The 227,038-nt window shown below is 65.1% G+C and carries 215 protein-coding genes and 1 tRNA gene (1 of these 216 only partly in view); 118 read left to right on the top strand and 98 right to left on the bottom strand.

Going from position 1 to position 227,038, the window contains the following annotated elements; translation table 11 throughout:
• The 6 genes from M2332_RS00285 to M2332_RS00310 all read left to right on the top strand — a co-directional run.
• Positions 1 to 422: the 3' end of a glycosyltransferase gene (locus M2332_RS00285; protein WP_264572503.1), read on the top strand. Its footprint begins 718 nt before the window's first position; only the last 422 of its 1,140 coding nucleotides appear in the window; its start codon lies off the left edge, out of view; it ends in the stop codon at positions 420 to 422.
• 66 nt (positions 423 to 488) lie between these two features.
• Positions 489 to 1,229, top strand: coding sequence for a class I SAM-dependent methyltransferase (locus M2332_RS00290; protein WP_264572504.1), 741 nt, complete (start codon positions 489 to 491; stop codon positions 1,227 to 1,229).
• A 16-nt stretch (positions 1,230 to 1,245) separates the two neighbouring features.
• On the top strand, positions 1,246 to 2,586 hold the full coding sequence (locus M2332_RS00295; RefSeq protein WP_264572505.1) for a hypothetical protein: 1,341 nt from the start codon (positions 1,246 to 1,248) through the stop codon (positions 2,584 to 2,586).
• On the top strand, positions 2,583 to 3,767 hold the full coding sequence (locus tag M2332_RS00300; RefSeq protein WP_264572506.1) for a glycosyltransferase family 4 protein: 1,185 nt from the start codon (positions 2,583 to 2,585) through the stop codon (positions 3,765 to 3,767). Before M2332_RS00295 ends, M2332_RS00300 begins: the two co-directional genes overlap by 4 nt.
• 5 nt (positions 3,768 to 3,772) lie before the next feature.
• Complete coding sequence (locus M2332_RS00305) at positions 3,773 to 4,537, top strand: FkbM family methyltransferase (protein WP_264574856.1); 765 nt, start codon at positions 3,773 to 3,775, stop codon at positions 4,535 to 4,537.
• Positions 4,521 to 6,293: an MFS transporter gene (locus tag M2332_RS00310; RefSeq protein ID WP_264572507.1), complete on the top strand. Its 1,773-nt coding sequence runs from the start codon at positions 4,521 to 4,523 to the stop codon at positions 6,291 to 6,293. Before M2332_RS00305 ends, M2332_RS00310 begins: the two co-directional genes overlap by 17 nt.
• 9 nt (positions 6,294 to 6,302) lie before the next feature.
• Here the strand turns inward: M2332_RS00310 and M2332_RS00315 are convergent, their stop codons facing one another.
• Both M2332_RS00315 and M2332_RS00320 read right to left on the bottom strand, forming a co-directional pair.
• Positions 6,303 to 6,920: a YceI family protein gene (locus M2332_RS00315; RefSeq protein WP_264572508.1), complete on the bottom strand. Its 618-nt coding sequence runs from the start codon at positions 6,918 to 6,920 to the stop codon at positions 6,303 to 6,305.
• 115 nt (positions 6,921 to 7,035) lie between these two features.
• Entirely contained in the window at positions 7,036 to 7,785 is a 750-nt protein-coding gene (locus M2332_RS00320; RefSeq protein WP_264572509.1) for a sulfite exporter TauE/SafE family protein, read from the bottom strand.
• Positions 7,786 to 8,065: 280 nt separating this feature from the next.
• On the opposite strand from M2332_RS00320, the gene M2332_RS00325 reads away from it, so the two are divergent.
• From M2332_RS00325 to M2332_RS00335, 3 genes are all read left to right on the top strand, one after another.
• The gene (locus tag M2332_RS00325; protein WP_264572510.1) at positions 8,066 to 8,245 is read left to right on the top strand and encodes a hypothetical protein; all 180 of its coding nucleotides are present in this window, start codon (positions 8,066 to 8,068) and stop codon (positions 8,243 to 8,245) included.
• A 3-nt stretch (positions 8,246 to 8,248) separates the two neighbouring features.
• Complete coding sequence (locus tag M2332_RS00330; RefSeq protein WP_264572511.1) at positions 8,249 to 9,250, top strand: TerC family protein; 1,002 nt, start codon at positions 8,249 to 8,251, stop codon at positions 9,248 to 9,250.
• An 81-nt stretch (positions 9,251 to 9,331) separates the two neighbouring features.
• Positions 9,332 to 9,871, top strand: a complete 540-nt coding sequence (locus tag M2332_RS00335; protein WP_264572512.1) for a mismatch-specific DNA-glycosylase — start codon at positions 9,332 to 9,334, stop codon at positions 9,869 to 9,871.
• A gap of 60 nt (positions 9,872 to 9,931) precedes the next feature.
• Here the strand turns inward: M2332_RS00335 and ilvC are convergent, their stop codons facing one another.
• The 6 genes from ilvC to miaA form a co-directional block, all read right to left on the bottom strand.
• Complete coding sequence (gene ilvC, locus M2332_RS00340; protein WP_181559289.1) at positions 9,932 to 10,951, bottom strand: ketol-acid reductoisomerase; 1,020 nt, start codon at positions 10,949 to 10,951, stop codon at positions 9,932 to 9,934.
• 156 nt (positions 10,952 to 11,107) lie between these two features.
• Positions 11,108 to 11,620 (bottom strand): acetolactate synthase small subunit, encoded by a 513-nt coding sequence (ilvN, locus tag M2332_RS00345; RefSeq protein WP_181559290.1) that lies wholly within the window; start codon positions 11,618 to 11,620, stop codon positions 11,108 to 11,110.
• Positions 11,621 to 11,669: 49 nt separating this feature from the next.
• Positions 11,670 to 12,032, bottom strand: coding sequence for a hypothetical protein (locus tag M2332_RS00350; RefSeq protein WP_264572513.1), 363 nt, complete (start codon positions 12,030 to 12,032; stop codon positions 11,670 to 11,672).
• Positions 12,032 to 13,777, bottom strand: coding sequence for an acetolactate synthase 3 large subunit (locus M2332_RS00355; RefSeq protein WP_264572514.1), 1,746 nt, complete (start codon positions 13,775 to 13,777; stop codon positions 12,032 to 12,034). The genes M2332_RS00350 and M2332_RS00355 overlap by 1 nt, the downstream gene beginning before the upstream one ends.
• Positions 13,778 to 14,020: 243 nt before the next feature.
• Positions 14,021 to 15,226 (bottom strand): collagen-binding domain-containing protein, encoded by a 1,206-nt coding sequence (locus M2332_RS00360; RefSeq protein ID WP_264572515.1) that lies wholly within the window; start codon positions 15,224 to 15,226, stop codon positions 14,021 to 14,023.
• 129 nt (positions 15,227 to 15,355) lie between these two features.
• Positions 15,356 to 16,309 (bottom strand): tRNA (adenosine(37)-N6)-dimethylallyltransferase MiaA, encoded by a 954-nt coding sequence (gene miaA, locus M2332_RS00365; protein WP_264572516.1) that lies wholly within the window; start codon positions 16,307 to 16,309, stop codon positions 15,356 to 15,358.
• On the opposite strand from miaA, the gene serB reads away from it, so the two are divergent.
• The 4 genes from serB (at position 16,308) to M2332_RS00385 (ending at position 20,024) form a co-directional block, all read left to right on the top strand.
• On the top strand, positions 16,308 to 17,216 hold the full coding sequence (serB, locus tag M2332_RS00370; RefSeq protein WP_264572517.1) for a phosphoserine phosphatase SerB: 909 nt from the start codon (positions 16,308 to 16,310) through the stop codon (positions 17,214 to 17,216). The two genes, miaA and serB, sit on opposite strands and share 2 nt — an antisense overlap.
• Before the next feature lie 95 nt (positions 17,217 to 17,311).
• Positions 17,312 to 18,019: a ParA family protein gene (locus M2332_RS00375; RefSeq protein WP_264574857.1), complete on the top strand. Its 708-nt coding sequence runs from the start codon at positions 17,312 to 17,314 to the stop codon at positions 18,017 to 18,019.
• Positions 18,020 to 18,033: 14 nt separating this feature from the next.
• A complete protein-coding gene (locus M2332_RS00380; protein WP_264572518.1) occupies positions 18,034 to 18,573 on the top strand; it encodes a hypothetical protein in 540 nt (179 codons plus the stop codon).
• A 5-nt stretch (positions 18,574 to 18,578) separates the two neighbouring features.
• Positions 18,579 to 20,024, top strand: a complete 1,446-nt coding sequence (locus M2332_RS00385; protein WP_264572519.1) for an SPOR domain-containing protein — start codon at positions 18,579 to 18,581, stop codon at positions 20,022 to 20,024.
• A 21-nt stretch (positions 20,025 to 20,045) separates the two neighbouring features.
• Here the strand turns inward: M2332_RS00385 and M2332_RS00390 are convergent, their stop codons facing one another.
• Genes M2332_RS00390 through M2332_RS00410 form a run of 5 tightly spaced genes read right to left on the bottom strand, consistent with a single transcriptional unit; the run spans position 20,046 to position 24,185 of the window.
• Positions 20,046 to 21,269, bottom strand: a complete 1,224-nt coding sequence (locus M2332_RS00390; protein WP_264572520.1) for a dihydroorotase — start codon at positions 21,267 to 21,269, stop codon at positions 20,046 to 20,048.
• The gene (locus tag M2332_RS00395; RefSeq protein WP_264572521.1) at positions 21,260 to 22,249 is read right to left on the bottom strand and encodes an aspartate carbamoyltransferase catalytic subunit; all 990 of its coding nucleotides are present in this window, start codon (positions 22,247 to 22,249) and stop codon (positions 21,260 to 21,262) included. The genes M2332_RS00390 and M2332_RS00395 overlap by 10 nt, the downstream gene beginning before the upstream one ends.
• 49 nt (positions 22,250 to 22,298) lie before the next feature.
• Positions 22,299 to 22,589: a DUF1294 domain-containing protein gene (locus tag M2332_RS00400; RefSeq protein ID WP_264572522.1), complete on the bottom strand. Its 291-nt coding sequence runs from the start codon at positions 22,587 to 22,589 to the stop codon at positions 22,299 to 22,301.
• A gap of 7 nt (positions 22,590 to 22,596) precedes the next feature.
• Positions 22,597 to 23,073 carry a Holliday junction resolvase RuvX gene (gene ruvX, locus M2332_RS00405; RefSeq protein ID WP_181561379.1) on the bottom strand — a complete coding sequence of 159 codons (477 nt, stop codon included), beginning with the start codon at positions 23,071 to 23,073 and terminating at the stop codon, positions 22,597 to 22,599.
• Entirely contained in the window at positions 23,073 to 24,185 is a 1,113-nt protein-coding gene (locus tag M2332_RS00410) for a DUF3089 domain-containing protein (RefSeq protein ID WP_264572523.1), read from the bottom strand. The genes ruvX and M2332_RS00410 overlap by 1 nt, the downstream gene beginning before the upstream one ends.
• Positions 24,186 to 24,365: 180 nt before the next feature.
• Here M2332_RS00410 and M2332_RS00415 point away from each other — a divergent pair, with 180 nt between their 5' ends.
• From M2332_RS00415 to gatB, 4 genes are all read left to right on the top strand, one after another.
• Complete coding sequence (locus M2332_RS00415) at positions 24,366 to 26,183, top strand: DUF4153 domain-containing protein (RefSeq protein WP_264572524.1); 1,818 nt, start codon at positions 24,366 to 24,368, stop codon at positions 26,181 to 26,183.
• Positions 26,184 to 26,216: 33 nt separating this feature from the next.
• Positions 26,217 to 26,504, top strand: coding sequence for an Asp-tRNA(Asn)/Glu-tRNA(Gln) amidotransferase subunit GatC (gene gatC, locus M2332_RS00420; protein WP_264572525.1), 288 nt, complete (start codon positions 26,217 to 26,219; stop codon positions 26,502 to 26,504).
• A 121-nt stretch (positions 26,505 to 26,625) separates the two neighbouring features.
• Complete coding sequence (gene gatA / locus M2332_RS00425) at positions 26,626 to 28,107, top strand: Asp-tRNA(Asn)/Glu-tRNA(Gln) amidotransferase subunit GatA (RefSeq protein WP_264572526.1); 1,482 nt, start codon at positions 26,626 to 26,628, stop codon at positions 28,105 to 28,107.
• Positions 28,108 to 28,203: 96 nt separating this feature from the next.
• Positions 28,204 to 29,706 (top strand): Asp-tRNA(Asn)/Glu-tRNA(Gln) amidotransferase subunit GatB, encoded by a 1,503-nt coding sequence (gene gatB, locus M2332_RS00430; RefSeq protein WP_264572527.1) that lies wholly within the window; start codon positions 28,204 to 28,206, stop codon positions 29,704 to 29,706.
• Positions 29,707 to 29,764: 58 nt separating this feature from the next.
• Here the strand turns inward: gatB and M2332_RS00435 are convergent, their stop codons facing one another.
• Positions 29,765 to 29,956: a hypothetical protein gene (locus tag M2332_RS00435; protein WP_264572528.1), complete on the bottom strand. Its 192-nt coding sequence runs from the start codon at positions 29,954 to 29,956 to the stop codon at positions 29,765 to 29,767.
• A 130-nt stretch (positions 29,957 to 30,086) separates the two neighbouring features.
• Here M2332_RS00435 and M2332_RS00440 point away from each other — a divergent pair.
• From M2332_RS00440 to clpX, 6 genes are all read left to right on the top strand, one after another.
• Positions 30,087 to 30,171, top strand: a tRNA-Leu gene (locus tag M2332_RS00440).
• 68 nt (positions 30,172 to 30,239) lie between these two features.
• A complete protein-coding gene (tig, locus tag M2332_RS00445) occupies positions 30,240 to 31,826 on the top strand; it encodes a trigger factor (RefSeq protein ID WP_264572529.1) in 1,587 nt (528 codons plus the stop codon).
• A gap of 174 nt (positions 31,827 to 32,000) precedes the next feature.
• The gene (locus M2332_RS00450) at positions 32,001 to 32,963 is read left to right on the top strand and encodes a glycosyltransferase family 2 protein (RefSeq protein WP_264572530.1); all 963 of its coding nucleotides are present in this window, start codon (positions 32,001 to 32,003) and stop codon (positions 32,961 to 32,963) included.
• Between the two features lie 96 nt (positions 32,964 to 33,059).
• Complete coding sequence (locus M2332_RS00455; protein ID WP_264572531.1) at positions 33,060 to 34,217, top strand: acyltransferase family protein; 1,158 nt, start codon at positions 33,060 to 33,062, stop codon at positions 34,215 to 34,217.
• Positions 34,218 to 34,274: 57 nt separating this feature from the next.
• Positions 34,275 to 34,907 (top strand): ATP-dependent Clp endopeptidase proteolytic subunit ClpP, encoded by a 633-nt coding sequence (clpP, locus tag M2332_RS00460; RefSeq protein WP_181559305.1) that lies wholly within the window; start codon positions 34,275 to 34,277, stop codon positions 34,905 to 34,907.
• Between the two features lie 349 nt (positions 34,908 to 35,256).
• Complete coding sequence (gene clpX, locus M2332_RS00465; RefSeq protein ID WP_181559306.1) at positions 35,257 to 36,525, top strand: ATP-dependent Clp protease ATP-binding subunit ClpX; 1,269 nt, start codon at positions 35,257 to 35,259, stop codon at positions 36,523 to 36,525.
• Between the two features lie 85 nt (positions 36,526 to 36,610).
• Here clpX and M2332_RS00470 read toward each other — a convergent pair whose 3' ends face one another.
• The 3 genes from M2332_RS00470 to M2332_RS00480 all read right to left on the bottom strand — a co-directional run bounded on the left by M2332_RS00470 (position 36,611) and on the right by M2332_RS00480 (position 38,112).
• Positions 36,611 to 37,099 carry a DUF3237 domain-containing protein gene (locus M2332_RS00470; protein ID WP_264572532.1) on the bottom strand — a complete coding sequence of 163 codons (489 nt, stop codon included), beginning with the start codon at positions 37,097 to 37,099 and terminating at the stop codon, positions 36,611 to 36,613.
• A gap of 94 nt (positions 37,100 to 37,193) precedes the next feature.
• On the bottom strand, positions 37,194 to 37,685 hold the full coding sequence (locus M2332_RS00475; protein WP_264572533.1) for a DUF3237 domain-containing protein: 492 nt from the start codon (positions 37,683 to 37,685) through the stop codon (positions 37,194 to 37,196).
• 28 nt (positions 37,686 to 37,713) lie between these two features.
• On the bottom strand, positions 37,714 to 38,112 hold the full coding sequence (locus M2332_RS00480) for a nuclear transport factor 2 family protein (RefSeq protein WP_181559309.1): 399 nt from the start codon (positions 38,110 to 38,112) through the stop codon (positions 37,714 to 37,716).
• A 174-nt stretch (positions 38,113 to 38,286) separates the two neighbouring features.
• Here M2332_RS00480 and M2332_RS00485 point away from each other — a divergent pair, with 174 nt between their 5' ends.
• The 6 genes from M2332_RS00485 to M2332_RS00510 all read left to right on the top strand — a co-directional run bounded on the left by M2332_RS00485 (position 38,287) and on the right by M2332_RS00510 (position 44,760).
• Entirely contained in the window at positions 38,287 to 39,291 is a 1,005-nt protein-coding gene (locus M2332_RS00485) for a MarR family winged helix-turn-helix transcriptional regulator (protein ID WP_264572534.1), read from the top strand.
• A 74-nt stretch (positions 39,292 to 39,365) separates the two neighbouring features.
• Positions 39,366 to 40,829 carry an aldehyde dehydrogenase family protein gene (locus M2332_RS00490; protein ID WP_264572535.1) on the top strand — a complete coding sequence of 488 codons (1,464 nt, stop codon included), beginning with the start codon at positions 39,366 to 39,368 and terminating at the stop codon, positions 40,827 to 40,829.
• 1 nt (position 40,830) lies between these two features.
• Positions 40,831 to 41,337, top strand: a complete 507-nt coding sequence (locus tag M2332_RS00495; RefSeq protein ID WP_181559312.1) for a nuclear transport factor 2 family protein — start codon at positions 40,831 to 40,833, stop codon at positions 41,335 to 41,337.
• A complete protein-coding gene (locus M2332_RS00500; protein WP_264572536.1) occupies positions 41,337 to 42,437 on the top strand; it encodes an NAD(P)-dependent alcohol dehydrogenase in 1,101 nt (366 codons plus the stop codon). Before M2332_RS00495 ends, M2332_RS00500 begins: the two co-directional genes overlap by 1 nt.
• A complete protein-coding gene (locus M2332_RS00505) occupies positions 42,434 to 43,282 on the top strand; it encodes an alpha/beta hydrolase (protein ID WP_181559314.1) in 849 nt (282 codons plus the stop codon). The genes M2332_RS00500 and M2332_RS00505 overlap by 4 nt, the downstream gene beginning before the upstream one ends.
• A gap of 23 nt (positions 43,283 to 43,305) precedes the next feature.
• Entirely contained in the window at positions 43,306 to 44,760 is a 1,455-nt protein-coding gene (locus M2332_RS00510; RefSeq protein WP_264572537.1) for a carotenoid oxygenase family protein, read from the top strand.
• Positions 44,761 to 44,885: 125 nt separating this feature from the next.
• On the opposite strand, the gene M2332_RS00515 is transcribed toward M2332_RS00510, so the two are convergent.
• Both M2332_RS00515 and M2332_RS00520 read right to left on the bottom strand, forming a co-directional pair.
• Positions 44,886 to 46,244, bottom strand: a complete 1,359-nt coding sequence (locus M2332_RS00515) for an MFS transporter (RefSeq protein ID WP_264572538.1) — start codon at positions 46,242 to 46,244, stop codon at positions 44,886 to 44,888.
• A 108-nt stretch (positions 46,245 to 46,352) separates the two neighbouring features.
• A complete protein-coding gene (locus M2332_RS00520) occupies positions 46,353 to 46,907 on the bottom strand; it encodes a hypothetical protein (RefSeq protein ID WP_264572539.1) in 555 nt (184 codons plus the stop codon).
• Here M2332_RS00520 and M2332_RS00525 point away from each other — a divergent pair.
• The gene (locus M2332_RS00525) at positions 46,897 to 49,398 is read left to right on the top strand and encodes a TonB-dependent receptor (protein WP_264572540.1); all 2,502 of its coding nucleotides are present in this window, start codon (positions 46,897 to 46,899) and stop codon (positions 49,396 to 49,398) included. The two genes, M2332_RS00520 and M2332_RS00525, sit on opposite strands and share 11 nt — an antisense overlap.
• A gap of 141 nt (positions 49,399 to 49,539) precedes the next feature.
• On the opposite strand, the gene M2332_RS00530 is transcribed toward M2332_RS00525, so the two are convergent.
• The 4 genes from M2332_RS00530 to M2332_RS00545 form a co-directional block, all read right to left on the bottom strand.
• The gene (locus tag M2332_RS00530; RefSeq protein WP_264572541.1) at positions 49,540 to 51,702 is read right to left on the bottom strand and encodes a S46 family peptidase; all 2,163 of its coding nucleotides are present in this window, start codon (positions 51,700 to 51,702) and stop codon (positions 49,540 to 49,542) included.
• Between the two features lie 126 nt (positions 51,703 to 51,828).
• Complete coding sequence (locus tag M2332_RS00535) at positions 51,829 to 53,454, bottom strand: GMC family oxidoreductase (RefSeq protein WP_264572542.1); 1,626 nt, start codon at positions 53,452 to 53,454, stop codon at positions 51,829 to 51,831.
• 3 nt (positions 53,455 to 53,457) lie between these two features.
• Complete coding sequence (locus M2332_RS00540; RefSeq protein ID WP_264572543.1) at positions 53,458 to 53,838, bottom strand: nuclear transport factor 2 family protein; 381 nt, start codon at positions 53,836 to 53,838, stop codon at positions 53,458 to 53,460.
• Positions 53,835 to 55,484: a GMC family oxidoreductase gene (locus M2332_RS00545; protein ID WP_264572544.1), complete on the bottom strand. Its 1,650-nt coding sequence runs from the start codon at positions 55,482 to 55,484 to the stop codon at positions 53,835 to 53,837. The genes M2332_RS00540 and M2332_RS00545 overlap by 4 nt, the downstream gene beginning before the upstream one ends.
• 135 nt (positions 55,485 to 55,619) lie before the next feature.
• On the opposite strand from M2332_RS00545, the gene M2332_RS00550 reads away from it, so the two are divergent.
• The 3 genes from M2332_RS00550 (at position 55,620) to M2332_RS00560 (ending at position 58,528) form a co-directional block, all read left to right on the top strand.
• Positions 55,620 to 57,131 (top strand): aldehyde dehydrogenase family protein, encoded by a 1,512-nt coding sequence (locus M2332_RS00550; protein WP_319801470.1) that lies wholly within the window; start codon positions 55,620 to 55,622, stop codon positions 57,129 to 57,131.
• Between the two features lie 162 nt (positions 57,132 to 57,293).
• Positions 57,294 to 57,722 (top strand): MarR family winged helix-turn-helix transcriptional regulator, encoded by a 429-nt coding sequence (locus M2332_RS00555; protein WP_264572545.1) that lies wholly within the window; start codon positions 57,294 to 57,296, stop codon positions 57,720 to 57,722.
• The gene (locus tag M2332_RS00560) at positions 57,719 to 58,528 is read left to right on the top strand and encodes a nuclear transport factor 2 family protein (RefSeq protein ID WP_264572546.1); all 810 of its coding nucleotides are present in this window, start codon (positions 57,719 to 57,721) and stop codon (positions 58,526 to 58,528) included. Before M2332_RS00555 ends, M2332_RS00560 begins: the two co-directional genes overlap by 4 nt.
• Positions 58,529 to 58,531: 3 nt before the next feature.
• On the opposite strand, the gene M2332_RS00565 is transcribed toward M2332_RS00560, so the two are convergent.
• A complete protein-coding gene (locus M2332_RS00565; protein WP_264572224.1) occupies positions 58,532 to 58,714 on the bottom strand; it encodes a hypothetical protein in 183 nt (60 codons plus the stop codon).
• 109 nt (positions 58,715 to 58,823) lie between these two features.
• On the opposite strand from M2332_RS00565, the gene M2332_RS00570 reads away from it, so the two are divergent.
• Positions 58,824 to 59,555: an extensin family protein gene (locus tag M2332_RS00570; protein ID WP_264572547.1), complete on the top strand. Its 732-nt coding sequence runs from the start codon at positions 58,824 to 58,826 to the stop codon at positions 59,553 to 59,555.
• Here the strand turns inward: M2332_RS00570 and M2332_RS00575 are convergent, their stop codons facing one another.
• A complete protein-coding gene (locus tag M2332_RS00575; RefSeq protein ID WP_264572548.1) occupies positions 59,556 to 60,554 on the bottom strand; it encodes a DNA topoisomerase IB in 999 nt (332 codons plus the stop codon).
• A gap of 155 nt (positions 60,555 to 60,709) precedes the next feature.
• Here M2332_RS00575 and fumC point away from each other — a divergent pair, with 155 nt between their 5' ends.
• From fumC to M2332_RS00595, 4 genes are all read left to right on the top strand, one after another.
• On the top strand, positions 60,710 to 62,086 hold the full coding sequence (gene fumC, locus M2332_RS00580; protein WP_413715969.1) for a class II fumarate hydratase: 1,377 nt from the start codon (positions 60,710 to 60,712) through the stop codon (positions 62,084 to 62,086).
• A gap of 237 nt (positions 62,087 to 62,323) precedes the next feature.
• A complete protein-coding gene (locus M2332_RS00585) occupies positions 62,324 to 62,692 on the top strand; it encodes a PRC-barrel domain-containing protein (protein ID WP_181559327.1) in 369 nt (122 codons plus the stop codon).
• A 58-nt stretch (positions 62,693 to 62,750) separates the two neighbouring features.
• Entirely contained in the window at positions 62,751 to 62,933 is a 183-nt protein-coding gene (locus M2332_RS00590; RefSeq protein WP_264572550.1) for a DUF3008 family protein, read from the top strand.
• Positions 62,934 to 62,956: 23 nt separating this feature from the next.
• Positions 62,957 to 63,808: an SDR family oxidoreductase gene (locus M2332_RS00595; protein ID WP_264572551.1), complete on the top strand. Its 852-nt coding sequence runs from the start codon at positions 62,957 to 62,959 to the stop codon at positions 63,806 to 63,808.
• A gap of 2 nt (positions 63,809 to 63,810) precedes the next feature.
• On the opposite strand, the gene M2332_RS00600 is transcribed toward M2332_RS00595, so the two are convergent.
• Positions 63,811 to 65,703 carry a hypothetical protein gene (locus M2332_RS00600; protein ID WP_264572552.1) on the bottom strand — a complete coding sequence of 631 codons (1,893 nt, stop codon included), beginning with the start codon at positions 65,701 to 65,703 and terminating at the stop codon, positions 63,811 to 63,813.
• A gap of 199 nt (positions 65,704 to 65,902) precedes the next feature.
• Between M2332_RS00600 and M2332_RS00605 the strand changes: the two genes are divergently transcribed.
• From M2332_RS00605 to ccoS, 13 genes are all read left to right on the top strand, one after another.
• Positions 65,903 to 66,541 carry an HAD family hydrolase gene (locus tag M2332_RS00605; protein ID WP_264572553.1) on the top strand — a complete coding sequence of 213 codons (639 nt, stop codon included), beginning with the start codon at positions 65,903 to 65,905 and terminating at the stop codon, positions 66,539 to 66,541.
• 11 nt (positions 66,542 to 66,552) lie between these two features.
• Complete coding sequence (locus M2332_RS00610; protein WP_264572554.1) at positions 66,553 to 67,452, top strand: phosphotransferase; 900 nt, start codon at positions 66,553 to 66,555, stop codon at positions 67,450 to 67,452.
• Positions 67,453 to 67,469: 17 nt separating this feature from the next.
• Positions 67,470 to 68,525, top strand: a complete 1,056-nt coding sequence (locus M2332_RS00615) for a hypothetical protein (RefSeq protein WP_264572555.1) — start codon at positions 67,470 to 67,472, stop codon at positions 68,523 to 68,525.
• 133 nt (positions 68,526 to 68,658) lie between these two features.
• Entirely contained in the window at positions 68,659 to 69,267 is a 609-nt protein-coding gene (locus M2332_RS00620; RefSeq protein ID WP_264572556.1) for an NAD(P)-dependent oxidoreductase, read from the top strand.
• 108 nt (positions 69,268 to 69,375) lie between these two features.
• Positions 69,376 to 70,074: a Crp/Fnr family transcriptional regulator gene (locus tag M2332_RS00625; protein WP_264572557.1), complete on the top strand. Its 699-nt coding sequence runs from the start codon at positions 69,376 to 69,378 to the stop codon at positions 70,072 to 70,074.
• A 147-nt stretch (positions 70,075 to 70,221) separates the two neighbouring features.
• Positions 70,222 to 71,889: a cytochrome-c oxidase, cbb3-type subunit I gene (ccoN, locus tag M2332_RS00630; RefSeq protein WP_264572558.1), complete on the top strand. Its 1,668-nt coding sequence runs from the start codon at positions 70,222 to 70,224 to the stop codon at positions 71,887 to 71,889.
• Between the two features lie 12 nt (positions 71,890 to 71,901).
• A complete protein-coding gene (gene ccoO / locus M2332_RS00635) occupies positions 71,902 to 72,636 on the top strand; it encodes a cytochrome-c oxidase, cbb3-type subunit II (RefSeq protein ID WP_264570018.1) in 735 nt (244 codons plus the stop codon).
• Positions 72,633 to 72,821, top strand: a complete 189-nt coding sequence (locus M2332_RS00640) for a cbb3-type cytochrome oxidase subunit 3 (protein ID WP_181559338.1) — start codon at positions 72,633 to 72,635, stop codon at positions 72,819 to 72,821. Before ccoO ends, M2332_RS00640 begins: the two co-directional genes overlap by 4 nt.
• On the top strand, positions 72,814 to 73,761 hold the full coding sequence (ccoP, locus tag M2332_RS00645) for a cytochrome-c oxidase, cbb3-type subunit III (RefSeq protein ID WP_264572559.1): 948 nt from the start codon (positions 72,814 to 72,816) through the stop codon (positions 73,759 to 73,761). Before M2332_RS00640 ends, ccoP begins: the two co-directional genes overlap by 8 nt.
• 151 nt (positions 73,762 to 73,912) lie before the next feature.
• Complete coding sequence (gene ccoG / locus M2332_RS00650; protein WP_264574859.1) at positions 73,913 to 75,373, top strand: cytochrome c oxidase accessory protein CcoG; 1,461 nt, start codon at positions 73,913 to 73,915, stop codon at positions 75,371 to 75,373.
• Positions 75,370 to 75,825, top strand: a complete 456-nt coding sequence (locus M2332_RS00655; protein WP_264572560.1) for a FixH family protein — start codon at positions 75,370 to 75,372, stop codon at positions 75,823 to 75,825. The genes ccoG and M2332_RS00655 overlap by 4 nt, the downstream gene beginning before the upstream one ends.
• Positions 75,822 to 77,978 carry a heavy metal translocating P-type ATPase gene (locus M2332_RS00660; RefSeq protein ID WP_264572561.1) on the top strand — a complete coding sequence of 719 codons (2,157 nt, stop codon included), beginning with the start codon at positions 75,822 to 75,824 and terminating at the stop codon, positions 77,976 to 77,978. Before M2332_RS00655 ends, M2332_RS00660 begins: the two co-directional genes overlap by 4 nt.
• A complete protein-coding gene (gene ccoS, locus M2332_RS00665; RefSeq protein ID WP_264572562.1) occupies positions 77,975 to 78,172 on the top strand; it encodes a cbb3-type cytochrome oxidase assembly protein CcoS in 198 nt (65 codons plus the stop codon). Before M2332_RS00660 ends, ccoS begins: the two co-directional genes overlap by 4 nt.
• 203 nt (positions 78,173 to 78,375) lie before the next feature.
• Here the strand turns inward: ccoS and M2332_RS00670 are convergent, their stop codons facing one another.
• The gene (locus M2332_RS00670) at positions 78,376 to 79,053 is read right to left on the bottom strand and encodes an OmpW/AlkL family protein (RefSeq protein WP_264572563.1); all 678 of its coding nucleotides are present in this window, start codon (positions 79,051 to 79,053) and stop codon (positions 78,376 to 78,378) included.
• A gap of 134 nt (positions 79,054 to 79,187) precedes the next feature.
• Between M2332_RS00670 and hemN the strand changes: the two genes are divergently transcribed.
• From hemN to fghA, 6 genes are all read left to right on the top strand, one after another.
• The gene (hemN, locus tag M2332_RS00675; RefSeq protein WP_264572564.1) at positions 79,188 to 80,510 is read left to right on the top strand and encodes an oxygen-independent coproporphyrinogen III oxidase; all 1,323 of its coding nucleotides are present in this window, start codon (positions 79,188 to 79,190) and stop codon (positions 80,508 to 80,510) included.
• Positions 80,511 to 80,513: 3 nt separating this feature from the next.
• Positions 80,514 to 81,212, top strand: coding sequence for a sulfite exporter TauE/SafE family protein (locus M2332_RS00680; protein WP_264572565.1), 699 nt, complete (start codon positions 80,514 to 80,516; stop codon positions 81,210 to 81,212).
• Positions 81,213 to 81,310: 98 nt separating this feature from the next.
• Positions 81,311 to 82,423 (top strand): S-(hydroxymethyl)glutathione dehydrogenase/class III alcohol dehydrogenase, encoded by a 1,113-nt coding sequence (locus tag M2332_RS00685; RefSeq protein ID WP_264570027.1) that lies wholly within the window; start codon positions 81,311 to 81,313, stop codon positions 82,421 to 82,423.
• Positions 82,424 to 82,461: 38 nt separating this feature from the next.
• On the top strand, positions 82,462 to 82,851 hold the full coding sequence (locus tag M2332_RS00690; RefSeq protein WP_264572566.1) for a VOC family protein: 390 nt from the start codon (positions 82,462 to 82,464) through the stop codon (positions 82,849 to 82,851).
• Between the two features lie 46 nt (positions 82,852 to 82,897).
• Positions 82,898 to 83,281 (top strand): VOC family protein, encoded by a 384-nt coding sequence (locus tag M2332_RS00695; protein ID WP_181559349.1) that lies wholly within the window; start codon positions 82,898 to 82,900, stop codon positions 83,279 to 83,281.
• Between the two features lie 3 nt (positions 83,282 to 83,284).
• The gene (fghA, locus tag M2332_RS00700) at positions 83,285 to 84,130 is read left to right on the top strand and encodes an S-formylglutathione hydrolase (protein WP_264572567.1); all 846 of its coding nucleotides are present in this window, start codon (positions 83,285 to 83,287) and stop codon (positions 84,128 to 84,130) included.
• A 27-nt stretch (positions 84,131 to 84,157) separates the two neighbouring features.
• Here the strand turns inward: fghA and M2332_RS00705 are convergent, their stop codons facing one another.
• The gene (locus M2332_RS00705; RefSeq protein ID WP_264572568.1) at positions 84,158 to 84,469 is read right to left on the bottom strand and encodes a DUF3817 domain-containing protein; all 312 of its coding nucleotides are present in this window, start codon (positions 84,467 to 84,469) and stop codon (positions 84,158 to 84,160) included.
• 150 nt (positions 84,470 to 84,619) lie between these two features.
• On the opposite strand from M2332_RS00705, the gene M2332_RS00710 reads away from it, so the two are divergent.
• Positions 84,620 to 85,615 (top strand): MarR family transcriptional regulator, encoded by a 996-nt coding sequence (locus M2332_RS00710; protein ID WP_264572569.1) that lies wholly within the window; start codon positions 84,620 to 84,622, stop codon positions 85,613 to 85,615.
• Positions 85,616 to 85,626: 11 nt separating this feature from the next.
• Here the strand turns inward: M2332_RS00710 and M2332_RS00715 are convergent, their stop codons facing one another.
• From M2332_RS00715 to M2332_RS00780, 14 genes are all read right to left on the bottom strand, one after another.
• The gene (locus M2332_RS00715; RefSeq protein ID WP_264572570.1) at positions 85,627 to 86,982 is read right to left on the bottom strand and encodes a VOC family protein; all 1,356 of its coding nucleotides are present in this window, start codon (positions 86,980 to 86,982) and stop codon (positions 85,627 to 85,629) included.
• Positions 86,979 to 88,271: an N-succinylarginine dihydrolase gene (locus M2332_RS00720; RefSeq protein ID WP_264572571.1), complete on the bottom strand. Its 1,293-nt coding sequence runs from the start codon at positions 88,269 to 88,271 to the stop codon at positions 86,979 to 86,981. Before M2332_RS00720 ends, M2332_RS00715 begins: the two co-directional genes overlap by 4 nt.
• On the bottom strand, positions 88,268 to 89,686 hold the full coding sequence (gene astD / locus M2332_RS00725; RefSeq protein ID WP_264572572.1) for a succinylglutamate-semialdehyde dehydrogenase: 1,419 nt from the start codon (positions 89,684 to 89,686) through the stop codon (positions 88,268 to 88,270). Before astD ends, M2332_RS00720 begins: the two co-directional genes overlap by 4 nt.
• 34 nt (positions 89,687 to 89,720) lie before the next feature.
• Positions 89,721 to 90,770 carry an arginine N-succinyltransferase gene (locus M2332_RS00730; RefSeq protein ID WP_264572573.1) on the bottom strand — a complete coding sequence of 350 codons (1,050 nt, stop codon included), beginning with the start codon at positions 90,768 to 90,770 and terminating at the stop codon, positions 89,721 to 89,723.
• Entirely contained in the window at positions 90,763 to 92,031 is a 1,269-nt protein-coding gene (locus M2332_RS00735) for a hydrolase (protein WP_264572574.1), read from the bottom strand. The genes M2332_RS00730 and M2332_RS00735 overlap by 8 nt, the downstream gene beginning before the upstream one ends.
• 55 nt (positions 92,032 to 92,086) lie before the next feature.
• A complete protein-coding gene (locus M2332_RS00740; RefSeq protein ID WP_264572575.1) occupies positions 92,087 to 92,221 on the bottom strand; it encodes a hypothetical protein in 135 nt (44 codons plus the stop codon).
• A gap of 17 nt (positions 92,222 to 92,238) precedes the next feature.
• Complete coding sequence (locus M2332_RS00745) at positions 92,239 to 92,637, bottom strand: Na+/H+ antiporter subunit G (protein ID WP_264572576.1); 399 nt, start codon at positions 92,635 to 92,637, stop codon at positions 92,239 to 92,241.
• Between the two features lie 3 nt (positions 92,638 to 92,640).
• A complete protein-coding gene (locus tag M2332_RS00750) occupies positions 92,641 to 92,910 on the bottom strand; it encodes a K+/H+ antiporter subunit F (RefSeq protein WP_264570039.1) in 270 nt (89 codons plus the stop codon).
• Positions 92,907 to 93,398 carry a Na+/H+ antiporter subunit E gene (locus M2332_RS00755; RefSeq protein ID WP_264572577.1) on the bottom strand — a complete coding sequence of 164 codons (492 nt, stop codon included), beginning with the start codon at positions 93,396 to 93,398 and terminating at the stop codon, positions 92,907 to 92,909. Before M2332_RS00755 ends, M2332_RS00750 begins: the two co-directional genes overlap by 4 nt.
• Before the next feature lie 4 nt (positions 93,399 to 93,402).
• Complete coding sequence (locus tag M2332_RS00760; RefSeq protein ID WP_264572578.1) at positions 93,403 to 94,938, bottom strand: monovalent cation/H+ antiporter subunit D; 1,536 nt, start codon at positions 94,936 to 94,938, stop codon at positions 93,403 to 93,405.
• Positions 94,935 to 95,285: a Na+/H+ antiporter subunit C gene (locus tag M2332_RS00765; RefSeq protein WP_181561385.1), complete on the bottom strand. Its 351-nt coding sequence runs from the start codon at positions 95,283 to 95,285 to the stop codon at positions 94,935 to 94,937. Before M2332_RS00765 ends, M2332_RS00760 begins: the two co-directional genes overlap by 4 nt.
• A gap of 5 nt (positions 95,286 to 95,290) precedes the next feature.
• Complete coding sequence (locus tag M2332_RS00770; protein WP_264572579.1) at positions 95,291 to 98,143, bottom strand: monovalent cation/H+ antiporter subunit A; 2,853 nt, start codon at positions 98,141 to 98,143, stop codon at positions 95,291 to 95,293.
• Between the two features lie 285 nt (positions 98,144 to 98,428).
• Complete coding sequence (locus M2332_RS00775) at positions 98,429 to 99,601, bottom strand: acetyl-CoA C-acetyltransferase (RefSeq protein ID WP_264572580.1); 1,173 nt, start codon at positions 99,599 to 99,601, stop codon at positions 98,429 to 98,431.
• 67 nt (positions 99,602 to 99,668) lie between these two features.
• Positions 99,669 to 100,538 (bottom strand): alpha/beta fold hydrolase, encoded by an 870-nt coding sequence (locus M2332_RS00780; protein ID WP_319801471.1) that lies wholly within the window; start codon positions 100,536 to 100,538, stop codon positions 99,669 to 99,671.
• Between the two features lie 259 nt (positions 100,539 to 100,797).
• On the opposite strand from M2332_RS00780, the gene phaR reads away from it, so the two are divergent.
• Positions 100,798 to 101,352, top strand: coding sequence for a polyhydroxyalkanoate synthesis repressor PhaR (gene phaR / locus M2332_RS00785; RefSeq protein ID WP_181559362.1), 555 nt, complete (start codon positions 100,798 to 100,800; stop codon positions 101,350 to 101,352).
• A 31-nt stretch (positions 101,353 to 101,383) separates the two neighbouring features.
• Here the strand turns inward: phaR and M2332_RS00790 are convergent, their stop codons facing one another.
• Positions 101,384 to 103,246 (bottom strand): AsmA family protein, encoded by a 1,863-nt coding sequence (locus M2332_RS00790; RefSeq protein WP_264572581.1) that lies wholly within the window; start codon positions 103,244 to 103,246, stop codon positions 101,384 to 101,386.
• A gap of 172 nt (positions 103,247 to 103,418) precedes the next feature.
• Here M2332_RS00790 and proS point away from each other — a divergent pair, with 172 nt between their 5' ends.
• Complete coding sequence (proS, locus tag M2332_RS00795; protein WP_264574861.1) at positions 103,419 to 104,942, top strand: proline--tRNA ligase; 1,524 nt, start codon at positions 103,419 to 103,421, stop codon at positions 104,940 to 104,942.
• Between the two features lie 118 nt (positions 104,943 to 105,060).
• Here proS and moaB read toward each other — a convergent pair whose 3' ends face one another.
• Genes moaB through M2332_RS00810 form a run of 3 tightly spaced genes read right to left on the bottom strand, consistent with a single transcriptional unit; the run spans position 105,061 to position 108,177 of the window.
• A complete protein-coding gene (gene moaB, locus M2332_RS00800) occupies positions 105,061 to 105,588 on the bottom strand; it encodes a molybdenum cofactor biosynthesis protein B (RefSeq protein ID WP_264574862.1) in 528 nt (175 codons plus the stop codon).
• The gene (locus M2332_RS00805) at positions 105,578 to 107,353 is read right to left on the bottom strand and encodes a lytic transglycosylase domain-containing protein (RefSeq protein ID WP_264572582.1); all 1,776 of its coding nucleotides are present in this window, start codon (positions 107,351 to 107,353) and stop codon (positions 105,578 to 105,580) included. Before M2332_RS00805 ends, moaB begins: the two co-directional genes overlap by 11 nt.
• The gene (locus M2332_RS00810; protein ID WP_264572583.1) at positions 107,350 to 108,177 is read right to left on the bottom strand and encodes a hypothetical protein; all 828 of its coding nucleotides are present in this window, start codon (positions 108,175 to 108,177) and stop codon (positions 107,350 to 107,352) included. Before M2332_RS00810 ends, M2332_RS00805 begins: the two co-directional genes overlap by 4 nt.
• 124 nt (positions 108,178 to 108,301) lie before the next feature.
• Here M2332_RS00810 and M2332_RS00815 point away from each other — a divergent pair, with 124 nt between their 5' ends.
• A complete protein-coding gene (locus tag M2332_RS00815) occupies positions 108,302 to 109,954 on the top strand; it encodes an electron transfer flavoprotein-ubiquinone oxidoreductase (RefSeq protein WP_264572584.1) in 1,653 nt (550 codons plus the stop codon).
• A gap of 78 nt (positions 109,955 to 110,032) precedes the next feature.
• Here M2332_RS00815 and M2332_RS00820 read toward each other — a convergent pair whose 3' ends face one another.
• Positions 110,033 to 110,179: a lmo0937 family membrane protein gene (locus M2332_RS00820; protein ID WP_181559368.1), complete on the bottom strand. Its 147-nt coding sequence runs from the start codon at positions 110,177 to 110,179 to the stop codon at positions 110,033 to 110,035.
• A gap of 152 nt (positions 110,180 to 110,331) precedes the next feature.
• On the opposite strand from M2332_RS00820, the gene M2332_RS00825 reads away from it, so the two are divergent.
• The 5 genes from M2332_RS00825 to M2332_RS00845 all read left to right on the top strand — a co-directional run bounded on the left by M2332_RS00825 (position 110,332) and on the right by M2332_RS00845 (position 116,527).
• Positions 110,332 to 111,156 (top strand): 4-(cytidine 5'-diphospho)-2-C-methyl-D-erythritol kinase, encoded by an 825-nt coding sequence (locus M2332_RS00825; protein ID WP_264572585.1) that lies wholly within the window; start codon positions 110,332 to 110,334, stop codon positions 111,154 to 111,156.
• 45 nt (positions 111,157 to 111,201) lie between these two features.
• Positions 111,202 to 111,918 (top strand): N-formylglutamate amidohydrolase, encoded by a 717-nt coding sequence (locus M2332_RS00830; RefSeq protein ID WP_264572586.1) that lies wholly within the window; start codon positions 111,202 to 111,204, stop codon positions 111,916 to 111,918.
• Positions 111,919 to 112,010: 92 nt separating this feature from the next.
• Positions 112,011 to 113,735, top strand: coding sequence for a dihydroxy-acid dehydratase (ilvD, locus tag M2332_RS00835; RefSeq protein WP_264570052.1), 1,725 nt, complete (start codon positions 112,011 to 112,013; stop codon positions 113,733 to 113,735).
• 210 nt (positions 113,736 to 113,945) lie between these two features.
• A complete protein-coding gene (locus tag M2332_RS00840) occupies positions 113,946 to 115,316 on the top strand; it encodes an NAD(P)H-hydrate dehydratase (protein WP_264572587.1) in 1,371 nt (456 codons plus the stop codon).
• Positions 115,313 to 116,527, top strand: coding sequence for a class I SAM-dependent RNA methyltransferase (locus tag M2332_RS00845; RefSeq protein ID WP_264572588.1), 1,215 nt, complete (start codon positions 115,313 to 115,315; stop codon positions 116,525 to 116,527). The genes M2332_RS00840 and M2332_RS00845 overlap by 4 nt, the downstream gene beginning before the upstream one ends.
• Here M2332_RS00845 and M2332_RS00850 read toward each other — a convergent pair.
• The 6 genes from M2332_RS00850 to M2332_RS00875 form a co-directional block, all read right to left on the bottom strand.
• Positions 116,517 to 116,954: an MAPEG family protein gene (locus M2332_RS00850; protein ID WP_264572589.1), complete on the bottom strand. Its 438-nt coding sequence runs from the start codon at positions 116,952 to 116,954 to the stop codon at positions 116,517 to 116,519. The genes M2332_RS00845 and M2332_RS00850 overlap by 11 nt on opposite strands.
• 64 nt (positions 116,955 to 117,018) lie before the next feature.
• Positions 117,019 to 118,212 carry a type III PLP-dependent enzyme gene (locus M2332_RS00855; protein ID WP_264572590.1) on the bottom strand — a complete coding sequence of 398 codons (1,194 nt, stop codon included), beginning with the start codon at positions 118,210 to 118,212 and terminating at the stop codon, positions 117,019 to 117,021.
• A 279-nt stretch (positions 118,213 to 118,491) separates the two neighbouring features.
• Positions 118,492 to 119,832 (bottom strand): methyl-accepting chemotaxis protein, encoded by a 1,341-nt coding sequence (locus tag M2332_RS00860; protein ID WP_264572591.1) that lies wholly within the window; start codon positions 119,830 to 119,832, stop codon positions 118,492 to 118,494.
• Between the two features lie 101 nt (positions 119,833 to 119,933).
• Positions 119,934 to 121,121 carry a carboxynorspermidine decarboxylase gene (locus tag M2332_RS00865; RefSeq protein ID WP_264572592.1) on the bottom strand — a complete coding sequence of 396 codons (1,188 nt, stop codon included), beginning with the start codon at positions 121,119 to 121,121 and terminating at the stop codon, positions 119,934 to 119,936.
• A gap of 67 nt (positions 121,122 to 121,188) precedes the next feature.
• Positions 121,189 to 121,566, bottom strand: coding sequence for a hypothetical protein (locus M2332_RS00870; protein ID WP_264572593.1), 378 nt, complete (start codon positions 121,564 to 121,566; stop codon positions 121,189 to 121,191).
• Positions 121,566 to 122,774: a saccharopine dehydrogenase family protein gene (locus tag M2332_RS00875; RefSeq protein WP_264572594.1), complete on the bottom strand. Its 1,209-nt coding sequence runs from the start codon at positions 122,772 to 122,774 to the stop codon at positions 121,566 to 121,568. Before M2332_RS00875 ends, M2332_RS00870 begins: the two co-directional genes overlap by 1 nt.
• A 53-nt stretch (positions 122,775 to 122,827) precedes the next feature.
• On the opposite strand from M2332_RS00875, the gene M2332_RS00880 reads away from it, so the two are divergent.
• The gene (locus M2332_RS00880; RefSeq protein ID WP_264572595.1) at positions 122,828 to 123,823 is read left to right on the top strand and encodes a threonine/serine dehydratase; all 996 of its coding nucleotides are present in this window, start codon (positions 122,828 to 122,830) and stop codon (positions 123,821 to 123,823) included.
• A gap of 3 nt (positions 123,824 to 123,826) precedes the next feature.
• Here the strand turns inward: M2332_RS00880 and cls are convergent, their stop codons facing one another.
• Positions 123,827 to 125,236 (bottom strand): cardiolipin synthase, encoded by a 1,410-nt coding sequence (cls, locus tag M2332_RS00885; RefSeq protein ID WP_264572596.1) that lies wholly within the window; start codon positions 125,234 to 125,236, stop codon positions 123,827 to 123,829.
• A 138-nt stretch (positions 125,237 to 125,374) separates the two neighbouring features.
• Between cls and M2332_RS00890 the strand changes: the two genes are divergently transcribed.
• From M2332_RS00890 to M2332_RS00900, 3 genes are read left to right on the top strand one after another with little or no spacing between them, the layout of a single operon-like run.
• The gene (locus M2332_RS00890; protein ID WP_264572597.1) at positions 125,375 to 126,580 is read left to right on the top strand and encodes a DUF3419 family protein; all 1,206 of its coding nucleotides are present in this window, start codon (positions 125,375 to 125,377) and stop codon (positions 126,578 to 126,580) included.
• A gap of 12 nt (positions 126,581 to 126,592) precedes the next feature.
• Positions 126,593 to 127,255, top strand: a complete 663-nt coding sequence (locus tag M2332_RS00895) for a class I SAM-dependent methyltransferase (RefSeq protein ID WP_413715930.1) — start codon at positions 126,593 to 126,595, stop codon at positions 127,253 to 127,255.
• Positions 127,256 to 127,307: 52 nt separating this feature from the next.
• On the top strand, positions 127,308 to 127,580 hold the full coding sequence (locus tag M2332_RS00900) for a hypothetical protein (protein ID WP_264572598.1): 273 nt from the start codon (positions 127,308 to 127,310) through the stop codon (positions 127,578 to 127,580).
• Between the two features lie 4 nt (positions 127,581 to 127,584).
• On the opposite strand, the gene recQ is transcribed toward M2332_RS00900, so the two are convergent.
• The 15 genes from recQ to M2332_RS00975 form a co-directional block, all read right to left on the bottom strand.
• The gene (gene recQ, locus M2332_RS00905; RefSeq protein ID WP_264572599.1) at positions 127,585 to 129,348 is read right to left on the bottom strand and encodes a DNA helicase RecQ; all 1,764 of its coding nucleotides are present in this window, start codon (positions 129,346 to 129,348) and stop codon (positions 127,585 to 127,587) included.
• A gap of 134 nt (positions 129,349 to 129,482) precedes the next feature.
• Positions 129,483 to 129,722, bottom strand: a complete 240-nt coding sequence (locus M2332_RS00910; protein ID WP_264572600.1) for a sulfurtransferase TusA family protein — start codon at positions 129,720 to 129,722, stop codon at positions 129,483 to 129,485.
• The gene (gene der / locus M2332_RS00915; RefSeq protein WP_264572601.1) at positions 129,706 to 131,139 is read right to left on the bottom strand and encodes a ribosome biogenesis GTPase Der; all 1,434 of its coding nucleotides are present in this window, start codon (positions 131,137 to 131,139) and stop codon (positions 129,706 to 129,708) included. The genes M2332_RS00910 and der overlap by 17 nt, the downstream gene beginning before the upstream one ends.
• Positions 131,139 to 132,467: a PQQ-binding-like beta-propeller repeat protein gene (locus tag M2332_RS00920; protein WP_264572602.1), complete on the bottom strand. Its 1,329-nt coding sequence runs from the start codon at positions 132,465 to 132,467 to the stop codon at positions 131,139 to 131,141. The genes der and M2332_RS00920 overlap by 1 nt, the downstream gene beginning before the upstream one ends.
• A gap of 26 nt (positions 132,468 to 132,493) precedes the next feature.
• The gene (locus M2332_RS00925) at positions 132,494 to 133,201 is read right to left on the bottom strand and encodes a tetratricopeptide repeat protein (RefSeq protein WP_264572603.1); all 708 of its coding nucleotides are present in this window, start codon (positions 133,199 to 133,201) and stop codon (positions 132,494 to 132,496) included.
• Between the two features lie 90 nt (positions 133,202 to 133,291).
• Positions 133,292 to 134,164 (bottom strand): 3-methyl-2-oxobutanoate hydroxymethyltransferase, encoded by an 873-nt coding sequence (panB, locus tag M2332_RS00930; RefSeq protein ID WP_264572604.1) that lies wholly within the window; start codon positions 134,162 to 134,164, stop codon positions 133,292 to 133,294.
• Between the two features lie 221 nt (positions 134,165 to 134,385).
• Complete coding sequence (locus tag M2332_RS00935; RefSeq protein ID WP_264572605.1) at positions 134,386 to 134,607, bottom strand: hypothetical protein; 222 nt, start codon at positions 134,605 to 134,607, stop codon at positions 134,386 to 134,388.
• Positions 134,608 to 134,663: 56 nt separating this feature from the next.
• Positions 134,664 to 135,392, bottom strand: coding sequence for a FliA/WhiG family RNA polymerase sigma factor (locus M2332_RS00940; protein ID WP_264572606.1), 729 nt, complete (start codon positions 135,390 to 135,392; stop codon positions 134,664 to 134,666).
• 81 nt (positions 135,393 to 135,473) lie between these two features.
• Positions 135,474 to 137,579, bottom strand: a complete 2,106-nt coding sequence (gene flhA, locus M2332_RS00945; RefSeq protein ID WP_264570072.1) for a flagellar biosynthesis protein FlhA — start codon at positions 137,577 to 137,579, stop codon at positions 135,474 to 135,476.
• Positions 137,580 to 137,588: 9 nt separating this feature from the next.
• Positions 137,589 to 138,416, bottom strand: a complete 828-nt coding sequence (locus M2332_RS00950; RefSeq protein WP_413715970.1) for a transglycosylase SLT domain-containing protein — start codon at positions 138,414 to 138,416, stop codon at positions 137,589 to 137,591.
• Positions 138,417 to 138,592: 176 nt separating this feature from the next.
• Positions 138,593 to 138,901: a hypothetical protein gene (locus M2332_RS00955; protein ID WP_181559394.1), complete on the bottom strand. Its 309-nt coding sequence runs from the start codon at positions 138,899 to 138,901 to the stop codon at positions 138,593 to 138,595.
• Positions 138,902 to 138,912: 11 nt separating this feature from the next.
• Complete coding sequence (gene flgM / locus M2332_RS00960) at positions 138,913 to 139,200, bottom strand: flagellar biosynthesis anti-sigma factor FlgM (RefSeq protein WP_264570074.1); 288 nt, start codon at positions 139,198 to 139,200, stop codon at positions 138,913 to 138,915.
• Between the two features lie 53 nt (positions 139,201 to 139,253).
• Positions 139,254 to 139,811: a flagella basal body P-ring formation protein FlgA gene (locus M2332_RS00965; protein ID WP_413715971.1), complete on the bottom strand. Its 558-nt coding sequence runs from the start codon at positions 139,809 to 139,811 to the stop codon at positions 139,254 to 139,256.
• A 64-nt stretch (positions 139,812 to 139,875) separates the two neighbouring features.
• Positions 139,876 to 140,370, bottom strand: coding sequence for an OmpA family protein (locus tag M2332_RS00970; protein WP_264572608.1), 495 nt, complete (start codon positions 140,368 to 140,370; stop codon positions 139,876 to 139,878).
• Entirely contained in the window at positions 140,370 to 141,053 is a 684-nt protein-coding gene (locus M2332_RS00975; protein ID WP_264572609.1) for a motility protein A, read from the bottom strand. The genes M2332_RS00970 and M2332_RS00975 overlap by 1 nt, the downstream gene beginning before the upstream one ends.
• 265 nt (positions 141,054 to 141,318) lie before the next feature.
• On the opposite strand from M2332_RS00975, the gene flgB reads away from it, so the two are divergent.
• The 13 genes from flgB (at position 141,319) to M2332_RS01040 (ending at position 151,797) form a co-directional block, all read left to right on the top strand.
• Positions 141,319 to 141,675, top strand: a complete 357-nt coding sequence (gene flgB, locus M2332_RS00980) for a flagellar basal body rod protein FlgB (protein ID WP_264572610.1) — start codon at positions 141,319 to 141,321, stop codon at positions 141,673 to 141,675.
• Between the two features lie 14 nt (positions 141,676 to 141,689).
• Positions 141,690 to 142,082, top strand: a complete 393-nt coding sequence (gene flgC, locus M2332_RS00985; protein ID WP_264570078.1) for a flagellar basal body rod protein FlgC — start codon at positions 141,690 to 141,692, stop codon at positions 142,080 to 142,082.
• On the top strand, positions 142,079 to 142,756 hold the full coding sequence (locus M2332_RS00990) for a flagellar hook assembly protein FlgD (protein ID WP_264570079.1): 678 nt from the start codon (positions 142,079 to 142,081) through the stop codon (positions 142,754 to 142,756). The genes flgC and M2332_RS00990 overlap by 4 nt, the downstream gene beginning before the upstream one ends.
• Positions 142,757 to 142,784: 28 nt before the next feature.
• Positions 142,785 to 143,609 carry a flagellar hook-basal body complex protein gene (locus M2332_RS00995; RefSeq protein WP_181559404.1) on the top strand — a complete coding sequence of 275 codons (825 nt, stop codon included), beginning with the start codon at positions 142,785 to 142,787 and terminating at the stop codon, positions 143,607 to 143,609.
• A gap of 32 nt (positions 143,610 to 143,641) precedes the next feature.
• Positions 143,642 to 144,382, top strand: a complete 741-nt coding sequence (locus M2332_RS01000; protein ID WP_264572611.1) for a flagellar basal body rod protein FlgF — start codon at positions 143,642 to 143,644, stop codon at positions 144,380 to 144,382.
• A gap of 23 nt (positions 144,383 to 144,405) precedes the next feature.
• Complete coding sequence (gene flgG / locus M2332_RS01005) at positions 144,406 to 145,194, top strand: flagellar basal-body rod protein FlgG (RefSeq protein WP_181559407.1); 789 nt, start codon at positions 144,406 to 144,408, stop codon at positions 145,192 to 145,194.
• A gap of 2 nt (positions 145,195 to 145,196) precedes the next feature.
• Positions 145,197 to 145,904 carry a flagellar basal body L-ring protein FlgH gene (locus M2332_RS01010; RefSeq protein ID WP_264572612.1) on the top strand — a complete coding sequence of 236 codons (708 nt, stop codon included), beginning with the start codon at positions 145,197 to 145,199 and terminating at the stop codon, positions 145,902 to 145,904.
• A gap of 89 nt (positions 145,905 to 145,993) precedes the next feature.
• A complete protein-coding gene (locus M2332_RS01015) occupies positions 145,994 to 147,052 on the top strand; it encodes a flagellar basal body P-ring protein FlgI (RefSeq protein ID WP_264574865.1) in 1,059 nt (352 codons plus the stop codon).
• A complete protein-coding gene (locus tag M2332_RS01020) occupies positions 147,049 to 147,372 on the top strand; it encodes a rod-binding protein (protein ID WP_264572613.1) in 324 nt (107 codons plus the stop codon). Before M2332_RS01015 ends, M2332_RS01020 begins: the two co-directional genes overlap by 4 nt.
• Positions 147,369 to 148,706 (top strand): flagellar hook-associated protein FlgK, encoded by a 1,338-nt coding sequence (gene flgK, locus M2332_RS01025; RefSeq protein WP_264572614.1) that lies wholly within the window; start codon positions 147,369 to 147,371, stop codon positions 148,704 to 148,706. The genes M2332_RS01020 and flgK overlap by 4 nt, the downstream gene beginning before the upstream one ends.
• Before the next feature lie 20 nt (positions 148,707 to 148,726).
• Complete coding sequence (locus M2332_RS01030) at positions 148,727 to 149,560, top strand: flagellin (RefSeq protein WP_181559412.1); 834 nt, start codon at positions 148,727 to 148,729, stop codon at positions 149,558 to 149,560.
• Between the two features lie 214 nt (positions 149,561 to 149,774).
• Positions 149,775 to 150,638, top strand: coding sequence for a flagellar motor stator protein MotA (gene motA, locus M2332_RS01035; protein WP_264572615.1), 864 nt, complete (start codon positions 149,775 to 149,777; stop codon positions 150,636 to 150,638).
• A gap of 10 nt (positions 150,639 to 150,648) precedes the next feature.
• The gene (locus M2332_RS01040) at positions 150,649 to 151,797 is read left to right on the top strand and encodes a flagellar motor protein MotB (protein ID WP_264572616.1); all 1,149 of its coding nucleotides are present in this window, start codon (positions 150,649 to 150,651) and stop codon (positions 151,795 to 151,797) included.
• Positions 151,798 to 151,969: 172 nt separating this feature from the next.
• On the opposite strand, the gene M2332_RS01045 is transcribed toward M2332_RS01040, so the two are convergent.
• The 6 genes from M2332_RS01045 to M2332_RS01070 all read right to left on the bottom strand — a co-directional run bounded on the left by M2332_RS01045 (position 151,970) and on the right by M2332_RS01070 (position 157,997).
• On the bottom strand, positions 151,970 to 152,590 hold the full coding sequence (locus tag M2332_RS01045) for a PEPxxWA-CTERM sorting domain-containing protein (protein ID WP_264572617.1): 621 nt from the start codon (positions 152,588 to 152,590) through the stop codon (positions 151,970 to 151,972).
• 266 nt (positions 152,591 to 152,856) lie between these two features.
• The gene (locus M2332_RS01050) at positions 152,857 to 154,230 is read right to left on the bottom strand and encodes an ATP-binding protein (RefSeq protein WP_264572618.1); all 1,374 of its coding nucleotides are present in this window, start codon (positions 154,228 to 154,230) and stop codon (positions 152,857 to 152,859) included.
• Entirely contained in the window at positions 154,227 to 154,946 is a 720-nt protein-coding gene (locus M2332_RS01055) for a response regulator (protein WP_264570088.1), read from the bottom strand. Before M2332_RS01055 ends, M2332_RS01050 begins: the two co-directional genes overlap by 4 nt.
• Positions 154,947 to 155,103: 157 nt before the next feature.
• Positions 155,104 to 155,703, bottom strand: a complete 600-nt coding sequence (locus M2332_RS01060) for an EF-hand domain-containing protein (RefSeq protein WP_319801472.1) — start codon at positions 155,701 to 155,703, stop codon at positions 155,104 to 155,106.
• Between the two features lie 135 nt (positions 155,704 to 155,838).
• Positions 155,839 to 157,620, bottom strand: a complete 1,782-nt coding sequence (locus tag M2332_RS01065) for a diguanylate cyclase (RefSeq protein WP_264572619.1) — start codon at positions 157,618 to 157,620, stop codon at positions 155,839 to 155,841.
• 77 nt (positions 157,621 to 157,697) lie between these two features.
• The gene (locus M2332_RS01070; protein WP_264572620.1) at positions 157,698 to 157,997 is read right to left on the bottom strand and encodes a chorismate mutase; all 300 of its coding nucleotides are present in this window, start codon (positions 157,995 to 157,997) and stop codon (positions 157,698 to 157,700) included.
• A 177-nt stretch (positions 157,998 to 158,174) separates the two neighbouring features.
• Between M2332_RS01070 and M2332_RS01075 the strand changes: the two genes are divergently transcribed.
• Positions 158,175 to 159,188, top strand: coding sequence for a polyprenyl synthetase family protein (locus M2332_RS01075; RefSeq protein WP_264570092.1), 1,014 nt, complete (start codon positions 158,175 to 158,177; stop codon positions 159,186 to 159,188).
• 513 nt (positions 159,189 to 159,701) lie between these two features.
• A complete protein-coding gene (locus M2332_RS01080) occupies positions 159,702 to 160,292 on the top strand; it encodes an FxDxF family PEP-CTERM protein (RefSeq protein WP_181559422.1) in 591 nt (196 codons plus the stop codon).
• A gap of 104 nt (positions 160,293 to 160,396) precedes the next feature.
• Here M2332_RS01080 and M2332_RS01085 read toward each other — a convergent pair whose 3' ends face one another.
• On the bottom strand, positions 160,397 to 161,194 hold the full coding sequence (locus tag M2332_RS01085; protein WP_264572621.1) for an N-acyl amino acid synthase FeeM domain-containing protein: 798 nt from the start codon (positions 161,192 to 161,194) through the stop codon (positions 160,397 to 160,399).
• A 373-nt stretch (positions 161,195 to 161,567) separates the two neighbouring features.
• Between M2332_RS01085 and hrpB the strand changes: the two genes are divergently transcribed.
• Positions 161,568 to 164,039, top strand: coding sequence for an ATP-dependent helicase HrpB (gene hrpB / locus M2332_RS01090; RefSeq protein ID WP_264572622.1), 2,472 nt, complete (start codon positions 161,568 to 161,570; stop codon positions 164,037 to 164,039).
• A 190-nt stretch (positions 164,040 to 164,229) separates the two neighbouring features.
• Positions 164,230 to 164,508, top strand: a complete 279-nt coding sequence (locus tag M2332_RS01095; RefSeq protein WP_181559425.1) for an ETC complex I subunit — start codon at positions 164,230 to 164,232, stop codon at positions 164,506 to 164,508.
• A gap of 30 nt (positions 164,509 to 164,538) precedes the next feature.
• Here M2332_RS01095 and dmeF read toward each other — a convergent pair whose 3' ends face one another.
• From dmeF to purM, 4 genes are all read right to left on the bottom strand, one after another.
• The gene (dmeF, locus tag M2332_RS01100) at positions 164,539 to 165,507 is read right to left on the bottom strand and encodes a CDF family Co(II)/Ni(II) efflux transporter DmeF (protein WP_264572623.1); all 969 of its coding nucleotides are present in this window, start codon (positions 165,505 to 165,507) and stop codon (positions 164,539 to 164,541) included.
• A 9-nt stretch (positions 165,508 to 165,516) separates the two neighbouring features.
• A complete protein-coding gene (locus tag M2332_RS01105) occupies positions 165,517 to 165,792 on the bottom strand; it encodes a metal/formaldehyde-sensitive transcriptional repressor (protein WP_181559427.1) in 276 nt (91 codons plus the stop codon).
• A 242-nt stretch (positions 165,793 to 166,034) separates the two neighbouring features.
• Complete coding sequence (gene purN / locus M2332_RS01110; protein ID WP_264572624.1) at positions 166,035 to 166,997, bottom strand: phosphoribosylglycinamide formyltransferase; 963 nt, start codon at positions 166,995 to 166,997, stop codon at positions 166,035 to 166,037.
• Positions 166,998 to 167,025: 28 nt separating this feature from the next.
• Positions 167,026 to 168,132, bottom strand: a complete 1,107-nt coding sequence (gene purM / locus M2332_RS01115; protein WP_264572625.1) for a phosphoribosylformylglycinamidine cyclo-ligase — start codon at positions 168,130 to 168,132, stop codon at positions 167,026 to 167,028.
• Here purM and M2332_RS01120 point away from each other — a divergent pair.
• The 4 genes from M2332_RS01120 to M2332_RS01135 are packed head-to-tail and all read left to right on the top strand — an operon-like array spanning position 168,131 to position 173,748.
• Positions 168,131 to 169,435: a heavy-metal-associated domain-containing protein gene (locus M2332_RS01120; protein ID WP_264572626.1), complete on the top strand. Its 1,305-nt coding sequence runs from the start codon at positions 168,131 to 168,133 to the stop codon at positions 169,433 to 169,435. The two genes, purM and M2332_RS01120, sit on opposite strands and share 2 nt — an antisense overlap.
• Positions 169,432 to 170,070 (top strand): DnaA ATPase domain-containing protein, encoded by a 639-nt coding sequence (locus M2332_RS01125; RefSeq protein WP_264572627.1) that lies wholly within the window; start codon positions 169,432 to 169,434, stop codon positions 170,068 to 170,070. The genes M2332_RS01120 and M2332_RS01125 overlap by 4 nt, the downstream gene beginning before the upstream one ends.
• Before the next feature lie 2 nt (positions 170,071 to 170,072).
• Positions 170,073 to 172,223: an RNA degradosome polyphosphate kinase gene (locus tag M2332_RS01130; protein WP_264572628.1), complete on the top strand. Its 2,151-nt coding sequence runs from the start codon at positions 170,073 to 170,075 to the stop codon at positions 172,221 to 172,223.
• Positions 172,224 to 172,239: 16 nt separating this feature from the next.
• Entirely contained in the window at positions 172,240 to 173,748 is a 1,509-nt protein-coding gene (locus M2332_RS01135; RefSeq protein WP_264572629.1) for a Ppx/GppA family phosphatase, read from the top strand.
• Positions 173,749 to 174,330: 582 nt separating this feature from the next.
• Here M2332_RS01135 and M2332_RS01140 read toward each other — a convergent pair.
• Both M2332_RS01140 and rnd read right to left on the bottom strand, forming a co-directional pair.
• Entirely contained in the window at positions 174,331 to 174,627 is a 297-nt protein-coding gene (locus M2332_RS01140; RefSeq protein WP_264572630.1) for an I78 family peptidase inhibitor, read from the bottom strand.
• Positions 174,628 to 174,693: 66 nt separating this feature from the next.
• Complete coding sequence (gene rnd / locus M2332_RS01145; protein WP_264572631.1) at positions 174,694 to 175,881, bottom strand: ribonuclease D; 1,188 nt, start codon at positions 175,879 to 175,881, stop codon at positions 174,694 to 174,696.
• 146 nt (positions 175,882 to 176,027) lie between these two features.
• Here rnd and aspS point away from each other — a divergent pair, with 146 nt between their 5' ends.
• Complete coding sequence (gene aspS / locus M2332_RS01150; RefSeq protein ID WP_264572632.1) at positions 176,028 to 177,809, top strand: aspartate--tRNA ligase; 1,782 nt, start codon at positions 176,028 to 176,030, stop codon at positions 177,807 to 177,809.
• Positions 177,810 to 177,862: 53 nt separating this feature from the next.
• Positions 177,863 to 178,648 (top strand): polyphosphate kinase 2 family protein, encoded by a 786-nt coding sequence (locus M2332_RS01155; RefSeq protein ID WP_264572633.1) that lies wholly within the window; start codon positions 177,863 to 177,865, stop codon positions 178,646 to 178,648.
• A gap of 5 nt (positions 178,649 to 178,653) precedes the next feature.
• On the opposite strand, the gene M2332_RS01160 is transcribed toward M2332_RS01155, so the two are convergent.
• The 5 genes from M2332_RS01160 to M2332_RS01180 are packed head-to-tail and all read right to left on the bottom strand — an operon-like array spanning position 178,654 to position 182,483.
• The gene (locus tag M2332_RS01160; protein ID WP_319801473.1) at positions 178,654 to 179,151 is read right to left on the bottom strand and encodes an N-acetyltransferase; all 498 of its coding nucleotides are present in this window, start codon (positions 179,149 to 179,151) and stop codon (positions 178,654 to 178,656) included.
• Between the two features lie 10 nt (positions 179,152 to 179,161).
• Entirely contained in the window at positions 179,162 to 179,812 is a 651-nt protein-coding gene (locus tag M2332_RS01165) for a hypothetical protein (protein ID WP_264572634.1), read from the bottom strand.
• Positions 179,809 to 180,297, bottom strand: coding sequence for a transcription elongation factor GreB (gene greB / locus M2332_RS01170; RefSeq protein ID WP_181559438.1), 489 nt, complete (start codon positions 180,295 to 180,297; stop codon positions 179,809 to 179,811). The genes M2332_RS01165 and greB overlap by 4 nt, the downstream gene beginning before the upstream one ends.
• Positions 180,294 to 180,476: a hypothetical protein gene (locus tag M2332_RS01175; protein ID WP_264572635.1), complete on the bottom strand. Its 183-nt coding sequence runs from the start codon at positions 180,474 to 180,476 to the stop codon at positions 180,294 to 180,296. The genes greB and M2332_RS01175 overlap by 4 nt, the downstream gene beginning before the upstream one ends.
• A gap of 54 nt (positions 180,477 to 180,530) precedes the next feature.
• The gene (locus M2332_RS01180; protein WP_264572636.1) at positions 180,531 to 182,483 is read right to left on the bottom strand and encodes a lytic transglycosylase domain-containing protein; all 1,953 of its coding nucleotides are present in this window, start codon (positions 182,481 to 182,483) and stop codon (positions 180,531 to 180,533) included.
• Between the two features lie 147 nt (positions 182,484 to 182,630).
• Between M2332_RS01180 and dapA the strand changes: the two genes are divergently transcribed.
• The 9 genes from dapA (at position 182,631) to M2332_RS01225 (ending at position 195,047) form a co-directional block, all read left to right on the top strand.
• Entirely contained in the window at positions 182,631 to 183,509 is an 879-nt protein-coding gene (dapA, locus tag M2332_RS01185; protein ID WP_181559441.1) for a 4-hydroxy-tetrahydrodipicolinate synthase, read from the top strand.
• Between the two features lie 46 nt (positions 183,510 to 183,555).
• The gene (gene smpB / locus M2332_RS01190) at positions 183,556 to 184,038 is read left to right on the top strand and encodes an SsrA-binding protein SmpB (protein WP_264570111.1); all 483 of its coding nucleotides are present in this window, start codon (positions 183,556 to 183,558) and stop codon (positions 184,036 to 184,038) included.
• Positions 184,038 to 184,646, top strand: a complete 609-nt coding sequence (locus M2332_RS01195) for a DUF2062 domain-containing protein (RefSeq protein WP_264572637.1) — start codon at positions 184,038 to 184,040, stop codon at positions 184,644 to 184,646. The genes smpB and M2332_RS01195 overlap by 1 nt, the downstream gene beginning before the upstream one ends.
• Positions 184,647 to 184,714: 68 nt before the next feature.
• Positions 184,715 to 187,084, top strand: coding sequence for a response regulator (locus M2332_RS01200; RefSeq protein ID WP_264574868.1), 2,370 nt, complete (start codon positions 184,715 to 184,717; stop codon positions 187,082 to 187,084).
• 107 nt (positions 187,085 to 187,191) lie between these two features.
• Complete coding sequence (locus M2332_RS01205) at positions 187,192 to 188,373, top strand: HlyD family secretion protein (protein WP_264572638.1); 1,182 nt, start codon at positions 187,192 to 187,194, stop codon at positions 188,371 to 188,373.
• Between the two features lie 5 nt (positions 188,374 to 188,378).
• Positions 188,379 to 190,553, top strand: coding sequence for a glycosyltransferase (locus M2332_RS01210; protein WP_264572639.1), 2,175 nt, complete (start codon positions 188,379 to 188,381; stop codon positions 190,551 to 190,553).
• Between the two features lie 108 nt (positions 190,554 to 190,661).
• Complete coding sequence (gene recA, locus M2332_RS01215) at positions 190,662 to 191,741, top strand: recombinase RecA (RefSeq protein ID WP_181559446.1); 1,080 nt, start codon at positions 190,662 to 190,664, stop codon at positions 191,739 to 191,741.
• 188 nt (positions 191,742 to 191,929) lie between these two features.
• Entirely contained in the window at positions 191,930 to 194,584 is a 2,655-nt protein-coding gene (gene alaS, locus M2332_RS01220) for an alanine--tRNA ligase (RefSeq protein ID WP_264572640.1), read from the top strand.
• Positions 194,585 to 194,648: 64 nt separating this feature from the next.
• Positions 194,649 to 195,047 carry a cupin domain-containing protein gene (locus M2332_RS01225; protein WP_264572641.1) on the top strand — a complete coding sequence of 133 codons (399 nt, stop codon included), beginning with the start codon at positions 194,649 to 194,651 and terminating at the stop codon, positions 195,045 to 195,047.
• 13 nt (positions 195,048 to 195,060) lie between these two features.
• On the opposite strand, the gene M2332_RS01230 is transcribed toward M2332_RS01225, so the two are convergent.
• Together M2332_RS01230 and M2332_RS01235 are read right to left on the bottom strand one after the other, a co-directional pair.
• Positions 195,061 to 196,845 carry a cation:proton antiporter gene (locus tag M2332_RS01230; protein ID WP_264572642.1) on the bottom strand — a complete coding sequence of 595 codons (1,785 nt, stop codon included), beginning with the start codon at positions 196,843 to 196,845 and terminating at the stop codon, positions 195,061 to 195,063.
• Between the two features lie 113 nt (positions 196,846 to 196,958).
• Positions 196,959 to 198,179: an NADP-dependent isocitrate dehydrogenase gene (locus tag M2332_RS01235; RefSeq protein WP_264572643.1), complete on the bottom strand. Its 1,221-nt coding sequence runs from the start codon at positions 198,177 to 198,179 to the stop codon at positions 196,959 to 196,961.
• 208 nt (positions 198,180 to 198,387) lie between these two features.
• Here M2332_RS01235 and M2332_RS01240 point away from each other — a divergent pair, with 208 nt between their 5' ends.
• Entirely contained in the window at positions 198,388 to 199,134 is a 747-nt protein-coding gene (locus M2332_RS01240; RefSeq protein ID WP_264570117.1) for a phosphatidylserine decarboxylase, read from the top strand.
• A 58-nt stretch (positions 199,135 to 199,192) separates the two neighbouring features.
• Complete coding sequence (locus tag M2332_RS01245; RefSeq protein ID WP_181559452.1) at positions 199,193 to 199,975, top strand: CDP-alcohol phosphatidyltransferase family protein; 783 nt, start codon at positions 199,193 to 199,195, stop codon at positions 199,973 to 199,975.
• Here the strand turns inward: M2332_RS01245 and M2332_RS01250 are convergent.
• Positions 199,935 to 200,162 carry a hypothetical protein gene (locus M2332_RS01250; RefSeq protein ID WP_264572644.1) on the bottom strand — a complete coding sequence of 76 codons (228 nt, stop codon included), beginning with the start codon at positions 200,160 to 200,162 and terminating at the stop codon, positions 199,935 to 199,937. The two genes, M2332_RS01245 and M2332_RS01250, sit on opposite strands and share 41 nt — an antisense overlap.
• Before the next feature lie 210 nt (positions 200,163 to 200,372).
• On the opposite strand from M2332_RS01250, the gene rpsB reads away from it, so the two are divergent.
• From rpsB to rpmE, 12 genes are all read left to right on the top strand, one after another.
• Positions 200,373 to 201,131, top strand: a complete 759-nt coding sequence (rpsB, locus tag M2332_RS01255; protein WP_264572645.1) for a 30S ribosomal protein S2 — start codon at positions 200,373 to 200,375, stop codon at positions 201,129 to 201,131.
• Between the two features lie 114 nt (positions 201,132 to 201,245).
• Positions 201,246 to 202,172, top strand: a complete 927-nt coding sequence (tsf, locus tag M2332_RS01260; protein ID WP_264570120.1) for a translation elongation factor Ts — start codon at positions 201,246 to 201,248, stop codon at positions 202,170 to 202,172.
• 106 nt (positions 202,173 to 202,278) lie between these two features.
• Complete coding sequence (gene pyrH, locus M2332_RS01265) at positions 202,279 to 203,001, top strand: UMP kinase (RefSeq protein ID WP_264570121.1); 723 nt, start codon at positions 202,279 to 202,281, stop codon at positions 202,999 to 203,001.
• Positions 203,002 to 203,019: 18 nt separating this feature from the next.
• Positions 203,020 to 203,577, top strand: coding sequence for a ribosome recycling factor (gene frr, locus M2332_RS01270; RefSeq protein WP_264570122.1), 558 nt, complete (start codon positions 203,020 to 203,022; stop codon positions 203,575 to 203,577).
• A 60-nt stretch (positions 203,578 to 203,637) separates the two neighbouring features.
• Positions 203,638 to 204,381 (top strand): isoprenyl transferase, encoded by a 744-nt coding sequence (locus tag M2332_RS01275; protein WP_264572646.1) that lies wholly within the window; start codon positions 203,638 to 203,640, stop codon positions 204,379 to 204,381.
• Complete coding sequence (locus tag M2332_RS01280; RefSeq protein WP_264572647.1) at positions 204,378 to 205,043, top strand: phosphatidate cytidylyltransferase; 666 nt, start codon at positions 204,378 to 204,380, stop codon at positions 205,041 to 205,043. The genes M2332_RS01275 and M2332_RS01280 overlap by 4 nt, the downstream gene beginning before the upstream one ends.
• Positions 205,040 to 206,206 carry a 1-deoxy-D-xylulose-5-phosphate reductoisomerase gene (locus tag M2332_RS01285; protein ID WP_264572648.1) on the top strand — a complete coding sequence of 389 codons (1,167 nt, stop codon included), beginning with the start codon at positions 205,040 to 205,042 and terminating at the stop codon, positions 206,204 to 206,206. Before M2332_RS01280 ends, M2332_RS01285 begins: the two co-directional genes overlap by 4 nt.
• Entirely contained in the window at positions 206,203 to 207,339 is a 1,137-nt protein-coding gene (locus M2332_RS01290) for a M50 family metallopeptidase (protein ID WP_264570126.1), read from the top strand. The genes M2332_RS01285 and M2332_RS01290 overlap by 4 nt, the downstream gene beginning before the upstream one ends.
• Positions 207,340 to 207,514: 175 nt before the next feature.
• Complete coding sequence (gene bamA, locus M2332_RS01295) at positions 207,515 to 210,127, top strand: outer membrane protein assembly factor BamA (protein WP_413715972.1); 2,613 nt, start codon at positions 207,515 to 207,517, stop codon at positions 210,125 to 210,127.
• Positions 210,127 to 210,798 carry an OmpH family outer membrane protein gene (locus tag M2332_RS01300; protein WP_264572649.1) on the top strand — a complete coding sequence of 224 codons (672 nt, stop codon included), beginning with the start codon at positions 210,127 to 210,129 and terminating at the stop codon, positions 210,796 to 210,798. The genes bamA and M2332_RS01300 overlap by 1 nt, the downstream gene beginning before the upstream one ends.
• Positions 210,799 to 210,804: 6 nt before the next feature.
• Complete coding sequence (fabZ, locus tag M2332_RS01305; RefSeq protein WP_264572650.1) at positions 210,805 to 211,287, top strand: 3-hydroxyacyl-ACP dehydratase FabZ; 483 nt, start codon at positions 210,805 to 210,807, stop codon at positions 211,285 to 211,287.
• A gap of 110 nt (positions 211,288 to 211,397) precedes the next feature.
• Positions 211,398 to 211,625 (top strand): 50S ribosomal protein L31, encoded by a 228-nt coding sequence (gene rpmE / locus M2332_RS01310; RefSeq protein WP_181559464.1) that lies wholly within the window; start codon positions 211,398 to 211,400, stop codon positions 211,623 to 211,625.
• A 104-nt stretch (positions 211,626 to 211,729) separates the two neighbouring features.
• Here the strand turns inward: rpmE and M2332_RS01315 are convergent, their stop codons facing one another.
• The 6 genes from M2332_RS01315 to M2332_RS01340 all read right to left on the bottom strand — a co-directional run bounded on the left by M2332_RS01315 (position 211,730) and on the right by M2332_RS01340 (position 223,818).
• Positions 211,730 to 212,929, bottom strand: a complete 1,200-nt coding sequence (locus tag M2332_RS01315; RefSeq protein WP_264572651.1) for a S41 family peptidase — start codon at positions 212,927 to 212,929, stop codon at positions 211,730 to 211,732.
• A 116-nt stretch (positions 212,930 to 213,045) separates the two neighbouring features.
• Entirely contained in the window at positions 213,046 to 217,302 is a 4,257-nt protein-coding gene (gene rpoC, locus M2332_RS01320) for a DNA-directed RNA polymerase subunit beta' (protein ID WP_181559466.1), read from the bottom strand.
• A gap of 134 nt (positions 217,303 to 217,436) precedes the next feature.
• The gene (gene rpoB / locus M2332_RS01325; RefSeq protein WP_264572652.1) at positions 217,437 to 221,609 is read right to left on the bottom strand and encodes a DNA-directed RNA polymerase subunit beta; all 4,173 of its coding nucleotides are present in this window, start codon (positions 221,607 to 221,609) and stop codon (positions 217,437 to 217,439) included.
• Positions 221,610 to 221,975: 366 nt separating this feature from the next.
• The gene (locus tag M2332_RS01330) at positions 221,976 to 222,530 is read right to left on the bottom strand and encodes a superoxide dismutase family protein (RefSeq protein WP_264572653.1); all 555 of its coding nucleotides are present in this window, start codon (positions 222,528 to 222,530) and stop codon (positions 221,976 to 221,978) included.
• Positions 222,531 to 222,586: 56 nt separating this feature from the next.
• Complete coding sequence (locus M2332_RS01335) at positions 222,587 to 223,249, bottom strand: purine phosphorylase (protein ID WP_264572654.1); 663 nt, start codon at positions 223,247 to 223,249, stop codon at positions 222,587 to 222,589.
• 5 nt (positions 223,250 to 223,254) lie between these two features.
• Positions 223,255 to 223,818, bottom strand: a complete 564-nt coding sequence (locus M2332_RS01340; protein ID WP_264572655.1) for an adenine phosphoribosyltransferase — start codon at positions 223,816 to 223,818, stop codon at positions 223,255 to 223,257.
• Between the two features lie 179 nt (positions 223,819 to 223,997).
• Here M2332_RS01340 and M2332_RS01345 point away from each other — a divergent pair, with 179 nt between their 5' ends.
• Positions 223,998 to 224,762, top strand: a complete 765-nt coding sequence (locus tag M2332_RS01345; RefSeq protein WP_264572656.1) for a hypothetical protein — start codon at positions 223,998 to 224,000, stop codon at positions 224,760 to 224,762.
• Between the two features lie 139 nt (positions 224,763 to 224,901).
• On the opposite strand, the gene rplL is transcribed toward M2332_RS01345, so the two are convergent.
• Complete coding sequence (gene rplL / locus M2332_RS01350) at positions 224,902 to 225,282, bottom strand: 50S ribosomal protein L7/L12 (RefSeq protein ID WP_181559472.1); 381 nt, start codon at positions 225,280 to 225,282, stop codon at positions 224,902 to 224,904.
• Positions 225,283 to 225,365: 83 nt separating this feature from the next.
• Entirely contained in the window at positions 225,366 to 225,881 is a 516-nt protein-coding gene (gene rplJ / locus M2332_RS01355) for a 50S ribosomal protein L10 (protein ID WP_181559473.1), read from the bottom strand.
• A gap of 550 nt (positions 225,882 to 226,431) precedes the next feature.
• Here rplJ and M2332_RS01360 point away from each other — a divergent pair.
• Positions 226,432 to 227,022: a PEPxxWA-CTERM sorting domain-containing protein gene (locus M2332_RS01360; RefSeq protein WP_264572657.1), complete on the top strand. Its 591-nt coding sequence runs from the start codon at positions 226,432 to 226,434 to the stop codon at positions 227,020 to 227,022.
• Positions 227,023 to 227,038 lie beyond the last annotated feature (16 nt).

Genomic DNA, 227,038 nt, shown 5'->3' on the forward strand with positions numbered 1-227,038 from the left:
AGGACGTGATCGCCCGTGAGGCGATGGTGGCGCAGCGCGCCGACGAGTACCGCCGCAAGGTACGCATCGCCGCCCGCAGCTGGCACACGCACCGGCATTTGCGGCCGGGATTGCGGCGGATGAGACGGCTCGACCGGTTCAAATATGGCTCGCGCAAGATCGTGCGATGGTTCGGGGGCCTGTGGATCGGGCTGGCGGTTGTGGCGGCGCTGGCGCTCGCCTGGCGGATCACGCCGGTTGCAGCGGTCGCGCTGGTCGCGGCCGGGCTGGTGCTGGCGATGCTGGGCGCGATGGCGCGGCGCGGGCCGCTCGCGGCGATATTCGACCTGTTGCTGGCCTATATGGCGACTTTGAAGGGCGTGCTGCTCGCCATGCGCGGGCAGACCTTCACGCTATGGACCCCCGCCAAGTCCCGCGACTGAGGCCGTGCACGCAAAGATGTGCGGTTCCTCTCGCTTTCGGGGTCCAGCATTGTATAGGCTCGCGCCATGATCACCATGCAACGCGTGCGCAAGGCCGCAGGTAAGCATCTCTCGAGAGCCGAACTGGCCGTGCGGTCAGCCTTCGGCGCAGCGCGTGACCGGCATTGCCCGGCCTGCCGGCGCGATGTGGTGGGCTTCTTCCGCTACGGCGATGAAGCGGAGTGGGGATGCCTCGATTGCGGCGCATCGCCACGCGAACGGCTGATGCATCATCTCCTTGATGAAGGTGTCATCACCCTGCCGGCATGGAGCGCGGTGCTGCATTGCGCGCCGGGCGAGGCGAGCCTGATTGAGCGGTTCCGCGCCCATGCGGGCGATTATGTGCCCGCCGATATCGACCCCTCACGCTATGCCGTCCCCGGCGTCCAGCACCTGGACCTGATGGCGATGACCGAGGAGTCGCGCTACGACCGCATTTATGCCAGCCATGTGATGGAGCATGTGCCTGACGACGCGGTGGTGCTGCGCAATGTGCTGCGCGCGCTCAAGCCCGGCGGCGAGGCCTGGCTGCTCGTGCCGCTATGGGATCGCCCCAGCGAGGATGGCCCGCCGGATCTCTCCGGCCGCGAGCGGGAGCGGCGCTTCGGCCAGTGGGACCATGTCCGCCAATATGGCCGCGACTTTGCCGAGCGCATCCGCGCGGCCGGGTTCGAGGTGGACCTGATTGATGCCGCGTCCCGGCCGCCCGAAGCGGTGAGGCGGGAGGCCCTGGCCGACACGCTGTTCCGCGCCCGTCGACCGGCATGATGAGCCTGCGGGGGTGATGGCCGGCCTGATTGCGCTGGCGGGGCGTCTTGAGCGTCATTCCGGGCTGCTCGGGCTGGTGAAGCTGGGCAATGTGGCCCTCGCCATGCTGTGGGGTTTCGTCGTCACCTTCGTGTTCGTGCGCATTCTCCCCCTTGAGGAGTTTCGCGGCTTTCTGCTGCTGGTCGCGTTCGCCAACTTCACGGTGTCCGCCGAGCTTGGCCTGAGCGCCATCGCCTATGCACGGCTGCGGCGCTTGCGGGTGAGCGGGGAGGGCGCGTTCGATCCCGCCGAGCTGGTCGCCCTGCTGTGGATTCTTGCTGGCCTCGTGGCCTTGGGCGCCGTGCTGATTGGTGGCGCCATCGCGACGGGCTGGCTCAAGACCGACTATCCGGCGCTGTTCATCACCTTCTATCTCGTCGCCGCCTTCAATCTGCTCACCCTGCTGGCGCGGCGGGCGCTGGCCGCGGTCGATCACAATCTCTGGTGGGAAGCGCTCGACAGCATCCGCCGTATCTCGGGCCTCGCGCTGCTATTGGCCGCGCTCGGGCCGCTGCCGATCCTTGCGTCGGTGCTCATTCAACTGGTCGTCGCGCTCGGGGTGCTGTGCGCCGGGCTTGCGACCTTCCACGCGACATTGGCGATGCGGCGGCGCGACTGGATTGTGCTGGGGCCGGGGCTGTCGGCGGTGCGGGTGCATTATCTCTCCGATTTCGGCCGGACCGGCATTCTCACCCTGTGTGATGTCGGCGCCTATAATGCGCCCTATTTCACCATCGTCGCGGTGACGCCGGACCCACGGCCGCTGCTGCTCTTCGATCTGGTGTTTAAGCTGTCCCGCTCGCTGTCCGCCGTCATTCGCGCCCTTGCGGAGACGGTTCTGCCCGGCCTGACGCGCGCGGCCTATCAGGGCGATGGGGCCGGCGTGCGGCGCGCTGTCCTGCGCTGCCTTGGCTGGTCGCTGGGCGCCACAATGGCCGGCAGTGCCGCGCTGCTGGTCGCGGGAAAGCTGATCGCTCACATCATATTCAATGGCAATCTCGACCTGCAATATTCTGAAATTGCGATGATGATTGCACTGCTCTTTGGCCTCAGCCTCATTTGCGTCTCGGTTTATCTGCAGTGGGGGTTGGGGCGGTTCGGCGCCTTGCTGCGGCCTTCGATGCTGCTGTTGCTTGGCAGCGTATTGGCCGTTCCTTTGGCCATGCCGATACATGAGAGTCTCGGCTGGACACTATCCGCCGGGTTTCTGGCTCTCTACGCCGCTGTTCATGTTTCGCTGGGGCTGGTTCATGGGCGTATGCTGATGCATCTGACAGGAGCGCGGGGCGCAGAGGCGCAGGCAAGGGGCAGCGTGTGAAGATTTCGATGATCGATCCCTCGCTGTTCACGCCGCGCTATGATGATGGGCTGTGCGAGGCGTTGGCCGCGCGCGGCAATGACGTAACGCTGATCGGTCGGCCAATGCGCGAAACCGATGCCATCGTGCCCAAGCGCTACCGCTATGAGCCCCGCTTCTTCCGCATCGGCGAGCGGCTGCGGCCGGTGCTGGGCGATGGCCGGGCCGGGCAGATCGCCAAGGCCGCCGATTATGCGCTGGATGCCCGGCTCGGCCGCCTCGGCTCCCTGGTAGGCGATGTGGCGCATTTCCAGTGGTTGCCGCTGGCGATGGTGGACAGAATCCTGCTCGATCGGCTGGCGGACCGGACGGCGCTGGTCCACACCGTCCACAATGCGCGCCCGTTTCATGGCGAGGATCGCTCGGGCGTGCAGGGGCGCGGCTATGAGGCGCTGCTGCGGCAGTTCGATCTGCTGATCGTCCATGGCGAGCAGACGCGCGAGACGCTGCTCAAGCAGGGGATCGACCCTGCGGACATCGCGCTGGTGCCACATCCGCCGATGACCTTGCGGGAGGCGGCCGCGGAAGACCTTGCCGCCGTCCCGCGTGGAACCGTGCCGCGCATTCTCTTCTTCGGCACGATTCGGCCCTATAAGGGGCTGGATCTGCTGGTGCAGGCCTGTCTCGATCTCTGGCGGGACGGGCTTGTCTTCGAGTTGGCGATTGCCGGCAAGCCGTTCATGCCGGTCGAAGCCTTCCTGCAAGCCATTCATGGCGGCGGCTTTAGCGATCGACTGGTGACCGATCTCGGCTTTCTAACCGAGCATCGCCTCGATGCGCATCTGCGCGCGGCGGACATTCTGGCGTTTCCCTATCGCGAGATCGATTCGAGCGGTGCCTTCCTCTCCGCGCTGCGCTATGGCGCCGCCATGGTAACCAGCGATGCCGGCATGTTCGGCGACCTTCCCGATGCCGTGGCGACGCGCTTTCCGGCGGGCAATGCCCCGGCGTTGGCGGTGGCCCTGCGCCAGCTCATCGTCGATGCGCGCCGTCGGCAGGAGGCGGGGGAGGCCGCGCGCGCCCATGGTCAGGTGATGACGGGATGGGATGTCGCCGCCGCGGAGACGCAGGAGGCCTACCAGACCGCGCGTGAGCGTTTCGCGGCCAGAACGGGGCACACAGTCGGGGAGAGCGCGGCATGATCGACCTGCGCCGCTACCGCCGCGAACTGCGCGACCGCTGGCTGGCCGTGCGGCTGGGCCTTGTCGGCCGCCAGCATCAATATGGCGAGATCGTCTCGCTGCGCCGGCTCATTGCGCATTTCGGCATCGATTGCGTGATCGATGTCGGCGCCAATGCCGGGCAATATGCCACCATGTTGCGCAAGGATGTCGGCTTTCGCGGCCCGATCCTCTCGTTCGAGCCGCATCCCCAGGTTTGCGCGAAGCTGGTGGAGATCGCCGGCAAGGATGCGGAGTGGCACGTCCACAATATCGCCCTGTCGGATCGGGATGGGGAGGCGACCTTCCACCTGATGGCCGCCGACCAGTTCAGCTCGCTCAATGCCCCGCAGGACGGCCTCGAGCAGATTTTTGCCGAGCGCAACAAGGTCACGCGCACCGTGCATGTGCCCTGCGCCCGGCTCGATACGCTGCTGCCCGATCTGCAGCCGGCGCGCGATGCCAAGGCGATTCTTCTCAAGATGGATACGCAGGGGCATGACGCGCAGGTCTGGTCTGGGGCCAGCGCGGTCGCCGGGCGGATCACCGCCGCGCAGACCGAACTGTCGGTGCGCCCGCTCTACGATGGCGCGACGGACTATCGCACGATGATCGCGCTTCTGGAGCGCGGCGGCTTCGTGCCCAATGCTGTCTTCGCCAACAACAAGGGCCATTTCCCGCTGCTGGTGGAAATGGACGGCCTGTTCATTCGCGCAGATCTGGCGCGTGAGGGCAATGTCCCGATCCTCTGATCCGGCGCACGGGCGCCCGCTGGCTCTCGCAACGGCGCTGGTGGCGGGCGGACTGCTGCCCCTCGTGCTCAGCTGGGGCACCTGGATGTGGCATTTGCGCGGCCAGTCCGGCCGGAGCATTTCCGAATATCTGTTCGCCCGGCAGGATATGTGGATGCTGGACGCGCAGGCATTTGGCCTCCTGATTGCCGGCTTCCTCGTCGGTCTGCGGGTGCAGCGTGGCGGGCTGCCCGCCCAGCGCGGCGGTGGTCGGGTCTTCACCGGCAGCGCGCTGGTTCCCGTCGGCATCATCGTCGTTGTTCTGCTCGGCTGGCTGGGGCGGACGTGGGTTTTCCATGGCTACAGCGTTTCGCGCGACGAGGTGATGGTCGAACTGACGGCGGGTGCGCTCGCCCACGGTATGATCGGCTGGCCGATTCCCGAAGCCTGGAATGCCGTCCGCCATGCGATGCAGCCGGAATTCTACAGTCCCTACGGTTCGGATACGCATTGGACCTCGATCTATCTGCCGGTCCATGCCGCAATCCGCAGCCTGTTTCAGCGGGTCGGGCTGGCTGATCTCGCCGCCCCGCTGACCCTCGGCGCGGGCCTCGTCGCGCTCTGGCATATCACGCGGCACCTCAACCCGGATCGGCGCGATGCTGCGCTGGTGACGATGGTCATGGCGCTCACCTCCGCGCAATTGCTCGTCACCGCCATGACGCCCTATGCAATGACCAGCCATTTCGCGTTCAACATGATCTGGCTGGCGCTGGTCTTGCGCGGCGGCACGCTGGGGCATGGACTGGCGGCATTGGTCGCGGTTCTGGCCGCCGGGCTGCATCAGTGGCACTTCCCGCTGCTGTTCATTGCGCCGTTCATCCTCTGGATGGCCGCCAATCGCCGCTGGGGTCCGGCGCTGTTCCATATCTGTGTCGCGCTCGCGCTGATGGTGATCTGGGCGCGACTCTGGCCGATGGCACTGGCCGAGCTGGTCGGCCCGGCACCGCCGAGCGATGTCCACCGCACCAACAGCATCGTCGACAAGCTGATCAGCCTGTTCGGCCGGCTCGATGATCTCCAGCCGCTGCTGAACATTTCGCGGCTGATCGCCTGGAACAATCTGCTGCTCCTGCCGCTCGCCGGCCTGGCAGTGTTGGGCGTGCGCTGGCGGAGTGTGTGGCGTGACGTGCCGGTGACTGTACCGCTGCTGCTGGGCGTGATCGCCGGTCTCTGCCTTGCGTTGTATCAGGGCTATGGCTGGGGTTTCCGCTATATGCATGGCCAGATCGGCGCGCTGTGCCTGCTTGCCGGGCTTGGCTGGCGCGCCGTCGTGCCGCGCGATGCGCGCTATGGCCGGGCGCTGCTGGTAGCCGGCGCCCTCTTCGCGCTGATGGGCACGCTCTGGCAGGCCCGCGATACGGAGCACTATGTGCGGGGCTATGCCAAGACGATGGCGGCCATTCGCGCGTCCGATGCCGATGTGGTGCTGGTCGATATTCGCGGCGGCTATTTCATGACCGACCTTGTGCGCTTCGGCGCCGATGGTGCGCCCGGCAAGCCGGCGGTGATGGCCCTGCAAATGCTCAAGGCCACCGATCTGGCGGCCCTGTGCGCACGCTATGATGTGGCGGTGATGGATTTTCGGCAGTTCCAGCCGCTCGGCGTCTATCCGCTCTCGCCAATCTTCAAGGGGGATGACGGGATCGTCGCGCGGCGCGCCCATCTTGCGCGCATGGGCTGTGACCGGCCGGTGATTGCCTCACCGGCCGGATAGTCTCAGCGCTTACTTGGTGAAGCCGGCGACGATCTCGAGCTTAACCTCGTCACCCACCATCGGCAGGCCGTAAGCAACGCCAAAGTCGCTGCGCTTGATCGAGCCGGTGGCGGTGAAGCCCACATTCTCCTTGTTGCCCATGCCCATGCCGGCGCCATAGAAGCGTGCGTCGAGCGTGACCGGCTTGGTCACGCCGTTCAGCGTGAAGTTGCCGGTGATCTTGGCAGCCTGACCGTCCACGACGACGCTGGTCGAGACGAAGCGGGCGTCGGCGGGCGTCGGGCCGAAGAAGTCGGCGGCCTTGCCGTCCTTACCGGCGCGCAGCAGGTGAGCCGTCAGGCCCGCGCTGGCGGTGGTGACCTTGGAGACGGGAATGGTCACATCGACCTTGGCCGCCGAAGGGTTTTTGGGGTCCAGCTGGAGCGTGCCGGTGATGTCACCGAAAATGCCGAAATAGGGCGTGAAGCCCAGATGATCGACCTCCCACTTCACCAGCGTGTGGCCGGGATCAGCGGTGTAGGTGCCGCCGGAAATCGCGGCGGGGTCCGGCTTGCCGGGCTGTGCGACCAGCCCGCCGGTGATGCCGGCAAGAAGAAGAGCGGGGAGGGCAGCGTGAATGAGGCGCATATCTGTGTCTCCTGATCGTCTGCGAGGGGGATTGAGAACGATACGCCTTAGCATAGCGTGCCGCTCGCCGCTGTCATCAGGGGAATGCAAGGGTGCGGCGCGGAGCGCGCCGGACTTAAATCAGCGCATCGGCGAGCAGTTTCACGCCAAGGAGGATCATCAGGACGTAGATCAGCACATAGAAGCGCTCCGGATCGACCTTGCGGACCAGCTTCACGCCCAGCATCGTGGAGATGAGGGCGAGGGGGATCAGCGCAGCGGTTGCGAGCAGATTGGCGTGGGTGAACTGGCCGAGCGCGGCATAGGCCGGCACCTTGATCCAGTTCATCACCGCAAAGGCGATGGCGGTGGTGCCGACGAGCGTATCGCGCGGAAGCTTGCGGGGCAGCACCCACATCTGGAAGGGCGGCGAACCGGCATGGGCGACGTGGCTGGTGAAGCCCGATGCGACGCCGAACAGCACGCCCAGCCATGCCGGGGAATTGGAGGGCAGGGTGATCGCATGGCCCCGCTCAACCCACAGGCGCTGCAGGCCGAAGAGGATCGAGATCGCGCCGAGCACGCCCAGCACGACATCCGCCGAGACCTGCGCGGAGAAGAAATAGCCCAGCGCCACGCCAATGGTCATGCCGGGGATCATCACCGCGAGCACATGCCCATCCCAGGTGCGGCGGAACGCCCAGACGCTCACCACATCCTGCACGATCAGGATCGGTAGCAGGATAGCCGCGGCCCGCACCGGGTCGATCGCAAGGGCGAGGATAGGCATGGCCAGCGAGCCCGCGCCGGAGAAGCCACCCTTGGCGAGGCCGGAAATCACCACGGCGACCACCGCGCACAGAATGTAGAAGGGATCGAGTGGCATGGGGATCGAGACCTCGGGCTTCGCGGCCCGGCAGGCGCGATGTCATCTGGCATAGCGCCTCGGTCACGGCCCGACGCAAGTTTTTTCGCATCGCCCTCTTGAAACCTGCCGCGCTATCTCCAAAATGCCGCCTGCGGACCGGGCCCCTCTGGCGCAGCGCTCAAACATGAGCGCCTCGCGATGTCGGACCGCATCGGGTGATACCGGTGCAGGTTCGGTTTTTCAGGCTCAGGCATCCAGTCATCCGATCACGTGCAACGCACTTTGGAGGATGACGTTCATGAATATCTTCACGTTCAATCTGATGGTCCTGCTGCAACGCGTCGACGATTCGCTGTCCAGCGAACGGGGCAAGGCGCGGCCCGATGGTCATCTCGTCGCGCGCTTGTGGCTGCGCCGCGATATGCTGATGAGCCGCCTGCGGCGCTCGCTGGCCGGTCCCCGGGCACTGGGGGCCTGACGCATGGAATTTCTGGATATTCTCTGGCTCGGCAAGCCGGCCTGGATGTGGCTCATGTTCATGGGCCTCGTGCTGGCGCTGCTGGTCTTCGATCTGGGCGTGCTGCACAAGGAGGAGAAGGAAATCGGTGTGCGCGAGAGCCTCGCCATGTCCGCCTTTTACATTACGCTCGGTCTGGCCTTTGGGGGCTGGATCTGGTGGCAGCTTGGCCCGACGGCGGGCCTGAATTACGTCACGGGCTTCGTGGTCGAGAAGAGCCTGGCGATGGATAATGTCTTCGTCATCGCGATGATCTTCACCTATTTCGGCATTCCGCGCCTGTACCAGCACCGCGTGCTGTTCTGGGGCATTCTCGGCGTCATCGTGCTGCGGGCGCTCATGATCGGCTTCGGCGCCGCCGCTGTGCAGCGTTGGGACTGGGTGCTTTACGTCTTTGCGGCCTTCCTTATCTTCACCGGCATCAAGATGTGGCGCAATGCCGAAGCCGAATATGAGGTTGGCAAGTCGCCGGTCCTGCGGTGGGTTAAGCGCCGCTTCCGGGTGACGGAAGAACTGCACGGCAATCACTTCTGGGTGAAGCTGCCCGATGGCGCGACCGGGCGGACGGTCCGTTACATGACGCCGCTGTTCCTGGCGCTGCTGATGGTCGAGTTCGTCGACGTGGTGTTCGCGGTAGACTCGGTGCCGGCGATCTTCGCGATCACCACCGATCCATTCATCGTCTACACCTCGAACATCTTCGCCATTCTGGGCCTGCGTGCGCTGTATTTCGCCCTGGCGGCGATGGTGCATCGCTTCCATTACCTCAAATATGCGCTCAGCCTGTTGCTGGTGTTCATCGGCTCCAAGATCGTCCTAGCCGATGCGCTCGGCATCGCCAAGATCCCGCCGGTGGTGTCGCTCAGCGTCACCTTCGTCATTCTGGCGGGCGGCGTATTCTACTCCTTGTGGAAGACGCGCGGCGAGCCGGTGGTGGAGCCCAATCCGAGCATTACGAACGCGTGATGCGAACCAAAAACGCTTCTCCGCATGACGGGGAGGCGTTTTTGGTCTTATACCCCCTCAGCGCACGCTTACATGAGAGCCATGACGCTACTGCCGAGATCAGGTCCGTTACCGGATGACTTCACCGTGTCGGACCTGTTGGCACCGGGCTTGCGGCTGGTCTTCTGCGGCACGGCGCTCGGGCGCCAGTCGGCGCAGGCGCGGGCTTATTATGCCAATCCGACCAATTTGTTCTGGCGCACGCTGCATCAGGTCGGGCTGACGCCGGAGCGGTTCTCGCCGTGCGATTATCCGCGATTGCTGGATCTGGGCATCGGCCTCACCGATCTTTCCAAAGGTCATTTCGGCAATGATGCCGAGCTGCCGGCCGACGCGCTGGATGGGGCGGTGCTGCGCGAAAAAATGCTGCGCTATCAGCCCGCTGTCCTCGCCTTCACCAGCAAGACCGGCGCCAGCCGTCTGCTCGATCGCCCGACGGGCCGGATCGCGCTGGGCGAACAGAGCGAGCGCATTGGGACGACGCGGCTGTTCGTGCTGCCTTCGCCATCCGGCTCGGCGCGGCGCTATTGGAATATCGCGCCATGGCAGGCGCTGGCCGATCTGGTGAATGGCAGCGCGTAACAGAAAGGGCGGCGAACCAACGGTCCGCCGCCCCATATCTGGACTAATGCCGGAAAAGGCTCAGTTCTTGGCCTGATCCACCAGCTTGTTGGCGCCGATCCAGGGCATCATGGCGCGCAGCTGGGCGCCGGTCTGCTCGATCGGGTGGGCGGCAGCGGCCTTGCGGCTGGCCTTCAGCTCCGGCTGGCCGGCGCGGTTGTCGAGCACGAAGTTCTTGACGAAGCGGCCGGACTGGATGTCTTCCAGCACCTTCTTCATCTCCCACTTGGTCTCTTCGGTGATGATGCGCGGACCGGTGGTGATGTCGCCATATTCGGCCGTGTTGGAGATCGAGTAGCGCATGTTAGCGATGCCGCCCTCATACATCAGGTCAACGATCAGCTTCACCTCGTGCAGGCACTCGAAATAGGCCATTTCCGGCGCGTAACCGGCTTCCACCAGCGTCTCGAAACCGGCCTGGATGAGGTGGGTCAAGCCACCGCACAGCACAGCCTGCTCGCCGAAAAGGTCGGTCTCGCACTCTTCCTTGAAGTTGGTTTCGATGATGCCCGAGCGACCGCCGCCAACGCCCGAGGCGTAGGAGAGGGCGATGTCATGGGCATTGCCGGTCGCGTCCTGATGAACGGCGATGAGGCACGGCACGCCGCCGCCCTTCACATATTCGCCGCGCACGGTGTGACCCGGGCCCTTGGGCGCGATCATGATGACGTCGACATCTGCCGGCGGCTCGATGAGGCCGAAGTGGACGTTGAGGCCATGCGCGAACGCCAGCGCGGCGCCGGGGCGCAGATTGCCCTTGATGTCGTTCTCGTAGATCGCGGCCTGATGCTCGTCGGGCGCGAGGATCATCAGCACGTCGGCCCACTTGGCAGCATCCGCATTCGCGAGCACCTTGAAGCCGGCGCCTTCCGCCTTGGTAGCCGAGGGCGAGCCGGGACGCAGCGCGATCGCGACTTCAGCAACGCCCGAATCGCGCAGGTTCTGCGCATGGGCATGGCCCTGGCTGCCATAGCCGAGGATGGCGACCTTCTTGCCCTTGATGAGGCCGATATCGGCATCGCGATCGTAATAAACACGCATTTCCCAGAACCCTTCTCTTTCAGTTCGTCGGGCCGACCTGTGTCGGCATCCATGTAAAAATCTCGTGTCGGCCCCCGCCGGCGGACCGCTCCTGCACCTTTCAGCCGGCAAAGCCAAGCCGGTGTCGCGGTTTTCTGCGGGGTGGACTGGCTAAATTCAGGCGGCGGCGCCCCGCAGCATCCCGACAACGCCGGTGCGGCCCACTTCCACCAGCCCCAGCTCGCGCATCAGGCCGACGAACGTATCGACCTTGCTGCTCGGCCCGGTGATCTCGAAAACGAAGCTCTCCAGCGTTGTATCGACCACCTTGGCGCGGAACACGTCCGCCAGCCGCAGCGCCTCGATGCGCGCCTCGCCAGTGCCGGCGACCTTCACCAGCGCAAGTTCGCGCTCCACGAAGGGGCCGATTTCGGTGAGGTCGGTCACCTTGTGCACCGGCACAAGTCGCTCCAGCTGGGCAATGATCTGGTCGATCACGCGCGGCGGGCCATTGGTCACGATGGTGATGCGGCTGACCTTATGGTCCGCGCTCACGTCCGCGACGGTCAGGCTCTCGATATTATAGCCGCGTGCCGAAAACAGACCCGCGATCCGCGCGAGAATGCCTGCCTCGTTGGTGACCGTGACGGACAGCACATGGCGTTCGCTGTCCTCCTGGCGGATGTGCATCACTCTTCGTCCTCGTCAAGAAATCGCAATGGGTTCAAAATCGGTTCGGTCAGAGACCGGTTGGATCGTCTGGCGTCCCGGCCGGGCCGTCACTGAGGGGCGGCGCGACCGAGAGCATGCCGGTCATGGCATAATGCCAACCCTCGGGCGTGCGGTGGGCGATACGCACCGGTTCGCCCAGCATCGCATCGAACACCCGGCGCAGCGGCTCTCCAACATAGCGGGGCGATACCAGAACGCTGTCATAATCCTGCTCGTTGAAGTGAAACCGGCTTTCCAGCGTGATCACCCACTCGCCCGCATCCTCGTCGCCATGGTCGCGCGTGGTGCCGAACAGGTCGGCACTCTCATTGTGCCGCTCGAAATCGAACGGCTCGCTGACATGGAGGCGAAGGCGGACGGGCTGGGTCATCAGACCAGTGCCCTGGCCTCGTCGTCCATCGTCCCGGAGACCTGGCTGGGGTCGAGCAGCATGTCGGTATGCGCCGCGCCAGACGGGATCATCGGGAAGCAGTTGGAGAGCTTGGCCACCCGGCAATCGACAATGACCGGACCCGGCGTGTCGATCATCCGGCGGATGCCGGGGATCAGCTCGTCCATCGTCTCGATGCGAATGCCGGCCGCGCCATAGGCTTCGGCCAGCTTCACGAAATCGGGCAGGCTGTCCGAATAGCTGTGCGAATAGCGGCTTTCATAAGTGAGTTCCTGCCATTGGCGGACCATGCCCATATATTCGTTGTTCAGGATGAAGATCTTGACCGGCAGGCGATACTGGATCGCCGTGCCAAGCTCCTGGATGTTCATCTGGATCGAGGCGTCACCGGCCACATCGATCACCAGCGAATCGGGGTTGCCGAGCTGGGCGCCGATTGCGGCCGGGAAGCCATAACCCATGGTGCCGAGCCCGCCCGAGGTGAGCCACTTGTTCGGCTCCTCGAAATGATAGTGCTGGGCCGCCCACATCTGGTGCTGGCCGACTTCGGTCGTGATGATCGTGTCGCGGTCGCGGGTCGCGTTGTAAAGCTCGGCGATGGCCCGCTGCGGCATGATCTCCGCGCCGGTCTCGACATAGTCGAGGCTCTTGCGTGCGCGCCACTCGTCGATCTGCGACCACCAGCCGCTGTAATCGGGCTTCTTGAAGCCGCGCGCCTTCAGGCCCGCGATGATCGCCTCGATCGCGCGGCCGACATCGGCGACAACGGGCACGTCCACCGGCACGATCTTGTTGATCGAGCCGCGGTCGATGTCGACATGGATCTTCTTGCTGAGCGGGGCGAACGCATCCAGCCGGCCGGTCACACGGTCATCGAACCGCGAACCCAGCGCGAGAATGAGATCGGCCTTGTTCATCGCGAAATTGGCTTCGTAGGTGCCATGCATCCCCAGCATGCCCAGCCATTGCGACGAGGAGGCGGGGTAGGCGCCCAGGCCCATGAGCGTCGAGGTGACCGGTGCGCCGAGCATGTCGGCCAGCGCCCGCAGGGCTTCGCTGGCTGCGGGACCGGAGTTGATGACGCCGCCGCCCGTGTAGAGGACTGGCTGCTTGGCATCGAGAATGAGCGCAATGGCCTTGTCGATCATCTCCGCGTCCGGCTCGGTTTGCGGCCGGTAGCTGGGATGGGCATTCAGCGAGGGCTTCTCATAGGCGGCGGTGGCAACCTGCACGTCCTTGGGAATATCGATCACGACCGGGCCGGGGCGGCCGGAGGTCGCGATGTGGAACGCCTCGTGCACCGTCGCGGCCAGATCGGCCGGGCTCTTCACCAGATAATTATGCTTGGTGCAGTGGCGGGTGAGGCCGACGGTATCGGCTTCCTGGAACGCATCCGTGCCGATCAGCGTCGTCGGCACCTGCCCGGTGATGACGACCATCGGGATGGAATCCATCAGCGCGTCGGTGATGCCGGTGATCGCGTTGGTCGCGCCGGGGCCGGATGTGACGAGCACGACGCCGGGCTTGCCGGTCGAACGAGCATAGCCCTCGGCGGCGTGGGCCGCAGCCTGCTCGTGGCGGACGAGAATGTGCTGGATCTTCGGGTGATCGTAGATCGTGTCATAGATCGGCAGCACCGCGCCGCCGGGATAGCCGAACACGGTGTCGACCCCCAGATCGAGCAGGCATTGAACCAGAATGTCGGCGCCGCTTCTCTCGGCCACGGGAAACTCCTTGAAAACCATTAGCAGCGCCCTTGGTCGAAAGGAGCTGCCCTGACAAGGTTGGTGCCTCTATGGATTATAAAATGCCGTGTCAAATCAATATTGAGTAATAAAATTACAATAATGGAAAAATCTGCAACATTTTATTGAGCGGGCATGCTCCCGCCAGCGTCCCAAATGGAAACGGCGCCGACCGAAGTCAGCGCCGTTCCAGCTTTTCAAGGATGATGAAGATCGTGGCCGTCAGGCGAAGGCGACGGTCTTCGCGCGGCGACGCATCGCCAGACCGGTCAGGCCCAGGCCCATGATCATCATCGCCCAGGTGGAAGGCTCGGGCACGGGCACCAGATTGAGGTTGCCGTTGAAGGTGCCGAGGTGGATCTCGCCGCCATTGCCATCAGTATAGCGCCCGACCACGACCGAACCTTCGATCGGGGTGTGGATCAGCAGGCTGGCGCTGGGCGCCAGGACCGAGCCATAAAAGATGTTGCCGGAGAAGTTGAGCGTCTCCGCGTTCACGAAGTTCCAGATGACCTGCTGGTTGTTCGCCTGGTTGGCGCCGTTGGAGTTGAAGCCCAGGTTCACATCGGTGCCGAACACATTGATGATGACCGGCGTCGTGCCCGAGAAGTTGTACTTCAGGCTGTTGATCGATGCGAAGTCGGCCGCATTGAAGGAGAACAGCGCATAGCCGGCGCCATTATCCACGGCGTTCAGCGTCATGGCCGTGCCGGTGATGTCGAAGCCGCTCGGGTTGCTCGCCATGTTGAGCGAGGCGAGCGCGGTCGAGAGCGCGCGCACATCGTCGGAGACCTTGGTCACGGTCGCCGTGATGGGTGCCGAGACCGAGGCCGCATAGCCGGAATTGCCGGAGGCGAGATTGAAGTTGCGCGTGCCGCCGTTGAAATTGCCCGACGCCGTGCCGCCGACATTCAGCGTGCCGCCACTCTGGTTGATCGTCCCGCCGGAGAAGCTGCCGCCGATCGTATAGACGTCGCCATTGCCGATGTTGGGATTGCTGCCCGTGAAGTTGCCGCCAACCGTCACGGTGCGGGGCGTCGAGTTCATCGTCAGCCAGCTGTTGCTGACATTGCCGGCGACCGAGGCACTGCCGCCGCTGGCGATGGTGCCGACGCCGCCATTGGATCCGTTATGCACCTTGATGTCGGCATTGGAGATATTGCCGCCTACTGTCAGAACGGGAATACCGGCATTCTTTGTCTGGCCCTGGCTCGAATTGCCGATGCCGACTTGGCTCGCGCCGGTCAGGTTTCCGCCGACCAGCATTTTGCCCTCGACATCATGCTTCAGGTTCACGTCACCCAGCACGATGAGATTATAGTTCTTGAGCGCTTCAAGGCCCGCAGCGGCATCGCCGGATGCGAGGGCGGGGGCGCTGGCAAACGCGGCGAGGCCGAGCGCGATGGCAAGGGACGAACGCTTGAGCATGAAACAGGTCTCCGTCGGTGCGGGATGGCGAAAGATGAACGGCCTTTATACCATTTGTCAGAGCGTTGAAGCGTTCATCTTGTACGTCGAAAGCCGTGTCCGGTTTTGGTACAGACGAGCAGGTGGCCGTTAATGGCCCTCCGGCGCGATGCTGTTGAAGTCTTCAATGATCACCGCAGCCTGCGGATCGATGGTCGTCCAGCCGGCTTGCCGGCCCCGAGTCCAGGTCCGCTGCCGCTTCTGATAGGCGATGGTCTGCTGGAGGATGGCCGCCCGTGCCGTCGCCAGGTCGATTTGGCCCGCCAACATCGCGGCGAGTTCCCGAACGCCGAGTGCGCGCAGCACCGGTCGATCTTGCGGAATGTCACGGCGAACGAGCGCTTTGACCTCCTCGATGGCGCCATGCGCGAGCATGAGGTCCAGCCGTTGCTCGGCGCGTTCGGCGAGCACCTCGCGCGGGAGCATCACCACCGCGCCGTGAATGCGCATGTGTCCCGCAAGGCCGCCTTCGCGCCGGGCCTGCCATTGGGGGAGCGGCGTCCCGGTCGAGCGGACGACCTCCAGCGCGCGCGCGACGCGCGAGGTATCCGCCAGATTGAGTCGCCCTGCGCTGATTGGGTCTTCCAGTTCCAGCGCGGCATAGCTTTGCGCCACCGGCAGCGCGCGCACGGCCTCGCGGATCGCGGGGTCGATCGCCGGCACCGGTGCGATGCCATGCAGCAGCGTGTGCAGATAAAGCCCGGTGCCGCCCACGAGAATGGCCGGAACACCCTTTGCATGGGCGGCGTCGATTTCCGCCTTGGCCTCCTGCGCCCAGCGCGCGGCCGAGCAATCCTCCATGCCGTCGATATGGCCGAAGAGGCGGTGCGGGGCTTGCGCGAGATCCTCCTCGGGCGGGCGGGCGGTCAGCACATTGAGGTCCGCATAGACCTGGCTGGCATCGGCATTGATGATGATGCCGCCCGTCGCCCGCGCGAGCCGCATTGCGACTGCGCTCTTGCCGCTGGCGGTCGGCCCGGCAATAAGCGCGACCGGCGGCCGCTCCCGGTCGCGCATTTCGGGCAGGGAATCAGGATCAGGCATGGCTGGCGGCATTTCGGACGGACGGGACATGATTGCGACCTTAGTCGCGCATGACGGACTTGGGCAGGGGGACGTGACCGCCGCGCGCGATGCGCTGGCGCAGGCGGGTCTCGATGTCGCCGCGCCGGTCTGGATCGAGGCGGGTGAGGCTGTGGACCTGCCGTTCGCCGGCGACCGGGCCGTTGCGCGCGCGGCGCTGGAAGCGCTGGCGCCGCCCGCCGACCTGTTCGTGCTCGCGGCGGCGAACCGCGACTGCCGTCTGTTCGTGGCGGATATGGATTCGACGATGATCACCGTCGAGTGCATCGACGAGCTGGCCGATTATGCAGGGCTCAAGGACGAGATCGCGGCGGTCACAGAGCGAGCAATGCGCGGGGAACTGGATTTCGCGCAGGCGCTGACCGGGCGGGTCGCGCTGCTCAAGGGTCTGGACGCGACCATGATCGATCGCTGCCGTGCCGAGCGGGTGCGGCTGATGCCTGGCGCCCGGGCCCTGGTGCAGACCCTGCGGTCGCGCGGCGCACGCACGATCCTGGTGTCCGGCGGCTTCGTGCCGTTCGCGCAGCCGGTCGCGCAGGAGATCGGGTTCGATGTCGCCATTGCCAACACCCTGCACATCGCGGACGGCAAGCTTGCCGGCACGGTCGGCGAACCGATTGTCGATGCCGCACGCAAGCGCGCCGAACTGCTCGGGGCGGCGCAACAGGGCGGATTGGCGCCCGCGCAGTCCATCGCCATCGGTGACGGCGCGAACGATATTCCGATGATCGAGGCGGCCGGGCTAGGCGTTGCCTACCATGCCAAGCCCAAGACGCGCGCCGCTGCCGATGCCGCCATCGAGCGGGGTGACCTCAGCGTTCTGCTGCATGCTTTGGGCATCGCTCGGGCGCAGTGGGTGACGGGTTAGCCCTGTCTCTCCTGCGGCCGGCAGCGCACTTAACCGAATCTTAGAGGGAAGCGTGAGATTTCCTTGCCCGATCCATGATCGAGCGGGGGAATGTCGTGCGGATATTGGCGCTAGCATCTCAGAAGGGCGGTTCGGGAAAGACCACGCTATCTGGCCATCTTGCGGTTCAGGCGCAGCGCGCTGGCGCGGGGCCGGTCGTCCTTATCGATATCGATCCGCAGGGTTCGCTCTCCGATTGGTGGAACGAGCGCAGCGACGATTATCCCGCCTTTGCCCAGACAAGCGTCGCGCGTCTCGCCGGCGATCTTGAGGCGCTGCGCCAGCAAGGGTTCAAGCTGGCGGTCATCGATACGCCGCCCGCCATTACCATGGCCATTCAGAGCGTCATCGGCGTCGCCGAGCTGATCGTGGTGCCGACCCGGCCCAGCCCCCACGATCTGCGTGCCGTGGGCGCGACGGTCGACCTGTGCGAGCGCGCCGGCAAGCCGCTTATCTTCGTGGTCAATGCGGCAACGCCGCGGGCGCGCATCACCTCGGAAGCCGCGATTGCGCTTTCGCAGCACGGCACGGTGGCACCGGTCACCATTCACCAGCGCACCGATTTTGCCTCCTCGATGATCGATGGGCGCACGGTGATGGACTTCGATCCCAAGGGACGCTCGGCGCAGGAGGTCGAGCAGCTCTGGAGCTATGTGGCCGATCGGCTCGAGCGGAATTTCCGGCGGACAGTGTTTTCGCCCAGCCATGTCGCAGCGGCGATGTCGCGCCAGACCGGCTTCGGGCGTCGGGTGGTGCAGGGATGAATCGCGATAATTCCATGACCGAGCCGCGCCCTGCGGCATCGCTGACCGCGAGCCTGCTCGCGCGGCGGGGCACTGCGCGCCCGGCCATGCGTCGCCCGGCGGTGCCGGGTCTTTCGACCGCCCCGACCGTCCATGATGACCTTGGCTGGAATGACATGGGGGAGGGCGCTGCCCCCCACATGCTAGCGTCGGCCAACGGGACGGACGCTGCGGTGCCGATCAACGCCAATGTGTCCGTGGCTGAGAGCGACCCGGCGCCGGTCTCCCCGGCCAAGCAGCAGATGCTGGCTCTCGCCGAGCAAATCAGCCTGCGCGTCACGCCGCCGAAAGTCCCTTCCAAGCGCCCGGCCAGTCTGGCGGGCGTCGGCCGCAAGGCGGCGTTCACGCTGCGGATCGATAGCGAGAGGCACCTGCGCCTGCGCCTGCTGAGCGCGGTCTCGAAGCGCTCCGCCCAGCAGCTTCTCATCGAGGCGCTGGATCAGATGATTGCCGCCGACGCGCATGTGCAGGCGCTCGCCGAAGAGATTGAATCCAGCTCGGGACTGGAGGCGTGAAGCATATGGCGCGCTCCGTAAAAATGCCTTTGCTGCTGGTGACGGTGGCGCTCTCCAGCGTGACGCTGGGCGGCTGCGCACAGCTGGGTCTCCAGTCCCATAGCGCGCGCGCGACGCCCTCGGTTGCGCAACTTTCGCCCAAGATCGAGTCAGCGCTCGCGGATCGCAAGTTCGCCCGCGCGCTCGACCTTGCCGAGGCGCTGGTCGCCGCCGACCCGGCTACTGCAGGCCATCGCGTCTTGCTGGGCCGTGCCTATCTCGCCAATGGCCGCTATCGCTCGGCACAGGCGGCGTTTACGGACGCCATGGCGCTGGGCAACAGCGATGTCCGCACGATCATCAGCCTGGCCTTGTGCGAGACCGCGCTGGGCAATGACAGCACGGCCCAGGCTTTGCTCGCCGACAACGCTGCCACGCTGCCCGCCTCGGACTATGGTCTCGCCATGGCCATGGCTGGCGACGTGCAGGAGGGCGTGCGCGCGCTCGTTTACGCCGCGCGCCAACCCGACGCCTCGGCACAGACACGACAGAACCTCGCCTTTGCCTTGGCGCTGGGTGGCGCCTGGGGGCAGGCACGGCTGATCGCCGGGCAGGATCTGTCCTCCAAAGAGGCCGAGCAGCGCATCGGGCGCTGGTCTCAGGCCGTGGCGCAGGCTGAACCCGGCGCGCGGGTGGCTGCCCTGACTGGGGTTGCGCCCCGTGCCGACGATGCCGGGATGCCGTCTCGCCTCGCGCTGCGCAGCTTCGAGCTTCCCGCCGTTGCGGAACGGGCACCTCCAAAGGACGTCGCCCCGTCGCCGGCGAAGACGGCTGAAGCGGCTGCACCTGCGGCAGCGGCCGATGCTGAGCGCGCAGCATCCGCCGTTCAATCGGTCGCGATCCCGCCCTCGAGCCGGTCCTCAGACCCGGCTGGTCCGGCAAAAGCCGATTCTCCCATCGCGTCCCCGGCGAACGCGCCCTACGGCGCGCCGTCCGCCGAAATCCTCTCAGCAGCGCCTTTACTGGTCCTGGAGCCAGCGCCAAGGGCGCCCGACATCGCTCAGATGGCCTTTGCGCCGGCTGCATCCAGCCCGTCGATGGGGGTGAAGATCGCCGCCGCGTCTCGCGCGGTGCCGGTCCTGCCGGCCAGGCCGGGTCGCGCTTCGGGCGACTGGGTGATCCAACTCGGCGCCTTCGACAGCGCAACGATGGCGCGAGTGAAGTGGCAGGATATGCGCCGCAACCCGCATCTGGCTGGCTATCGCGAGATCGTTGCCGCCGCGAGCGTCAATGGGCGCACCTTCCATCGCGTGGCGGTGGGTGGCTTTGCCAGCCGGGGCGCGGCCGGTTCCCTGTGCCAAACTTTGCGCGGCGAGGGGCAGGCTTGTTACGTGCGCCGCGATGACAGCAATGCATCGCGCATGGCGCGCGCTGGCGCCCCGGCCGGCGGGTCGCAATTCGCATCGCGGTGATGGGGCCGGTGGGCGATCCGCTCAGCGGATCACGCCGCCTTTCATGATCATCCGCGCCCGGCCCTGAACCGGCAGCTTGTCGAACGGCGTATTGCCGGCCGCTGCTGCCATTTTGGCCGAATCGACGATCCAGGGTGTGTCAGGTGCGATGAGGATGAGGTCCGCCGGCGCGCCCGGCGCCAGCCGTCCCGCATCGAGGCCGAGGATCGCGGCGGGATTGGCCGCGAGCAGGGCCATCATCCGGGTTTCGGTCATCTTGCCTTCACGCACCAGATTGAGCGCGAGCGGGAGCAGTGTCTCGGCGCCGGCGATGCCGGGCAGGGCGTCCGCGAAGGGCAGGCGCTTGTCTTCCGGGCCGCGCGGATCGTGGCCCGAGCACAGCACGTCGACGGTGCCATCCGCGACCGCCTCGATCGTGGCAAGCCGGTCCCGCTCATCGCGCAGTGGCGGGGAGAGGCGTGCGAAGGTGCGGAAATCGCTCACCGCCGCATCGTTGAGGAAGAGGTAGGAGGGGCTGGTGCCGCAGGTCACCTTCAACCCTTCGGCCTTGGCCGCGCGAATGAGCGCGAAGCCGGCCGCAGTGGTGACGAGGCGGACATGCAGGCGTGCGCCCGCCTCCCGCGCCAGCGCGATATCCCGCGCAATGGCCATCGCTTCGGCGCTGGCGGGGGCGCTGGGCAGGCCGAGGCGCGAGGCCGTTTCGCCATCCGTCGCCACGGCATTGGCCGTCAGGCCGCCATCCTCGGCATGGGTAATGACCACCAGGTCGAGCGCAGCGGCATAATGCAGGACGCGCAGCATCACGCCCGAGTCGGCTATCCAGCGCCGGCCGGTCGCGATGGCGCGGGCGCCAGCAGACTTCATCAGCGCCATTTCCGCCAGTTCGCGCCCCTCCAGCCCGCGCGTCGCGGCGCCGAGCGGATGTACCCAGAAGTCCGGCTTGCCGGCCCGAGCGGCGTGCTGGATCAGCCCCGGCTCATCGAGAACGGGCGACTGGTCCGGCATCAGCGCGGCGCGGGTGATGCCGGCGAAGTGGAAGGCCGGCTTGTCGGTGCGGAACACGCCCAGATCGATGATGCCCGGCGCGAGGATCATGCCCTTGGCATCGACGATTTCGGCGCCGTCAGGCACCTTTACCACGCCGACCGCTGCGATCGCCGCGTCTTCAACGAGCAGCGTGCCTTCGGAGAGGGCGCTGGCGGTCGGATCGCACAGGCGTGCGTTGATGATCGCGGTCAGGCCCATCCTTCGACTCCCCGGGCTGTGCGGGTGAGGACATCGAGGCAGGCCATGCGCATAGCGACCCCCATCTCGACCTGCTCGGTGATCGCCGAGCGATCCGGATCGTCGGCCACGCTGCTGACAATTTCCACGCCTCGGTTCATCGGGCCGGGGTGCATGATGATCGCGTCCGGCTTGGCGCGCTTCAGCCGCTCGGGCGTGAGACCATAGAGCGCGTGAAATTCGCGGGCCGAGGGGATGAAGGCCCCGTCCATCCGCTCATTCTGAATGCGCAGCATCATCACCACATCCGCACCTTCCAGCGCGGCGTTGAAGTCATGGAACGGTGTAACCCGATAGCGTTCCACCGCAGGCGGCATCAGCGTCGGCGGCGCACACACCCGCACTTGCGCGCCCAAGGCCGTGAGGCAGAGCATGTTGGAGCGGGCGACACGACTGTGGAGAATATCGCCGCATATCGTGACGATCAGCCCCTCGAAGCTGCCTTTGCGCCGCCTTATGGTCAGCGCGTCGAGCAGCGCCTGCGTCGGGTGCTCGTGGCGGCCATCGCCGGCATTGAGCACGGGGCAATCCACCATGTCGGCGATCAACTGCACGGCGCCCGAACTCATATGACGGATCACCATCACGTCGGCGCGCATCGAGTTGAGCGTCACGGCGGTATCGATGAGCGTCTCGCCCTTCTTCACGCTCGATTGGGCGGCGTGCATGTTCACCACGTCCGCGCCCAGCCGCTTGCCCGCAACCTCGAAGGAGAGCAGCGTGCGCGTGCTGTTCTCGAAGAAGGCGTTCATCTGCGTGAGGCCGGCGAGGCGCCCATCATGCTTGCGGCTGCCGGCACGGTTGAGCGAGGCCCATTGCTCGGCTTCATCCAGCAAAAAGCGGATTTCATGCGGCGCCAGATTGGCGATTCCCACCAGATGCCGGTGCGGGAAATTGTCCCGGCCGATGAGGCCGGTGGCGGGAGAGGGCGATATTGTCATTAAAGCGCCTCGTTAGTGGAGCGGCGGGGCGGACTCAAGCGCTGATGTATCAGCTCGGGGTTGTCCAGGCATTGAGATCGAGCAGGATGATGAGCGCGCACTGGGCGGCGGCGATGAGGAACAGCGCGCGGGAGAAGTCCCGCTTGCGGGTCTTGTGCCGGAAAAGTCGCATGGCGAGCCAGGCGCCAATCGTCCCGCCGATCGCCGCCAGGGTCAGCAGATCGCGCTCGCGCATGCGCGGTCCCCCGGCAATGGCGCGCTGCTTGTCATGGCGGAAGGCGGCGAGGGTGATGAGGTTGATCAGCACCAGCCAGCCCCAGATGATGTGCGTTTCCGTCATGCGCCGGTCAGCCCATCGTCAGGCCGTCAATGGCCCCCTGCAGGATGAGGGCGGCGGCGTGGGCGTCGATCTTTTCAGCGCGCTTGGCCCGGCTCATGTCCTGCGCGATCATCGCCCGTTCGGCCGCGACGGTCGACCAGCGCTCATCCCAGAGCAGCACCGGCAGGCCGAGCACCGCGATGTTGCGGGCAAAGGCGCGGGCGGCCTGGCTACGCGGACTTTCGCTGCCATCCATGTTGAGCGGCAGGCCGATAACGAGGCCCTTGACCGACTGCTGGGCGATGAACTGGGCGAGCACATCCCGGTCCTTGCTGAACTTGCCGCGCTTGTGCGTGTGCGCGGGGCTGGCAATGCTCCAGCCGGCATCGCACAGGGCAAGGCCGATGGTCTGGGTGCCAAGGTCCATACCGAGCAGGCGTCCACCCGCCGGCAGCGCCTGCGCGAAGGACGCCTTGTCGAGCGTGATCAGCGTTTCCCCGACCATCAGCGGTGCCATGCCGCCAGTCGGCCGAGCGCATCGGCACGGATGTTCGCCCAGAACAGGGGATAGTCGTAGACGTGGTAATTGTTGCCCGGGAGCACGAAGGTGCCGAGCTTGGGCGCGCTGTCCAGCATCAGGAAGCCACGGCCAGCGCAGCGCGCGCCGATCTCGCCGGGCGTGAGCAGCACGGTCGACGCCGCCTCGCCATCACCGCGCAGCACGCCCAGATTGGCATCGCCCGGCGCATCGGGCGCCGCGCCGCCATTGAGCGGATTGGTGCACAGCATGGCCGACCCGGCGCGCGATTGGCCGTCCAGTCCGCGCTCGCGGTCGAACGACGCTTCCACGGCTGACGTGTCTGCCGGCGCGGCAAAGCTCTGCCAGCTCAGCACGCAGCCGGTCGTGCCCGGCCCCGTGCAGGCGGGCAGGCCGAGAGCGGGCAGATCATGCTCTACGGAGACTGGCCAGCCGACGACATAGGCCGCGACCAGCCGCGCCTTGAGTGCAGTGTTGCCCGCTTCCTCATGGAGCAGCCGCAGCAGGTGGCGACTGCCCTGACTGTGCGCGGCAAGGATGATCGGCCCTTGCGGATTGGCGGCGAGGAACTGTGCGAAGGCGGCCTTCACGTCCGCATAGGCTCGCTCAAGCGCCAGCGCGGCGTCCGCCTTTTCGGTGAGGAAGGCACCGAACACGGCCTGCCGGTAGCGCGGCGCCCAGATATCGCCCGCCGCTGCGAAAGCGCTGGCCTGAATGCGCACGAACCGCGCGGCCTGCGCTTTTGCGATGCGGTCGTTGATCGGCGCGTTCCAGTGGAGCGTTTCGAACGAGCTGGTGGGGTGGACGAAGAAGATCGCCGCTTTCTGGGCTGGGACCGCCTCTGCGAGTTTCGCGGCCGGTTGCCAGCGGGCAGGGTCGTCGCGGCGCCCGTCCGGCCGGCTGATCCATCCATCGCCACCTGAATAGAAATTCGCGGGCAGGGCAGGCGGTTCGCTGAACCCGACATGCGGCACCAGCGCGCTCTGCATCAGCCGGGGGCCGAAGAAGGAGAAGGCGATCATTCCCGCGATTGCCAGGGCTGTGAAAAACGCGACGACATACAGGAACTTCCGGGCCAAAGGGGCACGACTCCATCTCTGTGGCAAGCTGGGCAGTGGCATGGCTCATGCCCGCTTGGGTTGCGCGAGGCAAGCGAAGGCAGCAGGCGAAGCTCCAACAGGCGAAGGTCCAATTTGCCTTGCGAGCGGATCGTGATAGGTCGGACCGGTTCAGGAACGGACGCGGCGGGGAGCAGGATGATGGCCAGCAACGCATCGACGGCGCAGACGGTATGGCCGCTGCGCACCTGGGTGCTGTGTGTGCTCGGCGCGCTTGTCGGTCTGGCGATCGACCGGTTTTCCGATCCCGCGCCCATCGAGCCCGAGTTTCTGCGGCGGGTGATCGCGGCGCTGCCCATGTTCCTTTCGACCGCCGCGCTCGCCTTTGGCCTCAGTTGGCGCCGGCGGCGACCGGTCGCGGCTCTTGTCGTGGCACTGATCTGCGGCCTCATTGGCGGCGGCGTCTTCCTGTGGAACGGGGTGCCCGGCCACGGATCGAGCGTCGATCTCTGGCATCTCGTCTGCGGCGCCATCGCGGCGGCTGCGCTGCTGGTGCTGTTTCAGGCAGCGCAGGACCGCAGTCTGGCCGGTGGCGCGCCCTCTGCGCCGGCCGGTGTGTTGCCGCGCGCCGTACGGGCCTGGTCGCGCCAGGCCATCCATTATGAGGATGTTCACGGCCATTTGTGGACGAATGCGCTGCTGATCGGCGCAAGCGCGCTGTTCATGCTGCTCAGCTTCGGCATCGCCCATTTGCTGGCGCAGATGTTCATGCTGGTGAAGCTCCCGTTCCTGCGCGATGCCCTGCGCGAGTCTGCGGTGGTCGCCATGCTGTGCGGTGCCGCCTTCGGTGCGGCGCTCGGGCTGTTGCAGGATCGCGGGGCGATCATCGCCGCCTTGCAGCGCGTGGCCATGCTGGTGCTGCGCGTGCTGGCGCCGGTGGTGGCGCTGGCGATCGGCATCTTCCTGGCGGCCTTGCCTGTTACCGGCCTGGCGCCGCTCTGGGCGACGGGCGGCACGACGCCGATCATGCTGGCCGGAGCGGTGCTGGCGCTGTTTCTCGCCAATGCGGTGGTGGGCGACACGGCACTTGAGGAAACCCGCTCGGTGTTGCTGGGCGCCAGCGCGGCGGCGCTCGGCCTGTTCCTGCTGCCGATGGTGGGTATAGCGGTCTTCTCCTCGGGCCTGCGCATCCATCAGCATGGCCTGACGCCGGAGCGGCTGTGGGCGCTGGCCTTTCTGGCCGTGGCGAGCATCACCGCCATTGCCTATGCCGTCGCCATCCTCGGTGCACGCGGCTGGTTTGCGCGGCTGCGGCGGACCAATCGCATGCTCGTATTCGTGATCGCCGGTATTGCGCTACTGCTCTCCACGCCGATCTTCGGCTTCGAGCGGATCGCGACTGCGCACCAGCTCCAGCGCCTCGCGGGCGGGCAGGTGGCGCCGGACAAGTTCGATTACCGTGCCTTGTGGTTCGATTTCGGGCCGGAGGGGCGTGCCGCGATTCGACGGCTGGCGAGTGGCTCGGCCGACGCGACGATCCGCCGTCATGCCGCCGAGACGATGAAGCTGACCGACCGCTGGGCTGTGCCGCCTATGGTCGTCGCCGCGCGCAGTGGCGAATTGCTGGACGAGCGGCTGACGATCCTGCCCATCCCGGTCGAATTGCCGCCAGCGCTGCGCAAGCGGCTGCTGCAATATGATGCCTGCGAGGAGGCCGGCCCGTGCCTGTTGCATTATGTACCGGGCGAGGATCTGGCGATCGTTGTGAAGCTGCCCGCTCCGGAATGCGGCGATTGTGCCCCAACCGTGCGCCTCATCCGGCAGGAGAATGGCGAATGGAGCAATGAGAGCCGCTATCTTGCCCAAGGCGATGCCGCTCGCCGGCTCGTCGCGCAGATCCGCGCCGGCGCCGTGGACCTCCGCCCCGTGATGGCGCGACAGCTCTACATCGGTGGCGAACCGGTCGGCGAACCGCTGTCGACGGCCGCCAATGGGGCCGAAACGGCGGAAGCGCCTTGATGACCGCCGGAGCCAGTGCTAGCGCGCGCTCCCATGAGCGTAGACCTGACAACCGTAAAAAAGATCGCCAGCCTCGCGCGCCTCGCTGTCAGCGAGGATGAAGCGCAGGCGTTGGTGCCCGAACTCAACGGCATTCTCCACTGGGTGGAGCAGCTGGGCGAAGTGGACGTGACCGGCGTCGAGCCGATGACCGCCGTCATCCCCAACACGCTGCGCCTGCGCGAGGACGCCGTGACCGACGGCAATGTCCGCGACAAGGTGCTGGCCAATGCGCCTCAGGCCGAACATGGCTTTTTCGCGGTGCCGAAGGTGATCGAATGATGACGGGACGGCATCATTCGATCATCCCGGACAGCCGCGTAGCGGCGACCGATCCGGGATCCAGAAACGAGAGACTCAACAAGCAGCCCTTCGACAAGCTCAGGGCGAACGGAGCGGGATCGTGACCGATCTGACCAACTTCACTGTCGCGCAGATCCGCGATGGCTTCCGTGCCGGCGAGTTCTCCGCGCGGGAAGTCGCCGAGGCGTTTAACGCCAACGTCGCCGCCGCCAAGGCGCTCAACGCCTTCATCGTCGAGACGCCCGAGCATGCGCTGGCTGCTGCCGATCAGGCGGACAAGGACCGCGCCGCCGGTACGCTCAAGCCGCTTTCCGGCGTGCCCATCGGCATGAAGGACCTGTTCTGCACCGAGGGCGTGCAGACGACCGCCGCCAGCCACATGCTGGAAGGCTTCACGCCGACCTACGAGTCCACCGTCTCGCGGAAGCTGTGGGATGCCGGCGCAGGCATGCTCGGCAAGCTCAATCTCGATCAGTTCGCCATGGGCTCTTCCAACGAGACGAGCTATTTCGGCAATGTGATCTCGCCCTGGCGGCGCAATGACGGCAGCAATGCCGCGCTGGCGCCGGGCGGTTCCTCGGGCGGCAGCTCGGCGGCGATTGCCGCGCGGCTCTGCCCGGCGGCGACGGGCACGGATACCGGCGGGTCGATTCGCCAGCCTGCGGCCTTCACCGGCATTTCCGGCATCAAGCCGACCTATGGCCGCTGCTCGCGCTGGGGCATCATCGCCTTTGCCAGCTCGCTCGATCAGGCCGGGCCGATGGCGCAGGACGTGCGCGACTGCGCGATCCTGCTCGAGAATATGGCCGGCTTTGACGCGAAGGACTCCACTTCGCTCGACCTGCCAGTGCCGCAGTGGGAAGCGGGATTGTCCAGCGATCTCAAGGGCAAGCGCATCGGTATTCCCAAGGAGTATCGCGTCGAGGGTCTCGATGCCGATGTGGCGCGGGTGTGGGATGATGGCATTGCCTGGCTGAAGGATGCCGGCGCCGAGATCGTCGAGGTCTCGCTCCCGCACAGCAAATATGCCCTGCCGGCTTATTACATCATCGCTCCGGCGGAAGCCTCGTCCAATCTCGCGCGCTATGATGGCGTGCGCTATGGCCTGCGCGATCTGCCCGATGGCGCAAACCTGCAGGACATGTATGCCGCGACCCGCGCCGCCGGTTTCGGCCCCGAGGTCAAGCGCCGCATCATCATCGGCACCTATGTGCTCTCGGCGGGCTTCTACGACGCTTATTACACGCAAGCGCAGAAGGTGCGGGCGCTGATCGCGCAGGATTTCGCCAAGGCTTTCGAGGCCTGCGACGTCATCCTTGCGCCCACCGCGCCCAGCGCGGCCTTCGGTCTCGGCGAGAATGTCGACGATCCGCTGAAAATGTATCTGAACGACGTGTTCGCGGTGCCGGCCTCGCTGGCGGGTCTCCCCGCCATGTCCGTGCCCGGCGGGCTCAGTAAGGACGGGCTGCCGCTCGGCCTGCAGATCATCGGCCCGGCCTTCAATGAGCAATCCGTGCTGAATGCCGGCTTTGCCATCGAGCAACGGGCGGGCTTCACCGCCCGGCCTGAGGCGTGGTGGTAAGTGTTTCGTGCTCCTGCGCAGGCAGGAGCCCAGGGCAGCCAAGGGCTGCACTCCCCTGGATTCCTGCCTTCGCGGGAATACTGTAAGGACTGAAGAATGACTGAGACGAGCTATCGCATTCGTGGCGCCACCGGGGACTGGGAGGTCGTCATCGGCCTTGAGGTTCACGCGCAGGTGGTGAGCCAGGCCAAGCTGTTCTCCGGTGCGGCGACGGCCTTCGGCGCGGAGCCGAACACGCAGGTGAGCCTTGTCGATGCCGCGATGCCCGGCATGCTGCCGGTGCCCAATCGCGAGTGCATCCGTCAGGCAGTGCGCACCGGCCTTGCGATCAATGCGCAGATCAACAAGTGGAGCCGGTTCGACCGGAAGAATTATTTCTATGCGGACTTGCCGCAGGGCTACCAGATTTCCCAGCTTTATCATCCGCTTGTCGGCGAAGGTTCGCTGACGATCGAAGCCGACGAGAAGGCCGGCATTCCCGCCGACAAGGCCATTGGCATCGAGCGCATCCATGTCGAGCAGGATGCCGGCAAGCTGATGCACGATCAGCACCCGACGCGCTCCTATGTCGATCTCAATCGTTCGGGTGTGGCGCTGATGGAAATCGTCAGCCGCCCGGACATGCGCTCGCCTGCCGAGGCCGGGGCCTATCTGCGCAAGCTGCGGGCGATCCTGCGCTATGTCGGCTCGTGCGATGGCAATATGGAGGAGGGCTCCATGCGCGCGGACGTGAACGTCTCCGTGCGCAAGTTCGGCGAGGAATTCGGCACGCGGACCGAGACGAAGAACGTCAATTCCGTGCGCTTCGTCATGCAGACCATCGAATATGAAGCCCAGCGGCAGGTCGACGTAATCGAAGGCGGCGGGCGGATCGTGCAGGAAACGCGCCTGTTCAATCCGGACACCGGCACGACGCGGTCGATGCGCTCCAAGGAAGACGCGCATGATTATCGCTACTTCCCTGACCCGGACCTGCTCCCGCTGGTGCTGGAGGACAGCTTCATCGAGGATTGCCGGCACTCGCTGCCCGAACTGCCGGATGCCAAGCGCACCCGCTATGTCGAGGTGCTGGGGCTCTCCGAGTACAACGCCCGCGTGCTGACCGCGGAGGCGGAAACGGCCCGCTGGTTCGAGGCTCTGCTCGCGGAAAGCGCGCGCATCCAGAAGAAGAGCGAGGGTGAGGTGGCCAAGGCCAGCGCCAACTGGCTGCTCTCCGAGCTTTACGGTGCGCTCAATCGCCTCGGCAAGACGCTGGAAGACAGCCCGGTCAACCCCGAGCGCGGCGCGGAATTGCTCGCCTTGGTGGCCGATGGCACGATTTCGGGTAGCATCGCCAAGCAGGTGTTCGAGATCATGCTCGAAACCGGCGAAGCGCCTGCCGAGATTGTCGAGACGCGCGGTCTCAAGCAGACCACGGATACTGGTGCGATCGAGGCGGTCGTCGCGAAGATTCTCGCGGACAATGCTGATAAGGTCGAACAGTATAAGGCCGGGAAGGAAGCGCTGTTCGGATTCTTCGTCGGTCAGACGATGAAGGCCATGCAGGGCAAGGCCAATCCGCAGATGGTCAACGAACTGATCAAGAAGGCACTGGGCTGATCGCATCCCGGCCGCGCCTCCATTAGGCGGGCCGGGATGCTGAGATCAGTAGCTCAGATCAGTCTGGCGGCGGCGCGATGGTCGGCAGTTCGTCGGGACCGCGGCCGGGCTCGTCAATATTGGGCGTTTCTGGCGCGATTTCCGGCGGTTCGCGAAACGGCGTCTCGTCCGGCGATTCCATGGGCGGAAGCTCGTCAGGTGACTGCGGGGTGATGGTATCGGGGGGCGGAATTTCCGGCTGGCTGGCCATGGCTTTGCGTCCTTTCGTTTGCTCTTTTCAACGGGCGGGGTGAGGGATCGTTCCGGATCGACACGGCAAGGTGCGCACAGCCTTGCCCTTTCCCAGGCTTTGCACTATGGCCCGCCGACCGGCGACCGATGCGGGCGTGGCGAAACTGGTAGACGCGCCAGATTTAGGTTCTGGTATCGCAAGATGTGGGGGTTCGAGTCCCTTCGCCCGCACCAGTTGCGCAGCCTAGCCCCGGTCGTTCCAAGAGATTTCATCCTAGCCTGGAAAGCGTCGAGTTAGAGATATGCAGATTGTCGAGACATTGAATGAGGGCCTCAAGCGCGCCTATACGCTGACCGTCACGGCCAAGGACATCGACGCCCGCGTCGAAGAGGAAGTGAAGTCGATTGCGCCGCAGGTGCGGATGCCCGGTTTCCGGCCCGGCAAGGTGCCTGCCAACCTCGTCCGCAAGATGCACGGCCCGGCCCTGCAGCGCGAGGCGCTGGACAAGTCCATCCGTGAGGGCGTCGAGAAGGTCATCGCCGAGAACAGGCTGCGTCCCGCGATGCAGCCGAGCGTCGAGCTGACGGCCGATTATGAGGACGGCAAGGATGCCGAGGTCAAGGTCGCTCTGGAAATCCTGCCGGAGGTTCCCGCGCCCAAGATCGAGGGCATCAAGCTGGAGCGGCTCGTCGTCGATGTGACCGACGAGCAGATCGACGAGGCGGTTGGCCGTCTCGCCGCGCAGAGCCAGCGTTATGAGGACGCCCCCAAGACCGCCAAGGCGAAGGAAGGCGATCAGGTCGTCATGGATTTCGTCGGCAAGGTCGACGGCGTGCCGTTCGAGGGCGGCACCGGTTCGGACATGGCGATCGCCATCGGCTCGGGCAATCTGATCCCCGGCTTCGAGGATCAGCTGGTTGGCGTGAAGACCGGCGACGAGAAGACCATCAACGTGACCTTCCCCGCCGAATATGGCTCCAAGGAGCTGGCCGGCAAGGATGCGACGTTCGATCTCGTCATCAAAGCGGTCAAGAACCCCGTCGAGAAGCCCGCTGACGACGAATTTGCCAAGCAGCTCGGTCTCGAGAGCCTCGAGAAGCTGCGCGAGCTGTTCAAGGCGCAGATCGAGCAGGAGCACGGCAATCTGACGCGCACCTACATGAAGCGCCAGTTGCTCGATCAGCTGGCTGCCGGCCATGATTTCGAGGTGCCCCCGGGCATGGTCGAGGCCGAGTTCGGCCAGATCTGGCAGCAGCTTGAGCATGAAGCCGGTCACGAGGAAGATCCCGAGGCGGCGCTCAAGGAAATGGAAGCCGACCGCGACGACTATCGCAAGATTGCCGAGCGTCGCGTCCGTCTGGGCCTGCTTCTCTCTGAGATCGGCCAGGCCAATGGCGTGGAGATCACCCAGGCGGAAATGAACCGCCTCGTGGCCCAGGCTGCCCAGCAATATGCCCCGCAGGACCGCGAGCGCTTTGTCGAATATGTCCGCAACGAGCCGATGGCCGCTGCGCAGCTTCGTGCCCCGCTCTATGAAGACAAGGTCGTCGACTATCTCTTCGAGAAGGCGGATGTGAGCGAGCGCACCGTTGCGCGCGCGGATCTGGAAGCAGCGATCGAGAGCGAAGAGGGCGGTCACGTCCACGGGCCGGATTGCGGCCACGATCACAGCCACGACGCCAAGCCGGCCAAGAAGGCTGCCGCCAAGAAGCCGGCTGCCAAGAAGGCTGATGCCGAGGCAGAAGCCGCTCCGGCTGAAGAGGCCAAGGCGCCTGCCAAGAAGGCTCCGGCCAAGAAAGCCGCTGCTGCCAAGGCGGACGAGGGCGACGCGGCTGAGAAGCCGGCCAAGAAGCCCGCTGCCAAGAAGGCCAAGGCTGCCGAGGCCTGAGACCTGACTGCAGATAGCATGAACTGATCAGAAGCGAGCCGGAGCGGGGTACCGTTCCGGCTCGCTTTTTCTTTGGATGCAACGCGCCGGACGAGTGCAGAAGGCGCCGCAGGGCGCTGGGGCCGCAAAAGACCATTGCAACCATGCGATCTGTTGCCATAAGCCCGCAGTCCCATGCATCCAGACCCGTCCAGCCCGATGACAGGCGTGCGCATCGCCGTCCTGCTGCCTTGTTATAACGAGGCGGTCGCCATCGGGCAGACCGTCACCGCGTTCGCGCAGGCCTTGCCGCAGGCGGCCATCTACGTGTTCGACAATAACAGCTCCGATGACAGCGTCGCCGTCGCGCGCGCCGCCGGGGCGATCGTCCACAGCGTGCGGCAGCAAGGGAAGGGCCATGTCGTGCGGCGGATGTTCGCGGACGTCGATGCGGACATCTACGTGCTCGCCGATGGCGATGCGACCTATGATGCGAGCGCGGCGCCGGCGCTGGTCAGCGCGATGCTGGACGGGCCGCTCGACATGGTCGTCGGCGCCCGCAAGTCTAAGGTAGAGGCGGCTTACCGTCCGGGGCACCGGCTCGGCAATCTGCTGCTCACCGGGCTGCTGAGGCAGCTTTTCGGGCGCAGTTTCACCGATATTCTCTCAGGCTATCGGGTGTTCTCCCGGCGGTTCGTCAAGAGCTTCCCGATCCTCTCGGAAGGCTTCGAGATCGAGACGGAGATGTCCGTTCATGCGCTCGAACTACGCATGCCGGTGGGCGAGGTGATGACGGCCTATGCGGCGCGGGCGGAAGGTTCGCTCTCCAAGCTCAACACCTTCCGCGACGGCTGGCGCATCCTGCGCACGATGATCCAGCTCTATCGCGTGGAGCGGCCCTTGTGGTTCTTCGGTTTCATTGCGCTGGTGATCGCGCTGGTTGCCGGGCTGATGGGCGTGCCGGTCATCCTGACCTATCTGGAGACGGGGCTTGTGCCCCGCTTCCCGACCCTCATCACCATCGTGGGGATGGGCGTTCTGTCCGCCCTGTGTCTGCTTACCGGCCTCATCCTCGATACGGTGACGCGCGGCCGGCAGGAAATGAAGCGCCTTGCCTATCTGGCGCATACCGCGCCGGGGATGTCAGCGCGCCGCTGAGAAGCAAAGGGCCGGTTGCGCTTCCGAAAATGAAGGTGAACGGGTTTGTCTAGCCGCCACGGCGCGCGCTAGGGAAGCCCAAAGGGGCAGCACTATATGGATTTGACGAAGGCCAAGCACCGCTATGTCGCGCTCGATAGCCTGCGGGGTGTGTGCGCCTGCATGGTGGTGATGCTCCACTTTCAGACGCAGGGGCGCATTTCCGCGTTACCTATAATCCAGCATGGCTTTCTGTTCGTCGATTTCTTCTTTGTCCTGTCCGGTTTTGTGATCGGCTCCAGCTATGGTGAGAGGCTGCGCGAAGGCTTTTCCGTGCCGCGGTTCATGGCGTTGCGGCTTGGGCGCATCTACCCGCTCCACATCGTCATGCTCATGGTCTTTCTGGCTTTTGAGATTGTGTTCGCTCTTTTTTGGCCGACGCTAGCAAACCGGGAGCCCTTTACCGGCACCCAGTCGGTCGCCGCATTTATCCAGTCGCTGTTCCTGGTTCAGATTTTCTTTGGACCTGATGCGACGCCGTGGAACGGCCCAAGCTGGTCGATTGCTGCGGAACTTTGGACGTACCTTATCTTCGCGCTCCTGCTTCGATATCGTGCGCGCTGGTTGCTGCCGGTCTGCGGGGTGATCGTCATCGGGGCACCGATCTTTCTTGCTCTCAACACCGATCGCTTTCTTAACGTCTTCCACGATGGAGCGCTGGTCCGCTGCCTGTTCGGATTTGCGCTAGGCATGGTGGGCTGGCGGTGCGCCGCTTCAGCTCACGCAATCAGGGTGGCAGGCTGGGTGGACCATCTGATCGAGCTTGTCGTGGTTGCAACTGTCATGATGTTCGTGAGCCTCGCCGGAGCAGGCCCGCTGTCCTTGGCGGCCCCACTGGTTTTCCTCATAAGCGTGCTGGTTTTCGCGCGAGAGAAGGGGATATGCAGCCGCGTCCTCAAACTCGCGCCTTTCGTGCTGCTCGGTACTTTGTCCTACTCGATCTACATGATCCATGGCTTTCTCTATTACCGCTTTTTAAACGGTCTTGCCGTTGCGCAGCGGTTCCTGGGGGTGGATTTGATCGTGCGTGTTGATGGTCACAGTCAGGTTGGAGGCACCGCTTTGTTTGGCGACGGCATGACGTTGCTTTTTGTTGGCATCGTCGTGCTCTGTTCTGTGGTCAGCTATCGGCTTGTAGAGATGCCAGGGCAGCGGTTGGCCCGTCGCTTGGTCAACGGGCGAGATCTGCGTGCGTCACATGGCCCCCCATCTTGAAGTCAGTGCCCAAACGTCCGATGTAGTGGCCGCAGACGGCCAGTAAGAAAGAGAATCATGACCGATAATTTTGATCCGCTCGGGGCACTTGTTCCTATCGTTATCGAACAGTCCAACCGGGGCGAGCGCAGCTTCGATATCTACTCGCGCCTGTTGCGGGAGCGGATCATTTTCGTGACCGGCCAGGTCGAGGATCACATGGCCTCGCTGATCGTTGCCCAGCTGCTGTTTCTGGAATCGGAGAACCCGAAGAAGGACATCTGGATGTACATCAACTCGCCGGGCGGCGTGGTGACCAGCGGCATGGCGATCCACGACACCATGCAATATATCCGCCCCAAGGTCGGGACGGTGTGCATCGGCCAGGCCGCATCGATGGGCAGCTTCCTGCTCGCCGCGGGCGAGCCGGGGATGCGCTTTGCGCTCAGCAACGCGCGGATCATGATCCACCAGCCGTCTGGCGGCGCGCAGGGCATGGCGTCTGATATCGAGATCCAGGCCAAGGAAATCCTTCGTATCCGCCGTCGCCTGAACGATCTGTACGTGAAGTACACCGGCCAGCCGCTGGAGAAGATCGAGGCCGCCATGGATCGCGACACCTTCCTGGAAGCGGAAGAAGCGCTCGCGTTCGGCCTTGTGGACAAGGTGTACGACAAGCGTCCCGGCACCAGCGAAGAAACGCCGGCTTGATAGGGTCGGGCCGGCCGCTCACGCGGTCGGCCTTTGCATCCCGACGGCGCCGTGCATCGTCGCCGGACTTTGGGCTGTGCCGTGGTCGAGTGAGCGGCCAGCTTGTGTCCGCCGTTAAAATCTCTCTGTTCGCAGCCTGACCGGGGCCGGCCAGCATCTCCCATTGCAAAGCCGGACCGGCCCTCCCATCTTCTTTCCATTATGGCTTTTGAGCCGGCAATGTCTGGTTTACGCTATTTGGCGACATTTTCGGCACTTGTGATGCTGCAAGAAGCCGGTCTAGGATGACCGACGGAAAGAGCATCTGGGCAATTGGCGCGAGACGGCGCCAGACCAAGGAAGAGATTGAATGACAAAGCTCACAGGATCGGATTCGAAGAGCACGCTCTACTGCTCGTTCTGCGGAAAGTCGCAGCACGAAGTGCGTAAGCTCATCGCCGGCCCAACCGTGTTCATCTGCGATGAATGCGTCGAATTGTGCAACGATATCATTCGTGAAGAGACCAAAGGTGGTCTGGTCGGCCGCAAGGAAGGCGGCGTGCCGACGCCTCAGCAGATTTGCGATGTGCTGAGTGATTATGTCATCGGCCAGCAGCGCGCCAAGCGCGTGCTCTCGGTGGCTGTGCACAATCACTACAAGCGGCTGGAGCATGGCGGCAAGGCGGGCGATGTCGAGCTGGCCAAGTCCAACATCCTGCTGATCGGCCCGACGGGTTGCGGTAAGACGCTGCTCGCGCAGACGCTGGCCAAGACGTTCGACGTGCCGTTCACCATGGCGGATGCGACGACGCTGACCGAAGCTGGCTATGTCGGCGAGGATGTCGAGAACATCATCCTCAAGCTGCTCCAGGCGTCTGACTATAATGTCGAGAAGGCCCAGCGCGGCATCGTGTATATCGACGAGATCGACAAGATCAGCCGCAAGGCGGAGAATCCCTCCATCACCCGCGACGTGTCGGGCGAGGGCGTGCAGCAGGCGTTGCTCAAGCTGATGGAAGGCACGACCGCCTCGGTGCCCCCGCAGGGTGGCCGCAAGCATCCGCAGCAGGAATTCCTGCAGGTCGACACGACCAACATCCTGTTCATCGCCGGCGGTGCCTTTGCGGGGCTGGAAAAGATCATCGGCGACCGGCTTGAGGGCAAATCGATCGGCTTTGGCGCGCATGTCGCAGCGCCCGACGAACGGCGTACGGGTCAGCTGCTCAAGCAGACCGAGCCGGAAGATCTGCTCAAATTCGGCCTGATCCCCGAGTTTGTCGGTCGTCTGCCGGTCATCGCGACGCTGGAAGACCTGGACATCGCTGCGCTGGTGCAGATCCTCACCGAGCCCAAGAACGCGCTGGTGAAGCAGTATCGCAAGCTCTTTGAGCTGGAAGATGTCGAGCTGACGTTCACCGACGAAGCGCTGACGGCGATTGCTCAGCGCGCCATCGAGCGCAAGACCGGCGCGCGTGGTCTGCGGTCGATCATCGAGGCGATCCTGCTCGACACCATGTTCGATCTGCCGACGATGGAAGGCGTGACCGAAGTCGTGGTGGACAAGGATGTGGTGGAGGGCCGTAAGGACCCCGTCCGCGTCTTCGGTGCGGAAAAGCGCCAGGCGGGTGACGCGGCCTGATCGGATAATCTGACCGGCATGAAAAACGCCGCCGCCGGGGCCCGAGGGCTCCAGCGGCGGCGTTTTCGCTTGTTCAGTCAAATGCTCAGTCGAGCGTCTGCTTCACCGCATAATAAGTGAAGATCGAGTGATCGGGGTTGGACCGGCGGCTGCCGGTGCCGATGATCAGCGTCTTGCCCATCCAGTCATGTGGCCCCTCGGGCACCACGAATGTGGGCGAGAAGCAGAAATAGGCCGGCTGCGGGGTGCCGTCATCCAGTCGCGCCTCGCCCGGCTTGGCCGGGATGAGATAGCCATTGTTGTTGATGTAGATCTTCGTGCCGTCATCGGCCTGCAGCATATAGTGCGACTTGATGACGATGGTGCCATCGCCCCGCACGTTGGCATAATCGGCGCCGCTGTCCGGAATGACGATGCCGGACAGGCGCGGGCCGTAGATCGTGCCGCTGGCGCAGGGCGTGTAACCCTGATAGCCGCCACCCGGCAGCGGGCCGACCGTGCAGCGTTCAGGGCGGAAATTTACCCGCATTTCGAACACATATTCGAGATGGGCGGGGACTTGCGGATCGTTCATCGCATGCTCTCCTCTTGGCTGGATAAGGCACTGCCGCCGCCCTGCGGAAAGTGCAAGGCGGCGGCAGCTGGATTTCTTTGGAAGGCGTCAGCCGTCAGAGCAGCATGAAATAGTGGATGCGGTTGGCCTTCGGGATCTTCTCGGCAACGCCGACGAAGATGTGCTTGCCCAGCCATTCGTGCGGGCCTTCGGGCACGTCGAACTTGGGGCTCACCCGCATATAATATTCGTCCGGCCCCACATCTTCGTTGCGGGCCATGCGCTCCATGGCGTCACCTTCGGCCCAGCGATAGCCGCGGCTCTGCAGATAGATCGGCGTGCCGTCATCGGCTTCCAGCATGTAGCGCGCGTCGAAATCGATCACGCCATTGGGGCGGGACAGCGGATAGTCGCCGCCGCTCATCGGGATGACCCGGCCGCGAATGCGGGGGCCTTCGAAGGTGCCTTGGGCTGCCCACACGGCAGCGCGGGTCGCGCCCATGCTGGTGGGGGAAATCCACACCGCCGGTGTCAGGTCGATCGACACCGTGAAGGCGAATTCGAACTTCGGCGCGAAGGGATGGGGGGCAATCTCGGGCGTTACCATGAAGTGCAATCTCCTTTTTCGATGACTATCAAACAGCAGCTGTGGCGGGCAGCGTCTTGTACCGCGCGCCGAGAATTTGCGCGAACTTGCCGTCGCGCAGATAATAGAAGCCAAGGCTCTCGATGTTGAGGGTTTGCCCCTTCATCAAGGGGCCGGCGATGAAGTCGGGCCAGTCTTCCAGGCCGTAGAATTCGGTGCGAACATGGCAGGCGAGGGTGCCCGGACCGGCCGCGACGGCGAGAATGTCGAGCGTTTCGCGGACCTTGGACTTCACGTCGCGGTAGAAATCCAGAATGGCGGAACGTCCTATGATCTGGCGCTTCTCGCCCAGGTTGAACACCACGTCATCGCAATAATAGCGGCCGAAACCTTCGAAATCGTTCGCATTGAAGCGGGCGATGTAGTCGGCATAGTCGTCCTCGGTCATCCTGCGCTCCAAGAAAATTCTTGTTGTTGATTCTTCAACAGCTAAGCGGGTGGCCGCTCAGGTTCAACTGAAAAACGTCGATCTGCTTAACCGACATGCTTGCCAAGCCCCGGAATCTGGCCGATTGTTGCGCATGATAACATTGCCCATCACGGGGTCCGCCTGTTTGTGACGATGCCTGCAAAACAAATTGCCATTGCTGCACCTGAGATTGATTGGGCCGTAGAAAGACCGCGTGTTCCGCTCGATCAGGTCATGCGGGTGTTCCTGCGCAAGCCGGGGTTTCTGCTCAATCGCATCGATCAGATCGCAAATGCCCTGTACGGATCGGTGGCCTGCGGGGGCGAGACCTTGTCGCAGGCGGAAATGATGCTGGCGATTGCCGAGCGTCCGGGGAGCGATCAGGTTCGCCTCGCGCGGGCCTGCGGCAGCGACACCTCGACCACGGCGATCGTGCTGCAGAATCTCGAACTGACCGGCCTTATCGCCCGCCAGCAAGATGATCGGGATCGGCGGCGCAGTCTGCCGGTGCTGACGGCGGCCGGGGAAGCCCGCATGGACGAAATCCGGTCGTCCTTCGCCCAGCTTCAGGCGTTGCTGCTCGACCCGCTGAGCGACGACGAGCGCGGGGTGGCCATGGCGCAGCTCTCCAGCCTGGTGGAGGCCGGCAATGACGGCGCGCCGCGGTGGGACAGGCAGGACTCCTATCTGGCCAATGTGCCCAGCATGCTGTTCCGTCGCGCGCTGCAGATTCTCCATGCGCATTTCAGTGAGCAGGTCGCGCCGATGGCGGTGACCCTGCGCCAGTTCTCCGCGATGGTGATACTCGATCTGCATGGCGGCCTGAGTCAGGTCGAGTTCGCGCGGGTCTACGGGCTTGATCCCTCCACCTGCGCGATCGTTCTCAAGAAGCTGGCCCAGCGGGGGTGGTTGCAGGCAGTGCCGTCTCCGCAGGATCGTCGCAAGACGCTCTATTTCGTCACCGATGAGGGCCGGCACCAGATCGACCGCCTCCAGGCCAGCGCGGATGCAACGGAAGATGCGGTGCGATCCAACATATCGGCGCGCGCCTTCGAAGCGCTGCTCCCGCCCTTGCAATCCGTGGTGCGCGCGCACTCGGCGATCCTGCGCTATCCGGGCTTTTTCCCTTGGGATCATGAACCGCCGCAATCCTGTTGATTGCGCGTTCAACATCGATATACAACGACGTCTGACTAATTGAGGCGAGTCTCTCGCCTTTGGGGAGGACGTTCATGGCGGATATCGAACGGCGCAGCGTGCCCGTGCACAACCCACGCAGCGGCGCGACCGACTTTATGATGGAAATTGCGACGGCGGAGGACGTGGCGGCGAAGGCTGACCGTCTCCGGCGCAACCAGCAGGCCTGGGGTGCCAAGCCGCTCGCAGAGCGCATCGACGTCATGCAGCGCTGGCTGGGCGAGGTCGCCAAGCGCGCCAGCGTCATCGCCGAGGCTGATGCGATCGATACGGGCGGGTGCCACACCTCCTATCTCCAGGGCTTCATCACCATGGGCAATATCGGCGGCTGGATCGAGGACGCGCAGGCCGCGCTCGATGCGGCAAGCTATACCGGCCCCTCCAAGGCCATGCCGCAGGTGGAGGTGCGCACGCAGTTCGTGCCCTATCCGCTGGTCGGCGTGATCGGCCCTTGGAACGCGCCGATGATGCTGGTGCTGCTCGATGCCATTCCGGCCCTGTTCGCCGGTTGCGCCGTGCTCATCAAGCCCTCGGAAGTGACGCCGCGCTGGGTGCAGCCGTTGTTCGAGGCCGTGGCGCAGGTGCCGGAACTGGCCGGCGTGTTCGATTATGTTCAGGGCGATGGCGAGACGGGGCGGGCGATCATCGACACGGTCGACCTCGTCTGCTTCACGGGCAGCGTACCCACCGGCCGCAAGATCGCCGTGCAGTGCGCCGAGCGCCTGATCCCCTGCTATCTGGAACTGGGCGGCAAGGACCCGGTGATCGTCACGGAAACCGCAGATCTGGAGCGGGCGACCACCGCAGTCCTGCGCGGCGCGGTTCACGCCAATGGCATGGTCTGCTTCTCGGTCGAGCGCATTTACGTCGCCGAGGCCATCCACGATGCCTTCGTCGCGCTCCTGGTCGAGAAGGCGAAGAAGGTGCGCCTCAACAGCGACGATCCGCGCGCCGGCCATCTCCATCCCTTCACCTTCGCACCGCAGGCAGAGATTGTGACGCGCCACATCGCCGACGCGGTCGGGAAGGGAGCCAAAGTCCTCACCGGCGGGGCCGTCGAGCAGATCGATGGCGGGCTCTACATGCGCCCGACGGTGCTGACCGGCGTGACCCACGACATGCTGGTCATGCGGGACGAAACCTTCGGGCCGATCCTGCCGGTCATGCCGTTCAAGACGGTTGAGGAGGCGATTGCCCTCGCCAACGACACCATTTTCGGCCTTACGGCGAACGTCGTTGCGGGCAGCGCGGAAGAAGCGATGGCGATCGGCCTGCAGATCAATGCCGGCTCCGTGTTCATGCAGGATACCTTCCTGACCTTCGCCAAGAACCGCACGGTTGGCAGCAATGCCTTTGGCGCGTCCGGCGTGGGCGGCGGCTCGCGCACCGGCCCGGAGGCGATCCTGCGCTATGTGCGCCGCAAGGCCCTGCTCACCAACCATGGCGAGCCGGCCGATATCCAGAACGATCACCATCTTGGAAAACCGGGAGGACACTGACATGGCATGGGAACTGAGCGCACTCGACCGGCTCGAAATTCAGGAGCTTTATTCGCGCTACGCCTGGGGGATCGACCTCGCCGATGAAGAGACGGCGATGTCCACCTTCGCGCAGGACGCCTGGTTCGATCACCTCTGGCAGGGCCGGGTGCAGGGCCACGAGGCGATCCTGGAGAATCTGCGCTCGCTGTGGAACGACCGGCAGAGCTGGTGGTATGGGCGCCAGCACATCATGAACACGCTGATCATGGACCCACGCCCGGAGCAGGGCGAGGTGGACGTGCGCTGCTTCTTCCAGATCCTACAGTTTCAGACCGATTACCACACCAACTTCGTGTTCGGCATCGGCACCCGGCAGGACCATGTGACCAAGAAGGAAGGCGTGTGGCGGTTCCAGTCACTGCACGTCAACGCCTGGACCGCCGCCGATCAGGTGCCGTGGAAAGGCGAGATCCTGCTCAAGAAAAAGCCGAGCCATCAGGCTCCGCCGGTTGCGGGGAAGAAGTGATGCAGATCACCGCTGCCGTCAGTCGCGGCAATCAGCCGGCGCCGGTGCTTGAAACGCTGGAGCTGGAAGCGCCGCGCGCGGGCGAGATGCTCGTGCGTATGGTCGCGGTCGGCATCTGCCACACCGATTTGCATGAGCATCCGGGGCGTCACGCGCCGCATCCTATCGTGCTGGGTCATGAGGGCGCGGGCGTGGTCGAGGCTCTGGGTGAGGGCGTGCGCGGGTTCGCGGTGGGCGACCATGTGCTCCTCTCGGGCAGCAGCTGCGGCGTGTGCCCCAGTTGCGTGGCCGGTCGGCCGACCTATTGCGATCTGGCGATGCCGATGAACTTCGGCGGCAAGCGCCTCGATGGCTCGACGGCGCTGGCGTGCAGGGATGAGCGCATCCACTCGCATTTCTTCGGCCAGTCTTCGTTCGCGACGCACAGCATCGTGCCGGAGCGCACGGCGGTGAAGGTGGACAAGGATATTCCGCTGGAACTGCTGGCCCCGCTCGGCTGCGGAGTCATCACTGGCGCCGGATCGGTGATCGAGGCGCTGAAGGTGGGGGCAGGGGATACCATCGCGATCTTCGGGGTCGGTGGCGTCGGCCTCTCTGCGGTGATGGCCGCCAAGCTGGTGGGCGCGAAGCGGATCGTCGCGGTGGACATCAACCCGGGCCGGCTGGAGCTTGCGCGCGAACTGGGCGCGACCGATGCGATCCGCTCCGACGGCGAGGACGTCGCCAAGCAGATTCGCGCGGTTACCGGTCGCGGCGTGGACTTCACCTTCAACACCACCACCGTGCCAGCCGTCCACACCATGGCGCTGGAATGCCTCGCAATGAACGGCACTGCCGGCTTCGTCGCGGCGCCTCGGGGGGAATGGGCGCCGGCCATGTTCCCCATGCTGGCCGGTGGCAAGCAGTTGCGCGGCATACTCGGCGGCGACGCCAATCCGCGCACCTTCCTGCCGATGCTGATCGATTACTGGCGGCAAGGGCGCTTCCCGTTCGATCGGCTGATCGAGACCTACGCCTTTGATGAGATCGGCAAGGCGTTTCATGATTGTGAGGCGGGCACGGTGATCAAGCCGGTGCTCAAGGTTGGAGATGCTGCATGACCCCCGAAATCCGCAAACAGCTTGAAGCGTTCGGCACGGAACTGACCCCGGACATGATGGGCGGCACGCAGGGAATCTACCGCGCCCTGCAGCCCGGCATTCCGGCGGGCGCCAGGGTGACGCGCGACCATCAATATGGTCCCGATGCACGCAATCGGCTGGATATCTTCACACGCGACGGGCTTTCCGGCGCGCCGGTGCTGGTCTTCGTCCATGGCGGCGGCTTCGTGATGGGCGACAAGACCACCGAAGGCTCGCCCTTTTACGACAATATCGGCAGCTTCGCCGTGGATGAGGGCTATGTCGGCGTCACCATGACCTACCGGCTCGCCCCTGCCGCCACCTGGCCGGCCGGCGGCGAGGACGTGGCCAATGCCGTCATCTGGCTACGCGAGAATGTGGCGCAATTCGGCGGCGATCCGGACCGCATCTTCGTGATGGGGCAGTCGGCGGGCGCGGTGCACGTGGCCGATTGCGTCGCGCGCTTCTCGCCGCAGATTGCCGGCGCGCTGATGTGCTCGGGGATTTACGACGTGGCCGCGGCCGAGCCGAACCAGTTCCAGAAATCCTATTATGGCGAGGACCCGGCCGGCTGGGCGCAGGCGTCCACCGTGGCCGGGCTGCTCACCAGCAAGATCCCGCTGTTCTTCTCGGTCTGCGAGTTCGATCCGGTGCCGTTCCAGCAGCAGGCCGCGAGCCTGGCTGCCCGCTACGCCATAACCAACAAGGCCTTTCCAAGGCTGCATTGGCTGGGAGGCCACAACCACCTGTCACCTGTGCTCGAGATCGGGACGCCAGACAGCGACCTTGAGCATCACATCATGAACTTCATCGCCACCGTCTGAGGCAGATTCTTCAGGAGGACCCCATGGTCGAACCCATTCAATTTCCCGATGTCGAGTTGTATCGCGGCTGGGGCGAGCCGATGCGCGCCAATATCGAGCTGCGTGGGCTGGAGCTGATTTCCGGCGCCATCCCCGATGGGCTGGAAGGCGGCCTGTATCGCGTCGGCGCCGACCGGCAATATCCCTCCGGCCGCACCGATGACATCTTCATTGATGGCGAAGGCCAGATGCACATGATCCGCTTCAAGGACAATCAGGCGGACTATGTCGTCAAATGGGTCGAGACGGATCGCTACAAGGCGCAGAAGGCCGCCCGTCGCGGGCTCTTCGGCAGCTACCGCAACCGCTATACGGTCGATGAAAGCGCCAAGGAAATCCATCTTGGTACGGCCAACACCACGGCGATGTTCCATGCCGGCCATCTCTATGCGTTGAAGGAAGATGACCTCCCTTACGAGATCGACCCCGACACGCTGGAAACCAAGGGCCGCGTCGACTTCGACGGACAGATATTGTCCGAGACGTTTACGGCGCATCCCAAGGTAGACCCGATCACCAACGAGCTGCTGGCGTTCGGCTATCAGGCCAAGGGCGATGCGACCAAGGATTTCGTGTTCTACGTCTTCGGGCCGGATCGCAAGATTAAGACCGAGATCTGGTTCGAGATGCCCTATGCAGCCTGCGTCCATGATTTCGCGATCACCGATGAATGGGTGGTCGTGCCGTTCTTCCCGCTCATCACCGATCTCGACGTGGTGAAGCAGGGCGGGCCTTATTATCAGTGGCACCCCGATCAGCCTGTGCATGTCGCGCTGGTGCCGCGTTATGGCAAAGCGGAGGATATTCGCTGGTTCAAGGGGCCAACCGGCAGCGCCGGTCACATGATGAATGCCTATCGCGAAGGCACGAAGGTCCATCTCGACCTGTGCTATTATGATGGCAATTGCTTCCCCTTCTTCACCACGCCGCAGGGCGAGGAGACAGCGCCGGTTCCGCCATTCCTGACGCGCATGACGTTCGATCTCGCCAGCAATGAGGACAGCTTCACCACCCAGCGCCTGCTGAACATTCCGGGCGAGATGCCGCGCACGGACGATCGCTATCAGGGGCGGCCCTATCGCTATGGCTTCCTGCTCGCACGCGCGCAGGATGGATCGAGCGGCACGGCGCGGTTCGACAACCAGACAGGCGAGTTCCAGATCTGGAAGCCTGGCCCGGGCGATAGCGTGCAGGAGGCGCAGTTCGTGCCGCGCACGCCGGACGCGCCGGAAGGCGATGGGTGGCTGCTCGTGCTGGTCGCACGCGGTGCTAAGAACCGCAGCGATCTGGCCATTCTGGACGCGCAAAACCTGGCGGCCGGGCCGGTTGCGCTGCTCAAGCTGCCCGTCCGCGTTCGCTCGACCTTCCACGGCACCTGGGTGCCGGAGGAGACGCTCAAGAGCGGCCAGTATAATATGAAGCTCAGCTCGGCGGCCTGATCGCTTACACCTATCGGCCGACCGGTTCCCTGTAGACCGGGCGGGCCTCAAACAGAAAGGGCGGCCCTCGCATCATCGCGAGGCCGCCCTTTTCCTTTTCACCCGACCACCGTCGAGCGCGCATATCAATGCGCGAGCGCGACGGGCTCTCTATCCTTCGCCTCTTCCTGGCGGCGGATATAGGCGAGGGCGAACATCAAGATCGCGGTGCCAAGCGGTAGCGCTGCCGTCAGCGCGAGGGTGAGTTGCAGCGAGTAGTGCTGGGCGAGCGCGAAGCCGCCCGCAATCGGCGCCACGATGCCGCCAATGCGCCCGGCGCCACCGGCCCAGCCCAATGCCGTGCTGCGCATCCGGGGCGGATAGACTTGGGCGATCATCGTGTTGAGGCCGGACTGTCCGCCGGTCTGGAAGAACTGCCAGGTGAGCAGCGCGACCACGAAGAAGGCGGAGTAGAAGGGCACCCAGCCCAGCAGGTTGATGGTCACGGCCAGCATGACATAGAAGCAGGCGATGAGCAGGGCAGGGCGCATCCGGTCCATCAGCCAGCCGATGGAGAGCGTGCCCGCGACCCCGCCGAGATAGCCGATCATGGCGACCTTCGCGAAATCCTGGATGGGGACGCCCGCCATTTCGAGGAAGAAGGTCGGCATCCAGGCGCTAAGCAGGGCCGTGTTGGTCATGCTGAGGGTGCAGGCAGCCCAGACCAGTGCCGTCATGGTCAGGCGACCCTCGGAGAACACGTCGGACAGCTTGGCCTTGCGCCCCTTGGCGCCACCGCTCTCGATCACGAACAGTTCGTCGCCCCGCAGGTCGACATTGCGGTCGATCTTGCGGATCGTGGTCGCGATCCGCTGGTCGGACGGGTTGCGCTCGGCCCGGAACTTGAGCGATTCCGGCACGATCAGGAAGAGCAGCACCGCGCAGGTAATCGGCACAAGGCCGCCGATCCAGAAGCCGCTTTCCCAGCCATAGCTGTCCAGCAGCCACGCCGCGACGACGCCGCTGGCGGCACTGCCGGTCGAGAAGCCGACAAGCGCCAGAGAGATCAGCGTCGAGCGTTTGCGCTTGGGGGTCAGCTCGGAGATCAGCGCCATGGCCATGGGCAGGCCCGCCGCCATGAACACGCCGGCAATGCCGCGCAGAACAGCCAGCTGCGTAAGCGTCTGGGCATGGATGCTGCCGATGGTGATCGTGCCGAAGATGAGGCAGGAGACCATGAGCATGAACCGCCGTCCGAACCGGTCCGCCAGCGGGGCGATGCTGAAGGCACCAATGGCGAGGCCGATCTGCTGATAAACGAACACCTTGGTCATGGCCTCGGAGGTCTCTCCGAAATCTGCAGCGATGGCCGGCGCGATCTTGCCGATCATGAAGATATCGAACCCGTCGATGAAGCAGACCAGAACGCAGACGAGCAGCGCCATGATCTGGGTGGCGCTGATCCGCGACCGATCGATGAAGTCTTCGACGTCAAACCTGTTCATATTCAGCCATCCCGCATCCATCCGGCCGACCAGCCGGGCTTTTTATCGGATTGCACCAAAACACGGTGTTGATGGGGAATCAACATCCTTATAGGGCAAAGTTGCAGATTAGCGGTTGTGACGGGCGGCGATGTCGCTCATGGGGCCCGCGCGAGAGCCGGTGCGACGCGGTTTCGACGGGATCGGAACAAGAGGCGCCACCGGCCCGCAGGCCAGGGTCCATCGTGGCATGGATGCGACACTTTCTGACAAAGTCATCAATATTTCCTGCTCGATGAGAAATTTTCTTGTTTTCTCATCGGTGCTCTTCCAATGGCGCAGGCTGGAGTATCGGGCAAAGTCAATATCTCGGAGTATTGGCGATGCTCGGCTGGTCTTATGCCAGCGGGAGAAGGATGCAGTACAGGCGAAGCCCGTGGCTTCGATCAGGCCCTCATCGTGCCTGATCGGCTCACAGGCAAAGGCGATCTCGTTCGTCTTGGCGCATAAGTCCTCTCTGCTGATCACTCCAATAACGCGGTGAAGCTGCGTGGTGTCCTGGCCCGTTTGCGGGCGGCGCTGTCTCCGGGCGGCGCGGGGATGCGGCGCGGCATTCACCCATCGATCAATGGGCCTGCGCCCGCGTTTTGGGAGATTTGGAATGTCGTTTTCGTTGAGGAACAAGCTTCTGGGCATGGCGGGTGCGTCCGTCTTTGCCATGAGCATCGCAGCGCCCGCACAGGCGCAGGACGATGCCGCTGCCCAGGCGCAGTCCCCGCGCGCCGGTGTCGAAGAGATCGTCGTGACCGCGACGCGCTCGGCCACCAACCTGCAGGAAACGCCGCTGGCCATCACCGCCGTGACCGCTAATGCGCTGACCGATCGGGCGATCAACAACATTCAGGACGTCGCGGCGATCGTGCCGAACGCCAGCTTCGCGGCTGCCAACGCATCGTTCGGGCGCGCCGTGCAGGCCTATATTCGCGGCATCGGCCAGTATGACTTCAACCTGGCGTTCGAGCCGGGCGTGGCCTTCTATGTCGACGACCAATATTATGCGCTGCTCGCCGGCTCGACCTTCGATCTGCTCGATCTTGAGCGCGTCGAAGTGCTGCGCGGTCCGCAGGGCACGGTGTTCGGCCGCAACGCCATTGGCGGCGCCGTCAACCTGATCTCCAAGGCACCTGACGCGACACCTTCGGCCTATGTCGAAGCGACCGTGGGCAGCTACAACCGCACCGACCTGCGCGCCGGATTTAACGTGCCGCTCTCGGAGAACCTCTTCTTCCGCGTCTCAGGCGTTTCGAAGAAGCGCAAGGGCTACCAGAAGCTGCTCGACTTCCGTTGTGACATGGTGCGTCAGGGCACGCCTGGCCTCGCCGGCAGGTTCCCCTCGCTCGATCCCTCGGACGGCTTCCTCTCCGGCGCCTCGCAGACCGATTGCGAACTGGGCCGCTATGGCGGTGAAAGCGTCGTCGCCTTGCGCGGTGCGCTGCGTTACGCCGGCACCGGCATCGACCTGACGCTCTCGGCTGACTACACCAACGATGATTCCCCGGCGGTGGCGAACAAGCAACTGCGCATCGTGCCGAGTGCAGCTACGCAGGCGCTTGATGCGGCCGTTTATCAGCCGCTGTGGGGGGTCAGCTATGACAGCCGCTTCCTCACCAACAGCCCCTACACCACCTACGCCACCTATTGCGATCCGATCCCGGCTGGGACCAACATCGCCGGCACCTATTATAACGGTGGGTCGGACCGTGGCGGCCAGTGCTTCGACCGCAAGGCTGTGATCGAGAATTACGGCTTCAGCGGCAAAGCCGTGGTCGATCTGACCCAGGACCTGACGCTCACCGTGCTGGGCAGCTACCGCAACGTCTTCACGACGGCGGTGAACGATACCGACGGGTCGCCGCTGAGCCTGCAGACCACCAAGTCCATCATTACGCATGAGCAGTGGACGGTCGAACCGCGCCTCAACTACACCAGCCCGCTGTTCGATGTGACCGCCGGTCTGTTCTACTACAAGGGCAAGGGCCTGACGACGTCCAACGTCTCGATCCCGTTCCTCAACTTCCAGCAGAACGCCCGCATTAGCGTGGATAGCGAAGCCAAGGCCGCTTATGCGCAGGCGCAGGTTCGTCCGCTCGATCGGCTGCAGCTCACCGCTGGCCTGCGCTACTCGGAGGATACTAAGGACACGCTGTTCAACAACGGCCAGGGCGGCATCATTCGCCCCGTGCTCGTCAAGGACGACCGCATCGATTACCGCTTCGGCGCGGACTACAAGCTGACCGATTCCGTGATGGTCTACGGCTCGATCGCGTCGGGCTATCGTCCCGGTGCGTTCAACCCGCGTCCGTTCCAGGCCTCGCAGCTCGTGCCCGTCGCGGCCGAGGAAATGGTCGCCTACGAACTCGGCTTCAAGGGTGACTTCTTCGACCGTCGCCTGCGCCTGAACGTGGCCGGCTTCTATTCGGACTACTCCTCGCGCATCGTCTCACAGAGCGGTTCGGAGTGCATCAACAATGGCACGACCGGTGTCTGCACGCTCGCCGGAACGCAGGTCGATCCGGCTGTGACCGGCGGCAACGAGCTGTGCCGCGCCTATAATCCGGCAACGGACGGCGCGGTCAACCTCGCGCAGGGCATTGGCGTGGCTTGCATCTCCAAGACCAACTACGTCAATTCGCCGGGCAAGGTGAAGGGCTTCGAGGTCGAGCTGGAGGCCCGTCCGGTCGATGGCCTGACGTTCAACCTCGCGGGCGGTTACACGCACTTCGATGCGCCGGAACTGCGGAACGATCCGCTCGTCGTGAACCAGACGCCGGTCTATGTGCCGCAGTGGACGGGTTCGGCTGGTATCCAGTACGAGATCCCGGTCGAGCAGCTGGGTGGCTCCATCACGCCGCGGATCGACGGCTTCTACCAGTCGAAGATCTCGTTTAACTCGCGCAGCCCGATCGCCCAGATCCCCGGCCGCGCCGTGTTCAACGGGCGGATCAGCTACCAGAACGATGCGGGCGACCTAACCGTGGCGGTCGGTGCGACCAACCTGTTCAACAAGCAATATTACTACAACATCTTCGATCTGGTGCCCTTCGGCCAGCCCACCACGGAAGCCCAGCCGGGCCGTCCCCGCGAGTGGTATCTCTCGGTGCGCAAGAGCTTCTGACCAGCGCCTGACAGCATCAGGCTGACATGAAGGAAGGCCGCCCCGGAGACATCCGGAGCGGCCTTTCTCTTTTAGTGCGTGTGGGGCAGGGTGGCAGGGTGGCAGGGTGGCAGGGCGGCCGCGCCGCCCCGTCCTTGTGCCTCAGCGGCTGGCGACGGGCGTGACGCCCATTTCCTTGAGCAGCCGCTGCGCGCCGTCGACCTTGTCCATCGTCCAGAGCATGAAGCGGCTGTCGACGTGGATCGTGCGGTTGCGCTCGGCCACGTAGGCCCAGTCGGAGATCACGCCTTCCAGCGTGCCGTCGAACGCCAGGCCAACGAATTCGCCGCGCGCATTCAGCGTCGAGGAGCCCGAGTTGCCGTTGGTGATGTCGACATTGGACATGAAGTCCACCGGCAGCGTGCCCAGCTCCGGCGCGGCATAGGGGCCGTAGTCCTTGGCCCTGATCGCATCGATTGCGCCCTGCGGGGCATTAAACTCGCCCTTGCCGGTCTGCTTGGCGAGAAGGCCCTCGGCGGTGGTGAAGGCGGTCCAGATCTGGCCGTCCTTCTCCTTGCCCATGACCTTGCCCCAGGTCAGGCGCAGCGAGCTGTTGGCATCGGGATAGAGGGGCAGGCCGGCCGCCTGCTTGTAGGCCATCAGACCCTTCATATAGCCCGCCCGCGCAGCCTGCGTGCGACCCGAGCGGGCCTTGGCGGCCTGCTCGCTTTCCATGTCGCCGGCATAGAGCGCGATGGCGAGCTTGATGAAGGGATCGTCCGAGGTCTCGAAGGCGGAGGCGGGCTTGTCCAGCCAGCCCAGCCGGGTTGGCGTGTCGCCCAGCTTGGTTTCGCCATAGAGCCGGTCGAAGCCGATCTGCGTCAGCGCGGCCTCGAACCTGGCATCGCGATCCGCCGCGTCGAGCTGGCGATATTCGGCAAGGGCAGCCTCGAACAATTGACGATCGATCTTGGGCAGGAAGCGGCGCTCAACCTGACGGAGCCGGTCGACAATGCTCTCGCGGTCGCGCTGCTGGAAGCCGCTCTCGCGCTGGGCGTCGGGCTTTTCCTGCTCCTTGGCCCAGCGATACAGGGTGCGGGCCGCGCCGAGCAGTTGCGCGCGGTTGAGCAGGGAGGTGCGCAGGCCGGTGAGGGAAGCCTTGTTATTCTCGATGACCACCGCATCCAGCGCCGCAATGTCCGCGCCATAGCGCGCCTGACGGGCCGCGTCGGCAGCGACCCAGTCGCGGAAGGCCTTTTCCTCGGCCGGCTTGCGCTCATCGAGGCGGATGGCGTCGGCACCGACGAGGTCGCCGGCGAGCTTCTTCTCGTAATTCTCGGCCCCCGCGAGGATCGAGGCGTAACGGATCTGGGCTTCGCGGTCGCCCGCCGTCACCTTGTCGATCTGCGTCGCGTAATCGCTCAGCAGGCGCTGCCAGAGCGGCTCATATTCCGCGAAGTTGAACAGCACTTCATCGCTGGTGCGCAGGCGGTTCGTGGTGCCGGGGAAGCCGGCGACCATCACGAAATCGCCTTCCTTCACACCCTGCGAGGCAATGCGCAGCCAGGACTTCGGGCGGTAGGGGACGTTCTCCTTCGCGAAAGGCTTTGAGCTGCCGTCCGGCCCGACATAGGCGCGATAGAAGCCGAAGTCGCCGGTGTGGCGCGGCCACATCCAGTTGTCTGTCTCGCCGCCGAAATTGCCGAGCCCTTCGGCCGGCGCATAGACGAGGCGGACGTCCTGAATCTCGAGTTGCTGCTGGAGATAATAGGCCGCGCCGCCATAATAAGGCCGCACGTCGCAGCGGCGGTTGGCCTGCTTCTCGCAGGCCGAGATCAGTGCCTTGCGATTGGCGTCCAGCTTCTCGTACCGGGCGAGGCCATCGAGGCGGGGCGTCACGCCGCGCATCATCGCGCTGGTCACGTCGCGCAGATCCTCGATCACATAGATGCGCGATCCGGGCGCGGCGGGCAGTTCCTCGCCCAGCTCCTTGGCGAGAAAGCCATTGGTCAGATAATCCCGGCCTTCGCCGCTGTTATACTGGATGGACCCTTGCACGCAGTGATGGTTGGTCGCGACCAGCCCTTCGGGGCTGAGGAATGCAGCCGAGCAGCCGCCGAGCGAAACGATGGCGTTCAGCGGCGCGGCATCCAGCCGTCCCAGCTGATCGGGTGAGAGCGCCAGACCGTCGGCCTTGAGCGCGGCGCCAATGTCCTTGATCTGGCCCGGCATCCACATGCCTTCATTGGCAGCGGCCGGAGCGGCAAGGGCGAGGAGGGCGGTGCAGCCCGCGAGAGAAACGATATGATGGACACGCCGAGGCATGAGGCAAGGCTCCTGCAAATTTTGAGGTTGCCCTGCCTATCGCGCCATGAATGGGTGAACGCAAGCCGGGGCAGCCCGTTCGACCGGACCACCCTGAGCTGACGCTACGTCACCGGCAAGCTCGCCTCAGGCCTGCAGGCCGTTGTCCGCCTTGATCATGTCGGCCGCCTTCTCGCCGATCATGATGCTTGCGGCATTGGTGTTGCCACCCACGATTCGCGGCATGATGGCGGCATCGGCCACGCGCAGGCCCTGGAGGCCGTGGACGCACAGGCGCGGATCGACCACCGCCATGTCATCCTGCCCCATGGCGCAGGTGCCGACGGGGTGGAGGGCGGTGTTGATCGCGCTGCGCACCCAGGCATCGATCTCCGCATCGCTCTTTACATTCGGGCCGGGCATTACCTCGCCGCGCAAGACGTCGCTCAGCGGTGCGGTGGAGAATATCTCGCGCAGTTGCGGCACGAGGCGGCGGAAGAAGGCGCGATCGTTCTCGGTGGAGAGCACGTTGGAGAGGATGCGCGGCTTGTCCGTCGGGTCTGCCGAGCGCAGCTTCACCCAGCCGCGACCCTCGGGCCGCAGCAGCACGCAGGCCATGGCCACCACGTCCGCCTTGGGCTTGCGCCAGCCGGGGAACCAGGTCTGCGCGCCGATCATGGTCGGCTGGAACAGGCACTGCGCATCCGGGCGCTCAAGCTCGGGCCGGGTCTTGATGAAGCCGTTGGCGGTCACCGGCATGTCGGCGATCATGCCGCCGCGCGTCAGCAGCCACTGCAGCGCGGCAAGCGCCGAGCGGTCGATGCGCAGGCTGTTGGTCAGCGTCACGCTGCGCGCCGCTGCATTGACCATCGCGACCGAAGGGTGGTCCTGCAGGTTCATGCCGACGCCGGGAAGGTGATGCACTACATCGATGCCCTGCTCGGCGAGATGCTCGGCCGGGCCGATGCCGGAGAGCAGCAGCACCTGGGGCGAATTATAGGCACCGCCCGAAAGGATGATTTCCTGCGCGGCGGCGACCCGCTTGTCCCGGCCTTCGCTGTCGCGATAGTGAACCGCGACCGCGCGGCCGTTGGCGACCTCGATGCGGGTGACCAGCGCGCCGGTTTCCACGGTCAGATTGGGCCGCGACATCGCCGGAATGAGGAAGCGCGCGGCGGTGCTGGCGCGCGTGCCCTCATGGATGTTGAGCGGCGGCGGTCCCCAGCCTTCCTGGTCGGCGCGGTGGAAGCTGTCGCGCTCGTCATAGCCGAGCGATTTTACGGTGCTGATGAACCGTTGGTAGAGATCGTTGGTCTTGGGCTGCTGCTTGACGCTCAGCGGGCCGCCCTTGCCATGCCAATGGTCCTCAGGGCCCCAATGATTTTCCGATTTCTTGAAGTAGGGCAGCACATCGTCATAGCTCCAGCCCTCGTTGCCGAGCTGGCGCCACTCGTCATAATCCCGCGCATGGCCGCGCGCGTAAAGCATGCCGTTGATCATCGACGAGCCGCCCAGCGCCTTGCCGCGCGGCTGGCGGATCTGGCGGTTGTCGGCGAACGGTTCCGGCTCGCCCATGTAGCTCCAGTTGAACTTGGGATCGGCCATCACGAACGGGAAGAGGATCGGCATGGTGAGGCGGATGTCGCGCTCGCGACGGCCGGCCTCCAGCACGAGGACCCTGGCATTGGGGTCTTCCGACAGGCGGGCGGCGATGACCGCGCCGGCCGAGCCGGATCCGATGACGATGAAGTCGGGCGTGGAGCTGTTGGCCAAGACTCAGAGTTCCTTGAAGCGGGCAGATTTGATGTGCGTGAACTTGCCGTTCGCGATGCGGTACAGGATGATGCTCTCGATCTCGCGCACATCGCCCTTCTTGGTCGGCCACATTTCGAATTCGGGCCAATCCTTGATCGTCTCGAAGCGGGTGTGAACCCGCAGCGCTGCGCCGTCATCGGCGAGAATGAGGTCGAGGATCGTCAGCGTTTCCTCGAAATGCGCCTTCACGCCGCGATAGAAGTCGCCGATCTTCTCCCGGCCGACGATGTGCATCCGGTCCCCCAGCTGAAAGTCCACGTCATCTGCGTAGAAGCTGGTGAAGCCATCGAAATCATTGGCGTTGAAGGCGCTGATATAGCGCTCGAAATCCTCGCGGGTCATGCGGCATACTCTCCTGTGTGAACCAGTTCGTCGGCGGGCAGAACCTTGCCCTTGAGGATGTCCGCCGCCCGCTCGGCGAGCATGATGGTGGGCGCATTGATGTTACCGCCAGTCTCGTCCGGCATCACCGAGGCATCGATGACCCGCAGGCCTTCCATGCCGATCACCCGCAACTGCGGATCGACCACCGCCATCGGACCGGTGCCCATCCGGCAGGTGCCGAGCGGATGCTGCGTGGTCGTCGTCGTGGCGCGGATATGCTCATCCAGCGCCTCATCGCTCACCACATCGGCGCCGGGCGAGATTTCCTTGCCGGTGATCTCGGCTTGCGGCGAAGTGGCATAGATCTTCCGCGCAATGCGGATGCCCGCCCGCGCCGTCGCGAAATCGGCCGGCGCGCTGAACAGGTTGAGGAAAATGCCGACATGATCGTCGGCCTTGGGTGATTTGAGGAACACCCGGCCACGGCTCTCCGGGTGGAGCAGGATGACGTCGGCGGTCAGCTTGTGCGGCGGACGCTTCTTGATGCCGGGGAACCACAGATGCGCGTCGAGCGTCACGGGGTTGCACCAGAGTTGAATGTCCGGCTGGGCGAGGCGCGGGTCGGTGCGCAGCACCGGGTTGGCGCTGTTCACCTGCCGCGCAAAGGGGCCGGTGCCCATGAAGTACCAGCGCAGCACGGAGAGCGTTGCCCTGTCGAAGCGCAACTCATTGACGAAGGTCACCGGCGCAGCCTCGAATAGCACGGGCGTACGGGGATGTTCCGAGAGGTTCTCGCCGACGCCGGGCAGGTCATGCACGACCGGGATATCCATCTCGCGCAGGTGCTGCGCCGGGCCGATGCCGGAGAGCATGAGCAACTGCGGCGAATTGTAGCTGCCGCCTGAGAGGATCACCTCGCGGCGGGCGAGGGCGGTCTTGAGGACGCCATCGTGGCGATACTCCACGCCGGTCGCCCGCTTGCCCTCAGTCAGCACGCGCTGGGTCATGGCGTTGGTCAGCACCGTCAGATTGGGCCGGGCCATGGCGGGCTTGAGATAGGCGGCGTAGGTCGATGCGCGGCGGCCATTCTTGTCGATGGTCAGCTCGACGCGGCCGACACCTTCTTCATCCCCATCGTGAATATCGTCGGTGATCGGGAAGCCGGCGTTGTTCGCGGCGGCCATGAGTTCATCGTGCAGTAGCCATTTGGTGGCGTTGGGCGTCACGCTCAGCGGGCCGTCGGCGCCGTGCAGATCGGACGCGCCGCGCCAGCTGCGCTCCATCTTGCGGAAATAGGGGAGCACATCGGCGTAGCTCCAGCCCTTGCAGCCCATCTGCGCCCAGCGATCGAAATCGGCGCTGTGACCACGCATGAACACCATGCCGTTGATCGAGCTGGAGCCGCCGAGCAGCCGGCCGCGCGGCAGGATCAGCTTGCGGTTGTTCATGTGCGGCTCCGGCTCCGTCCAATAGGGCCAGGTGTAGCCGGGCTTGAACAGCGCCTTGAGGAAGCCGAGCGGCATCCGAATCAGCCAGTCATCGCCACCGCCGCCTGCCTCCAGCAGCAGGACGCGCACATTCGGGTCCTCGGTGAGTCGCGCCGCGAGCACCGACCCGGCGGACCCCGCGCCGACGATCACATAATCAAAGGAATTTTCGGACAAAGTCACTCTCCATGGACTTCCGGCGCGCTAGAGTTGGCGTGGACGCATGTCTGCTGTTATTGAGGAGATCATGATGATTCAACATGATCTCTGCCGTCAGGGTGCCGACGGCTGCTGGAAAGGATGTCTGTTTCGATGAATGCGCCTTATAATCCCGGTCTGCTTGAGCAACTGCGTATGCGCTACGCTAACGGCCCGGTCAAAATGTTGATCGGCGGGCAGTGGGTCGAGGCCGCATCCGGCGAAACCTTCGAAACGCTCAATCCCTCGACCGGGGAACTCATCGCAAATGTCGCCAGCGCCGGCGAGGTCGATGTGGACCGGGCCGTCGCCGCCGCGCGCAAGGCGTTCGAGGGTGCCTGGTCGGGCGTGAAGCCGACCGAGCGGACCAATTTGCTGCTCAAGCTCGCCGATCTGCTCGAAGCCAATGCCGAGGAACTGGCGCTGCTGGAGACGCTGGACGTAGGGCGGCCCATCCAGTTCTCGCGGATGATCGACGTCGCGGGCGCCGTTGGCCAGCTGCGCTACAATGCCGGCTGGGCGACCAAGATTTTCGGCGAGACCGCAGAGATCAGCGCACCGGGCGAATGGCTCTCCTATGTGCTGCGCGAGCCGGTTGGTGTGTGCGCGCAGATCGTGCCGTGGAACTTCCCGCTGGTGATGGCGATGGGCAAGCTCGCCCCTGCGATCGCAGCGGGCTGCACCGTCGTGCTCAAGCCGGCCGAGCAGACCCCGCTCAGCACGCTGCGGCTGGGCGAGCTGGTGCTTGAGGCGGGCTTCCCGGAAGGCGTGATCAACATCGTCTCGGGCTTCGGGCGGACCGCCGGCGCGGCGCTGGCTGCGCACCGCGATGTCGACAAGGTCTCGTTCACCGGTTCGACGGTGACCGGCAAGGCGATCATCGAAGCCTCCAAGACGAACTTCAAGCGCGTACAGCTCGAACTGGGCGGCAAGTCGCCCACCTATATCTTTGCGGATGCGGACCTCTCCAAGGCCATTCCGGCAGCGGCGATGGGTATCTTCTTCAATGCCGGTCAGGTCTGCGCGGCGGGATCGCGCCTGTTCGTGCATGAGAAGGTGGCTGATGCCGTGCTGGAAGGCGTGGTGAACATGGCGCGGGGCATGAAGGTCGGCCAGACCCTCGATGCCTCGACCATGATCGGCCCGCTGGTCAGCGCGGCGCAGCTTGACCGCGTGACCGGTTATATCGAGTCCGGCCGCCAGGAAGGCGCCAGCGTGCTTGCCGGCGGCGATCGCCTCTCCGGTGAGGGCTATGAGGGCGGCTATTTCGTCCAGCCCACCGTGCTGGTGGATACCAAGCCCGACATGCGCGTGCGCGCCGAGGAAATCTTCGGCCCGGTGCTCTGCGCGATGCGTTTCAATGATGAGGACGATGTCGCGGCGCTGGCCGCGCGGGGCAATGAGACGGAGTTCGGCCTGTCCGCATCCATCTACACCCAGAATATCTCCACTGCACACAAGCTGGCCCGGCGCCTCAACTCCGGCACCATCCGCATCAACGGTTCGGGCGGCGTCGATCCCGCGCTTCCGCTCGGCGGCTACAAGGCCTCCGGCTGGGGCCGTGAGAATGGCAAGGCCGGCGTCGAGGCCTATACCGAGCTCAAGGCGGTCAGCGTCGCCCTCTAAGGGCGCGCTGCGAATTATAGTGCCGCCTCGGGTCTAACCGGGGCGGCCCGAGGAGAGGGGGGAGCGCAATTGAGCGCAAAGGATAACAATAACGGGGCGGCGGGCCCTCTCGAAGAAGCCTGGCGCATCTTCGATTCCCGCCACCTTCCTTATCGTCTGCTGATGCTCGGCAAGATGCTCGACCGGCTTTCGGTCCAGCACATCCGGGACAATGCGGGTGTCTCGCTGGCGGAGTGGCGGGTGCTGGCGCATTTGGCCGTAATGGGCACCAAAAGTGCCAGCGAAGTGTCGGCAGCCGCGCTGGTGGACCGGGCGGAAGTCAGCCGGGCGGTGCGGGTTCTGGAAGAAGAAGGCTTCCTGCGGCGCGAGGAAAACCCCCGAAACCGCAAGAGCAGCCTGCTGGTGCTGACCGAAAAGGGGCAGGACAGCTACAAGCGGGTCCATATGGACCGGCGCAAGTTCTTCAGCATGTTGACGGCCGATTTCAGCGAGTCCGAACTGTCGGACCTGGATGGCATGTTGCTGCGCATGGCCAAGCGGGCCGATCAAATGGGGCGTGAAGGCGTTCCTTCAGCGAGGAAAAAGCCTTGAATTACGACGATTATGTCGCCGACTTCAACGAAGGTCAGGATGATCGCCTTGTCGAGCGGTGGTTCGCGCCGGATTGCGTGATGTACAGCAGCACCCGCGTCTGCCGTGGGCGCGATGGCCTGCTCGATTTCCTCGACTGGGCCCATGACGGCGTACGCGAGGTCATCCGCCCCCGACTGGTGCTGCAGGAGGGCAACCGGCTGTTCGTCGATGTGGACATGGATTTCATCTGCCACGCGCCGCGCCCCGATTTCCCCTTCGCGCCCTTGCTGCCGGGCGACATTCTGACGGTGCGGTTCTTCGTGACCTATCTGTTGAACGAGGCCGGGCAAATCCAGGAACTGTGCTCCATGACCTGGCCGGCGGAACAGGGCGTCACCAAGGCGCCGATGCTCTCATCCCATGCGGGCGGGCGGGCAGCCTATCATGCCTATGCGGCGGCGTTCAGTGCTGGCGATATGGAGCGGGCAGGGCGTTATTACACAGAGGACTGTGTGCTGCGGCTACCCTCAGTGCCTGTCATCAACGGACGCGATGGCATCTGCGACTTCTATCGCACCATGTTCCAGACGGTACGGGAAGATCTCACCATCCATGGGCTGGTGATCGACGACAATGGAATTGCGGTGGACTGTACCAGCACCTTCATAGCGCAGCAGGACGCGCCCGATTTCGTGGTCAAGCCGCTCAAGCAAGGCGAGAGCATTCAGGTGCGCGTGTTCGTGGTCTACGGATTGCGCAATGGGCAAATCGCGACGATCGACGTGGCGCGGGCAGGCGCCGTGGCACCGCCCGCGTCCGCTTGATCGTCAAGTTATCGACGGCTGAAATGCCGGCGGGTCGCTGGCGGGAAAGGATTCGTCCGAGGCTTCGTCAATCTCGTCCCATTTGCCCGGGGCGGGCTTGTGCTTCATCGCATCCGGCCCAGCATCGCGGACCTCGGGGTTTTCGTCCGTCTCGGTTTTCGTCTTGGGGTCTTCGGGCATCGACATCTCAAATCCTTTCGTGATTTCCTTGTCGTCTGATCGATCAACGCCTGCGTGCGCCAGCAGTTGCATGGCCCTGTCGGAAGCGGAACGCGTCCTGCCGCGTTAGGCAGCTATGAAGGCATCCGGTTTTCATCGCGCGATCCGCTGGCTCGTCTGGGCGGGCGCTCTGATTCTGGCAGCGTTGCTGGCGTTCGCACTGTTCCGCCCGGCCCCGCAGGATCTCCCCTGGACGCCGCTTTCGCTCGATCAGCCCATCGGCTTGTTCACGCGGCACAAGCTCTCGGGATTGCGGGACGATGCGCCACAATGTCGCGCCTTGCTGCATCGCGCCGGGTTGGAGACGACGGCGGTGCCGGCTTTCGGCAGCGACCAATGCCGAGTCACGACCGCCACCCGCCTTGCGGCTGGGCAGGACATGCTCGCCCTTTTGCCGACGGACGTGGCCCCGGCCTGTACCGTTATGGCCGCCACCGCGCTCTGGACCTGGCAGGTTGTCCAGCCTGCCGCGCAGCAAATTCTTGGCGCGTCGGTTGTCCGCATTGAGCATTTGGGCAGCTATAGTTGCCGGCGAATGTACGGGCGCGGCGAAGGCGCGTGGAGCGAACATGCCACCGCCAATGCACTCGACATCGCCGGCTTCGTGCTGAGCGACGGCCGCCGGATTTCGGTGCTGCGGGATTGGGATGGAGAGGGCGAAGAGGCCGCCTTCCTGCGGACCGTGCGCGATGGCGCGTGCCGCGTGTTTTCGACCGTGCTCTCGCCGGATTATAACCGCCAGCATGCCGATCACTTCCACTTCGATCAGGCGGATCGGGGCGGGGTCAGCTGGGGCGTTTGCCGCTGATCAGCCGGCCTCGACCTGCTGCTCTTCCAGCCAGGCGATCAGGCCGCGTTCTGGGCGGCTGAGCCATTTGGTCTGGCGCGGCAGGCGCGTCTGCTTGCGGAATTCGCTCGCCCCGTCGCGCGCAAGGGCGATGAGATTGGGGTGGATGTAGGATTTGCGGGCTATGGCCGGCGTATTGCCCAGATGTTCGGAGACATGGGTCAGCATCGCCGTGAGGGTGGAGACCTCCTGCTCGTGCAGCAGCCAGTCGAACGCGAGCACGCTCGCCCGCCATGTCCGGAAATGCTTGGCGGTGAAGTCCGCGCCCATCGTCTCGCGCAGATAGCCGTTCACATCCGATGAGGAGACCGGTGAGGCGGTGCCATCGTCGCGCAGATACTGGAAGAGGTGCTGGCCCGGCAGATCCTGCATCTGGCGAACGAAGCGAATGAGGCGGCGGTCCGTCATGCTGACTTCGCTCAGCTTGCCCGACTTGGCCTTGAACCGCAGGGTGAGGCGGCTGCCGCTGACCTTGGCATGGCGCCGGCGCAGGGTGGTGGCGCCAAAGCTGCGATTGCTCTTGGCATAGGCCTCGTTCCCCACGCGGATGCGGCCGCTGTCGAGCAGCTGCACGACCGAGGCGATGGCCCGCTCGGCCGTGAGGCCGCGCCCGGCCAGATCATCCTCCACCCGGCGGCGCAGCAGCGGCAGCAGGGCGCCGAACGCGGCGCAGCCCTCATATTTGCGCGCGTCCCGCTCGGCGGTAAAATCGGGGTGGTAGCGATATTGCTTGCGCCCGCGCGCATCGATGCCCGTTGCCAGAATATGGGCATGGGCATTGGGCGCGAACCAGGCATCGGTATATGCCGGCGGCAGGCCGATGCGGTTGAGCCGGTCGATCTCTGCCCGCTCGGTGATGCGCGCGCCTTCCGCATCGAAATAGGCCCAGCCGCGTTTTCCACTCGGTCGACGGCGAATGCCCGGCATGCTGTCGTCGACGAAAATCAGCGCGTGTGTCATGCTCGGGGCCGCTCCTTGCCTATCCACGGGGCCTATCCACGGGACTTGTCCATGGGCATGGACGAGCGCACAACGCGCAAGCTGTGGGTTTGGAGCCAGCCGGCGGCGCACGTAGACAGGCCCGGCAGATGATAGTGGAGAAACCGGTGACGAAGATGCGGGAAGAACGCGACAGCCTGGGACCCATCGACGTGCCTGACGCGGCCTATTGGGGCGCCCAGACCCAGCGCAGCATCGAGAATTTTCCGTTCGGCCCGTCCGAGCGAATGCCGATCGGCATCGTCCATGCGCTGGCCATCGTGAAAAGCGCCGCCGCGCATGTGAACCGCTCGCACGGACTGGCCCCGGACATCGCCGATGCCATCGAGACGGCAGCGGCGGAGATCGTGGCCGGCAAGCTGGACGATCAGTTTCCCCTGGTCATCTGGCAGACCGGCAGCGGCACCCAGACCAACATGAATGTGAACGAGGTGATCGCCGGCCGGGCCAACGAGGCGCTGACCGGTCAGCGCGGCGGCAAGGCACGGGTCCATCCCAACGATCATGTCAATATGAGCCAGTCTTCCAACGACAGCTTCCCGACGGCGCTGCACATTGCGGCGGCCCGCGCGCTGGTCGAACGGCTGATGCCCGCGCTCGATCATCTTGCCGATCTGCTCGGCGCGATGGCGCAGGCCTGGTCCGGCATCGTCAAGATCGGCCGGACGCATCTGCAGGACGCGACGCCGCTCACGCTGGGGCAGGAGTTCTCCGGCTATGCTCAGCAACTGCTCAACTGCCGCAACCGTCTCTCCCGCGCCCTGGAAGACGAGCTGATGCCGCTGGCGCAGGGCGGCACGGCGGTCGGCACAGGCCTGAATGCGCCGCAAGGGTTCGGCGAGGCGGTGGCCAAGCAGATTGCGGCGTTGACCGATCTTCCGTTCAAGACCGCGCCCAACAAGTTCGAGGCCTTGGCCTCCAACGATCCGCTGGTCCAGCTCTCCGGGTCGCTGGCGACACTCGCCGTCGCGCTGACCAAGATCGCCAATGATATCCGCCTGCTCGGCTCGGGGCCGCGTTCGGGGCTGGGCGAGCTGGAATTGCCGGCCAATGAGCCAGGCAGTTCGATCATGCCCGGCAAGGTCAACCCCACCCAGTGCGAGATGCTGACGATGGTTGCCGCGCAGGTGATCGGCAATCATCAGGCCGTGACGGTCGGCGGCTTGCAGGGGCATCTCGAACTTAACGTCTTCAAGCCGATGATCGGTGCGGCGATCCTGCGTTCCATCGATCTGCTGAGCACGGGAATGGAGAGCTTTGCCGAGCGCTGCGTGGAAGGCATCGTGCCCAATGAGGCGCGCATCGCGGACTTGGTCGAGCGCTCGCTGATGCTGGTCACCGCCCTGGCACCCGAGGTCGGCTATGACAACGCCGCCAAGATTGCCAAATATGCCCATGAGCAGGGCCTGAGCCTGCGCGAGGCGGCCTCTGCGCTCGGGCTTGTCGACGCGGCGACCTTCGATCGTCTCGTGCAGCCGCAGTCCATGATCTGACCGGACCGGCCTTCCGGACGCCGATGCGACACGGCGTGACTCGCTGTCGATCGGTTTGCCGCTTTACCCGGAACCCCTGCGCTATCTGGCCGTTGGTTTGGCAGGTGGCGTCGCGCTGACGCGCCGCCTCAAGACCCAGGGCCGGCATAGTCCGGCATTGGCACCTTGGTCCCGGTTGGATCGGCAAACCCCTTCCGTGGATCGAGGCCTACCTTCAACAGGAAGAGGACCAGGCTCATGGCTACCGAAATCGCAATTGACGAAACTCAGCGCCTCATCTCCTCGGACAAGGTCGAGGGAACGACGGTGTACAACCGGCAGGGCGAGAAGCTCGGGACGGTGCGCAACTTCATGGTCGATAAGAGGAGCGGCAAGGCTGAATATGCCGTAATGTCGTTCGGCGGGCTGTTCGGCCTCGGCAGCGATTATTATCCGCTGCCGTGGGACATGCTCGATTATGATACCGAATATGGCGGCTATGTCGTCGACATCGAGAAATCCCGTCTCGAAGGCGCGCCGCGATATGCGCAGGAAGACCCCGTCTACGACCATGGCTACGGGCGGCAGGTCTACGGATATTGGGGGATCCCTTATCCCTTCGTCTGATCGACAGGCACAGGCCGCCCGGCACGAACGGGCGGCCTTTTAATTTGGAGGCTTACTCATGCCAGCCAAATCCAAAGCGCAGCAGAAAGCCGCCGGGGCAGCCTTGTCTGCCAAACGCGGCGACAGCGCCAAATCCGACCTCAAGGGTGCCTCACGCGAGATGTATGACTCGATGAGCAAGAGCCAGCTTGAGGATTTTGCCTCCGGCAGCCGCAAGGGCAAGCCGGACCACGTCAAGTGACGTGCTGAACGGAAGAATGATCCATGACTGACACAATCGACATGATCCACGAAGACAATCTGCCCGGTGACGAGCATAAGCTCGATCCCCAGCCCGAATTCATGCCGCGTTACCCGGGATCGGGCCGATTGAAAGGCAAGGTCGCGGTCGTGACCGGTGCGGATAGCGGGATCGGCCGGGCGGTTGCGGTGCTGTTCGCGCGTGAAGGCGCGGACGTCGCCATCGCTTATCTGTGCGAGCATGAAGACGCCGCCAAGACGCAAAAGTTGGTCGAACAGGAAGGCGCTCGCGCGCTCGTGTTTGCGGGCGATCTGGGCGACAAGGCTGTCTGTCAGGACCTGATCGATCGCACAGTGGGCGCGTTCGGGCGTCTCGACATCATCGTCAACAATGCCGGCGAGCAGCACCCGGACAAGGCGATCGAGGACATCACCGAGGAACAGCTCAAGCGCACGTTCCAGACAAACATCTACTCGATGTTCTTCGTGGTGCAGGCGGCGATGCCGCATCTTCGCGAGGGCGCCGCGATCGTCAACTGCACCTCCGTCACGATGTATCAGGGCTCCAAGGAACTGCTCGATTATTCGAGCACCAAGGGCGCCATCACGGCGTTCACCCGCTCGCTCAGCGAAAACCTCATCGACAAGGGCATTCGCGTCAACGCCGTGGCGCCGGGGCCGATCTGGACGCCACTCAACCCGTTCGGCGGTGCCAGCAAGGAGAAACTCGCGCATTTCGGCGAGAGCACGCCGATGGGTCGCCCGGGCCAGCCGAACGAAGTCGCGCCGTGCTTCCTGTTCCTCGCCTGCGAGGATTCCAGCTATATGAGCGGGCAGGTGCTCCACCCCAATGGCGGGATGGTCGTCGGCTCCTGAGTTCAGCGCCTCTGCCTGTCCGTTCGCGCCGCTGTGAGCAAAGCGTTGTCCACAGCGTCGTGACGGCCGGCAGCGTCCTGCTCGAGCGCAGCGCAGATGGCGCTGCTCGCCATCGGCGCTGCTTCCATCAACTTGCCCATCCGGGCCGGCAATCTGGCCACGGTGATGCCGGCATACCAACAGGTCTGGGCAAGGCTGACGTGACCCATCAAATCCGGCTTGGCATCATAGAGCGCCATCTCATGAAAGCGAGGCGCGATATCCAGCGTGTCGGCATAGACTGCCATGGTCGCGGCGCTGGCGAGCGCGACCTGATCCCCGATCATGAGTGTGCCATATTGATGGCCCATCGCCGCATCGGCAAGCAGCGTGGGCGTCGCCCGGCAAGCGGCCAAGGCGTCGCTCCAGCGGAAGGCTTTCGCGCCGATGACCTTGTCCGGGCGGATGCGCAGGATGAGATCGAATTCGTCGCCTCGGGCGATCGCCATGTCCGACGCGGCCTTGAGCTTGTAGTGCATCTTGCGGGGGTTGGACCAACCCGTAAAATCCGGGTCGCTATCGTCCTCCAGCACCACATGCTCGGTGCTATAAAAGGCTTCGAGTTCAGCCTTGCTGACGACCCCGCCATCCGCCAGCGCGGCGAACAGCGCGGGGTAGCGCTCGGCCATGCCGGGCATGCCGATGCGCCCGGCGTGCAGGCGCCACGCTTCGCAAAAGGCTTCGCCGGCGAAGGGCAGATAAGCGCGGAACGGCTCTGCGCCCGAGCGCCCGATCTTGCTCCAGCTATGGATGAAGAATTGGCAGTCCGCGTCCCGCAGCAAGCTGGCCTGCCAGGTCGGGAAGGCCGCGCGGTAGCCACGCAGCTGGCCCGAAACGCACACGGCAATGCGCGGACGGCGCCGCCCGAGCTTGAGGAAAGGCGCCTTGCCCGTGACCTTGTCCTCCACGAAAGCGGCCGCCTGCCATGGCCTGGAGTCCAGCCGGGCAAGCGCTGCGTTCGACCTAGCGCGATCAGCAGTCGAGCGCAGCTTGAGGCCCGGCTGCGCCAGCGCGGCCAGGTCCGGACCGAGGGCCGTCGTGACTGCCGCTGCGCTCGCGGGACCATCCGGCGAAACCGCCCATCGCAGCGCCAGAGAGCGCGCCGCCGCGCCATCGTCCTCATCGGTTGCACCACCCGGATATGCGCTGCGATAGGCCGCCAGCCATGCTGCAAGTTGTGCGTCTGCACGGCGTGATCCCGTAATCCACAAGAAGAGCAGCAATTGCCAGGCGGGGAACCGATTTACCAGTGCATCGGGCGGCGTGTTCTCCGCGAGACCGGCCAGATCGGCGATGTTCGGCTGAAAATGCACCGCATCGAACATGCCATTATAGGGCAGGCTGAGTTCGTGTCGGTCCAGTTGCGGCAGCAGGTCGAGATGCCAGCGCGAGATCGCGGCTTCGTCCTGCCAGCCCTGCAGGGGGTGGCGCAGCAGCAGTACGGCGATCAAAAAGCCGCGGTCGCGCGCGCCCTCATCCCACAAAGCTGTCAGAACGGGCCGAAGAAGCTCGGCCGCCTTCTTAAGCACGCCCTGATTGCCGCCCGCGTGGGCTGCTGCGATCCGCGCGCAGAGGGCAGGGGGCGTGCCGTCGCGATCGCGCTCAAGGACGAGGATGCGGAGGAGATCGTCCAGCCGCTCCCGACCCCAGTCCGTCGGCAAAGCCTCGTCGATCAGCGCGCCGGTCAGCGCGCGCCCGGCGCCCTCAAAGGCGCGGTGGGCCGTTATGCCCTCCTTAAATATTGCCTCGTAAATCTCCAAGGCAGGGGTATAGTTTGAGGCCTCGGTCAATTCTTTGGCTGCGGCAAGCCGATCGTCGAGGAACTCGCTTGCAGGTTTTCCATTTACAGACTTCACGGGTTTTCCTCGATGGCCAATGGCGCGCGCGTTCAACCTAGCAAGATTTCGGATTAAGAATTCAACCCATTTCCACATTCTCACGACGGCCAGCTGAGAGAATGCTCGCCAGCGCGACAGATGTGCGTCGATTGCAGGGGGTTATTTGAGGGTCGATGGTCGTTTTAGTTAAATCGCGGGGCCGGAAATGACGCCGGACGTGTCCGTGAAGCCATGGCCGCTCGGCGTGGACCTCTCCGCCTATGACGCCCTGCTGTTCGATCTGGATGGCACGCTGGTCGATACCATGCCGCTCCACGGGCTCGCCTACGCAGCCGTGTTCGATGCGCGCGGCTATCGCTTCACCATGGATGATTATCTTGCAAATGTCGGTCCGCCCGCCCGGATCGCGATCCCGGCTTTTGCGGCAGTGGCGGGCATGGGTGAGATCGACGATGCGACGATCGCCGCCCTCCATGCCGAGAAGAAGGCGCATTTCAAGACCGTGCTGCGGCAGGAGAAGGCCCCGGCCCTGACCGCCTCACACTTGCTGGCGCGTCATGCCGGCACGATCCCCATGGCACTGGTGTCGTCGGGCAATCGGGATGGCGTCGAAGCGATCTTGGAAACGATGGCGTGGCGCCCCCATTTCGGCGCCGTGGTCAGCGGCGACGATGTGGCGCAAGGCAAGCCGCATGCCGAACCTTATCTCACCGGCGCGGCGTTGCTGGGGGTAGCGCCCGCACGCTGCCTCGTGTTCGAGGATACGCCGGTCGGGATCGCGTCCGGCCTTGCCGCTGGCATGACTGTCATCGACGTGACCCAAGCCGGCGTCATCCATCGGCCGGGCAAATCATGACAGGACCAGAGTTGACCCTCGACAGCCACCCGGCCTTGCGGATGTTCCGCGAGGTCATTCCGCTCTCCGGCTTTTCCGGCGCGACCGTCGCGCTGGTCCGTGATGGGGGGCAGCCCTTCGTGCGCAAGGCGGCCAATCTTGTCGATGCCAACGGGTCGTTGCGCGATCAGGCGGTGCGGCAGCAGGCGCTGGCTGGGCTGGTGGAAGGCTGTGCCGGGATGCCCGAGGTGCTCGACATGGGCGAGCAGGACGGGCTGTTCTATTTCGACATGGCGTTCATCCCGTCGCGCGATGCGGTCAATTTCCTCTCCAATGGCACCTTCGACAATGTCGCCGATTTCGCCGACCGCGTGGAGCGGCTGATGAGCCGCCTAGCGGTTTCGGTGCCGGTCAGCCAGCCGCCACTCGCCCCGCGCAAGAGCCTGCTGGTGGACAAGCTGCAGCAGATCGCCGACAAGACTGGCGCTATGCACGAACAAGCGCTCGCCCCTCTGGTGGAGGCGGCACAGCGCATGGATGTGCTGGTGGCGGACGAAAAGCCCACCGCAGCGCATGGCGATCTGACCTTCGAGAACATCCTCGTCGACCGGCGCGGCGCCTTGTGGCTGATCGATACGATCACATCGCCCTTCGATCATGTCTGGATCGACTGGTCCAAGCTGTTCCAGGAATGCGAAGGACTCTGGCACGCCCATCGTGGCCGGCCTCTGGCCCGGGGCGTGACATGGTGGCTGCGGCAGCGCTTCCATGCTGCCGCGACCGCGCTGGACCCGGCTTATCCGGCGCGCCATTACATCCTGCTCGGCCTCACCTTCGCGCGCATCCTGCCTTATGCGAAGACCAACGAGGACCGGGCCTTCGTTGCCCGGCGGGTGGCCGAATGCGGCCGCGCTGCCCTGGACAATCTTTGACGCGAGAGAGAAGACCTATGAAGATCATCGTACCCTGCGCCGGCCGCTCCTCCCGCTTCCCTAACATGGCGCCCAAGTGGATGCTGCCCGACAATGATGGCCTGCCGATGGTCTTCAAGGCGGTGCAGGGGCTCGGCGCCAATGTTGATGACTTCATCTTCACGATCCTGCGCGAGCATGAAGAGCGCTTCCAGGCCCAGGAAGGTCTGCGCGCCGCCTTTGGGCAGAAGGTCAATTGCGTTATTCTGGACGAGCCGACGCGCAGCCAGTCCGAGACGGTCGCCCAGACGCTGCTCAAGAGCGGCATCGACGAGCCCTTCATGGTGAAGGACAGCGACAATTATTTCGAGGTCCCGCACCTCTATCAAACGTACAATTATGTGTGCGTCGCTTCGCTCAGCAGCTTCAGCCAGGTCAACCCGCAGAACAAGAGCTATGTTCAGGTCGATCAGGAAGATGTGATCGTCAATTTCCGCGAAAAGCAGGTCATCTCCGATCTGTTCAGCGTCGGCGGCTATTATTTTTCCAGTCCGCGCGAGTTCCTGGCGGCTTATGACGAGCTGATGGGCCAGCCGCGCCTGTCCGCCGGCGAGCTCTATCTCTCCGAGATTATCGGCTATCTGGCGATGCAGGGCTCGGTGTTCCGGATACAGCGGATCAAGCAGTATCAGGACTGGGGGACGGTCCACGAGTGGCGCGAATATCTGCAGGGCCACCGGGTGTTCTTCATCAGCGTCGATGGCTTCCTGTTCGAGCAGGGGTCGCTGTTTTTCAAGCCCGGCTTCGAGGAAGTGAAGCCCAATCCGGTGGCGATCGAGACGGTGCAGAAACTGGCGGCGGAGGGACAGAAGATCTTCTATCTCTCCATCCGTCCGCATGAGCTGGAAGCGCTGACCAAGAGCCAGCTCGCCGCCGCTGGCCTGCCGGAGCGGCCGCTGCTGCTCGGCTGCGATCTCGCGCAGTGGACGCTGCTGACTGCGCCGCATTCCAATCAGCCGTTCCGCACCTCGCATGCTGTCGAGATCGCTGCGGATGACCCGAACATGGCGGAAAAGCTGGCCGTTGATCGCTGACGTCGGGAAACCCGGCGCTGGTCTCTTGCCTTTGTCCGGCTTGACCCTAAGAACGGGCCCTTAGAATAGGCAAAGTCAATTTGGGTGTCGCGGGCTTGGCGCGCGATGTGCGCGATAAGAGAGGAATGCAGGCATGAAGATCGCAATCATGGGTGCCACTGGCAATGCAGGCCAGCGTCTGGTCGATGAGGCCGTGAGTCGCGGGCACAGTGTCACCGGCATTTCGCGCAGCGCAGACACCGAAGCGCCGCGCGAGGGCGTGACGTGGGTGAAGGCCGACATCAATGATGTCGACGACATGGCGAGCAAGATCGCCGGCCACGATGCGGTCATTCTCTCCATGCCGTTCAAGTCGCTGGATGCGGACAATGTGTTCGCGGTGGCACGCAAAGCCGGGTGCTGGCTGCTGGTCGTCGGCGGCGCGGCGAGCCTGCAGACCGAGGATGGTGTGGTGCTGCTCGATACGCCGGGTTTCCCGGACTTCATCAAGGTCGAGGCCGCGCCGGCGCGCGATTTTCTTAACCAGTTGAAGGCCGGACCGGGCTTTGATTGGACGTTCCTGTCGCCGGCCATGATGTTCGGACCGGGCGAGCGCACCGGCACCTTTCGCCTCGGCACCGAGACGCTGCTGACGGCGCCGGATGGCAAAAGCTCGATCAGCTATGAGGATTTCGCCGTCGCGATGATCGACGAGATCGAGACGCCCAAGCACAAGAACATGCGGTTCACCGTTGGCTACTGACGGCGGTGTCTTCCATGAAGGGTGAGGGCCGGGGCGTTCAATATCTCTTTGGCATAGATGGACGCTTAGGCCGTTGGAAAGTCTCGACGACTGCTGTAAAGAGTCGCGGTGACTAGCTGCCAACAATGTGTCGTGCGGAACCGCGCGATCTGTTCATCTTTGGATACCTCCGAGCTGGAGGTGCTCAACAAGATCGGTCGTCGCGTGCCCGTGCATCGCGGGCAGACGCTGATGTGGGAAGGCGATGACAGCTTGCTGGTCGCCAATGTGATCGACGGGGTGCTCAAGCTGTCCACCTCGACAGCGGACGGCCGCGAACAGATCGTCGGCGTTGTCTATCCGTCCGATTTCATCGGGCGTCCGTTTGGCAGCACGACTCATCACAGCGTCACTGCCCTGTGCGATGCGCAGGTGTGCCTGTTTACGCGCTCGTCCTTCGACGATTTCGCCCGCACGCATCCGGAGCTGGAGCACAAGCTGCTCCAACGGACCCTCACCGAATTGGATCGCGCGCGTCACTGGATGCTGCTGCTCGGGCGCAAGAGCGCCGGAGAGCGTGTCGCGACCTTCCTGCTCGAAATGGCGCAACGGCTTGCCGACGCGAGCTGTAGCGGCAGCGATCTTGTCGAGCGCTTCGAACTGCCGCTCACCCGCCAGCAGATGGCCGATCTGCTGGGCCTGACCATCGAGACTGTGAGTCGCCAGCTCACCCGGCTCCGCCAGGCCGGGATCATCGATCTGCCGGATCGGCGGACTGTCGTCATCCTCGATCATGACGCCATGGAGGCCGAAGCCGGCAACGGCTGAGGGCCACGTTCCTCGTCGGTGTGCATCATGGCGCGCCGGCCACCCCGCAGACCGCGTTCTTCCCGTTGACCCATGTCAATGATGCCTAGCCCCCGCTGATCCACAGCGACAGCACAGTCCCAGGACTGTGCTGCTCAAGGGGTTTCTATGACCGGTCTAACAATGAAGGCGGGAGGCTGGCTCCTGCTCGCCATTCTCGCGATGCTCGCCTCCGCGCTCGCCGTGGATTCCGGATTTGCCATCCACATGGTCATTGCGTCGCTCGCGGCGCTGCTCGCCATGATGGGGACGCTTCGCTCCGCCGATTGGGGCGGGATGGCGCGCGGCATTTTGCGCATGCCCGATCAGGGGCATTATGATGACGATCCGGTGCGCTGGGGCGTTATCGCCACGGTGTTCTGGGGCATGGCCGGTTTTCTCGCCGGGCTCTACATTGCCTTGCAGCTTGCCTTCCCGGCGCTCAACCTGGGGCTGGAATATACCAGCTTCGGGCGCTTGCGGCCGCTGCACACCTCGGCAGTGATCTTTGCCTTCGGTGGCAATGCCCTGATCGCGACCAGCTTTTATGTCGTGCAGCGCACCTGCCGCGCCCGGCTTGCCTTCCCCTCGCTCGCGCGCTTCGTCTTCTGGGGCTACCAGCTCTTCATCGTGCTCGCCGCGACCGGCTATCTCCTCGGCATCACCGAGGCGAAGGAATATGCCGAGCCCGAATGGTATGTCGACCTGTGGCTCACCATCGTTTGGGTCGCCTATCTCGCGGTCTTCGTCGGGACGATCGTCAAGCGCAGCGAGCCGCATATCTATGTGGCGAACTGGTTTTACCTGAGCTTCATCCTCACCATCGCGATGCTCCACATCGTCAACAACCTGTCGATGCCGGTCAGCCTGCTGGGCTCCAAGAGCTATAGCGCCTTTGCTGGCGTGCAGGATGCGCTGACCCAGTGGTGGTACGGCCATAACGCCGTGGGCTTCTTCCTCACCGCCGGCTTCCTGGCGATGATGTACTATTTCGTGCCCAAGCAGGCCGAGCGGCCGATCTACAGCTATCGCCTGTCGATCATCCACTTCTGGTCGCTGATCTTCCTCTACATCTGGGCCGGCCCACACCACCTCCACTACACCGCGCTGCCCGACTGGGCGCAGACGCTGGGCATGGTCTTCTCGGTCATGCTGTGGATGCCGAGCTGGGGCGGCATGATCAACGGCCTGATGACGCTGAACGGGGCATGGGACAAGGTCCGCACTGATCCGATCATCCGCATGATGGTGATGGCGCTCGCCTTCTACGGCATGAGCACCTTCGAGGGGCCGATGCTCTCGATCAAGAGCGTGAACAGCCTCTCGCACTATACGGACTGGACCATCGGCCACGTTCACTCGGGCGCGCTTGGCTGGAACGGCATGATCACCTTCGCGGCGATCTACTATCTTACGCCGCGGCTGTGGGGCCGCAACCGGCTCTACTCGCTGCGCATGGTCAACTGGCACTTCTGGCTCGCGACCGTCGGCATCGTCTTCTACGCCTCGGCGATGTGGGTCGCTGGCATCATGCAGGGCCTGATGTGGCGGGAATATGGCGCGGACGGTTACCTTGTCTACGCCTTCTCGGACACCGTCCGTGCGATGTTCCCGATGTACGTACTGCGCGCCTTTGGCGGACTGCTTTACCTCTCGGGCGCGGTGTGCATGACCATCAATGTGTGGCGCACCATCCTCGGCCACCAGCGCGTCGAAGCGCCGATGAGCGACGCTGCCTATGACGCCGCGAAGGACCGGCCGATCACTCACAAACCTGCTGCGGTTCCCGCGGAATAAGGACGGAAAACCATGTCGAGCTTTGCACAGAAGCACAAGAAGCTGGAGCGCAACGTCACGCTCCTTGCCGTCGCTGCCTTCGCCGCGGTTACCGTGGGCGGGATCGTGGAGATCGCACCGCTCTTCTGGATCGACAACACGATCGAGAAGGTGGAGGGAATGCGTCCCTACACGCCGCTGGAGCTGGCGGGCCGGAACATCTACATGCGGGAGGGCTGCTACAACTGCCACTCGCAGATGATCCGTCCGTTCCGCGACGAGGTGGAGCGCTACGGCCATTACAGCCTCGCCGCCGAGAGCATGTATGATCACCCATTCCAGTGGGGCTCCAAGCGGACCGGGCCGGACCTGGCGCGCGTCGGCAAGCGCTACTCGGATGAGTGGCACGTCCAGCACCTCATCGATCCGCGCAGCGTGGTGCCGGAATCGATCATGCCGACCTATGCCTTCCTCACCAAACGTGAGCTGAAAGCGGGCGACATGACGGCCCATCTCACGGCGCAGCGCCGGGTGGGCGTGCCCTATAGCGATGAGGACATCGAGAAGGCGAATGCCGATCTGCTGGCGCAGGCCGATCCCGAGGCCGACACCGCCGATCTCCTCAAGCGCTACCCCAAGGCGCAGGCCCGCGATTTCGACGGAAACCCGTCCAAGCTGACCGAGATGGACGCACTCGTCGCCTATCTCCAGATGCTCGGCACGCTGGTCGATCTGGACAGCGCCGCCCCGCAGGAGGTGGAGCGATGAGCTATAACGATCTGCGCCATTTCGCGGACAGCTACGGGCTTTCGGCAATGGTGGTGCTCTATTTCGGCCTGTGCGCATGGGCGTTCCGTCCCGGCTCGCGCCGGAGCAACCAGGACGCCGCGCACCTGATCTTCGCCGAAGATGGCGAGGCTGCAGCCCATGACAGGAAGAACAACCATGGCTGAGAAGAAACGCATCGACGCGCCGACCGGCACCCAGACCGTCGGCCATGAATGGGACGGGATCGAGGAGCTCGATACCCCCATGCCGCGCTGGTGGGTCTGGACTTTCTACGCAACGATGGTGTTCGCGATCGGCTATGTGGTGGTTTATCCCGCTATTCCCTTCGCGCATGAAGCCAGCAAGGGGCTGTTCGGCTGGTCCAGCCGCGGGCAGCTCCAGCAGGTGATGGATGCCGAGACCGCGCGCCGCACGCCGATCCTCTCGGCTATCGCTGCCACGCCCATCGAGAAGCTGGTCGCCCAGCCAAAGCTCATGGAAGCGGCGATGCAGGGTGGTGCAGCCGCGTTCAAGGTGCATTGCGTGCAGTGCCATGGTTCGGGCGCTGCCGGCGCCAAGGGTTACCCGAATCTGGTGGATGACGACTGGCTGTGGGGCGGCGACCTGCAATCGATCGAATATACGATCACTCATGGCGTGCGGAACCCGGATGAGCCGCAGACTCGCACGAGCCTGATGCCCGCCTTCGGCAAGGACGGCATTCTCACCGGCACGCAGGTTCAGGATGTAGTGAGCCATGTCCGCGTGATCAGCGGGCAGGAGAAGGCCAGCGCTTCCTCACGGCGTGGCGACGTGCTGTTCCAGCAGAATTGCGCGGTTTGCCACGGCCCGGCGGGCAAGGGACTGCGTGAATTCGGTGCGCCGAACCTGACCGACCCGATCTGGCTCTATGGCGGCGATCGAGACACGCTGACCCAGACCGTGACGAACAGCCGTCGGGGTGTGATGCCCGCCTGGGGCCATGCGCTCGACAAGGCGACGATCCGCATGCTGGCCGTCTACGTCCACGGCCTTGGCGGTGGCGAGGCGACGCCGGTCGCAGCGCAGATTGCCGCTGAGGCTGCCGGGGCACCGGAGGCGCAGGCCAACGCCGCAACACCATAAGGCGCAGCCGGCCCTTCCTCCGCGCGTCGGGGGAGGGGCCGGCTGCCGCTCATTTCGTTGATCCTGCTCAATGTCGTTTGAGCCGACTGCGCCTAAGCGAAGATCGATCGGAGGCAATCTGATGCCGAAGACGCCAACAACGGACGCTGCCATGTCCCCCGTGAATGATGTTACCGCGCCAGCGGAAAGCCTCTACGCCAAGCGCAAGTCGGTCTTCCCCAAGCAGGTCGATGGGCCGTTCCGCCGCTTCAAGTGGCTGGTGATGGCCGTCACCCTGACGATCTATTGGGCCACGCCCTGGATCCGCTGGGATCGCGGGCCGCACGCGCCCAATCAGGCGGTGCTGGTCGATCTCGCCAATCGCCGCTTCTTCATGTTCGGCATCGAGATCTGGCCGCACGAATTCTATTATGTCGCCGGCCTGCTCATCATGGCGGGCGTCGGTCTGTTTCTGGTGACCTCCGCCGTCGGCCGCGCCTGGTGCGGCTATGTCTGCCCGCAGACGGTCTGGACCGATCTGTTCCAGCATGTCGAGCGCTTCCTCGATGGGGATCGCAACGCGCAGATCAGGCTGGAGAAAGCGCCCTGGACCCCGACGAAGGTCTGGAAGCGGCTGCGCAAATGGGCGGTCTGGCTGGTCATCTCGTTCCTAACCGGCGGCGCGTGGATCTTCTACTTTGCCGATGCGCCGACGCTGCAACACCAGTTCTGGACCGGGCAGGCGCCGTTCGTCGCCTATGGCACCACCTTCGTGCTGACCATGACGACCTTCATCTTCGGCGGCTTCATGCGCGAGCAGGTGTGCATCTACATGTGCCCCTGGCCGCGCATCCAGACCGCGATGACAGATGAGAAATCGCTCATCGTCACCTACAAGCACTGGCGCGGCGAGCCCCGCACCAAGGGGCTGAAGAAGGCGCAGGATGAAGGGCTGCCGACCGGCGACTGCATCGACTGTCTGCAATGCGTGCAGGTCTGCCCGACCGGGATCGACATTCGCGAGGGACCGCAGATCGGGTGCATCACCTGCGCCTTGTGCATCGATGCCTGTGACAAGGTGATGGCGCAGATCGGCCGCCCGCGCGGCTTGATCGACTACGCCACGGAGATCGACTGCGAGGCCGAAATGAAGGGCGAGGCGCCGGCGCCCGTGCGCAAGCGCCTCTTCCGTCCGCGCACAATTGCCTATTTCGCGATCTGGGCGAGCATTGGCCTTGCCATGCTGTTCGCGCTGGGCGTGCGTTCGCGCATCGACATCGCGGCCAATGCGGAGCGCAATCCGGTCTATGTCCGTCTGTCCGACGGGTCGATCCGCAACAGCTATCTGATCAAGGTGCGCAACATGCAGAGCCGCGCGCGCCCGATGGCCATCGGCCTCGATGGGCTGGACGGCGCGCTGATGTGGCGCGAGGGCCAGACCCGCGATCAGGCGAGCCGGACCCTGCAAATCGACGTGCCGCCCGATCAGGTGCTCAAGGAACGTGTGCATGTGGTTGCGCCGGCGCAGGGCTTTGCCCGCCAGGACTTCGCCTTCACACTGCGCACGCTCGATGAACAGAAAGAGGCTGCGCAGGATGATGAGAGCTTTGTTCGCCCGGAGGAAGGCCAATGACCCGCAAGTTCACCGGACGGCACATTACCGTCATTCTCGTCAGCTTTTTCGGCGTGGTCATGGCGGTCAATTTCACCATGGCCTTCCTCGCCAGCTCCACCTTTGGCGGGCTGGTGGTGCAGAACAGCTATGTCGCCAGTCAGGAGTTCAACAAATGGCTGGCGCAGGCTCGCGCCGAAAACGCGCTGGGCTGGGCGCTCACGCTGAATCGGACTGCGGAGACACGGCTGAGCGCGACGCTGCGCAGTGCGAATACGCCGATGAACGATGTGGCGCTGACCGCCACCGCCCGTGACCCGCTTGGCCGCAAGCCGGATATCGCGCTGCAGTTCCGGGCGCTCGGCGATGGCGTGTATGAGAGCCTGCAGCCTTTGCCGCAAGGCCGCTGGATCGTCCATGTGCGGGCCCGCGCCCACGGGCGGGAGATCAACCGGGTGGTCGATCTGTCATGACCTATGTGGCGCCAAGGCCCGATTGGTCGGCGGATGCGGTGGAAACCCGCCTCGCCGTGCCGGACATGCATTGCGCCGGCTGCATTTCCAAGATCGAGCGGCTGTTGCCATTGCAGCCGGGAGTCCACGCCGCCCGCGTGAACTTCTCGGCCAAGACGGTAATCGTCGCGCATGCCGCCGATCTGGCCGAGCCGGACCTGCTGCAAGCCTTCGATGCGATCGGCTTCGAGGCGCAGCCGCTGCACAGTGCGGCGGCACATGAGCGCAGCCAGACGCTGCGCAAGCTCATTCGCGCCCTTGCTGTTGCGGCCTTCGCAGCGATGAATGTCATGCTGCTCTCGGTCTCGGTCTGGTCCGGGGCGGATGGCAGCGCGCGCGCGCTGTTCCACTGGATTTCGGCGCTGATCGCCATCCCGGCGGTCAGCTATGCGGGGCAGCCCTTCTTCCGCTCGGCCTTCAGGGCGTTGCGAGCGGGTACCACCAACATGGACGTGCCGATCTCCATCGGCGTCATTCTCGCAACCTCGATGAGCCTTTACGAGACGATCATCGGTGGGCGCCACGCGTGGTTCGATGGCGCGTTGATGCTGCTCACCTTCCTGCTCGCGGGCCGCGTGCTGGACGAGATGATGCGCGCGCGCGCCGCGAGTGGTGCCGAAGCGCTCGTCCGCCGCACCGCGCCCGGTGCGATGAGGCTGGCGGAAGATGGTGCGAGCCAGTGGGTGGCCGCCGACGCGCTGGCCGTGGGCGACCGCGTTCTGGTGGCGGCCGGCGAGCGCCTCGCAGCAGATGGGGTGATCGAGCAGGGCACCAGCCGGTTCGATCTCTCCTTGCTGACCGGGGAAAGCGCGCCGGTGGCGCTGCGCGCAGGCGACATGGCGACCGCCGGCACGCTCAATCTCGACGGCCCGGTGACCCTGCGCGTGAGCGCGGTGGGTGAGGGCCGGGCGATTGCCGAAATCGCCCGGTTGATGGAAGGCGCCGGCCAGGCCAAGTCCCGCTATGTCCGCCTCGCCGACAAATGCTCGCGGCTTTATGCACCGGTGGTCCATCTGCTCGCCGCCATCACCTTCGCCGGCTGGATGATTGCCGGGGCGGGTTGGCACCAGTCGCTGCTGGTCGCCATCGCCGTGCTCATCATCACTTGCCCCTGCGCGCTGGGCCTCGCCGTGCCGGTGGCGCAGGTGGTGGTCTGCGGGGCGATGATGCGGGCGGGGCTGCTGGTGAAGGACGGCAGTGCGCTGGAGCGCCTCGCGCAGGCCGATCAGGCGCTGTTCGACAAGACCGGCACCCTCACGCTCGGCCGTCCGCGTGCCTTCGGCGTGGAAGTGCTGGATGAAGAGGAGCGCAGCATCGCTCGCGCTCTGGCCATGACCAGCCGCCATCCCCTCGCGGTGGCGCTTCGGCAGGCGCTGGGCGGTGAACATGTCGGCCCGGCGGCTCTCACTGACATCGAGGATATTCCGGGCGAGGGCGTGCGCGCGCTCTGGCAGGGGCAACCGGTCGCGATGGGCAAGCCGACGCCGCAGGAACTGAGCGATAAGACCGGCGCAAGTGATGATCCGACCATGGCTGTCGCGCTGGATCTTGGCCCCGGCCGCCGCCACGTCATCCGCTTCGCCGACGCGCTGCGCCCGGATGCGGCGCGGGCGCTGGCGGACCTGCGCAGCCTCGGACTGCCGCCGGCGATCATGTCGGGCGACCGGGAGGAGGCGGTCCAGTCGCTGGCCGATCAGCTCGGCGTGCCGGCACAAGGCGGGATGAGCCCGGCCGACAAGCTGGCGCGGCTGCAATCGCTGGCCGAGGCTGGGCACAAGCCGTTGATGGTCGGCGACGGACTGAACGACGGCCCGGCACTCGCTGCTGCTCATATCTCCATGGCGCCCGGCTCGGCGAGCGATGTCGGCCAGCAGGCGGCGGACATCGTGTTTCTGGGCGATAGCCTCTCCGGCATCCCCAGGTCGGTGCGGGCCTCGCGCGCTACCATGCGCATTGTCCGGCAGAATATCGGTCTGGCGATCGGCTATAATGCGCTCGCTGTTCCGCTGGCGATTGCCGGCTATGTCACCCCGCTGATCGCCGCCGTCGCGATGTCGAGCAGTTCACTCATCGTGGTGGCGAACTCCCTCCGGTTGCGTTGGGCCGTCAGATGAACGGATTGATCTTCCTCATCCCGGTCGCCCTGCTGCTTGGTCTGACTGGCCTCGTCGCCTTCATGTGGTCGTTGCGCAATGGCCAGTTCGACGATCCGGATGGCGCCGCCATGCGCATTCTGATCGAGGATCAGGATAAGCCGGCGTCTTCGCGACCCTGTGGCATTACGGACAGTGAACGCCGTTCGTCCTGAGTAGCTGCTGAGCTTGTCGAAGCGGCGTATAGAAGGATTGGCCCCTGCGCTGCGATGCTTCGATACGGCTCTTCGATATGCGCCTGCGGCGCACCTCAGACCCTACTCAGCACGAACGGTCGGGATTTAACCACAAAAAAACGGGCCTGCTCCGGGAGAGGGAGGAGCAGACCCGCCTTGCCGGCGCGTGCCGGTAACTGGGCTTAGAAGCGGTAGCTGACGCCGCCGCTGACGACCCAGGGATCGAGTTCGTGCCGCGTTGCCAGCACGGTGGCGCCGGAGGCATTGTAGAATTCGGCAGTCGGCCGGACGAAGTAGCGCTTGGCGTCGAAGGAGATGCCAAGGCCCGTATCATTGACCGGAATGTCGACGCCGGCCTGCAGCGCGAAGCCAACCTTGCTCTTGAGCTTGGCGCTCGCGGCGCCCAGCGCGGCGGTGCCGCCCGCGCCCACCTTGGAGTCCAACACCCAGAAGTAGCTCGGCCCGGCGCCGATATAGGGTTTGATGGGGCCGGCGTTGAGGTGATATTTGAGCGTCACCGTCGCCGGCACGATCTTGATGTCATCGAGCAGCCGGTTGACGCCCTTGATCGCGCCCGCGCCATCCACATGGTGCGCGGTCATGCAGCAGATCGTCTCTACCGAGACGGCATCGCTCAGGAAATATTCGATTGCGGCGGTCGGCACCCAATTGTCGCTGGCGGCGGTGTCCGTGCCGGCGGGCAGCGTCACCGTGGCGGATTTCACCGTGTCGATCTTGCCATTCGGCAGTACGCCGGTTGCCATCAGCTTGACCTGCACCTTGCCTTGCTGCGCCTGCGCGACCCCGGGGGCAGCGAGCATCGCAAGACCGGCGACACAGCTGAGTAAACGAGCATTCATGGGTTCTTTCCTTTCTTTCCCTGAACCTGCATCGCTCATTAGGATTGGGGTGGGCGCCGCTCATTGACCCAGCGCAAGACTTGGCTTGATCGAGGTCAAGGGCAGCCAACGCTCGACAAAGTAGAGCCATTTCCATGTGGTCCTATTATCCCGATCTGCTCGCCCGGCCGGTGCCGCGCTACACCAGCTATCCGACGGCGGCCGAATTCACGGACCGGGTGGGGGAGGCCTATCTCGGCCATGCGCTGGATGCGGTGCAGCCGGGGCAACCCGTCTCGCTTTATGTGCACATCCCCTTTTGCGAGGAGATCTGCTGGTATTGCGGGTGCAACACCGGGCGCTCCAACAAGGCGCAGCGGCTGACCAGCTATCTTGATGCGCTTCATGCCGAAATTCGCACTGTCGCACAGCGCCTCGGCGGACGCGCCCGCGTCGAGCGCATCGCCTTTGGTGGCGGCAGCCCCAATGCCATTCCGCCGCTGGAGTTTGCCCGGCTGGTCGATGAGATGATGCTGGCCTTCAACTGCGGCGCGCCGGTGCTCTCGGTCGAGATCGATCCGCGCGGGTTCGACCAGCGCTGGGCGATGACGCTGGGCGTCTCCGGCACCAAACGCGCCAGCCTTGGCGTGCAGACTTTCGATCCCGCCATCCAGGCCGCAATCGGGCGGGTCCAGCCGCGCGATCTCATCGTCAGCGCGGTTGATCGCCTGCGCAGCAACGGCGTGCGGTCCATCAATTTCGATCTGATGTACGGCCTGCCGGGGCAGGATCGCGCGTTGCTCGAGCAGACGCTGGACGAGGCCATCGCCATGCGTCCAGACCGGATCGCCCTGTTCGGCTATGCGCATGTGCCGCATATGCTGCCCCGCCAGAAGCGGATCGATGCCACCCATCTGCCTGATCAGGCCGAGCGTTTCGCCATGGCGGCGCTGGGGCATGATCAGCTCGTTGCGGCTGGCTATGTGCCGGTGGGCTTCGATCATTTCGCGCTGCCCCATGACGATCTCGCCAAGGCGCAGCTGCAGGGCACGCTGCGCCGCAATTTTCAGGGCTTCACCGAGGATCGGGCCGATGTGCTGATCGGCATCGGCGCGACGGCCATCGGCCAGTTTCCGCATCTCATCGTGCAGAATGACAAGAATAGCGGCCGCTACCGGATGCGCGCCGGCGCCGGCCGCCTGACCGGCGAGCGCGGCATCCTGCGCGACGCGGATGATCAGCGGCGCGGCGCGATCATCGAGGATCTGCTCTGTGGCCGGGCCGCTAACGTCGGCACCGATCTGCACCGGACGGACCTGCGTGCCGGACTTGCGCCTTTCCTGGAGCGCGGCCTCGCTACGCTGGAGGGCAATAGCCTGCGCATCACCGAAGAGGGGCGGCCTTATGGACGCGCCGTCGCGGTGCTCTTCGACCGCCATCGCGCCCTGTCCCAGCAGCGGTTCAGCAGCGCGATCTGAGCGATGGCCGATCCGTGGACCTTCGGCGGCGGATTTCTGCTCGGCTTTGCCTCCAGCCTGCATTGCGTGGGCATGTGCGGCGGCATCGCGCTGCTGCTTGGTCAGGCGCGGGCGGAGGGCGATCATCCTGCGGTCTTCGCAGCGCGGCTCCATGCCGGTCGCATCGGTGCCTATATGGTGATGGGCGGCGCGGCGGGCGCGCTTGGTGCACTGGCGCTGGGCGGGCTGGATGCGACACTCGGCCATCTGCTCCTGCGCTGGGCGGCGGCGATGAGCCTCGCTTGGGTCGGCTTCTCGATGCTGGGTCTCATGCCGAGCCCCGCTGTGGTCGGGCACGCGATCCGGGGACAGGTGCATGTGCCGGCTTCCGTCGCAGGCGCGGCGCGATCGATGCTGCCGCCGCGCCTGCGCATGATCGCCACCGGCTTTGGCTGGGGCATGATGCCGTGCGGAATGGTCTACGGTGCGTTGCTATATGCGGCCTTTGCCGGGTCGCTCACCGGCGGTCTGCTGGTCATGGCGGGCTTTGGCATCGGCACACTGCCGGCGCTGCTGGCGGTGCAGGGCGGCGCTACGATGCTGGCCGGGCTGGCCCGCAAGCCCGGCGTGCGGACGCTTGCCGCCCTCGCAATCCTGCTCTGCGCGCTGCTCAGCCTCGGCGCCGGGGAGGCCGGCCTGCTGGCCCTGTGCCGCGCGAAATAAGCGTTCGACCGGCTTGGGCGGGGTTGCAAGAATCAGTCTCAGGTTCCAACAAGCGGCAACTGGCGCGTGAGCGCCGTTCCTTGCTGGAGAGATGGGGCATGAAAACGCGGGCTGCGGTAGCATTTGAGGCAAAGAAGCCGCTGGAGATCGTCGAGCTGGATCTGGAAGGGCCCAAGGCGGGCGAAGTTCTAGTCGAGATCATGGCGACGGGCATCTGCCATACCGACGCGTACACGCTCGACGGCCTCGACAGCGAAGGCATCTTCCCCAGCGTGCTCGGCCATGAAGGCGCGGGCATCGTGCGCGAGGTCGGCGCGGGCGTCACTTCCGTGGTGCCGGGCGACCATGTCATCCCGCTCTACACGCCGGAATGCCGCCAGTGTAAGTCCTGCCTCTCGGGCAAGACCAACCTGTGCACCGCGATCCGCGCGACGCAGGGCAAGGGCCTGATGCCGGACGGCACGACGCGCTTTTCCTACAAGGGCCAGCCGATCTACCATTATATGGGCTGCTCGACCTTCTCGAACTTCACCGTTCTGCCCGAGATCGCGGTCGCCAAGATCCGCGAAGACGCGCCGTTCAAGACGAGCTGCTACATCGGCTGCGGGGTGACGACCGGCGTGGGCGCGGTCATCAATACCGCCAAGGTTCAGGTCGGCGACAATGTCGTGATCTTTGGCCTCGGCGGCATCGGCCTCAACGTCATCCAGGGCGCGCGCCTGGCTGGCGCCAACAAGATCATCGGCGTCGACATCAACCCGGATCGCGAGGAATGGGGCCGCAAGTTCGGCATGACCGACTTCCTCAATTCCAAGGGCATGAGCCGCGAGGATGTGGTAGCGAAGATCGTGGCGATGACCGACGGCGGCGCGGACTATACCTTCGACGCGACCGGTAACACCGAAGTGATGCGCACGGCGCTGGAAGCCTGCCATCGCGGCTGGGGCACCAGCATCATCATCGGCGTGGCGGAAGCGGGCAAGGAGATCGCCACGCGGCCATTCCAGCTCGTTACCGGCCGCAACTGGCGCGGCACCGCGTTCGGCGGCGCCAAGGGCCGCACGGACGTGCCCAAGATCGTCGACATGTACATGACCGGCAAGATCGAGATCGATCCGATGATCACCCACGTCATGGGCCTTGAAGAGATCAACACCGCCTTCGACCTGATGCATGCCGGCAAGAGCATCCGCTCCGTGGTGGTGTTCTAAGGTCCGCAGGGCGGCGGTTGCGCTCGGGAGCGGCACCCATGTTCAGGCATCTGGTTCTCGGCACCAACGACATCGAGCGGGCGCGCATCTTCTATGATGCGACGTTCGCGGCGATGGGCATCGCGCCGGCGCAGGCCGATGCGAAGAGGCGGCTTCTCTATCGGGATGGTGGCGGTCTGTTCATCGTTGGCCACCCCATCGATGGCCAACCGGCCTCCCATGCCAATGGCGGGACCGTCGGCTTTCTGGCGCCCACACCGGAGGCGGTGAAGGCCTGGCATGCAGCCGGCCTGGCGCATGGCGGCCAGGCGTGCGAGGGAGAGCCGGAGAACCGGATTTCGCCCGCCACCGGGGGAGGTATCTGGGTCGCATATCTGCGCGATCCGGATGGCAACAAGCTTTGCGCGGCTTGGGACGAACCCCAGTGATGCTCCGGTGCGCGCAGGATTTTGAGTAACCAAGAGGAGAGTTACAATGTTTACGCATATCATGGTTGGCGCGAAGGACCTCGCGCAGAGCGCGAAATTCTATGACGCCGTGCTCGGCGCACTGGGCGCTGGCGCCGGCCACAACATCGGCGATCGCGCTTTCTATTCGCACAATGGCGGCACCTTCGGCATCATTTCGCCGATCAACGGCGAGCCGGCGACCCATGCCAATGGCGGCACGATCGGCTTTGCCGCTGCCGACAAGGATCAGGTCGATGCGTTCCACGCGGCCGGTGTGGCCAATGGCGGCACCAGCGAAGGCGAGCCGGGCAAGCGCCCGCAGGCGCCGGGCAACGCCTATGGCGCCTATCTGCGCGACCCGACCGGCAACAAGATCTGCGTCTTCTGCCAGCTGCCTGAAGGCGCCTGATCGATGACGCTGGAGACGCTCTCGACGAACAAGGCCTATGGCGGCGTCCAGGGCGTCTACCGGCACACATCTTCGGCGACGGGGACGGCGATGACATTCGCCGTCTTCGTTCCCGAGCATGAGCCGGGCGAAACCTTGCCCGTGCTCTTCTACCTCTCCGGTCTCACCTGCACCCATGCGAACGTGATGGAAAAGGGCGAGTATCGCGCGGCCTGCGCAGCGGAGAAGATTATCTTCGTGGCGCCGGACACCAGTCCGCGGGGCGAAGATGTGCCCGACGATGCGGAGGGCAAATATGATTTCGGCCTGGGCGCCGGCTTCTATGTCGATGCAACCCAGGCACCGTTCGCGACCCATTATCGCATGAAGAGCTATATCGAGCAGGAACTGCCGGCGCTGATCGCGGCAAATTTCCCGGTCGATATGGCGCGGCAGGGTATCACCGGACACAGCATGGGCGGCCATGGCGCGCTGACCATCGCTTTGCGCAATCCCGAGCGCTTCCGGTCCGTCTCCGCCTTGGCGCCCATCGTTGCGCCGAGCCAGGTGCCCTGGGGCCAGAAGGCGCTCGGCGGCTATTTGGGTGACGATGCATCGGCCTGGGCGCAGCATGATGCTGTCGCGCTGATCGAAGGCGGTGCGCGACTGCCCGACCTGCTGGTCGACCAGGGCGGTGCGGACAATTTCCTCGAGCAGGAGCTGCGCACGCATCTGCTGGAAGCCGCCTGTGCCAAGGCCAGTCAGCCCGCGACAATCCGCATGCAGCCCGGCTATGACCACAGCTATTATTTCATCTCGACCTTCATGGCCGAGCATATCCGCTGGCACGCCGAGCGCCTCAAGGCCTGATCTTCGCGGCCTCTTCGGCGCGCAGACTTAGACGGAGCGTGCGCGTCCTTGGGTGAGGGCGGCCTCTTGCCGCTTGAGATAGGGATCGTTGAGAAAGGTGCCGAACGGGAAGAATGCCGCCAGCGTCGTCCGCAGCCAGCCCATGACACCAAAGCCCTTGCCCGGCAGCACGAACAGCATCGCGCCGATGTAGAGCAGGAAGGCGATGCCATGGGTCATCCCGACCGGACGGATCAGCGCGGGATTGTCGAAGCCATATTTGAGCGGCATCGCGATCAGGAACAGCGCGAGGGTCGTGATGCCTTCCACCAGGGCGATATAACGGAAAATCCTGAGCATGGTGTCTCCTGAGCGGTCGATGACCTGTCGCGTCGCGATCACAGCTCTGTCGCAAGACTCACACGATATCGTCGCGCCGGTTGCCTGATCGGGTTCGATGGGCTTTATCATGCAGATGACAGCATGCCAGGGGCGAGGAGCAAAAATATCGTGACGCAAGAGGCGGATATCGGTCCCCCCCAGCTCGATGCCGGGCTTCTGGGGATGCGCCTCATGCTGCTCATGCGCGCGATCCGCGAGGGCGGCCTGCCGCTGTTCGAGGCGGAGGTGGGTTACAAAGAAATCCATCGCCATTTGCTGCTGCTGCTCGGGCTTTCCGGCGGCATGACCTCTCAGGACATCGTCGGCTTTGCCGGCTACGAAAAGGCGCAGGTCAGTCGCGCGATCAAGCCCTTGGAGCGGGACGGGCTAATCGTGCGCGAGAAGCTGCGCGCCAAGCTCACCCTCTCCCCGGCGGGGCGGGTGCTCTTCGAAAAGATCCGCGCCATCGTCCGCGCCCGTGACGGCCAGCTGGTAGGCGGTCTGGGGCGCGACGAACTGGAGCGCTTCGGCCTGCTCACCGACCAGTTGGCGCAAAAGGCGGCCCGTATCTACAATCAGGAGCGCTGCCTGAGTGTCGAGGCGGGGATCATCGGCGCGGCACCGGGCGGGGCCGGCACACCCTCATGGCCTGTCGGGCCGGAGGGCAAGAAGATCGAGCCGCCGCCGGACCTCATCGCGCCCAAGCTGGTCGGACTGGTCGCCTATCTCAAGCGCAGCGCGATGCTCTCCTGCCAGCGGATGCACGGCCTGTCGAACTTTCAGGGTCAGGTTCTCGCGCTCATCGGCTTGTACGCGCCGCTGCCGATGGCGCAGCTGATCAAGGCGATGGGCCGGGACAAGAGCCAGATCGGGCGGACGGTCTCGGCACTGGAAGAGAGCGGGCTGATCGAGCGATTCAGGCCCACCCGTCGCCGCGATATCGTCCTGCAACCGACCGAGGCCGGTGCCGTGGTGTACAAGGCGCTCCATCGCGAGGCCTCGGTGCGGGATGCCAGCCTCTGGAGTGAGGCAAGCGCCGAGGATCGGGCATTCTATCAGGCCATTGTGAGCCGCCTCATGCTCCGCGCTCGGGCTTTGAGCGGCGAGAATTCGGCTGCGGCGTGAACGCCAGTCTCCTATCCCAGAATCTCGAGCGAGGCCTGTTCCTGATCGAGATATAATCCGAACGGGTCAAGGCACGGGACGCCGAGCGCGGCCTCAAACTCATCCTGCGATGAGGCGCCTGCGCGGGATCCAGTCTCTGCATCGGCGAGATTGGAGCGAAAGATGCCGGCGGCACTGACCGGCAGGAAGTCCTCATAGGTGATCGGGCTCGCTTCCAGCCAGCCATCTGCAACCAGCTCGTCCGGTGCGCCGGATGGCAGCTGGCGTCCCGCAGGAAGCATAGCGGCCTTGGGCGTCGGCGCATAAGTGAAATAGGCCAGCCCCTGTTCGCGGATCGCATCCAGATCGTCGGGAAAGCGCTGGAAGATCTCTGCCAGGCGCGCTTCATAGCCTTTGCCGCCCAGGCCGCGGGCCTGCTCGGCTTCCGCGAGGATCGCATCGTAAAGCGCGCGGCCATGTGGCGTCAGCGCAATCCCGCGCTGCTCGATCTCGCCGAACCGTGCGGTGTGGACGCCGGCCACGCTCTCATCGCCATCGCGGAACAGGATGGCCTCCTCCAGCGCCTGAAAACTCGTCTGGCGCAGCAGGATCGGGACAGACCGGCGGGGCGGGCCTTCGATCACGGCCTTGGCCTTGATGCCGCGCGCGATCATCTCGGCCTGAACCGCATCGATGTCGAGCGCGCGGGGCGTCAGGTGATTGATGTGCGGACCGCGGAAGCACACAATGTCGGCGATCAGCCGGTGCGCGCGACTGAAGGCTTCATAGGTTGCATGGTCCACCAGCGCTTCGCCATGCCAGCGGAAGGTTTCCAACGCCTCCAGCACGAAGGCTTCTGCCTCTTCGGTGCCCAGACCGCCCTCCCGCTCGAAGCGGTCGATCAGCGCCAGCGCGCCATCTGTGACGATGCTGCGTCGGGCGAGCAGCGCCTGGGCCTGTTCGCGCAACGCAACATCCTCGATCAGCTCGAGCCGCAGCAGCGAGCAGAAGATACGGAAGGCGCAGCGGTTCAGCGATGCCGTGTCAATCGGCCGAAACGCTGTCGAATGCACCGGCAGACCGGCCACGCCGAGATCATAATAGCCGACCGGCACCATGCCCATCACGGCGAACAGCCGCCGCATGAGGTGCAGTTCTTCTGGCGTGCCGACCCGGATGGCGCCGTGGCGCTCGGCACTGAGCCGGTCGAGTTCGCCCTGCGCTGCGAGCCGTTCGTTCAGAGCGGGATTGTTGTGCAGCAGGCGGGCATTGCTCGTGGCGACGATCTCCAGCAGCGTGCCGTAAAGCGGCACCTCGGCCCGGTACATCGCGGACATCGCCTCCGAAAAGGCGAGGCGAATGTCAGCAGGATCGACGAAGCGGGTCATGGCAGGGCTTGCTCCAATGCATGGCGCAAGGCCGTCCGCGCCGCCTGTGCCTGCGCCCAGAGGTCGGGCAGGCCGAGATCGGACGGGGCGAGGCGCTCGGGCCAGTGATTGCCGACGATCGTCTCCAGGCGGTCCAGTCCGCGCTCGTCGAGCAGATGGGCAGGGTGAACCGCCTGTTCCGCCTCACGTGAGAGCAGCACGCGCAGGCGCAGGCAGGCAGGGCCGCCGCCATTATGCATGGATTCGCGCACATCGACGAAATGGGAGGTGTGGATCGGGCCGTTGGCGCCGACATTGCTGTCCAGCCAGGCTTTGACGGCGGGGGTTTCCTGGCACTCCATCGGGAGAATCAGCGCTCGCTGCCCGTCCGGCAGTGTCACCAATTGGGAATTGAACAAATAGGAGGCGATGGCGGCTTCCAGCGAGACTTCGCTGGCCGGCACCTCTAGGATGATCAGGTCCGGGCAGCGCTGCGACAGCGCGGCATAAAAGGCCGCCTTGTCCGCAAAGGCTTGTTCATGCGCGAAGAGGATGTTTTCGTGCGCGACGGCCACGACATCATTGTGGAACGCGCCCGCTGCGATGGCGTCGGCGGATTGCTGTACGGTCAGGCCGTCCTCAATGCCGTGCCGACGGAAGATCGCGCGGCAGGCTTCGGCCGATTGGCGGGCAGGAAAGCGCCCGCCCGGTTCGCCATAGACCATGACCTCGACGCCGGGGCCGTTCACGGGGGAGGCCAGCCGCATGAAGTTCGCGGCGCCCTCATCGCCGAAGCGAGCGGGGACCGGATCATGGACCGCGAAATAGCGTTCGTCCGCGAAGATGTGCCGCAACTGCCGCAGCGTTTCGGGCCATTCATGGCTGCGGTGCGCCATGGTCGCGAGATTGGCGACGGTGAAGTGCGTCCGCCCGTCCGCCGTATCCGGGGCAGGGGAGACCGTCGCCGCATTGGCTGCCCACATCGCCGATGCGCTGGTGGCTTGAGCGAACAGCAGCGGTTCTTCCGCCCATGCGCGGGCATAGACCTGCGCATCCGAACCGTCGAAGCCGAATTGACGCAGCCAGCCCGCGTTCGGGCGATCGTGCGGCAGGAAGAAGCCCTGTCCCAGTCCCAGCCCGTGCAGCGTGCGCATCTTGGCGATGCCTTGCAGGGCTGCCTTGCGGGGCTGGGAGACCTCGCCGGCATGGAGCGTGGCGGCCAGATTGCCGAGGCTGAGGCCCGCATAATTGTGGGTCGGGCCGATCAGCCCATCGAAATTGACCTCGCGAAAGACGGGCGCGGTGCTCATGCGCGCAGTCCGGTGGAAAGCGCGCCCTCCAGCGCCGGGGCCTCCATGCCCGCGACGGGGAAGGCGCAATAATCCGCCGCATAATAAGCGCTGGGGCGCAGGTTGCCGCTGTCGCCGATGCCGCCAAAGGGCATGGCGGAACTGGCGCCGTTGGTGGGCCGGTTCCAGTTGACGACGCCGGCGCGCGTGGCTGCGCGAAACTGCTCGAACTGTGCCCGGCTCCCACCCAGCATAGCGGCGGACAGGCCAAAGCGCGTGGCGTTGGCGCGGGCGATGGCCCGGTCGAAATGCGTCTCGCGCCAGAGCTGGACCACCGGGCCGAAAATCTCCTCGTCAGGGGCAGTCTCGATGCCGGTCATGTCGATCAGCGCCGGTGAGAGGAAGGGCAGGCCGGAGTCCCTCCGGACCAGCGGACGGATCGGGCGCCCGCCCAACGCAAGCAGATCCGCGACGCGCGCCTCGACCAGATCGGCGGCGCGATTATCCACCACCGGCCCCATGAAGGGCTGCGGATCGTCGAAGGGCGCGCCGACGATCAGCCTGTCCAGTGTTGCCGTGACCCGCTCGATGAGCGCGTCGGCGATCTCGTCCTGCACGATCAGTCGGCGCGCGCAGGTGCAGCGTTGTCCGGCGGAAAGCCAGCCGGACTGGACGATGAGCGCAACGGCAGCGTCCATGTCGGCCTCGCCGATCTCCCAGGCGAGCAGCGGATTGTTGCCGCCCATCTCCAGCGCGAGAATGCGGCCCGGCGTGTCGGCGAATGCGCGGGCGAGGAGCTTCCCGGTGCTCGAACTGCCGGTGAACAGCAGGCCATCCGTACCGGGATGCGCGGCCACTGCCTTGCCGGTCTCACCGCCGCCCTGCACGATCTGCAGCACGCCGTCGGGCAGGCCAGCCTCCCGCCAAAGCTGGCCCATCAGTTCCGCCGTCGCAGGCGCCAGTTCGCTGGGCTTGAAGACCACGGCATTGCCCGCCAGCAGCGCCGGAACGATGTGCCCGTTGGGCAGATGCGCCGGGAAATTATAAGGCCCGAGCACCGCCAGCACGCCATGGGGCCGATGGCGCAACGCCAGAGCGAACCCGTCTCCATCCCGCAGCGTCTGGCCCGCCCGCTCGGCCTGCGCAGCGATGGAAATCTCCACCTTGGCAGCGACGCTGGCCGCTTCGGTCCCGGTCTCCCAGAAAGGCTTTCCCGTCTCGCGCGAGATCACCCGCGCGACGTCATCGGCATGGGCTTTCACCGCTGCGGCGTAAGCGCGCAGGATGGCGATGCGCTCAGTCAGCGGTGTGCGCTCCCAGCCCGGTTGGGCGGCGCGGGCCTGCGCGACGGCGGCATCGACGGCAGCGGCATCCGCAGCAACGCCCCGCCAGACGACGTCTCCCGTGCACGGGTCGGTGGAAATCAGGTCGGTCATGCTCTTCCGCTCGTTTCGTCTTTGGTCTGTTCGGTCAGTCGGTCGTCAGATAACGGGCCGTTGCGCCCTCGCTCAGGCGGCCGAGCGCGATCGCATCCGCTGGTAGGGTCAGGCGCTCTGCTTCAGCATCGATCTGTCCGGCGGCGCGCCAGGCGCGAAAATCGAGCAAATCTCCGGCGGCCAGCAACATCGGGCGGGCCTGGGTCTGAGATGGAGGTGCATCGCTGAAGGCAGCCGCCTCGCGGCTTTCTTTCACCGCCCGCAAATCATCGACATCGGCCTGCATGGTTGGCCCGGCGTCGAACAGGTCGACATAGCCATCATAGCGGAAGCCCTCGGCCGCGAGCAGCTTCATGGCTGCGGCGCCGCTCGCGTGCGGCTTGCCGATAGCTGCCTGCGCCTCGGGTGGCAGCAGCGTGGTGTAGATCGGGTGTTTGGGCATCAGGTCGGCGATGAACTGGTTGCCGTTGAGGGCGTGAAAGCGGTCGGCATCGGCAAACTCCAGGTCGAAGAAGCGCCGGGTCAGCCCTTCCCAAAATGGCGAGACGCCTTCGGGCTCCTGCCAGCCCCGCAATTCGGTGAGCACCTGCTGGCCGAAGCGGGTGCGGTGCATCGCCATGAACAGATAGCGGCTGCGCGCGAGCAGCACGCCAAGCCCGCTGCGCCGCAGTTCGGGCACCAGAAACAGGCCGCCGACCTCGCTCGCGCCGGCAAAGTCGTTGACCAGATTGAGCACGCTCGTCGTGACGATGCGGTCGAGCTGGCGCGAGTGCTGCGAGAGGCGGGTGAGCTTGTAGGAATAAAAGGGCTTCTTGGTGCCGACGCTGGAGAAGATGAGCGCCGTTCCGCCGATCCGCCCGGTGCCAGCTTCTTCCAGCGCGAACATGTAAAGCTCGTCATCTGGCTGGCTCAACTGCGCCTCAAAGCTGCGCTGGGATCGTTCGAGGCGTGCGAACAGGGCCTCGCGATCATGGGGCAGATTGGTGAAGCCCGGCCCGGTCTGGCCGGCGAGCGTGTAGATGGCGTCGATATCCGTCGTCGTCGCAGGGCGGACGAACCAGTCGTTGAAAGAGCCGTCAGTCATGGTCGGCCCCTGCCATATCCGGCGCGGAATTGAGGGCGTGGTCGAGCCGTCCTTGTGCGATCCGCAGCATGGTGATGGCAGCCAGCGCGGCGCGTTCGCTCAGTGAACTCAGAATCATGAACTCCTCATCGGTATGGATGGCACCCCCGCGCACGCCCATCGTGTCCACCACCGCAACGTTCTGGGCGGCGATGTTGTTGCCATCGCAAACGCCGCCGCTTGGCTGCCAGTCGATGGCGAGGCCCAGGTCCGCGCCGGTTTCCCGGACCAGCCCGAACAGCGCCTGATGCTTCGCGTCGAAGGGCTTGGGCGGTCGCGCAAAGCTGCCTGCGAGCGCGATCGTCACGCCATGATCCGCACTGACCTGCGCAATGATCAGGGCGATGGCCTGCTCGGCGGCCTGCTGGCCGGCCAGGTCCACGGGCCGCATGTTCCAGCTCAGCAGCGCCCGATCGGGCACAACATTGTTGCCGCCGCCGCCGGACAGGCGCGCGACATTGACGGAAAGCCCCTCGATCTCGTGCTTGAGCGAATCCAGTCGTACCGCGAGATCGGCCGCGGCCACCACGGCATTGCGGCCGTCCAATGGATTGCGGCCGGCATGGGCGGATCGGCCAGTCACAGCGACGGTGAAATTGCCGCTGCCCCGCCGGGCGCTCGCCAGCGTGCCATCCACCGTGACGGAAGGCTCGAAGGTCATGCCGGTCTGGCAGCGCCGCGCCGTCTCGCGCAGCAGCGCTGCAGACCCTAGCGAGGACACTTCCTCATCGGCATTGACCACCACGTCCCAGCCGAAATCGGGAATGGCATTCGCCGCCTCCAGCGCAGCCAGCGCCTCGATCATCACGAGGAGCCCGCCTTTCATATCGGCGGTGCCGGGGCCGTTGAGGCGGTCGTCATCGATCAGGCGGCAGGTCTGGAAGGGGTGATCGGGCGGGAAGACCGTATCCATATGCCCGGTGAGGATCATGCGGCGGGCGCAGGCGACACGCTTGCGGGCGAGTAGATTGGCGCCATGGGCGAGTGCAACGGTGCGGCCTGCCTCATCCAGCGTTTCAGCGGGCTCTGGCGCAACGGTTGCGACCGTATCGGCAATCTCCGTCAGTCGGGCCGCGATATGCTGGCGCATCTGCTCCAGCCCGGCGAGATTGCGGCTGCCTGAGTTGACCTGCGCCCAGTCGACGACTTGCGTCGCCATGTCCGCCTGTCGTCTCCTAAGATGCTCCACGATCCCGATTTCGGTCGGTGAGAGTCCTGTCATGGCCCGATGCTAAACCAACTGGCCGCCCGGGGCTAGGGGCGCGCCGGATCGATAGTCAAAGGACGTCGCCGAACATCAGCCACAGCATGACCAGCCAGGCGATCAGACCGCCCGTGCCGATGACGATATGCAGCCGCTCGCGCAGCCAATTGACAAGGCCGCCGGGATTCTCGTCGTCATCAGGATTCATGCCGCGAAACCCACAGTTTAGCGCCCCTCCGGCCGATCGACGCCGAATGTCGCCCATTCGGTATCGCCGCCCGGCTCAGGCAAGGCATCCCGTACACCGTCCATTGGCTCCACGTCGGTATTGGTCCGCTGCCGGTGCAGATGCGCCTTGGCAATGAGGTTGGCGGACACCGGCGCCGTGATGAACAGGAACAGAGTGATGAGCAGTTCGTGGGCGGACCAAGTGCCGTCCTGGAACGGAAAGTAGATCATGGATGCGACGAGGCAGCTTCCGACGCCGAGGGTGGTTGCCTTGGTCGGGCCGTGCAGCCGCGTCATCAGGCTGGGCAACCGGGCAAGGCCCCAGCTTCCGATCAGCGCGAAGGCGCCACCGAGGACGATGAGAGCGGCGATCAGGATTTCTGCGATCACTGCCATGGCTTACTCCACAATGTCGCCGCGCAGGAGGAACTTGCAGTAAGCCACCGTGCCGACGAAGCCGACCATTGCGAGGAGTAGCGCCGCCTCGAAATAGGTGGTGCTGGTTTCGTAGATGCCAAACAGCACGATCAGCGCGATGGCGTTAATCACCATGGTATCCAGCGCCAATATCCGGTCGCACCGCGTGGGGCCGCGCAGCAGCCGGTAGAGGTTGAGCAGCACGGCCAGCGCGATGCAGGCGAAGGCGAAGGTCAGCGCGAGCGCGATCATCGGAAAATCCTCTGCAGCCGGGCCTCATAGCGCGCCTTGATATGGGCAATCTCGTGCGCGACATTGCCCGTGTCGAGCGTGTGGACGAGCAGATAGCGCCCGTCCGCCGACACGTCTGCAGAGACGGTGCCGGGCGTGAGGCTGATGGTGCCGGCCAGCACGGTGATGGCTTCGGCCGAACGCAGGTCCAGCGGGATGGTCATCCAGCGGGAATTCAGATCGCGGTTGCGCCGGAACAGAATGAGCTTGGCGACATGGAAGTTCGCCACGACAATATCGTAGAGCACGATCCCGAGATAACCGAGCATCGCCCAGCCAAAGCGCAGGCGCGGGCGATCGGGCCAGAACGGTGCGGTAAACACCGGGATGACGGTCGCCAGCAAGAGGCCGAGAAGGAAGCCACCGGCCGTCAGGCTGTTCTGGATCAGGATCCAGACGATGAGCAGCATCACCGTTAGGCCGGGATGGGGGAAGAGTTTGGTCAGCATTGCTTCACCCTCCCGTCGCCGGGCCGAGCACGGCCTCGATCGTGTGCGTCGGCGCGAAAAGCTGCTGGGCCGTTGCGTCCATGTAGCGCGTGACCGGCCCCGCCGCGACGGTGAGCACGACCAGCGTCGCGAGCAAGGCGGTGGCGGGCAACATCTCCACCAGACGGGCATCGGGCTTTGCCGTCGCGGCATCTTCGTGTGGATTGTCGGGGTGCGCTGCGCTCTTCCAGAAGATGGCGCTGCCGGCGCGGGCGAGGCCGAGAATGGCGAGGAGCGTGGTGCCGAGAATGACCGCCCAGATCCACGCCGCCCAAGGGTCCGCCAATGTCGCCTGCAGGATCAGCAATTTGCCGATGAAGCCCGAAAGCGGCGGGAGGCCCGCGAGGGCCATGGCCGCCAGCAGGTAGAGCGCGGACAGTGGCTCGATGCCGGCAAAGCGTGGGGAGGGGACGATCGTGTCGCCGTAACGACCGCGCCGCAGCCGGATGAGATCGACGACGAGGAACAGCAAGGCCGCAGCCAATGTGGTGTGCGCCAGATAATAGAGTCCCGCCGTCAGCACCGTGCGGTCGAACGCCGCAATGGCGACCAGCAATGTGGCGGTGGAGCCGAGCAGCCCGAATGCGGCAAGATCGCGTAGGGAGCGCGCTGCCAGCAGGCCCGCAAAACCGATCACCATCGTCGCCAGTGCGGCCGGCATCATCCACACCTCCGGCGCCCATGCCGCCGCGCCGGCCTGATCGCCGAAGATCAGCGAGGATGTCCGGATGATCGCATAAGCGCCGACCTTGGTCATGACGGCGAACAAAGCCGCCACGGGCGCGGAGGTGCCGGCATAGGTGCGCGGCAGCCAGAGTTGCAGCGGCAGCAGGGCCGCCTTGAGTGCAAAGACCAGCGTCAGCAGATGCGCGCCGGCGCGCAGCAGGCCCTGATCTGCAGCCGGCAGGGCCGGGATGCGGGCGGCCATGTCCGCCATGTTGAGCGTGCCGGTGATGCCGTAGAGCAGCCCGATCGCGAAAAGGAACAGCGTCGAGCCGATGAGGTTGACGATTACATATTGCACGCCGGCTTTCAGCCGCTCCGGGCCCTGGCCGTGCAGCATCAGGCCGTAGGAGGCGATCAGCAAGACCTCGAAAAAGACGAAGAGGTTGAACAGGTCGCCTGTCAGGAACGCGCCGTTGATGCCGAGCAATTGGAACTGGAACAGAGGATGGAAATGCCAGCCCTTGCGGTCCAGCCCGGTCAGCACCGCGTGGCACAAGACGGGCAGGGCGAGTAGGGCGGTAATCAGCAGCATCATCGCCGAGAGCCGATCCAGCACCAGTACGATGCCGAAGGGCGCGGCCCAGTCACCCAGCGCGTAGACGGAGATCGTGCCGCTGCTGGCGACGCCCAGTAGATAGATGGCGAGGGCGAGGAGGCCGGTCGCGCCCACGATGGAAATGGCGGCGCCGATCCAGCGGTGGCGGCGCATGAAGATCAGCGTGGCTGCGGCCATGAGCGCGGGCAACAATAAGGGGGCGGCGATCAGCGCGGTCATGGCACGATGTCCTCCGGCTCGTCATCCGGTTTGCCGTCGACCTGGTCGGTGCCCGTCTCGAGGAAGCTGCGCAGGGAAAGGACCACCACCAGCGCCGTCATGCCAAAGGCGATAACGATGGCGGTGAGGACCAGCGCCTGCGGCAGCGGGTCCGTATAATCCGTAATGCCTTTCTCATAGATCGGCGGGCGGTCCACGACCAGCCGCCCCATCGCGAATAGAAACACGTTGATGGCGTAGGACAGCATGGCAAGGCCGAGCACCACCGGGAAGGTCCGCCCGCGCAGGCACAGATAGATGCCGGCCGCCGTGAGGATGCCGATGGCGCTGGCGACGAGCATTTCCATGCTGATCATGCCTTGGCCTCCCGGTTGCGCGCGGGGTCGACATCCATGGGCGCGTCGTCGCTATGGTCTTCCTTGTCGGCGCGCTGGGCGATGTGACTGAGTTCGGCCAGCGCGAGCATGACCGCGCCGATCACGGTCATCGCCACGCCGATGTCGAACAGCATGGCCGTCGCCAACTCGAACGTGCCGATGACGGGCAGGGTGACATAGCCAAAGGCGCTGGTGAACAACGGGGCGCCGAAGACGAGCGAGCCCATGCCCGTAAGCGCGGCGATGATGACCCCGAGGCCGATCATCAGATGCTCGTCGAACTTGCGGCGCTGTTCGGCCCATTCGAAGCCCGACGCCATATATTGCATCAGCACGGCAATGGAGATGATGAGCCCGGCGATGAAACCGCCGCCCGGCAGATTATGCCCGCGCAGGAAGATGTAGATGCCGACCATCATGGCAAGCGGCAGCAGCAGCCGCGTGGCGACGACGAACATCATCGGGTGCCGTTCGGGCGAGCGAATGAGGTCCGGGAGCCACGCCCGCAGCCGTGCGCCGGCCGCGCCGCGCGTCGCCGGCTGTAGCAGGGCGAAGATGGTCAGCGCGGCAATGCCCAGCACGATGATCTCGCCGAAGGTGTCGAAAGCGCGGAAATCCACCAGCGTCACGTTCACGACATTGGTGCCGCCACCGCCCGAATAGCTGTTCTCCCAATGGAAGGTCGAGATGGGCTGGTTAGGCGCGCGGGTGAGCACGGCCCACGCGCCTAACCCGGCCACGGTGCCGCCCACCAGGCCGAGCAAGCCATCCCGCAGCCGCAGGCCATCGCTGGAGAGGCGGGCAGGCTTTTTGGGCAGCAGGTTGAGCGCCAGCAACAGCAGCAGGATCGTGACCGTCTCGACCGAAATCTGCGTCAGGGCCAGATCGGGCGCGGAAAGATAGACGAAGCCGAGCGAGACGATGAGGCCGATAACGCTGATGAAGACGAGCGTGAGGTAACGCTCGCGCTGGGAGATGACGACCGCCAGCGTCGCGCCGACCAGCAACAGCCAGCCGATAATGGCGAGCGGCGAGGCCGGCAGCGTCGCGCGCGGCCCGGTGCCGCTGCCGCCCCCGACCAGCACGCCCTCGACCGCCAGCGCAATGGCAAGCACGAAGATCAGCGCAAGCTGCCGCTGCAGCGAACCGTTGTGCACGGCATGGATGAAGCCGCGGGCGGCGTCCACCAGCGTCGCAATCCCGCTGTCGAACAGGCGCTTGGCTTCCGGCAGCGGGAGCGCTTGCCAGATGCGCTCGGCGAGGCCGAACCGCCAGAGCATCAGCGCGCCCACCGCCACGGCAAACAGGCTCATCAGCAGAGCAGCATTCACGCCATGCCAGAGGGCCGGCGCGAATGTCCCGGCGCTGCCTGCGGTGACGGTATCGGCGACCGGTTGCACGAGCCATGTCGTCAGCGTGGCGGGGAACAGGCCGACGAGGATGACCAGAAGGACGAGCAGCCCAGAGGGCGCCCAAAGGCCGAAGGGCGGATCATGCGGCGCATGGGGATAGTCATCGCGCTGGCGGCCCAGATAGACCTGGAAAGCGTAGCGCAGCGCATAAGCGACCGAGAGCGTCGCGGCGACCACCGCGATGGCTGGCACCAGCCAGCCCATCCCCAGCCAGGCGGTATGCGCCGCCTCGTCGAGCATCATTTCCTTGGATAGGAAGCCGTTGAAGGGAGGCAGGCCGGCCATCGATCCCGCCGCGATCATGCCCAGCGTCGCGGTGATCGGCATCAGCGTGGCGAGACCGCCCAGCCGGCGGATATCCCGCGTGCCAGCCTCATGGTCGACAATGCCGGCATTCATGAACAGCGCCGCCTTGAAGATGGCGTGGTTCAGGATGTGGAAAACGCCGACCATCGCCGCCGTGCCGCTGCCAAAGCCGAAGAGCATGGTCAGCAGCCCGAGATGGCTGACGGTCGAATAAGCGAGGATGGCCTTGAGGTCGGTCTTGAACAGCGCGATGGCGGCGCCGATCAGCATGGTGACGAGGCCAGTTGTCGCGACGAGATAGAACCACAGATCCGTACCCGCCAGCGCCGGCCATAGGCGCGCGATCAGGAAGATGCCGGCCTTCACCATCGTCGCGGAATGGAGATAGGCGCTGACCGGTGTCGGTGCCGACATGGCGTGCGGCAGCCAGAAGTGGAAAGGGAATTGCGCCGACTTGGTGAAGCAACCGAGCAGGATGAGCACCAGCGCGACCGGATAGAGCGGCGAGGCCTGAATGAGGTCACTGCTGGCCATTATGGTGCGAATATCGGTGGAGCCGGCAATGCTGCCCAGCAGCAATAGCCCGGCGATGAGCGCGAGCCCGCCGCCGCCCGTCACCACCAGCGCCATGCGGGCGCCCTGCCGAGCCTCGGCTCTATCGCGCCAGAAGCCGATCAGCAGGAAGGAGGAAAGGCTGGTCATCTCCCAGAAGACGAGCAGCAGCAGCACATTGTCGGAGAGGGCGATCCCCAGCATGGCGCCCTGGAACAGTAGCAGAAAGGCCAGAAAGCGCCCCATTGGGTCTTCCGCTGCCAGATAGAAACGGGCGTAGACGATGATGAGCAGGCCGATGCCGAGGATCAGCCCCGCGAACATCGCGCCCAACGGATCGAGGAAGAACCCCAAGGACAGGCCGAGGGCCGGCACCCAGTCGATCTGCATCGCAGGGGTCTGCCCGGCGAGAGCGGCCGGCATGAGCGCGATGAGGATCGCGAGCGCCGCGCCGGTCGTGCCGGCGGCGATCCACGCCTGAAGATTTCGGCTGGTGCCGCTGAGTATCGCCAACAGCAACGCGCCAAGAAATGGCAGCAAGGCGAGTATCAGCAACAAAAGTCCGCAGCTCCCGTGATGCGTCGGCAGGTGATTGACGATCCGATGGCGATCAGGATCTGGCGATCCTCAAAAGGTCTGCCCACCTTATCCAGACAATGCGGCATGAGGACAACCCGAAAGCGCCGAATTTTCGGCCTTCACTGCCGATTTATAGCCATCGGGGCGTGGGGCTGACGGTCTGTCAGAGCAATCTTCAGTCAGGCGCCGTGGCCATCAATAAGGCGCCAGCCCGTGCGAGAGCTGGCGCCTGTGATAAGGGTCCGTGATGAGGATATGTCTGGCTTAGCGTTCGACGCACATGGCGATGCCCATGCCGCCACCGATGCAGAGCGTCGCCAGACCCTTCTTGCCGTCGCGGCGGGCGAGTTCGTAAAGCAGCGTGGTGAGCACGCGCGCGCCCGAGGCGCCGATGGGGTGACCAAGCGCGATGGCGCCGCCGTTCACGTTCACGATGTCCGGGTTCCATCCCAGTTCCTTGCCGACCGAAAGAGCCTGCGCAGCGAAGGCCTCGTTCGCCTCGATCAGGTCGAGGTCGGCGAGCGACCAGCCGGCCTTGTCCAGCGCGATGCGACTGGCCGGGGCCGGGCCGATGCCCATGATCGAGGGATCGACACCGCAGGTCGCCCAGCTTGCGATGCGCGCGAGCACCGGTGCGCCACGACGGGCGGCCTCCTCGGCCGTCATCAGCACCAGCGCCGCGGCGCCATCGTTCACGCCGCTGGCATTGCCGGCGGTGACCGTGCCGTCCTTCTTGAACGCAGCGCGCAGCCCTGCCATCGCCTCGATGGTGGCACCGGCGCGGATATACTCGTCGGCATCGACGATGGTGTCGCCCTTGCGGCCCTTGACGGTGACAGGCGCGATCTCATCGGCAAAGCGACCCGCGGCGCGGGCGGCTTCCGCCTTGTTCTGGCTGGCCGCTGCGAACGCGTCCTGCTCTTCGCGGGTGATGCCGTACTTTTCGGCAAGATTCTCCGCCGTGATGCCCATGTGGTAGCCATTGAAGGCATCGGTCAGGCCGTCATTCACCATGGTGTCGATCAGCGTAATCGGTCCCATCTTGGTGCCCGCGCGCATCATCTGGGCGTGGGGCGAGAGGGACATATTCTCCTGACCGCCGGCCACCATGATGCTGGCATCGCCGCAGCGGATCGCCTGCGCGGCGAGCGCGACGGCGCGCAGACCCGAGCCGCAGACCTGATTGATGGTGATCGCCGTGCGGTCGATCGGGATGCCGGCGTTCACGGCCGCCTGCCGCGCGGGGTTCTGGCCCTGGGCGGTGGTGAGCACCTGGCCGAAGATCAGCTCGTTCACCTCATCGTGCGAGACGCCGGCCTGCTCTAGTGCTGCGACGATGGCGACGCGACCGAGTTCATGCGCGGGGGTGTTGGCGAAGCTGCCCAGAAAGCTGCCGACCGGCGTGCGCTTGGCGGCGGTGATGACGATATCGGTCATGGATTGGCAAGTCCCTCGATTGCGGCGCCAGGGGCGCAGGTTGCTCTCTCGTGCCGGGCCTCTAGCATCAGCCGCCACAGCGCGAAAGCCAGTCGCTCAATCCTCTCCACAGTTGCGCTTCCGCACGGCTGCCGATCATCATGCCGACGTGGCCGAGCGCAAGGTCGATCCGTTCCGCCGCAGGTGGCACGGCGGCGGCGGGCACGATCCGGTCCGTGGTCGAGGCGATTGCGAGCGTCGGGCAATCCAGCGCTTGCGGGTCCGCGACGGTGCCGTGGATGGACCATTGACCGCTCGCTGTCATATTGGCGCCATAGCACCGCTCGGCAAGGTCTCGTCCGCTCGCCAGTGTCAGCGGCGCGCCTTCATTGGCCCAGTCCTCCAGCGCGATGAAGGCCTCGAAGGACGGACTGTCAGCCTCCATTTCGGCGAAGGCGGCATATTTGCGAATGGTGCGATCGGGATCGAGCGACCAGAAGCCGGTCTGGAACACTTCCATGGGAACAAGGCCCAGCGCCTCGCAGCCGGGCTTGGCCTTGGCCCAGATTTCGGCAAGCTGGGACTGAAAGGGGGCGTCATAGGCAGAGAAGTCCCAGGGGGCCGCTATGGTCGCGACGCCGGCGACCGGCTTGCCCAGCGCCTGCAGTCGCGCCGCCGCGCCGATGGCGAGAGTCCCCCCCAGGCAATAGCCGACGAGCAGCGGCGGGCGATCCAGTTGCTGCACCAAGGGGAGCAGCATGCGCTCGACATGATCGGCCAGATCGACGTCGCGCTCGCCATCGTCCGGCGTGCCCCAGTCCAGCAGCAGCGGGTCATGGCCCTGCTGTCCAAGATAGCGCAGCAAGGAGCGTTGTTCGGAGAGGTCGAGGACATGGGGCGGGTTGATCAGCGACGGGATGAGGATGACCGGCGCCCGGTCTCCGTCGGTGCCCCTCATGCTGCGTTGTGCATTGCCGTTTCGCGTGAGCAAAGCCGCGCGGCCATTTTGCGCAGCAATTTCCGGCAGGTCACTCGGCGCAGGTCGCGACGCTGTCTGAAAACGGCGCAATCCTGCCAATGCCTTGCGCCGTAATTGGGCGTCCTGTGCCGTAACTTGCCACAATATGGAAAGAAACAGCGGCAGCGGACGCGGCCCATGTTGCGGTGCAGAAAGAAACGATGCTATGTTGCGCCCAACGGAGGGTGGAGCATCATCTATGGCACGATCGAAATCAGGTGGCGAATCAGGGACCATTGTCATCAAGAAGTACGCCAATCGGCGTCTCTATGACACGGAAACCTCCAGCTATATCACACTTGAATTGCTCTCGCAGATGACGCGCGAGGGGCGCGATTTCGTGGTAGTCGATGCCAAGTCCGGCGAAGACATCACGCACAATGTGCTCACCCAGATCATCATGGAAGAAGAGCAGCGCGGCGAGAACATGCTGCCGGTCAGCTTCCTGCGCCAGCTCATTTCGCTCTACGGCGACTCGATGCAGTCCATGGTGCCGCAATATCTTGAGGCGAGCATGGAAGCGTTCCGCAAGAACCAGCAGCAATTCCAGGAAGCCATGCAGGGCGCATTCGCCGGCGGACCCTTTGCCGAGATCGCCAAGCGCAACATGGAAATGCTCAACGCCGCAGCGAACGCCTTCAAGCCCGCTGCACCTGCCGCACCCGCGAAGGCTGGCGACTCTGCCGATGAAGTGTCCGAGCTCAAGGCACAACTCGCCGCGCTCAATGCCAAGATTGACAAATTGGGCGGGTGACCAACCCCGGCGCGGTCGGGATGGCCGCGCCTTAACGGCCCACGGTTCGAGCGATCAGCGCCGCGCAATTGGCATCCGGTGCGGTTTCCGCGCGACCACCGATCGCTCGACCGACGGCCTTCAGGATGTTGCCGACCGAGCGCGTATTTTTCGGCACGACCAGATCGGGATTGCGCAATGTGCCGCGCAGATGGGCATTGCCGGGAAGCTGCAGCGCATGTTCGTTCTTGGCGAGGCCCTTGAGGGTCAGTTCGAGACGTTCGGCGGGGAAGCTGACTGTGCCGGTGCCACGTGACTGGCTGACCGGCGTGTCGACGACCAAGGTGCGCACAACGCCGCGTCCGCCCCGTATATCGAGCTGGACCACACCGCAGCGCAGCGCTTCCCGTCCGTCTTCGTCCGCAAACAGGCCCTTGCCGATGTCAAAGCCCAGCAGGCCGGCCAACCGCGCCGGCATCGATCCGCCGCGGGTGACCGCGCCTACGGTTCCGTTCGATTGCCCTACGACCTCGCGGATCGTGTCGCCCACGCCGGTCAGGCGCGCGCGTGCGTCCACGCGGCCCTGCACGTCGCCCTCGCTATTGCCGTCCCCGCCCGCCAGCGCCGCGATGCTGCTGTTGCGCATGTCGAGCGCCAGCGTGACCGTCGGTTTGGGCTGGCCGTCCCGCTGATTGACCACGGCCCGCCCGGTCATCACGCCCTGCGTCAGGCCGATGCGCAGCGGATCGACGGTGAGGATGCGGTTGTCGAGATTCAGCACCGCGCTGGCATTGGTGAGGGAGGAGGGGCGCCGCCCGCCCAAAATCCGGTCGACGCGCACCGATATGCGCCCGTCCGTCTTGTCGATCTTGCGGATGTTGATCCGCGTGTTGGGCACTAGCCTCTGGCCCTGCGCTCGCTCCAGCGCGACCGCCTGCGCATTGCCCTTGTCGTCGGCCAGATCCTCGAAATCGAGTTGGCTGAAGCGCGCCTCGCCATCCAGCTTGGTGCGGCCATCCACCTTGCGAACCGTGAGCGCGCCCGTGAACCGGCTACGGCCGACGGTGCCGCCCAGATCGGCCACGCTCCACACGCCATCGCGCCGCTGGACATTGGCAGCGATATCGACCGGCTGCGTGCCGAACAGTCCCGCCTCGATGATCCGGTCCACCAGTTTGAGCGTGCTGGCGCGAGCGGAGACCTTGAACGTCATATCGTCCGTGCGCATCGGGCCGGCCATCGTGCCGCGCGCGTGCATGGTGAGGGCGTCACCCATGATGCGCGCATCGAATGGCCAGCTCTGGCCGGCGCGCATCGGTGCGCCGGTCAGGCGCAGCATGACCGGTTCCCCTTCGACGGTGCCGGCGCCGGTGCCGCGCAAGCCCTGCTGCGGATCGACGGACAGCTTGACCTTGAACTGACGCTTCTGGAAGGCATCGCGATAATCGATCACAGCGTCATCGACACGGACCAAAGGCGTTTCCGAGCTGCCCTGGTCGTCCTTATTCGATTTACTGCCGAGCGCGTCCCAGCTCTTGCGGCGATTCTCGTCGCGAACCAGCGTCAGTCGTACGCCCCGGGCGGAGAGCACCTGCGGCCCGCCGTGCCCGAGCAGCAGTCCGAGGACCGGAAGACGCAACCGCAACGCCTCGATCCGTGCCAGATCGCCTTCGCCGGCCCAGGCAGGCTGGGGCACACGGATATCCCGCACCTGAATCACGGGGCTGAACGAGAATGTGCTTTCACGCGTCATCGATCCGATGGTGGCTCTGGTGCCGATCTGGTCGGACAGGCGCCGCTCGGCGGCCTCCTTGAACCAGGAAGCGGGAAAGGTGGCAGCCAGCACCAGCAGGGCCAGCAGCAGAACCAGCAGCGCGGCCGCCATCATCGCGATGATCCGAGTGCGGCGGGGCATAGTGCGAATCATCGACGAGAAGTGGGCCATTGGAGACGGGACGAGTGAGGTCAGGGAAAGTTCCCGTTCGTCTCCCAGCGTCAGCGCGCGAACGTCTTGGTATTTTTCCGCGCGGCCACTAAAGACCGCTGCAATCCCCAATCCAGATCCCGGAAGCCAGACATTGTCCAACATCAAGCACGCGTTGCCCGTCACCCGAGCCAAGGATTTCGCTGCCTGGTATCAGGCCGTGATCAGCGAGGCCGATCTGGCCGAGGAAAGCGGCGTGCGCGGGTGCATGGTCATCCGTCCGTGGGGCTATGGCATCTGGGAGCGCATCCAGAAGCTGATGGATGCGCGCATCAAGGCGGCGGGTGTTGAGAACTGCTATTTCCCGCTGTTCATCCCGCTCTCCTTTTTCGCCGAGGAAGCCGACCATGTCGAAGGGTTCGCCAAGGAAATGGCGGTGGTGACCCACCATCGCCTCAAGAACATCGACGGGAAGCTGCAGACCGATCCCGATTCCAAGCTGGAGGAGCCGCTGGTCGTGCGCCCCACGTCCGAGACGGTGATCGGCAAGGCAATGGCGCGCTGGGTGCAGAGCTGGCGCGATCTGCCGCTGCTCACCAACCAGTGGGCCAATGTCGTGCGCTGGGAGATGCGCACCCGCATGTTCCTGCGCACCAGCGAGTTCCTCTGGCAAGAAGGGCATACCGCCCATGCCGACGAAGCCGACGCGAGGACCGAGACGATGCGCGCGCTCGAAATGTACCGTGATTTTGCGGAAACCGAGCTGGCCATGCCGGTGGTCGCGGGGGAAAAGCCGGAGAATGAGCGTTTCCCCGGCGCGGTCGCCACCTATTCCATCGAGGCGATGATGCAGGATGGCAAGGCGCTGCAGGCCGGCACCTCGCATTATCTGGGCACGGGCTTCGCCAAGGCGGCGGGCATCCAGTACCAGAATCAGGATGGCCAGCAGGCCCTGTGCCACACCACGAGTTGGGGCGTTTCGACCCGCATGATCGGCGGCGTCATCATGGTCCATGGCGATGACGACGGGCTGCGTTGCCCGCCGATGATCGCCCCGCATCAGGTGGTGATCGTGCCGATGCTGCGCGATACGGACGAGGATGCGGCGGTCATCGAATATTGCGACGCGCTCGCCAAGGATCTGGGCGCGGTCGACGTGTTCCGCGAGCCGCTGCGGGTGTTGTTCGACAAGAAGCCGATCAAGGCCGCCCCCAAGCGCTGGGGCTGGGTGAAGAAGGGCGCGCCGATCATCGTCGAGGTCGGCGGGCGCGATGTGGCGGGCGGCAATGTTTCGGTCGTGCGGCGGGACCGGCTCTATAATGAGGCGGGCAAGCTGGCGAGCGAGGTCATGGCGCGGGATGCTTTCGTGGCGGCGGTCGCGGACATGCTGCGCGGCGTTCAGGACAGCCTGCACAGCGAGGCGCGCGCGCGGCTGGAGGCGAACATCCGCCGCGACGTGAGCGAGCTGACGGCGCTGGCGGGTGCGTTCGGCGGCGACAAGCCCGGCTGGGTCGAGGTCGAATGGAGCAAGCCCACCGGGGAAGCGTTGGACAAGGTGGTCACTTGGCTCAAGGGCGAAAAGCTGACGCTGCGCAACGTGCCGATGGATGCGACGCCGGCGAGCGGGACGTGCATCTTTACGGGCGAGAAGGCTGTCGAGCGGGTTCTGGTCGGCCGCGCGTATTGAGGTTTTAGGGGCGGAAAAATCAGGCCGCCCCCCACTCCGCGTTCGTGTCGAGCCCTGAGCGCGCGCCCTGCGGGCAGTCGAAGGGCTCGACATGAACGGTTCTGTGGATTTCCTGAGCCTACTTCTCCAGCAACCGCGGCATCAATTCCACGAAGTTGCACGGCCGAAAGCGGCTGTCGAGCTGATAGACCAAAATCTGATCCCACCCATCCTTCACCGCACCGGTCGAACCGGGCAGGGCGAAGATATAGGTGCCGCGCGCCACGCAGGCGCAGGCGCGGGACTGGATGGTCGAGGTGCCGATCGACTGGAAGCTGAGCCAGCGGAACAGTTCGCCAAAGCCTGGAATGGCCTTGTCCTGCACCTTTTCCAGCGCTTCGGGGGTCACGTCGCGCCCGGTCACGCCGGTGCCGCCGGTGGTGAGGATGACATCGATCTGGGGATCATCGATCCAGCGGTGGAGGTGCCCGAGGATCGTCTCGACCGAATCCTTGCTGATCTCGCGGGCCTTCAGCACATGGCCGGCAGCGGTAACCCGCTCGGCCAGTGTGTCGCCGGATCGATCGTCCGCCAGCGTCCGCGTGTCGGAGATGGTGAGCAGGGCGATCTGAACCGGGGTGAAGACGCGGCTCTCGTCAATAGGCACCGGCGGCAGTCCCATGCGGGGTGACGCGGACGGCGACATCCTTGCTGCCATCCGGGAAGCGGACCCACAGGCCCTGCGCCATGGCCGAGAGTGCCGGGGAGCGGCCGCCTTGCTCGTCCATCTGGTAGATCCAGTAATTGCGCAGCACGGCGTTCAGATAGGCGCGGGTCTCGTAATAAGGCACGGATTCGATGAAGAGCAGCGGATCGCCCTCATCGCGGATCTGCACGTTCCAGCGCTCGATCGGAGTGGGGCCGGCATTATAGGCCGCGACGACCTTGGGTAGCAGTCCGCCCGTGGCCGGCATCTGGCTGAGCTTGCGCAGATAGGCCTGGCCGAGCGCGAGGCTCACGGCCGGATCGTAAAGCTGATCGGGCGTCACTGCCATGCCGCTGGAGCGGGCAAGCTGCGCACCGGTGCCCGGGAGCACCTGCATCAGGCCGCGCGCATCGGCCGGGCTGCGGGCATCGGTCTGGAAGCGGGATTCCTGCAGGGCATGGGCGAAGACCAGCGCGCGCTCGACCTGCCAGCCATTGCTCGGTGACCATTCCGGGCGGGGATAGCGCGCATAGGCCGCCGACTTGCGCCCGCTTGGCGAGCGTTGCGCCAGCCAGAGCTGGGTGGTCGGCAACGAGAGGTCGCTGGCGAGATGCACGAGTGCGCTATAGCGCGTGTCGTCGCTCAGCGCAGCCTCATGGCGCAGCACGGCATCGGCCTGCGCGCTCCGGCCCAGCGTGGCGAGGATCACGGCGTTGCGGACATTGCCGCTGCCCGCGAGCAGTGACCAATCCTGCGACGACACATTCTCCCGCTTGAGCGCGGTGCTGAAGCCGAGGCCGAGCGTTTCGCGGGCCAGCAGGCCGTAGAAGCTCTCTTCATCGCGCGCCGCGCTGCGCAGCAGGGCATTGACCCGCTCGGGCTTGCGGTCGGCCATCATGGCGCGCGCCGCCCAGAAATAGCTGCGGCTGCGCAGGTCCGCGTCGGACGTGCTCATCGCGGCATGATAGAAAGAGTCGGCGGCGGCAGCCCATTGCTTCTCGCGCCAGGCGGCGAGGCCCATCACCCAGTAAGACGGTGCCACGAATTCGCCGGTGCCGCCATTGACGGCCAGCGCGCCCATGCGGCGGGCATTGGCGGTATCGCCGCAGATGAAATAGGACCAGGCGAGGCGCTGACGCAATTCGGTGCGGCCATCCATGCCGAGCCCGGCCTCGGCGGAGGCGAGCAGGGCCTCGCCCTGATTAGGCTGATCGTCCTTGATATACTGGAGCAGCGTGCCGCGCAGCTGATCAGCCGCGGCATCGCCCTTCACCGAGCGGAGCATCTGCCGCTGGGGCGACGTGCCGGTCCACATGAGCTGGCGCGTGGCCGGCCGGTCCGGCAGCGTCTGCGCGCCCCGCTTGCGGGCCAGCGAGGCGATGCGGTCGTTCTGCGGAAGGTTGGGCGTCTTGTGCAGCAGGTCGAGCAGGTCGAACAGCTCGACGCGGGGGCTATCCTTGGCGAGATACAGCTCGGCAAGCAGATGCGGGCGCATACTGTCCGCCTCGGAGAGGCCGAGAATGGCACTGCGCGCCTCGTCCCAGCGCTTGCCCTCCAGCATGGCGAGAATGGCGCCATATCGGCCTTGCTCATCCTGGCTCGGCGTCGGGATGGCGGAGGCTGCCGCCGCCGGCTGGGCTACCGCCAGTGGGCCAGCGAGCGCGCACAGCGACAGGGCCATGAGCAGCGACCGGCGCACACGGGATCGGGAAGGGGACCTGTTCATTGCGTCAACAATCCATGGAGCATACGCACGCTTTGCCAGCTTCTGGCCTTGGCAAGCGGCCGGTTCATCAGCAGATCAGGCCCCGCGAGGGCGACCGTATCCACGCTGCCATGCGGTAGGTCAATCTTTTCGAGCCCCACCAGGCCCGGCCGCCAGCGCTCGCCGAGCATGGCGCGGCCGATCCGGTCACCCAGCAGGATGATCGCGCCCGGCTGGACCAGATCGAGATAGCGGCTGATCCGCGCAGCGAGCTGGGGGAGCAAAGCGGCATCGAGATGACCGCCCGGCGGACGGCGCAGAGCCAGCGGCAGACAGGGCGCCTGTGCGGGCTCAAGGCCGAGCGTGCCGAGCATCGAGGCGATGAACCGCTGCTGTTGCGGCTCGAGAAGCTGGGCCAGATCGGTTGCACCGGCGGCCGGCATCTCGACGAGGAGAACGAGGCGCGGCGCGTGCAGGGCGGGGAGCGCGATCCGCTCGCCATGCCAGTCGGCTTCCGGCTGGCCTGCGTCCTGCGCAATCCAATCCAGGAAGCCCGGTATATCTCCCGGCATCCTCTTGGGCGCCTGATCCGGCGTGCGGGCCTGTACGGGGGCGGGCTGCGGCGCCGGCCCGGGGGCTTCAGCAGGCGCATCAACGGCCGGCCGCGCGGCAACGTCTGCTGCGCCACTGGCTGTGTTGGAAGAGCGTCGCCAGAATGGAACGGGTTCGCCATCTCGCCAGCGCCGGGGCGCCTCGTCGGTGGCGCAGTCCAGCCCCGCTTCCCGCCACCAATGCGCATAGGCATAGGCCGCCTGCTCCGGCGTCATCATGTCCTGCTCACCCATGGGTTTACAGAGACAGAGGTTGACGGCGCGGTCAACTCTGCCGCATCGCTGGCGACTGTAAAGCGTGAAAATATTGCGGCGACCGGACGGAACTCCAGAGCGTCCGCCGCATAGGGAGGTAGACATGTCCGAACGGGAATCCATGCCCTATGACGTGGTGATCGTAGGCGGAGGCCCTGCAGGATTGAGCGCGGCGATCCGCCTCAAGCAGCGCGCCAAGGCGGCGGGCAGCGAGATCAGCGTGTGCGTGCTGGAAAAAGGCTCGGAGATCGGGGCGCATATTCTCTCCGGCGCAGTGATTGATCCCCGGGCGCTCGATGAACTGCTGCCGGAGTGGCGGACCAGCGACTGCCCGCTGGCGCAGGTGCCGGTCACCGAGAACCATCACTGGATGCTCAGCCGCTCGGGCAAATTCGCAATGCCGCATCTCCTGACGCCGGGGTTCATGCACAATAAGGGCACATATACCGGCTCCCTCGGCTCGCTGTGTCGCTGGCTTGCCGAGCAAGCGGAGGGGCTGGGCGTGGAAATCTTCCCCGGCTTCCCCGCCGCGGAAATCCTGTACGATGAAAATGGCGCCGTGAAGGGCGTCGCGACCGGCGACATGGGAGTCGCCCGCGATGGCACTCGCAAGCCGGATTATCAGCCCGGGCTGGAGCTTCATGCCCGCTACACGCTGTTCGCAGAAGGCGCGCGCGGCCACCTCACCAAGCAGCTCAAGGCCCGCTTCGATCTGGAAGCGGAGAGCGATCCGCAGACCTATGGTTTGGGCTGCAAGGAATTGTGGGACATCGATCCGGCCAAGCATGTGCCTGGCCGGGTGATCCACACGCAAGGCTGGCCGCTGACCGATGCCTATGGCGGCGGCTTCCTGTATCATCAGGCGAATGGTCAGGTGGCGCTCGGCTTCGTGGTCGGGCTGGGCTACAAGAACCCCTATCTGAGCCCGTTCGAGGAATTCCAGCGCTGGAAGCAGCATCCGGATATCCGCGCGGTGCTGGAAGGCGGCAAGCGCGTCTCCTACGGCGCCCGCGTCATCAATGAGGGCGGCTGGCAATCCATCCCGAAGCTGGTGATGCCCGGCGCGGCGCTGATCGGCTGCTCGGCCGGCTTTGTGAATGTGCCGCGCATCAAGGGCACGCATACAGCGATGAAATCCGCGATGCTGGCGGCCGACGCCGTGGCGGATGCGGTCGCCGCGGATCGTTCCGGCGATGTACTGGATGCCTACCCCGCCGCGCTGGACGAAAGCTGGATCGCCAAGGAGCTGAAGCTGGTGCGCAATGCCGGCCCGGCGCTGGCCAGGTTCGGCAATGTCGCGGGGACGCTGTTTGCCGGCATCGATATGTGGATGCGCACGCTCGGCATCGGGCTGCCGTTTACGCTGCGCAACAAGGCCGACCATACCAAGCTCTGGCGCAAGGATGCCGTTCACAAGATCGCCTATCCCAAGCCGGACGGGGTGTTCAGTTTCGATCGCCTCTCGTCCGTCTTCCTCTCGGGCACCAATCATGAGGAGGACCAGCCGGTCCACCTGCAGCTCAAGGACCCCGACGTGCCGATCCGCTACAATCTGCCGCTCTATGACGAGCCGGCCCGGCTTTATTGCCCGGCGGGTGTCTATGAAGTGGTAGAGGATGGCGCCGGCAACCCGCGCTTCCAGATCAACGCGCAGAACTGCGTCCACTGCAAAACCTGCGACATCAAGGACCCGACCCAGAATATCAACTGGGTGGCGCCCGAGGGTGGCGGCGGGCCGACTTATCCGAACATGTAGCTGCGCCTACACCCTCGCTGACGCATAGAAAAACGGGGCCGATCAAGGCCCCGTTTGTTCATCGATCATCTGGCGCGATCAGAGAGATCGGCGACCGGTGATGAGCTGGAATACGAACACCACGCCCGCGATCAGTAGGAGGATGTGGATCAAGCCGCCGCCGACATGCAGGACGAACCCAAGCAGCCACAGAACGATCAGAATACCGATGATGGTCCAGAGCATGGAGGTCCCTTTCAACACAATGTTTTGACGATAGGGAGACGGTTTTCGGACGGAATGGTTCCCGTCGCCCTCGGAGTGCGCGGCGTGCTCTTATCACGCAGCCAGCATATGTAGGCGAGACAGCGGCGTTCAGAGCGGCTAAGAGCGCGGCCGTGCTCACAGAAACCGCCTACGCCAAACTCAACCTTGCCCTTCATGTCCGCGCGCGCCGCGCTGATGGCTATCATGAGCTGGAGAGCCTGTTCGCTTTTTGCGCGGATGGCGACGGGCTGAGCGGCACGCTCCGCGAGGACGGCGAGATCGCGCTGCGGGTCGAAGGGCCGTTCGCTGATGGCTTGCCGACCGATGAGCGCAATCTGGTGATGCGCGCAGCGCATGCCTTGCAAGCCGTGACTGGCGGCCATCTGGGCGCCGATCTGCTGCTCGAGAAGCACCTGCCGGTTGCTTCCGGCATCGGAGGCGGCTCGGCCGATGCCGCCGCTGCGCTTCGGCTGCTGGTGCGGCTGTGGGACGTGCGGCCGATGGAGATCGATTTCCCGGCCATCGCCTCGGCGTTGGGCGCCGATGTGCCCGCCTGCCTTGGCTCGGCCACCGTATTCGGGTCGGGCGTGGGCGTCCGGCTGGAGACGATCGATCTCGATCTTGCAGAGACGCCCGTGTTGTTGGTCAATCCGCTGATCGCCTGCCCGACCGGGCCTGTGTTCGGCGGATGGGACGGCATCGACCGGGGCGCGCTGGATCCGCTGGCATGGGCGCGGGGCCGCAACGATCTGACGGCGAGCGCTATGGCTCTGGTGCCGGAAATCGAGGACGTGCTGGCGGTGCTGCGCGCGCAGCTTCCCCAAGTTGCCCGCATGTCCGGCTCCGGTGCGACCTGCTTTGCCGTCTTCGCGAGCGAGGCCGAGCGGGATGCCGCCGCAGACCGCATCATCGCCGACCATCCCGACTGGTGGGTGATGACCAGCCTGCTGCGCTGAACACGTGGTCTTTTGGCAGGCCGCAAACTGCGCTAGGCCTTGGACATGACTGCTGCGTTTCAAATCCTGGGCGATCCGTCCGCACCGATTCTGATCATCGCCGATCATGCCTCCAACCATGTGCCGGAGGATATCGATCTCGGTCTACCCGCTGCCGTGCTGGAGGAGCATGTCGCGGTCGACATCGGCGTCGCGCAGGTCGCGCGGCTGCTGGTGGATCAAGGCGGGTGTTGCGCCATCCTGGGCGGCGTCTCGCGCCTCGTCATCGATTATAATCGCGAGGCGGATTCGGCCGGGCTGGTGCCGGTGCATAGCGATGGCCACCATATCGAGGGCAACAGCACCGCCGAGGTCGCCGACCGCCTCGCGCGCTTCTACGATCCCTATCATGCCGAGGTCGCCGCGCTGGCCGAACAGGGGCATCGGCCGTTTCTGCTCTCGCTGCACAGTTTTACGCCGCAATTGCGCAGCCGGCCCGAGGAGGCCCGCCCATGGGACATCGGCGTGCTCTACAATCAGGACGATCGCGGCGCGCGGATCGCCATCCCACTGCTGGCCGCCACCGGGCTGCTGGTCGGCGATCAGGAGCCCTATTCGGGCAAGCTGCTCAATGCGACGATGAACCGCCATGCCGAGGCCCATGGGCGGCCCTATCTTGGCATCGAGATGCGGCAGGATCTGGTGAGCGACGGCGCCGGTCAGGCGCGGCTGGCGGGCATCATCGGGCCGGTGCTGCGCGCCTGCCGTGCGGCCTTTTCCTGAGAGCGGCTCGCAACAGGCGTGTTTTGCGCCCTCCATGCTTGCAAGCCGCCCCGCAACGGGCCTAGAGCGCTGCCCGCAGGAAGGTGAATGAAATGACCCACAGCTTCGACAAATCCAAACTCCCCAGCCGCTACGTCTCCGTTGGCGTCGAGAGCGCCCCCCACCGCAGCTATTATTATGCGATGGGCTGGAAGGAAGAGGATATTGCCAAGCCGTTCGTAGGTCTCGCCTCCGCCGGCAATGACAGCGCGCCGTGCAACACCACGCTCGATACGCAGGCCAATTGGGCGCGCGAGGGCGTGATGGCGGCAGGCGGCACGCCGTTCCGGTTCAACACCATCACGGTGACCGATGGCATCGCCATGGGCCATCAGGGCATGAAGAGCAGCCTCGTCAGCCGCGAGGTCATTGCGGACTCGGTCGAGCTCTCCGTGCGCGGCCACTGCTATGACGCGCTGGTGACCTTCGCCGGTTGCGACAAGTCGCTCCCCGGCATGATGATGGCGATGCTGCGGCTCAACGTGCCCAGCATCTTCGTCTATGGCGGCTCCATCCTCCCCGGCCAGTATAAGGATCGCGAGGACCTGACCGTCATCGACGTGTTCGAGGCTGTCGGGCGGTTCGCTGCCGGCAATTGCCCGCTCTCGGAAGTGACGGCCATCGAGAAGGCGGCCTGTCCGGGCCATGGCGCATGCGGCGGGCAATATACTGCCAACACCATGGCCTGCGTCGGCGAGGCCATCGGCCTGTCGCTGCCGAACAGCAACATGGTGCCGGCGCCCTACAAGAGCCGTCAGGAAATCGCCGTCGCGGCGGGCAAGCAGATCATGGAACTGCTCAAGATCAACCTGCGCCCGCGGGACATCTGCACGCGCGAAGCCTTTGAGAATGCCGCCCGCATCGTCGCGGCGACCGGCGGTTCCACCAACGGCGCGCTGCACCTGCCGGCCATGGCGAATGAATGCGGCATCGACTTCTCGCTGTTCGACGTGGCCGAGATCTTCAAGACCACGCCGTACATGGCTGACCTCAAGCCGGGCGGCAAGTATGTGGCCAAGGACATGCATGCCGCCGGCGGCATCTACATGCTCATGAAGTCGCTGGCCCAGACCGGCCTGCTGCACCTCGATTGCATGACGGTGACCGGCAAGACGCTGGGCGAGAATATCGACGAAGTGACGTGGAACCCTGACCAGAAGGTCATCTACGACGCCAAGACGCCGATCACGCCGACCGGCGGTGTCGTCGGCCTCAAGGGCAGCCTTGCGCCGGAAGGAGCGATCGTGAAGGTCGCGGGCATGAAGCGCCTGCAGTTCACCGGCATCGCCAAGGTGTTCGAGCGCGAGGAAGAGGCCTTCGCCGCCGTCGAGGCGCAGCAGATCGTGGACGGCGATGTCGTCGTGATCCGCTATGAAGGCCCCAAAGGCGGCCCCGGCATGCGCGAGATGCTCTCGACCACCGCTGCGCTTTATGGGCAGGGTCTGGGCGAGAAGGTCGCGCTCATCACGGACGGGCGCTTCTCGGGCGGCACGCGCGGCTTCTGCATCGGCCATGTCGGCCCGGAAGCAGCGGACGGGGGCCCCATCGCGCTGGTCGAAAATGGCGATACGATCAGCATCGATGCCGAGGCGGGCACGATCGACCTGCTGGTCGACGAAGCCGTGCTCGCCGAGCGCCGGGCGAAGTGGCAACCGCGCCAGAATGATTATCAGGCGGGTGCCCTGTGGCGCTACGCGCAGAATGTCGGCCCGGCTTGGCAGGGCGCGGTGACGCATCCCGGGGCCAAAGCGGAGAAGCATGTCTTCGCTGATATCTGATCCCATGGCCCTTCTCCTCGGGAGAGGGGCCTGGGCTGATGCATCCCTGCGTCAGTTGCGGCGCCACCGACGCTTATTTGCTCAACGCCGTGTTCCTGCGAAGGCAGGAGCCCAGGGCGCAAGCAACCGTCCTGACCACCCTAGGCTCCTGCCTTCGCAGGAGCACAGTGGTGGATCAGGAAACCTACGCTCTCCGCGATGCAGCCGCCAATGACCGCCGCGCCCATCCTTACCGTCGCCCAGATGCGCGCCGCCGAACAGGCGCTGTTCGACGCCGGGACGGACTCCTATGCTCTGATGCGCCGGGCCGGCGAGGGCGCTGCGGAGGTGATCTTCCGCGCTGGCGCGATGCGCGATGTGCTGGTGCTCTGCGGCCCCGGCAACAATGGCGGGGACGGCTTCGTCATCGCCCGTGCCCTGCGCGATCTGGGCGTGCCCGTCCGCGTGGCGGCGCTGGGCGAGAGCGGAACGGACAGCAGCCGCAAGGCGCGCACCGACTGGGGCGGCCCGGTCGAGGATATCATGCTTGCCGAACCGGCGACGCAGTTGGTGGATGCGCTGTTCGGCATCGGCCTCACGCGCGGCCTGTCGCCGGAGCTGGCGGCGCGGCTCGGCGCCTTGGTCGATGCCGCGCAACTGAGCTACGCCATCGACGTCCCGAGCGGCGTGGAGAGCGATGCCGCGCTCGCGCTCTCCCCAGTGCCGGTCTTCACCCATTGCCTCTCGCTGGGCGCTTGGAAGCCCGCCCATGTGCTGATGCCGGCGCTCGGCTTCGCGCAGCAGCGCTGGCTTGTCGACATCGGCATCGACGCGCCGGCGGATGCCGCGCGGGTTCTTCAACCGCCATCGATCCGGCCTCCGGCCCGTGATGCCCACAAATATCTGCGCGGTCTGGTCTGCGTTGTGGCCGGCGCGATGCCGGGCGCGGCCGCGCTGGCGGCGGAGGGGGCGGCGCACAGCGGTGCTGGCTATGTGCGGCTGATCGGGCAGACTGCGCCGGCCAGTCCCCAAAGCCACGCCATTGTGTGCAGCGAGCATTTCGAGGTGGATCGGGCCAAGGCGCTGCTTGTCGGCCCCGGCCTTGGGCGCAATGATGCCGCATGGCGCACGCTCCTCACGGCCTTGACCGCAGGGGTGCCGACCGTCGCCGATGCAGATGCCTTGTGGCTGATGGGCACGCGGGGTCCGGCGGAAGCACCATCCCCTGCTATCGTCACCCCGCATGAGGGCGAGTTTCGCCAGTTGTTCGGCGAACGCTCCGGCAACAAGATCGATCGCACTCGCGCGGCGGCGGCCGATATCGGGGCCGTCGTCGTCCACAAAGGCGCGGACAGCGTGATCGCCGCGCCCGATGGACGCTGCGTCGTCGCCCCGCCGGCTTCGTCATGGCTCTCCACCGCCGGCACGGGCGATGTGCTGGCCGGCTTGTGCGCGAGCCGTCTGGCGGTTACGGGCGATGCCTTCACCGCTGCCTGTGAGGCCGTCTGGCTGCATGGCGAGGCTGGCCGCCGTGCCGGCGCGGGTTTCATTGCCGACGATCTTGTCGGTTGCCTTCCTGCTGCCCTTGCGAGTGCCTCATGACCAGCCCCGATCCCGATCTTATCGTCCGCATTGCCGCGCGAGGCGATGGCGTGACGGCGGATGGCCGCCATGTGGCGCTGAGCGCGCCGGGCGACCGTCTGCGCACCGATGGCAGCATCGAGGCCGGGCCGCATCACGTCACGCCGCCATGCCGGCACTTCCCGCAATGCGGGGGCTGCCAGCTCCAGCACCTGTCGGGTGAGGCCTTCACCGACTATGTGCGCGATCGCGTGGCCGGCGCGCTGGCCGGGCAGGGACTGAGCGCGCAGGAGGTCGCGGCGCCGCACGTCTCGCCGCCACATAGCCGTCGTCGGGCCAGCCTGCGCGCGCTGCGGCTCGGCAAGCGCGTCCAGTTCGGCTTCTCGGAGCAGGGCAGTCACAAGCTTATCGATCTGCGCGAATGCCCGGTGCTGGACCCGCGCCTTTTCGCGCTGGTCGCCCCGCTGCGTGCGCTCTTTGCGACGATGCTGCCGGATCGCCAGCCCGGCGAGGCGGATCTGACGCTGGTCGATCAGGGCGTGGATGTCGTCCTTTCAGGCCTGCGGGTCGATGGCCTCGCGCATACCGAAGCGCTGCTCGAGTTCGCCCGGGAGAACCAGCTCGCCCGGCTCATCCTGATCGATGACGATGCCCCGATGACCATCTGGGAGCCGGAGCCGGCGACGGTGCGCTTCGGCGATGTCCTCACTGGCTACCCGCCACGCGCTTTCCTGCAGGCGACGCAGGACGGGGAGGCGGCTCTGGTCGCCGAGGTGCGTCAGGCATTGGGCGGCGCGGCGATGGTGGCCGATCTGTTCGCGGGGCTCGGCACCTTCGCCCTGTCCATCGCCAATGATGTGCCGGGGCGGAAGGTCTATGCGGCGGAGGCCGCCCGCGATCTCGTGATGGCCCTGCGCGGCGGCGGCAATCGCCTGCCCGGCCGCATCTTCCCGGAGCATCGCGACCTGTTCCGCCGTCCGCTCACCCCGGCGGAACTCAACCGCTTCGATGCCGTCGTGCTCGACCCGCCCCGCGCCGGCGCGCGCGACCAGGTGGCGCAGATCGCGGCCTCACAGGTGGCGCTGATCGTCTATGTCTCCTGCAATCCGGCCAGCTTCGCGCGGGATGCGGTGATGTTGGCCGAGGCAGGCTACCGCATCGAGCGGGTGAAGCCCGTCGGCCAGTTCCGCTGGTCGACCCATGTCGAGCTGGTCGCGACCTTCAGGCGCTGAGCCGTAGCGCGGCGAGCAGGCCGTTGACGGCCAGCACCGCCAGCAGGATCGACGAGAGGAAAAACAGGCTGGCGCGCACCGGAATGGTGTTCACCTTCGCTTGCCACACGCTGTGGACGATGCGGATGCCCACATAGGCCCAGGCGAGGGCGATGTTGGCCGTCGTGCCCTGGCCGAGTAGCGCCAAGCCGATCGCCGTCGCGTAGAAGATCGTCGGCTGTTCCATCAGATGCGCATAATTGTGCGCCGGCCAGTTGATCTCGCGCGGCAGCATCCGGTCGAGATCCTGCCCACGTCCGCCGCGTGCCTGCTCCGGCGAGATTTTGAGCTTGCTCAGCGCCGGGAGCCGCAGCGCGACCATCCAGATGAGCATCACGATGGACCAAAGCACCAGCGCAAACACCGGCACCAGCAGATTGACGGACATGAAAAAGCCTCCCCGAAACTTGTCCGGAGAGGCTGTCTCATTCTGCCAGGCTTGGCAATCCGCTTTAGCGGCGCAGTTGCACCACGTTGGACTGCTGCGGGACGGGCTCTTCCTCGCGGTAGAGGCTGGCCATCGGCTCGTCGGCGACCTGTGCGACGCTCTCCGCGCCGAAGCCGTTGAAGTCGGTGCGCATGGCATTGCCATAGGCGCCGAGCATCCCGATCTCGATATAGTCGCCCACACGCACGTCCGCAGGGAGCATGAACGGGCCGGCCATATGGTCCATGTCGTCGCAGGTCGGGCCGTAAAAGCTGAAAGCTTCCTGATCCGCCTCGTTGGCTTCCGCGCGCAGCAACTGCACGGGAAAGCGCCAGCCGAGATGCGCGGCATCGAACAGCGCGCCATAGGCGCCGTCGTTGATAAACAGCTCGTTACCGCGGCGCTTTTCCACGCGCACCAGCAGCGAGCTATATTCCGCGCACAGCGCCCGGCCCGGCTCGCACCACAGCTCTGCCGAATAGGAAATCGGCAGGCTCTCGAAGGCGCGGTGAATGGCCGAGAAATAATGGCCGAGCGGCGGCGGCTCCATGCCGGGATAGGTGGAGGGGAAACCGCCACCCACATCCACAATGTCCACCGTCACCGATGCATCGACGATCGCGGCGCGCACGCGCTCAATGGCCTGCACATAGGCGTGGGGCGACATCGCCTGGCTGCCGACGTGGAAGCAGATGCCGAGCGCATCGGCGGCCTGACGGGTGGCCTGCAGCAGCTCACGCGCATCGGCGAGATCGCAACCGAACTTGGAAGCAAGGCTCAGCTTGCTGTGCTCGGAGGAGACGCGCAGGCGCACGCACAGCTCAAGGTCCGGCGCGCCACGGGTGGCCCGCACGATCTTCTCCAGCTCCTCGAGCGAATCCAGCGAGAAGGTCCGCACGCCATGCTTGAAATAGGCCTCGCGAATGGCTTCCTCGGCCTTCACCGGATGCATGAAGCAGAGCTTGGCCTGCGGCAGCGTCCGCGCGACCAGCCGAACCTCGGCAATGGACGCGACATCGAAATGCGTGATTCCAGCCGCCCACAGCGTTTCGAGCAACGCGGGCGAGGGATTGGCCTTGACGGCATAGAGCGAGCGCCCCGGGAACTTCGTCGAGAAGTATCGAGCGGCGCGGGCAGCTGCCTGCGGGCGAATAAGCGTTACCGGTGCTGCCGGTTTGAGGGAGAGAGCTACCCCCAGCGCGCTATGATGCTTGTACAACTCAAGGGACCTCCAGTGGATTGCAGTCGAAAAGAGCTGCCTTGCGGTGGAAGTCCCATGGGGCAGCAGGGGTGCGCATATATGACCTGTGGCCCCCCCTGTAAAGATCGGGGGTCAAAATTGAGTCACGCGCTGCGGCGCGGGAAAGTCGCGGAAAGTCTAGCTTTTGGAATGGCGCCGTTGCGGCGGCTCACTTTCGGCACAGGATCGGGCGTGTCGCAGACAGGCCGGATCGGGGCAAGGCAGGTGCGACGAGTCGAGTCTGCGCCTGAATGCGCTTCAACCAGCGCCGCCCTCACGCATCACGATCTCGCTCAGGAACCGCTCCACCCGCCGCGAGAGGGTGCTGGACGAGTCGCTCAGATCATGAGCCGTCCGCGCCAGATCCTGCGCCCCTTCGGTCGCCGACCGCGCATTGCCGCTGATCCGCACGATATGCGCCTCAATATCCTTGCTTGCCGACGCTGCCTGTTCGGTGCCGGCCGCAAGGTGCAGGGAGAGCGCGCGCTGGGCGCTCACGGTTGCGGTCACGCCATCGGCAATCTGCTTGACGCTTGCGATCACGTCCTCGAGGCCCGCCTGTGCGTTGCGCACGGCAGCGACCGTGCCGCGCACCGTGACGGCATGGGTGCGGATGCTCTGCGCAGCCATACCGGTCTGCTGGGCCAGCGCGCGTACCTCATTGGCGACGACGGCAAAACCGCGCCCGGCTTGCCCAGCTCTCGCGGCCTCGATGGACGCGTTGAGCGCGAGGAGTTTGACCGAGCGTGCCAGCATTTCAATGGTGGCGGTGACGGTCTCGATGGATTGCGTCGCCTGATCGAGCGCCTGCGCCTGCGCGGCGCTGGCGTCCACGCGGGTCACCGCTTCGGCGGCCACGGTGCGCGCCTGCTCCGTCTCCCAGTCGAGCCTGCCCAGCGATCGCACAAGCGCGGCGCTGGACCGCGCCACCTCGTCCATCATCGCGCCGGTCTGGCTGGCGGCGGTGAGCACATGCAGAGCGTGGTCGGTATTGTCCTGGCTGCGACTGGCGGTGCCCGTGGCATTGCGCTGGAGCAGGGCCGCCATGTCGCCGAGGGTGTTCGAAAGGCCCTGAATGTCCTGCTCGAAGGAAGCGCTCACGCTCCGCAGTCGCGTCAGTTCCGCGTCGCGGGCACGGAGCTGACGTACCTCCTGCGCGTTCACTGCGGCAAAAATGGCGGCATTGGGAACGAAGCCAGCATAGCGGCCCCCGCGCGTCACGATGATCGCTTCCTTGCCACCGTCGCGCGCGTGGACGGCGAGCAAGCCGGCAAGGCCCCGGTCCATCTCGACCACCGGGCAGCGTTGCATCCGTTCGCCAAAGGCGATGGTGATGCCGGGATTGCTTAACAGGGCATAGCCATAGGGATTGAAGAGAATATTGCGGACATCCTCCTCATAAATGGCGCCCACCGGCCGATCCGCCTCATCGACCAGCGGGAGAAGCCGCAAGCCCATATGCTGGCGAAATACCGCCACGATCTCCATCGACGAGGCGCCCTGCCGCGCCTTGATCTGCGCGCTGCCCGGCATCCGCAGCCGGGCGACAGCGTCCTCGTCATCCTGTCGGTCGATCTGGAAAGAGGGCGCATGCATCATGCCACGCCTCTAGAAGCGGGACGGTAAAGTTTTGGTTATCCAGCTGGAACGAGACGAGGAAATTCAAGGGCTTATTGTGACAGTTTTATGTCATTTCCGTGTCAGCTCAGCCGACTCTTGAAGTCCTCATAGCTGAACTGGCGGATTTCCTGCAGTTCGTCCGTCTCGCTGTCCCACAACCAGATGGAAGGCAGCGGCACGCCGTTGAAGGTGTTGGTCTTCACCATCGAATAATGCGCTTGATCGAGGAAGGCGATGCGCCGGCCCGGCTCGGCGGGGACAGGCAGGGCATAGTCGCCGATGATGTCGCCGGCGAGGCAGGATGGGCCGCCCAGCCGCACCAGATCGCCGCCGGGTTGCTCGCCGAGCATGGCCGGACGATAGGGTGCCTCGATCACGTCCGGCATATGACAGGTCGCGGAAATATCCACGATGGCCACCGGCATGCCATTGTCGATCACATCGAGAATTTCGCCGACCAATATGCCCGCGTCCAACGCCACGGCCTCGCCCGGCTCCAGATACACGTCGAGCCCGGTCTCACGGCGGACCTGCTGGAGGAAGGCGACCAGCTCATCGCGCTGATAGTCGGCGCGGGTGATATGATGGCCACCGCCGAAGTTCAGCCATTTGAGTTGCGGAAAGAAGCGCTTGAGGCTCGGCTCAACGGAGGCCCATGTCCGGCCAAGCGGCACGAAATCCTGCTCGCACAGCGTATGGAAATGGATGCCGTCCACGCCCTCAAGATGCTCAGGGAGAAGCTGGTCGATGGGGAAGCCGAGCCGGCTGTTGGGCTGGCAAGGATCGTACTTCGCCACCTCGCCCTCGGCATGGAGGGGGTTGATCCGCAAGCCCACGTCGAAGCTCATGCCCTGCGCGCGCTGCGCATCGAGAATGGGCCGAAAGCGCGCATGCTGGCCGGGCGAATTGAAGATGATATGATCGGAGAGCACGCAGATCTCGGGCAGGTCGGCCGCCTTGTAGCCGGCGCAATAGGTCGCGACCTCGCCCTTCTCATCCAGCCCGGTATATTCCTCGCGGCCCAGTCGGGCCTCGTAGAGGCCGGAGGCGCAGACTCCGTCGAGATAGGCCGAGACAGTGGGCCCGAGCGACCACATGGAGAACGCCTTGAGCGCCGCCAGCATCTTGATGCCGCCCCGATCCCGTACGTCCTTGAGGATCGTCAGATTGCGGCGGATGGCGGCCGCATCGACCACGAAAGCGGGCGAGGGCACGCGATTGAGGTCGAAGCGCGCAAAGGCGCCGGGGTCGCCGGCTCGGGTTTCCATGGGGTCTGCTCCGCTCAAGTCATGTCATGGCGCGGCTGCGAGCGCCGCGCCTTCATCGATGCACCGATCAGTCGATGCACATAGACCGAACGACCTTGCCGCCGTCGAGTTCGGCAAAGCATCCGAATAATTTGTTGTCAGCCTGGCAATGGCCGGGCGCCTTCTGCTCGTCGAGCGGCAGGGTGCCGTTCTTGCCCGGCTGGGCGAGGCAGCGGCCCTGACAGTCCTTCTTCGAGGCGCAGCTCTTGCCTGCATCCGCATAAGGCACCACGCACATGACGGTCTGCGCGCGTCCCCGTGCCTGCAGCGAGCCGCCCTGGCGGGCGCAACTGTTCAGCTCGGAAGACGGCACGCCATCGACCAGGCCGATCTGCGGCGCGCAGCCTCCCAGAGCGAGCGCCAGGGCGGCGCTCGCCAGCCCGATGCGGATGCGCAGGGCGCCCATCAAAAGGGCAGCGGTCCGTCGAGTTCCTTCACCTGCCACGGCAGGCCATGCTTGTTGAGCATGTCCATGAACGGGTCGGGATCGAGCTGCTCGATGTTGAACACACCAGCGCCGGACCACAGGCCCTGCAGCATCAGCGCCGCGCCGATCATCGCCGGCACGCCGGTGGTGTAGCTCACCGCCTGATTGCCGGTCTCGGCATAGGCGTCCTCATGGTCGCAGATATTGTAGACGTAGAGCGTCTTGTCCTTGCCGTCCTTGCCAAGGCCGGTGGCAATATCGCCGATGTTGGTCTTGCCCTTAGTCGTCGGGCCAAGGCTGGCTGGCTCGGGCAGCACGGCCTTGAGGAACTGCAGCGGGATGATCTCAACGCCATTGTAGATCACCGGGTCAATCCGCGTCATGCCGACATTCTGCAGCACTTCGAGATGCTTGAGATAGGCATCGCCAAAGGTCATCCAGAAGCGGATGCGCTTGATCTCGGGCAGGTGCTTGGCGAGGCTCTCCAGCTCCTCATGGTACATGAGGTACATGTTCTTGGGGCCGACCTGCTCGAAGTCGAAGCTCTGCTTGTAGGAGAGGGCAGGCGTGGTCACCCACGCACCATTCTCCCAGTGCCGCGCGGGCGCAGTTACTTCGCGGATGTTGATCTCCGGATTGAAGTTGGTGGCGAAGTGCTGGCCATGGTCGCCGCCATTGCAGTCCAGAATGTCGAGCGTGTCGATCCGCTCGAAATGATGCTTCTTGAGCCAGCTCGCGAAGACGCTGGTGACGCCCGGGTCGAAGCCGGAGCCGAGCAGCGCCATGAGGCCGGCATCCTTGAACCGGTCCTGATAGGCCCACTGCCAGCTATATTCGAAATGCGCCTCGTCGCGCGGCTCGTAGTTCGCCGTGTCCATATAATTCACGCCGGCCGCGAGGCAGGCATCCATGATCGCGAGGTCCTGATAGGGCAGGGCCAGATTCACGACCAGCTTGGGGCCGATCTGCTTGATCAGCGCGGTCGTTGCGGTCACGTCGTCGGCATCCAGCGCATAGGTGCTGATGGCAACGCCCGTGCGCTCTTTCACGGAGGCGGCAATCGCATCGCATTTGGAGACCGTGCGGCTCGCGAGGTGAATGTCGCTGAAGATGTCCACATTCATCGCCATCTTGTGGACCGCGACCGATCCGACGCCACCTGCGCCGATGACCAGCACCTTGCTCATCTGTTAGTCTCCATGAAGTCGAATCGACAAGCGCCTGCATATAGGGGGGCTCTGTGACAGAACAAGAATTGCTCGATCCGCTTCGTGCGCCGAGCCGCGAAGGCGTGTTGCGCGCGGCGGACAAGATTGCGGCGCTGCTGCCGCCCACGCCGCTTTTGCCTCTGGAGGTCGAGGGGCGGACGATCTGGTGCAAGGCGGACATGCTCCAGCCCATCGGCGCCTTCAAGATCCGGGGTGCATGGCATCGGCTGAGCGATCTGACGGCGGAGCAGCGGGCGCGCGGGGTGGTCGGCGTTTCCAGCGGCAATCACGCGCAGGGCGTGGCTTGGGCCGCCCGGCGGCTTGGCATCGCCGCGACCATCGTGATGCCGAGCAATGCGCCCCGCGCCAAGCTGGCGGCGACCCGGGCGCTGGGCGCCAAGGTGTATCTGTATGATCGCGCGAGCGAGGATCGCGACAGCATCGCTGCCGATCTCGTCGCGAAGACCGGCGCGACCCTCGTTCATGCCTATGGCGATCCGTGGATCATCGAGGGGCAGGGCACGCTCGGGATTGAGGCAACGGCGCAAATGCAGGTGCAGCTCGGGCGCGGACCCGACCGCATCGTTGCCTGCTGCGGGGGCGGGGGCCTCTCTGCCGGTCTCGCGCTGGCCTGCCCGGATGCGGCGCTCTATCTGGCCGAGCCGGAAGGCTATGACGATCTGCTTCGCTCGCTCGCCGTCGGCAGCATCCAGTCGGTGGACGACCTGGCCTTCCCGACCGATTGCGACGCGCTCCAGACTCCACGCACCTTCCCGATTAATTTCGCGGTATTGCAGGGCCGGGCCAGCGGTGGCGCCGCCGTGACGCCGATGGAGGTCGCGCAGGCCATGCGGGTGGTTTTCGAGAAGCTCCATCTGGTCGTCGAGCCCGGCGGCGCTGCGGCGCTGGCTGCCGTGCTCGCGGGCAAGGTGCCGGTGACCGATGCGACGCTGGTCACCCTCTCGGGCGGCAATGTCGACCGGGAGACGTTCACCCGCCTGCTGGAGCTCGCCGACCGGGCGGGCTGAGGCTCACAGCAGCGAATCCACCAGCCGGGCGATGTTCTCGGCGAGCCGCCGGGTGCGCGAGCGGGCGCGCCATGCTGTCGGGGTCAGCGTGGTGGAGGCCGCCAGATAGCCTTCATGAATTGTCAGCACCTGCGCAATCGAGGCGGCGTCGTAGATCAGCAGGCTGGCCTCCTGATTGAGCTGGAACGAGCGCAGGTCGACATTGCTCGATCCCACCACGGCCAGCCGGTCATCGATGCTGAGCGTCTTGGCGTGGAGCAGTTCGTTGGGGAACAGGTGGATCGAGACGCCGGCGTCCAGCAGCTCCTGATAGAAGGAGCTTTGCGAGAGGCGAACGAGCGGCTGATCCGCCACGCGCGAGAGAATGAGGTCGACCTTGACCCCGCGCGCCACCGCTGCGCCCATGGCGCCGAGCACGTCCTCGCCCGGCACGAAATAAGGGCTGACCATGACGACGTGCTGGCACGCCTGATGCAATTGCCAGACCAACAGCGTCTCGAACCCGGCCAGCGGATAGTCCGCCCCGCTCGGGAGCAATTGCAGGCAAGCGGTCCCGGCGGTGTCCGTCGGGGCAGGGGAGGCGCCGGGGGGATCGCCAGACTCCAGCGACCAGTCGGCACGCACCAGCGCCGCCATGCTGGCGACCACCGGCCCCGTCACCCGCGCGACCAGTTCGCGATTGACCACGCCGGGCCGGAAATCGCGCGCGACGATGTTCTGGGAGCCGGCATAGCCGATCCTGTCGTCGATCACGAAGAGCTTGCGATGATTGCGCATGTCGCGCCGGGTTCGCGCCCGGATGAGGCGCAACGGCAGCGTTTCGCACACACGCACCCCCTTGGCGCGCAGCAGCGCCTGCGTCCCGCGCCGCCATGGGCGCGAACCGACCGGATCGAACAGCACCCGCACGTCCAGACCGCGCTGAACGGCCCGGCCAAGCGCGGCGGCCACGCGCTGGCCCACGGCATCGTCGGCGAAGATGTAGACGAGCAGGTGGACGGACTGTTCGGCGGCATCGATATCCGCGACGAGCCGGTCCACGACCGCATCATAGGCGTCGATCAGCGTGATGGCATTGCCGTCGGTGGCGGGCATATGCCCCAAAGTGTGCGCGAGCGCCGCGATGGGCTCCACATCGCCCAGCGCGGGATGATGCCGCTGCTGCGCCTGCGCGGTCGCAGCAAAGAAGGGCTGCAAGGCGCCGAACCGCTCGCGCCGCCACGCCGGGAAGCGCGGACTGCCGATGGCGAGAAACAAGAGCAGGCCAGGCACCGGCAGGAAGAAGATCAGCAGCAGCCACGCCCGCGCCGCCGCAGGTGTCCGCCGCAAGGGCACGACCGCGAGCGCGCCGAGGCGGATGAGCCATTCCAGCGCGTACCAGATCTGATCGAGATGGGGTGATGACCCTGCCATGCCCGATCCTAGCGTGAGCGCTCCGCCAGAGCCAAGACCATTGCACGCAGCCTCGTCACCAATCTGCCATCGCGCGGTCACGGGCCTGACATGCACGGCGCCTAGTGGGGCGTCAGTGGACCATCAGGGGAGCCGTTCATGCCGCATGTCATCGATCGCGCCGTTATCAACCATGAGGCGACCACGCGCGAGGGCCTTCTGGAACGCGCCTTCGCCTTCGCGTTTCGAGGCCTGGTCTATGCGCAGATCTGGGAAGACCCGGTGGTGGACATGGCGGCGCTGGCGATCAAGCCGGAGAGCCATGTCGTGACCATCGCCAGCGGCGGCTGCAATGTGCTCTCCTACCTGACCGCCGATCCGGCCCGCATCACGGCGGTCGATCTCAACACGGCGCATATTGCGCTCAATCGGCTGAAGCAGGTCGCGGCGCAGCAATTGCCCGATTATGCGAGCTTTCGCCGCTTCTTTGCCGAGGCCGACAGCGCGGAGAATCTTCGGGCCTATAAGGCCTATATCCGCCCGCATCTGGACGAGACGGCGCGCCGCTATTGGGAGGGGCGCGATCTGGTGGGGCGGCGCCGCATCGGCATGTTCCGCTCCGGCGCTTACAAGCGCGGGTTGCTCGGCGGCTTCATCGGCGCGGCGCATCTGGTGGCACGGCTGTACCGCATCGATCCGCGCGAATTGCTGGCCGCGCGCGACATGGAGGAGCAGCGCCGCATCTTCGAGGCGCGACTGGCGCCGATCTTCGAGCGCAAGTTCATTCGCTGGCTGACCGACCAGCCCGCCTCGCTCTTCGGCCTCGGCATTCCGCCCGCGCAATATGATGTGCTTGCCGGCGATGAGAAAATGGCTGCGGTGTTGCGCAAGCGGCTTGAGCGGCTCGCCTGCGACTATGATCTTAAAGCCAACTACTTCGCCTGGCAGGCATTTGGTCGTGGATATGGCCGTCATGAGGATGCGCCGCTGCCGCCTTATCTGGAGCGCGCCCATTATGAGGCGGTGAAGCACAGGGCCCGCCGCGTTGATGTGCAGCACGCCAACATGACCGACTGGCTCTCACGCCAGCCGGCTGCGAGCGTCGACCGCTATGTTCTGCTCGATGCGCAGGACTGGATGAGCGATGCGCAACTGACTGCGCTCTGGTACGAGATCAGCCGTACCGCGCGCCCCGATGCGCGGGTGCTCTTCCGCACGGCGGCCGAGCCGAGCCTGCTGCCGGGGCGTTTGCCCGATCCGCTTCTGGAGCGCTGGCATTATCATGGCGAGGACTCGCTGCGCTTCACCCGCGCCGACCGCTCGTCCATTTATGGTGGCGTGCATCTCTACGGTTTGAAGGGCTAGGCGGTGTCGCACATGGACCGCATCGGCGCCGCGAGCGACCGCCATGCGCGCGCGATGGACGCGCAATATGCGCTGCAGCGGCATGTCTACGACATCACCCGCAAATATTATCTGCTGGGGCGGGATCGGCTCATCCGCGATCTGGCCGTGCCGGTTGGCGGATCGGTGCTGGAGATCGGGGTCGGCACCGGGCGTAATCTCGCGCTGGTCGCCCGGCATTATCCGCAGGCGCGGCTCTTCGGTCTCGATATCTCGGCGGAAATGCTCAAATCGGCGCAGCGCAATATTGCGCATGCGGGGGCGCACTCGCGCACCCTGCTGGAGCGCGCCGATGCCGCCCGGTTCGATCCGCAGGCCTTGTTCGGCGAGCCGGGCTTTGACCGGGTCTATATCAGCTACAGCCTCTCGATGATCCCGCAATGGGAGGCGGCGCTCGCGCAGGCGCTCTCGGTCGTCGAACCGGGCGGGTCGCTCCATATCGTCGATTTCGGCCAGCAGGAGCGCTTGCCCGGCTGGTTCCGGGCGGCGTTGCGGGGCTGGCTCGAGCGCTTTCACGTCACGCCGCGCGAGCCGCTCTTTGCCGTGGCCCACGGCCTTGCCGCGAGCTATGGCGCCGACCTGTCCTGCCGCGCCCTGTATCGCGGCTACGCCTGGAGCGTGACGATCCGGCGGTAAACGCCGTCGATTTCGGCTGCGTCCGGGCTGTGCCTGCCTTATGCTGGCGGCCATGGATTTTCATGACCTGATGCTGCGCTATTTCGGCAAGACCGAACTGGAAGAGTTGCCACCCGAGGCGATGGGCGCCGGAATTGAGCGGATGCGCGTCGATTTCGGGCTGGAGAAGGACGCCGGCCGGCGCTTCGGCCTATGGGCGCTGTTGCACATGCTCGGTGGCGCGCCGGACCTGGACGTGGCCTTCAAGGACCCCGCCGAGCGCGAGGCCGCCCGCAATTTCATGGATATGGCCGCGCGGCTCACTGACGCCGACGAAACGGGCTGATGAATTAGCCGAAGCGACGAAGGGCGGTGAGGAAGACTTCGCCATAGGCCTCCAGCTTGCGCTCGCCGACACCGCTGACCAGTGCCATGTCCCGCAGCGACTTGGGGCGGATCGCGGCCATGTCGCGCAAGGTGCTGTCATGGAAGATGACATAAGGCGGCACCCCGGCATCCTGCGCCAGCGTGCGGCGGCACTCGCGTAGCGCCTCGAAAACCGGGTCGTTGACGGGGTTCTCCCCCTTGTCGCGGCCACGCCGGCGCTCCTTCTTCGGCTGGATCACCAGCTCGACGCGCTCCTCGCCCTTGAGATAGCCGCGCGCCGCCGGGCCGAGCGCCAGCCCGCCATGGTCGGTGGTGGTCAGCGCATCATGCACCTGCAGAGCGCGGGCGACCGGCTTGATCAGCGCGGCCTCCTCGCCTTCGATAATGCCGAAGACCGACAGGCGATCATGCCCGCGCTGGGAAATCCGGTCATTACCCCGCCCGGTCAGCACGGCTTCGAGGTGACCGAGGCCAAAGCTCTGGCCGGTGCGGTGGACGGCCGAGAGCAGCTTCTGCGCCGTCAGCGTCGCATCGATGCTGGCGGGGGGCGAGAGGCAATTGTCGCAATTGCCGCAGGTGGGCGGCGGGTTCTCGCCGAAATGGCGCAGCAGTACCGCACGGCGGCACCGCGCGGTTTCCACCAGTGCACCCAGGGCGGCAATGCGCGCGCGCTCGCCGGCCTGACGCTCTGGCTCCACCTCGCTAATCCGCTGGCGCGCCCGCATGAAATCCTCTGCGCCCCACAGCAGCGTCGCCGTTGCGGGATCGCCATCGCGCCCTGCGCGCCCGCTCTCCTGATAATAGCTCTCGATCGACTTGGGCAGGCCGGCATGGACGACGAAGCGCACATCCGGTTTGTCGATGCCCATGCCGAAGGCCACGGTGGCGACCATCACCATCTCCTCGCTGGCGAGGAACGCGGCCTGATTGGCGGCGCGCAGCTCAGCGGGCAGCCCCGCATGATAGGCCAGCACCGGCCGCCCCTTGGCACCGAGCGCCTCGGCAAGCTGCTCGGTCGCGGCGCGGGTTGGCGCATAGATGATGCCCGGGCCGGAATTGGCCGCCAGAATATCGGTGAGCTGACGACGCAGGCCATCGCGCGGCTGCACGAGGTAACGGATATTGGGCCGGTCGAAGCCGGAGATGATTAGCCCCTCGGCCGGAATGCCGAGCTGGGTGAGAATATCCTCGCGGGTGTGGGCATCCGCCGTGGCGGTGAGCGCGAGCCGGGGGACATCGGGAAAGGCGTCCAGTAGTGGGCGCAGCAGGCGGTAATCGGGGCGAAAATCATGGCCCCATTCCGACACGCAATGCGCCTCATCGATCGCGAAGAGGCTGAGGCGCGACCGCTCCAGCAGCGCGCGGAACCCGTCTCCCGAGGCGCGCTCTGGCGCTACGTAGAGCAGGTCCAGCTCGCCGGCAACCAGCCTGTCCTGCGTCTCGCGCCAGTCAGCGTCCACCGACGTGAGGCTCGCCGCGCGGATGCCGAGCGCTCGCGCCGCCCGCAACTGGTCGTGCATCAGCGCGATCAGGGGCGAGACCACGACGCAGCAGCCCGGCAGAGCGAGCGCAGGCAATTGATAACAAAGCGATTTGCCGGCGCCGGTGGGCATGATCGCCAGCGTCGGGCGGCCCGCCAACACCCGGTCCACCACCTGCGCCTGCACGCCCCGAAAGGCCTCGAAGCCAAAGACGCTTCTGAGCAGGGCGGCGGGATCGGCAAGCATCGGGCGGCTATAGGGTGGCGAGGGGTGAGGGGGAAGGGCAGAATGGACCTGCCCGCCGCTCAAGATCTGTCAGCGCAGCAGAACAGGCCGTTGCCGCCAACGGAAAAGCCGCAAAACGGCCGCATCTCGCTCGCTTATGTTTCCTCTGCGCCCTTGCGGCTCAGCGCATATTCCACATGGCTCTCGGCCTCGTGAACGCCGACCGCCCAGCCATTGGAGTGCGCCAAGGCCGGCACATCGATTTTTGCCACCGGATCGTCGGCTAGAAGCAATACGCAATCATGATCGCGCATCGCGCGCGCGGCACGCAGGACGGGCCACGGACATTTCAGTCCGCGGGCGTCGACGCGCGCCGGATCACTTCTTTTTGTCAAATGGGTTCCGTGCGCTACGCAGGTTTAGCCGGATCGGCACGCCCGAAAAGTCGAGCGCCTTGCGGATGCCGTTCACGAGATAGCGACTGTAGCTTTCCGGCACCTCGTCGAGACGCGACCCGAACACCACGAAGGTGGGCGGCCGGCTGCGCGCCTGGGTGATGTAGCGCATCTTGATCCGCTTGCCGCCCGGTGCCGGCGGCGGATTGGCTTCCAGCGCCTCATCGAACCAGCGGTTAAGCAGGCTCGTTGGCACGCGCTGCGACCAGCGGCGGCGGGTATCGAATGCCGCTTGCAGCAGATCGTCAATGCCCTTTCCGGTGGCGCCGGATACAGTGAGCAGCGGCACGCCGCGCACCTGCGCAAGCCCGTCTTCCAGCGCCTTGCGGACGCCCTGATACAGCGACGAGCCATTCTCGGCCACGTCCCACTTGTTGAGCGCGATCACGAGCGCACGGCCCTCGCTCAGAACCTTGTCGGCAATGCGCAGATCCTGCGCCTCAAGCCCAAGCGTGGCGTCGAGCATCAGCACCACGACTTCCGCGAAATCCACGGCATGAAGCGCATCGGCGACAGAGAGCTTCTCCAGCTTCTCCTGCACTTTTGCGCGCTTGCGCATGCCGGCGGTGTCGATCAGCCGCACCGCGCGCGCCACGCCGTCGGGCGCGTGCCAGGTCCAGTCCACGGCGATGCTGTCGCGCGTGATGCCGGCTTCCGGCCCGGTGATCAGCCGCTCTTCGCCCAATATGCGGTTGATGAGCGTGGACTTGCCGGCATTGGGCCGCCCGACGATAGCGAGCTTGAGCGGCGCGCTGTCGTCCAGCTCGTCCTCGTCTCCCACATCATCCTCGTCGCCCTCGACGGGTAGGTCTGGCTCGTCCGCCTCGACATGCGAGCGGATCGCCTGGAACAGGTCGGCAAGACCTTGCCCATGCTCCGCGGAAAAGGCCACAGGCTCATCAAAGCCGAGCGAAAAGGCTTCCATGATGCCGGGATCGGCGGCGCGGCCCTCGGCCTTGTTGGCGAGCAGCACCACCGGCGTGTTCCCGGCGCGCAGCCAGCGGGCGATATGCTCGTCGAGCGGCGTGATGCCCGCGCGCGCGTCGATCATGAACAAGGCGACCGAGGCACCCTGAACCGCCATTTCGGTCTGCGCGCGCATTCGGCCCGGCAGGGTCTGCGCGTCGTCTTCCTCGAAACCGGCGGTATCCACGATGCGGAACTTGAGGCCAAGCAGTTCGGCATCGCCCTCGCGCCGGTCGCGGGTGACGCCGGGCTGGTCATCGACAAGCGCGAGCTTCTTGCCCACCAGCCGGTTGAACAGCGTGGACTTGCCCACATTCGGGCGGCCGACGATGGCGACGACCGGAAGGCTTCCGGCCGGCGTGTCGCGGTCTGGGCGTTGTCTTTTTGCCATCAGCGGAACGCGAGGATGCGTCCCTCGTCCGTCAGCACATAAAGCATGTTGTCCGCGACGATGGGCGGCAGGGTGAGGCCCTGCTTGAGGTCGCGCTCCTGCAGCACTTTGCCGCTCGTCGGATCGACAAATGCCATCGCGCCTTCGGTGGAGACGAGGATGAGCTTGCCGCCCGCGAGGATCGGGCCGCGCCAACGGATTGGGCCGGTCTTCTTCTTCGGCTTGCGCCATGCCGGCAGATCACTGATCCACCGGATCTTGCCAGTGGCACGCGTGATGGCGAGCAGCTGGGACTTGTCGGTCACCACGAACACCCAGTCGCTCACCACCAGCGGCGTCGCGATACCGCCGATGTTCAGCTCCCACAGGCGCTGCCCGCTCACCAGTTCATAGGCTGCCATGCGGCCGCCTTCGCCAATGGCAAACACCTGGCCCCGGTCGACCACCGGGTCGGCGTCAATATCGGTCAGCATGGCGACCGAAGTGGAGATGCTGGTGCGGCTGAGCGCATCGCCCCACAAGGCGCGGCCGTTCTCGTAGCGATAGGCCGTCAGTTCGCCCGAGCTATAGCCAGCGATCACCGAACCCTGCGCCGCCGCCGGAGCGCCGACGCCGAACACGCCCGTCGCTTCCAGCGTGCCGCTGTCCGTCCACACGACCGCGCCATCTGCCTGCGAGAGCGCGAAGAGCTGGTTGTCCTGGCTCATCACATAGGCATTGCCGTTGGAGAGCGTGGGTGCACCGCGCAGCGGGCCGCCAGGCTGCACCTTCCAGATCTCGGCGCCGTCCGCGACATTCAGCGCGGCAACGGACCCGGCGCCGGACGTGGCGAACAAACGGTCGCCCTCGACACTGACGCCGCCACCGAACTGCACCTGCGAAGGCTGATTGGGCGAGCGAATGCTCTTCGACCAGAGCCGCGCGCCTGTCTTGGCGTCGAAGGCGGAGACCGTCGCATCGGTGTCGATCACGAACAGCTTGCCGCCTGCGACGACCGGCGCTGCGGCCAGCCGGCTGCGCGAGCCGCCACCGGTCACCGATGCCGACCAGGCCTGCTGGATATTGTCGCCGAGCGCGACATGGCCGATGGCCTTGGCGGCATTGCCACCCGATTGCGCCCAAGCGGGGTTAACGACCGGGGGCGGCAGTGTGACCGGGAGCGACGCAACAGCATCGTCCACGGCCAGCACATTGTTGCTGCCGAGGATGGAGGTGCGGTCGCCATGCACGGGGGTCTTGGGGCCGCTCTTCCCGCCGCATCCGGTCAGGAGCAGCAGGGCCGCAGGAATGCCGATCCAGGCGGCGCGATATGATGTGGGATTACGCATCCTCGTGGGTTTCTCTTTCAATGGAATCAGGAGGCAGGCGTGTCAGCGGTCGGCCCGGCTTGCCGGGGCGTCGTCGCCGATCCAAGCATGCTGGCCATCTGTCCGGCGCGCAGCTTGATGGATTCAGGCACCAGTGGATCGTTGGCCATCTCGTTGAAGATCTTGCCGGCCTGATCGCGCTGGCCGGCCTTGAGATGGGCGATGGCGGTCAGTTCACCGGCGCTGCCGAACCAGCTATTGCCCGGCACCGCCAGCGGCTTGAGCGCGGCGATCACGTCCTGCGGCTTCATGCTGTCGAAGGCGAGGGCAGTCCGGCGCATCAGTGCGGCGTCCTTTGTCGCGGCCGGGGCCTGCGCGTCGGCCAGAATGGCATCATAGGCGGCAAGCGCGGTCTTGGGGTCATTGCGACCGCCCGCCAGTGCGGCCCGGAGCATTTCCGCCTGCGCGCGATAACCCGGGCCACCTTCGGTCATGATCTGCTTGTACACCCCGTCATCCAGCGTGGCCCGCTGGGCAGCGCTCATCAGCCGGGCGAACTGCTCGCCGTTGGCCTCGGCTTTCTGGGTCTGGTGGTGCTGCCAGTAGAGCCAGCCGCCAAAGGCAGCGAGGCCAAGCACGACGACGGCGATGACCAGACGGCCGTAATTTTTCCAGAAGGATAGCAGATCGTCCTGTCGCACGGCATCGTCGATCTCGCGGAGCAGGGCCTCGTTCTGATGTGGCGTCAGGGCCAAGTCTCTATCTCCAGTCGGCTGAAAAAGCGCAGGGGCGCATGAAGGGATTTTGTGGCCGCGGACCTTAGCGGCGGATGAACTCCGCGCAAATCACTTTTTGGCGCCATAAAGCTGGGCCTCGCCGGGGAAGCTGCGCGCGCGCACCTCCTGCGCATATTGGGCCGCGGCATCGCTGATCGTCCCGGCAAGATCGGCATAGCGCTTCACGAAGCGCGGCGTGCGCTCGAACATGCCGAGGAGGTCTTCGGTCACCAGCACCTGCCCGTCGCAGGCTGCCGAGGCGCCGATGCCGATGGTGGGGCAGGGCACGTCTCCCGTGATCTCGATAGCCAGTTCCTCGATGACGCCCTCGATCACCATCGCAAAGCAGCCGGCAGCGGCGACGGCGCGGGCATCGTTACGGATTTTGGCGGCCTCGGCGGCATCGCGGCCGCGCGGTCCATAGCCGCCGAGCGCGTTCACCGCCTGCGGCGTGAGCCCGACATGGGCGCAGACCGGGATGCCCCGCTCGCTCAGAAAGGCGATGGTCGGCGCCATAGCCTCGCCGCCTTCCAGCTTCACGCCGGCAGCGCCGGTTTCCTTCATCAGGTGGGCTGCGCTCGCGAAGGCCTGCTCAGGGGAGGCCTCATAGCTCCCGAACGGCATGTCGATGATGACGGCGCTGTGATAGCTGCCGCGCACGACCGCAGCGCCATGGGCGGCCATCATCTCGAGCGTGACGGGCACGGAGGACGGCAGGCCGTAGATCACCTGCCCGAGCGAGTCGCCCACCAGCAGCAGGTCGCAATGGGGATCGAGCAACTGCGCCTGCCGCGCCGTGTAGGCGGTCAGCATCACGATTGGCGAGTCGGTCACCCCATCGACTTTGCGCGCGCGGATGGCGGGAATGGTCAGCCGACGCATCGGCGCCGGCGTGGGGTTCGCCCGGCTGGTCGCCGTATCGAGGGTGTAAGTGGCGGACATGGCCGCGCTTTAGCGCAACCGCGGGGGTTCGCCTAGGCTGCGCGGGTCAAACCCACAAATATGCTCGCCTCAGAGGGGGGGCTGGGGGTGGTGGCGATGCGCCAGCATCGCAAACTTAGCAAGTGGCCGCGCGGGCGCAACCCCACCCCAACCCCTCCTCTGAAGAGGAGGGGCTAAATCTGCTCGATTTTGAATTGAGGCGGCGCGCTGTCCGCAAACGCTCACTTCTTATCGACAGCACCTTGGGCCGCATCGCCCACATCCTGCGCTGCATCGCCGACTTGCTGCGCCGCCGTGGACACAGCGTCGTTCTTGTTATCCTGGCTCTGCAGCAGGAAGTAGCCGCCCACCGCGAGGATCAGCAGTGCCACGATCGCAATGATCGCGGTTGCGCTGCCGCCGCTCGAGCGCTCGACGATTACCGTTTTGGGTTCTTCGGCCATGTCATCCTCCACCTGATTGATGGCGGAGAAACGATCATCCCGCGGCGCGGTTCCGGTCAGAGGAAGGCGCTGAGGCGTCCCCGCAGCTTGTCGAGCGCAGATTTCTTGATTTGGCACACCCGGGCCGCGCCGATATCGAGCGTCAGCCCGATTTCCTCAAGGTTCATCTCTTCGACGAAGTAGAGCTGCAGCACCATCGCCTCGCGCTCGGGCAATTCCTTGATGCAGGCGGAAACCGCGCGCTTGAGGGATTCCCGCTCCAGCACTTCCTCGGCGCCCTCGGTTGCATCGGCGAACCACATCGACTGGTCCGAATAGACCTCGTCCATGCTCTGATGCTGCGCCATGTCCGTCCCATCGGCAAGCTCGCGCCAGCCGGCAGCATCAAGACCGAGATGCGCGGCGACTTCGCTATCCGCGGGCGGCCGCCCGAAGCGTTGCTCCAGCGCGCGACGGGCATCCTGAATGGTCTTGCGGCGCGCCATCGCCGAGCGACACAGGGTCGCATGGCGGCGCAGATGGTCGATCATCGCGCCGCGCACGCGCATTTGCGCATAGGTCGCAAAGCCGAAGCCGCGATCCTCGAAGCTATTGGCCGCCTCGACCAGCGCGACCATGCCGATCTGCAGCAGATCCTCGATCTCGATCGCGCTGGAGACGCGGCCATGGACATGCCAGGCGATCTTGCGCACCAGCGGCATATATTGCTGCGCCAGCTGATCCGGTGAGACACCGGGCCGGCGACCATAAGTCAGGGCTGCAACCTCAAGCTGTGCGCTGTGCATGGGTCTCATCTATGCTGAAAGGTTTAACCGGGAATTTCCGAGCAGGGCGGAGGCGTGTGCGGATTATGCTGCGCAACATCGTCATGCCGCCTGCAGCCGCTCGACCTGGTGGATGCGTGTCTCGTTGCCGACCACCGCCACGACTTCCACGGCCTTGCCATCCGGGATTTCCAGGAAGGAGAGCACCGGAACGTCGGGCAGATGCGGGCGGAACAGGCGGGAGAGGGCGCGACGCGCCACCGGTGAGGTCACGATCGCAAAGTTGCGGGCCTGTGCCATCAGCGGACGGGCCGCCTCGCTCACCTGTTCGATGAGGCGCTGGGCCAGCGCCGGTTCGATGGGGTGATGGGCATCGGCGCCGACGCGCATGGCCTGCGCGAGCAGGCCTTCCAGCTCGCCATCCAGCGTGAGCACCGGGAGCGGCGCTTTCACTGGCACGATGCTCTGGATGATCAGCGAGCCGATGCGCTGGCGGACCGCCTCGATAAGCGCGTCGGTGGACATGTCCCCGCGCGCAACGATCACCATGGCTTCGGCGATACGACGGAAGTCCTTGAGCGGAATGCCCTCAATGAGCAGCCCGCGGCACAGCGCGGCGATCTGCGCGAGGCTCAACGGATTGGGCGTCAGGCCCTCGACAAGTTGCGGCGTCACTTCACGCAGTGTGTCGAGCAGCTTCTTGGCCTCGTCCATGCCGAACAGCTCAGCGGCGTTCTGCAGGATGAGATGATTGATATGCGTGGCGATCACCGTCGACGGGTCGACGACGGTATAGCCGGAGACGACCGCTTCGCTGCGCCGCTCCATCGGAATCCACACCGCGTCCAGCCCGAAGGTCGGGTCCTGCGCGGCGCGACCCTCGATCCGCTGGGTGATGTCGCCGCTGTCGAGCGCCAACAGGCTATCGGGGAAAATCTCGTCCTCGCCCACCACCACACCGGCGATGGTGATGCGATACTGGTTCGGGCCAAGCGCGAGATTGTCCTTCACCCGGATCATCGGCACCACAAAGCCCAGTTCGCGCGAGAGCTGGCGGCGAATGCCGGTGATCCGGCCGATCAGCGGCGCCTCCTTGCGCTCATCAACCAGCGAGATCAGGCCATAGCCGATCTCCAGGCCAAGCGCGGCGCCGTCGGAGACGTCGCTCCACTCGATGTGGGCAGGATTTTCGACCACCGCCGGTTCCGCCGGTGCCTCGCTGCGGGCCTTGGCGGCCTTGCGCAGTTTCCACGCGATGAACCAGGCGAGGCCGGCGGCGGGCAGGATGATGAGGTGCGGCATGCCCGGTACGATGCCGAGCACGGTGAGAATACCCGCAACCGGAACCCAGGCGCGGCTGTGGCCGAACTGGCTGGAGATCTGGCCGGAGAGATCATGCTCGGACGTGACACGGGTCACGATCGCGGCTGCGGCAATGGAGAGCAGCAGCGCCGGCACCTGCGCCACGAGCGCGTCGCCAATGGCCAGCAGGATGTAGGTCTGCGCGGCTTGCCCGATGGAGAGGTCATGGCTGACCAGACCCAGGGTGATGCCGCCAAGGATATTGATGACGAGGATCAGCACACCGGCGACGGCGTCGCCCTTCACGAACTTGGAGGCACCGTCCATCGAGCCGTAAAAGTCAGCTTCGGTCGCGACTTCCTGCCGGCGGACCTTGGCCTGCTCGGCGGTCAGCAGGCCGGCGTTGAGATCGGCATCGATGGCCATCTGCTTGCCGGGCAGGGCATCGAGGGTGAAGCGGGCAGACACTTCCGACACGCGGCCCGCGCCCTTGGTGATCACCACAAGGTTGATGATCATCAGGATCGCGAACACGAAGATGCCGACGACATAATCGCCGCCGATCATGAAATTGCCGAATGCCTCGATCACATGGCCGGCCGCATCCGATCCGTTGTGACCGTTAACCAGCACAATGCGCGTCGAGGCGACGTTGAGCGCCAGGCGAAGCAGCGTGGCCAGCAGCAGCACGGTCGGAAAGCTGGAGAAATCGAGCGGTTTGGCGGCGTTCAGCGCGATCATCAGCACCGCAAGGCTGATCATGATGTTGCCGACGAAGCCGATATCCAGCAGCAGCACCGGCACCGGCACCACCATGAACATGACGAGCAGCAGGATGGCGAAGGGCAGGGCTGCCCCGCGCGCCGAGTTCTTCCAGATGCTGCCGTTGATGTCGTTGCGCGTCATGGTTGGCGATTACCTTCCGAGGGTGGCGAGCATGAGGTAGGCAAGCCGCGCGGTTTCGGCGCGCGGTGCGAATTCGGGATAGGGCTGCTTTTCGCTCAGTGTCTGGTTCATCGTCAGCCGCTCCTGCGCGATGCGGACATAGTCGGCGGGCATCACGGTCTGCGTGCCGTCCATCGCCATATCGCTTGCCGCACTGCCGGCGGCCTGACCGCCCACCGCCAGCTTCTGCGCGAAGCTCGCGCGGATGTCCGTCAGGCTGCGGGCATTGCCCTGCCGGTCGAAGAACACCGAGGCATTGGCCCGCGCGGCGGCGGGAAACAGAGCCGCTCCGGAGGCGTCGGGCGCCTGCGCCATCGTCGTAAGGAATTTCGCTGCGCCACCTGCACCGAGGAAATGGGCGAGGTAGAGATCGACCGCCTCGGCCGGTCGGCCGATCCGCTCTTCAAGATAGGCGCGATTGTCGGTGGCGAGTTCCGCCGCCATGATCGAGGCCGTCTCGGGATGATTGCGCAGGTCGAGGATCTGCTGGCGCAGGGCCGGGTCCGAAACCACGTACCGCCCGTTCGCCGTGCGCTCGATGGCGTTGGACGCCCAGTCCATGCCGTATTTCGCGCCATGGTCGTTGACGATGGAAAGCCAGCTCTGGTCGATAAACTGGTAGAGGCCGGTCGCACTAGAGGTGCGCGCGCGCGCCGTCGGGTTCAGCGCGCTTTCCACATGCGCCTGGCTCATCAGATAATTGAAATCCACACCGGTGCGACTGCTGGCCTTGGCAATGGCCTGCGTCACCCTGGCGGCATTGCTGCCCTGGGCCGAGTTGGTGGTCAGTCCATTCACGGACATGGCGACTAATGATCTCCCGTTGGTACCGGGGATCAAAAAGCAAGATGCGTGCCAGAATTGGTTAACGGCGGATCGGGATTTTTGGGGCGATCACGACGCGCGGCGACAGGCCCACAGGGCGCACTGGGCTTGGTAGGAAAGTACGAATATCCGGGGGCGAGGCCGAAGCCTCAGCCGGCGCGCTGGTACAGCGGCTGCGGCACATCCAGATCGCGATCGGCGATCGCGCCGTGCATCTGCGTGGTCATATCGCCGAGCAGGCAGGCGAGCATCCGCGAAGAATCCAGCTCCTCGATCAGGTCGCTAAATCGCGCCTTGATCGCAGGATCACGCTCCCAGGTCTCGATGGATTTGATCGCATCGAGCGAGATGCGGAACAGGTCCATTGCCGTTTCGATGGCCTGCGGGTCGGCGCTTTGCATGGCGACCCGGAGCGAACCGGTCGCGGCCGCGAAATTCTCGATGATGGACAGGTTCATTTGGGGCACGTTCAGGCGCGCAGATGAGGAAGATCGAGGTCGATCATGCGATCGGCGATCTTGTCGGCATCGACCGGATATTGGCCCGAAGCAATGGCCTGCTTGACGCGGTTGATCCGGTCCATGTCCACCGGGGCGCCCTGCGCGGCCATGCGCGCGGCGGGGGTGGCTGCCGATTCCGCCGCTTTCGCGGGCGCGGGCTCGGCGCTGACTGGCGCAGCGGAGCGGGCTTGTGCAGCGTCGCGCAGCTTGGCTGCCTCTACTGCGGCGCTCGTCGCCTGGCCAACAGACTTGATCATTCCAACGTCCTTTCTGTCCAATCCGTACTATAAACGGATCAGTTCAGGAAAGTTTAAATGCCGGGGATACGAACAACACCCGTCCGCTCGACACGGGCCATGACAGGCGTGGCGCGCGGTTCTTCCCGCACGCGGATCAGCGCACCGGGCGCGCCGTCTTCATCCGCGATCATCATGCGGGAAATGCTGAAGCTCTCATTACCCGCGACCAGCTGAACTGGATCGCCCTTCTTGACGACCGGCGCGCCGCTCGCGGTCTCGGAAAAACGGCCGTTTTGCTGAGGATTGCCGGCCTGCCGGTTGACCAGCAGCGGCACGCGGATGCGCCAGCCGAGGCTGGGGCAGGCAACCGTCGCGGCGTTCATCTGCGGGGTTTCGACCGTCGGTGTCTGCGGGCAGGGTGCCAGTTTCAGGCGGCGATCGATGGGCGCCAGTGGGCCGCCCGGCTGGCCGAGATTGGCGCCGAGGCTGGCCGCAACCAGGCTGTCCAGCCGGTCCAGATTCTCGAAACTCTGCGCCTTCGCCGGCGCGTGGATGCTGGTAAGCGCGATCGCGCTGAGCAGCAGGGCTGCGATGAGGGCAGCGCGCTTTGGGAAGGTCAGGCGTTCAATCGTCACGTCACTTGCTCCGATGCATGGTCGGAACAAACACAGCAAGGTCCGTGCCAGACGCATGTTACGGGTCGGTTTCGGCCAGTTCGGTGATCCTGATAGTCTGCTTGCCGGGCGCGCTGGCGTCGGGACGTTCGGCGAGGCCCGCGATCCGCAGGCGCTTCTCCGGCACTCCGGCGGCGACCAGGGTGCGGGCGACGGCGCCGAGGCGCGCTGCCGCCAGATCCCAGGCGTCGAAGCGATGATCGCCGGAGTCGAGGCCAATGGACTGAATTCGCACGACCTTGTTCTCGTGCACGATGGGTTCTGTCGCTTTCAGCAGAGCGGCGCGACCGGCAGGGTTGAGCAGAGCCTCGCCCGGCTCGAACAGCTCTTGCGCGACCAAATTGGCCTGGCGCGGCGCCTCGAACGCGCCGAAATAGCTGCCAATCCCGGCCAGGGCCGTCTCACGCGTGGTCTGGTTGGATTGCAGCAGGGCGAAGAAGGCGAGCAGCAGCAGGCACAGGTCCGCGAAGCTCAGCGCCCAGCGCGCGCGGCTCTGGCGCGGCTGCGCCGACATCAGGCGACCTCGCGAATGCTGGCACGCTGGAACGGATTGGCTTCCCGGCGGGCGATGGCGATCATCCGGTCCGCCATGGCCTGCTGCCAGCCAATCTCCCGCTCGGAGAGTGCGGACAGGCGGTTGGCGATGGGCCCGGCGATGGCGTTGGCGAGGATCAGGCCGTGCAGCGTTGTCATCAGCGCCAGCGCCATGAACGGGCCGATAGCTGCGGGGTCGCTCATCTGCGCAAACATGCCGATCAGGCCGACGATCGTGCCGGCCATGCCGACGGCCGGCGCGGCATCGGCCAGCGCATTCCAGAAGGCGATGACCCGCCCGTGACGGGCACGGCGATCATGGATCGCCTGATGGACCCAGAGCGCGAAATGCTCGGCATCTGCGGCATTGGCGAGGGTGGTAAGGGTCTGGTTGACGAAGGGGTGGGTGCTTTCCAGTCGGTCGGCGCGGGCCAGGCCCTTGAGCTGCGCGACGGCCTCGACCTTGAACAGCAGCGCGCGGGCATTGTCGCGTTCATCATCCGGGCGCGCGGTCAGCAGCGGGCGTAGGGAAGCCAGGGCGCGAAAACCCGTGCCGAACCCGACCTGCGCCAGTGCGATCATGATCGCGCCGCCCAGCACCATCAATAGGGGCAGCGGCGCGAAGACGTGGCCGAGAATATCCAACCCCACAACATCCGACATGGTCCCGCTCATCCCCCCATGCTGCCGGGCGCACGTGCGCACCGGCAAAACTCTGCCGCCAACCGGCAAAACATTGCCACCCTTGCCGCCCGCCTGCGCAAAGGGCGCGGAAATCCTCATGTCCGCGCGGCCTCAGCCGGCGGCAATTTGGTTTGGCACGGCATTTGCAATCCATACCCGTGGGCATGGGTCGTGCCGGAACCGGACCAGTTTCAACCGGTCAGAACGGATGCGGCCCACGGACTTTTAGGGAAGGCACGAAAAAATGTCGTTCGACGACGCATTGTTCGGCATCCATGGCAAGGCACTGGCGCTGCGCTCGCAGCGGCTGGAGCTGCTTGCCTCCAATATCGCGAACGCCTCGACCCCCGGATACAAGGCGCGCGACATCGATTTCGAGAAGGCGCTCGCCAGCGCCACCAGCCAGCAGGGCTCGGTGACCGGCGCGCTCGAAACGGCAATGGGCTATCGCGTGCCACTGCAGGCGAGCAGCGATGGCAACACCGTCGAGATGTCGACCGAGCAGACGCTCTTTGCGGAGAATGCGGTGAAGTACCGCACCACGCTTTCCTTCCTTGAGGGCCGGCTCAACACCATCACGCGCGCGCTGCGAGGAGAATGAGCATGGACAAGCCCATGAACGTTTTCGACATCGCCGGGCGCGCCATGTCGGCGCAGCTCGTGCGCCTCAACGCCACCGCGTCCAACCTCGCCAATGCCGGCTCGGTCACGGGCAGCGAGGACAAGGCCTATCGCGCGATCCGCCCGGTCTTCTCCACCGTGGTCGAGAAGCCCGGCGTCGCCACGGTCAAGGTCGATAACGTCGTGACCTCCGACACGCCCGCCACCAAGCGGCACGAGCCCGGCCATCCGCTAGCCGATGCCAATGGCGATGTGTGGGAAGCCGGCGTCGATACCAGCGCCGAGCTCGTCGAAATGGTCGAGAGCGCGCGCATGTACCAGAACAATGTGCAGGTCCTCCAGACCGCCAAATCCCTCATCCTCGAAACAATCAGGCTCGGCAAATGACAGCAGTGACGACCAACACCAGCCCCTGGGCGGTGGACACCAACACGGCGTTCACCAACCGGAACCTTGCCGAGACGAGCGCGAAGTCAAACGCGTCGATCGACATGAACGGCTTCCTGCGCCTGCTCACCACGCAGATGCAGCATCAGGACCCGTTCCAGCCGATGGACAACAATCAGATGGTCACACAGATGGCGCAAATGTCGTCGCTGGCCTCGCAGTCGCAATCGACATCCCTGCTCAGCCAGATCGCGGACTCCGTGTCCGGCGCGCGCCTCTCCGATGCCGCAGGCTGGATCGGCAAGTCGATGCTGGTCGAGAGCAACATCGCCACGCCCGACCGCACCGGCGCTTATGCCGGCGAGATCGCGCTGGGCGCCGACGCCTCGAACGTATCGATCGATCTGGTCGATGCCAGCGGCAAGGTCGTCCAGAGCTTCGATCTCGGCGCCCAATCCAAGGGCAATGTGCCGTTCTTCTGGGACGGCCGGGACGATGCCGGCAATGTGATTGGCGGGCAGGCGCTGCAGGTCAAGGTGCGCGGCGCGACGCCGGCCGGCATCGCGACCTGGGCCAGCATCGCCGCCGTCCAGTCCCCCGCGAGCGGCGGAAACGCCCAGCTCATGACCGCCCTCGGCAATTTCTCGCCCGAAGACGCGCTGCGTCTCGGCTGATCCCTGAACTTCACAAGGAGCATCCACCATGTCCTTCTACATTTCGCTTTCCGGCCTCAAGGGCGCCCAGACCGACCTCGGGGTCGTCGCCAACAATGTCGCCAACGTGTCCTCGCTCGCCTTCAAGAAGAGCAAGGCAACCTTCGGCGACATTTATGCGAGTGGCGGCGTCGGCGCGGGCGGCAATGGCGTCCGTCTCGTCGATGTGAAGCAGCAGTTCACGCAGGGCACGCTGGAGACGACCGACAAGACGCTGGATCTGGCCGTCACCGGCGAAGGCTTCTTCACCGTCAAGAGCGCCTCGCCTGACCAGACGATCAGCTACACCCGCGCCGGTGCCTTCACGATGGACAAGAACCGCTTCATCGTCGATTCCACCGGTGCCCGCCTGCAGGTGCTGCCGACCAACGCGACCGGCGATGGCACGCCGACCAGCACGGCGGCCGGCGATCTCTCCGATCTGGAAATCCCCAGCGCCCATCCGGACGATGCCAGCATTCCGCTCACCGCCATCGCGATCTCGGCCACTGGCGTCGTCAGTGCGACCTTCGGCGATGGCTCGGTGCGTAACCTCGGCGTCGTGGCCATGGCCTCATTTCCCGCGCAGGAAGAGCTGCGGCAGATGGGGGATTCGCACTGGATTTCCTCCGGCGACAGCGGCGAGGCGAGCTACAGCGCCGGCAATAGCGGCATGGTCGGCGCGGTCCGCTCGGGCACGCTGGAGCGCTCGAACGTGGACATCACCGAGGAGTTGGTCGCGCTGATCTCCGCGCAGCGCAACTTCCAGGCGAATTCCAAGGCGATCGAGACCGCCACCGCCATGACCCAGACTATCATCAACATGCGGACCTGATCGCGAAGATCGACCGGACCCGGAGCTGAATCATGGATCGTCTCACCACCATTGCCCGCACCGCGATGCGCGGCACGATGGCTCGCCAGACGGCGGTCGCGAACAATCTCGCGAACGTCAACACCAGCGGCTTTCGCGCCGAGATCGCGAACGCCTCGACCCGCTGGGTCGGCGGCGGCGCGTTCCAGAGCCGCGCGGAGCAGGTGGGGCAGGTCATCGCGGCGGACATGAAGGCCGGCACGGCGGTGCAGACCGGCAATACGCTCGACATCGCGGTGGATGGTGACGCCCTCATCGCGGTGCAGGCCAATGACGGGTCGGAAGCCTATACAAGGCGCGGCGATCTCAAGCTGAACGAGAGCGGCCTGCTGACCACGGGCGATGGCTATCCGGTGCTGGGGGAGGGTGGCCCGATCACCCTGCCGCCCGCCGATAGCGTCAACATCGCCAAGGATGGCAGCATCTGGATCGTCCCGCAGGGCGGCCAGATCGATCAGCCGCAGCAGGTCGATGTCATCAAGCTGGTGAACGCCAAGGGGTCGACGATCGCCAAGTCCACGGACACGCTGTTCCGCGAAGTGAATGGCGGCGCCTTGCCGCAAGACCCGATGGCGACCGTGACCAGCGGCGCCCTTGAAGGCTCGAACGTGAATGCCACCACGGCGCTCGTCCAGATGATCGAGGCGAGCCGCGCGTGGGAAAATCAGATCAAGATGATCGACACCGCCAAGGAGATCGACTCCGGCGGCGCGAGCCTCATGCGGCTCGACTGACGGATAGATAGGGGACCAAACCAATGACCAGCAGCGCACTTCATGTCGCCCGCACCGGCCTTGACGCACAGGACGTCAAGATGCGCGTCATCGCCAACAACCTAGCGAACGTGAACACGGTCGGCTTCAAACGCGACCGCGCCAATTTCGAGACGCTGGCCTATCAGCAGGTCATTGCGGCGGGCACGCAGGCAGATAGCCAGAACCGGCTCGCCATCGGCCTCAACCTCGGCACCGGTGTGCAGCTCACCGGCACCGAGCGTATCGATACCCAAGGCACGATGAACACCACCGGCAACACCTATGATCTCGCGATCGAGGGGGCCGGCTTCTTCCAGCTCCAGCAGCCCGACGGCACGATCGCCTATACCCGGGCGGGCAATTTCAAGACCAATGCGGAAGGCCTGCTGGTCTCGCCGGATGGCCTGCCGCTGGTGCCGCAGATCCAGCTTCCCGAGGGCGTGAGTGCCGTCACCATCGGCAATGACGGGACCGTCTCGGCGACCGTCGCCGGTCAAAAGGAGCCGGTCGAGCTTGGCGCGATCGAAACCGCACGGTTCGTCAATCCCGCTGGCCTGCAGGCTGTCGGTGGAAACCTCCTACTGGAGACGGCGGCATCCGGCGCGCCGCAGGTGGGCGCTGCAGGCCTCGAAGGCCGCGGCACCATCCGCCAGGGCGCGCTCGAGCAGTCAAACGTCAACACCGTCGAGGAGCTGGTCACGATGATCGAGACCCAGCGCGCCTATGAGATCGCCTCCAAGATGATCAAGGCGACCGACGAAATGCTCCAATACGTCAATCAGCAGCTTTGAGCATGACTATGCAGTATCGCCGCGCTTCCATCCTGATCCTTGCGCTCACGGCGACCAGCTTTGCCGCACCGGCCTCTGCCGGTCTGTTCGGCAAGAAGCAGGAGCCGCTCGAAAACCCGGCCTATCAGGTCACCTATCCGGGCGACGCTGGCAGCGCCGCGCCGGTGCGGCCCAATGGCGGCATCTTTCAGGCCTCGGCCGGCTATTCCGCGCTGACCAATGGCGCGCGGGCAGCAAGCGTGGGCGATGTCATCACCATCCTCCTCGTCGAGCGGACGCAGGCCAGCAAGAGCACCAGCGCGAATACCAATCGCGCGGGCAGCATCGGCCTCACACCGCCCAGCACCGGGCCGTTCAGCAAGCTGTTCAGCGGTAGCGACATCGCTTCGGGCGGCACGCAGGGCTTCACCGGCAAGGGTGATGCTGCGCAGTCGAACGCGCTCTCCGGCGAGATCACCGTCACCATTGCGCGGGTCTATCCCAATGGCACGATGCTGGTGCGCGGGCAGAAGGCCCTCACGCTTAATCGCGGCGACGAATACGTCCAGATCTCCGGCCTTGTCCGGCAGGCGGACATCGGGCCCGATAACCGCATTCTCTCGACGCGCGTCGCCGATGCGCGGATCACCTACACCGGCAAGGGAGAAATCGCCCGCGCCAGCCGTCAGGGCTGGCTGCAGCGCTTCTTCTCCATGATCAGCCCGTTCTGATGGAGCTTTCAGCCATGATCAGGCCTTATCCCTCCTTGCTCCGTCGGCTGGTCGTCTCCCTCGCCCTGCTGGCGTTCGGGCTCTGCCTCATGATCGCCACCTCGGCCCATGCCCAGCGCATCAAGGACATCGGCACCTTCGAGGGGCTGCGGTCCAACCAGCTTGTCGGCTATGGCGTTGTGGTTGGCCTCGCCGGCACGGGCGATGACAGCCTCGATTATGCGACGCAGGGCGTGAAGGGCGTGATCTCGCGCTTCGGCCTCACTTTGCCGCCGGGCGTCAACCCCTCGCTGAAGAACGCCGCAGCCGTACTCGTGACGGCGGAATTGCCGGCCTTCGCCAAGCCGGGACAGCGGCTGGACGTGACCGTCTCCGCGCTCGGCAAGGCCAAGTCGCTGCGCGGCGGCACGCTGGTGCTGACCCCGATGCGTGGTGCTGATGGCGAGATCTACGCCATGGCGCAGGGCAATATGGCGGTGGGCGGCTTCGGCGTCTCCGGGGCCGATGGCTCGCAGCTTTCCGTGAACGTGCCCTCGGCCGGCCGCATCCCCTCGGGCGCCTCCGTCGAGCGCGCCGTAGCCACCGGGTTCGAGACCAGCCCGACGATCAATTTCAACCTCGCGGAGGCGGACGTGACGACCGCGCTGCGGGTGGCCGACGCGATCAACCTCGCGTTCGGCGATCAGCGCGCCCGTGCCGTGGATGGCGTCTCCATCGCCATCGATGCACCGCCGGGTGCCGAGAGCCGCGTCATGATGATGGGCCTCATCGAAAACATCCAGGTCAAACCCGCCGATCCGCCGGCCAAGGTGATCGTCAACGCGCGCAGCGGCACGGTGGTCATCAACGGCAATGTGCAGATCACCCCGGCCGCGGTGAGCCATGGCAAGCTGACCGTGACCGTGACCGAAGCGCCGCGCATCGTGCAGCCTGCGCCGCTCTCGCGGGGGGTGACGGCGGTGGAGGAATCCAGCCAGCTTTCCGCCCATGAAGAAAAGAATCCGATGTTCCTGTTTAAAGGTGGCGCGTCTCTGGCCGATATAGTCAAGGCGGTGAATGCCGTGGGCGCCTCCCCCTCGGACCTTCTCGAGATCCTGAGCGCGCTCAAGCAGGCCGGCGCCATGCGGGCGGAGCTGGAGGTGATATGACGCAGGTCTCAGGGATCGGCTCCGGTCAGGCGGCCTTTGCCGCCGCCATGCAGGGCGCGCAGGCGCAAGCCCCGACGTCGCCAAAGGCCAGCGACGATCACGCCGCATTGCAGAAGGCCGCCAAGGCATTCGAGGCCGTGTTCACCCGCCAGCTCCTGTCTTCCATGCGCCAGGCGAGCCTGGGCGAAGAGATTGGCGGCGGCAGCGGGCTAGACCAGTTCCGCGAGATGCAGGACGCGCATATGGCCGAAGGGCTCGCCACCAAGGGTGGCCTTGGCATTGCCGAACTGATCCTCCAGCAGCTTGACCATAAGCCGTGAGCAGCGATCTTCTTCAGATCGGCGCTTCCGGCACGCGCGCCTATCAGGCGGCGATGGGAGCAATTGCCGACAATATCGCCAACGCGGAGACGCCCGGCTACAGCCGCCGGACGATTGCGCTCAGCGAATCCGCGGCGGGCAATTCGCCGATGCTGCTCTATAAATCGAGCGCCTCCTTCTACGGCGTGCAGATCGGCGGCGTGGTGCGCGCATCCGACCAATATCTGGAAGCGGCAGCGCGTCAGACGACCAATGCGCTGGGCAGCGTCAATCAGCGTGCCCGCTGGATGTCGGACATCCAGAGCGCCCTCAACGATGGCGAACTGGGCGTCGGCCAGCGCTTCACCGGCATGTTCGCAGCGGTGGAGCGGCTCGCCTCCAACCCCACAGACACGACGCTGCAGGCGGACGTGCTGTTCTCGTTCGAGCAGATCAATGCAGCGTTTCAGCAGAGCCACAATGATCTGGTCTCGATCCGCAGCTCGATCGGCAACACGGCCACCAATGAGGTGGATTCGCTCAACGATGCGTTGCGCCAGCTCGGCAATGCCAATGAAGGCCTGCGCCGCGTGCCGGAGGGAACGGCGAGCCATGCGAGCCTGCTGGATTCACGCGATCAGGCCCTGAGCGAGATTGCCGAGCGGCTGAACGTGACGGTGACCTTCGGCGCCAATGGCGTCGCGAACATCAGTTACGGCAGCGACATGCTGGTCGAGAACAATCAGGTGAAGACCCTGACGGTCAGTCAGGCCGCCGACGGCATTTTAAGCTTCGGGCTGGCGGACGGCACGGCGATTGCCACCCCGACCGGTGGCGCGCTGGGCGGCATCGCCACCAGTGCCGGCGTCGTGCGGGACAGGATCGACGCGTTGGACGATCTCGCGAGCCGCTATGTGAGCGAAATGAATGATTGGCACACCAGCGGCTATTCATCCCCCGGTGTCGCGGGCCAGACACTGCTGAGCATGGGGGCGGATGCCAGCTCGCTCTCGGTGCTGATCAGCTCGCCTGCTCTCGTCGCGCGCTTCTCCGCCGATGGCACCGCGAACGGCAATCTGTTGGCCATGACCGCCCTGCGCGGCAGCGGGTCCATCGAGGATGAATGGACCGGCATCATTGCGACCCATGGCAGCATCGCCAACAGCACGACCAAAGAGCAGACCGCGGCCGAGAGCCGCAACACCATGGCGCAGCAGGCACGCGCCGATGTGGCCGGCATCAATCTCGACCGGGAAGCGGCCGAATTGATCCGGCTCCAGCAGGCCTACCAGGCATCGTCCCGCGTGATCCAGGTCGCGCGGGAAATGTTCCAGACACTGATTTCCGCATTCTGACGCAATAAGGGCAATCCATCATGGTTTTCATCACCACGCAGTCCATCACGGCTGAGATTACCCGCCAGCAGCGGCTCGCTGCGGATATTGCGGGCGAGCAGACCAAGATTTCGACGACCAAGAAGATCAACCAGCCCTCGGACAATCCGCATGACTGGGTGCAGATCTCGCAGGTCGGGCGGCGCCAGTCGATCAACGCGGCGTGGAAGGGCAATCTGACCTTCGCCGAATCCCGCGCGACGCAGGCCAGCACCAATCTCAATGAGGTCAACAATCTCATGACGCGCGTGACCGAGCTGATTGTCACGTCCACCTCGACCGCCGACGGATCGACCGGGCGCGAGGCGGTGGCCAAGGAACTGGAAGGCATTCGCGCCACGATCAACGATCTCCTCAATCAGACCGATTATCAGGGCACGCCGGTCTTCGATCATCCCAGCGCCGTGCTGATTCCTCTGGGCGCAGGGCTGAACGTGGAAGCCGTGCCGACCCGCGCGAGCATCATGGAGAATGCGGTGGGCAGCCGGTCGATCGATCAGGTGATCTCCGACATCATCAATGTGGTGCGCACCGGTACGGAGGCAGACCGCTCCGCTGCCCTGCAGGATGCCCGCACCGCGCTCGATCATGTCATTGTCGCCCAGTCCGTGCAGGGCGTTCGCTCGCAGCGGCTGGAAGACATTGGCGGGCGGCTCACCAATTCCGATCTGGCGCTGACTGAGCGTCGCTCGGCGCTGGAAGATACGGACATCACCGAGACCAGCGTGAAGCTGCAAAGCAAATTGCTGACGCTGGAAGCCGCGCAACTGGCCTTCGCGCGGATCAATCAAAAGTCGCTATTCGATCTTTTCTGATCCTGTTCGAAGAGAGGCAAATCTGGCGGTCCGCAGGCTTTTGGCTGCGGGCCGTTTTTCTTGTTCGCGCCGGCAGAAATTTCGAAAAATCGTAATCGTCATCTTTCGCTAACCCTGTCGCTAAACCCTGTTTCAGCAGAGCCGTTCTAGGAAGGGATGAAGGGACCAAAAGCAGCTGTGCGCGGTCCCGTTTTATGAACATGCGGGGATCAGAATGTTCGCTGGTATCGGTCTTGTCGTTCTGCTGGTCATGGTCTTCGGGGGCTTCATGCTCACCGGCGGCGCCATTGGTCCGGTGCTTCATGCGCTTCCGCACGAAATGCTCATCATCGGCGGCGCCGCGGCAGGCGCGCTGATCATCGGCAACAGCGGCGCGGATTTGAAGGCGCTGGCCGGCGGCGTGATGACCGTCTTCAAAGGCCCCAAGTTCAAGAAGCAGGATTATCTCGACTGCATCTTCCTCGTCAGCAAGCTGATGAAGACGCTGCGGGTCGAAGGTCCGGTCGCGCTCGAACCGCATATCGAAGACCCCAAATCCTCCGCGATCTTCGCCGAATATCCCCGGCTGATGGCGGACAGCGCGCTCATCCACCTCATCTGCGATACGTTGCGGCTGGTGGTCGTCTCATCCGGCACGCTCGATCCGCATGCGGTCGAGGACGTCATGGATAATGCGCTCAAGACCCACCACCATGAGGCGGTTCGTCCCGCCGACAATCTCCAGGGCCTGGCGGACGCGCTGCCGGCGCTCGGCATCGTCGCCGCCGTGCTCGGCGTAGTCAAGACCATGGGCTCTATCGACAAGCCGCCGGAAATTCTGGGCGGCATGATCGGCTCGGCGCTTGTCGGAACCTTCCTCGGCGTGTTGCTGGCCTATGGGATGGTCGGCCCGTTCGCCAGTCGCGCCAAGCAGGTGATCGAGGCGGATGGCGCCATGTATCATGTCGTCAAGCAGATCATCATCGCCTCGCTCCACGGCCACCCGCAGCCGCTGGTCATCGAGGCCGCGCGCTCCAACCTCATCCATGCGAACCAGCCGGCCTTTGCCGAAGTGTTCGACGGCATGCGCGTTCGCTGAGGGCTAAGCCATGGCATCGGCCGCAAAGAAACCGGTGAACGAGCCTGAACCAAGGCCAATCATCGTCAAGAAGATCATCGATGGCGGCCATGGCGGCCATCATGGCGGCGCCTGGAAGGTGGCCTATGCCGACTTCGTGACGGCGATGATGGCCTTCTTCCTGCTCATGTGGCTGCTCGGTGCGACCACCGAGAAGCAGCGCAAGGGACTGGCCGACTATTTCACGCCCACGCTGGTGCAGATGAAGATGGACAGCGCCGGCTCCAGTGGCCTGTTCGGTGGCGACAGTCTCGTCAGCAAGGAGAATTATCCGACGACGGGCGGGCAGGGCAATCTGGCCATCACCATCCCGCGCGACGCCACGGGCACCAAAGATGTCGGCGGCGAGGATCTCAAGAACCAGGATCGCCAGAAGTTCGAGAAGCTCAAGCAGGAGCTGGAGCAGAAGCTCGAGCGCACCGAAGCGCTCCGCAAGCTGCGCAAGCATGTGCGCTTTACCGAGACGCTGGAGGGCTTGCGCATCGATCTGGTGGATGAAGCCGATTTCGCGATGTTCGCCATCGGCACGGACAGGCTGGTGCCGGAAGCCCGCGCATTGCTCTCGCAGGTCGCCGAGGCGGTGTCAGAAGTGCCGAACGATGTGATCGTGCGCGGTCACACCGACGCGCTGCCCTATGCCGCCGGGCGCAACATGAACAACTGGCTGCTCTCGTCATCCCGCGCCGAAGCCACTCGCGCCGTGCTCGCACAGGGCGGCATCGGAGCGGATCGCTTCGCGCGCATCGAAGGCGTGGCGGATCGCGAGCCGTTCGTCGCGGACAACCGCTACGATCCGCGCAACCGGCGCATGTCGGTGATCCTGGCGTGGAGCAAGGACTCTCCCGCCGGGGGGGCGGTCGCCAATGCCGCAGGCGCGCAGCCCGCAGCGCCGGCTCCCAAAAGCCCCGAGCAGGCCAAGATCGACCGCCGCATCCTCGTGCGCGACCAGCGTGTCGCCATGGCGGAATCCGAAGTGCGCAAGCTGGACCTCGGCCGAACCGCGCTGCCCCAAGGCGCGACGGTGATCAATGCGGACTCGATTCCCAAGCGCAGTTCCAACACCCCGCCGGGCAAGACCGATCTTACAGCCCGCACGACGGGACTGATGGACCAGCATTGATGCGGTGAGGGTGCGCTTCACGCCACACGGTTCCGCCCGGTTTGCGATCATGGGTAGAGTGGGACGCGAGCGATCGGCAGATCGGTCAAACAAAAAGGGGCGCCGGGGACGGCGCCCTTTCAAACAGCTATCCGAAGCGCGGGGAAACCGCTGTGCAGCTTCCCCAGCGGGATCAGGCGAACTGCACTTTGGCACTCTTACGGCGCATCGCTGCCCCCGCCAAACCAAGCCCCGCGATCATCATCGCCCAGGTCGTGGGTTCAGGCACCGGTGCCTGGCTGACGCCTTCCACGCGGAACTGACGCGTGCTCGTCACGCCGGGATTGAACGTGAAAGCAAGGCTGGTGATGCCCGTGCCGCTCAGCGTGAACTGGTTGTTGCCATTGCCAATCGTGCAGATGTTGCACGCGGGGCTCGAGAACAGCGCCGAGCCATTGACCAGCAGGTTGAACGTCCCGGTGTCGCCGGCGAAATTGAACGTCACGTTGTCCCAGCCCTTGGCGAAGAGGACGCTCAGATCTTCAAGCAGCGGATCGCCATTGATGGTGGCTTCTCCGTTGCCGGTGATGCTCATCGAGCCCGTGCTCGTGCTGAACGTGACACCCGATCCGTCCTGATTGACATAACCGTTCAAGGTCGAGCCAGACTGCGAACCGGACGAATGAACGCCGGTCTGCGCGCCAAACGTACCAGTGTTGAGCGTGAACCCGCTGACCACGATGGCTGCATTGGCGGGCAGAGCCGCAAATGAAGTTCCGCATGCCAGCAGCGCCACTGTCAAAAACTTACCCATGGAAATGCCCTCTGCATCTCGCAAACCGACAATGCCCCAAGCCGATCTGCCTCCCACGACTCAAATGTCGCTGATGCAAACATACCGCTCCTCAGAGGCCATTTCCATTTTGTTAACTTTGGCTTCCCTGTTGCATCCTGTTCTGGGACATGTTCCCAGCAGGTAGGAATCGGCGCCGATAGCAGGGGCGGCCGGCCATCGCTGACCACCATTTGTCGGTCACCAGTGTGTCCGAGGTCAACGCATAACCAAACGAGAGCCAGTCTTCACGCCAGCGGAAAGCTCAGCTCCGCGACCAGCCCGCCCTCAGGCCGATTGCGCAGTTCCAGTCGGCCCGATTCCGCTGACGCGACCGCGCGAACGATGGCCAGGCCAAGGCCAGTGCCGCCGGTGTCGCGGCTGCGCGACGCTTCCATGCGGGTGAAGGGCTGCAGCATGTCCTCGATGCGGTCTTCCGGGATGCCGGGGCCTTCGTCGGCCACGCAGAGCGTGGCGCGTTGGCCTTCGATCCGAAGCGAAACATGCGCGCGTGCGCCATATTTGACGGCGTTCTCGATCAGGTTGGTGAGCGCTCGCCGCACGGCGCGGGGATGGACGTTGACGATGGCGCGCGGCATGTCGCTTCGCTCTACCGGCACGCCCATATCCTCGAAATCGTCGATGGTCGCATCGGCCAGCGCGGCCAGGTCCATGCGCTGCGGTGGTTCGCGGTCCCGGCCGACACGCGCCAGCGAGAGGATGTCGTCGAGCATCTTCTGCATGTCTTCGATGGTCGCGACCATGCGCTCGCGATCCGCCCCCTCGGCGACCGATTCCACCCGCACCCGCAGCGCCGTGAGGGGCGTGCGCAGATCATGGCCGATGGCGCCGAGCATATGGTCCTTCTCCTCCAGCATGGAGCGGATACGGTCCTGCATGGCGTTGAAGGACGCCGCGAGGCGCCGCAAATCCTCCGGCCCGGTTTCGATCACCGGGGCGGCGCCCTCCGGTGTGCCGACCCGCGCCGTGGCCTGGGTGAGCGCGTGGAGCGGCCGGGCGAGGCGGCGGGTGAACCAGACGAGGGGCATCAGCACGATGCCGTAGAGGAACAGCGACTGCATCACGATCTGACGCAGCATCGGCTGGGCCACCGGTGCGGCGCGCGTGTAGACGGTGATCCAGCGGTCGGGTCGGAGTTGCACGCTCAATTGCACCTGCAGACGCGGTGCGCGGCGGTTGGGCGGCTGGAGAAGATCGCGCGCCCGCTCGCGCCCGTCCGCGCCGGGCCGGGCTTCCGCAATGGCGACCCGCACCGCGAGCGGCACCAGCCCGGCCGAGCGGAACAGCTCGTTGGCACGTACGGCTACGCGCGGCGAGTCGGCGCCCTCACGGCGGGGCGGCGCGTCGGTGACGACGATGCCGCGGGCCGCCCGCGCGCGATGCCAAGGGGAGGGTGCGTCTCGCTGATCGAGCGCCTCAAGGATGCGGATGACGCCCGGGGCGGCGGCAATCGTCACCCACTGATTGCGCTGCATCATGTAGTAGAAGCTGAACCCGATGAGCTGCACGGCAAACAAGGAGGCGGCGACGACGAGGATCGTCTGCCCCGCCAGCGTTCTGGGCCGCAGCCAGCCGGTGAAGGTGCGCAGGCTGAGGGTCATTCGCGCGCCACATCGGCGGCGAACATGTAGCCGCCGCCCCACACGGTCTTGATAAGCGTCGGCGACCGGGCGTCGTCTTCCAGTTTGCGGCGCAGGCGGCTGATCTGGTTGTCGATGGAGCGGTCGAAGGCGTGAGCCTCCCGGCCTTGTGTCAGGTCGAGCAGCTGATCGCGGCTGAGCACCTGGCGCGGATGCGTGACGAAGGCATGGAGCAGCCGGTAATCGGCCGTGCTGAGCGGGATCGCGACTTCGTCTGGGCCGGTCAGCGTCCAGTCGTCAGCGCTGAGCGTCCAGCCCTCGAAGCGGTAGAGGGATGCGCTTGCCTGCGGTTCGCGGGCGGTGCCGTTGCCGGTGCGGCGCAGGATCGTCTTGATCCGCGCCACAAGCTCGCGTGGAGAGAAGGGCTTGAGCACATAATCGTCCGCGCCCATTTCCAGCCCGACGATGCGGTCGGTCTCTTCGGTGCGGGCGGTGAGCAGGATCACCGGCAGCTCGCCCTGTTCGCGGATCGAGCGGCAAAGGCTGAGGCCATCCTCACCCGGCATCATGATATCCAGCACCACCAATTCGATGGCGCTGCCGGCGAGGATCTTGCGCGCGTCGGCCGCATTCCCGGCATCGGAGACGCGAAAGCCGGCCCGCTGGAGATATTGCCCCAGCGGCTCGCGAATGGCCGCTTCATCGTCGACGAGGAGGAGATGGGGCCGTGCGGACATCAAAGCGCTTTCGCAAAATCGGTGGGATGCAATTCTCTGCCCTGCTTGGGTCTTAAGGTCCATCCCTCAGCCGCCTGAAAGGGGCAGGCGACCGAGGGCAGTAGGGATGGCCGACCCGGCGGCATAGGAGTTGTCTCCGCCGGATCGGCCAGGGGGCTCAGCGCACCGGGGGCGTTTGCGCGGGCCGTTGGTCGGTATTGCGGCGCTCCATCATGGCTTTCCGGCCGGCCTGCCGTTCCTCGGGCGAAATCTTGCCGTCACGGTTGGTGTCCATTCGGTCAAAGCCGGCAAGGCCGGCCTGGATGAAGGTGGCGCGAGGGATCGGCTTGTCACGGTAGGCAGCGAGCTCGCGTCCCATCATCATCATGCCGCTACCCATGCCGGGGCCGCCATGGCCACGCCGTTTGCCTTCGTGGCCGCGTCGCTGATGGCCGCCGGCCATCGCGCCGGCTTCCGCAAATTCGGCTTTCGAGATTGAGCCGTCCTTATTGGCATCGAGGCGAGCGAACATCGCATCGCGCATCTTGTCGCGATTCTGCGCCTGATGGGCCTTGCGCTCCTCAACCGAGAGCACGCCGTCCCGATTCGTGTCGGCGGCATCGAACATGGTCGCGAGGCGCGTTTCGAGGGAGGCGCGATCCATCGGCGCCCGGGCTTCGCCGCGCTGGGGCGGCTGCGGTGCCGATTGAGCGATTGCCATGGTCCCGATGGACAGCAGGCCGACGCTAGAGAGCGCGATTGCGGTGAGACGTTTCATAGACTTGAAATCCTGGTCTGCCGGCGCCGGGGGGTAGCGCCATGACCATGATATAGCGGGGACTTGTCGCGAGACTTTGTCGTGGGAAGGCTCAAATGTCACAAAATGTCGCCAGTTCGCGGCCGACCTCGCAGATCAGGCGGCGACCACCCGATTGCGGCCGCCGCGCTTGGCCTGGTAGAGCGCGATGTCCGCCTCATGGATGAAATCCTCGGCGCTTTGCCCCTGCCGGTAGCGCACGACGCCGCAACTGATCGCAGCCCGCAGGCAGTTGCCCGAGGGTAGGGCAATGGGCTCGCTGCTGACCGCGGAGACGATCCGGCCGCAGATTTCCTGCACACGATCCCAATTCGAGGTGGCGAGGAGCACCACAAACTCGTCGCCACCCATGCGCCCGACCGCGTCGCTCGCCCGGACCTGGCTCGAGATGCGACATGCGATTTCCCGCAGCACGGTATCGCCCATCTGGTGGCCGCTATTGTCATTGATCAGCTTGAATCGGTCGATGTCGATCACGGCGAGGCTGAGGGTGCCCGGTGTCGCCTTCACCAGCGCCTGCTCCAGCCGCTGATGGAAGCCGGCGCGGTTGAGCAGACCGGTCAGGCTGTCCGTTGTGGCGGTGCGGGAGAGCCACAGCTCCTGCTTCTTGCGCTGCGTGATGTCCTGCACAGTGGCGATCGTCCCGATGCACCGGCCGCGCTCATCGAAGTGGGCGCGGAATGTGGCTTCCATCCAGGCGTCACGCAGCTTGAGGGTGCGAAACTCGGCAATCTGGCTGGTGCTCACATCCTCAAGCGCCGCGCTATGCGCGCGGGTCAGATCATATTGGCCTTCCTCCGAAATGTCGGAGAGCCCTGCGCCGACGAGCGCGTCGAACGGGCGGTCGAGCAGCAGCTCGCGCGTGCCCACGACCCGTGTGCAGACGCCTTCGAGGTTGAAGGCCAGCAGCAGCACCGGAGAGGCTGAGGCGAGCAGGTTCAGCGACTGTTCGTTCTGGCGCATTCGCTCGATCGTCGCCTGGCGGCTGGCGAGCATGGCCGAGATCGGCACCTGCACCACGATGAGCAGGGCGATGAACATCTGGATGCCGTAGAGGTGATGGGCCGCATGATGGCTGTGCATCACGGGCGAGCCATAGCCGCCCATCATCGCTGCGCCGCCGATGACGGTGACGATGGCGAGGGCGATCTTCGTCGCCATCCACCCACTACGCAGCAGAACGAGCAGCATGGGCGGAACGACGAGCAGCAGATGCGATGATTCCGTCGAGAAGAAGGCGACGCCAGCCGCGCCGGCGGTGAGGGCGAGCAGCGCCGCGACTTCCAGCCTGCGTTGCCGGGTCTGGATGGCGAGGCTGCGTTTCATCTCGCCGTTGAACATGGCAAGGAAGACCGGCGTGAAGATCAACAGACCCAGAGCATCCGCGAGGAACCAGCGCGCATAGGCTTCGCTGAGCGGATGGGCATTGTTGGCCCAGGCGCCGATTCCGCCCAGAAATGCGCCGCAAGCCGGACCGACCAGCCCGGCCCAGATCAGCACATGAGGGAGAGCCTCGGGGTCCGAAAAGGCGTGGGCGCCATTCCTGTGCAGCTTGAGCCCGGCCGCCGCGACGGCGATTTCCAGCCCATTGGCGAGCCCGTAGACCATAGCCGTCTGGAGATTATTGCCAGCCGGCAGGCCAGACAGCACGTTGGCGACCATGCCCGCCATGATGAGGGCAGGGGCCTGCCGCGCGGGCCGGGCGAGCACGAGGGCCAGCAGGAAGGCGTTGGCGATCCAGACGGGCGCGACCATGCCATTCGTGGTCTTGAGCGATATGGTCGCGTAGGAAATCACGAAATAGCCCAGGCCCGCCAGTACCGGCAGGCCGGCATGGCGGATGAAGGCGTAAAGGATTTGGCGCTGGCTTTGCCCCATGGCCCATCATGGCCCGGCGCAGGTTGTTACCTGGTTAACGCAGCGGGAACAATCTGGCGGCGTTACCCTCGGGCACCTCAGGCGCCAGCGGCATCCGCTTCGTCGGCGCGCATCTGTTCGTGATGCCGGATCACTTCATCGATGATGAAACGCAGGAATTTCTCGGTGAAATCCGGGTCGAGATTGGCGTCGATAGCCAAAGTGCGCAGCCGTTCGATCTGCCGGGCCTCGCGATCCGGGTCGGCCGGGGGCAGGGCGGACTGGGCCTTGTGCTCCCCGACCGCCTTGGTGATCTTGAAGCGCTCCGCCAGCATGAAGACCAGCGCCGCGTCGATATTGTCGATGCTTTCGCGGTAGCGCCTGAGCGTTTCGTCCATTCCGGGTCGTCTCCCTGAGCCTCTGGGGCATTGTTCCTGTGGCCTGATCTCGCTGGGGCGAACCAGGCTGATGAGGGGCCGGGCAGCGCCCGCAACGGCGCATCACTTGCCGCTCCGGGCGCACAAGGCAAGCCAATTTGCTTGCCAAAGCGCGGTCATCTGGTCAGAGCACCGCGCATGAGCGCCACAATCCACCACCTGCCCCGCCAGGGCGCGCCATCCCTCCAGCCGATGCTGAGCCTCGTTGCGGAGGATATGAACCGCGTCAACGAAGTCATCCTCGCCCGAATGCAGTCGCGCATTCCGCTGATCCCGGAGCTGGCCGGGCACCTCATCGCCGGCGGTGGCAAGCGGCTGCGCCCCATGCTCACGCTCGCCTGCGCCCGGCTGCTCGATTATGCCGGCACTCGGCACCACAAGCTGGCGGCGACGGTGGAGTTTATCCATACCGCCACGCTGCTGCACGATGATGTGGTGGACGGCAGCGCCATGCGCCGCGGCAAGCAGACCGCCAACATGATCTGGGGCAACAATGCCTCGGTTCTGGTCGGCGATTTCCTGTTCAGCCGGTCCTTCGAGCTGATGGTCGAGGATGGCAGCCTCAAGGTTCTCAAGATCCTTTCCAACGCATCTGCGGTGATCGCCGAGGGGGAGGTCAATCAGCTGACCGCCCAGCGTCGTGTGGAGACCGACGAGGACCAGTATCTCGACATCATCGGTGCCAAGACCGCAGCCCTGTTCGCAGCAGCCTGCCGGATCGCCGCCGTGGTCGCGGAGCGCCCGGAGGCGGAGGAATTGGCCCTGGATGCCTATGGTCGCAATCTCGGGATTGCCTTCCAGCTCGTCGACGATGCGATCGACTATGTCTCGGACGGCGCGACGATGGGCAAGGATACCGGCGATGACTTCCGCGATGGCAAGATCACGCTGCCGGTAATCCTGGCTTATGCGCGCGGCGGCGAGGCGGATCGCAAATTCTGGAAAGAAGCGATGTCCGGCCTCCATGGCGACAATGCCGATCTCGCCCATGCCCAGCATTTGCTGCGCGAAACCGGCGCGATCGACGACACCATGGCGCGGGCGCGCCATTATGGCCAGCGCGCCATCGACGCCATCGGCATGTACGGCAAGGGTGCCGCCAAGTCTGCGCTGGTCGAAGCCGTCGAATTCGCGATCGCGCGGGCTTACTGATCCGGCTTTTCAGCGGGCGCCAGCGCCTTCCACGTTGCACCGACAACCATAGCGAGATGACGCGCCGCGCTGCCCGATTGGGCGGGGCGGCCGCCTCGCCTAGCCGGTCTCGAATCGGGGCTTGTCGGTGCGGCAGTCCGCCACTTCCCCTCTTCTCGCCAGTGCCTTCCCGTCCATTTTCGGGACACGGGGTATATCGGCCACGACCCAAATAATTTTGCACTGCACGGGAACGATGCTGCGTTGCGATGAAGCGACCGCACTGCCCGCCATAGCGTGGTAAATCTGCGGTTAACGGTTGGGAACTTTGGGAACCCGGCAAATTGGTTGGCCGGATTAAGTATCTGAAATACAGCAATAAAATATGAGGAATCCGTTGATAATCCGTTAACCGACCAGTATTTCTCTGCTCGAGCGGTCGCCTCATTATCTACTCGGAATGTTCGCCTTTCAGGCGGTGTGGGAGAAGCATGATGAGCCAGCTCAAAAACCGAACAAACAAAGGAGCTATCCATGAGGAAACTGGTATCTTTGGCCGCACTGGCCACTGCGGCAGCATTTGCGCCGGGTGCGGCCAACGCCGCCACCTGCGTTGCCATGAACTGCACGTTCACGCCTGGCGATGACGAGTTCACCACGTCTGGCGACACCATCCCCCCCATCACCGAAGCCGTTTCGGCCACCATTGGCCGCACCGACATCGGTTCGGGCATCTTCACCGACATTTACCGCTTCATCGTTGACGTTGATGGCGTCGGCAGCGGCGGCATCATCACGACGCTGTCGGGCCTGTCGACCAACATCGACCTGCTGACTGTCACGATCAACGGCAAGGACGTCCCGATCTTCGGCCAGGGCACCGACGTTGAATCGGCTGGAATTTCGGGCTTCCCGATCATGGCCGGCATGCTGAACGAGCTGGTGATCAGCGGCACGTCCGCCGGTCTGGGCTCCTACGGCGGCAACCTGACCTTCACGCCGTCGCCGGTGAGCGCGCCGGTTCCGGAGCCGGCCACCTGGGCACTGATGCTGCTCGGCTTCGGCAGCCTTGGCTACACGATGCGCCGCGCACGTCGCACTAGCGCACGGGTCCAGTTCGCCTGATCATCCTGGCCGTCTCCCACGGGACGGCCTCGATAAAGAATGGGGATCAACGGGGTGCAGCCGTTGATCCCCATTTTTTATGCGATGAGAGCAAACGATCCTGTTCAGGCGGCGCTGCGCCAGAATGTGCCGCTCATGCCATTGCGGCTGCGGGGTTCTGCGCAACCCGCATCCCTGTCCCACAAGCGCGCGACGCGCCGTGCGACGTCCTGCTCCTCATCGCGCGAGAAGAAATAGGGGTAGAGCGAGCGGCCGATCTTGTCGGCGCGGCCGGCAAAGCGATTGATCTGGTCGGCGACATCGCAGACCTTGAGGCGCATGAGCTGTACCGGCGTATCCTTGGGCCACCAGGAGACGGACTCATCCATCTTCGGCGGGCCAAGCCGATCGAAACCGAGCATGGCCTCATAATAGCGCACATGGCGTGGATGCACCTCGATCACCAGATCCGTGCAATCGAAGCGCTGCATACCGTAAATGAAGATGACATGAAAAAGCCCCGCGAGGACGGAGGGGGACTTGGTCATGGGATCGACCGCGAACTTGGTGAGCTCGCACAGGCGGGCACCGGGCGCCTCGCGCAAGGCATCCAGTTCCATGCGGAACGTCTGATCGGTCGAAAGGCCGGCTGGTGAGTCCACCGTCAGGGTGAGCGTGGCGATTACGGCATCTTCCAGCGCTGCCGTGAAGACGGCCTGGTGATCGCCATTGTCGGGAAGCAGATGCGCCATTCCATAACCGCGCGATCCATACATGCGGTTCAGGAGATCATGCGCCTGCTCGCGCAGGTCGGGCCGATCAGCCAGCCGGACATCGATGGTGCGCAGCCGCTGGCCGCAGGCAGACGGTATACGGCGCACGGACAGCAGCCCGCCGTGCGGTTCCGCCAAAGAGGCGGACACAATATGATCATGCACTTGGACGACCCCCAAAAGGCCCCAACCGGGCCAGACGAGCTTTCTATTTTTACGAAGCCTTGCGCCTCAGCGAGACCATGGATGGGTTCGAACGGTTAACAGAGCAATACCTCTTCGCGGTAAAGAGGCGGAGCGTTCGGGCGTTGCGGCAAAAGGTAGAGAGTTCCATGACTTAAGTGAACAAGTGCACGGAACTCTTGCCGCACCGGTGCAATCGCAGGAGCAGATTGCTCCCATGGCGGTGGTTAAGCATTAACCATGTTCGCCATCCTCGGATGACGCTGCGGCGGTCAGGCTTTGCTCTTATCCCTTACGCCGCCAGCTTGGCTTTGCCGGCGTCGGCGCATAAGCGAATGACGTGACCGCTGCGCTCCCCATCCATGAGGTTCTGCCCGACCTGCTCGCCGCCTTGCGCGCGGGACCGAACGCCGTGCTCGTGGCGCCGCCCGGCGCGGGCAAGACGACCAGCGTTGCGCCCGCTTTGCTGGGCGAGCCGTGGGTGGCGGGCGGGCAGATCTGGCTGCTCTCGCCGCGCCGGCTTGCCGCGCGCGCTGCTGCCGAGCGCATGGCGGATCTGGCTGGTGAGAAGCCCGGCGACACCATCGGCTATGCCACCCGACTTGAGAGCCGCCAGTCCGCCCGCACCCGCATCCTCGTCGTGACCGAAGGGATCTTCCGGCGCCGCATTCAGGCCGATCCAGAGTTGACCGGCGTCGCCGCCGTGCTGTTCGATGAAGTTCATGAGCGCAGCCTGGAAGGCGATTTCGGGCTGGCCCTCGCGCTTGATGCGCAATCCGGCCTGCGCGAGGATTTGCGCCTGCTCGCCATGTCCGCCACGCTTGATGGTGCGCGCTTCGCCACGCTCATGGCGGTGGAGGACAAGCCGGCCCCCGTGATCGAGAGCGCGGGCCGATCTTTCCCCATCGATCTGCGGCATATTGGCCGCGCGGCAGAGCAGCGCATCGAGGATGGCATGGCGGCGGCGATCCGTCGCGCGCTGGCCGAAGAGTCGCAGGGCGATGTTCTGGCCTTCCTCCCCGGTGTCGGCGAGATCGAGCGCACGGCCGAGCGGCTGATGGGGCTGTCCGAGAGCATCGCCCTCCATCGCCTGCATGGCTCGCTCGACCCGGCAGCGCAGCGCGCGGCCCTGCGGCCGGCGGCGGCAGGCACGCGCAAGCTGATATTGGCGACCAGCATCGCCGAGACCAGCCTCACCATCGACGGCGTGCGCATCGTGGTCGATTCAGGGCTCGCCCGTCGGCCCCGGCACGATCTCGCCGCCGGCGTCACGCGCCTGGTGACGGAACGCGCCAGTCAGGCCGCAGTGACCCAGCGCGCCGGCCGCGCGGGTCGTCAGGCGCCGGGCGTGGCCTACCGCTTGTGGGAAGCAGCGGCGACCGCCGGGCTGCCGCCGTTCGATCCGCCCGAAATTCTGGAAAACGACCTGACCGGCCTGCTGCTCGATTGCGCGGTGTGGGGCGTGACCGACCCGACCATGCTGCGCTGGCTCGATCCGCCACCGGCGGCGGCCGTAGCAGAGGCGCGGCGCCGGCTCGAGGCGCTGGGCGCGCTGGATGGGGAGGGGCGGGCGACGCCGCATGGCCGCGCGGTCGCCGATCTGCCGCTGGAGCCACGCCTCGCGCATATGCTCATCGCCTCGGCTGAGGCGGGGGAGGGCGCTGCGGCGGCTGACGTGGCGGTGCTGCTCACCGAGCGCGGGCTGGGCGGGCCATCGGCTGACCTCGCCCGGCGTCATGCGCTCTGGCAGCGCGAGCGGGGGCAGCGGGCCGAAGCGGCGCGTGGCCTTGCCCGCCGCTGGTTGGGGTTAGTCGCGTCCGGGTCGTCGCGAGGCATTATCGACGATGCCGCGCTTGCCCGCTGCATGATGCGGGCTTTCCCGGACCGCATCGCCCGGCGACGGGATGCCAGTGGCGAACATTGGATCAGCGCGGGCGGGCGCGGCTTCCGGCTCGATCCCGCCGATCCGCTGGCACGTGCAGACTGGCTGGCGGTGGGCGATATTCAGGGCAGCGCCGCCGGGGCACGCATCCTCTCCGCATTGGCCGTGCAGGAGGAGGATGTGATGATCGCTGCCGGGCATCGCGTCATGGACCGTCGCACGGTGCGCTGGCGCAAGGATCTGGCCGGCGTTGAGGCATTGCGCGAGCGGCATCTGGGCGCAATCCGTCTCACCAGCGGGCCGGATGACGCACCCGAACGGGCCGCCATCATTGCGGCGCTCGCACAGGCGCTGCGCAGCGAGGGGCTGGGGCTGCTGCCCTGGGGCAAGGCGGCGCAGGCGTTGCGGACACGGGCTGCCTTTGCGGGCGTGGGCGATGAGATCGGCGATGCGGCGCTGCTCGCTGATGCGGAGGACTGGCTGGAGATGCTGCTCCCCGCCAATGCCCGGCGCTTTTCCGCGATCGACGGTGGCGCGCTGCATGGCCTGCTAACCCAGCGCCTGGGATGGAATGCCACGCAGCGGATCGAGGCGCTGGCGCCGGCCGAGTTCCGTAGCCCGGCCGGCAGCACCCACGCCATCGACTATGAGGCGCCAGCCGGCCCGACCGTCGAATTGCGGGTGCAGGCGCTCTTTGGACTGTCGGAACATCCGGTCATCGGGCGCGAGCGCATCCCGCTGGTGCTGTCCCTGACCTCGCCCGCAGGCCGCCCTATCCAGACGACGCGGGATCTGCCGGCCTTCTGGAAAGGCAGCTGGGCGGACGTCGCCAAAGAGATGCGCGGGCGCTACCCGCGGCATCCGTGGCCGGATGATCCCGCCGCGGCCAGCGCTACGCTGCGGACCAAGAAGGCTGATGCCCGTCGGTGATCCTGTTCCGGATGACCTTCCGTTCGTGTCGAGCGAAGTCGAGACACGGCAGAGCGGTGCGCGCGTGTCTCGACTTCGCTCGACACGAACAGGTCGCCTCAGTCCTCCAATCATCTTGACAGGGCCACCCGCTTTGCGCGACGGCGAAAGCGCTCACATGTTGGGCATATGCACGATGGGGAAAGCACCGATGTCCGCCCGGATCTACCAGATACCCAAGAACGCCATGCAGTCCGGTCGGGCGCGCACCGGCACCTGGATGCTGGAGTTCGCCCCGGCAGAAGCCAAGAAGCCCGATCCGCTGATGGGCTGGGCCGGCTCTGGCGACACGCAGGAGCAGGTCAAGCTGAGCTTCCCCGACGAGGACGCCGCCCGTGCTTATGCCGAGCGCTATGGCATCGCCTATCACGTCGTGAGAACGCCACCCAAGACGTTGAAGATTCAGGCTTACGCCGACAATTTCCGCTAAGGTCTCGGGCCGTCCCGACCGAGGGGACGGCTAGCGCACTTCAATCGTGAGATGCGCGAGCGTGCAGCGTCCGGCCATGCGGCCGCGAATCGTGTCGCTGCTGACCTCCGGTTGCGCGATGACGCTGACGATCGCGGCATGTGCCTGCGGACCAACGCGCCAGACGTGAAGATCGGCCACGCGCGCATCGCCTTGCTCCTCGACCACCGCCCGCACCTTGCCGGCCAGCGCCTCGTCGCTGCGGTCGAGCAGCATGGTCGAAGTGTCGCGCATCAGGCTCCAGGCCCAGCGGGCGATGACCAGCGCGCCGACGATGCCCATCAGCGGGTCCATCCATACCCAATCGAGATAGCGCCCGGCCAGCAGGGCGCCGATGGCGAGGACAGAGGTCAGCGCATCCGCCAGCACGTGGAAATAGGCTGAGCGCAGATTATTGTCATGGCCGTGGCTATGCCCATGGTCATGCGCGCCATGGTCATGGGCGGCGTGATGATGATGCGCATGGGCATGATCATGTCCATGGCCATGATCATGCCCATGCGCACCGCCCATCAGCACCAGGGCGCTGGCGATGTTCACAAGCAGGCCGATCACCGCCACGAAGGTGGCCTCGCCGAAGGCGACTCTCGTCGGTTCGAACAGGCGCACCGCCGACTCGCTGGCAATCGCCAGCGCGACGAGACCCAGCGCCATGGCGGAAGCGAAGCCTGCCAGATCGCCGACCTTGCCGGTCCCGAAGCTGTAGGCGGGGTCCTGCGCATGTTTGCGCGCATAGCCATAAGCGAATGCGGCGATGGACAGCGCGCCGGCATGGGTCGCCATGTGGAAGCCATCCGCCAGCAGCGCCATCGATCCGGTCCAATAGCCAGCGATGATCTCGCCCACCATCGTCACGACGGTTAGCAGGATGACCCAATAGGTCCGCCGGGCATTTTGGTCATGCGAGGCGCCGAGGAAGTCGTGGCTCGGCGTCAGGCCGTCAATATCGAGTGTCCGCATCACCGTTCCCTACTTCGCGTAGCGGCGGATGACCGCCAGCAGTTCGTCCGCCCCTATCTGGCGTTCAGCATCGCTCAGCCCCGGCCGCGCGACATGCGCCTCCAGATGCTCGGCAATGATTTCATCGAGCAGCCCGTTCACCGCGCCCCGCACGGCCGCCACCAGATGCAGGATATCGGTACAGCTTTTGTCCGATTCGAGCGCGCGCTCGATGGCGTTGACCTGCCCCCCGATCCGCCGGACGCGGGCGAGCAACTGCGGATTGATTTCGAGGAGATGCGACATAGGGATACCCCCTATCCCTATTTGAGGCATCAATCAATTGGCGCGAGGATGTCTGGACTTCGGCTGCGGAGAGGAAACGTCGACGGTTATGCGAAGACCTCGATCCTTTTTCTCGGTCATTCCCGCGCACGCGGGAATCCATACTACCCCTGCGCGGTGACGCGAGGTTCAAGCTAGATTCCCGCGTGCGCGGGAATGACGGAAAGGAATGCTGGGACGTCGGGACCGCCAGCGCTCCCGCGCTAAAACTGGTCCGCAATCTCGAGCATTTTTGCCAGCCGCTTGGGCGCCACGGCCCGCCAGCTCTTTTCCAGCCAGCCGCGCACATGCTCCCAGTCGACGCCCGGGCGGTCGAGGCGGATCGCGATCCAGCCGCTCGCGCCGTAGTAAGCCGGGCGATAATAGATGTCGGGGTCGGCCTCGATCAGCGCGGCCATTTCGTCAGCGCCGGAGGTCTTGACCAGTAGCGCCACCGCATCCTCGCCATGGTGGCGCACCGAGACATAAGCGAAGAACTTGCCCGACGTTTCGCTGCCCACGCGCCAACCCGCCGCCCCATGCGAGTCGCGGGCATGTGTCTCCGGCAAGGCGAGGGCCAGTTGGCCGACGCGGTCGATGAGCCAGTCCGGGTCCATCTCGCGCCCCACATAGCTGGCGAGCATTCGGGGATAGAGCTGATATTCGGCATAAAGCACGCGCTGGGCGAGCGTGTCGGCAGTGTCCTCGGGCAGGATCGCGACCGGGATTTGCCCCAGCACCGGGCCGTCATCCAGCGCCGGTGTGACGAGGTGGACGGTACAGCCGCCATGGCTATCGCCGGCGTCGATGGCCCGCTGGTGCGTGTCGAGCCCCTTGAACTTGGGCAGCAGGGACGGATGGGTGTTGAGCATCCGCCCCGCCCATTGGCCCACGAAATCGGCGGTGAGGATGCGCATATAGCCGCACAGCGCGACATAATCCGCGCCCGATGCCCGCAGCGCGTCGAGCATGATCGCCTCATGGGCCTCGCGGCTCATGCCCTTGTGGCTGTGGGCAAAGGTGGCCACGCCCTCGGCCGCCGCGACAGTCAGCCCGCGCGCTTCCGGCTTGTTGGAGGCGACGAGCACGATCTCATAGGGGCAGTCCGGCAGGCGCGAGGCATAGAGGAGCGACGTCATCGTCGTCCCCGTGCCGGAGAGCATTACCGCGACTTTGGCCTTGGACACGTCAGTTCCCCCAATCCGTTCGGGCTTATTACCCTAGATGGACCGCGTTCCAGTCTGCCATGGCGCACCACGTCTCTTGCGATCCGCGCACGGTGCAGCCCTTCTCGCCATCGCGAATCTCGCCGATGCGGTGGACGGTCTCGCCCGCCTCACGCAACGCCGCACTCACCGCGTCCACATCGGCGGGCGCCACGACGACGGCCATGCCGATCCCGCAATTGAATGTGCGCGCCATCTCGCCCGGCTCGATATTGCCCTGTGCTTGCAGGAACGCCATCAGCCGCGACTGCGCCCAAAGGTCCGCATCGATATGCGCGTGCAGGCCAGCCGGCAGAATCCGCGGGATATTCTCCAGCAGGCCGCCACCGGTGATATGCGCCATCGCATGGACGAGGCCCTTGCGGACCAGCGGCAGCAGCGGCTTCACATAGATCCGGGTCGGGGCCATCAGCGCATCGATGAGCAGCACTTCCTGATCGAACAGGGCAGGGCGGTCCAGCTTCCAGCCCTTGTCCGCCGCCAGGCGTCGCACCAGCGAATAGCCGTTGGAGTGGACGCCCGAGGAGGCGAGGCCCAGAATCACGTCGCCCTCGGCTACCTTGTCGGCGGTCAGCACTTCGTTGCGCTCGACCGCGCCGACGCAGAAACCGGCGAGGTCATAATCGCCATCGGCATACATGCCAGGCATTTCCGCCGTCTCGCCGCCGATCAGCGCGCAGCCGGCCTGCTTGCAGCCCTCGGCGATGCCCGCGATCACCCGCTCGGCCACGCCATTGTCGAGGCGGCCGGTCGCGAAATAATCGAGGAAGAAGAGCGGCTCTGCGCCCTGCACGATGAGGTCGTTGGCGCACATGGCCACCAGATCGATGCCCACCGTGTCATGCTTGCCGCTATCGATGGCGAGCTTCAACTTGGTGCCGACGCCGTCATTCGCCGCAACGAGCAGCGGATCGGTAAAGCCCGCCGCCTTCAGGTCGAAGAAGCCGCCGAATCCGCCCAGATCGGCATCGGCCCCCGGTCGCCGCGTCGCGCGGGCGAGCGGAGCAATGGCGCGAACGAGCGCATTTCCGGCAGCGATATCCACGCCGGCCTGCGCATAGGTGTAGCCCTCGGGCTGGTTGTGCTTGGAGTCCATGGCCCGCCCTTACCAAATCGGGCTTGGTTTTCCAGAACAATGCCGCCAAAAGGGCGCCGTGACGCTCTCTCTGCCATCCTTGCGCCCCATTCACTTCGTGTTCGCGCTGGTTCTGGCGGCCTTTGCGGCTGTGCTGGTCGCGCAGATCGAGGGTGAGCGGGGCATTGCGCCGCTGGCCTCGCAGGGCGATTTCGAGGTGAAGGATATTCGCGTCGATGTCGCCGGGCCCAATGCCGATGCGGCGCGGGCGACCGGGTGGCGGTTGGCCCAGCGCCTCGCCTGGCAATCGCTGTGGAAGCGGACGCATGGCGGCAATGGCCCTGCGCTTGGGGACAGCGTGCTGGATGGGCTGGTGTCCGGCATTGAGGTGCAGCAGGAGCAAATCGGTCCCAATCGCTATATCGCTACGCTCTCGGTGATGTTCGATCGAGCTAGGGCCGGGCAGGCGCTTGGCGTTTCCGGGCAGATTCGCCGCTCGCCGCCGCTGCTGGTGATCCCGGTTCTCTGGGATTCGGGCACGCCGATGACGTTCGAGCGGGTGACGCCCTGGCAGAAGGCGTGGGCGGAATTCCGCATTTCCGACAGCCCGATCGATTATGTGCGCACCGCTGGCGATGGCCCGGATTCGCTGCTGCTCAATCCCGGTCAGACTGGCCGGCGCGGGCGCAACTGGTGGCGTATCCTTCTCGATCTTTATGGTGCGGCGGATGTGATCATGCCTATCGCGCGGATCGAGCGCAGCTTTCCCGGCGGGCCGATTACCGGCCATTTCAGCGCGCGCTATGGGCCGGACAATAATTTCATCGGGGATTTCACCCTGCGCGCTGCCACGCCCGCCGACCTGCCCAAGATGATGAGCGATGCCGTCGCCCGGATCGACCAGCTTTACGCCGGCGCGCTGGCGGACGGCACCTTGCGGCTCGACCCCTCGCTGGTCATCGAGGAGCCGGTCAACGCGGTCGAGATCGAGAATGCGGTTGGGCTGGAGGCGATCCTCGGTGTCCTGCCGGCCGATACGCCCGGTGCCGCCTCGTTCAGCGTTCAGATCGAGACGCCTACCACGGCCTCGGTCGGGGAAGCGCAGGCGATGCTGCGGGGTATTCCGGGGGTCAGCGCGGCCTCGACCTCAAGCTTGGCACTCGGCGGCACGTCTGTCATGCAGGTCGGCTTCAGCGGCACGATCGAGCAATTGCGCGCGCAGCTTGAAGGACGGGGATATTCGGTCGCCGTATCTGGCAACACGCTGCGGATCGCCCGTCGGAGCGCGAGTCCACCAGCCGGCGGAGGCGGGGGCGGGCAATGACCCAGTTGCCGCTGCCCATCGGCTGGTCGCGGCATGGCGGAGCGGAAAGTCTGCTGGTCCACGCTGCCAATACCGACGCGCTCGCGCTGATACGCGACTGGCAGCGCTGGCCCTCGCCCTGCACATTGCTCGTCGGCCCATCCCGGTCCGGTCGTTCGCTCATCGCGGAGGTGTTTCTGCGCGAAAGCGGCGGCGTGCTGGTCGATGATGCCGACCGCGCCGATGAGACCCACCTATTCCACCTCTGGAACGAGGCACGCGATTCGGGCCGGCCGCTGTTGATGGTCGCCAGCGAGGCGCCGCCGACATGGACGATTGCATTGCCCGATCTGCGCACGCGCCTCGCGACCGCCGCCGTCGCGCGTATTCTCCCGCCGGACGAAGCGGTTACCGCAGCGCTGATCGTCCATGGACTGGAGCGGGCAGGCTCGGCCTTCGCTCCGGACCTCCCGGATTTTCTCGCCCGCCGCACCGCGCGCTGTTATGCCGCGATCGAAGGCGTCGTGGCCGAGCTGAACGCGCTGTCGCTGGCGCGGGGGCAGAAACTCTCGGTTGCGTTGGCGCGGCAAGCGCTCCGTAACAATGCGCTGCTAGACGGAGCGGATGAGACCGCACCGCATGAGGGGACCCATTGACCGTGTCTGAAGCCGATCCCACTTCTTCGATCACGGGCGCGGGCGCCGCAAACGGGGCGCGCTACTTCAACCGGGAGCTGTCCTGGCTCAATTTCAATCAGCGCGTACTGGAGGAAGCCTGCAATCCGGCGCATCCGCTGCTGGAGCGGCTGCGCTTTCTCTCCATCTCCGGCAGCAACCTCGATGAGTTTTTCATGGTCCGGGTGGCCGGTCTCAAGGGCCAGCAGCTCCAGGGCGTCGAAATGCGCTCGGTCGATGGGCTGACCCCGGCCCAGCAGTTGGAGGCGATCGGCGACCGGGCCGAGGCGCTCATGTCCGCCCAGCAGGTCGTCTGGCATGATCTTCATGCCGCGCTCCGCAGCGCGCATATCAGCGTGATCGGTCCCGAACCGGTGGATGCCCGCGCGGACAGCTGGATGCGCCAGCATTTCCTCGAGCAGATCTTCCCGATCCTCACGCCCCAGGCGCTCGATCCCGCCCACCCGTTTCCGTTCATTCCCAATAAGGGCCTCAGCCTGTTCTTCGACCTGTTGCGCGAATCGGACAAGGAGGTGGTACAGGAGCTGGTGATTCTGCCGGCCACGCTGCCGCGCTTCATCCGCGTGCCGGGCAAGAACGCGCGCTACATCGCCATTGAGGCGCTGGTACGGCGCTATTCGGCCTTGCTCTTCCCCGGCTTCATCGTGCGGGACAGCGGCCTGTTCCGCATCCTGCGCGATAGCGACATCGAGATCGAGGAAGAGGCCGAGGACCTCGTCCGCTATTATCGAAGCGCCATCAAGCAGCGCCGGCGCGGCCGGATCATCCGCGTGGAAATCGAGAGCGGCGTGGCCGAACCGGTCGAAACCAAGCTGCAGACGATGATGCAGGGCCATGAGGCCATGGTCGTGGATATCGATGGCTTCATGGGTATCGCCGATCTGGCCGAGGTGGTCGAGGAAGATCGGCCGGATCTCAAATTCCCGGCCTACGCCCCGCGCTTCCCCGAGCGCATCCGCGAATATGGCGGCGATTGCTTCGCCGCGATTCGCGCGAAGGACATCGTCGTCCACCACCCTTATGAGAGCTTTGATGTCGTCATCGCCTTCCTCAAGCAGGCGGCGGACGATCCCGATGTAGTGGCGATCAAGCAGACGCTCTACCGTGCCGGCAAGCAGAGCGCGATCATCCGTGCCCTCATTGATGCGGCCGAGGCAGGCAAGTCCGTCACCGCCGTCGTCGAGCTGAAGGCGCGGTTCGATGAGGAGCAGAACCTGCTCTGGGCCGCGCAACTGGAGCGCGCCGGCGTGCAGGTCGTCTATGGCTTTATTGACTGGAAGACCCACGCCAAAATTTCGATGGTCGTGCGGCGCGAGGGGAACGGCTTTCGCACCTACTGCCATTTCGGCACCGGCAATTACCACCCGATCACCGCGCGCATCTATACGGACCTATCCTTTTTCACCGCTGATCCCCGGGCCGGGCGCGATGCCGCCGCCGTGTTCAATTACATCACCGGCTATGTCGAGCCGCAGCATATGGAGATGATTACCCTCTCGCCGCTGCACATGCGCGACAAGCTCGCGGCGCTGATCGAAGCGGAAATCGAGCATGCCCGCGCTGGCCGCCCTGCGACGATCTGGGCTAAGATGAACAGCCTGGTAGACCCCGCGATCATCGAGCAGCTTTATGGCGCCAGTAATGCGGGCGTGAAGGTGGAACTGATCGTGCGCGGCATCTGCTGCCTGCGGCCCGGCGTGCCGGGCATGTCGGAGAATATCTCGGTCAAGTCGGTGATCGGGCGGTTCCTGGAACACAGTCGCATCTGGGCCTTCGGCAATGGCAAGTCCCTGCCCAACAATAGCGCCAGGCTGTTCATCAGTTCGGCGGACTGGATGCCACGCAATTTCGACCGGCGGGTTGAATATATGCTGCCGATTGAGAACCCGACCGTCCATGATCAGGTGCTCGATCAGGTGCTGGTGGCCAATCTGCTCGATGATGAGCAGAGCTGGGCACTGGGCAGCGATGGCAGCTACACACGCCTCAAGCCGGGGAAGAAGCCGTTCAACCTGCATCATTATTTCATGACCAATCCGTCCCTCTCCGGTCGCGGTGCCTCGCGGCGCTCCGCCCGCGCGGTGCCCAAGCTCTCGCTCTCCGAGCGTGGCTGAGGACAGAGGTGCGGCCATGACCCTGCTCGATCGCACGACGCGCCGCTCGATGAAGGCGACGCTCAACGGCCCGCATTTCCGCCGGACGGCGATCATTGACATTGGCTCCAACAGCGTCCGCCTCGTCGTTTATGACGGGCCACGGCGCATTCCCTTCGTGCTGTTCAACGAGAAGGTGCTGGCGGGCCTGGGCGCGGAGATCGGCACATCCGGGCGGATCGGCGCGGCGGCGATGGAGCGCGGGCTGATGGCGCTGGAGCGCTTTGCCCGGCTGTGCGTGGAGATGGAGGTGGACCAGATCACCTGCGTCGCCACCGCCGCCGTGCGCGATGCGTCCAACCGCGATACCTTCATCGACCGTGCGGCGGAGATCGGCCTTGAGGTGCGCGTGCTGAGCGGTCAGGAGGAGGGGCTGGCCTCTGCGCACGGGCTGCTCTCCGGCATGCCGCGTGCGGACGGGATCATGGGCGATCTGGGCGGCGGCAGTCTCGAACTGGTGCGCGTGCGGCCCGAGGGCGTGGAGATGCCCGTTTCCCTGCCGCTCGGCATTTTTCGGATCGGTGACGTCCGCGCGCGGGGACGCAAGGGGCTGGTCCAGCATCTCGATGGGCTGCTCAAAGCGCAGGGCCTTGGCGACATCGAGCAGGGCCTGCCCTTCTATCTGATCGGCGGCAGCTGGCGCGCGCTGGCGCGACTGGACATGCACCTCACCAATTATTCGCTGCCGATCCTGCATCATTACGGAATGACGCCGGATCGCCCGGCCGAGCTGCTCAAATGGCTGGAAAGCGCGCAGAAGGCGGATCTCAAGGCAGTCGGCGTCTCCAGCGCGCGCTTCCCGACCCTGCCGGATGCAGCGCATCTGTTGTGCGCGGTGGTGGAGCGGCTGCGCTCCGCCCATCTCACCGTTTCGGCCTTCGGGCTGCGGGAAGGGCTGCTCTACGGGAGCTTGCCGCGCGATATGGCGAATCAGGACCCGCTCCTGGTCGCCGCCCGCATCGAGGGTGAGGCGCAGGGGCGCTTTGTCGGCCATGGCGATACGATCAGTGGCTGGATCGCGCCGTTGTTCCACGATGATCCGCCGGAATGGGCGCGCATCCGCTTTGCGGCCTGTCTGCTGGCGGATGTCGGCTGGCGCGCCAATCCCGAGTTTCGCGCCGAGCGCGGCATGGAATTCGCCTTGCAGGGCAATTGGGTCGGCGTGGATGCCGCCGAGCGCGCCGCGCTGGGGCAGGCGCTGCACGCGAATTTTGGCGGCGGCACCAGCATACCCGCGCTGCTCGCAGGCCTTGCTCCCGAGCCGCTGCTGCGCCGCGCGATCCAGTGGGGCCTTGCCATCCGCCTGTGCCAGCGCCTCTCCGGCGGCGCGGAAGGCCCGCTGGACGGCTCCTCGCTCGACGTGCGCGACGGCACGGTCATCCTGCGCCTCGACCCGGAACATGCGGCACTTGCCGGCGAATCCATCGACCGCCGCCTGCGCCAGCTCGGCCAGGCCATGGGCATGGGCTATCTGCTCGATGCGTGACTTGGCTGCGGGCAAATTCCAGAGCCGACGGATCGGCCGCTCAGAGTATTTTTGAAGGATTTAATGGGTTGTCTTGGGGTGGTTAGCTGCCATTCATGCTAGTAATGTCTTAAGCGCTCAGAAGGACGCGCAGTTGATTGCTCTATTGATCATGGCCAATGTGAGCCGCTGCGCTGCGCCGACGCTCTGTCCGACCGATGAACAAATATTGGCCGCAGTTCGTAACCGTGACGGCGCGGTCGTCCAAGCCGCCTCCAACCAAGCGGCACAAGACGATCCGAGCGGCGTCGTTCTGATCCACTCGGAACGCATAAAGCGAATAGCCGACGTGTTGTGCGGTGACGCGTTACCTAACGATGTTCCGGGAAGTCCAACCACTATCAACTGCGCGTTCGTAGTTCGGTATTGGAGCAGAGACGCTCACACCGTGGCGCGGATGATCCGCCAAAGCGACGCTTGGGAGATAGACGACGCTCTAACGGTGACCCGCGATCGCCGGTAAGCCGAACGTCCGGAAAGTCGCCTATCGGGACGGCTGTACAGTGTCGTACCCCTGAATTGCCGGCGCAGCCCAGCCCCCCGTCACCCGCAATTCACCCGCTCGATCATCATCGCATTATCATAGCTGATGTTCAGCCGGTCCTCGCGATAGTCCATCGTCATGGCCGAGCGAGGCGGGCCCCAGCGTAGGGTGCGGGCGCCGGATTTGGCGAGGAGGTCGGCGCCCAGAGTCGCGGTTGCGCGCTGGCCGATGGCGCTTTGCAGGCCTTCCGCCGAACAGGCGCCGTTGCCGGCCAGTGGCGGTTCGCCCACGCTGGTCGTGGCGGTAGCGCAGGCCGTCAGCGGGGCAAGAGCGAGAAGGGGAGCGATCATGCGCATGGTGCCGGGCCTTTCCTCAAAAGGCCAGCCTAGCATGCGGGCGTCCACCGGTCATCCGGCAGGCGATCAGTCGTTGGGCTCGGCCAGCTTTTCCGTGCGGGTCATCAGCAGCTTGCCGTCGCGCACCGCGAAGGCCATGCGGCCTTCCACCAGATCCAGCGCGTCGCGGCCGAATTGCTCGAACCGCCAGCCTTCCAGAATCGGCAGGTTGGTCCGCACGCCGGCTGCCAGCATCTCCAGATCGTCGGCGCGGGCGAGCAGGCGCGAGGCAACGTTGATCTCGCGCGAGCGGATCTTGAGCAGCAGCTTGAGCAGATCGGCGACCAGCGCGCCTTCCTTGCCGAGGCCGGGCCGACCGGGATCGCGCTCGGGCATTTCGTCGCGGGGGAGGGGGCCGGCATCTTCTACTGCAGCCATCAGCCGCGCGCCGATGTCATTGCCCTTCCAGCTTGCCGAAAGCCCGCGCACCTTGCCCAGATCCTCCTGCTTGCGCGGCGGATGGGAGGCGATGTCGGCCAGCGTCTCGTCCTTGACGATGCGCCCGCGCGGCAGGTTCTTGTCCTTGGCCTCGGTCTCGCGCCATGCGGCGAGCGCCTTCAGGCGCCCGAGAACATCGGCCTTGCGGCTGGAAATGCGCACGCGCTTCCACGCCTCGGCCGGATTGACCTCATAATTACCGGGATCGGCGAGCCGCTCCATTTCCTGATTGAGCCACACGCCGCGCCCCGTCTTGCGCAGTTCCTCCAGCATCATCGGGAATATCGCGGCGAGATGGGTAACGTCGCCGATCGCATAATCGATCTGCCGTTTGTCCAGCGGACGGCGCGCCCAGTCGGTGAACCGCGCGCCCTTGTCGAGATGGATGCCCAGCCAGCTATCGACCAGATTGCTGTAGCCGATCTGCTCGCCCTGGCTCAGCGCCATGCTGGCGATCTGCGTGTCGAACAGCGGGTGCGGCGTCTTGCCGGTGAGGTTGAAGACGATCTCGATATCCTGCCCGCCGGCATGGAAGACCTTGAGCACATCCTCATTGGTCACCAGCAGGTCGAGCAGTGGCCCCATGTCCAGCCCGGGCGCCTTGGGGTCGATCGCCGCGGCTTCCTTCCCATCGGAGATCTGGAAAAGGCACAGCTCCGGCCAATAGGTGTTCTCGCGCATGAACTCGGTATCCACGGCGACAAAGTCGGCCTTGGACAACCGCTCGCACAGCGCGGCGAGGGAAGAGCTGTCAGTGATCAATGGATGGATTTGCATATGGCAGGTGATCTTATTATTGGCCGGTCCTCGGATTGGGGGCCGGCGGCACGCTTGAGCGTATCACCATATCCCCCACAAGTCGTCTTTGTCATCCAATTGGCGCCCTCGCAATGAGGCGCGTGAAAATAAAAGGCCGTTAGACCATGCACGCCTATCGCACGCACACCTGCGGGGAGCTCCGCGCCGCCAATGCCGGCGAGACTGTTCGGCTGTCCGGCTGGGTCCACCGCAAGCGCGATCATGGCGATCTGGTGTTCATCGATCTGCGCGACCATTATGGCATGGTGCAGATCGTCACTGAGGTCAGCGGCCCGGTGTTCGACGTGATCGAGAGCCTGAAGGCCGAGAGCGTCGTCACCATCACCGGCACGGTGGTGGCGCGCGCCAAGGAAGCCGTGAACCCGAACCTGCCGACCGGCGAGGTCGAGGTGCGGGCGGCAGAGGCCGTCGTACTCTCCGCCGCGCAGGAGCTTCCGCTCCCGGTCGCGGGTGAGCAGGAATATCCCGAGGATATCCGCCTGCGCTATCGCTTCCTCGATCTGCGCCGCGAGACGTTGCACGCCAACATCGTCAAGCGCACAAAGATCATCTCGGATATGCGCCGCCGCATGGAAGGTGCGGGCTTTACCGAATATTCGACCCCCATCCTCACGGCGTCTTCGCCGGAAGGCGCGCGCGACTTCCTCGTGCCCAGCCGCATTCATGCCGGCAAGTTCTACGCGCTGCCGCAGGCGCCGCAGCAGTATAAGCAGTTGCTGATGGTCGCCGGCTTCGATCGCTATTTCCAGATCGCCCCCTGCTTCCGCGATGAAGACCCGCGCGCCGACCGCCTGCCGGGCGAGTTCTACCAGCTCGATCTGGAAATGAGCTTCGTAACGCAGGAAGATGTGTGGAACACCATGGAGCCGGTGATCGCGCAGGTCTTCGAGACCTTTGCCGATGGCAAGCCGGTGACCCCGGCCGGCAGCTTCCCGCGCATCCCCTATGCCGAGGCCATGCTCAAATATGGCAGCGACAAGCCGGACCTGCGCAACCCGATCATCATCACCGATGTGACCGATCACTTCGTCGGCTCGGGCTTTGGCATCTTCGCGAGCATCGTCGAGAGCGGCGGCGTCATCCGCGCCATTCCGGCGCCGGGTGCTGGCGCTGGCAGCCGCAAGTTCTTCGATGAGATGAACAACTGGTCGCGCTCGGAAGGTTTCTCAGGCCTTGGCTATATCAACATCAAGGATGGCGAGCCTGGTGGTCCCATCGCAAAGAATCACGGCCCGGAGGCCACCGCCAAGCTGATCGAAGCGCTCGGCCTTGGTCCCAATGATGGCGTGTTCTTCGCTGCCGGCAAGGAGGCGCAGGCCGCCAAGCTCGCTGGTCTTGCCCGCATCCGCACAGGCGAGCAGCTTGACCTGATCGACAAGGACCGCTTCGACCTGTGCTGGATCGTGGACTTCCCGTTCTACGAATATGACGAGGACTCCAAGAGCCTCGACTTCGCGCACAACCCCTTCTCCATGCCGCAGGGCGGGATGGAGGCGCTGGACGGGCCCGATCCGCTGTCGATCAAGGCCTTCCAGTATGACATGGTGTGCAACGGCTTCGAGATCGCGTCCGGCTCGATCCGCAACCAGTCGCCCGAGCTGATGGTCAAGGCCTTCGAGAAGGTGGGCCTGAGCAAGCAGGATGTGGAGGATCGCTTCGGCGGCCTCTACCGTGCTTTCCAATATGGCGCGCCGCCGCACGGTGGCATGGCCGCTGGCGTGGACCGCATCGTGATGCTGCTCTGCGGCGCGGTGAATTTGCGCGAGATCACGCTGTTCCCGATGAACCAGCGCGCCGAGGATCTGCTCATGGGCGCGCCCTCCCATGCGGAACTCAAGCAACTGCGCGAGTTGCACATCCGCGTCGTCGAGCCGCAAAAGAGCTGAGCGCCAAAGAGCTGAACTCTCGACAATGGCTGGCCGCACGATAGGGTGCGGCCATGACCATCAAGCTCTCCGATTACGAAAAAGGCGCCGATTTCGACGGCGACTTCGACAAGGCCTTGATCAAGCTCCAGAAGCGGCTGGAGAAGATCCAGGTCGCCCACATCATCCACAAGCGCCGCAGCGTGGTGATGCTGGAAGGGTGGGATGCCGCCGGCAAGGGCGGCATCATCAAACGAATGACGTCGCTGCTCGATCCGCGCTATTTCCGGGTCTGGCCCATCGGCGCGCCGACAGCGGAGGAGCTGGGGCGCCACTTCCTCTGGCGCTTCTGGACGAAACTGCCGGAAGACAGGCACATCGCGATCTTCGACCGGAGCTGGTACGGGCGCGTGCTGGTCGAGCGGGTGGAGGGCTTCTGCACGAGAGCCGAGTGGAAGCGCGGCTATGGCGAGATCAATGCGTTCGAGGCCCAGCAGATCGACAGCGGCACCGCGATCGTGAAGCTGTTCGTCCACATCACGCAGAAGGAGCAGGACAAGCAGCTTGCCCAGCGGCTGGACGATCCCTTCAAGCGCTGGAAGACGGGTACGGAGGATTATCGCAATCGCGACAAGCGGGCCGATTATCTCGATGCCATCAAGGACATGTTCGCCAAGACCGACACCAAGCAGGCGCCCTGGCAGGTGATCGATGGCAATGACCGCAAGGCTGCGCGGATCGCGGCGCTTACCTGCATCGCCGACCGGCTGGAAAAGCATGTCTCGATGGAGATGCCCGACGCCGACCCCGCCGTCGTGAAACTGGCGCATGAGGCGTTCGGCTATCAGCCGGAGGAGTGAGCGGCTCAGGCCTGATCCATGAGGCTGCGGTACATCACGAGCGCATCGACATAACCGTGAACCGGATGGTGGAACGCGCCGGGAAGCGCCCCGACCATGCTAAATCCCATATGCTGCCATAGGCGCACGGCGCGGATGTTCGTGGAAATCACCAGGTTAAACTGCATTGCGCGGAACCCCTGCGCGCGGGCCGTCTGCAGCGAGTGGCGGCACAGCGCCTGCGCGATGCCTTTCCCACGCTGGTCGGCCCGGACGATATATCCGGCATTGGCGACATGGGCAGCCGGGCCGGTCGAGTTTGCGCGCAAGGTGTAGCTGCCGACGATGCCGGTGTCGGATGTCGCGACGAACACCTGCTTGTCCGGCGCGGTCCAGTAGGCGTGGGCACCCGCCTCATCCAGATCGCGGGCGAGGGGAAAGGTCGCGCCCTCGCGGATGACCGGCTCGAATACGGTCCAGATGTCCGGCCAGTCGGCGGCCGAGGCGGGGCGGATGTCCATCATGGCGAGGCGCTCAGTCCTGCGCGGCCGGGGCGTAGCGCATCGTGCCGTCGCGCCAATGGAGAACCAGCTTGTCGTCCTCGCGAGTCACCAGCGTATCGCGGAAAGCGGCAACGCCCATGTCATTGGGGGTCAGGATGATGTGGACGCGAAGATGCTCCTGCGCGGGCAGCGGGATCACCTCGGATTTGGTGCCGAAAAATACTTCGGAGACTTGAATCGAGCGCGGACGGCGTTTGCCTAAATCGCCGGTCCAGCCGTCGCTCTGGGTATAGTCGGCGATGGTGTCGCCATCGTCGAGGGTGAGCTCAAAATCGACGGCGGGAACGCCCACTCCATTGGGCCAGGTGACCAGCAGGGTGAACGGCTCGTTCCCGTCGCTGGCTACATCGGCGAGCGAGAACGCTGCCGGCTTGGGGGTCGGCTCGGTGGTGAGGCGCAAGGTGCCGTCATCCCTGCATTCCCAGCGCCCCGCTGCCGATTCGTCCACAGCGCCGGCGGTGAACATGTAGCGGAAGCGACCATCCGGGTCGATTTCCAGTGCCGAGGCTGCATCCGGCCCGGCATCGGCCATGAAGAGCCCCGTCGGGCAATCTGCAGCCCATGCCCCCGACGCCGTGCCGGCCAGCAGCCCAATCCCCAGCAAGGCCGTCCGCGCGATCATTGCGGATAGCTGATGGCGAGGATTTCCCATTCCTTGCTGCCGCCCGGCAGGTCGACGCGGCGTAGGTCGCCCACGGCAGCTCCTCTCAGGGCGCGCGCCAGCGGCGTATCCCAGCCGATCCGAGCGGCGCCGGCATCCGCCTCGTCATTGCCGACGATGGTAACACTGCGCTGATTGTCCTCCTCATCGGCGAGCGTGACCGTCGCGCCGAAGAAGATGCGGCTCTTGTCCGGCTGCTGCGCGGGTTCGACGATCTTGGCGAGCTTCATCCGCTGCGCCAGCCATTTCAGGCGTCGGTCGATCTCCCGCATCCGCTTGCGGCCATAGAGATAGTCGCCATTCTCGCTGCGATCGCCATTGCCGGCGGCCCAGCTGACGATCTCCACGATCTTGGGCCGTTCTTCCCCGAGAAGCTGGTCATATTCGGCGCGCAGCGCGGCAAAACCGCCCGGCGTGATGTAGTTCGGCCGAGGCAGCGCGCTCATTTGCCCCGGCGTTTCGGCCGCTTGCTGGCATACATCAGGGCTGCAGCGAGCGCCGCCGATCCGATGCCGACGCCGGCCCAGAAGGCCTTGGTCCCGCGCTTCTCGTCGGTCTCGGCGGCGTCGGCAGGTCCGGAAATGGACGTCGATGCGGGCGCGGAACTCGTCTCACTTTCAGTCATGGTCTCTATTCTGTTCTGGGTCGAAAGGTCGGATTAGCTGGATGCGGGCGGGCCTCAGCCGGGCAAGGACTTGCCCAGGAACCGGCTGAGCGGCGCCAAGTCGGCGGTGCTCTGCACGGGGCTCAGCATGTCATAAATCACGGCATTCTCCAGCACGCGCTGCACATAATTGCGCGTTTCGAAAATGGGAATGTCCTCGATCCACTGGACCATGTCCACGCCGGGCAGGCGCGGGTCGCCGTTGGATTGCAGCCAGCGGTTCACTCGGCCCATGCCGCCATTATAGGCGGCGATGGCGAGCGGGTAGCTGCCGTTGTAGTAGCGCAGTAATTGCTGGAAATAGGCACTGCCGAGCTGCACGTTATAGTTCGGGTCGTAGAGCGAGCTTTGGTTGAAGCTCATGCCGATCTTGCCCGCGACTTCGCGCGCGGTGGAGGGGAGCAGCTGCATCAGGCCATGCGCATTAGCGTGGGAGACGATGGCCCGGTCGAACTGGCTTTCCTGCCGGGTGATTGCGTGGATCATCGTCCAGTTGGAGCGATCGCTCAGCGGCACGTTCATGCGGGGGAAGCTGTAGTCGGGCGCGGCGCTCAGGCCGTTGCGGCCGGCGCTGCGTGCGGCCATGACGCCGAGATCCGGGCGGCCCAGGACTTGCGCCAGTTCGCCGGCAAGCGCCAGTTCCGTGTCCGTCTGCGCATTGTCGGCAATGGCGCGGATGAACAGCGACTGGTCGCGGGTCTGCCCGTTGCGCCCGAGCAGGCTGGCGGCGCGCACCACCGGTCGCGCCATGAATGCGGCCCGCTCGCTGGCGCTGGGGCGCACGGCACTGGCGAGCGCATCGGGATTGACGCGGCGTTTGAGACGCTCGAGCGCGAGCTGGCCATAATATTGATCGGGATAGCTGCCGGCCTTCTCGAAATGCGCAGTCGCCTGCGCCTGCCGGCCAGCAGCCAGCGCTGCGCGTCCGGCCCAATAATGGCCCTTGGAGCTGGTCTGGCCCGATTTGGCGCCATTGGCATAGCGGTCGAACATCGCTTCGGCGTCGGCGGGGCGGTTCAGCTTGTTGAGCGCGATCATGCCCGCCAGCCATGTGAGGCTGGTATAATCATCGCGCACGCCCAGCGATTGCGCACTGATGTCTGTCCCACGGGGGAAGGCATCATCGACCTTGGAAGCAATGGCAAAGGCGGTGCTGAACTGATTGTCATTGTTCGCGGCGCGGGCCTGCGCCAGCAGCACCTCATACCATTTTTCCGGGTCGGTCGGGCGCTGCATCAGCGCCGTGCGGTTGCCGAGCAGGCTGCGCGCCGCAGCAAGGTCGCCATTGTCGGTCAGCCAGCGTGCCTTGTCGGCCAGATAGCCGGCGTCGAGCATCCCCACGGGATCGGCCGGACCCATGAGGGCCGCAGCATTGGGCGATTTGCGCTGGAAGGCGATCCGCGCGGCGACAACCGCCTGGCGGGTCACCGGCACCGAGGCGAGCAGGCGTTCGGCGATCTCGGGGCGACGTTGCCACAACGCTGAATCCGCGCGCTGCAAATGATCCTCTGGCGTGAGGGTGGATGCGAACTGCATCCGCAGCCGGTCCTCCCATTTGGCATCCATGGCGCCGGAGGCCCAGGCGTCACGCGCCATTTTTTGCGCTTCGCCCTGCTTGCCCATTCGCGCCAGCGTCAGCGCATGGATGGCCTTGGCCTGCGCAGAGCGTGCGGGATATTTTGCGAAGAAGGCGAGAATGACCGACGGCTCGTTGATGTCCGCATCCACGCGGCGCTCGGCATAGGAGCGCAGCTTGGATTCCTCGGGCCAGCCGGGGTTGGCGAGCAGGAAGTTGGCGTAGACCGAGAAATCGTGGCTGTCGCTGGAGGCAATGCGGCGCCAGTTTTCAATCGCATCGCGGGTGCGTGCTTCGTCATTGGCGCCAGCGGCAAGGCGCTCCTGAACGGCCTGCCAGGTGACGGTCGGCGTGCTTTGCTGAGACGATGCAGTGGTCGCTGCCAAGGCCATGGCCGCAACAAGAACGACAGCAGATAAGCGAAGGTCTTTTCCCATGGGAAGCATTATGGCAGAGCCTCGATGATCGAACGGTGAACGGGCGCGTGCATTTGCCCCACTATGCCTGTCCGAGCGCGCGCTTTGAAGGAGTTTTTTCATATGTTTTCCGGCTCGATTCCGGCACTGATCACCCCGTTCCGTAATGACAGGCTGGATGAGGACGCATTCCGCAGCTTCGTGGACTGGCAAATCGAGGAGGGATCGAGCGCCCTCGTGCCGTGCGGAACGACCGGCGAGAGCGCCACGATGACCATCGAGGAGCATAATCGCGTCGTACGGATCTGCGTCGAGCAGGCGGCTGGGCGCGTGCCGGTGATTGCCGGCGCTGGCTCCAACGATACCCGGATCGCGCTGGAACATATGTTCGCCGCGCAGGCCGCCGGTGCCGATGCCGCGCTTGTCGTCGCGCCCTATTACAACAAGCCGAGCCAGGAGGGGCTGTACCAGCATTTCGCCTATCTGGCCTCGCGCTGCGATCTGCCCATCGTGCTCTACAATATTCCGGGCCGCTCCATCGTGGATATCGGCGTGCCGGTGCTGCACCGGCTGGTCGAGGAATTTCCGAGCATCGTGGGCCTCAAGGATGCGACCGGGAATATCGGCCGCGTGACCGCCCAGCGCCTCGCCTGCGGGGCGGACTGGTGCCAGCTTTCCGGCAATGACGAGACGGCGCTGGCGTTCAACGCCATGGGCGGCCGGGGCTGCATTTCGGTGACGGCCAATGTCGCGCCGCGCCTGTGCGCCGATTTCCAGAATGCCTGCCTTGAGGATCGCTGGAAGGATGCGCTGGCGTTGCAGGACCGGCTCTATCCGCTTCACGATGCGCTCTTCACCGATTCTTCACCGGGCCCGATCAAATATGCGCTCTCGCGGGTGCGACCGGAGATGCCGTGCGAGCTGCGGCTGCCGATAACATGGCCATCAGGTGCCTCGCGTGCGACGGTAGACCGCGCTCTAGAGATCGCGGGGCTGGTTTAGGCTGGTCACATCGCCTAAATCTGGCGCTCATTACAGAAAGATTCCAATGGCTCGCCCGCGCCCTGCGACATTCAACAAGGTCAAGACCGTGGCCGAGAACCGGCGCGCCCGTTTCGATTACGCGATTGAGGACGTTTACGAAGCGGGCATCATGCTGCGCGGCACCGAGGTTAAATCGCTGCGCTTTGGCGATGGCTCCATCACCGAGAGCTATGCCGAGGTGAAGGATGACGAGATATGGCTGATCAACAGCAACATCCCCGAGTTCAGCCACGGCAACCGCTTCAATCATGAGCCCAAGCGCCCCCGCAAGCTCCTGCTGCGCGAGCGCGAGATCGCCAAGCTGCACGGCGCCGTCGCCCGGCAGGGCATGACGCTGGTGCCGTTGAGCGTCTATTTCAATGAGCGCGGCAAGGCGAAGGTCGAGCTGGCGCTGGCCAAGGGCAAGAACGTCCGCGACAAGCGCGAGACCGCCAAGGAGCGCGACTGGAAGCGCGAACAGGGCCGCATCATGCGGGAGCGGGGCTGATGCCCAAGCGCCGGCTGATCAAGGCGTTTCGCGCGTCCATGCCCAGCCGGGAGAGCCTGGCGGAAAACCGGTTCGTCAAGCCGGTGGCGCATCGCGTGCTGGCCCCCGAGCTGTGGCGCTTCACCCGCAGGTCCGTGCCGCGCGGCGTGGCGTTGGGCTTGCTCGTCGGCATCTTCCTGCTGATCCCCGGGCTGCAGATTGCCGGCGCGGCGCTGCTGGCGCTGCCATTCCGCGCGAATGTGCCGCTGGCCGCTGCGATGACCTTCCTGTCCAATCCCGCGACGACGCCCTTCATCCTCGCCGCATCCTATTATGTCGGCGCAACCATGTTGGGGCGCTCCGGCGATGTTAGCCAGGTGATGGCGCTTATTCATCAGGAGGCGGGGCTGGCGGAATGGACGGCTTGGCTGCTGTCCTCGACGGCGCCGGTGCTGCTGTTCGGCCTGTTCGTCGTGTCGGTCGTCTCGGCCGCAATCGGCTATTTCGTTTCCTCCTGGCTGTGGAAGAGCCGCATCGGACGGAAATGGCGCGGGCGTCAGGCGGGGCGCTCGGAAAGCGCTGAGACCGGAGGCGACGGGATTTTGCCGTTGGGAGGGCAGATTTCGTGAGCGATGGGGGAGCGAATGCGCGCAATGGCGATTTGCTCAATCTGACGGCAAATCAACCGCGCTTCCCCATGCTGCTGCTCGTCGCTCTGGTCGCGCTGCTGGCGGGCGCGCCGCTGTTATGGCTGTTCGGCGATCCCGCTGTGGGCGCCGTGTTCGGGGCGTCCGTGCTCGCGGTGTCCGCGCTGCTCTGGGTGACGCAGCGCAGCCTCGCGCCGGTCGTGCCGGCTACGCCTGCAGACCCGGACTGGACGCTGATCCGCGCGGCGGCAAATGCAGCCGGTTGCGCCATCGCCCTGACCGACCGGACGGGCCGCATGGTGTGCGCCAACGATCATTATGGCGACTGGTTCGGTGGCTATCCCGCGCCGGCCGAGATCGACATTTCCCCGAGCGATCTCAACCGCGTGGCGCAGGCCGGACAGGCGGCCTGGCGCGAGGGCGAAATCACCGTGCGTGGCATATTGCGCGGCAGCCTGCATCTCGATCTGCAGGTCACGCGCACCGGGCGGGCGGATGACTATCTGCTCTGGCGGTTCGAGAGTGTCCAGCAGGCCAGCATTGTCGATGATTTCGGCCGCATCATGGCTGGCGAGGCGGGCGAGCGCCTGTCCGATTCCGGCTTGATGTGCGTGATGATCGGTGGGGAAGGGCGCATCCGTGCGGCCAATCCCGCCTTCATCCTGCGCGCGACCGGCCGCGCGGACAGCATCATCGAGGGTCGCGACTTCGCCGGCTATATGCGCGTGGACGCCGAGGGCCGCATCTTCTTCGCGCAGGAAGAAAAACAGGCGGTGCCCATCCGCATGATCCAAGTGCCGCTGCGCCCGGATGATCCCTCCGGCCAGATCGTGCTGGTCATGGTGGATGAGAGCGTGTCTGCGGTGGAGGGCATTTCCAGCCTCGCTTATGTCGAAGCCCTGCTCTCGCTGCTGCCCTTCGGCCTTGGCATGGCCGACCGGGAAGGGCGGCTTTTGTTCTTCAACAAGGCCTTTGGTCGCGCTGCGGGCATCCCGCCGGGCGAGAAGCCGAGCTATCCGGGCGATATCGTGGTGGTGGAGGATCGCGCCGCCGTTGCCGACACTATCCGGCGCTTTGCCAATGGCCCGCAAATGTCCGGCGACATGCAGGTCGGCCTGCTCGGCGCGCCGGACGAGCCCGTGTCTCTGAGCCTCGCCGGGGTGAGGGGGCTGGGCGAGGCCGCGGTGCTGCTGAGCCTCAAGGACAATAGCGAGGAATCGCGCCTCAAGCGTCAGGTCGCCCAGCAGACCAAGATGCAGGCGGTCGGCCAGCTTGCCGGCGGCGTGGCGCACGACTTCAATAATATCCTGACTGCGATCATCGGCCATTGCGATCTGATGTTGATGCGCCACACGCCCGGCGATAGCGACTATGACGACATCCAGCAGGTCAAGGCCAACTCCAACCGCGCTGCCTCGCTGACGCGCCAGCTTCTCGCCTTCTCGCGCCAGCAGACGTTGCGCCCGCAAGTGCTGCAATTGCCCGATGTCGTGTCCGAGGTCTCCAGCCTGCTCAAGCGGCTGCTCGGCGAGAATATCCGGCTGGAGGTCTTCCACGGCCGCAATCTCGGCCATGTCCGCGCCGACCCTGGCCAGCTCGAGCAGGTCATCGTCAATCTGGTGGTGAACGCGCGCGATGCGATGCCGGAAGGCGGCACGGTGACGGTCCGCACTTTCCCGGTCTCCGCTGCCGATGTGCGCGAGATGAAGAACGAGATCATGCCCATCGGCGACTATACGGGCCTCAGCATCTCGGACACCGGCACCGGCATCCCGCCCGAGGTGCTGGGCAAGATTTTCGAGCCCTTCTTCACCACGAAGTCTGTCGGCAAGGGCACCGGGCTTGGGCTCTCCACCGTCTACGGCATCGTCAAGCAGTCCAACGGGTTCATCTTCTCCGATTCGACCGTGGGGCAGGGCACCACGTTCAACATCTATCTGCCGGTGCACGCGGTCGCTTCGGAAGGCATGTCTTCCCCCGTGGCCCCGCGCAAGGCGGCGGTCAGCGAGACATGGGGCACCGGCACCATCCTGCTGGTCGAGGATGAGGACATGGTGCGCAACGTGGCCGAGCGTGCGCTGGCCCGGCAGGGTTACACCGTCGTCACCGCCTCGGATGGCGAGCAGGGACTGGCGCGGCTTGCCGAAGCCGAGCGGATCGATCTGCTGATTTCCGACGTGGTGATGCCGGGGATGGATGGCCCGACGATGGTCCGCCATGTCCGGGAGAGCCATCCTGACATCCCGGTGCTTTTCATGTCCGGCTATGCCGAGGAGCAGCTTCGCAAGTCCATCGACATCGAGAATGTGGCTTTCCTGCCCAAGCCCTTCTCGGTCTCCCAACTCGCCGAGGCCGCGCGCGATGTGCTGGCGAGCGCCCGCCAGGGCGATCTGCAGGATGATGCGACCGCCCGCGCATAACACGGCCCAGCCGTGCTTCGGCTAACGATATCGTAACCACGCCACTGCTAGTCCCGCTCGGTGGGCGCCGGGCAGACGCCCGGTATCTTTCAGGGGTGGTGGTATTCATGAGTCGCGTTGAAACGATCCTGCGGGCGCGCAGCACGCGCATTGCGCTGGCGGTAGCCTTGCTGAGCACGGGCGCCATTGGCTTTGCGCCTTATGTGTTCAACGATGTGTCGACGCAGGCGGCGGTGAACGCGCCGATCATCCGCCTGACCGCTGCGGCGGACGGGACGGTGGCGGCGCTGCCCGCCGATGGCCAGTATTTCATGAAGCCGACGCCCGTGCATCTGCTCGATCTCTCGCAGGACACCGGCGAGGTCGCGGAACTCAAGGCCCGGGCCGAAATCGCCCTCGCGCAGATCGATCTCGCCAAGCGCCAGCTCGGCGAGCTGACCGCGCAGGAGGTCCGGCTCGGGCGCCGCGCCACGGTGTTCTCCAACGCCACGACGGCGCGCCTCTACGAGGATCAATCTGCCGCTGGCGCTGCCTTGTCCGGTTGCCAGGCCGAGCGGACAGAACTTCGCGCGAGCCTCGCCCGCGCCCGCCAGCTCTCCGAGCAGGGCTTCATGTCTGCCTCCGGCGTGGAAAAGGCCAGCGCCTTGCTCGCCGCGAAGGACAGCGAGTGCAGCGGCCTTGGGGCCAAGATCCAGTCCATCGGCATTGCCCGCAACGCCGCGCGCGCCGGGGTGTTTCTGGGCGACAGCTATAATGATGCGCCTTATGCCGTGCAGCAGGCCGATCGCGTGGTGCTCCAGCGCCAGACCATTGAAAAGATGCTCACCGACGCCAATGCCGAGTATACCCAAACGCAGCTCCGGTTGAAGGATGCGCAGGCTCGCGCCAATTATGTGGCGCCAGCCGGCACGCTGGTCTGGGCGACCACCGCCAGTTCCGGTACCTCCATTCGTGCCGGCGAGCCGGTTGTCGATCTGGTCGATTGCCGCCGTCGCTTCGTGCAGGTGGCCTTGCCCGAGCGCAAGGCGGAGGTGATCCACGCTGGCTCGCCCGCGAACATCCGGATGATCGGCGCGAGCGAGTGGATGAAGGGCCGGGTCATCGCGATCACCGGCGCTGCCGGTCGCCGACAGGAAGGCCTGCTCGCCGCCTCGACCTATTCCCTGCCGGAAGCGCGCGAGATCATCGTCGATGTTGCGCTGCCCGAGCAGGTGCCGGCCAAGGCCGACGCCGCGCGCAAATGCGATGTCGGGCGTCTGGCTGAGGTGCGGTTCAGCCGCAGTCTCTAAGGCGTATGACCGACGTCGCTTTCACGGCGCCCTGGGCCTCGCTGGCGCTGGTGCTGGGCGCCTTCGTCATATTCGGCGGGCTATGGCCGTCGCGTGTCGGCATCGTGGCGACGATTGCGGCTGCCATCGTCAATTATCTGCACTGGCGGATTGTCTATACGATTCCCTGGAGCGGCAGCTTCAGCGAGCTTTGGTGGCCGGTCTCCTGCCTGATCGTGGAGGTGCTGGCGCTGTTCGATGCCGGCATTCTTCTGGCGATTCTTTCGCGCCCGACGGACCGCTCGGCTGAAGCCGATGCGGGGGAAGCCCGGCTGAGAGCTTTATGGGCGGAGAATGCCGATCTTCTGCCGCCGGTGGACGTGTTCATCGCGACCTATAATGAGCCGCGCGAGGTGCTGGAGAAGACGATTCTCGGCTGTCTCGCGATGGATTGGCCGGAGGCGCGCGTTTGGGTACTGGATGACGGGCGGCGGCCCTGGGTACAGGACATGTGCCTCGCCAAGGGCGCCGGATATATCACCCGGCCGGACAACAAGGGCGCCAAGGCCGGCAATATCAACCATGGCCTCACCCAGACGAATGCGCCGTTCGTCGCCGTGTTCGACGCCGATTTTGTGCCCCAGCGCGATTTCCTCATCCGCACCATGGGCTTTTTCGAGAATGAGAAGATCGGGATCGTCCAGATCCCGCACAGCTTCTACAATCACGATCCCATGCAGACCAATCTTGGCCTGCAGCAGGCCATGCCGGACGATCAGCGCTTCTTCTTCGAGGCGATCATGCCGGGCCGGGATGGCTGGGATGCCTCCTTCTGCTGCGGCTCCAACTCGGTGACGCGCCGGGCGATCTTCGACGAGATCGGCGGCGGCCTGCCCGAGGGCTCGATCACCGAGGATATGCTGCTGACCCTGGCGAGCCTGCGCAAGGGGTACATCACGCGCTATCTCAACGAACCGCTGGCTTATGGCCTCGCGCCGGAAAGCACCGCTGCCTTCTTCGTCCAGCGTCAGCGCTGGGCGCAGGGCGCGATCCAGATTCTCTATCTCAACCATGGCCCGCTGGGGGGCACGCTGAAGCTGCGCTATCGGCTGCTGTTCCTTCCCTCTGCCTGGGTGACGCAGGGCCTGCAATCGGTCTTCACCATCCTCGCGCCGATCCTGTTCGCTCTGTTCAATCTGGCGCCGATGGTCGGGGTCGATCTGCCGGGCATTATCTTCTTCCTTCTGCCGATGATCGTCGCGCTGCTGGGTGGCATCAGCATGCTGGCGCCGGGCCGCTATTATCCGCTCGCGGCGCAGATCCTGTCCGTCTTCCAGACGTTCCGCATCCTGCCCGCTGCGCTCAAGACGCTGATCGCGCCGAAGGGACTGACCTTCAAGGTGACGCCCAAGGGCTCCGGCTCCAAGGGCGGCAAGCGCGGGCCGGGCGATTATGTGCTGTTCGCCTCGCTCACCCTCATGGCGGCGAGTCTGGCCAGCCTCGCCATCAACATGCTGCCCGATTATCGCATCGTCACGCAGGATGGCCTGCTGCCGGTCGTGGCCTTCTGGCTGGCGTTCAACATGGTGATGCTGCTGCTGGTGGCGATGATGTGCCTGGAGAAGCCGCGTGTGCGCGGCGAGGAGCGCTTCGACCTGCGCCAGACGGTGACGCTGATCGGCGATAACGGACAGATGCTCAGCGCCTCGAGGGGGGATATCTCCATCTCGGGCATCGGCCTGCATCTCGATGCGCCGAGCGGCTTCGCGGTGGGTGAAAGGGTGCAGATCGTGCTGCCCGACGTCGGCATATTGCGCGGCGAGGTGCGCTATTCTGCCCGCCGGATCGGTATCCTGTTCGACTTTCATTCCGAGGAAATTCGCGACCGGCTGATCGTGTCGCTGTTCACCAACGGTATGAACGTGAATGCGCTGCGTCCCTCAGCGCTCGCCGTCGCCGGTGCGATCGTCAGACGGCTCTGGTCGGCGGACCTCAGCATCCGCGCCCAGGCCGCATCCGCGCCGGAAGCTCCGGAGGTGCCGGTCGAGAAGCTCAGCGCCGCAACGCGCTGCATCGCGCCCCGCAAGCGGCCGGATTTGCGCGGTCCGGTACTGCTGACGGCGGAGGAGGGGGCTTCCCTCGCCGCTGCCAAGGTTGCGGTCGTGCCGGTCCCGGCGGAAGGTCCGCGCCGGGTCGCCTGACCTGCGCTCTTAAATTTCGTTCCCCTCTTGTTCCGCAAGAACAAATAGGATACATGGCTCTTGTGACTTTCGGTTCACGAGGATTTGACTTCCATGGGGAGCAGGCACATGACGGCGAGCTTGAAGCTTATCGACGGCGAGAAGAACGTGGGAACCATGGAACGGCAGAAAGCACTCGAAGCAGCACTGGCGCAGATCGATCGCGCCTTCGGCAAGGGCTCGGCGATGAAGCTGGGCTCCAAGGAGGCGATGCAGGTCGAGGCGATTTCCACAGGCAGTCTGGGCCTTGATATCGCGCTTGGCGTCGGCGGCCTGCCGCGCGGTCGCGTGATCGAGGTCTATGGCCCGGAAAGCTCGGGCAAGACCACGCTGGCGCTCCATGTGATCGCCGAGGCGCAGAAGACCGGCGGCACGGCAGCGTTTATCGACGCCGAACATGCGCTCGATCCAGTCTATGCCCGCAAGCTGGGCGTGAACATCGATGAGTTGATCGTCTCGCAGCCGGATACCGGCGAGCAGGCCCTGGAGATCACCGATACGCTGGTGCGCTCCAACGCCATCGACGTGCTGGTGGTCGATTCGGTCGCCGCGCTGGTGCCCCGCGCCGAGATCGAGGGTGAGATGGGCGATAGCCATGTCGGCCTGCAGGCGCGGCTCATGTCGCAATCGCTGCGCAAGCTGACCGGCTCGATCAGCCGCTCGCGCTGCATGGTGATCTTCATCAACCAGCTGCGCATGAAGATCGGCGTGATGTACGGCAATCCGGAGACGACCACGGGCGGCAATGCCCTGAAGTTCTACGCCTCTGTTCGTCTCGACATTCGCCGGACCGGCCAGATCAAGGATCGTGACGATATCGTCGGCAACGCCACGCGCGTGAAGGTGGTCAAGAACAAGGTCGCGCCGCCGTTCAAGCAGGTCGAGTTCGACATCATGTACGGTGAAGGCATTTCCAAGGTCGGCGAGATTCTGGACCTGGGCGTCAAGGCCGGCGTGGTCGAGAAGTCGGGTGCGTGGTTCTCCTATGATTCCGTCCGGATCGGGCAGGGGCGTGAGAACGCCAAGAACTTCCTGCGCGAAAATCCCGAAATGATGGACAAGCTGGAGCGCACCATCCGCGCGCGCACCGAGGCTGTGGCCGAGGGCATGATGACCGGGCCGGACAGTGACGAGGCAAGCGAGGATTGATTTTTCGGGCGGCCTGATCGTGCACAAGCACGGTCAGGTCGTCGTCTGCGGTGGCGTCGCATGAGTAGCGCGCTGTGCAGTTCGAGCGATCGTGAAGCTGCGCTTGCGACTGACGATTGGAGTTTGGTCGCGATTTTCCGTTCACTCACCGCTTGTCGGCGGCTGCGGCTTCCCCTAATCGCTCGTCCATGACGTCGACCAACGATATCCGCCGCGCGTTCCTCGATTATTTCGGGGCCAATGGTCATGAGATCGTGCCTTCCGCGCCGCTCGTGCCCAATAACGATCCCACGCTCATGTTCGTGAACGCGGGCATGGTGCCGTTCAAGAATGTGTTCACCGGACTTGAGAGTCGTCCCTACAAGACGGCCACCTCCTCGCAGAAGTGCGTGCGGGCGGGCGGCAAGCACAACGATCTCGATAATGTCGGCTACACCGCGCGGCACCTCACCTTCTTCGAGATGCTCGGCAATTTCTCGTTCGGCGATTATTTCAAGGAACGCGCCATCGAGCTGGCGTGGACGTTCGTCACGCGCGAACTCGGCCTGCCCAAGGACCGGCTGCTGGTCACGGTCTATCACACCGATGACGAGGCCTTCGGTTACTGGAAGAAGATCGGCCTTCCGGACGAGCGCATCATCCGCATCGCGACCAAAGACAATTTCTGGTCGATGGGCGATGATGGCCCATGCGGCCCCTGTTCCGAGATCTTCTACGATCATGGTCCGGATGTGCCCGGTGGGCCTCCGGGTTCGCCCGATGAAGATGGCGATCGGTTCGTCGAGATCTGGAATCTCGTCTTCATGCAGTTCGAGCAGCTGGGCGGCGAAATCGTCGGCGATTTGCCACGTCCCTCCATCGACACCGGCATGGGCCTCGAACGCGCGGCTACGGTCATTCAGGGCGTGCATAGCGTCTTCGATACCGACCAGTTCCGGGCTCTGATCGATCTGTCCGCCACGCTGACCAAGACGTCGGCAAAAGGCGAGCAGGCCGCCAGCCACCGCGTCATTGCCGACCATTTGCGTTCGGCGGGCTTCCTGATTGCCGATGGCGTGCTGCCGGCCAATGAGGGGCGCGGTTATGTGCTGCGGCGGATCATGCGCCGCGCCATGCGTCATGCGCATCTGCTGGGCGCCGCCGAGCCGCTGATGCACCGCCTGGTTGGCGGTCTCAGCGCGGAAATGGGCGCGGCCTTCCCGGAATTGATCCGCGCCCAGCCGCTGATTGAGGAAACGCTGCTGCGCGAGGAAACCCGCTTCCGGCAGACGCTCGACAAGGGGCTCAAGCTGCTGGATGAAGCCGTGGCCGGGCTGCCGACAGGCGCGACGCTGCCCGGTGACACCGCGTTCAAGCTCTATGACACCTACGGCTTCCCTTACGATCTGACCGAAGACGCGCTGCGCGCCCAGGGCCTCACCGTCGACCGCTCCGGCTTCGACGCGGCCATGGCTGCCCAAAAGGCCGCCGCGCGCGCCGCTTGGAAAGGCTCTGGCCAGAAGGCATCGGAAGACGTCTGGTTCGATATTGCCGAGAGCGAGGGCTCGACCGAGTTCACCGGCTATTTGAGCGAAGCCGGTGAGGGTCGCGTCGTCGCGCTGGTCAGGGATGGTGCTCGCGTCGAGCAGGCGCAGGCCGGCGAGAGCGTGACCATCGTCACCAATCAGACGCCCTTTTATGGTGAGAGCGGCGGCCAGGCAGGCGATACCGGTCGGATCAGCAAGTCAGATGGGCTGTCTGCGACCGTCTCGGACACCGCCAAGCCCCTGGGCCGTCTTCACGCCCATCAGGCGAGCATCGAGGCCGGGCGAATCGCCATTGGCGATATCGTCCACATGGAGGTCGATGCCGCCCGCCGCGCGCGCGTGCGCGCCAATCACAGCGCCACGCACCTGTTGCACGCCGCGCTCCGCAAGACGCTCGGCCCGCATGTGACCCAGAAGGGCAGCCTCGTCGCGGAAGACCGGCTGCGCTTCGACTTCTCGCATCCCGAGGCGCTCACCCCGGCGCAGATCGCGCGGGTCGAGGCCGATGTGAACGCGCAGATTCGCGGCAATGCCGAGGTCAGCACGCGCCTCATGTCGCCGGACGACGCAATTGCTGCCGGCGCCATGGCTCTGTTCGGTGAGAAATATGGCGACGAAGTGCGCGTGCTCTCCATGGGCACGGGCGACGAGGGCACCTATTCGGTCGAGCTGTGCGGCGGCACTCATGTGCGCGCGCTGGGCGACATCGCGCTCTTCAAGATCGTGGGCGAAAGCGCGGTTGCCAGCGGTGTCCGCCGGATCGAGGCGCTGACCGGGGAGGCCGCGCGCCTGTGGCTCACGCAGCGCGACGAGCAATTGCGCGCCATCGCCACGACCTTGCGGACGACGCCCGAGGACGCAACGGCCCGCGTGGCCGCGCTGGCCGAACAGAGCCGCAAGCTGGAGCGCGAGCTGGCCGAAGCCAAGAAGGCGCTCGCACTGGCCGGCGCATCGGGCGGCGGCGCTTCGGCTGAGGCTGCGCCCGAGATCGTCAATGGCTACAAGGTTCTCGCCCAGCAATTCGATGGGCTCGACCCCAAGGGGCTGCGCGGTCTGGTGGATGACGCCAAGGGCCGGCTTGCCAGCGGCATCGCCGTCGTCATCGCGGTGAATGACGGGCGCGCGAGCATCGCGGCCGGCGTGACCGACGATCTGACCGGCACGTTCAGCGCTGTCGATCTGGTTCGTCTCGGCGTGGCTGCGCTGGGCGGGCAGGGTGGCGGCGGTCGCCCGGATATGGCGCAGGGTGGCGGTCCGGACGGTTCGGCTGCACCGGCGGCGATCGAGGCGATCAAGGCGCGCATCGCGCAGGGCTAACGGGGCGCTGAACGGGGGAGGGCAGACCTCTCGGTCCGGCCGGCTCCTGTGTGGGAGACGATCCATGACGCCGAAGTCGCTCATTACCTATCCCATACACCTCGCGCGGGGCGGCAAGGCCGTGGCACAGCCGGCCATGACCTCCGATCCGGCATGGTATGCCTCCTATGATGCCCGCCATGGCGGCGATGGCGCAGATGGCCGCCTGGTCAGCGCCTATCGTTTCAGCAGCAATTGGTCGATGTGGGAGCGGCATCCGCTCGGCGAAGAAATCGTCTATTGCATCGCCGGCGCCGTGACGCTTCGGCAGCGCGCGGACGATGGCACGGAAACCCATGTTGCACTCTCCGCCGGCGACTATGCGATCAACCCCGCCAATGTCTGGCACACGGCGGATGCGGCCGGAGAGGTGGAACTGCTGTTCATCACCCCGGGCAGCGGAACCGAGCACGAGCCGCGCTAGCGGCGAGTAGGGCTCAGGCAGGACCGTTCGCTTCCCCCAGCCGCCGGCTCCGCAGCCGCGGCGCGACGTCGAGTTCCGCCGCCGCCTTGATCTCATTCTGCAGGTCTTCGCGCTTTTGGTGCACGGACGCGATTACCGGCCCCATGGGCAGGCCGAGGTCCACCAGCGCGGTCTCGGCCAGGTGCAGTGAGCTTTCCAGCGTCTCCGGCACCGCGTCGCTTGCGCCGGCCCGATAGAGTTGCGCGGCGTGGGTGGTGTCCCGCGCCCGCACGATGATTGGCAGATCGTCCAGCCAGCCCCGCACGCGATTAGTGACGCGCATCGCCAGCACCGGGTCGTCCATGGTGATGATGAGCGCCTGCGCGCGCCCGAGTCTCAGGCGATCGAGCGTGTCCGGGCGCGACACATCGCCGAACTGGACGGTGTAGCCCTCCGCCCGGGCCTGCGCGACGATATCGATATCGTTCTCCACCGCCACATAGGGCACCTCATGCACGCGCAGGAGATCCGCGACGGTGCGGCCAACGCGGCCGAAGCCGAGGATGATGGCGGCGCGCGCATTGTCGTCAGTGTCGGTGCTGTCCGGCTCCAGCGCATCCCGTTCGACCCGCCGGGCCATGCGATGCCCGAATTTGGCGAGGATGGGGGTGAGGGTGAGGCCGATGGCGGTGGCCATTTGCCAGAACGCCGCCGTGCCGGGGCTGATGAGATTGGCCGTCACGGCGCTCGCCAGCACGATGAGTGTCGTTTCCGAGGGGCTGCCCATCAGGATGCCGGTTTCCAGCGCCACCCCACGCCGCGCGCCCGCAAGCAGCAGCAGCAGGCTGGTCACCGCCACCTTCGCGAGAACCACGCCGGTGATCGCGAGCAGCAACCCATCCCATTGCGCGACCAGGGCGACCGGATCGATCGCCATGCCCACGGTGATCAGGAAGACGCCCAGTGCCAGGCCCTTGAACGGCTCGGTCATGCCCTCGACCTGGCCGTGATAGTCGGTTTCCGCGATCAGAATGCCCGCGACCAGCGCGCCGACGATGGGCGAGAGACCGGCAGCGGTGGTGAGCAGGCTGGAGACCATTACCACAAGCAGGCTTGCCGCCAGAAAGACTTCGGGTCGCTTGGCCCGCGCCGCCTGTGCGAAGAGGCGGGGGAGCATGAAGCGCCCGCCGATCAGCAAGGCGAGGACGGCGAGACCGCCGGTCAGCAGGACGGTAGCAAGATTTTCCCAGCCATCGTCCGCGACATTGGGCGCCATGGCACCAAGCGCGAAGACGATCGGCACAAGCGCCAAATCCTCAAAGAGCAACATGCCGAACGCGGATTTGCCGACCGCCGAATGGGTGCCGGCAATCGGCATGACCAGCGCCGTCGAGGAGAGGGAGAGAGCGAGGCCCAGGCCGATGGCGGCATACAGGCTGCTGCCCAGCAGCAGCATCCCGCCACCGATCAGCGTGGCGCTGCCGAGCAGTTCCGCCGCACCGATGCCGAAGACGAATTTGCGCATCGACCACAGGCGTTTGAACGACAGTTCCAGGCCGATGGAGAAGAGCAGCATGACGATGCCGAGTTCGGCAAAGGCGGTGATCGCCGATTCCCGCGAGATCGTCACATGGGCGAGCGCCGGATAAGCGCTGACGAACCGGCCGAGGCCGAAGGGGCCAACCAGCAGGCCGACGAGAATGAAGCCGATGATCGGGCTGATGCGGAAGCGCGCGAAGGCGGGGATCACGAGGCCTGCCGCGCCGAGAATGACCAGCGCCTCGTTGAAGGTCTGGCTGCCGAACGTGCCGTGGATCATCGGATCAGTCCGCTCGGGCGAGTGGGCGGGAGGCCAGGGTGCGGGCGTACCGCAGGGAGGGAGGAGGGCGCTTCGAGCGTGGTTGACCCCATCGAAGCGCCCCCTTCAGGTCCTTAGGACCAGTTGCTCATTTCAGCTTCGAGGTTCCGGCGGATCGCCTCGAAGAACTGCTCGGTGGTCATCCAGGCCTGATTCGGCCCGATGAGGATCGCGAGGTCCTTGGTCATTTCGCCATTTTCCACCGTCTGCACGCAGACGCGCTCCAGCGTCTCGGCAAAGCGGACGACGTCCGGCGTCTCGTCGAACTTGCCGCGGAACTTGAGGCCACCGGTCCACGCGAAGATCGAGGCGATCGGGTTGGTCGAGGTCGCCTTGCCCTGCTGGTGCTGACGATAGTGACGGGTCACGGTGCCATGCGCGGCTTCGGCCTCGACCGTCTTGCCGTCGGGCGACATGAGGACGGAGGTCATCAGGCCGAGCGAACCGAAGCCTTGCGCCACGGTGTCCGACTGGACGTCGCCGTCATAATTCTTGCACGCCCATACGAACTTGCCGCTCCACTTGAGTGCGGCCGCGACCATGTCGTCGATCAGGCGGTGCTGATATTCGATGCCAGCAGCCGCGTACTTGTCCTTGAATTCACGGTCGAAAACGTCCTGGAACAGATCCTTGAAACGGCCGTCATAGGCCTTGATGATCGTATTCTTGGTGGAGAGGTACAGCGGCCACTTGCGGTCGAGCGCATAGTTCATGGATGCGCGGGCGAAATCGATGATCGACTGGTCGAGATTGTACATCGACATGGCGACGCCCGAGCCGGGGAACTGGAAGACTTCACGGTCGATCACCTTGCCATCGTCGCCTTCGAACACCAGACGCAGCTTGCCGGGACCGGGCACGAGGAAGTCGGTGGCGCGATATTGATCGCCAAAGGCATGACGGCCGATCACGATCGGGTCGGTCCAACCGGGCACCAGGCGGGGCACGTTCTTGATGACGATCGGCTCGCGGAACACGACGCCGCCCAGAATGTTGCGGATCGTGCCGTTCGGCGACTTCCACATCTGTTTGAGTTTGAACTCCTCGACGCGCGCCTCGTCCGGCGTGATCGTGGCGCACTTCACGCCGACGCCGTACTTTTTGATTGCCTCGGCGGAATCGATGGTGATCTGGTCGTTGGTGCGGTCACGCTCTTCGACGCTGAGATCATAATAGTGAAGGTCGACGTCGACATAAGGCTTGATGAGCCGCTCGCGGATCCATTCCCAGATGATCCGGGTCATCTCATCGCCGTCGATCTCGACGATCGGATTTTTCACCTTGATCTTGCTCATGCGTGCCATGTTCCCTGTTCGATGTCGCTGGGGCCGCCGCGAACGCGCGCGGCAGGGCCTTTCAGCATGCCTCTAGGGAAGGTCGCGGCGATGATCAACTGCCCTAGCCACGCATGAGAGGCTGATGTCGGGCGATTTATGCCGCGTGGCAGGCCTGTTTGGGCCGGCGGGGATTGTGCCGGGCGGCGGCTCACCCTAAACAGAGCCCATGACAACAGAATTTTCGGGCACGCAGCCGGTCGCGCCTTCACGGACAAGCGTCAAGTGGAGTTTTCCATCGGTTCACCCGGAGGGGCGGCGCTTTGGGGCGATTGCCGCTGCGATTACCCTCATTTTTGCCTTGATGGGCTGGTCGATCCTGGCCTGGCTGATGGTCGGCGTGACGCTTTGGGTGTTCGCCTTCTTCCGTGATCCCATCCGCGCCGTGCCGCAGGATGAGCGCGCGATCATCGCGCCGGCGGATGGCCTGGTGACCCTGATTCAGGTCGTTCCGCCCCCGCCGGAGATGCTCGGACCAGACAAGCTTGGAACCGAACCCATGACACGGGTTTCTATCTTCATGAGCGTGTTCGACGTCCACATCAATCGCACCCCGATCAGCGGCACCATCAAGGATGTCGTCTATATCAGTGGCAAGTTCGTCAATGCGGACCTGGACAAGGCCAGCGAAGACAATGAGCGCCAGCACATTCTGGTCGAGCGCAGCGATGGCGTGCGGGTGGGCTTCACGCAGATCGCTGGGCTGGTCGCGCGGCGGATCGTTCCTTTCGTCAAGCGCGGCGATATCGTCGCGGCAGGCCAGCGCGTCGGGTTGATCCGCTTCGGCAGCCGCGTGGACGTCTATCTCCCTGCCGGCACGGCGCCGCAGGTCGCGCTTGGCACGCATACCGTCGCCGGCGAAACGATCCTGGCGCATCTGGGCGAGAACCAGTCCGCCACGGCTGTGCTGCAATGAGGCCTCGCTCGCTTGGCGCGCCCATTGGCGGCCCCGCGCCTGTTTCGGATTTGATATAATGGCGCGACCGCGTCCCATCGCCCGGATGAGCCGCGGCATCACGCTGCGTCAGGTTGCACCGAACGCCATTACGGCGATGGCGCTCTGCTTTGGTCTCACCGCCATTCGCTATGGCATTTCCGGTGAATGGCAGCTTGCCGTCGCGGCGATCATCTTTGCCGGCGTGCTCGATGGGGTCGACGGACGTGTCGCGCGCCTGCTGCGGGCGGACAGCCGCTTCGGCGCGGAACTCGATTCGCTCTCGGATGCGATTGCCTTCGGCGTCTCGCCAGCGCTTCTCGTCTATCTCTGGTCGCTGCAGTCCATGCCCCGCTTTGGCTGGATCGTCGCGCTGGTGCTGGCGCTCAGTTGCGCGCTGCGCCTCGCGCGCTTCAATGCCAGCCTCGATGTCATCGATCAGCCGCGCAAGGCTGCGGGATTTCTCACTGGCGTACCTGCCCCGGCGGGCGCCGGCATCGCCCTGCTGCCGCTCTATGCCTGGTTCATCACCGGATTGGACGTGTTCCGCGACTGGCGGCTTGTCGCCCCGTGGATCGTCATTTCGGCGTTCCTGATGATCTCCAGCCTGCCGACGCTGGGCTGGAAGGGGCTCCGCGTGCCGCCGGCCTGGCGCCTGTTCGCCATTCTGCTGGCCGGCATCTTCGCCGCGAGCCTGATGGTTGCCCCGTGGCACGCTTTGCTACTGCTGTCGCTGGCGTACATCGCGCTGCTGCCGGTCGGGCTGGTCAGCTACGCTCGGGTTAAGCGGCGGCTCGTGGCTGCATCGCTATCGCAAGGCTGAGGCCCGTCGCGGCGACGGGCTGTGCCGTCTGCCGCTGCCCGGCCCGCTCGGGCGTCCAACCTTCCAGATCCAGCGTCCGCAGAGCGCGCATCATCGCGCCATGGCGCAGCCGCAGTTCATGGACCATGATCGTCGCCGCCAAAGTCGCCGCAACCGCAAACAAGGCATATCCCAGAATATAGAACATCGTCGTCCCTTTCCTGTGTCCACAGCATCGCCATGGCTTGATGTTCTCTATTTGTTCTTGTTCTCGCCGCCTGTCAAGCGGGATGTGCAGGCTTGTGCTCCTGTCGGGCTTGGTCTAAGGGCGCGCGTCTAACCCACATGGGATTCGCCACATACCGGTGCCGCTTCGCGGTCACTGAATCCCAGAGGCTCAACCGGAAGGAGATATATTATGGCGGCACCCGTCGTCACCCTGCACCAATTGATCGAGGCCGGCGCGCACTTCGGCCACCAGACGCACCGCTGGAATCCCCGCATGAAGCCGTACATCTTCGGCGAGCGGAACGGCATCCACATTCTCGATCTCTCGCAGACCGTTCCCCTCTTCGCCCGCGCGCTGGACTTCGTGTCCGCGACGGTCGCCGCTGGCGGCAAGGTGCTGTTCGTCGGCACCAAGCGCCAGGCGCAGGAGCCGATTGCCGAGGCCGCCCGTCGTTCGGGTCAGCACTTCGTCAATCACCGCTGGCTGGGCGGCATGCTCACCAACTGGAAGACCATTTCCGGCTCGATCAAGCGCCTCAAGACGCTTGAGGAGAAGCTGTCGGGTGACACCCACGGCCTCACCAAGAAGGAAGTGCTCCAGATGACGCGCGAGCGCGACAAGCTCGAGTTGTCGCTCGGCGGCATCCGCGACATGGGCGGCATTCCGGACGTGATGTTCGTCATCGACGTCAACAAGGAAGAGCTGGCGATCAAGGAAGCCAACACGCTGGGTATTCCGGTGGTCGCGGTTCTCGACTCGAACGTCGATCCGTCGGGCATCGCCTTCCCGGTTCCGGCCAATGACGACGCCAGCCGCGCCATCCGCCTCTATTGCGAGGCTCTGGCCCAGGCTGCGACCCGCGGCAACCAGAACGCCGCCGCGGCATCTGGCATGGACCTTGGCGCCATGGACGAGCCGCCGGCTGAGGAAGCGCTCGCGCAGGTCTGATCGGCGCCGTCAAACGCACGCAAAAATGTGCGGGCAGGGCGCCGGATCGGGAACGATCCTGGCGCCCGCCTGACATCTGGCAATATTGAATTCGAGATTTGAGGAACAAGAGACATGGCAGAGATTACCGCAGCCGCCGTCAAGGAACTGCGCGAGCGCTCGGGCGCTGGCATGATGGACTGCAAGAAGGCGCTTGCCGAAACCAATGGTGACGTGGAAGCCGCAGTCGACTGGCTGCGCGCCAAGGGCCTTGCCGCCGCGCAGAAGAAGTCGAGCCGCACCGCAGCCGAGGGCCTGGTGGTCGTGGCTGTCGATGGCACGCGCGGCGTTGCCGTCGAAGTGAACAGCGAGACGGACTTCGTCGCCAAGAACGATCAGTTCCAGGGCTTTGTCCGCACGGCCGGCGACGTGGCGCTCAAGAACGCCATCGGCGATGCCGAGGCCCTGCTGGCCGCGCCGCACCCGGCCGGTGGCACGATCAACGATGCGCTGGTGACCAATGTCGCCACCATCGGCGAAAACCAGCAGCTGCGTCGCGTGAAGGCTGTGTCGGTCGATCAGGGGCTGGTCATCGATTACATGCACAACGCCGTGGCGCCCTCGCTCGGCAAGATCGGCGTGCTCGTCGCGCTGGAAAGCCCGGCCGGTGCCGACGTGCTCGCCCCGCTCGGCAAGCAGATCGCCATGCACATCGCGGCGGCTTTCCCGGTCGCGCTCAAGGCTGAGGACATTCCGTCCGAAATCCTCGACCGCGAGCGCAAGATCGCGGCGGAGAAGGCTGCCGAGTCGGGCAAGCCCGCCGACATCGTCGCCAAGATGGTCGACGGCGCCGTGGCGAAGTTCGCCAAGGAGCAGGCGCTGCTCTCGCAGATCTTCGTGATGGACAACAAGACGCCGATCGCGGACGTCGTGGCCAAGGCCGCGAAGGATGCCGGCACGACCATCGTCCTCAAGGACTATGTGCGCTTCCAGCTCGGCGAAGGCATCGAGAAAGAAGAGAAGGATTTTGCGGCAGAAGTCGCAGCCGCCGTCGGCGCCTGATCCTTTCCTTCATTTATTACGCACCGGGCGCGCTCGGTGCTTGGCATGGCGGCGCGGGCTTACTAAGGTCCGCGCCGCTCCCGTCTCTGGAATTTGTTAGGCATTCATGACCACGACCGCCCCCAAGCGCATTCTCATCAAGCTCTCGGGCGAGGCCGCGATGGGGGCTCAGAGCTTCGGCATCGATCCGGGCACTGTCGCGCGCGTGGCCGGGGAAGTGAAGGAAGCCAAGGAATTCGGCTTCGAGATCTGTCTGGTGATCGGGGGCGGCAACATCTTCCGCGGCATGGCTGGCGCAGCGCAGGGCATGGACCGCGCCAATGCCGATTATATGGGCATGCTGGCGACCGTGATGAACGCCCTCGCCATGCAGGATGCGCTGGAGCATCTGGGCGTCGCGACGCGCGTGCAGTCCGCTATCCCCATGGCCAGCGTTTGCGAACCCTATATCCGTCGCCGCGCTCAGCGGCATCTGGAGAAGGGCCGGGTGGTGATCTTCGCCGCCGGCACGGGCAATCCCTATTTCACGACGGATAGCGGCGCGGCGCTACGGGCGGCCGAAATGAGCTGCGACGCGCTCTACAAGGGCACGTCGGTCGATGGCGTTTATGATGCCGACCCCAAGCTCGTCGACTCCGCAAAGCGTTTCGATCGCGTGAGTTACGATCAGGTGCTCACACAAAATCTCAAGGTGATGGATGCCAGCGCCGTGGCGCTGTGCCGCGATAACGCCATTCCCATCATCGTGTTCAACATTCGCGAGCAGGGCAACCTTGCCCGCGTGCTGCGCGGCGAGGGTGTTTCGACCCTGGTCGACAGCGGTCGCTAGGTTCATCGGAGAGGCAAGATGGCAAAATATGACAAGGCTGATCTGGAGCGCCGCATGGCAGGCGCCGTCGACGCGCTCCAGCACGATCTGAACGGGCTGCGCACGGGCCGGGCCAATGTGGGCCTGCTCGATCCCATCACCGTAGAGGTGTACGGCGCCAAGATGCCGCTTAACCAGGTCGCGACCGTCTCCGCGCCGGAACCGCGCCTGCTCTCCGTGCAGGTGTGGGACAAGTCCAATGTCGGCCCGGTGGACAAGGCGATCCGCTCGGCGGGCCTTGGCCTCAACCCGATTGTCGACGGGCAGAATGTCCGCCTGCCGATTCCAGACCTGACCGAAGAGCGCCGCAAGGAACTCGCCAAGCTGGCCGGCCAATATGCCGAGAAGGCGCGCGTCGCCGCCCGCAACGTCCGCCGCGATGGCATGGACAATCTGAAGACTGACGAGAAGAAGGGCGAAATCAGCGAGGACGAGCGCAAGCGCGCCGAAGCCGACGTGCAGAAGCTCACCGATTCGACCATAGCGGATATCGATGCGGCAGCGCAGGCGAAGGAAAAGGAAATCCTTGGCAAATAATCCGTCCTTCGACTGCCGAGGGAGAGGCCAGGGCCATTTATGAGCCTTTTGAGGTCCAGGATGACGCGCAAGGCCGCGCCGACCCCCGCCCAGACCGGCGGGGAAAGGGCGGTGCCGCGCCATGTCGCGATCATCATGGATGGCAATGGCCGCTGGGCGAAGGCGCGCCGCTTGCCGCGCGTCGCGGGTCATCGCGCCGGCGCCGAGGCCGTGCGTCGTACCCTGCGGGCTGCATCCAAGCTCGGCATCGAATGCGTGACGCTCTACGCCTTCTCGTCTGAAAACTGGAAGCGGCCCGAGGATGAAATTGCCGACCTGACCGGCCTGATGAAGCAGTTTCTCCGCTCGGAAGTGGACGATCTGCACGAGGCTGGCATCCGGCTGAAGATCATCGGCAATCACCATGCCTTCGAGCCGGAAGCGGCGGCCATGGTCGATGCGGCCGTAGCGCGCACCGCCGGAAACACTGCGTCCACGCTGGTGGTGGCGCTCAATTATGGGTCGCAGGACGAACTGGCTCGCGCCATGCGCGCTCTTGCCCAGCAGGTGCAGGCCGGCACGCTGGCGCCAGAGGCGATCACGCCGGACCTGATCGCGGCACAGCTCGACACCGCCGATCTGCCGCCGCTCGATCTGTTGATCCGCACGTCTGGCGAAGTGCGCCTCTCCAACTTCCTGCTCTGGCAGGCGGCTTATGCCGAACTATATTTCACCGAGACGCTGTGGCCGGACTTCGACGAGGCGGCGCTGGCAGCGGCGGTGGAAAGCTACGCCTGCCGTGAACGCCGGTATGGAGGCCGATGATGGCGGAACGCGCGCCTCGTTCCGATCTGGCGGTTCGCACCGGCTCGGCGATCGTGCTGCTGGTCGGCGCCGGGCTCGCGCTATGGGCCGATGGCGCGGTGCTGATCCTGCTGGTGGCGCTGGTGAGCGCGCTCGTCTTCTGGGAATGGCGCGGCCTCGTTCGGCGCTTTCCCGATGGCACGCTCGCCCGGATACTCTGGCTGCTCTTCGGGTTGATCTATATTGGCGGCGCGGCGCTAGCGCTGCTGTCTCTCGGCGCGGCGACGCGCTGGCTGCTGATCGGCGTCGTCATCGCGACGGATGTGGGCGCCTATTTCGCCGGGCGGACCATCGGTGGACCGAAAATCGCGCCAGCCATCAGTCCGTCCAAGACCTGGGCTGGTCTGGGCGGCGGCATGGCGGCCTCCGCGCTGCTGGTGGCGATTGTCGCCAGTGTGAGCCTTCAACCCGGTTTCGTGCTGGTCAGCGCCCTGCTCGGCGCGGCCATCGCGGTGGTGGCCCAGGTCGGCGATTTTTTCGAGAGCTGGATGAAGCGCCGAGCGGGCGTAAAGGATAGCGGCAATCTCATTCCCGGCCATGGCGGCATGTTCGACCGGGTGGATGGCCTGCTGCTGGCCGCCATTCTGGCTTCTCTGGCCAGCGCAGGAGGAATGCTGGGATGATCGCGCCGCGCACCGTTTCCGTCTTCGGCGCGACCGGGTCGGTTGGCACCTCCACGCTCGATCTCATTGCGCGCGAGCCGGAGGCGTTCGAGGTTCTGGCCGTGACGGCCGGGGATGATGTCGACAAGCTCGCCGCGATCGCCGTCACGCACAGCGCCCGCCGCGCCGTCATCGCCAATGAGAGCCGCTATGGGGCGCTCAAGGCTGCGCTGGCCGGTAGCGGCATCGAGGTCGCCGCTGGCAGCGAGGCACTGATCGAGGCGGCGCAAATGGGCGCAGACTGGACGATGGCCGCCATCGTCGGCTGCGCGGGACTGGCTCCCACGCTCGCGGCGGTCGCCGGGGGCAAGACGGTGGCGCTGGCTAACAAGGAGGCGCTGGTTTCGGCCGGTGACGTCATGATGGCAGCGGTCGCCCGCAGTGGCGCCGCGCTGCTGCCGGTGGACAGCGAGCACAACGCGATCTTCCAGTGCCTCGCAAGCGGCGGCCTCGACGCCGTGCGCAAGATCACGCTCACCGCCAGCGGCGGGCCGTTCCGCACACTCGGCCGCGAGGCCATGCGCGCGGTGACGCCGGCGCAGGCCGTCAAGCATCCCAACTGGTCGATGGGCCGCAAGATCAGCATCGACAGCGCGACGATGATGAACAAGGGGCTGGAGCTGATCGAGGCCTACCACCTCTTCCCCATCGGGCTAGAGCGCTTCTCGATCCTCGTTCACCCGCAATCGGTCATCCATTCGATGGTCGAATATCGCGATCGCTCGACGATTGCGCAGCTCGGTTGCCCGGATATGCGCATCCCCATCGCCAGCGCGCTGGCCTGGCCGCAGCGCATGGAGACGCCCTGCGAACCGCTCGATCTGGCCACACTCGGCCGGCTCGATTTCGAGGCGCCCGATGAGGAGCGCTTCCCCGCGCTGCGCCTTGCGCGCGAGGCGATTCAGGCAGGCGGCGGCGCACCTGCCGTCCTCAATGCCGCGAATGAGATCGCCGTCGGGGCGTTCCTCGATGGGCGGATCGGCTTTCTTGATATTGGCCGGATCGTCGAAGACGTGCTAGCCCGCAGCGATGCAGGCCGCATCGCCACGCTCGAGGATGTTCAGGCCATCGACAGGTCGGCGCGTGCAATGGCCGAGCGGCTGACGGCGGAGCTCATCAATTGACCGATAACCCCGGTTTCTTCTTCACAATTCTTGCGTTCCTGCTGGTCATCGGCCCGCTCGTGTTCGTTCATGAGCTGGGACATTATCTCGTCGGCCGCTGGTTCGGCGTTCATGCCGAGACCTTTTCCATCGGCTTCGGCAAGGAAGTCTTCGCCTGGCATGACAAGCGCGGCACGCGCTGGCGCGTCGCTGCGCTGCCGCTCGGCGGCTACGTCAAGTTCGCCGGAGACATGAACGCGGCCAGCCAGTCCGACCCGAGCTGGCTGCAACTGCCGCCGGATGAGCGCAACCGCACCTTCCAGTCCAAGTCGGTCGGCAAGCGCGCGCTGATCGTGCTGGCCGGGCCGCTTATCAATCTGCTGTTCGCCGCGATCATTCTGGGCGGCTTTGCTTATGCCTATGGCGAGAATGTCACCCCGGCCGACGTGACGGCGGTGGAAGCCAATTCCGCGGCGGACCGCGCCGGCATCCTGTCCGGGGACAAGATTCGCGGCGTGGATGGCAAGCCGGTGGAGCTGTTTGGCGAGCTGCGCCAGATCATCGTGACCAAGCTGCCCGGCGAGGAGGTCACTCTCACCGTCGAGCGTGGCGGGGCAGCGCGCCAGATTCCGGTGAAGATCGGCGAGGTCGTTCAAGTCGATCGATTCGGCAACGAGTTCCGTTATGGCGCGCTCGGCGTGCGTAGCCTTGAATCGGTTTCGCGCCCTGTCGGGTTGCTCGAGGCGCCCTGGGTCGGCGTGCGCCGCACGGGCGAGCTGATCGGCATGATGGCGAGCGGCCTCGCCGACATCGTCACCGGGCGACGCTCAGTCGATGAACTGGGCGGGCCGCTTAAGATCGCGCAGATTTCCGGCGAGCAGGCGGCATTGGGGCCGGAGGCGCTGATTGCCTTCGTTGCGCTGGTCTCCATTAACTTGGGGTTCATCAATCTCTTGCCAATTCCCATGCTCGACGGGGGTCATTTGTTCTTCTACGGAATAGAAGCTATTCAGCGCAGGCCGGTCAGTCCACGCTTTCAGGAAATGGCGTTTCGGTCGGGCCTCGCGCTTTTGCTGGGACTGATGATCTTCGTGACTTTGAACGATCTGGCGTCGTTTGGCGTCTGGCGAGGGCTGAGCGGCTTGATTGGCTGATCGGGTTGGGGCAGGGGAGGCAGCGCGGATGCGGCTTCCCCGGATGAAGTGCATTCAGGACATGTCGAGGAATCTGAGTTTGAGCGAAGCAGCACGCATTTCATCGACACAGGGCCGCCTCGCGCCGTTGCTCCTGTGTGGCACCATCCTGGCGGGCTTCGGGTCCGTGCCGGCGATGGCACAGGCCACCGGAAGCGCCACAGCGCAGCCGGCCCCCGCGCTGCCCTCCGCGCCTGCGGTTCAGCCGGTGACCGCCGAAGAGCGCACCATCTCCGCCATCACGGTGGAAGGTGCCCAGCGCCTCGAGGGGGACACGGTCCTCTCCTATACCAAGCTGCGGATCGGCAACAAATACACCCGCGAGACGCTCGACGAGGCGCTGCGCGAGCTTTACGCCAGCGAACTGTTCTCGGATGTGCAGATCCGCGACAATCAGGGCGCGCTCACCATCCAGGTGACCGAGAACCCGGTCATCAATCGTATCGTGCTGGAGGGCAATAAGCGCCTCAAGGACGACAAGATCCTTCCCGAAATCCGCATGGCGCCCCGGCAGATCTACACGCGCTCCAAGGTGCGTGCGGACGTCGCCCGGATCATCGAGCTGTATCGTCGCCAGGGCCGGTTCGCGGCGGTCGTGGATCCCAAGCTGGTGCAGTTGGACCAGAACCGCGTCGACATCGTCTACGAGATCACGGAAGGGCCGAAATCCAAGGTCCGCCAGATCAACATCATCGGCAACGACAAATTCTCCGATGGGCAGCTGCGCAGCGAGATGGCGACCAAGCAGTCGCGCTGGTTCCGCGTCTTCTCGTCCGGCACTACCTACGATCCCGACCGTCTGGCCTATGACCAGCAGAAGGTCCGTCAGTTCTACCTGACGCAGGGCTATGCCGATTTCCGCGTCGTGTCGGCCGTTGCCGAGCTGACGTCGAACAAGCAGGACTTCATCATCACCTATGTGGTGGAGGAAGGCGACCGCTACAAGTTCGGCGACGTGACCGTGCAGAGCGATATTCGCGACCTCAGTTCCGAGGGCCTGTCCCGCTCGCTGCGGATGAAGAAGGGCGACTGGTACAACGCCAAGGCCGTGGAAGACACGGTCGAGCAGCTCAACCAGACCGCCGGTCTGTTCGGCTATGCTTTCGCCGACGTGCAGCCCGAGTTCAATCGCAGCCGCGAAGACCTCACCATGGGCATCACCTTCCGCATCGCCAACGCGCCGCGCGTCTATGTCGAGCGGATCGATATCAACGGCAACACGCTGACGCAGGACAAGGTGATCCGCCGCGAGTTCCGTCTGCACGAGGGTGATGCGTTCAACACGTTCCAGGTCCGCCGCTCGCAGGACCGGATCAACTCGCTGGGCTTCTTCCAGGAGCGTCTGGAGATTGACCAGAAGCCGGGTTCCGCGCCCGACCGCATCGTGCTGGAAACCAATGTCGAGGAAAAGGCGACCGGTGAGCTTCAGCTTTCCGCTGGTTTCTCGAGCCTTGAGCGCTTCATCCTCTCGGCATCGGTCACGCAGCGCAACTTCCGCGGCATGGGCCAGGAACTGCGCACTTCGGTCAATTATTCGAGCTACTCAAAGTCCGTGAACGTCGGCTTCACCGAGCCCTACTTCCTGGACAAGAACATCGCGCTGGGCGGCGATATCTTCCGGCAGGATACGAACTCGTTCAACTACCTGTCCGGTAATGACCGCAACACGCTGTACAGCCAGGTCCGCACCGGCTTCCAGCTGCGGGCCGGTCTGCCGATTACCGAATATCTCTCGCTGGCGCTGCGCTATGGCCTCTCGTTCGAGGACGTGACGCTGGACAAGGCCAACTATTACTCCGACCGTGAGCAGGCCGGCAACTTCCAGTGCGACCCTCTGCGCGCAAGCCAGTATCTGTGCGATGCCATCGGCAAGCGCACCACGTCGTCGATCGGCTATTCGTTGATCTACGACATGCGGGACAACCGCATCCGTCCGACGCGCGGGCACAGCATCACGTTCAGTCAGGACTTTGCCGGTCTGGGCGGTAACGTTCGTTACCTGCGCAACCGTCTCTCTGCCGATAAATACTGGCCGCTCGGCGGCGGCTTCATCTTCTCGGTGAAGGGCGAGGCTGGCTACATCCATTCGTTCGAAGATGGCGCGGGGCCGAATTCCGACCCCGTCCGCCTCGTCGATCGCTTCTTCCTGGGTGAGCCGCAGTTGCGCGGTTTCGATATTCGCGGCGTCGGGCCGCGCATCGTGCGCAAGCCTTATCTGTACGACGAGAATAATAACGTCATCGGACTGAGTGAAAATCGCGACCAGTGGTCCGACGACGCTCTGGGCGGCCGCGCTTACTACCTTACGCACTTTGAGATCGAGATCCCGCTTGGTGCCGGCGCGCGTGACATGGGCCTGCGTCCGTCAGTGTTCATCGATGCCGGTGCCGTCTTCGGCGTCCGTCGTCCGAACTTAATCGACCTGCCCCAAAACATCGATTTCCCCATCCGGGATGCCAGCGGCTTGAGGCAGTGCATCACGCCTGCGACCGACACGACCGCCAGTTCGCTCTCGTCCATTCCCGATGGCGCTAGCTGTCCTTCCGGTACGACGCCTTACGTAACGTCGATTGGCGGCTTCAAGGAAGTCTTCCTCGGCGACAGCCCCAAACCGCGCGTGTCGGTCGGTTTCGGCGTGAACTGGAATTCGCCCTTCGGTCCGTTCCGGATCGATATCGCCAAGGCCCTGGTGAAGGTCGACGGCGATGATACCAAGCTTGTAACCTTCAACATAGGGACACAATTCTGATGCGTAACTCCATCTTTTCCGCTGTTGCGCTCGCAACGGCATCGGTCGCGGCCCTCAGCGTTTCTGCGCCGGTTTCCGCACAGGTCAAGCAGGCGATTGCCGTCGTCAACATCGACGAGGCGATTGGCCAGTCGAGCGCGGCCACCACGGCCAGCCAGCAGATGCAGGTGACCTACAAGTCGAATATCGACCAGATCAACACGCGTCGCACTGCGCTGCAGACCGAGATTCAGCAGAAGCAGACTGCGCTGCAGACCGCAGCGCAGGCCGCTGGCCAGAACCCGCCCGCTGCCACGCAGACCACCCTGCAGAACCAGTATAACGAGTTGCAGCGTCGCGCGCAGGAAGCGCAGGCCGAACTGCAGCGTCTCGAGCAGCCGCTCCAGCTCGCCCGCGCCTATGTGCTCGAGCAGATCGGCGCCAAGCTGCCCGAGGCCATGCGCAACGTGATGACCAAGAACAAGATCGACCTGCTGGTGAAGGCGGAAGCCGCAGAAGCCTTCCAGCCCACGGCGGACGTCACCCGTCTGCTCGTGCAGGAGATCAACGCGCTGGTCCCGTCCGTCAGCATCACGCCGCCGCAGGGCTGGCAGCCCGGTGGTCAGCAGCAGCAGCAGCCTGCCGCTGCAGCGCCGGCTGCGCGCACGCCGACGGCTGGCGAAGGGCGCTAATCACCGATGAGCGAAGCGGAAAGCGCAGGGGCTGAACAGAGCGGCGGACTCGATATCCGTGGCGTGCTGGCAGCCTTGCCGCATCGTTACCCGTTGCTGCTGGTCGACCGTGTGGTCTCGATGGTTCCCAAGACCTCGATCCACGCGGTCAAGGCCGTGTCGATGAACGAGCAGTTCTTCCAGGGGCATTTCCCCGGGCGTCCGATCATGCCGGGCGTGCTCATCGTCGAGGCGATTGCCCAGGCTGCCGGTATCCTCGCCGTCGAGTCTCTCGGGCTCGCCGGCACGGGCAAGCTCGTTTATTTCATGACCATCGAGGGCGCGAAGTTCCGTGCGCCTGTCGAGCCGGGGCATCTGCTGGACCTCCATGTCGAGTTCACGCAGCTGCGCGGTTCGGTCTGCAAATTCTCCGGCAAGGCCAGCATCGACGGCAAATTGTGCGCAGAAACAAACTGCGTCGCGATGATCGCCGATCCGCCGAAGGACTGAGCGGGACACAAACCCCGGGGAGCCTTGCCAAGCCAGCCCTTTCCCGCTAAGGGCCGCGCTTCCCTAACGCCCCGGACCGGTCGGAAACCGGTCATTTCAGGAGCCGACACATGAAAAAAGACACGCATCCCGAGTATCATCTCATCACCGTGCAGATGACGGACGGGACCAGCTTCCAGACCCGCTCGACCTGGGGCAAGGAAGGCGACACGATGACGCTGGAAATCGATCCGACGTCGCACCCGGCATGGACCGGCGGTCAGCGCCAGCTCGATCAGGGCGGCCGCGTGGCCCAGTTCAACAAGCGCTTCGGTGGCCTCACGCTCAAGAAGAACTGAGCGGGCTCAACCCAAGGTTTCAGAGGAAGGCTCCGGTTTCCGGGGCCTTTTTCTTTGTAAGGAGCGCCGACGCAGGCTTGGCCGCGCGCCCATAATGCTGACCCTCAGCGCGCTGTATCCATCGGGACCGGCTCGGGCTGGAACGCTTCCCTTGGCGTCCCATCGACAGCGTACAGCCGCTCGGTCGGCAATTTGATGATCACGCCGGATTTGGGCAACGCATGATCGTAGATCGCGCCCAGGAGCCCTGCCATCCTGCTGCCTTGCACGCGCGTGCCTATGGCATGCAGGCCAATCGCCAGGCCTTCGCCCATGCTCCCGGTCCAGCGTGACACCCGCACACTGAGGGGGCCGGCATGGTGCTTCCCCGCCCGTGGCAGCACCTGCTCGATCCACTGCCGCGCAATGCCTGTCTCGCGCTGTTCGACGGGCAGGTTGTGAATTTGATAGGCGGTGGGCTGGGTGACGAACCAGCCCATGATCGCCCGCGCCACCGTGGTATTGCCGCCGCTGGCTGTGTCGGTCAGGTCGAGGATGATCGGCTTGCCCGGCGTCAGCGCTGCCATGGCCGTATCGAAGGCTGGGATCGTGTCATCGCGACCGAGGGAGTCGTGGAAACGGATGATCGCCGCGCCGCGGGCGTCCTCCGCGACCGAAAGCGGCGGCATGTCCTGAGGCTTGAGGGCGTACAGATTGGGCAGTTCGACCGTGCGCGGTGACCTGCCGCCCGCCTTCACGGTCAGCTGTCGCGGCCGGTCGCGACGGCCCGCCGCGAGCACGCGCGCGGCATAGCCGGCATCGCCTTCGCCCGGCGCGACGCCGAGGTCGGTCCAGAATGCGTCGACCGCTGCCTGTACAGGCGTTCCGGCAATGGCGATCAGTTCGTCGCCGGCTTGCACACCGGCCTGTTCCGCCGGGCTGCCGGTCCGGACCTGCTCGATACGATAGCCAGCGCCGCGCCGCTCGATCCACAGGTCGCCATAGCTTGGGAAAACCGCCCAGCTGTTGGAGAAGGAGGCTCCCGTGATTGCATGATGGTCGGCGAGAACCATGAGGGCGCGTTCTGCAAGGCGGATGAGGCCATCCTCATCGCGCACCGCCTCGGCTTCCGCCTGGAGCCGGGAGGGCAGGCGATATTCGCCACCCGCAAGGCGCTCGGGATAGGCATAGGTTTCCGCGATGATGCCCGGAAGTGCACGGGCATCCTCCTGATAGGGATTGGTCTGTCCCAGCGCGCCACTGGCAGAGAGGGCGAGGGCGCCCAAGGTTAGGGCAAGGCAGCAGAGCCTCAGTTTCAGCATCATGTGTCCTGCGGCCAAGGGAGTCGATGCCACAGGATATCGCGTCGGACATCCAAGCAAAAGGCCCGCCGGATCGCTCCGGCGGGCCTCTCTATTTTCTTCCTGAAAGGACCTGATGCTTAGTTCATGTCCTCGGTGGTGAAGTCCTCACCCTGCACCTTGCCGAGCGGATCGTCGCCGATGGCGGCTTCCACGGGCTGGCGCAGTTCGGCCTCATGCTCTTCTGCGGCGGTCTGCGGTGCCACGAGGTGAACCTCGTTGGCGGCCCGCATGGCGGCGCGGAGCGCAGCATCGCGGCTGTTCGCGGCGATCCGCATCCGGTTCATCGAGGAGCCGGTGCCGGCCGGGATCAGACGCCCGACGATCACATTCTCCTTGAGGCCGATCAGCGTGTCCTTCTTGCCCTGAACGGCCGCCTCGGTGAGGACGCGGGTCGTTTCCTGGAAGGAGGCTGCCGAGATGAAGCTGCGGGTCTGCAGCGACGCCTTGGTGATGCCGAGGAGCACGGGCTTGCCGAAGGCCGGCTGCTGGCCGGGCGCGAGGCGGGCGTTCACTTCGTCCATTTCCTCGCGATCGACCTGCTCGCCTGCCAGCAGCGTGGTGTCTCCGCCGTCGGTGATCTCAACCTTCTGCAGCATCTGGCGAACGATCACCTCGATGTGCTTGTCGTTGATCTTCACGCCCTGCAGTCGATAGACCTCCTGGATCTCCGCGACCATATATTCCGAAAGCGGCTCGATGCCGAGCACTTCGAGAATGTCGTGGGGATCGGGCGAACCGCCGATCAGGTTGTCGCCACGCTTCACGTAGTCGCCTTCCTGAACGTCGATCACCTTGCTCTTGGGGATCAGATACTCGACCGGCTCGCCGCCATCCTCGGGGAGGATCGCGATCTTGCGCTTGGCCTTATAGTCCTTGAGGAACTGAACGCGGCCCGAGACCCGTGCGATGATCGCATTGTCCTTGGGCTTGCGCGCCTCGAACAGCTCCGCCACGCGCGGCAGACCGCCCGTGATGTCGCGGGTCTTGGCAGCCTCGCGGGAGACACGGGCCAGCACGTCACCGGCCTGCACCTGCGCGCCATCCTCGACCGAGAGCGTCGCGCCCGGTGCCAGAAGGTAACGCGCTGCCTCGCCGGAGGCATCGTCCAGCAGGGTCAGGCGCGGACGCAGATCGTCCTTGGAGCGAGACGGGGCACGATATTCGGTCACCACGCGCTGCGTGATGCCGGTGGCCTCGTCCGCCTGTTCGGTCAGCGTCTTGCCGTCGATCAGGTCCTGATACTTCACGATACCCGGCTTCTCGGTGATCACCGGCTGCGTGAACGGATCCCACTCGGCGATGCGGTCGCCCTGCTTCACCTTGGCGCCATGCTTGAACAGGATGGCGGCACCATAAGGCAGGCGATGGACCGCACGCTCGCGGCCTTCATCGTCGATGATCGCCAGTTCGCCATTGCGGGCCAGCGACAGGTTACGGCCATGCTTGTCCGTGATGGTCGGCATGTCGCGCAACTCGATCGAACCGTCGGAAACGGCCTCAAGGTTGGACTGCTCGTTGAGCTGGGCGGCACCGCCGATGTGGAAGGTGCGCATCGTCAGCTGCGTGCCCGGCTCACCGATCGACTGGGCGGCGATCACGCCGACAGCCTCACCGATGTTCACCGGCGTACCGCGGGCGAGGTCACGCCCGTAGCACTTGGCGCACACGCCCATCTTGGATTCGCAGATCAGCGGCGAACGGATCTTGACCGCCTGAACGCCGATGGCCTCGATCTTCGCGACCATCGCCTCGTCCAGCAGCTCGCCCTCGGGAACGATGACCGAGCCATCCTTGCTGTCCACAATGTCCTCGGCCGTGGTGCGACCGAGCACGCGCTCGCCGAGCGATGCGATCACGCTGCCGCCCTGGATGATGGCCTTCATCTCCAGCGCCTTCTGCGTGCCGCAATCCACCTCGACGATGGTGCAGTCCTGGCTGACGTCGACCAGACGGCGGGTCAGGTAACCCGAGTTCGCCGTCTTGAGCGCCGTGTCGGCCAGACCCTTACGGGCGCCGTGCGTCGAGTTGAAATATTCAAGGACGGTCAGGCCTTCCTTGAAGTTCGAGATGATCGGCGTTTCGATGATCTCGCCCGACGGCTTGGCCATCAGGCCGCGCATACCGGCCAGCTGCTTCATCTGCGCCGGGGAACCACGGGCACCCGAGTGGCTCATCATGTAGATCGAGTTGATCGGCTTCAGGCGGCCCGTATCCGGGTCCTGCGGCATCGAGCGAATCTCGTCCATCATGGCGTTGGCCACACGGTCACCGCAGCCCGACCAGGCGTCGATCACCTTGTTGTACTTTTCCTGCTGGGTGATCAGGCCGTCCTGATACTGCTGCTCATAGTCGGCCACCAGCGCCTTGGTCTCATCGACCAGAGCCACCTTGCTGTCCGGAATGATCATGTCGTCCTTGCCGAACGAGATGCCCGCCTGGAACGCGTGGCGGAAGCCCAGCGCCATGATGGCGTCGGCAAACAGCACCGTGTCCTTCTGGCCGGTGTGACGATAGACCTCGTCGATCACGTCGCCCACGTCCTTCTTGGTGAGCAGGCGGTTGACGGCGTCGAACGGCACCTTGTGGCTCTTGGGGAGGCACTCGCCGATCAGCATACGGCCCGGCGTGGTTTCCACGCGGCGCATGTAGGTCTCGCCATTCTCGTCCGTCTGCGGCACGCGGCTGATGATCTTGCTGTGCAGCGTCACCGCCTTGGCGAAGAGGGCCTGGTGGACCTCCTGCATGTCGGCGAGGATCATGCCTTCGCCCGGCTCGCCGGCCAGCTCCATCGACAGATAATAGATACCCAGCACCATGTCCTGCGAGGGCACGATGATCGGCTTGCCGTTAGCGGGCGAGAGGATGTTGTTGGTGGACATCATCAGCACGCGCGCTTCCAGCTGGGCCTCAAGGCTCAGCGGAACGTGAACGGCCATCTGGTCACCGTCGAAGTCGGCGTTGAACGCGGCGCAGACCAGCGGGTGCAGCTGGATGGCCTTGCCCTCGATCAGCACGGGCTCGAACGCCTGAATGCCGAGGCGGTGGAGCGTCGGGGCGCGGTTCAGCAGCACAGGGTGCTCGCGGATCACCTCATCGAGGATGTCCCAGACTTCCTTGCGCTCCTTCTCGACCCATTTCTTCGCCTGCTTGAGGGTCATGGAGAGACCCTTGGCGTCGAGGCGGGCGTAGATGAACGGCTTGAACAACTCGAGCGCCATCTTCTTGGGCAGGCCGCACTGGTGCAGCTTGAGCTCCGGACCGGTCACGATGACCGAACGACCGGAATAGTCGACGCGCTTGCCGAGCAAGTTCTGGCGGAAGCGGCCCTGCTTACCCTTGAGCATGTCGGAGAGCGACTTGAGCGGACGCTTGTTGGCGCCGGTGATGACGCGGCCGCGACGGCCGTTGTCGAACAGGGCGTCAACGGCTTCCTGAAGCATGCGCTTTTCGTTGCGAACGATGATGTCCGGCGCACGCAGCTCCATCAGGCGCTTCAGGCGGTTGTTGCGGTTGATGACGCGACGGTAGAGATCGTTGAGGTCCGAGGTCGCGAAGCGGCCGCCGTCCAGCGGCACCAGCGGGCGCAGTTCCGGCGGAATGACCGGCACCACGTCGAGGATCATCCATTCCGGGCGGTTGCCGGAATCGATGAAGCTTTCCACGACCTTGAGGCGCTTGATGATCTTCTTGGGCTTGAGCTCCGACTTGGTTGTCGCCAGCTCTTCCATCAGCGCCTTCTGCTCGCCCTCGAGATCGAGGTCCATGAGCATCTGCTTGACCGCCTCGGCACCGATGCCGGCGGAGAAGGCGTCCTCGCCATATTCGTCCTGCGCCTCGACCAGCTCGTCCTCATTGAGAAGCTGATACTTCTCCAGCGGGGTGAGGCCCGGCTCGATGACGATGTAGCTCTCGAAGTAGAGGACGCGCTCAAGCTGCTTGAGCTGCATGTCGAGCAGCAGGCCGATGCGCGAAGGCAGCGACTTGAGGAACCAGATGTGGGCAACCGGCGCGGCCAGCTCGATATGGCCCATGCGCTCGCGGCGGACCTTGGAAACGGTCACTTCCACGCCGCACTTTTCGCAGACGATGCCCTTATACTTCATGCGCTTGTACTTGCCGCACAGGCACTCATAGTCCTTGATCGGGCCGAAGATGCGCGCGCAGAACAGGCCGTCACGCTCGGGCTTGAACGTGCGATAGTTGATCGTCTCCGGCTTCTTGATCTCGCCGAAGGACCAGCTGCGGATGCGCTCAGGCGACGCAATGCCGATCTGGATCTGGTCGAAGGTTTCCGGCTTGGCCATCGGATTGGCGAAGGTGGTCAGTTCGTTCATGGGTTGATACCCTTCCTCGTAAACTTGGTTCGCCCCTCCCTTTCAAGGGAGGGGAAGGGGGTGGGTGTCGCGCAGCAAACTGAGCGCCAGGCCCCACCCCAACCCCTCCCCTGAAGGGGAGGGGCTTCCATGATTTATTCCGCCGCCTCGGGCAGTTCGTCGTCGCCATCGCTGTCGGAGAGGTCTTCCAGCGCCGCCAGCTCAACATTGAGGCCGAGCGAGCGCATTTCCTTCACGAGCACGTTGAAGCTTTCCGGAATGCCGGCCTCGAAGGTGTCGTCACCCTTGACGATCGCCTCATAGACCTTGGTACGGCCGACCACGTCGTCGGACTTGACCGTGAGCATTTCCTGCAGCGTGTAGGCTGCACCATAAGCCTGCAGTGCCCAGACCTCCATCTCACCGAAGCGCTGACCACCGAACTGGGCCTTACCGCCCAGCGGCTGCTGGGTGACGAGGCTGTAGGGGCCGATGGAACGGGCGTGGATCTTGTCGTCCACAAGGTGGTGCAGCTTGAGCATGTAGATGATGCCCACCGTCACCTTGCGGTCGAACGCGTCACCGGTCCGGCCGTCATAGAGCGTGGACTGGCCCGACGTATCGAGCCCTGCCAGCTGCAGCATAGCGGAAACGTCGGCTTCACGCGCACCGTCGAACACCGGTGTTGCGATCGGAACGCCGGTCACGAGGTTGGAAGCAAGCTCGATGACCTGCTCAGCCGAGCGGGACTTGATCTCGTCCGCATAATCCTCGCCATAGACGGTCAGCAGACGCTCCTTCACCGCTTCCGGCATTTCACCGCCGGTCGCGTTCGGGTTGGCCTCGCGCCAGTCGCGCAGGGCATGCTTGATCTGCTGGCCAAGGCCGCGGGCGGCCCAACCAAGGTGCGTCTCGAAGATCTGCCCGACGTTCATGCGCGACGGCACGCCCAGCGGATTGAGCACGATGTCGACCGGGGTGCCATCCTCCAGGAACGGCATGTCCTCGACCGGCAGGATGCGCGAGATGACGCCCTTGTTGCCGTGACGGCCGGCCATCTTATCGCCCGGCTGCAGCTTGCGCTTCACCGCGACGAAGACCTTGACCATCTTGAGCACGCCCGGGGGCAGCTCGTCGCCGCGCTGCAGCTTCTCGACACGGTCCTCGAACTTCTCGACGATGACCTTCACGGCCTCGTCATACTGCGTCTTGACCGCTTCGAGCTGCGACTGGCGGGCATCGTCCGCAACCGCGAACTTCCACCACTCGTGACGCTCGACCTCGGAGAGCAGCTCCTCGGTGATGTCGACACCCTTCTTGACGCCCTTGGGTGCTGCCGTGGCCGTCTGGCCGACCAGCATCTCGCGCAGGCGGTTGAAGGTTGCGCGATTGAGGATTGCGCGCTCGTCCTCGCGGTCCTTGGCGAGACGGTCGATTTCCTCGCGCTCGATGGCCATCGCGCGCTCGTCCTTGTCGATGCCGTGACGGTTGAACACGCGCACCTCGACGATCGTGCCGGCAACGCCCGGCGGCAGGCGAAGCGAGGTGTCGCGCACGTCGCTGGCCTTCTCACCGAAGATGGCGCGGAGGAGCTTCTCTTCCGGCGTCATCGGGCTTTCACCCTTGGGCGTGATCTTGCCGACGAGAATATCGCCCGGCTCCACCTCGGCGCCGATGTAGACAATGCCAGCCTCGTCGAGGTTGCGCAGGGCTTCCTCGCCGACGTTCGGGATGTCGCGGGTGATGTCTTCCGGCCCGAGCTTGGTGTCGCGGGCCATCACCTCGAACTCCTCGATGTGGATCGAGGTGAAGACGTCGTCCTTAACGATCCGCTCGGAGATCAGGATGGAGTCTTCGTAGTTGTAGCCATTCCAGGGCATGAACGCGACGAGGCTGTTGCGGCCCAGGGCCAGTTCGCCCAGCTCGGTCGAGGGACCGTCGGCGATCACGTCGCCAGCCTTCACATGCTCGCCCACCTTCACCAGCGGACGCTGGTTGATGCAGGTGTCCTGGTTGGAGCGCTGGAACTTCATCAGCGTGTAGATGTCGACGCCGGACTTGCCGGCCTCGATCTCTTCGGTGGCGCGGATCACGATGCGGGTGGCGTCAACCTGATCGACGATGCCCGAGCGCTTGGCCGCGATGGCGGCGCCGGAGTCGCGCGCAACCGTCTCTTCCATGCCGGTGCCGACGAACGGCGCCTCGGCCTGCACGAGCGGCACGGCCTGACGCTGCATGTTCGATCCCATGAGCGCGCGGTTGGCGTCATCGTTTTCCAGGAAGGGAATGAGCGATGCGGCAACCGAAACGAGCTGCTTGGGGCTGACGTCCATCAGCGTGATGTGGTCGCGGGGCGCCATCAGGAACTCGCCTGCCTCACGGGCGGAGATGAGATCCTCGGCGAAGGTGCCGTCCGGGTTCACTTCGGCGTTGGCCTGCGCGATCGTGTGCTTGGCCTCTTCCATGGCGGAGAGGTACACGACCTCGTCCGTCACCTTGTTGTCGATGACCTTGCGATACGGTGTCTCGATGAAGCCGTACTTGTTGACGCGCGAGAAGCTCGCCAGCGAGTTGATCAGACCGATGTTCGGGCCTTCCGGCGTCTCAATCGGGCAGATACGGCCATAATGGGTCGGGTGAACGTCGCGAACCTCGAAGCCGGCGCGCTCACGGGTGAGACCACCCGGGCCCAAGGCCGAAACGCGGCGCTTGTGCGTGATTTCGGAGAGCGGGTTGGTCTGGTCCATGAACTGCGAGAGCTGCGAGGAGCCGAAGAACTCGCGCACTGCGGCCACGGCGGGCTTGGCGTTGATGAGGTCGTTCGGCATCACCGTCGAGACGTCGACGCTGGACATGCGCTCCTTCACGGCGCGCTCCATGCGGAGCAGGCCGACTCGATACTGGTTCTCCAGCAGCTCGCCCACCGAACGCACGCGGCGGTTGCCGAGATTGTCGATGTCGTCGATCTCGCCCTTGCCGTCCTTGAGGTTTACCAGCTCCTTGACCACGGCGAGGATGTCCTCGCGGCGCAGCGTCGTGATGGTGTCCTCGGCGTCGAGGCCAAGGCGCATGTTCAGCTTCACGCGGCCCACGGCCGAGAGGTCATAGCGCTCGCCGTCGAAGAACAGGCCTTCGAACAGGGCTTCGGCGGTCTCGCGCGTCGGCGGCTCGCCGGGGCGCATCACGCGGTAGATGTCCGAGAGCGCGTGGTCGCGGTCCTCGGCCTTGTCGACCTTGAGCGTGTTGCGGATCCACGGACCCGTATTCACATGGTCGATGTCGAGCAGTTCGAGGCGGTCGATGCCTGCCGCATCCAGCTTGGCGAGGTTCTCGGGCGAGACCTCGTCGCCGGCTTCGATGTAGATCTCGCCGGTGCTCTCGTTGATGAGGTCATAGGCGCTGTAGCGGCCATAGACTTCCTCGGTCGGGATCACGAGCGCTTCCAGGCCGTCCTTGGCAGCCTTCAGCGCCGCACGCGGGCTGATCTTCTGCCCGGCTGCGAACACCACTTCGCCGGTCTTGGCGTCGATGATGTCGAAGGTGGGCTTGAGGCCGCGCCAGGCGTCCGCCGTATAGGGGATCTGCCAGCCATTCTCGCCGCGCACGTAGGTGACCTTGTTGTAGAACTCGCCGAGGATTTCCTCGCTGTTCAGGCCAAGCGCGAAGAGCAGGGCAGTGACCGGTAGCTTGCGCTTGCGGTCGATACGCACGTTCACGATGTCCTTGGCGTCGAACTCGAAGTCGAGCCAGGAGCCGCGATACGGGATCACGCGAGCGGCGAAGAGATACTTGCCGGAAGAGTGGGTCTTGCCACGGTCATGGTCGAACAGGACGCCCGGCGAGCGGTGCATCTGGGACACGATGACGCGCTCGGTGCCATTGACGATGAAGGTGCCGTTGCCGGTCATGAGCGGCATGTCGCCCATGTAGACATCCTGCTCCTTGATATCGAGAACCGAGCGGGTCTCGGTGTCCTGATCGACTTCGAAGACAATCAGGCGGAGGGTGACGCGCATCGGCGCGGCGTAGGTGATGCCGCGCTGACGGCATTCCTCGGTGTCGTACTTGGGATCTTCCAGCTCATAGTGGACGAAGTCCAGCTCGGCCGTGCCGGCAAAGTCACGGATCGGGAAGACGCTGCGCAGCGTCTTCTCAAGGCCGGACACATAGCCGATTGCGGGATTGGACCGCAGGAACTGCTCATAGCTTTCGCGCTGAACCTCGATGAGGTTCGGCATTTCCACGACCTCGTGGATGTTGCCGAACACCTTGCGGATACGCTTGGTGGCGCTTTCGCCGGGCTTGATGGGGAGAGCCTTGGTTGCCATGCCAGAGATACCTGACCTTCCTGCGTGTTGTGGTCCCGATAATATTTTTCGCATTGCAGCGAAAATTCAGCCTTTTGCTGCGGCTGCGCACCTCGATTCGAGGGCTGCGAGCACGCAAAAAAGTGCGGGCCGGGGCTGTCCGATCCGCACTTGAGCGTCATATGAACCTCGCCGTCACCCCATATGTGATGCATGTCGTGCGCAACGCGTCATGCTTGCCCGGGTAGCGGAAGGCGACTGGCGGGCAGATGCCCGACCAATCCGAATGACCAGCGATATAAGGCCATCGCGCGGCATTGCAAGGGGCTTGCGGCCCGCTGCAATGCCTTTGCGGCGTTGGTGGTCGGCGACGAACCCGATCTGCGATCAGGATTCCTTGCGGTAGAACACGCCGCACATCACCCGGCCGCCGCTGTTGCCAGTGGGGTCGGTGCGCATGTCGTCGGCGTCCGCGTGGATCACCAGCGCCGCGCCATCGTCGTCCAGCAAGGTTGCCATGTTGGTGTGCGCCATGAACGTTACCCTGGCAGCGCCGCGTGCGTCAGCGGTGACCATCGGCAGGTCGCCGGCATGGGGGCCTTGCGGGTTCTCAGTGCCGTGCTGCTTGCTCTCGGGGTTGAGGTGGCCGCCGGCCGATACGAAATCGGGCAGGGTGCATTTGCCGATGGCGTGAATGTGCATCCCGTGCGCACCCGGCGTCAGCCCGCGCGTCACCTCGACGCTGCCGCGCATATGGCCGTCTTCCGGCACCAGCGTCGCGACACCGGTGCGGTTGCCCTGGCCATCATAGAGGATCGCCTCGGCGAAGGGCTCGGGCGTGGGCATCGGCCCCGCCGGGGCCTTGGCGCCGCAGCCCTGCAAGGCCAGGCAGAGGCCGGTGGCGGCGAGGAGGAGGGGGGAAGCAGCAAAATGAGCCATCATGTCTCTCTGTGTTGGGGCGATGCAGTCGGCGCAATCTAGCGTGTTGTCCGGCGAGGTCAAAGCAGGTCGAGCACCCGTTCCATGGCAAGCGCGGCCCGGCGAGAGGCGGCGCGGAGGTTGGCGTGGAAATCCCCGGCACTGTCGGGATTGGCATCGTCCGTCACCGCCTTGATGCCGCCCCAGGGGAGGCCGCACTGGGCGGCATATTGGGCGACGGCCGCGGTTTCCATGTCGACGATGTCGGCATCCAGCGCAGCGACGAGATGGGCCGCATAGGCGCCATCCTCGATGAATGCGTCACCGCTGGCGATGCAAGCATGGGGCAGGGCGCTGCCGGGATCGGGCATGGCCGCATAAGGCGTGACATTTGCCGGCCCCATTGGCCAGGCGCCAGCGGGGTAGTGCACGAAGGCATCCGGGCGACGCGCGCCATAATCATGCTGGACGGCGCGGGCGAGCCAGAAGCAATCGCCGGCGAGGGCGCTCAGCTTGCCGGCCGTCCCGAGGATCATCAGCATGTCCGCATCGTAGATCGCGTGCAGCCGCGCGGCGGCCGCGGCGATGTTGACCTTGCCGATCCCGGTCGTCGCGATGTGCACCAGATGGCGCCCGGTGTCGACGCGGCGCACCAGCGGCCAGTCGCCGTCCAGCCTGTCCCCCGCATCCGGCAGGAAGGCATCGGCCTCTTCCGGCAGGGCGGCGAGCATCAGGATGCGCATGCGTCTCAATGCCCCTCAAAGGTGATGAGGGAGAGGGGTGTGATGCCCACGTCCCTGAGGCGCGCCGCGCCGCCCAGCTCGGGCAGGTCGATGACGAACGCCGCCTGATCGACAATGGCACCTTCGCCCCGCAGCAAGGCGGCGCCGGCGAGCGCGGTCCCGCCGGTCGCCAGCAGGTCGTCCACCAGCAGCACCCGTTGCCCCGGCCGCACGGCGCCCTGATGCATCTCGATCCGGTCGGTGCCATATTCGAGCGCATAATCAATGCCGACCGTCGCGCCGGGCAGCTTGCCGGACTTGCGCAGCATCAGCTTGCCCTTGCCGAGCTTGTAGGAGAGTCCGGCTGCGACGATGAACCCGCGCGCCTCGATGCCGGCGATGAGGTCGACCTGCGCTGGATCGACCAATGCCGCGATCCGGTCGATCGTCGCCCGAAAGCCCTCGCCATCCAGCAACAGGGTCGAAACGTCGCGAAACTGGATGCCGGGAATCGGATAGTCCGGGACGGTCCGCACCAGCGCTTTGAGGTCGTCATTGTTCGTCGTGGTCAGAGAAGATGTCTCGGCCATGATGATGTGTCCCTTCGATAATCGGCTGGCGCAGGCCGCACGTGTCGGCGCAAGGATCGGGCGGCACAGGGCGCCTTTTGTCCCTCACGCTTTACATTGGCGCGACGATATGCTGATCGCAGTCTGTCCCGAAATGGGTCGGTGGGGTCATAATGAGATTGCCTGTTGTCTTTCCAGGGATGGCGTCGCTCGCCTGCCTTCTCGCCGTGAGTCCGGCGGCAGGGCAAGCGGAAACTGCGTTTGCCCGGGCAAGCTCCAGCCTTCTCGATCTCCAGAAGCTCACCAGCCTGCTGCTCCCGGCTGCCTTCGGGCAGGATAATCAGGTGCGGGCGCCGATGCTGATCGCCAATGAGGTGCGGCCCGAGAGCCGGGACCGACTGGCCCAGCCCTCCGCGCGGCCGGAGTCGCGCGACCGCCTCGCGCGGCCGGTGAGCGAATTGCCAGCCTATCGCCCGGAGAGCCGCGATCCCTTGGCGCGCTCCTATGAGGATGTGCGCAAGGCGCGGCCCGAGTTGCTGGACTCTGGTTCAAAGGCGGTGGCTCTGGCGCAGGATGTCGCGCCGGCCAATGAGAGCGCTGCCGCGGCGCCTGCCATGAATAGCGCGGATGGGCCACCCGTGCCGATCGCGCTGTCCGCAGTGCCGATGGGCGCCGGGCCGGCTGGGCCGACCTTGCAGCGCACGCAGGGCAAAGCCGAGGGCCTCGGTCTGGCGCAATATCTTTCCGCGCCGTGGCAGCAGATCGGCTTCATCGCCGGCCTGGTGCTGCTGGCCAGTCTGCTCTTCTGGCGGCTGGGAATGCGCGGGCGGCAGGGGCCATTGGCCCTGACCGACTATGGACGGGCCGAGCGCTCCGCTGCCCGGGAGGAAGGCGACCGGGCGCGCTACCCGACGCTGCGCGAAGCCATCGAGGCGATGAAGGCCGAGGCTGCCACACGCCGTTGATCGGCCTCCGGGCGCCCATCGATCACGCCTGATCCACGCGACGATCCCTCAAACGCAAAAAAGAAGCGCGCCCGGATCGCTCCGGACGCGCTTCTTTTTGTCGGGCGGGAACGGCCGGGCCGCTCCCCTCCCATCAAGTTTACTTGATCTCGACGGTCGCGCCGGCTTCCTCGAGCTTCTTCTTCAGCTCTTCGGATTCCGCCTTGTTCACGCCTTCCTTCACAGCCTTCGGCGCGCCTTCGACGAGCGCCTTGGCTTCCGTCAGGCCGAGACCGGTGATGGCGCGGACTTCCTTGATGACGTTGATCTTCTTGCCACCGTCGTTGACGAGGATCACGTCGAACTCGGTCTTCTCTTCAGCAGCGGGGGCATCGCCACCGGCGCCACCGGCGGGCGCAGCAACCGCGACTGCGGCTGCAGCGGAAACGCCCCACTTCTCTTCGAGAGCCTTCGACAGCTCAGCAGCTTCGAGAACGGTCAGCGCGGAGAGCTGGTCGACGAGCGAGTTGATATCAGCCATGTAATTCACTCCATTTTCTAGCGGGGCCGGGTCTGGCCCAAGTCAATTGATTGCAACTGTCTGCCGGGGAGGCGGCCTGAAGATCAGGCAGCATCCTTGGTGGCATAAGCGTTGAAGACGCGCGCGAGCTGCGCGGCCGGTTCCTTGGTGACGACTGCGAGCTTGGTCGCCGGGGCCTGAATGAGGCCGATCAGCGTTGCGCGCATCTGGTCGAGCGACGGCATCGAAGCCAGCGCCTTGATGCCATTGGCGTCCAGGAGCGTAGTGCCCATGGCGCCGCCGACGATCTCCAGCTTGTCGTTCGTCTTGGCGAAATCGATCGCGACCTTTGCAGCCGCAACCGGATCGGAAGACGTCGCCAGGCCCACCGGTCCAACCAGCATCTCTTCGATGCTGGCATAATCGGTGTCCTTGATGGCGATCTTGGCAAGGCGGTTCTTCGTTACCTTGTAGGTCGCACCCGCATCGCGCATCTTCTGACGGAGCTGGGTCGACTGAGCCACGCTGAGGCCCAGATTGCGGGTCACGACGACCACGCCCATTTCCTTCAGAGATTCGTGAAGCGCGGAAACGACCTCGGTCTTTTCATTGCGATCCATGCCATTCTCCTCTGCGGCAAGGCCCGGAAGGCCCGGCCGCGTTCACACATGTGCCGCGCACGACCCGAGATGGGCCGCATGCGGCGAAGCAGTCCGAGGGGAAGGGTTGACTGGTCCAGCACGAGAGTGCGGACAGACCCGGATTGAGCTGCGCATCGAAGCGGAGCGCCGTCCGGCAAGAACTTTTCCCCGTCTCGGCTGGGCATTAAGATGGGCAGATCCCATCACCAGCTGTCTCGGACGGTGCACCGGGACGGGCCCGGTGAGCGAAGGCCCGATAGGCGCGACGGCGGTGAAAAGCAAGCCGTTTCCGATTCCGGCCACGGCGAGGGAGCCGGGGAGGGCGGTGGGCGCCTAATTTGTGACCCTTTGGCAACGTCTGTCGGCCATCTGCGCAAAGGTGGTTAAGACGTGGGAAAAGAAGGTTAAAGCGCTTTAATTCTTTCCACCGCAGGTTTAGCACGGGTTCATGGAAAGCTTATCGACAGACTCGCTCCGTTGGGCGCGCCGTGAAATTGAACGGCACCGAGCTTTGATCGGTCTGGCCGTGGTGGCCAGCGCCTTGATCGCAGCCGCGCCGCACAATGAGCGCCGGATGTTCACCATCCCTGAGTTCGCCTCGGCGTTCGTCGCCGTGCCCGCGCCGGAAGAGACGTCGCTGCGCTCCGCGATCATGGGCTATCTTCGCGATGGCTGCGCGCCCGAATTCGTCAATTCAAAGGGTGACCTGACCCAGCTGGTCAATCGCGCCGATTGCGGTCCTGGCCGTTCTCGCAACCAGGGCAGCAGCCCATTCGCGCAGAAGCCGACCGCGGCGCCGAACAAGTCGCCGGTCGCGCCGACCGCCTTCTTCGCCGAGCCGGAAGCTGCCGATTTCGTATCGAACCTCAACAGCCCGCTGATCGTGACGCAGCCGTCGCTGGAGCCCTCCATGGCCTCCTTCACGCCGCCCACTGGTGGTACGGGCGGTGGCGGCGGGTTCATCCCTGGCATTCCCATTCCCTTGCCCGATTTTGTGCCGCCGGTGTTCGGTTCGGTTCCCGAGCCGTCGACCTGGGCGCTGATGATCGCGGGCTTCGGTCTGGCCGGCACGATGATGCGTCGCCGCAATCCGGTGAAGGTTACCTTCGCCGCCAGCTGATGGCCGGCTTCACACG

This window comes from Sphingobium sp. B11D3A, assembly GCF_025961695.1.
Taxonomy (GTDB): Bacteria; Pseudomonadota; Alphaproteobacteria; order Sphingomonadales; family Sphingomonadaceae; genus Sphingobium.

Coding starts and splice junctions, on each gene's coding strand:
- M2332_RS00900 (WP_264572598.1), top strand. CDS start 127,308: ATGGATTTTCATGACCTGATGCTGCGCTATTTCGGCAAGACCGAACTG.
- M2332_RS01285 (WP_264572648.1), top strand. CDS start 205,040: ATGATCGCGCCGCGCACCGTTTCCGTCTTCGGCGCGACCGGGTCGGTT.
- pyrH (WP_264570121.1), top strand. CDS start 202,279: ATGACCACGACCGCCCCCAAGCGCATTCTCATCAAGCTCTCGGGCGAG.
- M2332_RS00510 (WP_264572537.1), top strand. CDS start 43,306: ATGGTCGAACCCATTCAATTTCCCGATGTCGAGTTGTATCGCGGCTGG.
- alaS (WP_264572640.1), top strand. CDS start 191,930: ATGACGTCGACCAACGATATCCGCCGCGCGTTCCTCGATTATTTCGGG.
- ccoN (WP_264572558.1), top strand. CDS start 70,222: ATGACCGGTCTAACAATGAAGGCGGGAGGCTGGCTCCTGCTCGCCATT.
- M2332_RS01280 (WP_264572647.1), top strand. CDS start 204,378: ATGATGGCGGAACGCGCGCCTCGTTCCGATCTGGCGGTTCGCACCGGC.
- ilvN (WP_181559290.1), bottom strand. CDS start 11,620: ATGCACATCCGCCAGGAGGACAGCGAACGCCATGTGCTGTCCGTCACG.
- M2332_RS00820 (WP_181559368.1), bottom strand. CDS start 110,179: ATGCTCTGGACCATCATCGGTATTCTGATCGTTCTGTGGCTGCTTGGG.
- flhA (WP_264570072.1), bottom strand. CDS start 137,579: ATGACGCGCAACGACATCAACGGCAGCATCTGGAAGAACTCGGCGCGC.
- M2332_RS01165 (WP_264572634.1), bottom strand. CDS start 179,812: ATGATCGCGCGGACGGCCTTGCTGGGGATTGGGCTGCTGGCCGGCACG.
- M2332_RS00415 (WP_264572524.1), top strand. CDS start 24,366: ATGGCCAGCAACGCATCGACGGCGCAGACGGTATGGCCGCTGCGCACC.
- M2332_RS00655 (WP_264572560.1), top strand. CDS start 75,370: ATGACCCGCAAGTTCACCGGACGGCACATTACCGTCATTCTCGTCAGC.
- rpoB (WP_264572652.1), bottom strand. CDS start 221,609: ATGGCAACCAAGGCTCTCCCCATCAAGCCCGGCGAAAGCGCCACCAAG.
- cls (WP_264572596.1), bottom strand. CDS start 125,236: ATGGCAGGGTCATCACCCCATCTCGATCAGATCTGGTACGCGCTGGAA.
- M2332_RS01055 (WP_264570088.1), bottom strand. CDS start 154,946: ATGTCCGCACGGCCCCATCTCCTCCTCGTCGACGATGAAGCGGCCATT.
- M2332_RS00920 (WP_264572602.1), bottom strand. CDS start 132,467: ATGCGTAATCCCACATCATATCGCGCCGCCTGGATCGGCATTCCTGCG.
- rpsB (WP_264572645.1), top strand. CDS start 200,373: ATGGCGGCACCCGTCGTCACCCTGCACCAATTGATCGAGGCCGGCGCG.
- M2332_RS00875 (WP_264572594.1), bottom strand. CDS start 122,774: ATGAGCAAGGTGCTGGTCATCGGCGCAGGTGGCGTCGGATCGGTCGCG.
- M2332_RS00680 (WP_264572565.1), top strand. CDS start 80,514: ATGGCCGATCCGTGGACCTTCGGCGGCGGATTTCTGCTCGGCTTTGCC.
- M2332_RS00385 (WP_264572519.1), top strand. CDS start 18,579: ATGGCGCGCTCCGTAAAAATGCCTTTGCTGCTGGTGACGGTGGCGCTC.
- M2332_RS00975 (WP_264572609.1), bottom strand. CDS start 141,053: ATGTCGGATGTTGTGGGGTTGGATATTCTCGGCCACGTCTTCGCGCCG.
- M2332_RS00810 (WP_264572583.1), bottom strand. CDS start 108,177: ATGGGTGAGCAGGACATGATGACGCCGGAGCAGGCGGCCTATGCCTAT.
- M2332_RS01210 (WP_264572639.1), top strand. CDS start 188,379: ATGACCGACGTCGCTTTCACGGCGCCCTGGGCCTCGCTGGCGCTGGTG.
- ruvX (WP_181561379.1), bottom strand. CDS start 23,073: ATGGTCGGGGAAACGCTGATCACGCTCGACAAGGCGTCCTTCGCGCAG.
- M2332_RS00840 (WP_264572587.1), top strand. CDS start 113,946: ATGACCGCCGCGCCCATCCTTACCGTCGCCCAGATGCGCGCCGCCGAA.
- M2332_RS00890 (WP_264572597.1), top strand. CDS start 125,375: ATGCCGCATGTCATCGATCGCGCCGTTATCAACCATGAGGCGACCACG.
- M2332_RS00755 (WP_264572577.1), bottom strand. CDS start 93,398: ATGCTGACCAAACTCTTCCCCCATCCCGGCCTAACGGTGATGCTGCTC.
- M2332_RS00895 (WP_413715930.1), top strand. CDS start 126,593: ATGGACCGCATCGGCGCCGCGAGCGACCGCCATGCGCGCGCGATGGAC.
- M2332_RS00705 (WP_264572568.1), bottom strand. CDS start 84,469: ATGCTCAGGATTTTCCGTTATATCGCCCTGGTGGAAGGCATCACGACC.
- gatC (WP_264572525.1), top strand. CDS start 26,217: ATGAGCGTAGACCTGACAACCGTAAAAAAGATCGCCAGCCTCGCGCGC.
- M2332_RS01330 (WP_264572653.1), bottom strand. CDS start 222,530: ATGATGGCTCATTTTGCTGCTTCCCCCCTCCTCCTCGCCGCCACCGGC.
- M2332_RS00690 (WP_264572566.1), top strand. CDS start 82,462: ATGTTCAGGCATCTGGTTCTCGGCACCAACGACATCGAGCGGGCGCGC.
- M2332_RS00850 (WP_264572589.1), bottom strand. CDS start 116,954: ATGTCCGTCAATCTGCTGGTGCCGGTGTTTGCGCTGGTGCTTTGGTCC.
- ilvC (WP_181559289.1), bottom strand. CDS start 10,951: ATGCGTGTTTATTACGATCGCGATGCCGATATCGGCCTCATCAAGGGC.
- M2332_RS01010 (WP_264572612.1), top strand. CDS start 145,197: ATGACTATGCAGTATCGCCGCGCTTCCATCCTGATCCTTGCGCTCACG.
- flgC (WP_264570078.1), top strand. CDS start 141,690: ATGAACGTTTTCGACATCGCCGGGCGCGCCATGTCGGCGCAGCTCGTG.
- greB (WP_181559438.1), bottom strand. CDS start 180,297: ATGAGCGCGCTGCCTCGGCCGAACTACATCACGCCGGGCGGTTTTGCC.
- M2332_RS00735 (WP_264572574.1), bottom strand. CDS start 92,031: ATGACAGGACTCTCACCGACCGAAATCGGGATCGTGGAGCATCTTAGG.
- M2332_RS00595 (WP_264572551.1), top strand. CDS start 62,957: ATGACTGACACAATCGACATGATCCACGAAGACAATCTGCCCGGTGAC.
- M2332_RS01080 (WP_181559422.1), top strand. CDS start 159,702: ATGAGGAAACTGGTATCTTTGGCCGCACTGGCCACTGCGGCAGCATTT.
- purM (WP_264572625.1), bottom strand. CDS start 168,132: ATGGACTCCAAGCACAACCAGCCCGAGGGCTACACCTATGCGCAGGCC.
- M2332_RS00490 (WP_264572535.1), top strand. CDS start 39,366: ATGGCGGATATCGAACGGCGCAGCGTGCCCGTGCACAACCCACGCAGC.
- smpB (WP_264570111.1), top strand. CDS start 183,556: ATGGCTCGCCCGCGCCCTGCGACATTCAACAAGGTCAAGACCGTGGCC.
- ccoP (WP_264572559.1), top strand. CDS start 72,814: ATGGCTGAGAAGAAACGCATCGACGCGCCGACCGGCACCCAGACCGTC.
- hemN (WP_264572564.1), top strand. CDS start 79,188: ATGTGGTCCTATTATCCCGATCTGCTCGCCCGGCCGGTGCCGCGCTAC.
- ccoS (WP_264572562.1), top strand. CDS start 77,975: ATGAACGGATTGATCTTCCTCATCCCGGTCGCCCTGCTGCTTGGTCTG.
- M2332_RS01000 (WP_264572611.1), top strand. CDS start 143,642: ATGGATCGTCTCACCACCATTGCCCGCACCGCGATGCGCGGCACGATG.
- M2332_RS01345 (WP_264572656.1), top strand. CDS start 223,998: ATGGCGTCGCTCGCCTGCCTTCTCGCCGTGAGTCCGGCGGCAGGGCAA.
- flgG (WP_181559407.1), top strand. CDS start 144,406: ATGACCAGCAGCGCACTTCATGTCGCCCGCACCGGCCTTGACGCACAG.
- tig (WP_264572529.1), top strand. CDS start 30,240: ATGCAGATTGTCGAGACATTGAATGAGGGCCTCAAGCGCGCCTATACG.
- M2332_RS00845 (WP_264572588.1), top strand. CDS start 115,313: ATGACCAGCCCCGATCCCGATCTTATCGTCCGCATTGCCGCGCGAGGC.
- M2332_RS00550 (WP_319801470.1), top strand. CDS start 55,620: ATGAATGCGCCTTATAATCCCGGTCTGCTTGAGCAACTGCGTATGCGC.
- M2332_RS01135 (WP_264572629.1), top strand. CDS start 172,240: ATGACCCTGCTCGATCGCACGACGCGCCGCTCGATGAAGGCGACGCTC.
- astD (WP_264572572.1), bottom strand. CDS start 89,686: ATGACCGACCTGATTTCCACCGACCCGTGCACGGGAGACGTCGTCTGG.
- M2332_RS00435 (WP_264572528.1), bottom strand. CDS start 29,956: ATGGCCAGCCAGCCGGAAATTCCGCCCCCCGATACCATCACCCCGCAG.
- M2332_RS01160 (WP_319801473.1), bottom strand. CDS start 179,151: ATGATGGACATCCGCCCCGCCTCGGCCGCCGACTGGCCGGACATCTGG.
- gatB (WP_264572527.1), top strand. CDS start 28,204: ATGACTGAGACGAGCTATCGCATTCGTGGCGCCACCGGGGACTGGGAG.
- M2332_RS00555 (WP_264572545.1), top strand. CDS start 57,294: ATGCTCGGCAAGATGCTCGACCGGCTTTCGGTCCAGCACATCCGGGAC.
- fumC (WP_413715969.1), top strand. CDS start 60,710: ATGCGGGAAGAACGCGACAGCCTGGGACCCATCGACGTGCCTGACGCG.
- M2332_RS01240 (WP_264570117.1), top strand. CDS start 198,388: ATGACAACAGAATTTTCGGGCACGCAGCCGGTCGCGCCTTCACGGACA.
- M2332_RS00495 (WP_181559312.1), top strand. CDS start 40,831: ATGGCATGGGAACTGAGCGCACTCGACCGGCTCGAAATTCAGGAGCTT.
- M2332_RS00290 (WP_264572504.1), top strand. CDS start 489: ATGATCACCATGCAACGCGTGCGCAAGGCCGCAGGTAAGCATCTCTCG.
- M2332_RS00475 (WP_264572533.1), bottom strand. CDS start 37,685: ATGGTAACGCCCGAGATTGCCCCCCATCCCTTCGCGCCGAAGTTCGAA.
- M2332_RS01175 (WP_264572635.1), bottom strand. CDS start 180,476: ATGACTGAAAGTGAGACGAGTTCCGCGCCCGCATCGACGTCCATTTCC.
- M2332_RS00765 (WP_181561385.1), bottom strand. CDS start 95,285: ATGGAAATGCTCGTCGCCAGCGCCATCGGCATCCTCACGGCGGCCGGC.
- M2332_RS01140 (WP_264572630.1), bottom strand. CDS start 174,627: ATGCGCATGATCGCTCCCCTTCTCGCTCTTGCCCCGCTGACGGCCTGC.
- M2332_RS01250 (WP_264572644.1), bottom strand. CDS start 200,162: ATGTTCTATATTCTGGGATATGCCTTGTTTGCGGTTGCGGCGACTTTG.
- rplJ (WP_181559473.1), bottom strand. CDS start 225,881: ATGGATCGCAATGAAAAGACCGAGGTCGTTTCCGCGCTTCACGAATCT.
- M2332_RS01040 (WP_264572616.1), top strand. CDS start 150,649: ATGGCATCGGCCGCAAAGAAACCGGTGAACGAGCCTGAACCAAGGCCA.
- M2332_RS00530 (WP_264572541.1), bottom strand. CDS start 51,702: ATGCCTCGGCGTGTCCATCATATCGTTTCTCTCGCGGGCTGCACCGCC.
- M2332_RS00400 (WP_264572522.1), bottom strand. CDS start 22,589: ATGACGGAAACGCACATCATCTGGGGCTGGCTGGTGCTGATCAACCTC.
- M2332_RS00740 (WP_264572575.1), bottom strand. CDS start 92,221: ATGAATCCTGATGACGACGAGAATCCCGGCGGCCTTGTCAATTGGCTG.
- M2332_RS01015 (WP_264574865.1), top strand. CDS start 145,994: ATGATCGCCACCTCGGCCCATGCCCAGCGCATCAAGGACATCGGCACC.
- M2332_RS00380 (WP_264572518.1), top strand. CDS start 18,034: ATGACCGAGCCGCGCCCTGCGGCATCGCTGACCGCGAGCCTGCTCGCG.
- M2332_RS00940 (WP_264572606.1), bottom strand. CDS start 135,392: ATGCACAGCGCACAGCTTGAGGTTGCAGCCCTGACTTATGGTCGCCGG.
- miaA (WP_264572516.1), bottom strand. CDS start 16,309: ATGCCTGATCCTGATTCCCTGCCCGAAATGCGCGACCGGGAGCGGCCG.
- tsf (WP_264570120.1), top strand. CDS start 201,246: ATGGCAGAGATTACCGCAGCCGCCGTCAAGGAACTGCGCGAGCGCTCG.
- recA (WP_181559446.1), top strand. CDS start 190,662: ATGACGGCGAGCTTGAAGCTTATCGACGGCGAGAAGAACGTGGGAACC.
- M2332_RS01030 (WP_181559412.1), top strand. CDS start 148,727: ATGGTTTTCATCACCACGCAGTCCATCACGGCTGAGATTACCCGCCAG.
- M2332_RS01180 (WP_264572636.1), bottom strand. CDS start 182,483: ATGGCCTTGGCAGCGACCACTGCATCGTCTCAGCAAAGCACGCCGACC.
- M2332_RS00390 (WP_264572520.1), bottom strand. CDS start 21,269: ATGGGCCTGACCGCGATCATCAACGCACGCCTGTGCGATCCGACCGCC.
- M2332_RS00500 (WP_264572536.1), top strand. CDS start 41,337: ATGCAGATCACCGCTGCCGTCAGTCGCGGCAATCAGCCGGCGCCGGTG.
- M2332_RS00935 (WP_264572605.1), bottom strand. CDS start 134,607: ATGGCCGAAGAACCCAAAACGGTAATCGTCGAGCGCTCGAGCGGCGGC.
- M2332_RS01195 (WP_264572637.1), top strand. CDS start 184,038: ATGCCCAAGCGCCGGCTGATCAAGGCGTTTCGCGCGTCCATGCCCAGC.
- flgB (WP_264572610.1), top strand. CDS start 141,319: ATGTCGTTCGACGACGCATTGTTCGGCATCCATGGCAAGGCACTGGCG.
- M2332_RS01105 (WP_181559427.1), bottom strand. CDS start 165,792: ATGTCGCATCTCCTCGAAATCAATCCGCAGTTGCTCGCCCGCGTCCGG.
- M2332_RS00615 (WP_264572555.1), top strand. CDS start 67,470: ATGAAGATCATCGTACCCTGCGCCGGCCGCTCCTCCCGCTTCCCTAAC.
- panB (WP_264572604.1), bottom strand. CDS start 134,164: ATGTCCGCCACTTACACCCTCGATACGGCGACCAGCCGGGCGAACCCC.
- M2332_RS00325 (WP_264572510.1), top strand. CDS start 8,066: ATGAATATCTTCACGTTCAATCTGATGGTCCTGCTGCAACGCGTCGAC.
- M2332_RS00815 (WP_264572584.1), top strand. CDS start 108,302: ATGTCCGAACGGGAATCCATGCCCTATGACGTGGTGATCGTAGGCGGA.
- ccoO (WP_264570018.1), top strand. CDS start 71,902: ATGTCGAGCTTTGCACAGAAGCACAAGAAGCTGGAGCGCAACGTCACG.
- M2332_RS00310 (WP_264572507.1), top strand. CDS start 4,521: ATGTCCCGATCCTCTGATCCGGCGCACGGGCGCCCGCTGGCTCTCGCA.
- fghA (WP_264572567.1), top strand. CDS start 83,285: ATGACGCTGGAGACGCTCTCGACGAACAAGGCCTATGGCGGCGTCCAG.
- M2332_RS00585 (WP_181559327.1), top strand. CDS start 62,324: ATGGCTACCGAAATCGCAATTGACGAAACTCAGCGCCTCATCTCCTCG.
- M2332_RS00995 (WP_181559404.1), top strand. CDS start 142,785: ATGTCCTTCTACATTTCGCTTTCCGGCCTCAAGGGCGCCCAGACCGAC.
- M2332_RS00790 (WP_264572581.1), bottom strand. CDS start 103,246: ATGCCCCGCCGCACTCGGATCATCGCGATGATGGCGGCCGCGCTGCTG.
- motA (WP_264572615.1), top strand. CDS start 149,775: ATGTTCGCTGGTATCGGTCTTGTCGTTCTGCTGGTCATGGTCTTCGGG.
- M2332_RS00760 (WP_264572578.1), bottom strand. CDS start 94,938: ATGACCGCGCTGATCGCCGCCCCCTTATTGTTGCCCGCGCTCATGGCC.
- M2332_RS00990 (WP_264570079.1), top strand. CDS start 142,079: ATGACAGCAGTGACGACCAACACCAGCCCCTGGGCGGTGGACACCAAC.
- M2332_RS01050 (WP_264572618.1), bottom strand. CDS start 154,230: ATGACCCTCAGCCTGCGCACCTTCACCGGCTGGCTGCGGCCCAGAACG.
- M2332_RS00395 (WP_264572521.1), bottom strand. CDS start 22,249: ATGACAATATCGCCCTCTCCCGCCACCGGCCTCATCGGCCGGGACAAT.
- M2332_RS00695 (WP_181559349.1), top strand. CDS start 82,898: ATGTTTACGCATATCATGGTTGGCGCGAAGGACCTCGCGCAGAGCGCG.
- M2332_RS01200 (WP_264574868.1), top strand. CDS start 184,715: ATGCTGCTGCTCGTCGCTCTGGTCGCGCTGCTGGCGGGCGCGCCGCTG.
- rpoC (WP_181559466.1), bottom strand. CDS start 217,302: ATGAACGAACTGACCACCTTCGCCAATCCGATGGCCAAGCCGGAAACC.
- ccoG (WP_264574859.1), top strand. CDS start 73,913: ATGTCCCCCGTGAATGATGTTACCGCGCCAGCGGAAAGCCTCTACGCC.
- M2332_RS00870 (WP_264572593.1), bottom strand. CDS start 121,566: ATGGGCGCCCTGCGCATCCGCATCGGGCTGGCGAGCGCCGCCCTGGCG.
- fabZ (WP_264572650.1), top strand. CDS start 210,805: ATGAGCGAAGCGGAAAGCGCAGGGGCTGAACAGAGCGGCGGACTCGAT.
- M2332_RS01235 (WP_264572643.1), bottom strand. CDS start 198,179: ATGAGCAAGATCAAGGTGAAAAATCCGATCGTCGAGATCGACGGCGAT.
- M2332_RS00805 (WP_264572582.1), bottom strand. CDS start 107,353: ATGAACAGGTCCCCTTCCCGATCCCGTGTGCGCCGGTCGCTGCTCATG.
- M2332_RS00780 (WP_319801471.1), bottom strand. CDS start 100,538: ATGAGGGGCACCGACGGAGACCGGGCGCCGGTCATCCTCATCCCGTCG.
- rnd (WP_264572631.1), bottom strand. CDS start 175,881: ATGCAAATCCATCCATTGATCACTGACAGCTCTTCCCTCGCCGCGCTG.
- ilvD (WP_264570052.1), top strand. CDS start 112,011: ATGACCCACAGCTTCGACAAATCCAAACTCCCCAGCCGCTACGTCTCC.
- bamA (WP_413715972.1), top strand. CDS start 207,515: ATGGCACAGGCCACCGGAAGCGCCACAGCGCAGCCGGCCCCCGCGCTG.
- M2332_RS00540 (WP_264572543.1), bottom strand. CDS start 53,838: ATGACCCGCGAGGATTTCGAGCGCTATATCAGCGCCTTCAACGCCAAT.
- M2332_RS01120 (WP_264572626.1), top strand. CDS start 168,131: ATGGCCCGCCCTTACCAAATCGGGCTTGGTTTTCCAGAACAATGCCGC.
- M2332_RS00320 (WP_264572509.1), bottom strand. CDS start 7,785: ATGCCACTCGATCCCTTCTACATTCTGTGCGCGGTGGTCGCCGTGGTG.
- clpX (WP_181559306.1), top strand. CDS start 35,257: ATGACAAAGCTCACAGGATCGGATTCGAAGAGCACGCTCTACTGCTCG.
- M2332_RS00775 (WP_264572580.1), bottom strand. CDS start 99,601: ATGACCGATATCGTCATCACCGCCGCCAAGCGCACGCCGGTCGGCAGC.
- M2332_RS00715 (WP_264572570.1), bottom strand. CDS start 86,982: ATGACCCGCTTCGTCGATCCTGCTGACATTCGCCTCGCCTTTTCGGAG.
- M2332_RS01205 (WP_264572638.1), top strand. CDS start 187,192: ATGAGTCGCGTTGAAACGATCCTGCGGGCGCGCAGCACGCGCATTGCG.
- M2332_RS00685 (WP_264570027.1), top strand. CDS start 81,311: ATGAAAACGCGGGCTGCGGTAGCATTTGAGGCAAAGAAGCCGCTGGAG.
- M2332_RS01095 (WP_181559425.1), top strand. CDS start 164,230: ATGTCCGCCCGGATCTACCAGATACCCAAGAACGCCATGCAGTCCGGT.
- M2332_RS01155 (WP_264572633.1), top strand. CDS start 177,863: ATGACCATCAAGCTCTCCGATTACGAAAAAGGCGCCGATTTCGACGGC.
- M2332_RS01020 (WP_264572613.1), top strand. CDS start 147,049: ATGACGCAGGTCTCAGGGATCGGCTCCGGTCAGGCGGCCTTTGCCGCC.
- M2332_RS00730 (WP_264572573.1), bottom strand. CDS start 90,770: ATGACTGACGGCTCTTTCAACGACTGGTTCGTCCGCCCTGCGACGACG.
- M2332_RS00505 (WP_181559314.1), top strand. CDS start 42,434: ATGACCCCCGAAATCCGCAAACAGCTTGAAGCGTTCGGCACGGAACTG.
- M2332_RS00570 (WP_264572547.1), top strand. CDS start 58,824: ATGAAGGCATCCGGTTTTCATCGCGCGATCCGCTGGCTCGTCTGGGCG.
- M2332_RS01060 (WP_319801472.1), bottom strand. CDS start 155,703: ATGAAACGTCTCACCGCAATCGCGCTCTCTAGCGTCGGCCTGCTGTCC.
- M2332_RS00955 (WP_181559394.1), bottom strand. CDS start 138,901: ATGAACCTGTCCATCATCGAGAATTTCGCGGCCGCGACCGGTTCGCTC.
- M2332_RS00720 (WP_264572571.1), bottom strand. CDS start 88,271: ATGAGCACCGCGCCCGTCTTTCGCGAGGTCAATTTCGATGGGCTGATC.
- M2332_RS00830 (WP_264572586.1), top strand. CDS start 111,202: ATGACTGCTGCGTTTCAAATCCTGGGCGATCCGTCCGCACCGATTCTG.
- M2332_RS00660 (WP_264572561.1), top strand. CDS start 75,822: ATGACCTATGTGGCGCCAAGGCCCGATTGGTCGGCGGATGCGGTGGAA.
- M2332_RS01045 (WP_264572617.1), bottom strand. CDS start 152,590: ATGGGTAAGTTTTTGACAGTGGCGCTGCTGGCATGCGGAACTTCATTT.
- frr (WP_264570122.1), top strand. CDS start 203,020: ATGGCAAAATATGACAAGGCTGATCTGGAGCGCCGCATGGCAGGCGCC.
- rplL (WP_181559472.1), bottom strand. CDS start 225,282: ATGGCTGATATCAACTCGCTCGTCGACCAGCTCTCCGCGCTGACCGTT.
- M2332_RS00865 (WP_264572592.1), bottom strand. CDS start 121,121: ATGGAAACCCGAGCCGGCGACCCCGGCGCCTTTGCGCGCTTCGACCTC.
- M2332_RS01125 (WP_264572627.1), top strand. CDS start 169,432: ATGACCCAGTTGCCGCTGCCCATCGGCTGGTCGCGGCATGGCGGAGCG.
- M2332_RS00620 (WP_264572556.1), top strand. CDS start 68,659: ATGAAGATCGCAATCATGGGTGCCACTGGCAATGCAGGCCAGCGTCTG.
- flgM (WP_264570074.1), bottom strand. CDS start 139,200: ATGATCAAGTCTGTTGGCCAGGCGACGAGCGCCGCAGTAGAGGCAGCC.
- M2332_RS00640 (WP_181559338.1), top strand. CDS start 72,633: ATGAGCTATAACGATCTGCGCCATTTCGCGGACAGCTACGGGCTTTCG.
- M2332_RS00470 (WP_264572532.1), bottom strand. CDS start 37,099: ATGAACGATCCGCAAGTCCCCGCCCATCTCGAATATGTGTTCGAAATG.
- M2332_RS00970 (WP_264572608.1), bottom strand. CDS start 140,370: ATGTCGGCGCAGCCGCGCCAGAGCCGCGCGCGCTGGGCGCTGAGCTTC.
- M2332_RS01070 (WP_264572620.1), bottom strand. CDS start 157,997: ATGGACGAAACGCTCAGGCGCTACCGCGAAAGCATCGACAATATCGAC.
- aspS (WP_264572632.1), top strand. CDS start 176,028: ATGCACGCCTATCGCACGCACACCTGCGGGGAGCTCCGCGCCGCCAAT.
- M2332_RS00590 (WP_264572550.1), top strand. CDS start 62,751: ATGCCAGCCAAATCCAAAGCGCAGCAGAAAGCCGCCGGGGCAGCCTTG.
- rpmE (WP_181559464.1), top strand. CDS start 211,398: ATGAAAAAAGACACGCATCCCGAGTATCATCTCATCACCGTGCAGATG.
- dmeF (WP_264572623.1), bottom strand. CDS start 165,507: ATGCGGACACTCGATATTGACGGCCTGACGCCGAGCCACGACTTCCTC.
- M2332_RS00295 (WP_264572505.1), top strand. CDS start 1,246: ATGGCCGGCCTGATTGCGCTGGCGGGGCGTCTTGAGCGTCATTCCGGG.
- phaR (WP_181559362.1), top strand. CDS start 100,798: ATGGCACGATCGAAATCAGGTGGCGAATCAGGGACCATTGTCATCAAG.
- M2332_RS01300 (WP_264572649.1), top strand. CDS start 210,127: ATGCGTAACTCCATCTTTTCCGCTGTTGCGCTCGCAACGGCATCGGTC.
- M2332_RS00315 (WP_264572508.1), bottom strand. CDS start 6,920: ATGCGCCTCATTCACGCTGCCCTCCCCGCTCTTCTTCTTGCCGGCATC.
- M2332_RS01065 (WP_264572619.1), bottom strand. CDS start 157,620: ATGGGGCAAAGCCAGCGCCAAATCCTTTACGCCTTCATCCGCCATGCC.
- M2332_RS00575 (WP_264572548.1), bottom strand. CDS start 60,554: ATGACACACGCGCTGATTTTCGTCGACGACAGCATGCCGGGCATTCGC.
- M2332_RS00860 (WP_264572591.1), bottom strand. CDS start 119,832: ATGATGCATGCGCCCTCTTTCCAGATCGACCGACAGGATGACGAGGAC.
- M2332_RS00455 (WP_264572531.1), top strand. CDS start 33,060: ATGGATTTGACGAAGGCCAAGCACCGCTATGTCGCGCTCGATAGCCTG.
- clpP (WP_181559305.1), top strand. CDS start 34,275: ATGACCGATAATTTTGATCCGCTCGGGGCACTTGTTCCTATCGTTATC.
- M2332_RS00350 (WP_264572513.1), bottom strand. CDS start 12,032: ATGACCCAGCCCGTCCGCCTTCGCCTCCATGTCAGCGAGCCGTTCGAT.
- dapA (WP_181559441.1), top strand. CDS start 182,631: ATGTTTTCCGGCTCGATTCCGGCACTGATCACCCCGTTCCGTAATGAC.
- M2332_RS00360 (WP_264572515.1), bottom strand. CDS start 15,226: ATGCTCAAGCGTTCGTCCCTTGCCATCGCGCTCGGCCTCGCCGCGTTT.
- M2332_RS01340 (WP_264572655.1), bottom strand. CDS start 223,818: ATGGCCGAGACATCTTCTCTGACCACGACGAACAATGACGACCTCAAA.
- M2332_RS00485 (WP_264572534.1), top strand. CDS start 38,287: ATGCCTGCAAAACAAATTGCCATTGCTGCACCTGAGATTGATTGGGCC.
- M2332_RS01245 (WP_181559452.1), top strand. CDS start 199,193: ATGGCGCGACCGCGTCCCATCGCCCGGATGAGCCGCGGCATCACGCTG.
- M2332_RS00330 (WP_264572511.1), top strand. CDS start 8,249: ATGGAATTTCTGGATATTCTCTGGCTCGGCAAGCCGGCCTGGATGTGG.
- M2332_RS00565 (WP_264572224.1), bottom strand. CDS start 58,714: ATGTCGATGCCCGAAGACCCCAAGACGAAAACCGAGACGGACGAAAAC.
- M2332_RS00745 (WP_264572576.1), bottom strand. CDS start 92,637: ATGGCAGTGATCGCAGAAATCCTGATCGCCGCTCTCATCGTCCTCGGT.
- M2332_RS01315 (WP_264572651.1), bottom strand. CDS start 212,929: ATGATGCTGAAACTGAGGCTCTGCTGCCTTGCCCTAACCTTGGGCGCC.
- recQ (WP_264572599.1), bottom strand. CDS start 129,348: ATGCTTGCCGATCCCGCCGCCCTGCTCAGAAGCGTCTTTGGCTTCGAG.
- M2332_RS00480 (WP_181559309.1), bottom strand. CDS start 38,112: ATGACCGAGGACGACTATGCCGACTACATCGCCCGCTTCAATGCGAAC.
- M2332_RS01230 (WP_264572642.1), bottom strand. CDS start 196,845: ATGATCCACGGCACGTTCGGCAGCCAGACCTTCAACGAGGCGCTGGTC.
- M2332_RS00750 (WP_264570039.1), bottom strand. CDS start 92,910: ATGATCGCGCTCGCGCTGACCTTCGCCTTCGCCTGCATCGCGCTGGCC.
- der (WP_264572601.1), bottom strand. CDS start 131,139: ATGGCAAAAAGACAACGCCCAGACCGCGACACGCCGGCCGGAAGCCTT.
- M2332_RS00335 (WP_264572512.1), top strand. CDS start 9,332: ATGACGCTACTGCCGAGATCAGGTCCGTTACCGGATGACTTCACCGTG.
- M2332_RS01075 (WP_264570092.1), top strand. CDS start 158,175: ATGAGCGCCACAATCCACCACCTGCCCCGCCAGGGCGCGCCATCCCTC.
- M2332_RS01335 (WP_264572654.1), bottom strand. CDS start 223,249: ATGCGCATCCTGATGCTCGCCGCCCTGCCGGAAGAGGCCGATGCCTTC.
- M2332_RS00670 (WP_264572563.1), bottom strand. CDS start 79,053: ATGAATGCTCGTTTACTCAGCTGTGTCGCCGGTCTTGCGATGCTCGCT.
- M2332_RS01275 (WP_264572646.1), top strand. CDS start 203,638: ATGACGCGCAAGGCCGCGCCGACCCCCGCCCAGACCGGCGGGGAAAGG.
- M2332_RS00515 (WP_264572538.1), bottom strand. CDS start 46,244: ATGAACAGGTTTGACGTCGAAGACTTCATCGATCGGTCGCGGATCAGC.
- M2332_RS01225 (WP_264572641.1), top strand. CDS start 194,649: ATGACGCCGAAGTCGCTCATTACCTATCCCATACACCTCGCGCGGGGC.
- serB (WP_264572517.1), top strand. CDS start 16,308: ATGGCTGGCGGCATTTCGGACGGACGGGACATGATTGCGACCTTAGTC.
- M2332_RS00450 (WP_264572530.1), top strand. CDS start 32,001: ATGCATCCAGACCCGTCCAGCCCGATGACAGGCGTGCGCATCGCCGTC.